209 protein-coding genes and 11 pseudogenes (1 of these 220 only partly in view) are annotated in these 228394 nt (G+C 55.1%); 80 read left to right on the top strand and 140 right to left on the bottom strand.

The features are described 5' to 3' along the window. Positions 1-269: 269 nt before the first annotated feature. From AC2FIC_RS04670 to AC2FIC_RS04610, 13 genes are all read right to left on the bottom strand, one after another. The gene (locus AC2FIC_RS04670) at positions 270-665 is read right to left on the bottom strand and encodes a RidA family protein (RefSeq protein ID WP_142637805.1); all 396 of its coding nucleotides are present in this window, start codon (positions 663-665) and stop codon (positions 270-272) included. Further along, positions 662-1069 carry an acyl-CoA thioesterase gene (locus AC2FIC_RS04665; protein WP_142637803.1) on the bottom strand — a complete coding sequence of 136 codons (408 nt, stop codon included), beginning with the start codon at positions 1067-1069 and terminating at the stop codon, positions 662-664. The genes AC2FIC_RS04670 and AC2FIC_RS04665 overlap by 4 nt, the downstream gene beginning before the upstream one ends. Continuing rightward, the gene (locus AC2FIC_RS04660) at positions 1069-1755 is read right to left on the bottom strand and encodes an ABC transporter ATP-binding protein (RefSeq protein WP_496692991.1); all 687 of its coding nucleotides are present in this window, start codon (positions 1753-1755) and stop codon (positions 1069-1071) included. The genes AC2FIC_RS04665 and AC2FIC_RS04660 overlap by 1 nt, the downstream gene beginning before the upstream one ends. Then, positions 1752-2501, bottom strand: a complete 750-nt coding sequence (locus AC2FIC_RS04655; RefSeq protein ID WP_281995513.1) for an ABC transporter ATP-binding protein — start codon at positions 2499-2501, stop codon at positions 1752-1754. The genes AC2FIC_RS04660 and AC2FIC_RS04655 overlap by 4 nt, the downstream gene beginning before the upstream one ends. After that, positions 2494-3474: a branched-chain amino acid ABC transporter permease gene (locus AC2FIC_RS04650; protein WP_496693030.1), complete on the bottom strand. Its 981-nt coding sequence runs from the start codon at positions 3472-3474 to the stop codon at positions 2494-2496. Before AC2FIC_RS04650 ends, AC2FIC_RS04655 begins: the two co-directional genes overlap by 8 nt. 2 nt (positions 3475-3476) lie before the next feature. After that, entirely contained in the window at positions 3477-4397 is a 921-nt protein-coding gene (locus AC2FIC_RS04645) for a branched-chain amino acid ABC transporter permease (protein WP_496693029.1), read from the bottom strand. A gap of 51 nt (positions 4398-4448) precedes the next feature. Further along, on the bottom strand, positions 4449-5579 hold the full coding sequence (locus tag AC2FIC_RS04640; RefSeq protein WP_496692990.1) for an ABC transporter substrate-binding protein: 1131 nt from the start codon (positions 5577-5579) through the stop codon (positions 4449-4451). Between the two features lie 126 nt (positions 5580-5705). Continuing rightward, the gene (locus AC2FIC_RS04635) at positions 5706-7316 is read right to left on the bottom strand and encodes an AMP-binding protein (RefSeq protein ID WP_496692989.1); all 1611 of its coding nucleotides are present in this window, start codon (positions 7314-7316) and stop codon (positions 5706-5708) included. Further along, positions 7316-8467, bottom strand: coding sequence for an acyl-CoA dehydrogenase family protein (locus tag AC2FIC_RS04630; RefSeq protein ID WP_271950000.1), 1152 nt, complete (start codon positions 8465-8467; stop codon positions 7316-7318). Before AC2FIC_RS04630 ends, AC2FIC_RS04635 begins: the two co-directional genes overlap by 1 nt. Next, positions 8467-9267 (bottom strand): enoyl-CoA hydratase family protein, encoded by an 801-nt coding sequence (locus AC2FIC_RS04625; RefSeq protein WP_496692988.1) that lies wholly within the window; start codon positions 9265-9267, stop codon positions 8467-8469. Before AC2FIC_RS04625 ends, AC2FIC_RS04630 begins: the two co-directional genes overlap by 1 nt. Continuing rightward, on the bottom strand, positions 9257-9724 hold the full coding sequence (locus AC2FIC_RS04620; protein ID WP_496692987.1) for a MarR family winged helix-turn-helix transcriptional regulator: 468 nt from the start codon (positions 9722-9724) through the stop codon (positions 9257-9259). The genes AC2FIC_RS04625 and AC2FIC_RS04620 overlap by 11 nt, the downstream gene beginning before the upstream one ends. Next, complete coding sequence (locus AC2FIC_RS04615; protein WP_496692986.1) at positions 9721-10452, bottom strand: SDR family NAD(P)-dependent oxidoreductase; 732 nt, start codon at positions 10450-10452, stop codon at positions 9721-9723. Before AC2FIC_RS04615 ends, AC2FIC_RS04620 begins: the two co-directional genes overlap by 4 nt. Further along, positions 10449-12743, bottom strand: a complete 2295-nt coding sequence (locus tag AC2FIC_RS04610) for a bifunctional salicylyl-CoA 5-hydroxylase/oxidoreductase (RefSeq protein WP_496692985.1) — start codon at positions 12741-12743, stop codon at positions 10449-10451. The genes AC2FIC_RS04615 and AC2FIC_RS04610 overlap by 4 nt, the downstream gene beginning before the upstream one ends. A gap of 262 nt (positions 12744-13005) precedes the next feature. Here AC2FIC_RS04610 and AC2FIC_RS04605 point away from each other — a divergent pair, with 262 nt between their 5' ends. After that, entirely contained in the window at positions 13006-14025 is a 1020-nt protein-coding gene (locus AC2FIC_RS04605; protein WP_142637781.1) for a LacI family DNA-binding transcriptional regulator, read from the top strand. 2 nt (positions 14026-14027) lie between these two features. Here the strand turns inward: AC2FIC_RS04605 and AC2FIC_RS04600 are convergent, their stop codons facing one another. Both AC2FIC_RS04600 and AC2FIC_RS04595 read right to left on the bottom strand, forming a co-directional pair. Next, positions 14028-14999, bottom strand: coding sequence for a LysR family transcriptional regulator (locus AC2FIC_RS04600; RefSeq protein ID WP_271949993.1), 972 nt, complete (start codon positions 14997-14999; stop codon positions 14028-14030). Between the two features lie 88 nt (positions 15000-15087). Beyond that, positions 15088-17523 (bottom strand): GcvT family protein, encoded by a 2436-nt coding sequence (locus tag AC2FIC_RS04595; RefSeq protein ID WP_496692984.1) that lies wholly within the window; start codon positions 17521-17523, stop codon positions 15088-15090. Between the two features lie 184 nt (positions 17524-17707). Between AC2FIC_RS04595 and AC2FIC_RS04590 the strand changes: the two genes are divergently transcribed. Both AC2FIC_RS04590 and AC2FIC_RS04585 read left to right on the top strand, forming a co-directional pair. Next, positions 17708-19225, top strand: a complete 1518-nt coding sequence (locus AC2FIC_RS04590) for a trimethylamine methyltransferase family protein (protein WP_496692983.1) — start codon at positions 17708-17710, stop codon at positions 19223-19225. A 60-nt stretch (positions 19226-19285) separates the two neighbouring features. Beyond that, entirely contained in the window at positions 19286-20254 is a 969-nt protein-coding gene (locus tag AC2FIC_RS04585) for an agmatinase (RefSeq protein ID WP_496692982.1), read from the top strand. Here AC2FIC_RS04585 and AC2FIC_RS04580 read toward each other — a convergent pair. The 5 genes from AC2FIC_RS04580 to AC2FIC_RS04560 form a co-directional block, all read right to left on the bottom strand. Then, positions 20251-21225, bottom strand: a complete 975-nt coding sequence (locus AC2FIC_RS04580; protein WP_496692981.1) for an arginase family protein — start codon at positions 21223-21225, stop codon at positions 20251-20253. The two genes, AC2FIC_RS04585 and AC2FIC_RS04580, sit on opposite strands and share 4 nt — an antisense overlap. 51 nt (positions 21226-21276) lie before the next feature. Further along, entirely contained in the window at positions 21277-22866 is a 1590-nt protein-coding gene (locus AC2FIC_RS04575; RefSeq protein WP_496692980.1) for an ABC transporter permease, read from the bottom strand. Next, positions 22859-23896 carry a quaternary amine ABC transporter ATP-binding protein gene (locus tag AC2FIC_RS04570; RefSeq protein ID WP_142637767.1) on the bottom strand — a complete coding sequence of 346 codons (1038 nt, stop codon included), beginning with the start codon at positions 23894-23896 and terminating at the stop codon, positions 22859-22861. The genes AC2FIC_RS04575 and AC2FIC_RS04570 overlap by 8 nt, the downstream gene beginning before the upstream one ends. A 77-nt stretch (positions 23897-23973) precedes the next feature. Further along, positions 23974-24924, bottom strand: coding sequence for an ABC transporter substrate-binding protein (locus AC2FIC_RS04565; RefSeq protein ID WP_142637765.1), 951 nt, complete (start codon positions 24922-24924; stop codon positions 23974-23976). Between the two features lie 341 nt (positions 24925-25265). Then, positions 25266-26153 (bottom strand): LysR family transcriptional regulator, encoded by an 888-nt coding sequence (locus AC2FIC_RS04560; protein WP_496870033.1) that lies wholly within the window; start codon positions 26151-26153, stop codon positions 25266-25268. Between the two features lie 98 nt (positions 26154-26251). Here AC2FIC_RS04560 and AC2FIC_RS04555 point away from each other — a divergent pair, with 98 nt between their 5' ends. From AC2FIC_RS04555 to AC2FIC_RS04505, 11 genes are all read left to right on the top strand, one after another. Next, on the top strand, positions 26252-27694 hold the full coding sequence (locus tag AC2FIC_RS04555) for an aldehyde dehydrogenase family protein (RefSeq protein ID WP_496692979.1): 1443 nt from the start codon (positions 26252-26254) through the stop codon (positions 27692-27694). Further along, a complete protein-coding gene (locus AC2FIC_RS04550) occupies positions 27694-28668 on the top strand; it encodes a membrane dipeptidase (RefSeq protein WP_271949980.1) in 975 nt (324 codons plus the stop codon). Before AC2FIC_RS04555 ends, AC2FIC_RS04550 begins: the two co-directional genes overlap by 1 nt. 4 nt (positions 28669-28672) lie before the next feature. Continuing rightward, entirely contained in the window at positions 28673-30361 is a 1689-nt protein-coding gene (locus AC2FIC_RS04545; RefSeq protein ID WP_496692978.1) for a hypothetical protein, read from the top strand. Then, positions 30358-30987, top strand: coding sequence for a DUF3726 domain-containing protein (locus tag AC2FIC_RS04540; protein ID WP_271949978.1), 630 nt, complete (start codon positions 30358-30360; stop codon positions 30985-30987). Before AC2FIC_RS04545 ends, AC2FIC_RS04540 begins: the two co-directional genes overlap by 4 nt. 12 nt (positions 30988-30999) lie before the next feature. Further along, on the top strand, positions 31000-32013 hold the full coding sequence (locus AC2FIC_RS04535) for an Ldh family oxidoreductase (RefSeq protein ID WP_271949976.1): 1014 nt from the start codon (positions 31000-31002) through the stop codon (positions 32011-32013). A 257-nt stretch (positions 32014-32270) separates the two neighbouring features. Beyond that, the gene (locus tag AC2FIC_RS04530) at positions 32271-33455 is read left to right on the top strand and encodes an ROK family transcriptional regulator (protein ID WP_496692977.1); all 1185 of its coding nucleotides are present in this window, start codon (positions 32271-32273) and stop codon (positions 33453-33455) included. Next, positions 33452-34717 (top strand): M20 family metallopeptidase, encoded by a 1266-nt coding sequence (locus tag AC2FIC_RS04525; protein WP_496692976.1) that lies wholly within the window; start codon positions 33452-33454, stop codon positions 34715-34717. Before AC2FIC_RS04530 ends, AC2FIC_RS04525 begins: the two co-directional genes overlap by 4 nt. 11 nt (positions 34718-34728) lie before the next feature. Beyond that, positions 34729-35778 (top strand): substrate-binding domain-containing protein, encoded by a 1050-nt coding sequence (locus AC2FIC_RS04520; protein WP_496692975.1) that lies wholly within the window; start codon positions 34729-34731, stop codon positions 35776-35778. A gap of 61 nt (positions 35779-35839) precedes the next feature. Next, positions 35840-36793 (top strand): ABC transporter permease, encoded by a 954-nt coding sequence (locus AC2FIC_RS04515; protein WP_282022025.1) that lies wholly within the window; start codon positions 35840-35842, stop codon positions 36791-36793. Between the two features lie 16 nt (positions 36794-36809). After that, positions 36810-38021: an alanine racemase gene (locus tag AC2FIC_RS04510; RefSeq protein WP_142637745.1), complete on the top strand. Its 1212-nt coding sequence runs from the start codon at positions 36810-36812 to the stop codon at positions 38019-38021. After that, positions 38018-38752, top strand: a complete 735-nt coding sequence (locus tag AC2FIC_RS04505) for an ATP-binding cassette domain-containing protein (protein WP_496692973.1) — start codon at positions 38018-38020, stop codon at positions 38750-38752. Before AC2FIC_RS04510 ends, AC2FIC_RS04505 begins: the two co-directional genes overlap by 4 nt. 66 nt (positions 38753-38818) lie before the next feature. Here the strand turns inward: AC2FIC_RS04505 and AC2FIC_RS04500 are convergent, their stop codons facing one another. The 6 genes from AC2FIC_RS04500 to AC2FIC_RS04475 are packed head-to-tail and all read right to left on the bottom strand — an operon-like array spanning position 38819 to position 43560. Next, entirely contained in the window at positions 38819-39640 is an 822-nt protein-coding gene (locus AC2FIC_RS04500) for an energy transducer TonB (RefSeq protein WP_496692972.1), read from the bottom strand. Then, positions 39637-40029 carry an ExbD/TolR family protein gene (locus AC2FIC_RS04495; protein WP_496692971.1) on the bottom strand — a complete coding sequence of 131 codons (393 nt, stop codon included), beginning with the start codon at positions 40027-40029 and terminating at the stop codon, positions 39637-39639. Before AC2FIC_RS04495 ends, AC2FIC_RS04500 begins: the two co-directional genes overlap by 4 nt. After that, positions 40029-40400: a biopolymer transporter ExbD gene (locus AC2FIC_RS04490; RefSeq protein WP_496692970.1), complete on the bottom strand. Its 372-nt coding sequence runs from the start codon at positions 40398-40400 to the stop codon at positions 40029-40031. The genes AC2FIC_RS04495 and AC2FIC_RS04490 overlap by 1 nt, the downstream gene beginning before the upstream one ends. After that, entirely contained in the window at positions 40390-41058 is a 669-nt protein-coding gene (locus AC2FIC_RS04485; RefSeq protein ID WP_496692969.1) for a MotA/TolQ/ExbB proton channel family protein, read from the bottom strand. Before AC2FIC_RS04485 ends, AC2FIC_RS04490 begins: the two co-directional genes overlap by 11 nt. Positions 41059-41062: 4 nt before the next feature. After that, on the bottom strand, positions 41063-41509 hold the full coding sequence (locus tag AC2FIC_RS04480; protein WP_496870032.1) for a hypothetical protein: 447 nt from the start codon (positions 41507-41509) through the stop codon (positions 41063-41065). Positions 41510-41529: 20 nt separating this feature from the next. Next, positions 41530-43560, bottom strand: a complete 2031-nt coding sequence (locus tag AC2FIC_RS04475; RefSeq protein ID WP_496692070.1) for a TonB-dependent receptor domain-containing protein — start codon at positions 43558-43560, stop codon at positions 41530-41532. Positions 43561-43798: 238 nt separating this feature from the next. Between AC2FIC_RS04475 and AC2FIC_RS04470 the strand changes: the two genes are divergently transcribed. From AC2FIC_RS04470 to AC2FIC_RS04455, 4 genes are read left to right on the top strand one after another with little or no spacing between them, the layout of a single operon-like run. Continuing rightward, positions 43799-44854, top strand: a complete 1056-nt coding sequence (locus AC2FIC_RS04470) for a hemin-degrading factor (protein ID WP_496692069.1) — start codon at positions 43799-43801, stop codon at positions 44852-44854. A gap of 32 nt (positions 44855-44886) precedes the next feature. Further along, a complete protein-coding gene (locus AC2FIC_RS04465; protein ID WP_496701284.1) occupies positions 44887-45717 on the top strand; it encodes a heme/hemin ABC transporter substrate-binding protein in 831 nt (276 codons plus the stop codon). After that, positions 45714-46790, top strand: coding sequence for a FecCD family ABC transporter permease (locus AC2FIC_RS04460; protein ID WP_496692067.1), 1077 nt, complete (start codon positions 45714-45716; stop codon positions 46788-46790). The genes AC2FIC_RS04465 and AC2FIC_RS04460 overlap by 4 nt, the downstream gene beginning before the upstream one ends. 3 nt (positions 46791-46793) lie before the next feature. Continuing rightward, a complete protein-coding gene (locus tag AC2FIC_RS04455) occupies positions 46794-47582 on the top strand; it encodes a heme ABC transporter ATP-binding protein (RefSeq protein ID WP_496692066.1) in 789 nt (262 codons plus the stop codon). Between the two features lie 24 nt (positions 47583-47606). On the opposite strand, the gene AC2FIC_RS04450 is transcribed toward AC2FIC_RS04455, so the two are convergent. Then, positions 47607-48311, bottom strand: coding sequence for an SDR family oxidoreductase (locus AC2FIC_RS04450; RefSeq protein WP_142637939.1), 705 nt, complete (start codon positions 48309-48311; stop codon positions 47607-47609). Between the two features lie 98 nt (positions 48312-48409). On the opposite strand from AC2FIC_RS04450, the gene AC2FIC_RS04445 reads away from it, so the two are divergent. Beyond that, positions 48410-49288: a LysR substrate-binding domain-containing protein gene (locus AC2FIC_RS04445; RefSeq protein ID WP_496692065.1), complete on the top strand. Its 879-nt coding sequence runs from the start codon at positions 48410-48412 to the stop codon at positions 49286-49288. A gap of 228 nt (positions 49289-49516) precedes the next feature. On the opposite strand, the gene AC2FIC_RS04440 is transcribed toward AC2FIC_RS04445, so the two are convergent. The 12 genes from AC2FIC_RS04440 to AC2FIC_RS04385 form a co-directional block, all read right to left on the bottom strand. Then, positions 49517-50608: an alpha-hydroxy acid oxidase gene (locus AC2FIC_RS04440; protein ID WP_496692064.1), complete on the bottom strand. Its 1092-nt coding sequence runs from the start codon at positions 50606-50608 to the stop codon at positions 49517-49519. Next, positions 50608-51162 (bottom strand): sulfopyruvate decarboxylase subunit beta, encoded by a 555-nt coding sequence (comE, locus tag AC2FIC_RS04435; protein WP_496692063.1) that lies wholly within the window; start codon positions 51160-51162, stop codon positions 50608-50610. Before comE ends, AC2FIC_RS04440 begins: the two co-directional genes overlap by 1 nt. Next, positions 51159-51665: a sulfopyruvate decarboxylase subunit alpha gene (gene comD, locus AC2FIC_RS04430; RefSeq protein WP_142637714.1), complete on the bottom strand. Its 507-nt coding sequence runs from the start codon at positions 51663-51665 to the stop codon at positions 51159-51161. The genes comE and comD overlap by 4 nt, the downstream gene beginning before the upstream one ends. A gap of 40 nt (positions 51666-51705) precedes the next feature. Further along, positions 51706-52119 (bottom strand): universal stress protein, encoded by a 414-nt coding sequence (locus AC2FIC_RS04425; RefSeq protein WP_496692062.1) that lies wholly within the window; start codon positions 52117-52119, stop codon positions 51706-51708. Positions 52120-52152: 33 nt separating this feature from the next. Beyond that, positions 52153-53133 (bottom strand): zinc-dependent alcohol dehydrogenase, encoded by a 981-nt coding sequence (locus AC2FIC_RS04420; protein ID WP_496692061.1) that lies wholly within the window; start codon positions 53131-53133, stop codon positions 52153-52155. Continuing rightward, positions 53130-53891, bottom strand: coding sequence for an SDR family NAD(P)-dependent oxidoreductase (locus AC2FIC_RS04415; protein ID WP_496692060.1), 762 nt, complete (start codon positions 53889-53891; stop codon positions 53130-53132). The genes AC2FIC_RS04420 and AC2FIC_RS04415 overlap by 4 nt, the downstream gene beginning before the upstream one ends. After that, a complete protein-coding gene (hisD, locus tag AC2FIC_RS04410; RefSeq protein ID WP_271949931.1) occupies positions 53884-55191 on the bottom strand; it encodes a histidinol dehydrogenase in 1308 nt (435 codons plus the stop codon). Before hisD ends, AC2FIC_RS04415 begins: the two co-directional genes overlap by 8 nt. Positions 55192-55203: 12 nt before the next feature. After that, a complete protein-coding gene (locus AC2FIC_RS04405; RefSeq protein WP_142637703.1) occupies positions 55204-56532 on the bottom strand; it encodes a TRAP transporter large permease in 1329 nt (442 codons plus the stop codon). Positions 56533-56544: 12 nt separating this feature from the next. Further along, positions 56545-57057: a TRAP transporter small permease gene (locus AC2FIC_RS04400; RefSeq protein ID WP_281973202.1), complete on the bottom strand. Its 513-nt coding sequence runs from the start codon at positions 57055-57057 to the stop codon at positions 56545-56547. 113 nt (positions 57058-57170) lie between these two features. Next, positions 57171-58319, bottom strand: coding sequence for a TRAP transporter substrate-binding protein (locus AC2FIC_RS04395; protein WP_142637699.1), 1149 nt, complete (start codon positions 58317-58319; stop codon positions 57171-57173). 21 nt (positions 58320-58340) lie between these two features. Beyond that, a complete protein-coding gene (locus tag AC2FIC_RS04390) occupies positions 58341-58526 on the bottom strand; it encodes a hypothetical protein (RefSeq protein ID WP_142637697.1) in 186 nt (61 codons plus the stop codon). A 456-nt stretch (positions 58527-58982) separates the two neighbouring features. Further along, positions 58983-59258, bottom strand: a complete 276-nt coding sequence (locus tag AC2FIC_RS04385; RefSeq protein WP_496870030.1) for a hypothetical protein — start codon at positions 59256-59258, stop codon at positions 58983-58985. A gap of 101 nt (positions 59259-59359) precedes the next feature. Between AC2FIC_RS04385 and AC2FIC_RS04380 the strand changes: the two genes are divergently transcribed. Continuing rightward, positions 59360-59551 (top strand): helix-turn-helix domain-containing protein, encoded by a 192-nt coding sequence (locus AC2FIC_RS04380; protein WP_496692058.1) that lies wholly within the window; start codon positions 59360-59362, stop codon positions 59549-59551. 52 nt (positions 59552-59603) lie between these two features. After that, positions 59604-60443 carry a DMT family transporter gene (locus AC2FIC_RS04375; protein ID WP_496692057.1) on the top strand — a complete coding sequence of 280 codons (840 nt, stop codon included), beginning with the start codon at positions 59604-59606 and terminating at the stop codon, positions 60441-60443. 51 nt (positions 60444-60494) lie between these two features. Here the strand turns inward: AC2FIC_RS04375 and AC2FIC_RS04370 are convergent. Beyond that, positions 60495-60725 (bottom strand): annotated as a pseudogene (locus tag AC2FIC_RS04370) (transposase); the annotation flags it as partial. Positions 60726-61223: 498 nt separating this feature from the next. Here AC2FIC_RS04370 and AC2FIC_RS04365 point away from each other — a divergent pair. The 3 genes from AC2FIC_RS04365 (at position 61224) to AC2FIC_RS04355 (ending at position 65509) form a co-directional block, all read left to right on the top strand. Then, positions 61224-62243 carry a putative 2-aminoethylphosphonate ABC transporter substrate-binding protein gene (locus AC2FIC_RS04365; RefSeq protein ID WP_496870028.1) on the top strand — a complete coding sequence of 340 codons (1020 nt, stop codon included), beginning with the start codon at positions 61224-61226 and terminating at the stop codon, positions 62241-62243. Between the two features lie 117 nt (positions 62244-62360). Then, the gene (locus tag AC2FIC_RS04360) at positions 62361-63491 is read left to right on the top strand and encodes a putative 2-aminoethylphosphonate ABC transporter ATP-binding protein (RefSeq protein WP_496701308.1); all 1131 of its coding nucleotides are present in this window, start codon (positions 62361-62363) and stop codon (positions 63489-63491) included. Beyond that, positions 63488-65509: a putative 2-aminoethylphosphonate ABC transporter permease subunit gene (locus AC2FIC_RS04355; protein WP_496789155.1), complete on the top strand. Its 2022-nt coding sequence runs from the start codon at positions 63488-63490 to the stop codon at positions 65507-65509. Before AC2FIC_RS04360 ends, AC2FIC_RS04355 begins: the two co-directional genes overlap by 4 nt. Positions 65510-65541: 32 nt before the next feature. Here AC2FIC_RS04355 and AC2FIC_RS04350 read toward each other — a convergent pair whose 3' ends face one another. Continuing rightward, on the bottom strand, positions 65542-66432 hold the full coding sequence (locus tag AC2FIC_RS04350) for a LysR substrate-binding domain-containing protein (RefSeq protein ID WP_142637687.1): 891 nt from the start codon (positions 66430-66432) through the stop codon (positions 65542-65544). A 119-nt stretch (positions 66433-66551) separates the two neighbouring features. Between AC2FIC_RS04350 and AC2FIC_RS04345 the strand changes: the two genes are divergently transcribed. The 5 genes from AC2FIC_RS04345 (at position 66552) to AC2FIC_RS04325 (ending at position 73899) form a co-directional block, all read left to right on the top strand. Beyond that, positions 66552-67739 carry a 2-aminoethylphosphonate--pyruvate transaminase gene (locus AC2FIC_RS04345; protein ID WP_496692054.1) on the top strand — a complete coding sequence of 396 codons (1188 nt, stop codon included), beginning with the start codon at positions 66552-66554 and terminating at the stop codon, positions 67737-67739. Positions 67740-67758: 19 nt separating this feature from the next. Further along, on the top strand, positions 67759-69003 hold the full coding sequence (phnA, locus tag AC2FIC_RS04340; protein ID WP_496692053.1) for a phosphonoacetate hydrolase: 1245 nt from the start codon (positions 67759-67761) through the stop codon (positions 69001-69003). Positions 69004-69006: 3 nt separating this feature from the next. Beyond that, on the top strand, positions 69007-70470 hold the full coding sequence (phnY, locus tag AC2FIC_RS04335) for a phosphonoacetaldehyde dehydrogenase (RefSeq protein WP_496692052.1): 1464 nt from the start codon (positions 69007-69009) through the stop codon (positions 70468-70470). A 107-nt stretch (positions 70471-70577) separates the two neighbouring features. Further along, positions 70578-71930, top strand: coding sequence for a (R)-1-hydroxy-2-aminoethylphosphonate ammonia-lyase (gene pbfA / locus AC2FIC_RS04330; protein ID WP_496692051.1), 1353 nt, complete (start codon positions 70578-70580; stop codon positions 71928-71930). A gap of 304 nt (positions 71931-72234) precedes the next feature. Next, on the top strand, positions 72235-73899 hold the full coding sequence (locus AC2FIC_RS04325; RefSeq protein ID WP_496870027.1) for a Na/Pi cotransporter family protein: 1665 nt from the start codon (positions 72235-72237) through the stop codon (positions 73897-73899). 454 nt (positions 73900-74353) lie between these two features. Here AC2FIC_RS04325 and AC2FIC_RS04320 read toward each other — a convergent pair whose 3' ends face one another. Then, positions 74354-75922 (bottom strand): trimethylamine methyltransferase family protein, encoded by a 1569-nt coding sequence (locus AC2FIC_RS04320; RefSeq protein WP_496870026.1) that lies wholly within the window; start codon positions 75920-75922, stop codon positions 74354-74356. A 102-nt stretch (positions 75923-76024) separates the two neighbouring features. Between AC2FIC_RS04320 and AC2FIC_RS04315 the strand changes: the two genes are divergently transcribed. The 3 genes from AC2FIC_RS04315 (at position 76025) to AC2FIC_RS04305 (ending at position 78077) form a co-directional block, all read left to right on the top strand. Next, positions 76025-76897, top strand: a complete 873-nt coding sequence (locus AC2FIC_RS04315; protein ID WP_496870025.1) for a LysR substrate-binding domain-containing protein — start codon at positions 76025-76027, stop codon at positions 76895-76897. Positions 76898-76989: 92 nt separating this feature from the next. Further along, positions 76990-77508, top strand: coding sequence for a dihydrofolate reductase family protein (locus tag AC2FIC_RS04310; RefSeq protein WP_496870024.1), 519 nt, complete (start codon positions 76990-76992; stop codon positions 77506-77508). Then, positions 77505-78077, top strand: coding sequence for a TetR/AcrR family transcriptional regulator (locus AC2FIC_RS04305; protein WP_496870022.1), 573 nt, complete (start codon positions 77505-77507; stop codon positions 78075-78077). Before AC2FIC_RS04310 ends, AC2FIC_RS04305 begins: the two co-directional genes overlap by 4 nt. A gap of 252 nt (positions 78078-78329) precedes the next feature. Here the strand turns inward: AC2FIC_RS04305 and AC2FIC_RS04300 are convergent, their stop codons facing one another. Beyond that, positions 78330-79022 carry an MOSC domain-containing protein gene (locus AC2FIC_RS04300; RefSeq protein WP_496692045.1) on the bottom strand — a complete coding sequence of 231 codons (693 nt, stop codon included), beginning with the start codon at positions 79020-79022 and terminating at the stop codon, positions 78330-78332. After that, entirely contained in the window at positions 79019-79564 is a 546-nt protein-coding gene (locus AC2FIC_RS04295; RefSeq protein ID WP_496692044.1) for a MarR family winged helix-turn-helix transcriptional regulator, read from the bottom strand. The genes AC2FIC_RS04300 and AC2FIC_RS04295 overlap by 4 nt, the downstream gene beginning before the upstream one ends. An 86-nt stretch (positions 79565-79650) precedes the next feature. Here AC2FIC_RS04295 and AC2FIC_RS04290 point away from each other — a divergent pair, with 86 nt between their 5' ends. Together AC2FIC_RS04290 and AC2FIC_RS04285 are read left to right on the top strand one after the other, a co-directional pair. Continuing rightward, complete coding sequence (locus AC2FIC_RS04290; RefSeq protein WP_496692043.1) at positions 79651-80400, top strand: hypothetical protein; 750 nt, start codon at positions 79651-79653, stop codon at positions 80398-80400. A 280-nt stretch (positions 80401-80680) separates the two neighbouring features. Further along, complete coding sequence (locus AC2FIC_RS04285; protein WP_496749327.1) at positions 80681-80983, top strand: TlpA family protein disulfide reductase; 303 nt, start codon at positions 80681-80683, stop codon at positions 80981-80983. A gap of 169 nt (positions 80984-81152) precedes the next feature. On the opposite strand, the gene AC2FIC_RS04280 is transcribed toward AC2FIC_RS04285, so the two are convergent. Further along, positions 81153-82613, bottom strand: a complete 1461-nt coding sequence (locus tag AC2FIC_RS04280) for a catalase (protein WP_496692041.1) — start codon at positions 82611-82613, stop codon at positions 81153-81155. Between the two features lie 96 nt (positions 82614-82709). Here AC2FIC_RS04280 and AC2FIC_RS04275 point away from each other — a divergent pair, with 96 nt between their 5' ends. Beyond that, positions 82710-83654, top strand: a complete 945-nt coding sequence (locus AC2FIC_RS04275; RefSeq protein ID WP_496692040.1) for a hydrogen peroxide-inducible genes activator — start codon at positions 82710-82712, stop codon at positions 83652-83654. Between the two features lie 483 nt (positions 83655-84137). Here AC2FIC_RS04275 and AC2FIC_RS04270 read toward each other — a convergent pair whose 3' ends face one another. The 12 genes from AC2FIC_RS04270 to AC2FIC_RS04215 form a co-directional block, all read right to left on the bottom strand. Beyond that, positions 84138-85559: an AMP-binding protein gene (locus AC2FIC_RS04270; RefSeq protein WP_496692039.1), complete on the bottom strand. Its 1422-nt coding sequence runs from the start codon at positions 85557-85559 to the stop codon at positions 84138-84140. Beyond that, the gene (locus AC2FIC_RS04265) at positions 85552-86397 is read right to left on the bottom strand and encodes a hypothetical protein (protein ID WP_496692038.1); all 846 of its coding nucleotides are present in this window, start codon (positions 86395-86397) and stop codon (positions 85552-85554) included. The genes AC2FIC_RS04270 and AC2FIC_RS04265 overlap by 8 nt, the downstream gene beginning before the upstream one ends. After that, a complete protein-coding gene (locus tag AC2FIC_RS04260) occupies positions 86394-87725 on the bottom strand; it encodes a hypothetical protein (RefSeq protein ID WP_496692037.1) in 1332 nt (443 codons plus the stop codon). The genes AC2FIC_RS04265 and AC2FIC_RS04260 overlap by 4 nt, the downstream gene beginning before the upstream one ends. Beyond that, complete coding sequence (locus AC2FIC_RS04255) at positions 87722-88822, bottom strand: BtaA family protein (RefSeq protein ID WP_496870021.1); 1101 nt, start codon at positions 88820-88822, stop codon at positions 87722-87724. The genes AC2FIC_RS04260 and AC2FIC_RS04255 overlap by 4 nt, the downstream gene beginning before the upstream one ends. Next, positions 88812-91271, bottom strand: coding sequence for a PEP/pyruvate-binding domain-containing protein (locus AC2FIC_RS04250; protein ID WP_496692035.1), 2460 nt, complete (start codon positions 91269-91271; stop codon positions 88812-88814). Before AC2FIC_RS04250 ends, AC2FIC_RS04255 begins: the two co-directional genes overlap by 11 nt. Then, a complete protein-coding gene (locus AC2FIC_RS04245) occupies positions 91268-92179 on the bottom strand; it encodes a UbiA family prenyltransferase (RefSeq protein ID WP_496692034.1) in 912 nt (303 codons plus the stop codon). The genes AC2FIC_RS04250 and AC2FIC_RS04245 overlap by 4 nt, the downstream gene beginning before the upstream one ends. Next, the gene (locus tag AC2FIC_RS04240; protein WP_496692033.1) at positions 92176-93396 is read right to left on the bottom strand and encodes a hydroxymethylglutaryl-CoA reductase; all 1221 of its coding nucleotides are present in this window, start codon (positions 93394-93396) and stop codon (positions 92176-92178) included. The genes AC2FIC_RS04245 and AC2FIC_RS04240 overlap by 4 nt, the downstream gene beginning before the upstream one ends. A 271-nt stretch (positions 93397-93667) precedes the next feature. After that, the gene (locus tag AC2FIC_RS04235) at positions 93668-94483 is read right to left on the bottom strand and encodes a formate/nitrite transporter family protein (RefSeq protein WP_496692032.1); all 816 of its coding nucleotides are present in this window, start codon (positions 94481-94483) and stop codon (positions 93668-93670) included. Positions 94484-94489: 6 nt separating this feature from the next. Then, the gene (locus tag AC2FIC_RS04230) at positions 94490-95050 is read right to left on the bottom strand and encodes a hypothetical protein (RefSeq protein WP_496692031.1); all 561 of its coding nucleotides are present in this window, start codon (positions 95048-95050) and stop codon (positions 94490-94492) included. Beyond that, positions 95047-95646: an SCO family protein gene (locus tag AC2FIC_RS04225; protein ID WP_496708925.1), complete on the bottom strand. Its 600-nt coding sequence runs from the start codon at positions 95644-95646 to the stop codon at positions 95047-95049. Before AC2FIC_RS04225 ends, AC2FIC_RS04230 begins: the two co-directional genes overlap by 4 nt. Then, positions 95646-97106, bottom strand: coding sequence for a cbb3-type cytochrome c oxidase subunit I (locus tag AC2FIC_RS04220; RefSeq protein WP_496692029.1), 1461 nt, complete (start codon positions 97104-97106; stop codon positions 95646-95648). The genes AC2FIC_RS04225 and AC2FIC_RS04220 overlap by 1 nt, the downstream gene beginning before the upstream one ends. Continuing rightward, the gene (locus tag AC2FIC_RS04215; RefSeq protein WP_496692028.1) at positions 97107-97616 is read right to left on the bottom strand and encodes a cupredoxin domain-containing protein; all 510 of its coding nucleotides are present in this window, start codon (positions 97614-97616) and stop codon (positions 97107-97109) included. Positions 97617-97722: 106 nt separating this feature from the next. Between AC2FIC_RS04215 and AC2FIC_RS04210 the strand changes: the two genes are divergently transcribed. Continuing rightward, positions 97723-98187: an RrF2 family transcriptional regulator gene (locus tag AC2FIC_RS04210; RefSeq protein ID WP_281973916.1), complete on the top strand. Its 465-nt coding sequence runs from the start codon at positions 97723-97725 to the stop codon at positions 98185-98187. A gap of 33 nt (positions 98188-98220) precedes the next feature. Here AC2FIC_RS04210 and AC2FIC_RS04205 read toward each other — a convergent pair whose 3' ends face one another. From AC2FIC_RS04205 to AC2FIC_RS04170, 8 genes are read right to left on the bottom strand one after another with little or no spacing between them, the layout of a single operon-like run. Further along, on the bottom strand, positions 98221-98346 hold the full coding sequence (locus tag AC2FIC_RS04205) for a hypothetical protein (protein ID WP_496692027.1): 126 nt from the start codon (positions 98344-98346) through the stop codon (positions 98221-98223). A gap of 25 nt (positions 98347-98371) precedes the next feature. After that, positions 98372-99244 carry a cytochrome-c oxidase, cbb3-type subunit III gene (gene ccoP / locus AC2FIC_RS04200; protein WP_496692026.1) on the bottom strand — a complete coding sequence of 291 codons (873 nt, stop codon included), beginning with the start codon at positions 99242-99244 and terminating at the stop codon, positions 98372-98374. Beyond that, the gene (locus AC2FIC_RS04195) at positions 99235-99402 is read right to left on the bottom strand and encodes a cbb3-type cytochrome c oxidase subunit 3 (RefSeq protein WP_281973918.1); all 168 of its coding nucleotides are present in this window, start codon (positions 99400-99402) and stop codon (positions 99235-99237) included. Before AC2FIC_RS04195 ends, ccoP begins: the two co-directional genes overlap by 10 nt. Further along, positions 99399-100130 carry a cytochrome-c oxidase, cbb3-type subunit II gene (gene ccoO / locus AC2FIC_RS04190; protein ID WP_496692025.1) on the bottom strand — a complete coding sequence of 244 codons (732 nt, stop codon included), beginning with the start codon at positions 100128-100130 and terminating at the stop codon, positions 99399-99401. The genes AC2FIC_RS04195 and ccoO overlap by 4 nt, the downstream gene beginning before the upstream one ends. A 6-nt stretch (positions 100131-100136) precedes the next feature. Continuing rightward, positions 100137-101756: a cytochrome-c oxidase, cbb3-type subunit I gene (ccoN, locus tag AC2FIC_RS04185; protein WP_496692024.1), complete on the bottom strand. Its 1620-nt coding sequence runs from the start codon at positions 101754-101756 to the stop codon at positions 100137-100139. Then, on the bottom strand, positions 101746-102036 hold the full coding sequence (locus AC2FIC_RS04180) for a TehB family protein (protein WP_496692023.1): 291 nt from the start codon (positions 102034-102036) through the stop codon (positions 101746-101748). Before AC2FIC_RS04180 ends, ccoN begins: the two co-directional genes overlap by 11 nt. Then, entirely contained in the window at positions 102037-102777 is a 741-nt protein-coding gene (locus AC2FIC_RS04175) for a DUF2189 domain-containing protein (protein ID WP_496692022.1), read from the bottom strand. Beyond that, the gene (locus AC2FIC_RS04170) at positions 102774-103163 is read right to left on the bottom strand and encodes a group III truncated hemoglobin (protein ID WP_496870020.1); all 390 of its coding nucleotides are present in this window, start codon (positions 103161-103163) and stop codon (positions 102774-102776) included. Before AC2FIC_RS04170 ends, AC2FIC_RS04175 begins: the two co-directional genes overlap by 4 nt. 174 nt (positions 103164-103337) lie before the next feature. Here AC2FIC_RS04170 and AC2FIC_RS04165 point away from each other — a divergent pair. Then, positions 103338-103433, top strand: a pseudogene (locus AC2FIC_RS04165) (IS6 family transposase); the annotation flags it as partial. A gap of 60 nt (positions 103434-103493) precedes the next feature. Here AC2FIC_RS04165 and AC2FIC_RS04160 read toward each other — a convergent pair. Continuing rightward, positions 103494-104447 (bottom strand): AraC family transcriptional regulator, encoded by a 954-nt coding sequence (locus AC2FIC_RS04160; RefSeq protein WP_142637643.1) that lies wholly within the window; start codon positions 104445-104447, stop codon positions 103494-103496. A 139-nt stretch (positions 104448-104586) separates the two neighbouring features. On the opposite strand from AC2FIC_RS04160, the gene AC2FIC_RS04155 reads away from it, so the two are divergent. The 4 genes and pseudogenes from AC2FIC_RS04155 (at position 104587) to AC2FIC_RS04140 (ending at position 106699) form a co-directional block, all read left to right on the top strand. Next, positions 104587-105111, top strand: coding sequence for a DUF4142 domain-containing protein (locus AC2FIC_RS04155; protein WP_496692020.1), 525 nt, complete (start codon positions 104587-104589; stop codon positions 105109-105111). Between the two features lie 29 nt (positions 105112-105140). Beyond that, a complete protein-coding gene (locus tag AC2FIC_RS04150) occupies positions 105141-105458 on the top strand; it encodes a cupredoxin domain-containing protein (RefSeq protein WP_496692019.1) in 318 nt (105 codons plus the stop codon). A 67-nt stretch (positions 105459-105525) separates the two neighbouring features. Continuing rightward, a pseudogene (locus tag AC2FIC_RS04145) lies at positions 105526-105636 on the top strand (integrase); the annotation flags it as partial. A 271-nt stretch (positions 105637-105907) separates the two neighbouring features. Then, entirely contained in the window at positions 105908-106699 is a 792-nt protein-coding gene (locus AC2FIC_RS04140; RefSeq protein WP_496692018.1) for an inositol monophosphatase family protein, read from the top strand. A 576-nt stretch (positions 106700-107275) separates the two neighbouring features. Here AC2FIC_RS04140 and AC2FIC_RS04135 read toward each other — a convergent pair. The 12 genes from AC2FIC_RS04135 to AC2FIC_RS04080 all read right to left on the bottom strand — a co-directional run bounded on the left by AC2FIC_RS04135 (position 107276) and on the right by AC2FIC_RS04080 (position 122099). Then, a complete protein-coding gene (locus AC2FIC_RS04135; protein ID WP_496692017.1) occupies positions 107276-108349 on the bottom strand; it encodes an ABC transporter ATP-binding protein in 1074 nt (357 codons plus the stop codon). After that, complete coding sequence (locus tag AC2FIC_RS04130; protein WP_496692016.1) at positions 108346-110562, bottom strand: ABC transporter permease; 2217 nt, start codon at positions 110560-110562, stop codon at positions 108346-108348. Before AC2FIC_RS04130 ends, AC2FIC_RS04135 begins: the two co-directional genes overlap by 4 nt. Next, positions 110563-111588: an ABC transporter substrate-binding protein gene (locus tag AC2FIC_RS04125; protein ID WP_142637631.1), complete on the bottom strand. Its 1026-nt coding sequence runs from the start codon at positions 111586-111588 to the stop codon at positions 110563-110565. 479 nt (positions 111589-112067) lie between these two features. Beyond that, complete coding sequence (locus tag AC2FIC_RS04120) at positions 112068-114095, bottom strand: oxidoreductase (protein ID WP_496692015.1); 2028 nt, start codon at positions 114093-114095, stop codon at positions 112068-112070. 389 nt (positions 114096-114484) lie between these two features. Further along, on the bottom strand, positions 114485-115399 hold the full coding sequence (locus tag AC2FIC_RS04115; protein ID WP_496692014.1) for a TRAP transporter large permease: 915 nt from the start codon (positions 115397-115399) through the stop codon (positions 114485-114487). Between the two features lie 458 nt (positions 115400-115857). Beyond that, positions 115858-117093: a mannonate dehydratase gene (gene uxuA, locus AC2FIC_RS04110; RefSeq protein ID WP_496692013.1), complete on the bottom strand. Its 1236-nt coding sequence runs from the start codon at positions 117091-117093 to the stop codon at positions 115858-115860. A 31-nt stretch (positions 117094-117124) separates the two neighbouring features. Then, a complete protein-coding gene (locus AC2FIC_RS04105; protein WP_271952738.1) occupies positions 117125-118045 on the bottom strand; it encodes a sugar kinase in 921 nt (306 codons plus the stop codon). Between the two features lie 5 nt (positions 118046-118050). Continuing rightward, the gene (locus AC2FIC_RS04100; protein WP_142640366.1) at positions 118051-118362 is read right to left on the bottom strand and encodes a cupin domain-containing protein; all 312 of its coding nucleotides are present in this window, start codon (positions 118360-118362) and stop codon (positions 118051-118053) included. A gap of 18 nt (positions 118363-118380) precedes the next feature. After that, complete coding sequence (locus AC2FIC_RS04095; RefSeq protein WP_271952733.1) at positions 118381-119124, bottom strand: SDR family NAD(P)-dependent oxidoreductase; 744 nt, start codon at positions 119122-119124, stop codon at positions 118381-118383. 96 nt (positions 119125-119220) lie between these two features. Continuing rightward, complete coding sequence (locus tag AC2FIC_RS04090) at positions 119221-120531, bottom strand: TRAP transporter large permease (protein WP_271952730.1); 1311 nt, start codon at positions 120529-120531, stop codon at positions 119221-119223. Beyond that, a complete protein-coding gene (locus tag AC2FIC_RS04085; protein WP_142640369.1) occupies positions 120528-121022 on the bottom strand; it encodes a TRAP transporter small permease in 495 nt (164 codons plus the stop codon). Before AC2FIC_RS04085 ends, AC2FIC_RS04090 begins: the two co-directional genes overlap by 4 nt. A gap of 93 nt (positions 121023-121115) precedes the next feature. Further along, complete coding sequence (locus tag AC2FIC_RS04080; RefSeq protein WP_496692012.1) at positions 121116-122099, bottom strand: TRAP transporter substrate-binding protein; 984 nt, start codon at positions 122097-122099, stop codon at positions 121116-121118. Between the two features lie 350 nt (positions 122100-122449). Between AC2FIC_RS04080 and AC2FIC_RS04075 the strand changes: the two genes are divergently transcribed. From AC2FIC_RS04075 to AC2FIC_RS04065, 3 genes and pseudogenes are all read left to right on the top strand, one after another. Then, complete coding sequence (locus AC2FIC_RS04075) at positions 122450-123121, top strand: GntR family transcriptional regulator (RefSeq protein ID WP_496692011.1); 672 nt, start codon at positions 122450-122452, stop codon at positions 123119-123121. A 466-nt stretch (positions 123122-123587) separates the two neighbouring features. Continuing rightward, positions 123588-124477: pseudogene (locus AC2FIC_RS04070) on the top strand (IS3 family transposase); the annotation flags it as partial. A 325-nt stretch (positions 124478-124802) separates the two neighbouring features. After that, positions 124803-125348 carry a GNAT family N-acetyltransferase gene (locus AC2FIC_RS04065; RefSeq protein WP_496692010.1) on the top strand — a complete coding sequence of 182 codons (546 nt, stop codon included), beginning with the start codon at positions 124803-124805 and terminating at the stop codon, positions 125346-125348. A gap of 106 nt (positions 125349-125454) precedes the next feature. Here the strand turns inward: AC2FIC_RS04065 and ureG are convergent, their stop codons facing one another. Genes ureG through AC2FIC_RS04025 form a run of 8 tightly spaced genes read right to left on the bottom strand, consistent with a single transcriptional unit; the run spans position 125455 to position 130504 of the window. After that, positions 125455-126066: an urease accessory protein UreG gene (gene ureG, locus AC2FIC_RS04060; RefSeq protein WP_142639053.1), complete on the bottom strand. Its 612-nt coding sequence runs from the start codon at positions 126064-126066 to the stop codon at positions 125455-125457. Next, a complete protein-coding gene (locus tag AC2FIC_RS04055; RefSeq protein WP_142639055.1) occupies positions 126063-126707 on the bottom strand; it encodes an urease accessory protein UreF in 645 nt (214 codons plus the stop codon). The genes ureG and AC2FIC_RS04055 overlap by 4 nt, the downstream gene beginning before the upstream one ends. After that, complete coding sequence (locus tag AC2FIC_RS04050) at positions 126691-127170, bottom strand: urease accessory protein UreE (protein ID WP_496692009.1); 480 nt, start codon at positions 127168-127170, stop codon at positions 126691-126693. Before AC2FIC_RS04050 ends, AC2FIC_RS04055 begins: the two co-directional genes overlap by 17 nt. Positions 127171-127176: 6 nt before the next feature. Then, the gene (ureC, locus tag AC2FIC_RS04045) at positions 127177-128889 is read right to left on the bottom strand and encodes an urease subunit alpha (RefSeq protein ID WP_496692008.1); all 1713 of its coding nucleotides are present in this window, start codon (positions 128887-128889) and stop codon (positions 127177-127179) included. Next, positions 128889-129194, bottom strand: a complete 306-nt coding sequence (locus AC2FIC_RS04040) for an urease subunit beta (RefSeq protein WP_142639060.1) — start codon at positions 129192-129194, stop codon at positions 128889-128891. The genes ureC and AC2FIC_RS04040 overlap by 1 nt, the downstream gene beginning before the upstream one ends. Continuing rightward, the gene (locus AC2FIC_RS04035) at positions 129191-129361 is read right to left on the bottom strand and encodes a hypothetical protein (protein ID WP_282022498.1); all 171 of its coding nucleotides are present in this window, start codon (positions 129359-129361) and stop codon (positions 129191-129193) included. Before AC2FIC_RS04035 ends, AC2FIC_RS04040 begins: the two co-directional genes overlap by 4 nt. Positions 129362-129370: 9 nt before the next feature. Continuing rightward, entirely contained in the window at positions 129371-129673 is a 303-nt protein-coding gene (locus AC2FIC_RS04030) for an urease subunit gamma (RefSeq protein ID WP_282022497.1), read from the bottom strand. 3 nt (positions 129674-129676) lie between these two features. Beyond that, on the bottom strand, positions 129677-130504 hold the full coding sequence (locus AC2FIC_RS04025; protein WP_496692007.1) for an urease accessory protein UreD: 828 nt from the start codon (positions 130502-130504) through the stop codon (positions 129677-129679). A gap of 281 nt (positions 130505-130785) precedes the next feature. On the opposite strand from AC2FIC_RS04025, the gene AC2FIC_RS04020 reads away from it, so the two are divergent. From AC2FIC_RS04020 to urtE, 6 genes are all read left to right on the top strand, one after another. Further along, on the top strand, positions 130786-131163 hold the full coding sequence (locus AC2FIC_RS04020; protein ID WP_496692006.1) for a hypothetical protein: 378 nt from the start codon (positions 130786-130788) through the stop codon (positions 131161-131163). Positions 131164-131464: 301 nt separating this feature from the next. Further along, the gene (gene urtA / locus AC2FIC_RS04015) at positions 131465-132739 is read left to right on the top strand and encodes an urea ABC transporter substrate-binding protein (protein WP_496692005.1); all 1275 of its coding nucleotides are present in this window, start codon (positions 131465-131467) and stop codon (positions 132737-132739) included. Positions 132740-132849: 110 nt separating this feature from the next. Next, positions 132850-134781 carry an urea ABC transporter permease subunit UrtB gene (gene urtB, locus AC2FIC_RS04010; protein ID WP_496692072.1) on the top strand — a complete coding sequence of 644 codons (1932 nt, stop codon included), beginning with the start codon at positions 132850-132852 and terminating at the stop codon, positions 134779-134781. A gap of 2 nt (positions 134782-134783) precedes the next feature. Further along, complete coding sequence (urtC, locus tag AC2FIC_RS04005; RefSeq protein WP_142639070.1) at positions 134784-136043, top strand: urea ABC transporter permease subunit UrtC; 1260 nt, start codon at positions 134784-134786, stop codon at positions 136041-136043. After that, a complete protein-coding gene (gene urtD, locus AC2FIC_RS04000; protein WP_496692004.1) occupies positions 136040-136780 on the top strand; it encodes an urea ABC transporter ATP-binding protein UrtD in 741 nt (246 codons plus the stop codon). Before urtC ends, urtD begins: the two co-directional genes overlap by 4 nt. Next, complete coding sequence (gene urtE, locus AC2FIC_RS03995) at positions 136770-137477, top strand: urea ABC transporter ATP-binding subunit UrtE (protein ID WP_496692003.1); 708 nt, start codon at positions 136770-136772, stop codon at positions 137475-137477. The genes urtD and urtE overlap by 11 nt, the downstream gene beginning before the upstream one ends. A gap of 116 nt (positions 137478-137593) precedes the next feature. Here urtE and AC2FIC_RS03990 read toward each other — a convergent pair whose 3' ends face one another. Beyond that, the gene (locus AC2FIC_RS03990) at positions 137594-138226 is read right to left on the bottom strand and encodes a tyrosine-type recombinase/integrase (protein WP_496692002.1); all 633 of its coding nucleotides are present in this window, start codon (positions 138224-138226) and stop codon (positions 137594-137596) included. 709 nt (positions 138227-138935) lie between these two features. Beyond that, positions 138936-139805 carry a LysR family transcriptional regulator gene (locus AC2FIC_RS03985; RefSeq protein ID WP_496692001.1) on the bottom strand — a complete coding sequence of 290 codons (870 nt, stop codon included), beginning with the start codon at positions 139803-139805 and terminating at the stop codon, positions 138936-138938. Positions 139806-139924: 119 nt separating this feature from the next. On the opposite strand from AC2FIC_RS03985, the gene AC2FIC_RS03980 reads away from it, so the two are divergent. The 6 genes from AC2FIC_RS03980 (at position 139925) to AC2FIC_RS03955 (ending at position 145531) form a co-directional block, all read left to right on the top strand. Next, positions 139925-140806 (top strand): HalD/BesD family halogenase, encoded by an 882-nt coding sequence (locus AC2FIC_RS03980; RefSeq protein WP_496692000.1) that lies wholly within the window; start codon positions 139925-139927, stop codon positions 140804-140806. Beyond that, complete coding sequence (locus AC2FIC_RS03975; protein WP_496691999.1) at positions 140803-141351, top strand: isochorismatase family protein; 549 nt, start codon at positions 140803-140805, stop codon at positions 141349-141351. Before AC2FIC_RS03980 ends, AC2FIC_RS03975 begins: the two co-directional genes overlap by 4 nt. Before the next feature lie 17 nt (positions 141352-141368). Then, positions 141369-142280, top strand: coding sequence for an NAD(P)-dependent oxidoreductase (locus AC2FIC_RS03970; RefSeq protein WP_496691998.1), 912 nt, complete (start codon positions 141369-141371; stop codon positions 142278-142280). A gap of 294 nt (positions 142281-142574) precedes the next feature. Continuing rightward, positions 142575-142745, top strand: coding sequence for a hypothetical protein (locus AC2FIC_RS03965; protein WP_496691997.1), 171 nt, complete (start codon positions 142575-142577; stop codon positions 142743-142745). Between the two features lie 106 nt (positions 142746-142851). Continuing rightward, positions 142852-144141 carry a M16 family metallopeptidase gene (locus tag AC2FIC_RS03960; RefSeq protein WP_496691996.1) on the top strand — a complete coding sequence of 430 codons (1290 nt, stop codon included), beginning with the start codon at positions 142852-142854 and terminating at the stop codon, positions 144139-144141. 1 nt (position 144142) lies between these two features. After that, positions 144143-145531, top strand: a complete 1389-nt coding sequence (locus tag AC2FIC_RS03955; RefSeq protein WP_496691995.1) for a peptidase M16 family protein — start codon at positions 144143-144145, stop codon at positions 145529-145531. Positions 145532-145929: 398 nt separating this feature from the next. Here the strand turns inward: AC2FIC_RS03955 and AC2FIC_RS03950 are convergent, their stop codons facing one another. The 4 genes from AC2FIC_RS03950 to AC2FIC_RS03935 form a co-directional block, all read right to left on the bottom strand. Next, a complete protein-coding gene (locus tag AC2FIC_RS03950; RefSeq protein WP_496691994.1) occupies positions 145930-146337 on the bottom strand; it encodes a universal stress protein in 408 nt (135 codons plus the stop codon). A 60-nt stretch (positions 146338-146397) separates the two neighbouring features. Beyond that, positions 146398-146847: a phasin family protein gene (locus AC2FIC_RS03945; protein WP_496691993.1), complete on the bottom strand. Its 450-nt coding sequence runs from the start codon at positions 146845-146847 to the stop codon at positions 146398-146400. 133 nt (positions 146848-146980) lie between these two features. Further along, positions 146981-147388: a c-type cytochrome gene (locus AC2FIC_RS03940; protein WP_496792897.1), complete on the bottom strand. Its 408-nt coding sequence runs from the start codon at positions 147386-147388 to the stop codon at positions 146981-146983. A gap of 31 nt (positions 147389-147419) precedes the next feature. Then, positions 147420-147635, bottom strand: coding sequence for a hypothetical protein (locus AC2FIC_RS03935; protein ID WP_496870019.1), 216 nt, complete (start codon positions 147633-147635; stop codon positions 147420-147422). Positions 147636-147792: 157 nt separating this feature from the next. On the opposite strand from AC2FIC_RS03935, the gene AC2FIC_RS03930 reads away from it, so the two are divergent. Both AC2FIC_RS03930 and AC2FIC_RS03925 read left to right on the top strand, forming a co-directional pair. Next, entirely contained in the window at positions 147793-149013 is a 1221-nt protein-coding gene (locus tag AC2FIC_RS03930; protein ID WP_496691990.1) for an APC family permease, read from the top strand. Between the two features lie 48 nt (positions 149014-149061). Further along, on the top strand, positions 149062-150678 hold the full coding sequence (locus AC2FIC_RS03925; RefSeq protein WP_496691989.1) for an MFS transporter: 1617 nt from the start codon (positions 149062-149064) through the stop codon (positions 150676-150678). 9 nt (positions 150679-150687) lie between these two features. Here the strand turns inward: AC2FIC_RS03925 and AC2FIC_RS03920 are convergent, their stop codons facing one another. From AC2FIC_RS03920 to AC2FIC_RS03890, 7 genes are all read right to left on the bottom strand, one after another. Then, a complete protein-coding gene (locus AC2FIC_RS03920; RefSeq protein WP_496691988.1) occupies positions 150688-152262 on the bottom strand; it encodes a trypsin-like peptidase domain-containing protein in 1575 nt (524 codons plus the stop codon). A 424-nt stretch (positions 152263-152686) separates the two neighbouring features. Next, positions 152687-153811 carry an ABC transporter permease gene (locus AC2FIC_RS03915; protein WP_496691987.1) on the bottom strand — a complete coding sequence of 375 codons (1125 nt, stop codon included), beginning with the start codon at positions 153809-153811 and terminating at the stop codon, positions 152687-152689. Continuing rightward, the gene (gene rbbA, locus AC2FIC_RS03910) at positions 153812-156508 is read right to left on the bottom strand and encodes a ribosome-associated ATPase/putative transporter RbbA (protein ID WP_496691986.1); all 2697 of its coding nucleotides are present in this window, start codon (positions 156506-156508) and stop codon (positions 153812-153814) included. It abuts the gene before it with no gap. Next, a complete protein-coding gene (locus AC2FIC_RS03905) occupies positions 156505-157500 on the bottom strand; it encodes an HlyD family secretion protein (RefSeq protein ID WP_142636032.1) in 996 nt (331 codons plus the stop codon). Before AC2FIC_RS03905 ends, rbbA begins: the two co-directional genes overlap by 4 nt. A gap of 346 nt (positions 157501-157846) precedes the next feature. Next, positions 157847-158224 (bottom strand): nuclear transport factor 2 family protein, encoded by a 378-nt coding sequence (locus AC2FIC_RS03900; RefSeq protein WP_142636034.1) that lies wholly within the window; start codon positions 158222-158224, stop codon positions 157847-157849. 244 nt (positions 158225-158468) lie between these two features. Continuing rightward, entirely contained in the window at positions 158469-159254 is a 786-nt protein-coding gene (locus tag AC2FIC_RS03895; RefSeq protein WP_496870018.1) for a formate/nitrite transporter family protein, read from the bottom strand. 255 nt (positions 159255-159509) lie between these two features. Then, positions 159510-159956, bottom strand: a complete 447-nt coding sequence (locus AC2FIC_RS03890) for a universal stress protein (protein ID WP_496691984.1) — start codon at positions 159954-159956, stop codon at positions 159510-159512. A 369-nt stretch (positions 159957-160325) separates the two neighbouring features. Here AC2FIC_RS03890 and AC2FIC_RS03885 point away from each other — a divergent pair, with 369 nt between their 5' ends. After that, complete coding sequence (locus AC2FIC_RS03885) at positions 160326-160706, top strand: hypothetical protein (RefSeq protein ID WP_496691983.1); 381 nt, start codon at positions 160326-160328, stop codon at positions 160704-160706. A gap of 237 nt (positions 160707-160943) precedes the next feature. Here the strand turns inward: AC2FIC_RS03885 and AC2FIC_RS03880 are convergent. From AC2FIC_RS03880 to AC2FIC_RS03870, 3 genes and pseudogenes are all read right to left on the bottom strand, one after another. Continuing rightward, positions 160944-161182: pseudogene (locus tag AC2FIC_RS03880) on the bottom strand (transposase); the annotation flags it as partial. A gap of 588 nt (positions 161183-161770) precedes the next feature. Then, positions 161771-161908 (bottom strand): hypothetical protein, encoded by a 138-nt coding sequence (locus tag AC2FIC_RS03875; protein WP_496691982.1) that lies wholly within the window; start codon positions 161906-161908, stop codon positions 161771-161773. Positions 161909-162163: 255 nt separating this feature from the next. Further along, positions 162164-163162 (bottom strand): hypothetical protein, encoded by a 999-nt coding sequence (locus AC2FIC_RS03870; protein ID WP_496691981.1) that lies wholly within the window; start codon positions 163160-163162, stop codon positions 162164-162166. Positions 163163-163367: 205 nt separating this feature from the next. Between AC2FIC_RS03870 and AC2FIC_RS03865 the strand changes: the two genes are divergently transcribed. The 5 genes from AC2FIC_RS03865 to AC2FIC_RS03845 all read left to right on the top strand — a co-directional run bounded on the left by AC2FIC_RS03865 (position 163368) and on the right by AC2FIC_RS03845 (position 167197). Further along, a complete protein-coding gene (locus AC2FIC_RS03865) occupies positions 163368-163907 on the top strand; it encodes a PepSY domain-containing protein (RefSeq protein ID WP_496691980.1) in 540 nt (179 codons plus the stop codon). Between the two features lie 38 nt (positions 163908-163945). Next, positions 163946-164605: a response regulator transcription factor gene (locus AC2FIC_RS03860; protein ID WP_142636050.1), complete on the top strand. Its 660-nt coding sequence runs from the start codon at positions 163946-163948 to the stop codon at positions 164603-164605. A gap of 56 nt (positions 164606-164661) precedes the next feature. Next, positions 164662-165933, top strand: a complete 1272-nt coding sequence (locus AC2FIC_RS03855; protein WP_496691979.1) for a sensor histidine kinase — start codon at positions 164662-164664, stop codon at positions 165931-165933. Between the two features lie 131 nt (positions 165934-166064). Beyond that, complete coding sequence (locus AC2FIC_RS03850; RefSeq protein WP_496705695.1) at positions 166065-166241, top strand: hypothetical protein; 177 nt, start codon at positions 166065-166067, stop codon at positions 166239-166241. 8 nt (positions 166242-166249) lie between these two features. Continuing rightward, complete coding sequence (locus AC2FIC_RS03845) at positions 166250-167197, top strand: ornithine cyclodeaminase family protein (protein ID WP_496691978.1); 948 nt, start codon at positions 166250-166252, stop codon at positions 167195-167197. 306 nt (positions 167198-167503) lie between these two features. Here the strand turns inward: AC2FIC_RS03845 and AC2FIC_RS03840 are convergent, their stop codons facing one another. Together AC2FIC_RS03840 and AC2FIC_RS03835 are read right to left on the bottom strand one after the other, a co-directional pair. After that, a complete protein-coding gene (locus AC2FIC_RS03840) occupies positions 167504-168040 on the bottom strand; it encodes a luciferase domain-containing protein (protein ID WP_496691977.1) in 537 nt (178 codons plus the stop codon). Positions 168041-168106: 66 nt separating this feature from the next. Next, positions 168107-168697 carry a YceI family protein gene (locus AC2FIC_RS03835; protein WP_496691976.1) on the bottom strand — a complete coding sequence of 197 codons (591 nt, stop codon included), beginning with the start codon at positions 168695-168697 and terminating at the stop codon, positions 168107-168109. A 124-nt stretch (positions 168698-168821) separates the two neighbouring features. On the opposite strand from AC2FIC_RS03835, the gene AC2FIC_RS03830 reads away from it, so the two are divergent. After that, complete coding sequence (locus tag AC2FIC_RS03830; protein WP_496691975.1) at positions 168822-169403, top strand: TetR-like C-terminal domain-containing protein; 582 nt, start codon at positions 168822-168824, stop codon at positions 169401-169403. 466 nt (positions 169404-169869) lie between these two features. Next, positions 169870-170625 (top strand): annotated as a pseudogene (locus AC2FIC_RS03825) (IS5 family transposase). 74 nt (positions 170626-170699) lie between these two features. On the opposite strand, the gene AC2FIC_RS03820 reads toward AC2FIC_RS03825, so the two are convergent. From AC2FIC_RS03820 to AC2FIC_RS03805, 4 genes are all read right to left on the bottom strand, one after another. Beyond that, positions 170700-171710, bottom strand: a complete 1011-nt coding sequence (locus tag AC2FIC_RS03820; RefSeq protein ID WP_496691974.1) for a DUF2955 domain-containing protein — start codon at positions 171708-171710, stop codon at positions 170700-170702. After that, positions 171700-172764 (bottom strand): HlyD family secretion protein, encoded by a 1065-nt coding sequence (locus AC2FIC_RS03815; RefSeq protein ID WP_496691973.1) that lies wholly within the window; start codon positions 172762-172764, stop codon positions 171700-171702. Before AC2FIC_RS03815 ends, AC2FIC_RS03820 begins: the two co-directional genes overlap by 11 nt. Beyond that, positions 172761-173840, bottom strand: coding sequence for an AI-2E family transporter (locus tag AC2FIC_RS03810; protein ID WP_281995029.1), 1080 nt, complete (start codon positions 173838-173840; stop codon positions 172761-172763). The genes AC2FIC_RS03815 and AC2FIC_RS03810 overlap by 4 nt, the downstream gene beginning before the upstream one ends. 180 nt (positions 173841-174020) lie before the next feature. After that, on the bottom strand, positions 174021-174287 hold the full coding sequence (locus AC2FIC_RS03805) for a potassium channel family protein (RefSeq protein ID WP_246097203.1): 267 nt from the start codon (positions 174285-174287) through the stop codon (positions 174021-174023). A 422-nt stretch (positions 174288-174709) separates the two neighbouring features. On the opposite strand from AC2FIC_RS03805, the gene AC2FIC_RS03800 reads away from it, so the two are divergent. The 4 genes from AC2FIC_RS03800 (at position 174710) to AC2FIC_RS03785 (ending at position 180631) form a co-directional block, all read left to right on the top strand. Next, the gene (locus AC2FIC_RS03800) at positions 174710-177358 is read left to right on the top strand and encodes an AsmA family protein (protein ID WP_496870017.1); all 2649 of its coding nucleotides are present in this window, start codon (positions 174710-174712) and stop codon (positions 177356-177358) included. 206 nt (positions 177359-177564) lie between these two features. Continuing rightward, complete coding sequence (locus tag AC2FIC_RS03795) at positions 177565-177978, top strand: MarR family winged helix-turn-helix transcriptional regulator (RefSeq protein ID WP_496691971.1); 414 nt, start codon at positions 177565-177567, stop codon at positions 177976-177978. Beyond that, positions 177975-178595: a cysteine hydrolase family protein gene (locus tag AC2FIC_RS03790; protein WP_496691970.1), complete on the top strand. Its 621-nt coding sequence runs from the start codon at positions 177975-177977 to the stop codon at positions 178593-178595. Before AC2FIC_RS03795 ends, AC2FIC_RS03790 begins: the two co-directional genes overlap by 4 nt. Positions 178596-178942: 347 nt before the next feature. Then, a complete protein-coding gene (locus AC2FIC_RS03785) occupies positions 178943-180631 on the top strand; it encodes an adenylate/guanylate cyclase domain-containing protein (RefSeq protein WP_496691969.1) in 1689 nt (562 codons plus the stop codon). Positions 180632-180703: 72 nt separating this feature from the next. Here AC2FIC_RS03785 and AC2FIC_RS03780 read toward each other — a convergent pair whose 3' ends face one another. The 7 genes from AC2FIC_RS03780 to AC2FIC_RS03750 all read right to left on the bottom strand — a co-directional run bounded on the left by AC2FIC_RS03780 (position 180704) and on the right by AC2FIC_RS03750 (position 188967). Continuing rightward, entirely contained in the window at positions 180704-181117 is a 414-nt protein-coding gene (locus AC2FIC_RS03780; protein WP_496691968.1) for a cupin domain-containing protein, read from the bottom strand. 529 nt (positions 181118-181646) lie between these two features. Further along, the gene (locus tag AC2FIC_RS03775) at positions 181647-183047 is read right to left on the bottom strand and encodes a TRAP transporter large permease (protein ID WP_496691967.1); all 1401 of its coding nucleotides are present in this window, start codon (positions 183045-183047) and stop codon (positions 181647-181649) included. 11 nt (positions 183048-183058) lie between these two features. Then, complete coding sequence (locus AC2FIC_RS03770; protein ID WP_142637619.1) at positions 183059-183691, bottom strand: TRAP transporter small permease subunit; 633 nt, start codon at positions 183689-183691, stop codon at positions 183059-183061. Between the two features lie 68 nt (positions 183692-183759). Continuing rightward, entirely contained in the window at positions 183760-184770 is a 1011-nt protein-coding gene (gene dctP, locus AC2FIC_RS03765) for a TRAP transporter substrate-binding protein DctP (protein ID WP_496691966.1), read from the bottom strand. A gap of 125 nt (positions 184771-184895) precedes the next feature. Beyond that, positions 184896-186236 carry a sigma-54-dependent transcriptional regulator gene (locus AC2FIC_RS03760; RefSeq protein ID WP_496691965.1) on the bottom strand — a complete coding sequence of 447 codons (1341 nt, stop codon included), beginning with the start codon at positions 186234-186236 and terminating at the stop codon, positions 184896-184898. Beyond that, the gene (locus AC2FIC_RS03755; RefSeq protein ID WP_496691964.1) at positions 186233-187963 is read right to left on the bottom strand and encodes a sensor histidine kinase; all 1731 of its coding nucleotides are present in this window, start codon (positions 187961-187963) and stop codon (positions 186233-186235) included. The genes AC2FIC_RS03760 and AC2FIC_RS03755 overlap by 4 nt, the downstream gene beginning before the upstream one ends. Before the next feature lie 332 nt (positions 187964-188295). Next, positions 188296-188967, bottom strand: a complete 672-nt coding sequence (locus AC2FIC_RS03750; protein ID WP_496691963.1) for a TetR/AcrR family transcriptional regulator — start codon at positions 188965-188967, stop codon at positions 188296-188298. A 69-nt stretch (positions 188968-189036) separates the two neighbouring features. Between AC2FIC_RS03750 and AC2FIC_RS03745 the strand changes: the two genes are divergently transcribed. Further along, positions 189037-190260: an FAD binding domain-containing protein gene (locus AC2FIC_RS03745; RefSeq protein ID WP_496691962.1), complete on the top strand. Its 1224-nt coding sequence runs from the start codon at positions 189037-189039 to the stop codon at positions 190258-190260. A 425-nt stretch (positions 190261-190685) separates the two neighbouring features. Here the strand turns inward: AC2FIC_RS03745 and AC2FIC_RS03740 are convergent, their stop codons facing one another. Further along, positions 190686-191708 (bottom strand): permease, encoded by a 1023-nt coding sequence (locus tag AC2FIC_RS03740; RefSeq protein WP_496691960.1) that lies wholly within the window; start codon positions 191706-191708, stop codon positions 190686-190688. A gap of 85 nt (positions 191709-191793) precedes the next feature. Here AC2FIC_RS03740 and AC2FIC_RS03735 point away from each other — a divergent pair, with 85 nt between their 5' ends. Then, positions 191794-192651: a LysR substrate-binding domain-containing protein gene (locus tag AC2FIC_RS03735; RefSeq protein ID WP_496691959.1), complete on the top strand. Its 858-nt coding sequence runs from the start codon at positions 191794-191796 to the stop codon at positions 192649-192651. A gap of 226 nt (positions 192652-192877) precedes the next feature. After that, a pseudogene (locus AC2FIC_RS03730) lies at positions 192878-193426 on the top strand (tyrosine-type recombinase/integrase); the annotation flags it as partial. A 211-nt stretch (positions 193427-193637) separates the two neighbouring features. Here AC2FIC_RS03730 and AC2FIC_RS03725 read toward each other — a convergent pair. Then, positions 193638-195134 carry an AMP-binding protein gene (locus AC2FIC_RS03725; RefSeq protein WP_496691958.1) on the bottom strand — a complete coding sequence of 499 codons (1497 nt, stop codon included), beginning with the start codon at positions 195132-195134 and terminating at the stop codon, positions 193638-193640. A gap of 843 nt (positions 195135-195977) precedes the next feature. On the opposite strand from AC2FIC_RS03725, the gene AC2FIC_RS03720 reads away from it, so the two are divergent. The 3 genes from AC2FIC_RS03720 (at position 195978) to AC2FIC_RS03710 (ending at position 198324) form a co-directional block, all read left to right on the top strand. Beyond that, complete coding sequence (locus AC2FIC_RS03720; protein ID WP_496691957.1) at positions 195978-196508, top strand: TetR/AcrR family transcriptional regulator; 531 nt, start codon at positions 195978-195980, stop codon at positions 196506-196508. 124 nt (positions 196509-196632) lie between these two features. Then, positions 196633-197046, top strand: a complete 414-nt coding sequence (locus AC2FIC_RS03715; RefSeq protein ID WP_496691956.1) for an ester cyclase — start codon at positions 196633-196635, stop codon at positions 197044-197046. A gap of 201 nt (positions 197047-197247) precedes the next feature. Next, a complete protein-coding gene (locus AC2FIC_RS03710) occupies positions 197248-198324 on the top strand; it encodes a DUF2652 domain-containing protein (protein WP_496691955.1) in 1077 nt (358 codons plus the stop codon). A gap of 180 nt (positions 198325-198504) precedes the next feature. On the opposite strand, the gene AC2FIC_RS03705 is transcribed toward AC2FIC_RS03710, so the two are convergent. From AC2FIC_RS03705 to AC2FIC_RS03685, 5 genes and pseudogenes are all read right to left on the bottom strand, one after another. Further along, a complete protein-coding gene (locus tag AC2FIC_RS03705) occupies positions 198505-198966 on the bottom strand; it encodes a hypothetical protein (RefSeq protein ID WP_282022517.1) in 462 nt (153 codons plus the stop codon). A gap of 514 nt (positions 198967-199480) precedes the next feature. Further along, positions 199481-201541: an adenylate/guanylate cyclase domain-containing protein gene (locus AC2FIC_RS03700; protein WP_496691954.1), complete on the bottom strand. Its 2061-nt coding sequence runs from the start codon at positions 201539-201541 to the stop codon at positions 199481-199483. Positions 201542-202113: 572 nt separating this feature from the next. Further along, positions 202114-202317 (bottom strand): annotated as a pseudogene (locus AC2FIC_RS03695) (IS6 family transposase); the annotation flags it as partial. Between the two features lie 343 nt (positions 202318-202660). Then, positions 202661-206458, bottom strand: a complete 3798-nt coding sequence (locus AC2FIC_RS03690) for a hypothetical protein (RefSeq protein WP_496691953.1) — start codon at positions 206456-206458, stop codon at positions 202661-202663. A 550-nt stretch (positions 206459-207008) separates the two neighbouring features. After that, positions 207009-207899 (bottom strand): AraC family transcriptional regulator, encoded by an 891-nt coding sequence (locus tag AC2FIC_RS03685; protein ID WP_496691952.1) that lies wholly within the window; start codon positions 207897-207899, stop codon positions 207009-207011. Between the two features lie 158 nt (positions 207900-208057). Between AC2FIC_RS03685 and AC2FIC_RS03680 the strand changes: the two genes are divergently transcribed. Both AC2FIC_RS03680 and AC2FIC_RS03675 read left to right on the top strand, forming a co-directional pair. Then, positions 208058-208870 (top strand): SDR family oxidoreductase, encoded by an 813-nt coding sequence (locus AC2FIC_RS03680; RefSeq protein ID WP_496691951.1) that lies wholly within the window; start codon positions 208058-208060, stop codon positions 208868-208870. Positions 208871-208906: 36 nt separating this feature from the next. Then, positions 208907-209749 carry an SDR family NAD(P)-dependent oxidoreductase gene (locus AC2FIC_RS03675; protein WP_496691950.1) on the top strand — a complete coding sequence of 281 codons (843 nt, stop codon included), beginning with the start codon at positions 208907-208909 and terminating at the stop codon, positions 209747-209749. A gap of 271 nt (positions 209750-210020) precedes the next feature. Here the strand turns inward: AC2FIC_RS03675 and AC2FIC_RS03670 are convergent, their stop codons facing one another. The 12 genes and pseudogenes from AC2FIC_RS03670 to AC2FIC_RS03615 form a co-directional block, all read right to left on the bottom strand. Next, positions 210021-210854 (bottom strand): class I SAM-dependent methyltransferase, encoded by an 834-nt coding sequence (locus tag AC2FIC_RS03670; protein WP_496691949.1) that lies wholly within the window; start codon positions 210852-210854, stop codon positions 210021-210023. 205 nt (positions 210855-211059) lie between these two features. Beyond that, the gene (locus AC2FIC_RS03665; protein ID WP_496691948.1) at positions 211060-212697 is read right to left on the bottom strand and encodes a hypothetical protein; all 1638 of its coding nucleotides are present in this window, start codon (positions 212695-212697) and stop codon (positions 211060-211062) included. A 302-nt stretch (positions 212698-212999) separates the two neighbouring features. Further along, positions 213000-213725 (bottom strand): annotated as a pseudogene (locus tag AC2FIC_RS03660) (IS5 family transposase); the annotation flags it as partial. A gap of 277 nt (positions 213726-214002) precedes the next feature. Then, complete coding sequence (locus AC2FIC_RS03655) at positions 214003-215157, bottom strand: glycine cleavage T C-terminal barrel domain-containing protein (RefSeq protein WP_496691946.1); 1155 nt, start codon at positions 215155-215157, stop codon at positions 214003-214005. Between the two features lie 29 nt (positions 215158-215186). After that, positions 215187-216527: pseudogene (locus tag AC2FIC_RS03650) on the bottom strand (AMP-binding protein). Beyond that, a complete protein-coding gene (locus AC2FIC_RS03645; protein ID WP_496691945.1) occupies positions 216524-217324 on the bottom strand; it encodes an enoyl-CoA hydratase in 801 nt (266 codons plus the stop codon). Before AC2FIC_RS03645 ends, AC2FIC_RS03650 begins: the two are co-directional and overlap by 4 nt. Before the next feature lie 7 nt (positions 217325-217331). Continuing rightward, positions 217332-218229 (bottom strand): annotated as a pseudogene (locus tag AC2FIC_RS03640) (MBL fold metallo-hydrolase). Between the two features lie 3 nt (positions 218230-218232). Then, complete coding sequence (locus AC2FIC_RS03635) at positions 218233-218463, bottom strand: rhodanese-like domain-containing protein (RefSeq protein ID WP_345742134.1); 231 nt, start codon at positions 218461-218463, stop codon at positions 218233-218235. 15 nt (positions 218464-218478) lie between these two features. Further along, positions 218479-218622, bottom strand: coding sequence for a hypothetical protein (locus tag AC2FIC_RS03630; protein ID WP_334223335.1), 144 nt, complete (start codon positions 218620-218622; stop codon positions 218479-218481). Positions 218623-218744: 122 nt separating this feature from the next. Then, complete coding sequence (locus AC2FIC_RS03625) at positions 218745-219209, bottom strand: CoA-binding protein (protein ID WP_142640390.1); 465 nt, start codon at positions 219207-219209, stop codon at positions 218745-218747. After that, positions 219210-219578: a 2Fe-2S iron-sulfur cluster-binding protein gene (locus AC2FIC_RS03620; protein WP_142640391.1), complete on the bottom strand. Its 369-nt coding sequence runs from the start codon at positions 219576-219578 to the stop codon at positions 219210-219212. Then, the gene (locus AC2FIC_RS03615; protein ID WP_496691944.1) at positions 219575-220930 is read right to left on the bottom strand and encodes a selenium-binding family protein; all 1356 of its coding nucleotides are present in this window, start codon (positions 220928-220930) and stop codon (positions 219575-219577) included. Before AC2FIC_RS03615 ends, AC2FIC_RS03620 begins: the two co-directional genes overlap by 4 nt. Before the next feature lie 72 nt (positions 220931-221002). On the opposite strand from AC2FIC_RS03615, the gene AC2FIC_RS03610 reads away from it, so the two are divergent. After that, complete coding sequence (locus tag AC2FIC_RS03610; protein WP_496690604.1) at positions 221003-221764, top strand: IclR family transcriptional regulator; 762 nt, start codon at positions 221003-221005, stop codon at positions 221762-221764. A gap of 354 nt (positions 221765-222118) precedes the next feature. On the opposite strand, the gene AC2FIC_RS03605 is transcribed toward AC2FIC_RS03610, so the two are convergent. The 4 genes from AC2FIC_RS03605 to AC2FIC_RS03590 form a co-directional block, all read right to left on the bottom strand. Next, the gene (locus AC2FIC_RS03605; RefSeq protein ID WP_496691943.1) at positions 222119-222838 is read right to left on the bottom strand and encodes an alpha/beta fold hydrolase; all 720 of its coding nucleotides are present in this window, start codon (positions 222836-222838) and stop codon (positions 222119-222121) included. Next, the gene (locus AC2FIC_RS03600) at positions 222835-224376 is read right to left on the bottom strand and encodes an ABC transporter permease (RefSeq protein WP_496691942.1); all 1542 of its coding nucleotides are present in this window, start codon (positions 224374-224376) and stop codon (positions 222835-222837) included. Before AC2FIC_RS03600 ends, AC2FIC_RS03605 begins: the two co-directional genes overlap by 4 nt. Beyond that, positions 224373-225428, bottom strand: coding sequence for a quaternary amine ABC transporter ATP-binding protein (locus AC2FIC_RS03595; protein WP_142639705.1), 1056 nt, complete (start codon positions 225426-225428; stop codon positions 224373-224375). Before AC2FIC_RS03595 ends, AC2FIC_RS03600 begins: the two co-directional genes overlap by 4 nt. 67 nt (positions 225429-225495) lie before the next feature. Continuing rightward, positions 225496-226461: an ABC transporter substrate-binding protein gene (locus AC2FIC_RS03590; RefSeq protein WP_496691941.1), complete on the bottom strand. Its 966-nt coding sequence runs from the start codon at positions 226459-226461 to the stop codon at positions 225496-225498. A 253-nt stretch (positions 226462-226714) separates the two neighbouring features. Here AC2FIC_RS03590 and AC2FIC_RS03585 point away from each other — a divergent pair, with 253 nt between their 5' ends. Beyond that, positions 226715-227614, top strand: coding sequence for a LysR family transcriptional regulator (locus tag AC2FIC_RS03585; RefSeq protein ID WP_496709004.1), 900 nt, complete (start codon positions 226715-226717; stop codon positions 227612-227614). 61 nt (positions 227615-227675) lie between these two features. Here AC2FIC_RS03585 and cuyB read toward each other — a convergent pair whose 3' ends face one another. After that, positions 227676-228377, bottom strand: a complete 702-nt coding sequence (gene cuyB / locus AC2FIC_RS03580) for a cysteate racemase (protein WP_496691939.1) — start codon at positions 228375-228377, stop codon at positions 227676-227678. Positions 228378-228380: 3 nt separating this feature from the next. After that, on the bottom strand, positions 228381-228394 hold the final stretch of the coding sequence (gene cuyA, locus AC2FIC_RS03575; RefSeq protein ID WP_496691938.1) for a D-cysteate sulfo-lyase. 1000 nt of this gene lie beyond the right edge of the window; 14 of the gene's 1014 nt are visible here — the last part of the coding sequence; the start codon falls outside the window, past its right edge; the stop codon is at positions 228381-228383.

The following is a 228394-nucleotide window of genomic DNA, read 5'->3' as shown; positions in this document are numbered from 1 at the left end:
ATGAATTTGTGATTGATCTGACGAAATAGCGGCGGAAGTTTGTCTTTGTCTCCCCTCACCATTCAATCGGTCGCCCAAATGACTTGGTTACGCCCTGCACGTTGGCCTTTTCACTCTGGTACGAGCGCAAAATTCAGCCCGGTTTAGGCCGCTGCAACCCGCTTCGGCGGCCCTGTGATTTCAGAAAAGAGGTTTGGCAGAATTCTCACCTCCTATGGTGAAAATCGCTCAAATTCATTCCGCTGGGCCCGTTTCAATGTCGCTTGCCTTCAGGATAAATGTGCTGTCGCTTCAATTTCCAACAAGGCCTCGTCTTCGACCAAACCCGCCACGATGATCATTGACATCGCAGGAAAATGCCTGCCGAAAACCTCACGATAGGCGGCCCCAACTTCGGCTTGCAGAGACAGATATTCGCGTTTGTCTGTTACGAACCAGGTCAGGCGGGTCACATCGCGGGCCGAGCCACCAGCGGCCTCGACAATATCAACGATATTCTGCAGCGCCTGTTTCATCTGTCCGATGAACCCGCCGCTGACAAATTTCTTGTTCGCGTCCCATCCTATTTGCCCGCCGATATGTAACGTTCCATCTTTGGTCAAAACGCCATTGGCATATCCTTTGGCAGGCAACCAGCCGTCGGGGTGAATTGTCTTGTGGCTCATAGCGCGTCGTCCCTGAATGCCTCGAGTTTTTTACGGATGTCTGCGGGCCAGGCCGTTGGACCGCCCTTTGAATCTACATGAACAAGCGTTGCTACGCTTGTCAGTCGCTCCTCTTGCGCACAACTGGCCACGACCGAGTATTCGGCTGAACTGCGTCCGATCTTTGTGATCTTCATCCGGAATATCAAATGGTCACCGTGACGGCTGGGCGCTGAAAATCGGGTTTGTATCTGTGCGGTAGGCACTGCGCCAACAGGATGAATCTCTTCAAACGGTTTGCACAGCACCTGATCGAAATAGGTCTCAACGCAATCATTGATCATCTCGAAATAGCGCGGGAAAAAGACAATCCCCGCCGGGTCGCAATGTTTGAACAGAACCTTTTGGTGGAATTCAAAAGTCATCAGACCCCCACATATTTTTCTGTGATGTCATGACCGAGATCCACCATCGCGCCAGACCAGACTGTTTTACCGCGCTCAAGAATGACCGCGCGGTCAGACACCAGCGCCAACTCTTTCAGAGACTTGTCGATCAACAGGATCGAAACATTGGTTTCCTGTTTTAGGCGATGCAAGACCGACCAGATTTCCTGTCGCACGATCGGAGCCAGCCCTTCGGTTGCTTCATCGAGGATCAAGAGCTGCGGATTCGTCATCAGGGCGCGCCCGATAGCCAGCATCTGTTGTTCTCCGCCGGATAGTGAGGCTGCCCTTTGGCCCTGACGTTCCTCTAGCCGTGGGAACAGTTCAGCCACCTTCTGCAATGTCCACTCGCCGGGTCTGGCAGCGGCGATCAGATTCTCGCGGACCGTCAGGTCGGCAAAGCACCGGCGCCCCTCGGGTACCAGCCCGACACCAAGACGCGCGACCTTATAGCTGGGTAGAGCGTGCAGATTCTGATTGTTCAGCGACAGAGTGCCCTCGGACCGGATCATCCGGCAAATGGCTTTGACAGTCGTGGTCTTGCCCATCCCATTGCGCCCCATAAGAGCTGTAACCTCGCCCTGCGCCAGAGAAAGATCGACACCAAATAAAGCCTGACTGACGCCGTATGTCGCGGTCAGGTTTTCTACCCGCAACAAAGTCATGCCTCATCCCCCAGATAGGCATCGCGCACCTCACGGCTTGCGCGGATTTCATCTGCCGTCCCGGTTGCAATCACCTTGCCATAGACCAATACGCTGATCCGATCAGCCAGCGCAAAAACGGCGTCCATATCATGTTCGACAAGCAGGATGGGCGCCTCTTCCCGCAGACCGTCAAGAAACCCGGTCAACCGCTTGGACCCTCCAGCGCCAAGCCCGGCCATCGGTTCATCCATGACAAAGACCCGAGGTGACAAAGTCAAAGCCACGGCGACTTCAAGCTGGCGGCGTTGACCATGGCTGAGATTTGCGCAACGCGTTTCGCGTTCATCGCCCAGGCCCACCCTTTCCAGCGCAGCCTCGGCCCTTTCGAGCAGCTCTGGCCGTTTCAAGGCAGGTTTCCAGAACCGCCATACGAGGTTTTCCGCACCCATGGCGCTCAACACGACGTTTTCCAGAATCGTATCTTCCATGCACAGTTCCGATATCTGGAACGTCCGCCCCATCCCTGCCCTTGCCCGCTTTTGCGTGCCAAGGTCCGACACATCCTGTCCGCACAGCAAAACACGCCCCGAATCCGGTTGCAAACCTCCGCAGATCTGCTGGATCAACGTGGATTTTCCCGCTCCATTCGGACCAATGATGGCGTGGATCTCTCCTGGCCTGAGATCAATCGAGACGTTATCCGTAGCCTTTAACGCACCAAAGCTTTTGTTCAGACTCTCGGTGGCAAGGACCGGATCAGACATGTGCCCCCTCTTTCCCGGTTAGCAGCCCAATCAGGCCACCGCGACCAAACAGAACGATGCACAGCAGAACAACACCCAAATATACATGCCAGAAATCGGTTAGTTCGCCCAGAAAATGCTCGAGCGCGACAAACACGCAAGCCCCAATTACCGGACCCATCAGGCGTCCGACACCTCCGATGATTATCAGCACAATCAATTCGCCCGAAAGCTGCCAACTGAACATAGACGGCGAAACGAACCGGTTGAGATCGGCAAACAGCGCCCCGGCCAGACCAGTGACAGCGCCGGACAGAACAAAGGCCAGAAGTTTCAGCCGCATGGGGTTCAATCCCACGGTCTCGACCCGCGCCGTAGATTGCCGCGTCGCATTAAGAGCCAGCCCGAATGGCGCGGCTTGCATCCGCGCAAACAGGAACAGGACGAGACATAGCAGCGCGAAACAGATGCCGTAAAACTGGATCGGATCCAATGTGTTGAGGCCGGGAAAACCGTTGCGAACATAGATGGATAATCCGTCTTCGCCCCCGTATTGCGCCCAAGAAATCGCGAAGTAGTAAAACATCTGTCCGAAGGCCAGCGTAATCATGATGAAATAAACGCCTGACGTTCTTAGGGACAGAAGACCGACGAAAAAGGCAGCAATGCCCGAAGTAAGCATCGCAACTATCCAGATCACGGGCATGGATTTACTGCCTTCGATAGAAATCAAGCCCAGATCCAGTGCCGTGTAGGTCTGCGCGTGATAGGTCAGAATGCCCATCGCATAGCCGCCGATCCCGAAGAAAACAGCATGGCCAAAGCTGACCAACCCCCCAATTCCCAGGATGACATTCAGACCAACCGCTGCAAGCGCCAAGATCACCGCCCGCGTCACAAGCGTGATTGTGAAGGGCTGGTCCACGGCCAGCGCCCAAAGGGGCAGCGCCAGCAGGCCGGCGATCATCAGGCCATTGATGTATCTTTCATTCATTCTCATGCGCGGGCTCCGAACAGACCTGTTGGGCGCCAGATCAGGACCAATCCCATCAGGACATAGATTCCCATTGATGCCAGAGCCGAGCCGCTTTTCTGAGCGGCTCCCGGTTCCATGAACAGTTTGAACAGCTCGGGCAGGAAAACCCCGCCCAGCGTGTCGGTTAGCCCAACCAACAGCGCCCCGATGAACGCCCCTCGAACCGAGCCTATGCCACCGATTACGATAACCACGAAGGCCAGGATCAGAACAGGTTCACCCATGCCCACCTGTACCGACTGAATTGCCCCAACCAAAGCACCGGCAAGCCCCGCCAGCCCCGCCCCTAGTGCAAATACCAACGTGTAAAGTTTCGAGATGTCGACGCCCAGTGCGGCAATCATTTCCCGGTCGTTCTTACCGGCCCGTATCTGCACACCCAAACGCGTGCGTTCGATCAGGGCCCACAAACCTACTGCAACAGCAAGACCAGTCCCGATCAGGGTTAGGCGATAGAGGGGATATTCGATCCCGCCCTGCAGCGTGATCGGACCCGAAAGTGCCGCTGGAATATCCAGGAACAATGGGAAAGACCCAAAGACCCACCTTGTCCCTTCGGAAAAGATCAGGATCAGTGCAAAGGTGGCCAGAACCTGATCCAAATGTGGTGCCTGATAAAGCCGCCGGATAACGAGCATTTCTACGATCACCCCTGCCAGTGCGGCCGCAGCCAGAGCAGCAATCAGAGCAAGCAGAAATGACCCGGTCGCCCCTGCAACTGCTGCAGCGGCAAATGCACCCACCATGTACAAAGAGCCATGGGCCAGGTTGATCAGGCCCATCACCCCGAAGATCAGCGTCAGGCCAGCAGCCATCAAAAACAACATGACGCCGAACTGCAGCCCGTTCAGGATCTGCTCGATAATCAGGATCGAGGACATGGAAACTCCGGTGATCTGCCCGCCCACTTTTAGGGGCAGGCAGAAATTCAGTTACATTTTGCAATCGGCCGCGTAGGCATCAGAGTGGTTTTCAAGAGCTACGCCAAGGATCTTATTGGTAAATACATCACCTTCTTTGATCACTTCGCGCGCATAGATGGTCTGAACCGGATGATGGTTCGGGCCAAAGCTGAAATCCCCTCGTGTGCTGTTGAAATCCGCCGCCCTCAGCGCTTCGCGGAAGGCATCCGCATCTGACGGGTCAGCCTTGTCAAGCGCGGCAAGCAACAGGTTAGCGGTATCGAATCCCTGACTGGCGTAAAGCGAGGGCAGACGTCCGTATTCTGCCTGAAAGCTTTCAACAAAGGCAGCGTTGGTCGGGTTGTCGATATCCTTGTTCCACTGCGAAGTGTTCACCACGCCCAGCGCCGCATCGCCTACCGCCTGCAGAATGCCCTGATCAAAGCTGAAGGCTGGGCCAACAACTGGAAGATCGATCCCGCTGTCGGCATATTGCTTCAGAAACGAAATCCCCATCCCGCCGGGCAGGAAGAAAAAGACGCTATCCGCATCGCTTGCGCGGATTTGCGCGATTTCAGCTGCATAATCAGTCTGGCCAAGCTCGGTATAGATCTCACCGGCCAGATCACCTTCGAAAAAGCGTTTATAGCCAGTCAGCGCGTCGACACCCGCCGGGTAATTCGGAGCAAGTATGAAGCTGCTCTTGTAACCCGCACCATTGGCGTATGCGCCCGCGGCCTCGTGCAGGTTGTCGTTCTGCCAGGCAACGTTGAAATAGTTCTGGTGACAGCCCTTCCCCGCCAGAGGTGACGGGCCCGCATTGGGTGACAGATAGAAAACGTCCTGGTTCACGGCGGCTGGCACAACCGCCATCGCCAGGTTTGACCAGATGATACCGGTCATCACATCTACACGTTCGGATTGGATCATCTTGTCTGACAGCTGTACCGCGATATCCGGTTTGCGCTGGTCGTCTTCGATCACCACCTCGATATCATCCCGCCCCGATTGAGCAATCGCAAGCATGAACCCATCCCGTACGTCGATGCCCAAACCGGCCCCGCCGCCTGAAAGCGTTGTGATCATCCCCACCTTAACTTCCGCTGTAACACCCGTCGCGCACAGCGCAGTGATCGCTGCAGCCGCCAATAGTCTCTTCATCGTCTTCTCCCTTCGTTGGCCCTATGAACGCGATTTATGTCATTATTCTCAACGTTCGGTCTATGCCTTTGGCAATTCGGTCTTTTTCTTACATTCTTTCTGCCCGCTATATTCTACATACATTGATCATGATTTCAGGCGGAAACGCTGGATTTTTCCGGTCGCGGTTTTGGGCAAACCATCGCAGAACCGGATCGAGCGCGGGTATTTATACGGGGCAATCATAGATTTCACATGAGCCTGAAGGGCTTCGCGCATAGCGTCATCAGCCGTACCTGAAGCCAGAACAACATGTGCTTGGACAATATGACCCCTCTCAGCATCTGGGACGCCGATCACCGCGCATTCCGCAACGGCTTCATGCGCCAGAAGTGCGGCTTCGACTTCGGGTCCGGCTATGTTGTATCCGGCCGAGATAATCATGTCGTCATTGCGCGCAGAAAAATGAAAATACCCCTCTGCGTCCCGATAAAAGCTGTCACCAGTGATATTCCACCCATCTGTCACATAACCCGCCTGCCGCTTATCATTCAGATACCGGCACCCTGTCGGACCACGAACAGCCAGGCGTCCGATATCCCCAACTGCAGCTTCAGTACCGTCTGGGTTTAGTACTTTGGCCTCATATCCGGTAACCGGCCTGCCGGTACTGGCTGGGCGGTGATCGTCAAACCGGTTTGAAATAAAGATGTGCAACATCTCGGTCGCGCCGATCCCGTCGAGCATTGGTTTGCCTGTCTTGGAAATCCACTCGTCATAGATTGGCTGCGGTAAGGTCTCGCCCGCCGACACAGCCGCACGCAGACTAGACAGATCAACACCGTCATCCATCGCCTGCAGCATGACCCGATAGGCGGTTGGCGCAGTGAAACAGACAGTCGCTTTGTATTTTTCGATTATCTCGATCATGCCCGCAGGCGAGGCTTGTTCTAACAGGGTTGCAGTCGCGCCGAACCGCAACGGAAACACCGCCAAACCGCCCAACCCGAATGTGAAGGCCAAAGGTGGAGAACCAACAAAAACGTCCTCTGGAACGACCTGCAACACCTCACGCGCATAGCTGTCGGCAATGATCAGAATATCTCTGTGAAAATGCATGGTGGCCTTGGGCTCACCTGTCGAGCCGGAGGTGAAACCCAACAAGGCCACGTCGTCGCGCCCGGTATTAACGCAATCGAACTGTACCGGCTTTTCAAGTGCAAGACGATCAAGCTCGGCATCGTGGTTTGAAGTTCCGTCGAACCCGACGACCCGCTGCAGGAACCGGCTATCACTGGCGCAGGACTGCATTTCGTCGATCAGCCGGGTATCACATAATGCAAACTGGATTTCCGCCTTATCGACAGTTTTCGTCAGTTCTGCAGCGCGCAACATCGGCATAGTATTGACGACGACCGCACCCACCTTGGTTGCGGCAAGCCAGCACGCAACCATTGCCGGATTGTTAGCCGATCGGATCAGCACCCGGTTTCCCGGCTCGACCCCCAAGTCATCGACCAATACATGTGCCAGCCTGTTGGTCCAGTCGCTGAGCTCTTTATAAGTTCGTTGCCGACCATTGCCGATCAAAGCGGTATGATCACCAAAGCCCTTGGCAACCATGGCATCGGTCAGCTCATATGCTGCATTCACATGATCGGAATATGCAAAACCCGCCAACAGGAAGTCGGGCCACTGATCCTGGGGGGGCAGGTTATCGCGGCTGAACGTGTCGGTATGTGCAGACGGTCCAAGCATCACCTTCCCTCCATGTGCGCGGCCATCGTCTGACGTGCAATGATTACTTTTTGAACGTCCGAGGCGCCCTCGTAGATGCGCAAGGCACGGATTTCTCGGTACAGAGATTCAACCGCCATCCCAGAACGCACCCCGTCGCCACCAAACAACTGAACCGCCTTGTCGATAATCAACTGTGCCTGATCGGTAGCAAACAACTTGGCCATCGCCGCCTCACGTGTGATGCGCGCCGCTCCGCTGTCCTTGGCCCACGCTGCCCGATAGATCAAAAGCGCCGAAGCATCGACATCTAATGCCATCTCGGCGATGTGCCCCTGCACCATCTGCAAATCAAACAACGGGGCGCCTTGCACCTGCCGTTCCGATACCCGTGTCAGCGCCTCATCTAGCGCGCGTCGTGCAAATCCCAGGGCAGCGGCGGCCACTGTCGGGCGGAACAGATCTAGCACAGACATTGCAATACGAAATCCTGCGCCAGCTTGACCGATCATCGCGCTAGCCGGCACACGCACATCATTGAAACGCAAAGTCGCCAATGGGTGTGGCGCGATTGTGTCCAGGCGCCCGACAACTTCGAAACCCTTCAGATCAGGAGTGATGATAAAAGCTGACAACCCTTTGGCCCCGGGTGCCTCGCCAGTACGGGCGAACAGGGTGTAGACATCTGCGATACCCCCGTTCGATATCCATGTCTTTTCACCGTTCAGGACAAAGTCGTTGCCATCACGGATAGCCGTCATTGTCGAATTTGCCACATCCGACCCCGATTGAGGTTCAGTCAATGCAAAGGCCGCGATAGCCTGACCAGAGCGCGTTTGCGGCAGCCAATGCGCCTTTTGGCCTTTTGAGCCGAACAACGAGATCGCACCGGTTCCAAGCCCCTGCATTGCAAAGGCGAAATCGGCCAACCCATCATGGCGGGCAAGTGTTTCACGGCTGAGGCACAGCGTCCTGACATCCAAATGGCCGCTTTCGTCCGAAGTAGGCTGCAGCAGCCCGGCGTCGCCCAGCTGGCGGACCAGATCGCGACAAGCCTGGTCCGGGTCGCCATGGTCAATAGCTAGTCCCCGAGCGACGTCTTGCACCCGATCCGCCCAGCCCCGGTGATGAGGGTCAAAGAATGGCCACGAAAGAAAGCTCTGATCTGCCATCAATCGCCCTCGAATACTGGTTTGTCTTTTGCAACAAAGGCCTTGTAGGCGCGTTCAAAATCTCCGGTTTGCATACAGATCGCCTGGGCCTGCGCCTCTGCTTCGATTGCCTGTTCGATCGACATAGACCACTCCTGCGCCAGCATGGTCTTGGTCATCATATGCGCAAAATTGGGGCCTGCCACGATACGGTCAGCCAGAGATTGCGCGGTAGCGTCAAGCTCGGATGGATCAACCACCGCATTGTAGAACCCCCAGGAAAGCCCCTCATCAGCGGTCATGCTGCGTCCGGTATAGAGCAGTTCGGCCGTACGCCCCTGCCCGATGATACGGGGCAGGATGGCGCAGGCCCCCATATCGCACCCTGCCAGCCCCACCCGCGTGAACAGGAATGCACATTTGGCCTGCGGGGTGGCGATACGCAAATCCGCAGCCATAGCGATGATGGCCCCGGCCCCCACGCAAATACCGTCCACCGCAGCAATCACCGGCTTGCCACAATTCACAATCGCCTTGACGAGATCTCCGGTCATTCGCGTGAAGAGCAACAGGTCCTTCATCTTCATGCGCGTTAGCGGACCGATGATTTCGTGCACATCGCCGCCCGAGCTGAAATTGCCACCATTTGAGGCGAACACCACTGCATCTACCTCTTCTGAATAGACCAGATCCCTGAACCAATCGCGCAGTTCGGCATAGCTGTCGAAGGTCAAAGGGTTCTTACGCTCTGGTCGGTTCAGTGCAATCGTTGCAACCCGGTTCCGGATTTCGCAGCGAAAATGTTTGACGTCACTGGCCATCGATTTCCTCCGAAATAGTGAGTTCGGTTGTCAGAGTGCGGGCGTCCTCGGCGGAAAACTGGCCAAGCATATCGGATATCCACGCCTCATGCGCCGCGGCCTGACGTGCGAATTCCTCGCATCCTTTTTGTGTCATGCGTACGCGATGGGCACGACGATCTCCAGGCACAGGTACGCGCACTAGCAGGCCGTCATCAGCCAGCCGATCCACGATCCCGGTCACATTCCCGTTCGAAACGCGCAGCGCACCCGAGATTTCGCTCATCTTCAGCCCATCTTCGAACCGCGACAGGGCTGCCATCACGTCGAAGCGCGGCAGTGTCGTGTCGAACTCTAACCTGAGGTTCTCTCTTAGCGCAGCCTCGATGCCACGCGTGGTCTTGAGCAGCCGCAGCCATAACCGCAATCTCTCTTTGGATGGATCTTCCAATGGTGCTTGAAGCGGGTTTGGGTTCATATCTCGCCTCCGGACAGGCTAAGCGCGTGGCCATTGACTGAATTTGCCGCATCCGAGCACAACCACCTCACGGCACCTGCTACGTCTTCGACCTGGATGAAACGACCCTGTGGGTTTATCTTTTTCAGGCTTTTCACCGCATTTTCTGCGCTCATTCCCGTCTTCTCGACGATGTTCGCAATCGAGCGATCCAACATCGGCGTTTCCACAAACCCCGGGCAAACCGCATTGACGGTGATGCCCGTCGCCGCAAGTTCGACCGCCAGAGACCGCGTCAGCCCGACCACCGCATGTTTTGTCGCACAATAGCCGGAAACATAAGGATAGCCCTTCAATCCGGCGGTGGACGCGATGGCAATCAGACGGCCCGCTCCTGCGGCTTGCATGTCAGGCAAAGCCGCCTGCCATAGATTGAAAACACCCACCAGATTCACATCCGTCAGGGTCCGCAGATCATCGGCGGTCATCCGATGAAACGGAAGCGAATGGGCCGCGCCGGCATTCGCAACCGCTATTGAAATCGGGCCGCGTTCTGCCCTTGCTGTTTCAATAGCAGCTCGGACCTGCTTGTCATCGGTCACATCACAAAGGACATAAGGCAAAGCTTGCTGCTGCAGCTTGGCCTCTGTACGGCCCAAAATGGTAACGGCTGCTCCGCCATTCGCGAAATCTTGGGCTATAGCCGCACCAACGCCGGTGCCGCCGCCGGTTATGACGACATGTTTCATACTTCACCCGCCGTTTCCGCCATGCGATCTGCCAGGCGCCAGGCCTGATCCCGTCCGGCTTCATAGGGGCGGGGCCAAGTTTCCTGCCGGTCCCCCAACGCCGTAGCCGCGTGCAAGGTCCAGTACGGATCGTCCAGATGAGGCCGGGCAAGGCACACCAGATCCGCACGACCGGCCATGAGAATCGAATTTACGTGATCGGCTTCATAGATGTTCCCCACCGCCATAGTACTGATGCCACATTCGTTTCTAATGCGGTCCGCGAAAGGGGTCTGGAACATACGGCCGTAAACCGGGTTGGCATCGGTCGAAGTCTGCCCGGCGGAAACATCCACGATATCTGCACCCGCCGCATCGAACATCGCCGCTATATCCACAGCTTGTTGCGGCGTCACGCCAGCAGGTCCGACCCAGTCATTGGCAGAAATGCGCACCGCCATCGGCTTATCTTTGGGCCAGGTCGACCGCATAGCTGAAAAAACTTCAAGCGGATAACGCATACGGTTTTCAAGACTGCCCCCATACATGTCGTCGCGCGTGTTCGACAAAGGAGAGATAAAGGACGAGATGAGGTAGCCATGCGCCGCATGCAGTTCGATCATGTCAAACCCAGCACGATCTGCCATCCGGGTTGCGGTCACAAATTGGGACGTGACCCTATCCATATCTGCACGATCCATCGCGCTGGGCACAGCGTTACCGTCGGACCAAGGGATCGCCGAAGCTGATATCAAAGGCCAGTTTCCTTCCTTCAGCGGCTGGTCCATTCCTTCCCACCCGATGCAGGTTGAACCTTTGCGGCCCGAATGGCCGATTTGACAGCATATTTTGGCGTCGGTTTCCGCATGGACAAATTCGGTGAGTCGAGCCCATGCGGCCTCGTGTTCGGGCTCATAAAGCCCCGGGCATCCTGGAGTGATCCGGCCTTCGGCGCTGACACAGGTCATTTCGGTGTATACCAGCCCGGCGCCACCTTTGGCCCTTTCACCGTAATGGATCAGGTGCCAGTCAACCGGGCACCCATCAACCGCCTTGTACTGTGCCATGGGTGACACCACGATCCGGTTCTTCAACTGCATCCCCCGCAGGCGAAATGGCGCAAACATCGGGGGCCGGGCCGGACCATCAACCGCGCCCCCAGACTGTTGCATGAACCATGCCTCGGCATGCCCCAGCCAGTTGGCATCGCGTTGGCGCAGGTTCTCGTGGCTGATCCGCTGAGACCGTGTCAGCATCGCGTAATTCAACTGAACCGAATCCTGATCGAGGTAACGTTCGACATTCTCGAACCATTCGACCGAGTTCCGCGCTGCCGATTGCAGGCGCAACACTTCAAGACGACGCTCGTCCTCATACCGCGCGAAAGCCGCTTCAAGCGTATCTTCTTTATGGAGGAAGTCAGCCAGCGCTATAGCGCTTTCCAGTGCCAGCTTTGTTCCCGAGCCAATGGAAAAATGTGCGGTCGCTGCGGCATCTCCCAGCAATACCAAGTTTTTGTAACTCCATTTTTCGCACAAGACCCTAGGAAACCGCAGCCAGGCCGAGCCGCGGATATGACTGGCATTGCTCATCAAGGGATGGCCGCCCAAATGATCTTTGAAAATGTCTTCGCACAAAGCGATGGACTCTTGCTTGGTCATCTCACCAAACCCAAAAGCATCGAAGGTCTGTTGCGAGCATTCCACGATGAAAGTCGCCGTATCCCGGTCGAACTGATAGGCATGTGCCCAGACCCAGCCCTTTGGCGTTTCCTCAAAAATAAAGGTGAAGGCGTCGTCAAACTTCTGATGCGTACCCAGCCAGACGAACTGACACCGTCGTTGGTCTATATCAGGTCGAAAAACATCTGCGAACTCGGCCCGTGATTTGGAGTTCAGCCCGTCCGAAGCCACAACGACGTCGAAGTTCATCATATAGTCCGAGGCTGATGCCGCCTCGGTCTCAAAGCGCATCTCGACACCAAGCTCGCGCGCTCGGTCTTGCAAAATGAGCAGCAGTTGCTTGCGTCCGATCCCGCAAAATCCGTGGCCGCTGGACACGGTGCGCTGACCTTTATGCACAAGTGCTACGTCATCCCAATAGGCAAAGTGTTTACGTATCACCGCCGCGCTGGCTGCGTCATTGGCTGCAAGATTATCCAGCGTCTCATCTGACAACACGACGCCCCAGCCAAAGGTGTCATCCGGGCGGTTTCGCTCGATAACAACCACTTCGGCATCCGGATCGCGGAGCTTCATTGAAATCCCGAAATAGAGGCCAGCCGGCCCGCCGCCGAGACATGCAACACGCATCGTTACCTTCCCCCATTCGCAGCTTTACCTGAAACGCTAGACCAGGTGGCACATCCCTTCAAGTAAAAATATTTTATACTTGAAGTTTATACATTCTGAATATCCAACCACAAAATCGCGACGGGTTGGTATTTTCCTGAGCCTAGCCCGCACCGGTTTGCCTGCGACAAAGCAATCAATCTCTGTAAGCGGTTACATTTTGCTTTCACCTAGACGGCGCAGAGCTTACACATATTTGCAAAATCAAATTTCAGGTTTGACAATGCCAAAGGCAAAAACTGCACCGACCCTGGAGGATGTTGCGAAACTCGCGGGCGTATCGACCGCCACGGTTTCACGTTGCCTCAATTCTCCGAGCCTGGTGGTGCAGGCTACGCGTGATCGGGTTCAGTCTGCCGTTGACGCTTTGGGATACACGCCGAATTTTGCCGCACGTGTTATGGCTGCCAGACGGTCGCACACCATCGGCGCCATCATTCCCACCATGGAAAACGCAATCTTTGCGCGTGGACTTCAGGCCTTTCAGGAAGAGCTGCGCCAGCATGGCTATACCCTGCTTGTCTCTAGTTCGGCCTATCAGCCTGAGATCGAAGAAGAGCAGATACGCAACCTGGTCGCACGGGGGGCGGACGGGTTGCTGCTGATCGGGCATGATCGAGACTCGCGGATCTATGACTATCTCGCAAAGCGCAGGATTCCGGTTCTGATAGCGTGGTCGTTTCAGGCAGACGCACCAGTCCCTTCGGTCGGATTTGACAACCGTGCGGCCATGGCCGAACTGGCAAATCAAGTGATCAAGCTGGGTCACCGAACCCTGGGTATGATTTCTGGTGTCAGCACCGGAAACGACCGTGCCCGACTGAGGATCGAAGGGGTGCAAGAAGCAATGCGCCGCAACAACATCCCAAATGACCGGCTGACGATCGTAGAAACGCCATATGAAATCGAAAACGGGGCAGAGGCGTTTTCCCGTCTGATGTCTCGGCAAGATCGACCAACAGCGGTGCTGTGCGGGAACGATGTTCTGGCTATCGGTGCGTCGCGCCGGGCCAAGGAGATGGGGCTTAGAGTTCCTCAAGACGTATCCGTCACAGGGTTCGACGATATCGAACTGGCGCAGATCACCGATCCAGGCTTGACGACCGTGCATGTCCCACATCGGGAAATGGGTCGACGGGCTGCGCTGGAACTGGTTGGATTGATCGAAAAGCCCACCGAAAGTTGCAATGTACAGTTGCGAACCAATTTGGTCGAACGCCAATCGCTGGGGCGCCCCGGCTGACTTCAGGCGGCCTCATTCTCCATGGTGCGAAACTCACCTTTCAACCAGGCGTGACTTGCGCACATCGGGTCGGTAAAATGTTGACGAATAAGCTTTCCCATCGCTCTCTGGATTAGCTTCGAAGTGGTCTCGGGGTATACGTCGGTCGTGAATAAAGACACTGTTCTTACAAAGTTTCGGCCGGGAAATGGCACCACCCGAACTTGGTCGTGAAATCTGTGGGCCCTATGAAAACTTGCGGCCGTGGTGATGGTCCAACCGGTGCCTTCAGCGACCAATCCTATGATCGACTGATTGCATTCCAGTTCGAACCTGTTGGGCAGATCAAATTTACCTCGCCTGAGCTGTATCTCAATTTGCTTGCCGATCACGTAATCACGCGAATAGCGCAGCAACGGCAATTCTGCGTTTGATGAAAACATCTCCTCGGGCATGCCACTGAACGCTCCGGGCAAAACAACGATAAAAGGGTCGCGCATCAACGGGTATTCGATCAGGCCCTCGGTCCGTTCGAACGGTCGGGTCGCCACCCCTGCATCCAGCTTATGTTCCTGCAACTTGGCAATGATCTCATGGCTGGGGCGTGTGAAATGCCGAAAACTGCAGCGCGGCAAAGCATGCGCAAGAAACCGAAACAGATCCGGCGAAATTTGATTGTCGAAATCATCAATCAGTGCCAGCCTCAAATCCGTCGCATGGCGCCAGTTACCCGACCGGATCTCCGCCTCGGCCTTTTTCAAAACGATCAGCCCATCGCGGACATGGCGCGCATAGACTTCACCGGCAGGTGTCAGACCCATTGGACGACGCCCGTGATCCACCAAATCAATGCCCAACGCGGTCTCAAGGCTTCGTAGGTGATTGGAAACTGTGCTGATGGACAAACCGGTTTCCGATGCGACCTGTTGGATCGATCCTGACTTTGCGACCAACTGAAAGACTTCCAGCCAGCGGAGGCTTAGCGACTTTGGCACATTTAGAGTCCGTTGTTTCGATTACATCAAAACTAGCGAAACAAAGAACGCCCCTCATTGCAATGATGAACTTGCAGCCCGTTCTGCGTCAAGCCCGGAGCCTGCTATGGTCCGGGTCATAGGGCGAAGGTGCGATCACCGTTGCGTTGACCCGTATTCCACAGTGATCCAACTCTATCTTGCACCCGATTTCTGCAAGTGACGGATCGACAAATCCATGGGCAAGATTGAGGCCGGTGCGATGTCCCCACTCGCCCGAGGTGATTGTTCCGACAACCGTGTCACCCAGCATCAGCGAAGCTCCGGCATGGGCAGATCCCTGTTCGGTTTCCAACCGGAGCGGCACGAGTTTTCTCCGCGGCCCATAAGCATCACGGTTCAGCAGGGCATCGCGCCCGATGAAGTCGCCCTTTTCCAACCTCACAAACCGATTCAGACCTGTTTCAAAAGGATCAAACTCGGTGATCAAATCAGCCTTCCAGTGCAGGAACGTCTTTTCCATCCGCATGGAGTCGATCGCCCGAGCGCCAAACAGCTTGAGGCCGAAGTGCTCTCCAGCCCGCCGCAGCGCCAGATATGCGCTATAAAGCGAAGGGTTGGGAACGTGGATTTCATATGCCAGTTCGCCAGAAAAACTTACCGCCATCACCGTTGCCTGAGCGAACCCAACAAAGCACTCCCTGACGCTCAGCCATGGAAAAGCCAGCGGGGACCAATCACCGCGCGCGCAGGACGCCAGCACATCACGTGATTTCGGGCCGGCAAGGATCAGAATGGTGCAGTCGTTGGTCAGACTGCGTAAATGCACGTCTTCATCGGGGTGGCGGTTCTGCTTTAGCCAATCCATATCGTGGAATTCACTTGCCGCCGCCGAGCCATACCAGACCCGGGCAGGACCGCGATCGCTGGCGGGCAGGTTCGCCACAGTCGCTTCGGCTTTGACCATCCCGTGATGGTTCAAAAGATAGCCCAGCCCAACCCTGCCGTCGCGGCGCGTAACAGCACCGCAAAACAGACGATCCAGAAAGGCATGCCGATCCGCGCCGGTAATCTCGATACGGTTGAAACCATTCACCTCGGACAACCCGACATTGGACTGAACATTTGCCACCTCGGCCCCGACCAGATCATAGGTTTCGTCAAAATCGAAACTGAGGGTCGGTTCAAAGCTGGGGTCAGGCTTGATGTAATCCACCCTTTCCCATCCATTGACGACAGTGAATTCGGCGCCCTCGGCCGCTAGAACCGGGGTCAGCGCTGTGGTCTTGGCGGGCCTTCCTGCAGGGCGGTGTTCATGCGGGAGGTGAAAGCGGAATTCATTCTGGTAATCTTCAACTGCCTTTAGCGCCGTCAATTCCACATTTGCGTGGCCCGTGAACCGACGCGGGTCCAGGCACCAGGTGTCATAACAGGCCTCTCCATGCACAATCTGCTGGGCCAACAGCCAACCATGGCCACCGCCCTCACCCAATCCAGCCCGCAGGCCGATGATACAGAAGGCGTTGCGCTTGCCCGGGATCGGCCCGACAAGCGGCGCACCATCAATCGTGTAGGTGATCGGCCCGTTGACGACGGTGTGAATCCCGGCCTCCAACAGAGCAGGCATCCGGGCAAAAGCGCCCTCCAGCACATCCGAGACACGGTCCAGATCGTCCGGGCACAGTGCATTGACAAAATTTGGATCGATCCCGTCCATGCCCCAGGTCTTGCAGCCCTGTTCATAGAACCCCAGCAAGAGGCCGTTCTTTTCTTGTCGACAGTAGAAATCGCTGATCGGACATCGCAGCAAAGGCATTCGGTGGCCGGCATCGCGGATTGCAGGAATTTCTTCCGTCAGAAAATACTGATGCTCCATCGAGGCCACGGGGTGGTGCACCCCCATCAAGGCGCCCACTTCGTTCACACGATATCCGCAGGCATTCACCACGATGTCACAGTCGATATCACCGTGTTCGGTCTGCACCGTCCAGGTGTCATCCTTGTGTTGGGTCAACCCGACAACCGGGGTATTCCGGTACACCTCGGCCCCGGCCAAACGTGCAGCCCGGGCCAACGCCTGACACAGCTGAGCCGGATCAATATCCCCGTCCAAAGGATCCCACAGCCCGCCAATTAGGTTTTCGGTCGAGATCAGAGGGTGCCGCCGAGCGCATTCTTCGGCATCAATAACCTCGAAATGGACATCCATACCCCGGGCCATCGAAGCGAAATGTCGGTATCCCTGCATTTGCGCTTGGGTGTTCGCCAACCTGATTCCGCCGTCACCATGGTGGTAATTGATGGGATAGTCGGGATTCGCAGACAGGTCTTGGTACAGTTTGATCGAATGGGATTTCAGTCCAACCATGGTCTGGTTTGTTCCAAAATTCGTCACCTGCGCGGCTGAATGCCAGGTGGTACCAGAGGTCAACTCGTTTCGTTCGACCAGGACGACATCTGCCCATCCTTCTTGCGTCAGGTGATACAGAGTTGAGCACCCTGCGATCCCGCCACCAATTACCACTACTTTTGTCCGCGACTTCATTGGCTTTGCTCCTCTGAACCCCAATAGGTTTTGCTGAAAACGGGTCTTCGCAACAGCTTACGAATGGCTTGTGCTGAAAAATCGAAACTACGATTGAGGATTCTGAAAGGCGCATTTCCCTTTTGCAGAGACCCCGCATCGCCCTTTACGGTTCCGGGAATTCTGACATGAAAAGGATTGGGCGTTGTCAAAGGGCAGTAAAAGAAGCGGTCGAAATGCGCGTCTTGCGCAACGCGCAGCAGAGCCCGCCTTAGATCCGTGCCCCCCCGGGCAAGCCGGTGGTCGCTTTCAACCTTTGACACAGTCCGAAGTCAAACAAATATACAATACCGCCTTAAGGCTTCTGGAAACTCTGGGCATGGGCGAGGTCCCGGACAGGCTGGCCAACGACCTGCGGTCAGCCGGTGCACAAACCGGACAGCAAGGGCGGCTGCTATTTCCTCGAAACATGGTTGAAGACGCTATTGGGTCCGCTGCCAAGACTTTCTCGTTTCATGGCCGGGACGAAGCGCGCTCGATCGAAGTGGGCGGAAATCGTGTGTTCTTTGGCACCGGCGGTGCGGCGGTGCAGACGCTGGATCTGGAGAGCGGCCACTATCGCCCATCCACGCTGGCCGATCTGCATGATTTCACGCGGCTTCAGGATACGCTGGCCAATGTCAGCTGGTTTACGCGCTGCTGTGTCGCGACTGATCTGCCAGATGTTTTCGATCTGGACGTGAACACAGTTTACGCTCTGGTTCGCAATACCACCAAACCGATTGCCACGTCGTTTACCCTTGCCGAACATGTGGCCCCGATCGTCGAAATGCTCGACATCGTTGCAGGCGGGCCAGGCGAGTTTGCCAAGCGGCCGTTCCTGAAAGCCCACATAAGTCCGGTGATTTCACCACTGCGTTATGGCGAAGATGCGGTGGACGTTGTCTATGAATGTATCGCCCATAATATCCCGATGTCCTGCATTACCGCTGCACAGGCAGGCGCCACCGCCCCTGCAACACTTGCCGGGTTTCTGGCGCAATCTTTGGCCGAGACACTGGCCAGCCTTGTTATGGTCAATGCGATCAAACCCGGCTTTCCGATGGTGTTTTCCAACTGGCCTTTCATCGTCGATTTGCGCACCGGTTCTTTCGCAGGCGGCAGCGGTGAGACCGCCATCCTGAACGCGGCGTCGGCGCAGATCACCAACGCGCTGGGGCTGCCTTCGGGTGTGGCCGCCTCGATGACTGATGCGAAAGCTGTCGACGCACAGTACGGGGCCGAGAAAGGAATGACCTCGCTCGCTGCGGCGCTGGCTGGCGGCAATCTGATCTACGAAAGCTCGGGTATGACCGCTTCCTTGCTGGGCGCCAGTTTCGAAGGGTTCGTTCTTGACGACGAAATGCACTCTCATACCTATCGCGCGTTGCGCGGCATCGAAGTGACCGATGAGAATCTGGGCTTTGACGCGATTTGCCAGGCGGTACTGGGCGACGGTCATTTTCTGGGCAGCACCCATACCTATGCCGCGATGGAGCGGGACTACTTCTATCCGGCGCTGGCTGACCGGAACGAACCCCGGACATGGCAGACCGAAGGGGCCGCCGATGCGTGGACGGTTGCCCGCCGGCACGCAAAGGACATCCTGGCACGACATCATCCGCAATACCTGACCGAAGAACAGGACGCTGAAATCCGCAGACGGTTTCGCATTCTCTATTAGACTTACGTCGACCGACTCTAGCCAGTAGGCTTGCAGCACATACACTCAGATGAGGCCCTCATGACAAATCCCTTCTTTCAGCCGGTCTCGGCAATGGAGCTTGCGCGTTTCGCTGGTGTCCCCACGTTCATGCGCCTTCCCGAACTGACCCCCAAGGACGACCGGATCAACGAAGTTGATATTGGGATCATCGGGATCCCGTGGGATGGCGGCACCACAAACCGCCCCGGCGCGCGGCACGGGCCTCGGCAGTTGCGCGACTATTCGACCATGATCCGCGCAATGAACCCGGTCACCGGTGTAGCCCCTTTTGCCATGGTGAATTGCGCCGATCTGGGTGATGTCGCGCCGAACCCGGTGGACATCGAAGACACCATGAACCGAGTCACGTCTTTCTATGACGATCTGACCGAACGGGGCATAACGCCGCTAACCGCGGGCGGCGACCACCTGACCACCCTGCCCGTCTTGCGCGCTCTGGCCAAGTCGGAGCCATTAGGCCTTATTCAATTCGACAGCCACACCGACCTGTTCGACAGCTATTTCGGTGGCTACAAATACACCCATGGCACACCGTTTCGTCGTGCCGTTGAAGAGGGCCTTGTGGACCCCAAGCGCTTTGTCCAAGTCGGCATACGCGGGACGGCCTATAACACAGACGATATCGATTGGGCCGAGGCACAGGGCATCCGCATCATCCGCATCGAAGAACTGTTCGACCGCGGCATTGACGATGTCATGGCCGAGGTGCGCGGGATCGTCGGAACAGGTCAGACCTATTGCACCTATGACATCGACTTTGTGGACCCAACCTATGCCCCCGGCACCGGCACGCCAGAGATCGGCGGGCCGAACAGTTTTCAGGCGCAGCAGGTGATCCGCCAGTTAAGCGGTGTCAATTTGGTTGGTGCTGATCTGGTTGAGGTCGCGCCACCCTTCGATGCCGCTGGGGGCACGGCCTGGCTGGGCATCTCACTAATGTTCGAGCTACTGTGTGTTCTGGCACAGGCCGTAGACGCCCGCCGCTAACCGGTGTTTTCGGCAATCATCGAGATCATCTCGAACATCACCGCCGCCGCGGTCAGGGCGGTGATGTTATTGGGGCTGTCCTTAGTCGGCATCATGCAAACAACGTCACCGCCGACAATGTTCAAACCGCGCGCGGCACGCAGGATACCCACGGCTTCGTCAATGTCGAACCCCTTTTCGCCCGGCTCCAGATTGGACACCGCCGGAGCGATTGTCGGGTCAAGGCAATCCAGATCGAAGGTGATATAGACCGGGCGATCACCTAGAACCTCTTTGGTCTGCGCCACTACATCTGCAAGCCCGCGCTGACGAAATTCGCGCATGGTGACGATGTTGTACCCATAGTCGTAAGAAGGCTGCAACCAGTCCAGGCTGCGCGGATGGCCTCGCAGGCCGATCTGCATCGAACGGGTAGGATCAACCTGCCCCTGATCAGCCAGATAAGCCCCCCAATGAGCGGCCGACTTCTTTGCCCCCAAAAAGTGATCGACCTTTGTAAACACATCCGTATGGGCATCCAGGTGCAGAAAACTGATCGGCGCTCCTCCGGCCAGCTTCCCACATCCCAGCGCCTGTACGATCCCGCCGGTAATGGAATGGTCACCGCCAACGGATACCGGGCGCGCACCTGCCGCATCTATGTCCTTGTAAAAGGCGGTAATGCGTTCGATGCAGTCTTCGTTATCGTTGGCGCGCGGAAAGGGTACATCACCGACATCGGCAATCTTCGCGCGGCTCCAGGGGTCGATCTCAAAAACCGAATGGACCCTGCGCTGTACCGCCGAGACATTCCGCAAGGCGCGCGGGCCCAGATGCTGATCCCTTTCGGTTGTCCCGTTTCCGGTCGAATGCGGCACACCGACAAGTGCAATATCCCGCCCCTCAGGTCCGATATTGGGGCAGCGAAACATCGTCGGTATGCCCCACCAGTACAAATTGTCCATCATGGACTGCTCATAGCGGTCGACCATTTCATCCTCCGGTAAAAAAATGCCCCCGGCCTGGGCCGAGGGCATAGAAGTTCAGATTCTTTCGTCTTCTCGCCGGAATGCACCCTGAACAATACGGTCCATGACCATAGCAAGGAACAAAATGGCAAAGCCGCCCAACAGGCCGGGACCCTTGGCTGCGTATTGCAACGCCTCAAGGATTTCCTTGCCCAGCCCTCCGCCACCGATCAGCGAAATGATCACCACCATCGATAGGCACATCAGGATGGTCTGGTTCACCCCGGTCATAATCGACGGCAAGGCCAGAGGTATCTCGACATCCTTCAACAGCTGCCATTTCGAGGCCCCAAAAGCCACAGCAGCCTCTTTGATACTGTCGGGCACTCCGCGCATGCCCAGCGCGGTCAGTCGGATGACCGGCGGCATGCCAAAGATGATCGTTGCCAGAATGCCGGGCGGGTTGCCGGTGCCAAAGAAGGCGATAATCGGGATCAGATAGACGAAGGCCGGCAAAGTCTGCATCAAGTCCAGCACGGGCTCTGCCGCGCGGTAGGCACGCCTGGACTTGCCAAACCAAATGCCCAGTGGAATGCCAAAAACAACGCACAACAGCACCGCCGCACCGACCAGCGCCACAGTTTCCATCGCCACATCCCAATATCCCAGCAAGGCGATATAGGCTAATGAAGACGCCGTGAAGATCGCCACTCGGGGGCCTGCAGCCCTCCAAGCCGTCACACATATCACCAGCATCACAACCGGCCAAGGCGACCCGATCAGCGCAATGGTCAGGGCATCCAGAACCGACCGAACCCCAGCGACAATCCCATCGAATACGTCCCCGCCAGCAAGAGCGGCCGCATCTATCTGCGCCTCCATCCAGCTTGCAAGGTTTGAAAACAGGGTCCCGCCGCCCTCACCCAATATCAGTGCGGACACTTCTTTTTCGGGGAATGCATCCAACATGGCCATCGACGCATTGACCGTGAATTTGTAGACAATCAACGGCCCAATCGCCGCAACAAGCACAGCCCCCAGCACCATATTTCGCCTGGACTGGCCACTTTCGGTACTATCCGGATCGGTCCGCCATTTTGAATACTGTTTTTCATAGACGCGGTCGGCATAGAAGCCCTGTGCCAGTTTGAAGACCAGCAGCATCAGCAATCCGGTGATCATGATGCTCAGCGCTTCAGACTGCGCGGCCGCGGCTTTTCCAAAGCTGGTATCGGCGGCTTTCTGTATATTCGCTGCTAGCTTGGTGAAACGGTCAATATCGGCCTTCTCTGTCGCATCAGCCGCTCGCGCCAGCAGCTCGTCGGCGCGTGCCTGCTGACGTTCGGCACGTTCCACCATGTCAGCGCCCGGATTGCCCCAGGCGCCACGCCCGATCTGAACCCAAGCGATGATTTCCAGGATCAGGAAGGTCCAGAACATCCCCCAGATGGCTCGTGATGCTGACCACAAAGGCCCCAGAACCGCGGCCCAGAGATTGAACGTATTCGGAACCGCACTGGTTGCATCATGGATCTTGTGAAACGCCTTGACGTAATAGTCCCCGTTCGGACCAGCAAACTCGTGAATGGACCGATCCAGTGCCTCATGGTCAACCTCGATATCCGAGGCGGCGGTGACTTTCACTTCGGTGGTTACATCAGTCATTCTTGCCCCCCTGAATTCCGCGCAGCAGGCGCGGTTTGGTGACGACGCCGACGTCTTGCCCTGCATCGGTGATGATCACCGGCAGGTCCGTGTCGACAGCCAGGTCGATCAACTGATCCAGATCGGCCCCCTCATCCGCGCGCGGCGCGCCGTCGGTCGGGCCGGAATAGCTGTCCAGTGGCTCCATGATCGAGTGTGCCTTGACCAGTTTCAACTTGGAAATGCCCTGAACAAACTCGCGCACATAGTCATCGGCCGGATTCATCACGATGTCTTCCGGTGTGCCGATCTGAACGATGACACCATCTTTCATGATCGCAATCCGGTGGCCAATGCGGATAGCTTCGTCCAGATCATGGGTGATGAACAATGTGGTCTTCTGCAACTGGGCGACCAGCGCTTTGAACTGGTCCTGCAACTGCAGCCTGATCAGCGGATCGAGCGCAGAAAAGGGCTCGTCCATTAACAGGATTTCCGGATCAGAGGCCAGCGCGCGGGCAATTCCAACACGCTGCTGCATCCCGCCCGACAATTCTTTGGGCAGGCGATCTTCGTACCCGGTTAGGTCCACCAGACCCAGCGCATGGTCCGAGACGGCCCAGCGCTTGGACTTGGACACTTTGCGAATTTCCAGAGGATAGGCCACATTGTCTCTGACAGATCGGTGCGGCATCAGCGCCATATGCTGGAAAACCATCCCGATCTGCTGCGCGCGGATACGGCGCAGTTCAGCCTCGGATATTTTGGATACGTCCTGGCCCAGAATCTCGATCTTGCCTGAGGTCGGCTCGATCAAGCGGTTCACGTGGCGCACCAGCGTGGATTTCCCGGATCCCGAAAGACCCATAATGCAGAAGATTTCGCCGCGCGGAACTTCGAAAGACGCACCCTGTACGCCGACCACACAATTATACCTTTCAAGAACTTCAGGCTTTCCAATCCCTTCATCCCGTACTGCGGTCATGGCCTCCTCTGCCCGCGCACCGAAAATCTTCCAGACATCTGTCAGTTTAACGACTGTTTCGGTCATACTTGCCCCTTCAATGCAAAACAGGCCGCCAGGCATTCCCGGCGGCCTATCTGTAATTCAGTTCCGAGCGTTACCGATCACTCTGACATCCAGTTCAGAACCGCATCTTCGTTCGCACCGACCCATTCTTCGGCATATGCGAGCGGCTCTTTGCCATCTATGACAAGCGCATAAGTCATGGCCGAGACAGCGGCAGTATCCAGTTTCATGTTGGACAACAGCCGAGCAACCTCGGGGTACTCATCCTCAAGAGATTTGGCATAGTGAAGGTGCAGATAGGCCAAATCCCAGGCGACACCTGCTTCGGATTTCTCCAGCCAATCCGGATCATCCGTGGGCTGCAGGACATTCCATTTTGCCGCGTCATAGGCTGGCTCTTCCAGGATCTGAAGATCATGCAGTTCAAACACGTAATGCGGCGTATAGCAGAAACCCACCCAAGGCTCACCCGCTTTGATCGCGTTATCAAGGTTCGCATAGGCGACGGTTTCGTCTATCTCGGTCAATTCCATGACCTGGTCATAGCCATATGATTTGGCCCGGATTTTCTCGACATTGGTCGACGCCCAGCCGGGGGCACCGATCCATACTTCGCCCTGCCCGTCGCCATTGCTGTCGAACAGTGCCGCGATGTCGGGATTGGTCAGGTCGTCAATGGACCGGATATCATTGGCATCAGCGGTCGCTTTGTCGACACACATTCCTTGAAACGCCTCAACGCCATTGGAATTGAAGGTAACTGTACCCTTTTCGGTTACATAGGTGTCATGCAGGTTCTGCTGGTTCGGCATCCACACTTCGGGGTGTACGTGCATGGCGCCGGAATCCATCGCCTCGAACACGATCGGGTTGGTGCCATTCTGAAGCTCGACCTCTAGCCCCAGATTTTGTTCGATCGCAACCTTTAGAATGTGCGCTGTTGCATTTACCGATGGCCAGTTCGGCACACCGATCACAATGTCAGCAGCAAAAGCAGGCACAGCGACCATCATCGACGCGCCTCCCAGTAACATAGTGAGTTTGTTCATATTATTTCTCCGTGTTGGGCGTTCGAGGCGCTGTTCTTCTTACCCTCTGGGCAGCGGTACGCCTGTCAAACGACATCGGGATGACGTTCCATCCCCCTTTCTTAGCCAGTTACCGGGCGCGCCGGTTTGACAGGAAAATTCAAACATGCCGACACATGACCCATCAAGAACAACATGCCACAAATCGATATATGCGTCTTTCTCGAATATTAGTTTCGGTTTATTCTGATCTTGATCGATATGACGCCTGAAATAGGTGCAGCCGATTCTTGAGTGGGCTTGTCTGCCATCAATATCCCCTAAGCGGCGCCATCTCAGACAGGGGCACAGATTTTATCCAGTCAGCCCTCAGATCCCAGTACAAGATCCTGCTTCAGGATGAAGTCCCCAAACGCGTCCGTCAGCGTTTGAAAGCGCGAGCGTTGCGAGACATAAAGATACACCTGCCTTTGATCTTCGAGATCAGCTATAGGACGGAAGACGATAGCCTCAGGAAGAGACCGTGCAACGGTTTGCGGCAAAACCGTCACCCATTCCTCGGTGCGCACCAATGCGATCAGTGAATGGGTGTTCTGAATGGTCACACCGGCCTTCGAAATCGCCGCGTGAAACCGCGGGGACTGAACCAGATCGCACAGAGCATTGCGTATGAAGGGAACCGAAGCCACCTGTTCGATGGTTGGCATCTCCGATTGCTGTGCCAGCGGGTGAGCAGCCGTGCAAACCACCCCAAACCTGTCTTCGAACAAGGGCGTGGCTGTGACCCCGTTTAGCGCAAGATATCCGGATGCAATGCCGATATCCGCTTTTCCTTGCACAACCGCGTCCAGTACCTGCTGTGTATCGGTATCGCGGAGCTCGATCCTGATATCGGGGAAATGGCTATTCATGTGACTCAGCACCTTGGGAAAGGCAAGAGCCGCCACCGACGGCACAGACACGATCCGCAACAGGCCGTACTCTGCGCTGGCTATTGCCTCGATATCCTGAACTGTTTGATCGAACTGTCTGACCTGCTTCAAAGCCAAATCATGAACCTGCCGACCCACTTCTGACAGTCGATTTTTGCGCTCTCCCTCGAACAGCTTCTTACCCAGGTGCTCCTCAAGCTGCTTCAGCGTCATCGACACCGCCGATTGCGTTCGTCCAAGACGGTCGGCGGCCTCGGTCAGATTACCAGTCTGCACAACCGTGCAAAAACTGCGCAGTGTTTCAATCTTGATCGCCATACTTCAGTTTTTCTGCAATTTGTTTCATTTAATTGAGTTTGACTGATGTTCGCCAAAAAATCCATCCTAGGTCAAATGAAATCGCACTGGGGCGTAACGTGACACAACTGAATCTGATTGCTGGCGAATGGCTGGCAGGTGAGTCTGAAATCGAAAACCGCAATCCTTCGGACCTGAGCGATCTGGTCGGCATGTTTGCACAGGCCAGCGCTGACCAGCTTGAGGCGACGCTGGATCAAGCCCGTGTTGCACAGGCTGAATGGGCCGCCTATGGCATCGAACGGAAGCAAGCCGTTCTGAACGCTATCGGCAATGAAATGATGGCCCGGGCCGAAGAACTGGGTACGCTCTTGGCGCGCGAAGAAGGCAAGCCGCTGGCCGAAGGCAAAGGCGAAGTGTTCCGCGCCGGGCAGTTCTTTACCTACTACGCAGCTGAATGCCTGCGTCAAATCGGTGAGAACGCAGATTCTGTGCGCCCCGATATCGAAGTAGACGTTCGCCGCGAAGCTGTCGGCGTTGTCGCCATCATCAGCCCATGGAACTTCCCTACCGCGACTGCCTCGTGGAAGATTGCTCCAGCACTGTGCTATGGCAACGCGGTTGTGTGGAAACCCGCCAACATCACCCCGGCATCCGCTGTCGCACTGACCGAAATCATCGAACGTCAGGACATCCCCAAAGGTCTGTTCAGTCTGGTCATGGGTTCGGGGCGCAGCATCGGGCAACGCCTGGTCGAAAGCCCCAAGGTCAATGCAATTTCCTTTACCGGGTCAGTCCCGGTCGGCAAGGGTATCGCAGCAGCCGCCATCCAGAACCTGACCAAAGTTCAGATGGAAATGGGATCAAAAAACGCGCTGGCTGTGATGGACGATGCCGATCTGGATCTGGCCGTTACTCTGGCATTGGGAGGAGCGTTTGGCGGCACCGGACAGAAATGTACGGCGTCTTCGCGCCTTGTTGTGCATGCGGGTATCCATGACGCGTTTGTCGAAAAGCTGGTGGCCGGTGCGCAAGCGATGAAGGTCGGCCACGCGCTGGAGGAAGGCGTGCAGATGGGTCCCGTCGTCAGCCAACAGCAGCTGAGCGAAAACCTGGCCTATGTTGATCTGGGCAAATCCGAAGGGGCCGAGCTGGCCTGTGGCGGAACCCGGCTGGAGATGCCTCATGACGGGTTCTACATGTCGCCGGGCGTGTTTCTGAACACCAACAACGACATGCGCATCAACCGCGAAGAAATGTTCGCGCCCCTGACCAGTGTCATCAAGGTTGGCAGCTATGACGAAGCGCTGAGCGTCGTCAACGACACCAACTTTGGCCTGACCTCGGGCATCGTGACCAAATCGCTGGCCCGCGCCACGCATTTCCGTCGCAATGCGCGCACTGGTGTTGTGACTGTGAACCTGCCCACTGCAGGCACCGATTACCACGTGCCTTTTGGCGGCCGCGGCGACAGCTCTTACGGGCCGCGCGAACAGGGTAAGGCTGCGGCCGAGTTCTATACCACGGTCAAAACCGCCTATATCAGCGCGGGCCCCGTGTGATGCGGATCGACGGGCTACAATATGCCAACTGGTCGGAAAAGATTTTCCGCCAACTGCGTGACGGGGGCGTGGACGCGATTCACGTCACCATCTCGTACCACGAGAACTTTCGCGAAACGGTTCTGAATTTCGAGAAATGGAACCGCTGGTTCGAACAATACCCGGACCTGATCATGAAAGGGCGCTGGGCCAGCGATATCGATACGGCTCGTAAAACGGGCCGGACGGCTGTGTTCTTTGGCTTTCAGAACCCCTCGCCCATCGAAGACGATATCGGGCTAGTCGAAATCCTGCACGATCTTGGCACCCGTTTCATGCAGCTGACCTATAACAACCAGTCCTTGCTGGCGACCGGCTGTTATGAGGCCGAAGACACAGGCATCACCCGTATGGGCAAGCAGGTGATCAAAGAGATGAACCGCGTAGGTCTTGTAGTGGACATGAGCCATTCGGCGGACCGTTCCACCATCGAGGCCGCTGAATTGTCCGAGCGTCCCATAGCCATCACTCACGCGAACCCGTATGATTGGTCGCCCGCGCTGCGTAACAAGCGTGACGATGTCATTCGTGCAGTGACGGAAAATGGCGGGATGCTTGGCTTTTCGGTTTATCCCCACCATCTGAAAGATAAATCCGACTGCACGCTGGACAGTTTTTGCGAGATGATCGCACGCGCCGCCGACAAATACGGCGCGCAGCATCTGGGGATCGGCACAGACCTGTGTCAGGATCAACCCGACAGCATTGTGGAATGGATGCGGGTTGGCCGCTGGACCAAGGAAATCGACTATGGCGAGGGATCCGCTTCGGCACCAGGCTTTCCGCCCATGCCGGGCTGGTTTCAGGACAACCGAGATTTTGGGAACATCGAACAAGGGTTACGCGCGACCGGCCTGAACGATGACGAAGTGGCCGGGATCATGGGCAGAAACTGGTATAAGTTTTTTGCCGAGAACTTCGTCCCACAAGGGTAACACTATGAATACACGCGTGCAGACTGAAAATGTCAGACGTGATCCCGCGATGGTCATGCGGCTGTCGCGGCTGGGCTCGCTGCATCAATGCCGTCTCAGCTTTATGCGGCAACTGACCCGCCGTATGGCGCAGGAAAACTGGAGTTTTTCCCGCCCTGCGTTCGAGATTGACGAACACGGCGTTGGCCATGCGGTCTATACCGCGCAAGGCCCTGATCACGCATATTCTCTGGTGGCGTTTGCCCATGATCTGCCGCCCGAAAAACGCTCGGACCGGGTCATCGCCGAGGCCTGGGATGCCACCTTCGCGCTATTTGACGGCATTCCGACGGCGGATGATATTCACCGCCTGTCGCAAAACGTACCAGTGCAAGAGGCCGGGCGCGTCAGCGAGTCAGAACTGTCATTGTCGCGCGCCAACCGGTCAGTCCGCCTGTGGGCACATGTGGTCGACCGTCTGGCCGCTGGTCAACAACCCGATCTGGAACAGATTTATCAGGTTGGCTACCTGATGCGGACAACCGCCGTGTATGGTTCCGGCAAGTTTGGGGCTGCAGATCGCGAGAAAACAGCCAGTCGCCCCGAGGTCAACGGCCCGTTCCAGACCGAGATGTTGTCGGTCTACCTGACCCGGAACTTTGTGCGCGACCTGGTGCAGCATATGGCCCAAGTGAAGGGCGGCGATCAAACCGCGCAGTTAGATCCGCAGATCGCCAGTTGGCTCGGCATTGGCAATTCCACAGGTCTGGGCATGGCCCCCTTCATCGTCAACCATCCGATCTTGTTCAATAACTGGATCATGGCGCGAGAGGAGGCCATCGCCCGGGTACGGTCGCTCTTGACCGCCTCGGAAGATGAGGCCCGTCAATTCCGTGGCATCTATGATCGTAGCAAACTCTCGATGTCCTGGTGGCAGTCTGAGCATCCGGTCCAGCGCGATAAGCTGGCGGCGCTCAACAACGATCTGCAGGCAATCTCTGGGTATCTGGACAGGGATGATCTGACGCAGAACCAACCCTGGGATCGGTTGATCCTGTGGTCGCAATCCGCGCTGAGCGAGGAGGGCCAGGAACTGCTCGCCTCGCTTATCCTTGAGCCCTATGGCGAATTGGTCGATGGGCTGAGCTGTTGTATGGCCGACAGCAATTCAAGTGCCCATGTGATTGATGGATCAATGTCGGTAGGCGCTGCGCGCGATCTGATCAGTAACAGTTTTGGCTGGGCCTTGGATCTGGATTGGAACGCAGCGGAAAACTGTGCGCGGGCCTGGTATGTCTCCGAGGAGAAGCTGGAGCCGCGACTGGGTGAGCGCTTTGAGGAACCGATAGCCGGTTACGAACAGCCCCTTGCCCCGGCCCGTGACGCCGCGATGGCGTTTAAGGCACTTGCCGAATGGGATACTCGCTCCTCCGTTGCAGAGTTTCTGCTGCGCCATCCTGAACATCGCCACACCCTGCGCCGCGCTCAAATGAGCCGAGTAGCCCCCTATGGTGAAATCCACGACAATACGATCAGCGCCACTGTCCTGCCTATCGACATGCTGCGGGCCAAGCTGTCGTTTTTTGGGGCAACCCATTTTGACCCCCGGTCGGACCGCTGGGTGCGGATCTGCATGTATTCCGGCGCACCATATCCTGATGAGTTAACGCCGGAAAATGCCGATCTTTGGGTTTATCCGGAGTTGCCGCAATGACCTATTCACTGAACGAGATCGAAGCCACCTCTAAACGCGCCGCCCGAGGGGCAGGTTATGCCTGGGGTCTGGCAGAAGAGGCCGCCAAGGCCACACGCTGGTTGTGCGGGCATGGGCTGGACGGGACTACAGAGCTGGCCCACCTGCTGGACTTGGGTTTGGCTGCGGCGCCGGCAGATCACAGACCAGATGCGATGCAGGGCCCATGGCAGGGCAAGGGCGCTTTGTGCCCTCTGGCCACTGGCACCTTGCTGTCGGATTGTGCCGAACAGCTGCGCGCCGGACCGGTTGAGATGGCCAACATTGCAATCCCTGCACTGTTACTGCCCTTTGCTGCCTATGCGGCACGTGAACTCAAGGGCTGTGTGGTGCTTGATTGTGATGGGCATCTGGCGGCATGTGATGGGTATTCCGTGTCGACCCCAGATACCTTACCCGCCCAGGCGCGCAGGGTGGTGGTTTCGCTGGGGGAACAGCGCACAGGCCCCCGCCCACATCAGACCCGCGCCGCCCCGACTGATCAGGCTTGGGCAACGCTGAATCGCTTTGCCCACCGCACCTATGCCCCCGCAACCGAGGAATCCCGCCTGCTGGGTGCAGGGGCCGGGCTTTCTGATAATGACTGATGAGGTACTGATTTGACCGAGACCCGGACCCTTACTCTGAACGAAATCGAAGACCTGTCGTTTCGCGCGCTTGTTGCTGCGGGGACTTCACCGGAAAACGCCCGCCCGCTGGCGGTTGCGACCGCGGCAACCGAGGCGGACGGCGTGGCAAGCCATGGGCTGGCCTATATCCCGATCTATTGTGAGCATGTCCAATGTGGCAAGGTCGACGGTCTTGCCAAACCGGTCATGACACGGCCCAAGCCAGGTGTAGTTACCGTAGATGCCGCAACCGGATTTGCCCATTCAGCCATCGATCTCGGGTATGAGACGCTGATCACCGCTGCGCGCGAACAGGGCGTTGCCGTGCTGAGCATCTGCAACAGCTATAACTGCGGCGTGCTGGGCTATCACACCTATCGTCTGGCACAGGCCGGGCTTGTCGGGCTTGGTTTTACCAACGCGCCAGCCTCGATCGCGCCATCGGGTGGCGCAAAGCCGGTTGTAGGGACCAACCCCTTTTCCGTTGCCGTACCCGGTACAGATGGGCAACCCGCCCTGCTGATCGATCAAAGCGCCAGCACAATCGCCAAGAGCGAGGTCATGAAACATGCCAGAGAAGGAAGGCCGATCCCCGTTGGGTGGGCATTGGACGCCGAGGGCAATCCGACCACTGATCCCAATGTGGGCCTCAAGGGCTCCATGGCACCTTCTGGTGGGTACAAGGGCGTCGGTGTGGCCCTTCTGACCGAAGTTATGGCGGCCGCTCTTACAGGGGCCACTCTGGGCATCAACGCCTCGCCCTTTTCAGGAACCGCTGGCGGCCCGCCCAAGACCGGACAGTTTTTCATTGCGATCGACCCTGTGGCGACATCGTCGTCGGGTGGCTTTGCTCAGGGCATCGAGGAACTCGTCGGCGCCATTCGATCGCAAGACGATGCACATTTGCCTGGCGATGGCCGACGCGCAAAACGCGTCGCATCGGCCACACAAGGCGTGGCTGTAAATATTGCGACCCTTGAAAAGATCGAGACCATCTTGGGATAAGCCGGTTTTATTAGCCCGCAATCAGATTCTTTCTGGTTCGGGCACCCTTACTCAAACCTTCTGACCCAGCACCAATTTTCAGAACGGCTTCTAGGCCTTTAGCCAAAATTCGACCCGGACGCAGCAGGCTCATTTTTCGTATTTCATGCTTTAGCGCAGAAAAACGGGGTTGACTCAAATCGCACTCCATATTTAGTTCGGTAACAGAACGAATAAATGGAATCGACGTGGCAACGCAGACGAAAATCTCTCGACGAATGTCTCAAAGTGCGGTCGTTCAGGCGATTGCGACCTATGGGCCCATTTCGCGCGCCAGCGTGTCGAAGCTGACCGGTCTTTCGAAACAGACAATCTCGGAAATTGTCGGAAACCTAGAAAGCGATGGCTGGGTGCGGACAGTCGGTCAGACCGAGGGGCATGTCGGACGCCGCGCTGTGGTATATGAAATCGCTCCGGATGCGGCAACGGTCGCCAGCGTCGATCTGGGTGGAACAAAGATCAGGGTCGCACTATGCGATCTGACCGGTCGCGTTCTGGCCGAACGCGTAGAGCCGACAGAACAAAGCGGCGGCAGACAAGTAGTCGATCAGGTTGCCCGTATGGTTCGCGCAACCGCAGACGATCCCCAATGCCCGTCAGGCGAATTGAAAATAGCTGTCGTCGGTGTCCCAGGCGTGCCGGACAGCAAGAGCGGCGCGGTTCTGATGGCGCCTAACATAACCGGGCTGGATCAGATTGATCTTGCTGGCACTTTGAACGAACGGCTTGGGATAGAAATCCTTGTCGAAAATGACGTCAACCTTGCCGCTCTGGGTGAGCATTGGATGGATCATCGAAGCGACCAGGATGATCTGGTCTTCGTTTCCGTCGGAACCGGAATTGGTGCCGGAATCGTCGTCGGAGGTGTTTTGCTGCGTGGCGCATCTGGTGCAGCTGGCGAAATAGGTTTTCTTCCCTTTGGTGCCGATCCGATTGCAAAGGAAAGCCATACTATAGGCGCGCTGGAACGCGTAACCGCCACCGATGCAATCATTGGCGAATACAGGATGCTTACGGGCAAAACTTGCTCAGTTCCTGCGATCTTTGAGGCTGCCAATAACGGCGACAAAGCAGCCGAGCAAACGCTGGACAATGTCGCTTATCAGATCGCGCGGGCTTCGGCGTCGATTGTAGCGGTCCTTGATCCGTCCCTTATCGTGATGGGGGGCTCTATCGGCGCGCGTGACGAGTTGATGCACCGGATCAGACGCTTTGCCGCCCAGTGCTACCCCCGTGAAATAGAGATCCAGCCCTCAAAGCTGGGTCCGCATGCTGCCCTTGCCGGAGGTGTGTCTATAGCCCTGTCGCATTTACATATCTCTCTTTTCGCCGAGGGTCAGAAAGGTGCCGAGATCAACGTACCACCTCCAGCGCTCGATACCTTCAAGGCAAGTATGTCATGACCGCTAAGGCTCTTTCAGAACGCTTGCGTCAAGAACAGGATGCTGATGCAGACCTAACTCTGTTGCGCAATGCCCTGTCCATCGAAAGCGTGACGGGCAATGAAACACGTTTTGCGCGTTTTCTGGACCAGCAACTTATGGCCCTGGGCCTGAATACCGGACGGGGCTGTTTCGCGGGTGAACGCGAAAATGTCTGGGGAATTGCTTCTGTGGAGGGTCCCAACCTCATGATTTTGGGCCATACGGATACTGTGCATGTCCGGGGCTGGGAGGAATATTGGGAAGACGATGCACGCAAAAATCCATTCGGCGCGACCGAAAAGGACGGGCACATCTGGTCACGTGGGGCAAGCGACCTCAAGGGTGGGATTTGCGCTGCGATTGCCGGGTATCGCCTGCTGCAAAAACTTGGCGTTATGCCTTCAGCCAGTCTGACCTTTGCCTTCATCGGTGATGAAGAAAGCGGTGAACCTGACAGCGGCGTTAGCGCCGGGGCGAAAGATCTGGTTGGACGTATCAAGTCCGACGAAATCCCCCGTCCTGATTTCGCGATCTATGTCGAGCCAACGAGTTTGGACATTTATTCCGCCCAGATCGGGTTCTTTATCGCCGAGATCACGATAACTGGAAAAACAGCGTATTTCGGCCGACCCGAATTGGGGGTCGATGCATTGAAAGCAACGCATACGCTTCTGTCGAAAATCTGGGATCATGAAAAAGAACTGAACGCGGGCCCGCGTCATGACCTTGTCGGTGCCTCTTCTGTTCTGGTGACGCATATCAATGGCGGCGGGTTTATCGCAGTGCCCGGAGAATGCAGGCTCTCACTGATCCGGAAACTTAGACCTGGCGAAATGCTTGATGATGCAGTGGCAGCATTGGAAACAGCGCTTGGCCTGGATCGCCTACCTACAGGTATAGAGGTGTGCATCGACTACCCAGCCGGTCGTGATCATCCCAAGGGCGGCTCACCAGTTGAAAACGACCCCGATACTGAGGCGGTTCGCCTGTTGCAAAACTGTGTACAGCAAACTTTGTCCCGAAAAGTAGAAATCGGCGGCGCGCCCTACTGGTCTGAGATGCCATTTTTAACAGAACAGATCGGCTGTCCAACCGTTTACTGCGCACCGGGTGATATCGCCGTGGCGCATACTTTTGAAGAACGAATTGAGGTCGAAGAATACCTCGCCGCCGTCCGGGCTTTTGCGCTTTTCATAGCGCAGTTCGGTGCGTCGGACACGCTCGCAATGCATCCAAACTGAGGAGGACAAACATGTCACTTGTTAGAAGCACATTTGCCGCTACCGCGATGTTCGCGCTGGCGGGCAGCTTATACGCCGAAACCATCGGTCCAGCGGGGGAAAGTGCCACCCCTTCATCAATGGTTGTTGTCGCTGATGATGATGTCGAAAAGGTGAAAGATGCTGGATATTCAGCTGCTTTGCTGTGGCATGACCAATCCGACTTTGTGAATGCGGTAACAGCAGGTGCCAGCGATGAATTTGCGCGTCTGGGGATCGAGGTCGTTGCCGTGACAAGCGCAGGATTTGATGCTGCAAAACAACGTAGCGATATCGAGACGGTCATGGCCAAATCGCCCAATATCATTCTGTCGCTTCCTCTGGACCCGGTGACCTCTGCCGCAGCATTTGCAGAGGCAAAAGAGGCCGGAGTTGCCCTAAGTTTCCTCTCGAACCTGCCGGCCGGCTACAAGCACCCGGACGACTATGCGGCAATCGTGACGGATGACCTGTTTCAGATGGGCAAACAAGCGGCGGATGCGCTTGCGGCTGCCATGGGCAATGAAGGAACAGTTGGATGGATTTATCACGACGCAGATTATTATGTGACCAATCAGCGCGACAACGCTTTCAAGACCACGATTGAGAACGACTATCCGAACATCACAATCGTTGCAGAACAAGGCATTTCTGATCCTGCGCGCGCCGAAGAGATTGCCAATGCTATGCTGCTGAAAAACCCAGACCTGGGTGGAATCTACGTAACCTGGGCTGGTCCGGCAGAGGGTATTCTTGCAGCGTTGCGGACGAACGGAAACACCTCGACCAAGATCGTGACATTGGATCTGTCAGAGCCGATTGCCCTTGATATGGTTCAGGGTGGGAATGTCGCGGCGATTGTTGCCGATGAAGCCTATGAACTGGGGCGTGCAATGGCCGCCAGTGCCGTGCTCGACCTGCTGGGCGAGGACGTACCATCCTTTGTTGTAGCCCCTGCATTGACAGTGACAGCGGACAACGTTGCCGATGGATGGCAAAACTCGCTGAATATTGATGCACCAGCCAGTCTGACATCGAAGTAGAGACCTGATGGGCAGGTCGCCTCTGGCGACCTGCCGCAACCGGATATTCCCAGAGGCATCCATGGAACAGGCTTTTCAACGTATGCGCGACTTGGATCTACAGCGCTGTGTCATTTATTTCGGCTTTCTTGCGATCTTTCTGTTTTTTGGGATCACTCTCTACGATGACGGGTTTCTGACCAGTCGGAATCTGACAAATATCGTCCTTCAGACAGCCCCAGCCACGATCATGGCCATCGGATTGGTCTTTGCCCTGTCAGCCGGAGAGATCGACCTGAGTTTTGGCTCTGTCGTTGCAGTTGCAGCCCTCTCGGCAGCTGTTGCGATGCAGAACGGCCCAATGATCCTGGGTGTCGCAGCGGGGCTTGGCGCAGGCATTCTGATCGGCGCGTTCAATGGTGCTTTGGTGGCCTATCTGCGGTTGCCATCATTTCTGGTGACCTTGGCCACCATGGGGTTATTTGCCGGAATTGCGCGTTCGATGACCGATCTGCGATCCATTCCTGTCGTTAACGGGACTTTCACCGGGGTCTTCGGCTCGGGCAAGCTGTTTGGTGTGCCTTCACTTGTTATCTGGACCGTGATTGCAGTGCTGATTGGCCATGTCATCTACCGACACACACGTTTTGGCGCACACGTTCTGGCCGTTGGGGACAATGCCCGCGCAGCCCAAGTCTCTGGCATCAGGGTTCCCCGTATCCGGCTGATGGTTCTAACCTTGTGCGGTGCAACCGCTGGGCTGGCTGGTTTGCTCTATGCCGGGCGTATTCAAGCCGCCAAATATACAATGGGCGAAAGCGATCTGATGACGGTCATTGCCGCTGTCATCGTAGGTGGCACTGCGCTTAATGGCGGCAAGGGATCCATAATAGGTGCGCTTTTGGGCTCGCTCATGATGGGAATGCTGAATAACGGGCTGATCCTGATGGGGCTTCAGGTCTCGGACCAGATGATCGTACGCGGGCTGATCATACTGATCGCCGTAGCAATTTCACTCCGCGAAATCCGCCGATAGACACCGGAGCAACCCAATGTTTCTTGATCTTCTCATACGCCGCAACCCCAAGTTCATCGAGGCCGCCATGGCCTTGCATCAACAAGGGAAGATCCCCGCAAACGCCTATGTGCTTGACCTGGATGCCGTCGAACGCAACGCGCGCCTTTTCTCTGATGTGGCCCGTGGGCATGGCCTTACAACTTTTGCCATGACCAAACAGGTGGGCCGCCATTCCGGCTTTTGTCAGGCGGTCATGCGCGGTGGCATCAGCCGGTCCGTCGCCGTGGATATGGCCTGCGCCTTGGCATGTGACCGCGCTGGCTTAAGGACAGGTCATTTGGGTCACCTTGTACAGGTGCCCCGCCAAGAAGCTCTCTTCGCCGCAGCCAAACTACGCCCGGACTATTGGACGGTATTCTCGGACAACAAGGCAAAAGAGGCGGCAGACGCCTCTGCTCGGGCCGAGAGAGAACAGGCACTAATGGCGCGCATCCAGACCGAAGGGGATACGTTTTATCGTGGCCACGAGGGGGGATTTGACGCGAATGATATCCTGGCGGTGGCCGACCGTTTGGATGCGCTGCAGGGCGGGCGCTTTGCAGGCATTACGACCTTTCCCGCCCTGCTTTTCGACCAGGATGCCCGCAAGGTTGTGCCGACCCCAAACCTCCACACGCTCAACATGGCTGCAGAAGCTCTGGCGCGTGCAGGACGTACGGAGATCGAAATCAATGCCCCCGGAACGACATCTTCAGCTGTTCTTCCAGCATTAGCCGAAGCCGGGGCCACGCAGGTAGAACCGGGCAATGGCCTACATGGCACGACGCCTCTCCATGCGGTAGAAGACCTTCCTGAGGATCCCGCCGTACTTTACCTTTCCGAGGTCTCGCACCATCACGGCGGGAAAGCCTATTGCTTTGGCGGCGGGCTCTATATCGATCCGGTTTTCCCGAAATACCAGGTTCGAGCGCTGGTAAGCAGCAGCCCGACAATCAGCCGGTCAGCCCTGCGAAATGTCGAAATTCCTGATTATTCCGCAATAGATTACTACGCCATGATCGACAGCGACAGCGATCAAAACCCCGCACCAGGCGACACGGTTGTCTTCGGTTTCCGTGGGCAGGCCTTTGTAACCCGCGCTTTGGTTGCCGGGATAAAAGGCGTAGACAGCGGAATGCCAGAGCTTACCTCAATCGAAAACGGCTTTGGCGACCACGTCAGCTGGCCGGGAGCATTTGCGCAATGACTCCGGTTCTTTCCCTCAAGCAAATCCACAAATCTTTTGGCGGAGTGGTCGCAATCCAGAATTTTTCACTGGACCTCTACCCCGGTGAAATCGTGGCTCTGGTCGGTGATAATGGCGCGGGTAAATCCACGCTCGTCAAGATCATCTCTGGCGTGCATCGACCAACCAGCGGCGAGATCGCGCTCGACGGCGAAGAAGTCGGTTTTTCGGATGCTAGCGCGGCTCGATCACATGGTATTGAGGTGGTCTATCAGGACCTCGCATTGGCTGACGAACAGCCGGTTTATATGAACATGTTTCTGGGCCGCGAACTGACGCGCAAACCCTTTGGACTGCTGGATAAAGCACGCATGCGTGCCGAAACCCAAAGCCTTGTTGATCAGCTTGACGTGCGCATCCCCTCTGAGCGCGCAGCCATACGTGATTTGAGCGGAGGCCAAAGACAGGGCATTGCTATCGCGCGAGCAACCCATTGGGCCAGCAAATTGATCCTTCTGGATGAACCCACTGCAGCACTTGGCGTTGCAGAGACTGCGAAGGTTGAGGACCTCGTCGCGTCACTTAAGGATCGCAATCTGGCAATCTTGATCATCAGCCATTCCCTGGATCAGGTTTTTCGTCTTGCCGACCGCATCTGCGTTTTACGCCGGGGTGAACAGATAGGCGTCAGGACAACTGCCGAGACCGACAAGAACGAAATTGTCGCCATGATCACCGGTGTTCATAGTTGATGGCGCAAAGCGCAGCCGTGTCCCCATCTTTACGAAGGGGCCCTTTGGCTCGATCGGATATGACACCTATCGCTGCCCGATGATTTCGAAAGTATAATCTCGTCTCACCCCTGCCGGAGGTGGCGGGAAGGGTGCAGCCGCTTTCACCTGGGCAAGGGCGATCTGATCCAACCGCTTTGATCCCGAACTGCGTACTATTCCAACCGCCTGCAATGTCCCGTTCTCAGCTATTCGAAAGGCCACCAACGCGGCACCTCGAATATTGGCGCTCTTTCTCCGGGCGCGGATAATCTTGCGTTTAATCTGTCCGGCATAGTTGCTGGCGTCAGCATTGCCGGATACGGTCAGCGCTGACGTGGATGTAGCAACATTTGCCGCGCCTTTCGTGGTTTTCCCGGTGGCGTCACCTTTTTTCCCCGATTGTTTCGCGTTGCCATGCGCGGTGGCAGTTTGATTGCTTGCCTGTTTCTTCGGTTCCGGCGGCTTGGCATCCTCGGTCGGCGACACCGAAGCAGCATCACCCTGTCTGTTCGGTGTTTCAGCGTCCTGAGGCCTGAGAGGGCTTGGCGCAACAGCGGTCGCGGCCGTAGCGCTGCTCACAACCGGGCTGAGAGTTTGCGGCGACGTTGTGCGCTGCTGCTTGACAGGGCGGGCCTTGGGTTGCAACCGATGAGGTGCTGCCGGTTTCTTGCGCGTGCTGGCCGGTGCTGGTGCATTTGTTCCGGCGACGAAGTCCTTGAATACAGATCCCAGCGCGGCGGCCCTCTCCTCTCCGCCACCTTCGACCTGCACCTGTTCGGCGGTCGAATAATCCAAAAGCGCAAGGCTATGTGTCGCTACGGCCAATGCGACAGAAATCACAACCACCGGGCGGGATTTGGTTATCACCGTAATCCCCTTTCGGTCACGACATAAACCTGACTTGCACCCAACCCGCGCAAGTCATCGCTGATCTGTTTGAGCGCAACCGCAGGCAAGGATCGATCCGGCACGATCCGAACCGCATCAAGGGGCAGATCAACAGCCGCCCTCTCGACATAGGCCGCAGCATTGGTCAGCTCTGCCCCGCGATATTCAAGTGTGCCATCGGCGCGAATAACCAAAGCATCAGGCGGCTCGCGTCCCTCCAGATCCATCGTTTCGACAAGCTGAACCGATCCGTTGAGCGGCGGCGTAAGGGTGCCTGCGATCATGAAGAATATGAGCATCAGGAACACGACATTGATCAGCGCGATGGTTGGATCTCGGCTTTGTCTGGGCTTCGATTTCAACTGCATCAGCCCAAAACCTGAGTGCGCAGGTTTTCGACAGGTGCCAGCCCGATGAGCAGATCAATCAGCTGCTGAGAGGTTGCCCTCGGACCCAGGCTGATGAGCGCGATTTGGGATTTGGCGTCGAGCAGCATTGGAGCCACCTGCGCCAATGGTACAGGCGCACCATCGACCAGAATTCGGTCTGCATCCAGTTTAATAAACCGGATGGCTTGTTCTGGCTCCGCGCCGCCGACGGAGGCCGTCGAAAACTGAATCTCGGAAAATTTTGAGAATGTGGATGTCAGCATGAAAAACAACAGCAGCAAAAAGATGACATCTATAAGCGACGTCATTGACAGGCGTTTGCGCCGCTTTCTTTGCACATTAAGCGCCATGTACCAGCGCCGTAATTGACGCCCCTGCCGTTTGCTCGGTCTCCTCGGCATGGCCGGGGGCAAATATTGTTCTGAGCGCACGGTTGGCAAAGACGCGTTCCCGGTTCACGCGGGCCTCAAACCAGGTCAGGATCAGTGACGTCGGCATGGCTACAGCCAGCCCCGCTGCTGTTGTCATCAGCGCCACCCAGATGCCCCCAGCCAGCAACGATGGGTCAACAGCGTTGCCTGCCCCCTGCAGGGTCTGGAAGGCTTCGATCATGCCCAGCACTGTGCCGAACAATCCAAGCAGGGGCGCAAGTTGCGAGACGATGTCCAGCACGTTGAGACCCTGTTCCAGTTTTGCAAATCGCGTCTCAGCCTCGGCATCGACCCGTTCGGACAAGGTGCGATCATTCCCGGACAATGCCATTGCGATCACCGGCGCCAGGTAACTACGGCTTTTGTTCAGGTATATTCTGGCGGCCGTGGGGTCTTCTCGGTCCCATGCGTCGATCGCCCTTGACAATTCGACGTGTCGGCCGACTCCCGCCGCTTTGTATTGCCAGATTTTGTAAAAGACCAAGGCGAGGGTCGCGATTGAGGCTGCAATCAGGATCGCCACCACCGGGCCCCCTAATTGCAGGATTTCCATCAGTTTTTGCAGCATTTCGGACATAGCTTTATCCAATCATCTCAGTTTCAAGGCGGCTTTTTAGACTGAGGCCCTTCATGCAGGCATCTTTGTTACCGCTCTGGGTCATGCATTCCTGCACGCCGTTGAACAGAATCCGGCTGATCTGGTCACAGGCCATGTCGGTGAATTGAAACTGCCTGACCCGTGGGCGGCCTGCGGGCAGTTCTTCGAAATCCAGCAGGGTAATTAACGCGACCGCACCGTTTTTGCCAAACAGGACGGTTTCATAGACCGCACCGTTGATGTCGACCTCATGCATATTTTCGGCGACAAAGCTGAGCAGACAGTTTTGCCCCCTTGCTTCGGCAGAGCTGAGTTCGATTGATACGCCGCCAGTCTTGGGCACGTCTTCTGCGCTGGCGATCCCTGCCCCCAAGACTGAGAGCAGGGTCGACAGGACAGCGCTGGCTTTGTTTGCTGCCGCACTTCGCATAACGGGTCCTTTCCTTGGGATCAGAAGGTTTTGGCCAGGCCGAGCTTGAAGGTCCGGCCCGTCGAATTGCGGGTCGACAGGTTCGGGCGGTAGTCCTTATCAAGGATGTTCTCGATACCGGCGCGCAGCTCAAAGCCTTCAAACATACCCTCTTGCGGCATGTAGGTCGCACGCAGAGAGTTTACTCCGTATCCCGCGGTCGCGTCCCCGCTCGAGTCCGTTCCGGCCCGGGCACCGAAGATTTCCCAGCTGACGTCCAACGTCTGACCGAACCGCTTGCCCAATGTCAGGCGCGCGGAATCCGACGGCTCATTCCGCCAACGCGAGTCATCGCCGGTGGCGCTGGTTTCCGTACCCGTCACGATGTTCGAGTTGAAATCGACGTAGAACCCACCCGCATTGGCGTAAGAGGCTTCGATTTCGGCACCTTTCGTTTCCACTTCGGACAGGGGTTGAGACGGGGTGCCAGAGACGTAGGAGGTGATGTCCCACAGGGTCGTTCGATAGAAATTGACCTTGGCGCGGATCACGTCGCCCTCGGCAAACACGTCACCGCGATCATAGGAAAAACCAGCTTCCCACGTGCGGGATCTCTCGGGTTGCGTCATGTAAAGCGGCGTGCCCAGATCATCGATGATCGGCAGGCTTTCCGTGTAGGCCGCACCACCAAAGATCGCGAAACCGCTGTTGAACGCGTACCGCGCCGACAACCCGCCCATAAGCGCGTTGTTGTCATAGCTTTCGTTGAACGGGGCCGCGGCGTCATCATCACCGTCGATGTCCTGCGTCTCATATCGCACCGCGGGGGTAATCGTCAGATTGTCACCGATCTGCACATCGTCCACAGCAAACAGGGCAAATCGACGGTCGGTTCCACCCGGGGCCGAGGCCGCGTCCAACCGTTCGCGGTTGATAAACTCGATCCCGGCCCGCAGGTCATGCGAGGCGATGCCGGTCTGGAAATACGACGTGTTCTTGATCGTCAGCTTTGTCGTTTCATAGTTATGTGTGGCATCTGCCAGGGCCTGAATGCCGGGGAAGAATGGCGTGCTTTCAAGGCTGGAAGACCCGGGAACATAGCTGCTTTCGATCGCCTGCTCAGAATAGCTGAGGTTCACATCCAGATCGACCAGATCATTTCCAGTGGGTTGATATTGATACCGCAGGATACCGATCTTTGTTTCGATATCACGGTCTACATTACCAAAGGCATCCGACGTGGTGCCAAACGAGTCATAAGGGACGTCGCGCTCTTCAGATGTGGACTGGTTGTAGGATGCGGTGAACGAATGTTCGAGATCGTTGCCGAAGCTGTATTTGCCCTTAGCCAGAAGCGACGGCAGCGTGAAGGCGCTGTTCCCGATCTCGTCACCATTGCCGTCTTCCTGATCGTCCTGATCCCGATAGGTATAGTTGAACAGGAATTCCGTTTGCGTATTCGGCTGCCACGCCAGGATCGAGGACGAGGCAAAACCGTTGCCGTTCGAATACCCCTCAAAGGTTTGACGGAACCGGAAACCCGGCTCGCCACCGGTGAAATCTGACGCGTCCTTGGTTTCCAGCTGAACGACACCGCCAACAACCCCGGACCCATATTCGAATGACCCGACAGTGCCCCGAATGACCGAGACGCTTTTGTAAAGCTGGGGGTCAGTAAAAAGCTGGTTGCCGATCCGATACAGCTCTTCCGCGCCCGTTGTGGCGCCATCGACCAGGATCAGAACCTTCTGGTCGGTTCCGAACGTGCCGTTTGCACCATAGCCGCGAATATTGATGCCCGATCCCTGAGGGGTCGAGCCGTTCACCAGGCTTACCCCCGGAACCGAGTCGATCAGCTCTGCAACCGTATTAGCCTGCCGGTCGTTGATCTCTTCCTGATCAATATTTGTGACCGGCACGGCAGTGTCTGTCTGAATCTCTCGTTTGCTTTCCCCAAGTATCAGGGTGCCCAGGAAACCATCGTCTTGTTCTTGCGCCATAGCGCCAGCCGCAATCATGCTGAGGCACGAAGCCGTTCCCAGCAAAGCTATCTTCCGTATTTGCACACGCATCTCTGTCCCTTCGAAACAGTAGGAGGACCTGAAATGCTTGCGCCATGCTGGCTTTGGTCAGTCTGTTTTATTGTTTTTTGGAGCCGCCTTTTTTTGGCGACTTGTGCTCGTTAATAAAGGTTACTAAAACAGTCAACAATAAATCGCAGTCGCATCGCCGACTCTCGCCAGCGGGCACCCGAACAATTCGGCTGCCGGGCCAGCACCTCTGAAAATCAACTCGAAGATGGGAAAACCCATGACGGAACAGGTGCCTAACACCCCGGCTCAAATTCGTGCAGCCTATGCGCAAAACAGCGGCAAACGTGACCGCGATCTGGCAGAATCGATTAGACTTACCGAAGGCCAGTTGGTCGCTGCCTTCGCTGGGCTGGACGTAACGCGGCTGTCGGCTAGCCTTGATGACATTTTCCCAATGCTCAACGGGTTGGGAGAGGTCATGGCGTTGACGCGCAATATCTCCTGCGTGATCGAAAAGGTCGGACAATACGACAATTACCATTCGGGCGCGCATGCCTCGATGGTTCTGACGGATGAGATTGATTTGCGCATGTTTCCCAGCCACTGGGTCCATGCCTTTGCGATCGAACGCAAAACCGACAGCGGTGTGAAACGCTCGCTTCAGGTCTTTGATGCCGCAGGCGATGCGGTGCACAAGATATTCCTGCGCGAAGGATCGGATCTGGACCATTGGGATAAGCTTGTCAGCGCCCTTGCGTCTGAGGACCAATCGCAAACTCTTGATTTAGAACCGCGCCGACCGACCGAAGCGCCCAAGGCCAACCCCGAAAAGACGGAAATCCTACGTGCGGAATGGGCCAAGATGACGGACACCCACCAGTTCATGCGCTTGACCTCAAAGCTCAAGATGAACCGATTGGGGGCCTATCGCATCGCCGGCCAACCGCTCGTCAGGGAACTGACGCCGTCGGTAATATCACCAATGTTCGAACAGGCGTGCGACAAGGAAATTGAAGTGATGATCTTTGTTGGCAATCGTGGATGTATCGAAATTCACGGTGGCCTTATCGGAACGATCAAGCAGATGGGACCCTGGTTCAATGTGCTTGACCCGCGTTTCAATCTGCATCTGAGGACGGACCATATTGCAGAGGTCTGGGCTGTCACCAAACCGACTCAGCGCGGCCCCGCCGTCTCGGTCGAGGCGTTCGATGCAGAAGGTGGGCTGATCTTCCAGATATTTGGTCAGCGCACCGGCGATACCGACCATCGCCCAATCTGGAATGAGTTAGTTGCCGCACTTGAACCCCAACCCGAGGCCGCGCTGACATGAACAGGATGCGAGTGATCTGGCCTGCCTTGGCTATGCTGCTAAGTACACAGGTCGCGCAGGCTGCGGACGACGAACCAAAGCGGATCATCGCGATCGGCAGTTCCATCACTGAAATCGTCTACGCTCTGGGTCAGCAAGACAGGCTTGTTGGTCGCGACCGAACATCAACCTACCCGACAGAAGCGATGAACCTGCCCGATATCGGATACCGACGCGCGCTGTCGCCCGAAGGCGTTTTGTCGGTAGAACCAGACTTGGTCCTGGCGCTTGAAGGTTCAGGACCACCAGAGGCGATTGCGGTTCTGCAGGAAGCGGGCGTGCAATACGTCACGATCAAGGATGGGTTCTCTCTGGAAGGCGTGGTCGAAAAAATCCAAACCGTTGGGGCCGTGCTGGGAGCTGACGTTGCTGCCGAGGGATTGGCAGCGCAAACCATACGCCAGATCAATCAGGCGGAATTGGCGGCTAGTAGTGCCGCAGGATCCAACCCGAAACGGGTTCTGTTTGTTCTGTCGGTGCAGGATAACCGGATCACAGTGGGAGGTGTGGATACCCAAGCAGACAGCATCATTCGATTGGCTGGCGGTGTAAATGCCGCCGCCAAAGTGTCAGGTTACAAGCCAATGACGCCCGAAGCGCTGGTGTCGGCTGCGCCTGATGTCATCCTTATGATGGATCGGCGGGGTGATAATAATACCGAGGATGCCGCGCTCTTTTCACTGCCCGCAGTCAAGCTGACCCCGGCGGGCCAGAACAAGATGCTGATCCGCATGCAGGGTGCATATCTTCTTGGGTTTGGCCCTAGAACCGCCAGTGCCATTTCTGATCTGTCAGCAGCTTTGCAGGATGAAGGTGGCTCATGACGCTGACGTTGGATCATATGAGCGCCGAGGCACCTGGGTACAATCGGCGAGCAACCGCACGGCGGGTTACTTTGGCCTTACTGGTATTGCTTGGCCTAACCAGCGCCGCAAGCATTTCAGTCGGTGCTTCGGATGCGTCGTTAAACATGGCGGTGATCGACCTAATCAATGGGCGGTCCCTGTCTGACCTGAATCGGATTGTCCTTTGGGACATACGCTTGCCCCGGCTTGCCATGGGGATTCTGGTCGGTGCCGCACTGGCTGTTTCAGGGGTGGTCATGCAAGGGCTTTTCCGAAACCCGTTGGCGGACCCCGGAATTGTCGGCGTCAGCGCGGGCGCAGGTCTGGGCGCAATTTCAGCCATCATGCTTGGCAGCCACGTGCCAGTGTCGGTTTTGGTCTGGACCGGAAACGGGTTAGTGGCCATTGCTGCTTTTCTTGGTGGCTGGGCGTCTGTTCTGATCCTATACCGTGTCTCGACCAGCGGAGGGCGGACATCGGTCGCAACTATGCTACTGGCCGGCATTGCATTAGGTGCCTTATCCGGCGCTGCATCGGGTGTTCTGGTCTACATGGCCGATGATCAGCAATTACGCGACCTGACGTTCTGGGGAATGGGATCGTTAGCTGGGGCAACCTGGACCAAAATCGCCTCGGCTGCGCCTATCATTTTGGTTGCCCTTGCAAGCACACAATTTCTGGCTCGCGCGCTTAACGGTCTGGCGATGGGAGAGGCGGTGGCCCATCACATGGGCATCCCGGTTCAGCGCAGCAAGAACATTGCCATTCTGGCCGTTGCCGGGGCCACCGGGGCCGCTGTTGCCGTGTCCGGCGGCATCGGGTTCATCGGAATTGTGGTCCCCCATTTGCTACGGCTGGCCACGGGGCCGGACCACCACAGGCTTTTGATGAACTCCGCCCTGCTGGGTGCCAGTCTGCTGCTATGCGCCGACATGATCAGCCGGGTCGTGGTGGCCCCGGCGGAACTGCCAATCGGGATCGTCACGGCAATTCTCGGCGCACCGGTCTTTCTTTGGATCCTCCTGCGCCGCCACGGCATTATGGGAATGTAAATCATGCAAGGTAAGAACATCTGCGTCAGCCTGGGCCGAAAGGACATCTTGCACGACGTGAATTTCAAGGCCGATCCCGGTCATGTCACCGCAATCATCGGGCCCAACGGATCGGGCAAATCGACCTTACTAAAGGCATTGGCCGGAGAGATTGCCTCGACCGGAACCGTCACCCTGAACGGCCACGACATCTCAGAGTTAAAGCCCTGGCAACTGGCCGCGAAACGGGGCGTGCTGCCACAATCGACCAGCGTGGCCTTTCCTTTCAAAGTGCACGAGATTGTCAGACTGGGGCTGGCAAACGGGTTGGCCGCACAAGATGACGGTTCGGTCACTACCGCCCTGGCACATGTCGACCTAGCAGGGTTCGAGCAGAGGTCTTACCAGACCCTGTCCGGGGGTGAGCAGCAGCGCGTACAGTTAGCCCGTGTTTTGACGCAGGTCTGGCAGGCACAACGGGCCGATCATCCCAGCTGGCTTTTACTGGACGAACCGGTTGCCAGCCTGGATATCGCGCATCAATTTACGGTCCTTGGTATCGCAAGCGAATTTGCCGCCCAAGGTGGAGGTGTGGTGGTGGTGATGCACGATCTGAACCTCACCGCGTTATTTGCAGACTGTATTTACGTGATGTCACAGGGCACTGTCTGGGGCTCTGGCACACCTTCAAATATCCTCACCGACGACCTGATGCAGCAAGTTTACGGCATCAACCTACCGATCGGCATTGTGCCGACCGGCCCGCTTCCTTTTGTACTGCCTCAGGCAATGCACAAATGCATTGAGGCTTGATGTTGTGCAAACAGATACGTTGCCTCAGACAGCGCGGGTCAATCCTCCGTCAACGCGCAAGTTTTGACCCGTCATATAACCACCGCCTTCAGACGCCAGCCATGAGACAAGCGAAGAGACCTCCGCAGCATGACCGTAACGCCCCATCGGAATCCGGGCTTTGCGGTCTTCTGTTTCGGGCAGGCTGTCGATGAAACCCGGCAGGATGTTATTCATGCGAATATTCTCTGCGGCATATTTATCGGAATAGAGTTTGGCAAAGGCGGCCAATCCTGCCCGGAAGACGCCTGATGTTGGAAACAGCGGATCGGGCTCGAACGCCGCGAACGTAGAGATGTTGATAATCACCCCCCTGCCCTGTTGCTGCATCAAGGGTGTCACCAGCCGTGTTGGGCGGATAACATTCATCAGATAGACCTCCATCCCTTGATGCCAGTCATCGTCACCGATCTCTAATACGGGCCCTTTCGGGCCATGACCGGCGGAATTGACCAAGACATCGACGCGGCCCCAACGCTCCGTCGCGCCCGTGACCAAAGCAGTCAGATCGTCACCACTGAGGTTAGAACCAGTGACGCCAAAACCACCCAGCTCGGCGCCGAGTGCTTCGCCTTTACCCGAAGAAGAGAGGATGCCGACTTTGAAGCCATCTTTGGCAAGCCGGCGCGCCGCGTCAGCCCCCATGCCACTCCCGCCCGCGGTAATCAAAGCTACTTTTTCTACTGCCATCTGACGATTCCCCTTATGTATTCTGCGAAAATATCCTGTTTCGATGGGTCGTTCGATTGAGATTTGATGTTTCATTACAGTAGAAATACTATTGTCTCATGACTGATCTTCCTCCCCTCAACGGTTTACGGGCATTCGAAGTCGCTGGGCGCCGCCTCAGTTTCCGCGCCGCTGCCGATGAGTTGGGCGTAACACAAGGGGCGGTGGCGCAGCAGGTGCGACTGCTGGAAGCTCACCTAGAAGTCACATTGTTCGAAAGGGTGCCCAAAGGATTGGAGTTCACCTCGGTTGGCCGTAGCTATCACGCACGTATATCGGTTGCCTTTGCGAGCCTTAGATCTGCAACCGCCGAGCTAAAGCCGGAACCGGACAAAGTTATAATAAGCGTCACCCCGACTTTTGCTGCCAGATGGTTGATCCCGAATCTGCCGGACTTTGCAGAGAGCCATCCGGAAATCGACTTGCGGATCATGGCCACTGAAAAAGTTTCCAGCTTTCACAGCGACGGGATCGACCTTGCCGTCCGGCAGGGATCGCCGCCGTTTGGGGCCGCGCTTCGGGCGGCGCTTATTTTCAGGCAAGAGGTGATTGCCGTCGCCGCACCCGAGTTTATCAGCGACGGATTCAATTCGTTAACACCAGATGACCTTGCACGCCTGCCCAAAATTCATGACACGCATGACCTTTGGCCGCGATACCTTGCAGACCTTGGGGTTCGTGACAAATCGCAACGCGGCCTTCGATTAAGCCAGACAGCGCTTGCGGTTGACGCTGCGATCGCGCGGCAGGGTGTGGCCCTTGTCAGCCGTTTCATGGTTTCCCGAGATCTTGAGGCAGGACGCCTGGTAGAGGTTGGTGCGGCAAGAGACATCGGTGGTAGCGATTTTTACCTCCTCATAGAGCGTTCGGCCGCAAACCAACACGCGGTGATGCAAGTCGTAAACTGGCTAAAATCGCGGTCGGCGAAAGAAACGTGATCGGCTTTCGATTCCTGCAAAGCGCACGCATGCGCGTCTGAAATGAAGGGCTGCTTAGGTTTCCCAACGCTTCCCAATTCAGGGTCTTAGTACTCTCGAACCGGCGGGCAAACACCTCGGGCCGCTGGCGTAGTCGAACACAGCGTCCGGGGCAAAATAATTCGTATCGGCATCCGGATCGTGTGCGTTAGAGGCGTTACCGACGGCATTCACATTTGTTCAGTTGCTTCAGGTCAGCTTCGTCCGACCAACCTGAGCAAGTGCACTGGACAACTCTTCGCTGAGGATATTCCACAGTCTATGCAAACCTTCTTCGCCGGCCGCGGCGATTGCAAATTGCAATACGCGGCCAAAAAACACGTAATTTGCACTCTGATCGAGGGCTTTCAGAACGTCTTCGCCAGATCGTAAGCCACTGTCGTAAAATAGCGGAAAATCCGCACCAACGCTGTCTCGTATCCGGCCCAGCGCGTGAACGGCAGCGGGTGCGCTTTCAAGTTGCCGTGCGCCATGATTTGACACTTGAATGGCGTCAACACCTTCGGATTTCAGCTGCAGCGCATCCTCGGCGTTGGTCACGCCTTTTACTACCAGGTTGCCTTTCCACAAATCGCGCAGAGCCTTCAATGTTGTCCAAGTCGCCCTCGCGCGGCTTTCGGTGCGGTCGAACTCAAAGCCCGGCATCTCGAAATTTGCCATCTGAGGGCGACCGGCGGCGAGTGAAGTGAGCGACCATTGCGGGTGCAGGGCAAAGTCCAGAAACTGGCGTGGGCCGATACGAAACGGCATGGTAAAACCATGGCGCAACTCACGCGGTCGGCGACCAACCTCGGGCACGTCGACGGTTACGATCAGGGTTTCGTATCCGGCATCTTGCGCCCGCTTTGCCAGCTTGAATGACCCCGTTCCGTCCCCGCTGAAATAAAGCTGGAACCACGCGTGCCCTTCGGCAACCTCAATCATTTTTTCCAGCGGGGTTGAGGCCACGGTCGAGACCCCCAAAGGCACGGATTCGCGCGCGGCCAACCGCGCCAGCATCAGATCGGCACCGGGTCTGGACAAATTACACATGCCCATCGGCGCAATGCCAAAGGGCCGCTTGGCGATCTTGCCAAACAGCGGCATGTCCAAAGACCGATGGCTGACATCTTTCAGTATCCGGGGTTCAAGGCAAATGTCATCCAGAGCAGCGCGGTTACGCGCAGCCCCCGTTTCTGACCCTGCGGCCCCATCGATATAGTCAAACACCATCCAAGGCAGACGTGCCTTGGCCAAACGCCGCGCATCCTCACTGGAATGAATTCGCGCGGCGCGGTTCATCAACCAGCCACCGCTTTCATAAAGCGATCCTTGATGATCACCGGGTCCATTGTAATGACTGGCATCTTGGCATTTCCGCTGTCGCATTTCACGATCATGACCGTGCCGACCTGTGCGTCCATCGCCTCTTGCAATGCTTTGCCGGTATCAACATCCTGTACTTCAACGACATTATCACATCCGGCCGCACGCGCCATGCCCGCCAGATCGGTTTTACGCCCTGTATAGGTCGGCTGATCACCGGTTGATCCATATGATCCGTTGTCGATAACCATCAGGATGAAATTCGGAGGCATATTGTTCCCGATGGTTGGCAAGGTGCCCAGATTGGTCAACACCGACCCGTCCCCATCGATTGAGATCACGGTTTTAGGCTGCACCAGCGCCAGACCCAGCCCGATGGACGAGGCAAGGCCCATAGTGCCCAGCATGTAGAAATTCGTTGGTTGATCGTCGATGGCATGCAGCTCTTGGCTGGGAATGCCGATGTTACACACCACCAGCTGATCTCGGAGTTGAGGTGCAATTTCCTTGAGGATTTCAGAACGGATCATTGGTCGCCATAGCCTCCCCAGAAATTGGCATCGGTCAGGATTGCCACGGGTTTGTTGCACATAAAGGTATACTTCAGGATCATATCTAGCTCTTCCACATCCTTCTGGTGATGGAAGTGGTAGGTGGGGATATTCATCTGTGCCAACAGCGCCTTGGTATGCACAGCCATTTCCACCTGGCACGCCACGGGCTCGCGCAGCTCTCCGCGGTAGCTGATCAACATCGGCAGCGGCATCCGGTAATACTGGATCAACGTCGCAAGAGTGTTGATCGTCACCCCAATGGCTGTGTTCTGCATGATGATCGCAGGGCGTTTTCCACCCATCCACGCACCGGCACACAGGCCCATGCCCTCGTCTTCCTTGTTCGACGGAATATGGAAGATATCGGGGTGTTGGTCAATTTCCTCGATAACGCCCGCAAGCTGTTTGCAGGGCACCGTCGTCACGAATGAGATGTCATTCGCGACAAGATCATCGGTGATCTTCTTGTCTATGTTCATGTTGCAGAAGGGCCTTTCTTGAAAGGAGAGGAGAGCGTCATCAAGAGGACGCGCGATGCACATGGACGGCACAGCCTGCGTGCCGCACGACGCGGGCAGCTGTAGAGCCCAGGAAATAATCTCTCAGACCAGGTTTGTGGGATCCAAGCACGATGCAGTCGATGCCATGAGCCTCGGAATAGTCGATGATAGTGCGGGCCGAATGCCCTTTTACAATCACAGGCGTGACACCGGGATGTCCAGACAACTTGCCCTCAAGATCAGCACGCGCTTTTTCAAACCCGGCGGCAACCATTTCTTCGTCCAGATACGCACTGACAGAGCCTTGGGGCGCCTCATGAACGTGAAGGGCGAAGATCTGGGCATCTTTTGCACGCAGCGCGTTGGCTATCTTAAGTGTATGAGTCGACACGCCATGGTCCAGCGCCATGGGGACGAGGATTTTATGGTACATGAAGTGTCTCCATTTGGTTGGTGATCATAAGTGTCAGGCCCACGGGTCGAGGATGATCTTGGGGGCTGCAACCACTCCCGATCGTAGATCGGCAAATGCCTGCGGTCCATCATTCAGGCTGCGATGTTCTGCCCAGTCTAGCGGGCCAAGCGCACCATCGAAAAGCGCGGTGCAGGTATCCCGGAAGTCCTCCGGTGTGTAGGTATAGGTTCCGATGAACGTCACCTCTTGCAAAGTCATCCGCCGGATATCGAGGCCACCCGTGTCTTCGCCCAGGCCGATGTGGACAATGACACCCCCCGGTTCAGCCATGGCAGAAGCTGCCGCGCGTGTTGCCGCGTATCCGACGGCGTCGACCACGATGCCGTACTGCCCTGCCCCTGCGGGTACAGATTTCACTAGGCATTGATCTTCCAGGAATGTGCGTCGCTTGTCGCTTGGTTCAGCAACGGTTACGTCATCGACTCCTTGTGCCTTGAGGGCAAGGGCCGCAGCAAGGCCAATGGCCCCGCCACCCAGCACAAGCGCCGTGCGGCTGGCACCCGGATCAAGCGCCATCAGCCCCAACCGTATGGAATGCCAACTGACGGCCAGAGGTTCGGCCAGTGCAGCCTTTTGCAACGAAACATGACCCGGCACCGCGATAAGATTGCTGCCTTGCATTGCCACATATTGGGCAAAAGCCCCTTCGCGCGGCGGCATGGAAATGATCATACGGTCCGGGCACAGATTATCGCGGCCCGTCTGACACGCGGGACAGGTGCCACAACTGACCAGCGGGTTGATCGTGACCCGTTCGCCGTCACGGGCGCCGCCTTCAATCACACCTGCGGCCTCATGGCCAAGGATCAGGGGCGCAGGGCGCCTGTCGTCATGCCCGAGATACGCGTGCATGTCCGACCCGCAGATGCCCGAGGCTTCGATACGAACCAGCGACTGGCCCTGACCGACTGTCGGGTTGGGGACTTCGCGCACACCAAGCGTTTCGACGCCTTCATAGACCAACGCTTTCATTTTGCTGTGAACCCTCCGTCGACCATCAAGGTTTGTCCGGTCACGTAACCTGACGCGTCCGAGCAGAGAAACAGCATGGGGCCGTCCATGTCATCCAAACGGCCATTGCGTCCGATGCAGGTCTGGGCGGCATTGCGCGTGGCTCGGTTCGGATCGGCAAAGACGGCCTCGGTCAGCTCTGTCGGAAAAAACCCAGGCCCAATCGCATTGGCTGTGATGCCATAGGTCGACCAGGCCTCGGCCATAGCGCGGGTCAGTTGGGCAATGCCCGCCTTGGTCGTCCCATAGGCGATGCCACCGGGAAAAGCGCGCGTGGTTTGGAGCGATGCAAAATTTACGATCCGCCCCCACCCCTTGGCCTTCATCGCGGGCACCAACGCCTGGCTCAGGAAAAACGGAGCCGAGATGTTTAGTGCCACGGTCTGATCCCAACCTTCTGGTGTCACGTCATCCGCCGTCTGACGGATGTTGATGCCAGCGGCGTGCACAATGATGTCTGGCGCTCCGAACGGTGCGCTGACCGCTTCTACCAAGTGTGAGAGTGCATCACGGTCGGCGACATCCGCTGCAACGTAGTCCACATCTTTGCCGACCTCGTTTTGCAAGCGCTGCAGAGCGTCTTCGCGACGGGCTACGCCCACCACGCGGGCCCCGGCGCTTGCCAGTGCGATGACCGCACGCCGCCCGAGGCCGGAGCTGGCGCCGGTTACACAGGCCACACGGCCAGTCAGGTCAAACAGAGATCGTGGATCAGCCATTTGCAGTCAGGTCGAACGCTTCATCCGGGAAATACTTGGCCAGACGAACATCCGCAGCACGGGCGTGCCCTTCCATCCCCTCAAGGCGGGAAATGCGCGCTGTGGCTTCGGCCACCTGCTTGGCACCTTCGCGTGTGGCGCGCTGCCAAGTGACGATCTTCATGTATTTATGGACCGACAAACCGCCGGTATAATTCGCGGCCCCTGACGTTGGCAGCACATGGTTGGTGCCCGTTGCCTTGTCGCCATAGGAAACGGTTGTCTCTTCCCCAAGGAACAGCGAGCCGTAACAGGTGAGCCGATCAAGCCACCAATCCAGATCTTCGGCCTGTACCGTCAGATGTTCGGGCGCGTAATCATCGGAGCACGCGGCCATTTCCTCGCGGTCTGGACATACGATCACTTCGGCATAGTCGCGCCAGGCGGCAAAGGCGTTGTCGCGGTTCACTTCGGGCAGATCATCGATCAGGGCAGGCACAAGCTCCATCACCTTTTCGGCCAACACCCGGTCATCTGTGACCAGCCAAACAGGTGAGTTATAGCCATGCTCGGCCTGGCTGACCAAATCCGTTGCCACGATATGTGGATCAGCGGTCGCATCCGCCAGGATCAAACTGTCCGTTGGACCCGCGATCATGTCGATCCCTACGCGGCCAAAGAGAATACGCTTGGCTTCTGCGACAAACTGATTGCCCGGCCCCACAAGGATGTTGGCCTTGGGCAGGCCAAACAGTCCGAACGTCATTGCGGCCACGCCCTGAACGCCACCCAGCGCCATGATCTTGTCCGCACCACACAGGTGCGCCGCATAGATGATGGCCGGGGCAACACCCACACCCGGACGGGGGGGCGAGCAAGCGGTGATGTGACCACAGCCTGCAACTTTGGCCGTTGTCACCGTCATGATGGCTGACGCAATGTGGCTATAGCGACCACCGGGCACATAACAGCCCGCCGCATCAACCGGGATCGCCTTTTGCCCCGCAACCATGCCCGGTACGATCTCAACCTCGACATCGGATACCGTGGCCTTTTGCGCCTCGGCAAACCGTTTGACGTTGTCATGTGCAAACCGGATGTCCGCTTTCAGCTTTTCCGGCACGAGCGCGGCTGCAGCCTCGATTTCCTCGGCGGTCAATAGGACATTGCCATCGTAACGGTCGAACTTGGCTGCGTATTCCAGAGCCTTTGCATCTCCGCCCGTTTCGATATCGGCCAGAATTGTCCTGACCGTCTCGTGGACTTCGGAAGCATCCGATTTAGCGGTTAGGGTCGCTTTTTTCAGGTATTCACGTTTCATCTTAGCGAGGTCCTACTTGTAGATTTCGGGCAAGAACGTAGTCGAAATCGCTGGCATATAAGCAATCAGCAACACAACCAAGAACATGCAAAGAACAAAGGGAACGGCACGGGCGGCAATCTTGAGGATGGATTCCCCGGTTATGCCAGACACCACGAACAGGTTGAGCCCCAATGGCGGCGTGATGAAGCCTACGCCAAGAGCTGTGATCATCATGATGCAGAACTGTATCTCGTTCATGCCGATGTTGTCCGCGAGTGGTTTCAGGATAGGCGCAAGGATCACGATATTCGGCGTGGTTTCCATAACGCAACCGGCGGCGATCAGGATTCCGATCATCAGCAGGATCAGTAACCATGGTTCATCCGTCAGCCCGGTCACCGATGTCACAAAACCTTGCGGAACGCCCATGATGGCCAGCGCTTCGGCCAGCGGAGCCGAGAAAGCGATTATGGGAAGGATGACGCCGTTCACCTTTGCCGAACTGACCAGCATGGCGGGAAAATCCGCAAGGGACAGCGTCCGCAGAATAAAGCCCATGATGATTGTCACGACGACGGCCGTTGCACCCGCTTCTGTTGGTGTCAGGCGGCCCGAGAATATGCCGTAAAAGATGATGCCCGGCACGATAAACGCATACCAACCGGATTTTAGAGCACGGCCCAGATTACCCAACCATTCGGCCATCGTCATCTGTCCGCCACCTTCATAGGCGTAGATGCGGTTCACGATCAGGTTCGTGATCAGGATCGACAACAGGATCGCGATCCCCGGGATCAAGGCCGCAAGGAACAGGGTCGATGCGGATATCCCCAGAACAAGGCCGATGATGATATAGGCGATCGACGGTGGGATCAAAATGCCGGTACAGGCGCCCGCCGCCACCAGAGCGCAGGCATAGGGACGCGGATAGCCGCTTTCGACCAAGCGTGCGATAGTCATACGTCCGACCGCGGCCGCACCAGCTGCGTCCGATCCCGAAATGGCCGCGAACATGCCACAGACAAGAACCGTCGCAGACCCGAAACCACCCTTGGTGAAACACGTCAGTGCCTCGGCAACATCAAGGAATTTTCGACTGAGCCCGGTTCGGACCAGCACGTCCCCTGTCAGGATAAACAGCGGCACCGCGGTCAGCGCAAAGGCATCAATGCCGGTGAACAGCTTTTCACCAACAAGGCTCAGGGGAAGGTCGCCGGACATGACCAACATCAGGATCGCCGAGGTCCCGATGGCGGCCCAAACCGGAACCGCCAGTGCAATCAGCGAGACGAATATGATAACGGGCAGATAGAAATCCCAACCCAGCTCGACGGTTTGATCAAAGGTTTGCCAAAGCATTCAAATCATCCCTCAATCAAAGAGTGTGTCGCCCTCAAAAACGGGTTTGCCCGTTCTGAGAGAATGGATGTCGCGCAGTAGGGATTGAATCAGCCGCAATATGATCAGGCCGAACCCCAATGGAACCGCCATCAGGAACCATACTTTGGAAATGCGCAGCCCGTCCGTGACCGATCCGAATTTGGCAGACACATGCACGGCTTCGTAGGACCAATAGAGGGCAATCACAGCAACACCGAACATCACCAGGTCGCCAAAGATATACAGCAAAGCCTTCGGACGCGGCCCAAGGTAGTGCATCAGCACGTCAATGCGGATATGCGCGCGCTCTTTCACTGCAGCCGCAGCACCAATCCATGCGAGATAGATGAAGGAGTACCGCACAATTTCTTCGCCCCAGATCGAGGAAAAAGAGAATATTTCCCGGCGCAGCACCTCGATCGCCATGGTGATGACAAGCATCACGTAGAAGACCAGAAGCAACCAGCGCTCGGCGTCTCTATCAATTCGGCGCAAAAAGCTCATGTGAGAACCTGCTGATTTGCCTAGCAAAACGCACCGCGCTGACGCGTTTGGATTTTACTGAGGCGGGAAAGATTGGTGATCGGGCGCGCGTGGAGGCACGCCCGACCCGACAGTTAAGCGTCATGCACGTAGTACTTACCTTGGGTACCTGCGGCTTCTTCCATCTTGGCGAAGTTGTCCATGGACCCGGCCAGATCGATCTTGAACTCGTCCCATTCGGACCGTTGGTAGCCACCAGCGGCTTTCCATTCGGCCAGTTGCTCTTCGCTGAGCGAGTGGAATTCGACACCTGCTTTAATCAGTTCGGCCATAGCGTAGGCGCGGGCCGATGGCACTTTGGCAAGGTTCTGGTGCGAGGTCATCTCGGACCCCCACATGATCCCTTCCTGCACGTCGGCGGGCATTGAGTTAAACCATTCCAGGTTGCACGAATAAACTTGGCTATCCGGCACGGCCTGAGTGAAGGTCACATGGCTCAGGATATCTTTGAAACCAAAGACTTCGAGCGCACCCACGGACGGGTCAAGCGCGTCAGCGACGCCCTGTTTGATCGCAGACGGGGTTTCTCCCCAGGCCACAGGCGTCGGATTTGCACCAACCATGCGGTAGTATTGCTGCAGCATCTTCGAGCCGGGAACGCGGAACTTGACGCCGGACAGGTCGCCAGGTGTCAAGACCGGTCCGGGGCCACCCTTGCGGATGGCAACGACACGGGGGTCGATGTTGATATAAAACAGCGCCTTGAAGCCGTTCTCCTCAACCTTCGGCTCGACCGTGTCCTTCCAGAACTGCGAGTTGACGAGGTTTGTGAAACGCTGGTTTGACCCGCACAGATACGGCATGTTGATCAGGTCAACGGTCGACGCAAACGGCGCGAAATTCGAAAGCGAATGCTGTGCTGCCTGAATTGTGCCACCCTGCACCGCCTGCACCAGCGCGCCGCCTGCACCCAGCTGCCCGCCAGGCGCGAGTTTGACATAGACCTTGCCGTTGGTCGCGTTCTGGATGTTTTCCTTCAGGTCCAGCTGCATGATTGGATAACCACGCGACGCACCGACCGGATAGGCAGTTGCCAGAACCATGATATGGTCCGCTGCAGCCTCGCGGTCGCGCTCTTCGCTGGCACTTTGCGCTGCAGCTTCAGTTGACCACAACGTCCCCGCAGCACCAGCTACCATGGCCGCTGTGAAGCCGCCTGTTGCCGTCAATTTCAGAAAATTTCGGCGTGCTGCCGACGCAAGGTCCTTGCGATCTTTGTCCATTATGTTTCCTCCCAGAAATCCTTAGCTGCCGTTCTTTTTGTTTCGGTCAGCCTCTTTTTGAAGAATGGCGACGACAAACAATATCGACGCGGCAAACAGAACCAGCATTTCGCCCACGTCCCCAAGGAATGCGCTTGCTGCAAAGGCCCCCAGAGCGACGTTGGCGAAGTAGATGACAAAGACGATCAGCGAGGCGGTAAGGAACATAAAACAGGATCCGAAAAGGTTGCAGTTCTGAGCGACACTGTAAGCGCTTACATTCGATTCGTGCAAGCGCTTACATTGAGGCGCATTTTTTGGCGCTCTCGGCGATTGCGGACAGGAAGACCCCAAGCAGCGACCAAAGTAATACTATTATGGTCGGATACATTCTGAAAATTCATCGTGTTAGCCAAGTCGCCGTACAACAAGAACGGTAGGCCGGGTTCCACACCGCTGCGTCAGCCGATGCGCGGGATATCAAAAGCCCCGACCGTGAACTTATGGAGAAAATCAATAAATGAGATGACCAATCTGCAGGCGGTAACGAGTATCTCGCCCCCTGCATCCCGCTATGGCAATTTGATCGGAGGCGGCTTTTGCAAGCCAAAGGCAGGCCGGTATTTTGACAATCTAAGCCCGATTCCCGTCCAGCCCATTGGCCAGATCACACGGTCTGATGCTTCAGACGTTGAGGCCGCGCTGGACCCAGCGCATTCGGCTGCCGATGCCTGAGGTTCGACCAGCGTGACCGAGCGCGCGAATGTTCTCATGCGGATAGAGCAAAAGCTGGAAGACAATCTGGAGATGCAGGCTATTGCGTGGTCCTGAATTCGGCCAAGCAACGCCAGCGACAATCATGGTGTTCTGTGAACTGATCGCGGATATCCTGCCTGCTGGCGTGTTGAATGTTTTTAACGGATTGGCCTTGAGGCGGGTATAGGACCCTAGGGCGTTCATATCGCAAATAAAACGTTTTCCTCAATTCTGATTGAATTCTCTCAAGACACGGAAGCCTGACAGTTTTGACCGCCAATCAATGCCTAACCTCGTTACGAACCATGACGAACTCAAAGCCAAACTATATGGCAGAGCGGTTGGAGAAGGCTCATGCCATCGCCGAATTCACTGAACTGTATATGACAGAAATTGCATTGGCCTGTGGATTTGTTTCCTGTACGACGCTTTCGCAGCGATACAAGCGAAGATTTGGTAGAACGCCAGTCGATCAGCGCATGAAGCAGAGCGCATAGAGGTGCAAAATCATATGTGTCTACAAGGCGTTTTCGCTGATTGCGACGAGCTATGACAGTACATGCGATCCTCATCGTACTGTTTGCGGCTTTCCTTCATGCGCTGTGGAATGCGGTCGTAAAGGGCGCGCCTGACAAGGCCATTATGTTGGGATTAATCTCGATCGGGCATGCCATACCTGCGCTTGCCGTGCTTACTTTTACGGGCTTTCCAGTAATGGCTGCAATTCCATACATTATTGGTTCCACCTTGATTCATTGGGGATACTACTGGTTTCTCAACACGGCCTACCGTTACGGCGATTTATCGGTGGTGTACCCCATCTCGCGCGGGATAACGCCCATATTAGTGGCGTTGGGAGCGGTCTTTCTTGCCGGTGAATTCCTTCCTCCGGGCGCGTGGATCGGTATTGTCTGCATTTCGGCCGGCATCGGTTGCCTGTCTTTTGGCGGACTTGGAAAGGGCACGAACTGGGTAGGTATCGCGGCGGCATTCGGAACAGGTTTGATGATTGCTTCCTACTCTTTAGTCGACGGTATTGGCGTGAGACTGTCAGGGAATACGCTTGGATATATCACGGTATTGTTCGTGGCTGAGATCTTCGTGGCGGGGTTCATCTTCTCGACCCGATGGGAGCGCCTCATCGCACTTCCAAAGAGATATGTCTGGTCAGGCTTAGCAGGAGGAATCATTTCCGGCTTAGCCTATGGTCTGGTGCTCTATGTTAAGAGTTTCGCGCCGTTGGGTGTTGTATCAGCGCTCCGAGAAAGTTCGGTCATCTTCGCTTCAATAATAGGTGTGATGTGGTTTGGTGAGGGCCCAAAATCCAACAGGCTCCTGGCGGCGATAATCGTAGCAGTTGGAATTGTGGTTCTGGCCCTAACAAGATGACTTACAAGTTGGACTAAGGAGAAGGAAGTTGCGGGATAACGAGTCCAAGGGCAGGTCTTTAACTTCGGATAAGGTCGCCGCACGTATCTTATAGCCCGCGAGGCGCTTCTTGCCAGTTTCAGGGAGTTCTTTGGACCAGCTATAGTACAGACTCTGAGCAATGCCTGCCCGGCAGCACAGCTCCACAATGCTGCCTTCGCCCTTGCGCTTGTCCAGAACGATCCAGATCTTCTCTTCCGCTGAATAGTGCTTGCGGGTAGCACGACGGATATCCTTGACGATCTTTTAGCCGTGGCTCTTACGTGTTCTGGGTTTCTATCTCACCTCCACTCCTTGGCGGGTACGATGTGCCAGAAAATCTCTCTTATCAAATCGACCTGTACTGTCCCGCAAGTGCTGACGTCAGACATTTGCAAAGGTATTTGCGAGCACTATGACAGTCATGTTCGATTGGCGGCTGGTCAGTCGACAGGTAGCAGTATGTAGCCTCGGATTTCGTAGCCCACCGCCCGTTCGATGGGCGAATGCCGAAGCGCACTGATTTGAACGAAACTCTTGGGTGACTGGTGCAGGGAGAGTTCCTATCTCATATCAATGGGGTATGACACTCAATTCCGAGCGCTAGGGCGGATTGCCTTACATAGGTTTTGCTTATGATGTGGAAGGTATAATCGATTTTTCTTGATCTATTTATCTGTCACACTGCCGGGGCATGGAACTGCAAATAAGCGCTGCTCAAGAATGGCGTTCCCGAGAATAATCAACCGACAGAGGATCACGATGAAACATAAGACCAAATTTCTTGCAGCCCTGGCCGTAAGCTCCTTGACTGCTACAGTTGCGTTATCTGAAACCGAATTGACAGTTTACACAGCCGTCGAAGCTGAAGACCTGGCGCGCTACGCTGAGACGTTCAATGCGAGCAATCCGGACATCAAAATCAACTGGGTGCGGGATTCGACCGGGATCATCACCGCCAAACTGTTGGCCGAGAGGGACAACCCTCAGGCAGACGTCGTGTGGGGTCTCGCGGCCACTTCGCTGTTGTTGCTCAAGTCCGAAGGTATGCTGGAGCCTTACGCGCCTGCGGGTGTTGGCGACCTAGACGCGAAATTTGTCGATGGCGACAATCCTCCGGCGTGGGTTGGCATGGACGCTTGGGTTGCCGCAGTTTGCTACAATACCGTCGAGGCCGAGAAAGCGGGATTGACGCCGCCGACATCGTGGAAGGATCTTACAGACCCCATGTATAAGGATCAGGTGATCATGCCAAATCCGAACTCGTCGGGCACTGGTTTCCTTGATGTTTCAAGTTGGCTGCAGATGTTCGGCGAAGAAGGCGGCTGGGAGTACATGGACGGATTGCACGAGAACATCGCGCGATATACCCACTCTGGTTCAAAGCCGTGCAAACTGGCTGCTGCAGGTGAGATCCCGATTGGCATCTCTTTTGCTTTCCGTGGTGCTAAGTCGAAAGCTGATGGTGCGCCGCTTGAGATCATTGTCCCGTCAGAAGGTGTCGGCTGGGACATGGAAGCGACCGCTATTGTTGCCGGTACTGCAAATCTCGAAGCCGCGCAGAAACTGGTTGATTTCACCGTCACCAAGGGAGCCAACGAGATGTACAACACAGGGTACGCCGTTGTCGCCTATCCTGGCGTCGCAAAACCGGTCGAGCACTTCCCTGAAGGTCTTCTGGATGCGATGATCGACAACGACTTTGAATTTGCCGCCAACAACCGCGCGGCGATACTGAAAGAATGGCAGTCTCGCTATGACGGGAAGTCTGAAGCGAAGTAAACCAACCAGCAGAAGAGGTGTAAGCACCTCTTCTGCACACCACTCTATTTTTCCAAACAACGCGACCAGCGCGCCCGGCTTCAACCGGCCCAGATCGGCCGTTCCCGAGGTGCAGATATGAGGACCGCTCCCGTGCTTCAGAAAACCCCACCCGGTGAACTGTATCTAAGCATCCAGAATTTGTGGAAGGCGTTCGGCAGCTTTCTTGCACTCAAGGACATATCCCTCGAAATCAACGAAGGCGAATTTGTCTGCTTTCTGGGGCCGTCGGGTTGCGGCAAAACAACCTTGCTCCGGGCGATTGCGGGTCTCGATCTGCAAACCAAGGGCACTGTCATGCAAGACGGCAAGGATGTGTCAAATCTGCCGCCGTCAGAGCGTGATTTCGGGATTGTGTTTCAGTCTTACGCCTTGTTCCCGAACCTGACGATCGAAAAGAACATTGCTTTCGGCTTGGAAAACACTGGTCGCAGCAAATCGGATATTGCCGTTCGTGTCAGCGAACTGCTTCATTTGGTTGGGTTGCCTGAACAAGGCAAAAAGTATCCTGCGCAATTGTCCGGTGGCCAGCAGCAGCGGATTGCGTTGGCCCGCGCCATTGCGACCAACCCCGGTCTCTTGTTGCTGGATGAGCCGCTTTCGGCATTGGACGCAAAGGTGCGCGTCCATCTACGTCACGAAATCAAAGAGCTGCAGCGCAAACTGGGTGTGACTACTGTGATGGTTACGCATGATCAGGAAGAAGCGCTGGCGATGGCGGACCGGATCGTGGTCATGAATCATGGGGTTATCGAGCAGGTGGGGTCACCTACAGAAATTTACCGAGAACCCGCAAACTTGTTCGTGGCAGACTTCATCGGGGAAATGAACCAGATCCAGTCTCAGGTCACCAAGGGTGGTCGACTGAGCGTCGGCGAAAAGACCTTTGCGTGCCTCAGCCACACGTTCAACGACGGAATGCCAGCGATTGCGGCGATCCGACCCGAGGATATCATCCCGCATGAGGCTGGTTATCTCGATACCGGCGGCAACAGGAATTGCATCGACGTCACTCTCGATGAAATGGAATTCCTCGGTTCATTCTGGCGATGCCGCTTGAGCAACGAGCGATTTGGATCTTCGGAACTGATCGCAGATTTTTCGATCAATGCCGTGCGCCGCCTAGAACTGGAAGAGGGTAGGACCATGGTGATTGAACTGCCCGAAAACCGGCTAATGGCCTTCGATGTTCCGGAGACGGCAGCATGAGCGAGATTTCAACCAACCCGGGGACTCTTCCAGCCGGACCTGACATCAAACCCAAGCTCAGCAGGGATGACATCCTGATGCGCGGCAGCATGTTCGTGATCGCACTCTATCTGGTCGCGACGTTGGTCCTGCCGCTTTACACGATGCTTTCCAAGTCATTCTCGACCTATCGGATGGAGTTGTCACAATACGAGTTTCAGGTCAGTGACGAAGCGGGGCAATTTGACGGAACCATCCTGTCAGCCGACACACTGAACGAACAAATCGGGGCTTTTTCAGGCACCGATCTGTCTACCGGCTCAGACGGGCGGCTATCGGTAACCGAGCTTTTTCCCGATTTCAGCTTTCGCAGTCCGGTCATGTACCAAATCCGTAACACAAGCGACACCGGGCGGTTTCTTGTCGGTTCAACGCTGCAAGACAATACGGATTGGGTCACGCTCGATTCCAATCAGTTCCGGCGGGTTCAGCTGAGGCCAGTTCAATCGCGAGGCTTGGAAAATTTCGTCAACTACTTCTCAACCCCGGCACTGTTCAATTCTATCAAGAACTCCCTTTGGATTTCTGTAATTAGCACCATTGTCACAGTAACTTTGGCGTTCTGGTTCGCTTATGCGCTGAACCGGAGTTGCATGCGGTTCAAGGGTGTGTTTCGTCTGATTGCGATGGCTCCGATCCTGGTGCCTTCGCTGTTGCCCGGGATCGCGCTGGTCTATCTGTTCGGCAATCAGGGCATGATAAAAGAGTTGCTGTTCGGCGCCAGTATCTATGGTCCGATTGGCATCGTGATAGGCTCGGTGTTCTTCACCTTCCCGCACGCCTTCCTAATCATTTCAACGGCACTGGCGATCTCTGATGCACGACTATACGAAGCTGCGGTCAGCCTGCGTTCAACGCCGTGGCGTACTTTTTGGACGGTCACCGTTCCCGGCGCGCGATATGGTCTGATCTCGGCCGCTTTCGTTGTATTTAATCTGGTCATAACTGATTTTGGTCTGCCAAAAGTTATTGGAGGTCAGTTCAACGTTCTGGCGGTTGATATCTACAAGCAGGTGATCGGCCAGCAGAACTTTGAAATGGGTGCCGTAGTCTCGGTCGTTCTGGTTATCCCGGCAATCCTGGCGTTCGCCATCGACCGCATGGTGCAATCAAAGCAGGTTGCCTTATTGTCGGCCCGGTCGGTCCCGTACCAGCCAACCCCAAATCGAAAGGCAGATCGGTTCTTTCTAATCTATTGCTGTCTGATCGGTTTGTTCATCGTTGGGCTGCTGGCTGTGTGCCAATTCGCGGCGCTCATCAAGTTTTGGCCCTACGACCTGAGCCTGAGCCTGAAGAACTACGATTTCAACAAGATGGATGGTGGCGGTTGGGGCTCCTACATTAACTCGATCAAGCTGGCGCTTTTGACGGCGGTGATCGGTACTTCAGTCGTCTTCTTTGGTGCCTATCTGGTTGAAAAGTCGAACGGGTTCAGAACAGGTCGATCGATCTTTCAGATGTTCGCGATGCTGCCAATGGCGATCCCGGGCATGGTACTGGGCCTGTCATACATCTTCTTCTTCAATAGCCCGTCTAATCCGCTGAACGGTATCTACGGAACAATGGCAATTTTGGTGATCTGTACGGTGACACACTTCTATACTGTGTCGCACCTGACGGCAGTGACAGCACTCAAGCAGATGGACAGAGAATTCGAGTCGGTATCAGCCTCGCTCAAGCAACCGACGATGAAGTTGTTTGCCCGTGTCACGGTCCCTGTTTGCCTGCCAGCCGTGCTGGACATATCAATCTATCTGTTCGTAAACGCAATGACGACGGTATCTGCGGTTGTGTTCCTATACTCGCCCAAAACCACGTTGGCATCTATTGCAGTGCTAAACATGGACGATGCGGGCGATATTGCGCCGGCTGCCGCAATGGGGATGATGATCTTCTACACAAACGCCGCAGCGCGGATCATCCACCTGATTGCTTCCAAAGGCGTCCTCGGTCGCACGCAAGCCTGGCGAACTCGCTAACAAGAAAGCCCATTTAGGCATCTCCCCACCGATCACTGATTGGTGGGGTTTTGTTTTTCTTCTAGAACAGAATTGGCGAATTTCATGAAGGCGCGAATGGTCTTCACCTCACGCCGTTGGGACAGATAGATCATACTTTCTCCCATTTGCAGGTCGACGTCTTGCAGCTTGATTTGTCTGAGTCGGTCGTCGTGACCGTATTCTGCCTGGGACACGAACCCGATACCTGCACCTGATGCCACCAACTCTCTGACGGCCTCTCTTCCTTCGGCCACAATCGCCGGTTTCAGCGGCACCCCCCGTTTACTGGCTTCATCTTCGAGCTTTTGGCGTGTTTTTGATCCCTGTTCCCTGAAGATGAGAGGCAACTCCGCCAGCTCTGCGAGGGACAATGTAGGTTTTGACGCGAGAAGCAAACTGCGGGCCGTGAATGCCACGATCTCGGTCGAACCGAGGCTAAGAACGCTCATGTCCTTGCCGGGAGACACGCTGCCAACAACACCAATTTCTGCGTTGTAAGATCTGAGTTCCTCCAAAATGTCCTCGGTGTTGCCAGCGCGGACGGTAATCGTAATGTTTGAATATTTTTCTCGGAATGGCCCCAGAAAGTCGGTCAAGTGGTGCGCGGAATCGGCAAGGATCCGCAGCTCGCCGTCGATCGCAGCCCTCGTTTCAGACAGATAGTCCTCGATCTGATCCTCGATCTCAAAATACTGCTTGGTGTACCGGTAAAGCTGCGTCCCCTCCGGGGTTAGGTTCACTCTTTTTCGCTCACGCTTGAACAACAACAAATCATGATCCTGCTCAAGTTTGCGAACCTGCTCTGAAATTGCTGGCTGCGTCAAAAAAAGCGCCTCTGCAGCACGCGAAAACCCACCATATTTGGCCACGAAATGAAAGGCTTTGAGCTGGCTATGTCGCATTTCAAACTCCTGAAGGTTCGAGCATAGGCTGAGCTTATAATTAGATTGATATTTGCAATTTCACATATAGCTGCGGTTGCTGCAACTGTGTCTTTGAAACGTTGATCTGGAGCTTGGTTATGACGTCTTCTTTTCCTCAAATTGAACAACCGCGTCTCGGCGAGCCCTATCTACTAACTCCTGGCCCCTTGACCACGTCATACGCCGTGAAAGAAGCCATGTTGAGGGATTGGGGAAGCTGGGATGATGACTTTCGGGGTATGACCCAGGAGTTGCGCTCCAGTCTTTTGGCATTGCTTGGCGAGGGCGCCGATGAGTTTGACTGCGTACCGATGCAGGGGAGCGGATCGTTTTCAGTAGAGGCGATGCTGGCTTCGTTCATTCCGCGCGATGGCAAGGCATTGGTGCTGGCCAATGGCGCTTACGGTCAACGCTCGGCGCAAACGCTCGAGTATCTGGAACGCGATCATGTTGTCTTGGACAAGGGCGACTATCTGCCGCCGCGTGGTTCAGAAGTTGCCGAGATTCTGGCGAATGATTCCGCGATCACCCATGTCGTTGCTATCCACTGCGAAACAAGCTCGGGCATTCTGAATCCGGTAGAGGAAATATCGGAGGCGGTTTACGCCGCTGGTCGCAAACTTCTTGTCGACTCAATGTCAGCCTTTGGTGCGATCGAGTTGAAGCCTACGGAAGTCCGCTATGAGGCAATGGTTTCGTCCGCCAACAAGTGTATTGAGGGTGTTCCGGGGTTTGGGTTCATAATCGCGCGCAAGAACGAGCTTGAGGATGCCAAGGGTAACAGTCATTCGCTGTCTCTGGACGTTCACGCGCAGTGGGCGCATATGAACAAAACCGGTCAATGGCGATTTACGCCGCCCACCCATGTGGTTGCCGCTTTCATCGAAGCCCTCAGGGCACATGCGGCTGAGGGCGGCGTTTCCGGTCGCGGAGCCCGATACACCAGCAACAGGGATGTTGTGGTCGCCGGCATGCGTGAGCTGGGTTTCGAAACTCTGCTCGACAATCGCTGGCTGAGCCCAATCATCGTAACATTCTTCTGCCCGGCCGATGAAAACTTTGTCTTTGATCAGTTCTACAAACTGATGAAAGAAAAAGGGTTCATCATTTACCCGGGCAAGTTGACCGTCGTCGACAGCTTCCGCGTTGGGTGCATCGGTCAGATGGACGACAAGGTTATGCGGAAAGTTGTAATTGCCGCCAAGGAAACTCTGGAAAAAATGGGTGTGTCGAGTGCCACACCTCCTCTCCAAGCTTTAGAAGAACGCGCCAAACTGGCCGCTTAAGGATCAAGGAACAAACCAAATGACCATCCACACCCCTGTTGAAGCCAACGAGCGTGTCTACCCGATGCCCAAAGTGCCCGCCATTGCCATCTGCCTTGACGGCTGTGAGCCGGATTATCTGGACAAAGCTATTGCTGACGGTCTGATGCCGACGCTCAAGCGGATGCGCGAAACCGGCACTGACCGGCTGGCCCATTCGGTGATCCCGTCGTTTACTAACCCTAACAACCTCAGCATTGCGACTGGCCGTCCGCCTATCGTGCACGGCATCTGTGGAAACTATCTGATTGATCCGGACAGTGGTGAAGAAGTGATGATGAACGATGTGCGCTTTTTGCGTGCACCGACCGTGTTCAAGCAGTTCTATGACGCTGGCGCCAAGGTGGCCATAGTCACCGCGAAGGACAAGCTGCGCGCGTTGTTGGGGGCGGGTCTAAAGTTCGACGACGACCGGGCCAAATGCTTCTCTGCGGAAAAGTCCGACACGTCGACCCAGGCTGAGCATGGTCAGGAGAAAGCAAGCGCATGGTTGGGCATGGCCCAACCCGAGGTCTATTCGGCAGAGTTGTCCGAGTTTGTCTTTGCTGCGGGTGTCAAATTGCTGAAAGAGTGGAAACCAGATGTGATGTATCTGACCACCACCGACTACGTGCAGCACAAATACGCACCCGATCAGGCCGAGGCCAAGGCATTCTATGAGATGTTTGACAAATATCTGACCGAACTGGACGCCATGGGCGCTGCCATCGTGGTCACCGCCGACCACGGCATGAAGCCCAAGCACCACGCCGATGGCTCGCCCAGCGTGGTATATGTGCAGGATCTGGTGGATGAATGGCTGGGCAAGGACGCGGCCCGTGTCATCTTGCCGATCACGGACCCCTATGTGGTGCACCACGGCGCACTCGGGTCGTTTGCCACCTGCTATCTGCCCGAAGACGCGGATCGCAACGACATCATCGGCAAACTGAAAGCTACACCCGGCATCACTCATGTTTTGACCAAAGAAGAGGCGATCAAGCGCTTTGAACTGCCCGGTGACCGCATTGGCGATATTGTGATGGTCTCGGGTGAGAACATCTGTATCGGTACCTCTGAAGACCGCCACGATCTGGCCGCTCTCAACGAGCCGCTGCGCAGCCACGGTGGACTGACCGAGCAGGAAGTTCCTTTCATCGTAAACCGGGTTATCGACTTGGGGACTGCGCCCGAGTTGCGCAATTTTGATGCGTTTTTCTATGCAACCACAGCGGCGGCGCAGTAATCCATGAAAGATCAAACCATGTCGAAAATCGAAATCCGCAATGAAGGAATGCGCATCGGGGGCGAGATCGTCTTTACCGACGAAACGGTGCCGGTTCTGTACCCATACACAAACGAGATTGTCGGGCATGTACCCGCCGGCAAGGCGGAACATGCGCGCAAAGCGTTCGAAATCGCGGCAAATTACACTCCAAAGCTCACACGGTATGAGCGCAGCCAGATCCTGCAGCGTGCGGGCGAGTTGATTGGTGAACGTCGTGAATACCTTGCCAAATGGCTGACGTTGGAACTGGGTATCTGTCACCAGCATGCGATTTATGAGACCAAGCGTGCACAAGATGTCTATCAGTTCGCCGCCGCTGAGGCGATGAAGGATGATGGCGAGATCTTTTCATGCGACCTGACCCATAATGGCAAAGATCGAAAAATATTCACCATGCGCGAGCCGGTGAATGCGATTTCGGCAATCACACCATTCAATCATCCACTTAACATGGTCAGCCACAAGATCGCGCCATCAATCGCGACCAACAACTGCATGGTGTGTAAGCCGACGGAACTGACGCCACTGACGGCGCTGACATTAGCTGACATCCTCTACGACGCGGGTCTACCACCCGAGATGTTCCAAGTGGTTACCGGCTGGCCAGGTGACATTGGCGATGAGATGATCACCAATGACAACATCGACATCATCACATTCACCGGCGGCGTGCCGGTGGGTAAGATGATCGCCGAAAAAGGCGTTTACAAGCGGCAAGCTCTGGAACTGGGGGGCAATGACCCTCTGATCGTTTTGAACGATCTTTCTGACGCGGACCTTGAGAAGGCCGCGACCATTGCAGTGGCAGGCGCCACAGGCAATTCGGGTCAGCGCTGCACTGCGATCAAACGTATTCTGGTGCAAGAAAGCGTGGCCGACAAGTTTGTGCCATTGGTTCTGGAAAAGGCGAAGCAGATCAAGTTCGGCGACCCACAAGACCCCGAGACCGAACTGGGCTGTGTCATCCATGACAAGGCAGCTGAACTATTCGAAAAACGCGTTTACATGGCCGAGGCCGACGGCGCAGAAATCCTCTATCATCCGGGCCGTCAGGGCGCACTACTGCCGCCCATCGTTGTCGATAAGGTCCCCCATGACAGCGAGCTGGTGATGGAAGAAACCTTTGGCCCCATTGTGCCCATCGTTCGGGTTCCGGACAATGACGACGAGGTGATGCGTATTTCGAACGGTACCGAATTCGGCCTCAGCTCAGGCGTCTGTACGAACGACTTGAACCGTGCGATTGCCTTTATCAACGGTCTGAACGTGGGCACCTGCAACATTTGGGAACAACCCGGATACCGTATCGAAATGTCCCCCTTCGGAGGCATCAAGGACAGCGGTAATGGGGTCAAAGAAGGTGTCATCGAGGCAATGAAGTTTTTTACTAACGTAAAAACTTACTCGCTGCCCTGGCCACGCTAGTTTTTGTGCCCCGTCCCGACCCGGGTCGGGGCACCACAAGTTCCTCCCTGGTACTGGCGGACTTTGCGAGGTCCGCATTTTTTCACAAGCGGCGTTGAGGAAAAAGCATGTCACAAATCGTCCACACGGAAGGCGAATCCAATACTTCCAGCGCGCGAAAAGCATGGATGAAGGAATCTATAGGGCCTAATTCTTCACCCTTGCTGAAACGCGACGCTAACGCGTTTCTCCACCAGTCACTGTCCTCGCCATGCGTTAGCACCATTGCCAAGGCTGAGGGGATTTGGGTCGAAGACCTGGACGGCCGCCGTTACATGGATTTCCATGGCAATTCAGTGCATCATATCGGTTACGGACATCCCCGTTTGATCACCGCGATCAAGGCGCAACTGGATGACCTGTCTTTCGCACCCCGTCGCTTCACCAATGATCCCGCGGTTGAATTGGCCGAAAAGCTCGCCGAAATCGCGCCAGACGACCTTGGGAAAATGCTGTTTACGACCGGCGGCTCTGATGCAAACGAGGTCGCTCTCAAGATAGCGCGCGCTGCCACCGGTCGGTTCAAAACAATTAGCTTCTGGGATGCCTTCCACGGTGCCGGTTTTGGCGCCGCAAGCGTCGGCGGCGAGGCGACATTTCGCAGCCATATAGCCGGCCCGCTTCTCCCGGGTGCAGAGCACGTGGCACCTTTTGCCTGTTACCGATGCCCGTACAATCACGCCGGCCCAGATACCTGTGGGTTGGCTTGTGCAAAAATGGTCGAGTTCGTTCTAGAACGCGAGGGAGACGTAGCTGCGGTCATCGCTGAGCCTATGCGCGCGGTGCCTTATGTGCCGCCACCGGGCTTCTGGAAAGCTGTGCGGGAGGCGTGTAATCGTCACGGGGCTCTCTTGATCATGGACGAGATTCCCACGGGGCTTGGAAAGACCGGCAAGATGTTTGCCTTTGAGCATGACGAGATTATCCCTGACATCGTCACCTTGGGTAAGGCACTTGGCGGAGGCATCCTGCCGATTGCAGCTTGTATCGCGCGAACCAAACTAGACGTCTGCGGAGACTTTGCCATTGGACATTATACACACGAAAAAAACCCGGTGACTGCACGCGCCGCGCTTACCACAATACAAATCATCGAAGATGAAGGGTTGGTTGACCGGGCGGCTGAGTTGGGCGAGCACGCTATGGATCGTCTGATGGGCGAGCTTCAGAATATCCCGATCGTCGGTGACATTCGCGGCCGTGGTCTGATGTTTGGTGTCGAAATTGTCGATGACCGTGCCGACAAGACACCTGGAAATGCACGAGCCGAGCGGATCTATTATGCTTGTTTGGAAGCTGGCCTAAGCTACAAAATCAGTCAGGGGTGTGTGCTTACATTGTCACCGCCGCTAACGATCACGCGCAAGGATCTCGACTGTGCAATCGGCATTGTTGTCAACGCGATTAAGGACGAATGTTGATCTTTGTGGCCATACCTTTAGAGCAATTCACGCCGTTGCTCTCTCTGCTTCCAGGAAAACAGTGGTCAATGGACGTGGAGATCAATTCTCAATTATGGTGCCAAGGGCCACTGCCTACCACCAAGAAAGTGTATGCGTTTCCCCGATGGAACAGACGCGTCCGATTTATTTCAGCAAACTCGGGCGCTGAGCGTTTTATCGAAATTACTCGGCCGCAAAATCACCGGGTCGGTCTCCGGTCGTTGGTTGGCAGGATTGCAGCGCACCCTGTTATTCCAAGCAAACCGTGGGAGTGAGGTAGAGCATGGCGATAGTCAGCTTTTTAATCAGCCTTGCTGGCGCGACGATGTTGCTGCTTTTTGCAGTTCGAATGGTACGCACTGGAATTGAGCGCAGCTATGGAGCGTCGTTCCAGCGCGTTTTGACGCGACAGCACAGTTACCTGCAGGCCTCACTTGTGGGTCTGATGATGGCGGTTGTACTGCAAAGTTCGGCGGCAGTGGCGCTGTTGACCTCTGGGTTTGCTGCCAGTGGAATGTTGAGTTTTCCTGCCGGTCTGGCGATTGTGCTCGGAGGCGATCTGGGTTCAGCACTGATCATCCAGATTCTTACTTTCCGGTTGGACTGGCTTATTCCAATGCTGCTGGCGATTGGCGGTTATCTATTCGTCAAGACCGAAGCCAAAAAAGCCCGACAGCTAGGGCGCATTCTGATGGGCGTTGCCTTTATCCTGATCTCACTTCGGTTCCTTCGTGAGGCGATGGATCCAATTCGGGACAGTGCATTTTTACCCGCAGTGGCGGATTACTTGTCGCGCGACTATATCACTGCATTTCTTGTCGGGAGTGCCTTAGCCTTCGTCATGCATTCCTCGGTAGCGGCCATCCTTATGTGTGTGACACTTGTGCAAATTGGAGCGATCCCATTTGCCGCCGGAATGTCTTTGGTTTTTGGCGCGAACTTTGGCTCGGCCTTCATTCCGGTATGGCTAACCCGAGGAATGCCAGTGACGGCCCGACGAATACCCTATGCAAATTTGGCGCTGCGAGGAAGTTGGGCGTTGGCTAGTTTGTTTGCAGCAAATTTTGCCCTACGAACCGGGCTTTTGGGCGACCCGCAAGGGGGGCAAATGCTAGTCAACGTGCATCTTGCTTTCAACCTGTCGCTTTTGGTTTTAGCCCTTCCGTTTTGTGGACACTGGCAGAACTTGTTCGAAAGGCTCTTGCCAGACCAGCAGAAAGTACAGAAGTCGCAACCCGCACTACCGGTCAGCGCATTGGACATGGAAGACGTGGCAAATCCCAATCAGGCCTTGCCGAGCCTCAAGCGTGAGCTGCTGCGGATGAGCGATCTTCTCGAAACCATGTTCCGTCCTGCTCTTGAACTTTACCGCAGCGGAGACAAAGAACAGATCCGGTCAGTTCAGGCCATTGACGAGGACGTAAACCGGTGCCTCTCGGGTATTCGAGCCTTCGTCGCCGCGATACCCCCTGAGCTATATGAAAAACACGATGCTAAAACCGCGCGCGACCTTATGGAGTTTGCGATCAGGCTTGAAACGGCGGGTGACGTTGTCGCCAAACGCCTGACTGTATTGGCCGGTGAAATGCGGGCCAAAGGCTCTAGCTTTTCGCAAGATGGCTGGTCTGAACTTGTTCAGATGCATGAAGGTATTCTTGCAAACATGAAACTGGCATCAAATGTACTTGTTTCAGACGATCTGGAAAGCGCCCGGCTTCTCAGCCTTGAGAAAACCGAAATCAAACGCGTGGAACGTGAAAGCCGCAAGCGTCACCTGCGCCGGTTGCAGCATGGAACAACGGAAAGCTTCGAAACCAGTGATATTCATCTAGAGACATTGCGGGCTTTCCGGGAGTTCAACAGTCATATTGCATCGATTGCTTACCCGGTCCTTTACCAGAACGGTCAACTTCTCGAGACACGATTGATCAACGAAATTGCTGAATAGGCCCGAGCCGGTCTCAATGCGAAGACAAGAAAAGAGCGAGAACAAAGGCGACTGGAAACACCGAAGTGAGTTCGTTCTCGAAATCAAATTTTGAAATTGTTCAGTGTCTTCCAAAACCTGAGCCCAGCACTGCGCAGTGCACAAGGGTCTAAGTAACCGGATTGAAGGATCCCACCAATCAACCCGAAAACGCGAAAAGATCATCGGTCCCGACAAGTCACTCTGGCAGACTCAGAGATTTCTGGTTGCCCATGACCAGATCACCATCAGCTCCCGTCTCCCCGCTATCAACTTACTTCAGCTTTATTCCACCATGCCCGATCAGATGCCTTCCAGTTTTGGATCAGCTATGCCCGCGAAATGTCCTCCTGACGACATAGGCGCCGACGTTCTTCAATCTTGCTCAAGCAAGTTGGCAATCCCGGCAGAGTTCTTAGGTATTGGGTATTCCGTTCTAGTACCATTCATCCGGCATTCGCGCTTTGCGCTCTGACACGAAGTCTTCAAGCGCGGCTTGTATGCCGGGTTTCATTTCAGGACGCTGGTAATCGTTCAACATCTGACGCCACCGCGCGGTGGCGCGTTGGTCTGAAGTGAGAGCACCATTTTCAGACCAGGTCTCGAATGGCCCTGCGTCAGAAATTTGTGGCTCATAATTTGCTGCCGCATAGTGGCGCAGCGTGTGTTTGGTCGACAGGAAATTTTCGCCCGGGCCCGTTTCAAAATAGGCATCACGGCCAAATGCCTCCTCATTCGTTTCGAAGCCCTTCAGCAGTTTCAGCATCGCGCCACAGTGGTCGAGATCCATGATGAATTTCTCGTAGGACATCACAAGCCCACCTTCGAGCCAGCCTGCCGCATGCCAGACCTGATGGGCTCCGGACAAAAGCGTGGACCACATGGCACCGGTGCTGTCCTGCATCGCTTGCCCATCTGGCGCATTGGAGGCGGTGATCTGCCCACCGCCAGAGCGCACAGGTACGCCAAGCCTTCGTCCCAATTGTGTCAGCGCCATCGTGGTCATGTTCGCCTCGGGCGATCCAAAGGTTAGAGCGCCCGTGCGCAAGTTCATTGTGGAGTGGAACGAGCCGAACACGACCGGACAACCGGGGCGCACCAGTTGCGCAAGCGCAATGCCAACCATCGCTTCTGCCAGAGTTTGCGCCGCCACCGCCGCCGGCGAAAGCGGCCCCATGGCACCCGCGAAAATCGCAGGGGAGACGCAGACACATTGGCCTGCCTCCGCATAGATACGCAGAGCCGACGACATGGTATCATCATAAACCAGCGGCGAATTGACGTTGATATTTGCCTGCATCACCGCGTGGTTCTCCATGAAGTCGCGTCCAAAGACGAGGCGTGCCATCTCGATACTGTCACGCACGCGCTCGGGTGCCGTAACAGAGCCCATAAAGGGCTTGGTTGAGAGTGTCAGATGCGCCAGCATCATGTCCAAATGCCGTTTATTCACCGGCACATCTGTCGGCTCGACAACCGTGCCGCCGGAATGATGCAAGGCAGCCGCACTGTAGGCCAGTTTGACGAAATTGCGGAAATCCTTCAGCGTCGAATATCGTCGGCCCTTCACCAGATCGCTGACAAAGGGAGAGCCGTATCCCGGCATCAGCACAACGTTGTCACCGCCAAGTGTCACCGTTCTGACCGGGTCTCGGCCATGCAACTGAAATTCACTTGGGGCAGGAGCGCAAAGCGCGCGGACGTGCCCCGGTTCAAACCGCACGCGTTCGCCATCGATGCGGGCACCCGTTTGGGCGAAGTGATCCAGTGCCGTTCGATCCCCCCGAAACTCGACGCCAATATTGCTTAGAATCCAATCGGCTTGATCTTCGATCCGGGCCAATACCGTTTCACTTAGTAGATTGTATGCAGGTATCCTGCGACCCGTGAAAGGTGTGCTCTCAGAAGGGGCAATACTACGGGCCAAGCGGCGCCTGCGCGCGCGGCCGCGGTGCCCCGCCGGTGTCGGTGTTTTTGCTTTTGCGTTCAACAAGTCCAACTTCATTTCATCGCTCCACGAGCTTGAATGCGGTTTTCGACCTTAAAAACATATTTGAAAATCGAAAAAAACTACTCTTAGCGTTTAGAAATTTTGTACACTAAAGATATGAGTACCCGATTTCATCACCATGACTTACTCAGGCTATTTGCCGAGATTGCTCGTTATTCCAGCTTCTCGACGGCAGCATCGGCGCTCAACATGACAAAGGGCGCCATCAGCTATCAGATCAAAACGCTTGAAGCTGATCTTGGGATGATCCTGTTCCAGCGCACATCGCGTGGTGTCACACTCACTGGTGAAGGATTAAAACTGCTCGCGATCTGCCAGACCCGATATGAAGAAATCGAAGCTGAAATTTATGCATTAAAGGGGATTTCAACGCGTTCTCTAACCGTTGGGGTCTCGACCTATTTCGCTGCGCGCTGGCTGTCGCCACGCCTGATGTCATTCATGCAAAGCCACCCGGACGTGCAGATTCGCATTCAACCGATGATCGAGTTTTCACAAGCTGAGACGCAGGATGTGGATCTTGCAATCAGGTGGGGTAACGGGAATTGGATCGGCGGCACCGTAACTCCGTTCATGCCCATGCCGCCCTATCCTGTGGGTGACCGGGCGGCAGCTGACCTAGTGATAGAGTTAGGAATGAAAGAGGCAATATCGCACCTTACGCTGCTGAGAGATCGTGATGACAGCAACGCCTGGTCTGATTGGCTGAACGTCGCAAAGCTTCCCCGACAATCAAGGAGAGATGCGCTAATCGTTCCTGACCCAAATGTCCGGGCGCAAGCAGTCATCGACGGACAGGGAATAGCTTTGATGGATGATCTGGTTCGGGACGATCTAAATGCTGAAAGACTGTTTCGGTTGTCGGAAACCGATCTGCCCGACTATGGGTATTTTTTGGTTCAACCATATAGCTCCGCACCAACCGGCGCAGTACAGTCCTTCTCGGACTGGATTCTGGGTCAATCGTAACATTCATTCCCCTTGAGTATCCTCAGAGCCATTATTATACGGCATATAAATAAATTACAGGGACCCAGAGGATGCCCACAGGACATATCATGATGGCAATGAGCCTAGACGGTTTTGTCGCAAGGCCAGATCACAGGCTGGACTGGTTGGAAAAGCAACCCACTGCAGACGAAGATCACGGGTTTGCCGCGTTTCAGAGTAGCGTCGACGTGATCGTGATGGGGTCCGGATCGTACCGGACAGTTCTGGGATTCGGGGAGTGGCCTTACAAGAAACCAGTGGTGGTTCTCAGTCGCTCAATGAAAACCTCAGGCATTCCAGATGAGCTGCGCGAAAGAGTTGAAGTTTCAGACAAAACACCCACCGATTTGATGGAGGACTTTGGCGCGCGTGGTTACAATCGAGTTTATGTGGATGGCGGTGCAATCATCCAATCCTTCCTCAAAGCCGGGCTGATTGAGGACATGCGGATTACCTTGGTTCCCATTCTGATTGGTGAAGGCATTCGGATCTTTGGTGAAACAGAAGGTGACGTTGATCTGGAATTGGTTTCGGTTAGCAGCTTTTCCTCCGGTCTGGTAGATCTCGATTACAGACTGAAAACCAGGTGACGAAAGCTTCTCCACCAGGGCGACCGTCAAAGGCTGCACAGCGCCTTTCGAAGCAAGTGATCCTGCAGGCCGCATTGCCGATTGTCCAAGGCAAAGGCGTTGACGCGCTATCGTTTCGTATTCTTGCCGATCAGCTTGGCGTGACTCCGATGGCAGTGACCTATCACGCTGGCACCAAGAAACAGCTTTTGTCCGATTTGGTAGAACTCGCATTTGCTGGAGTCTTGGAAGGTATAAAAGGGGATACCCCGGTCGAACGGGCTCGAAGCATCATGGCGAAGTACTACGGTTACGCCTTGAAGAACGCCAACCTACTGCGCGCGATCCTTGAGGATGTGGCGTTGATGAGCGCGGACCTCATGAACGTGGCCAAGGAATTAAAGGTCAGCACGGACCAACTCGAAAACAGCGATGGCGGTGATGTTCTTGTTCACGTGCTGATCGACTATGCGCATGGGTTTGTGCTCTCAGCCTCGAGCGGAGAAGACAATCCCCTGACAATAGACGATTTTCTGCGCGGGGTTGACTGGATTCTTGCTCAAGCGGCGGGTGACCTCGCGGCAACGTGATATGAAAAACATGCCCATCAGAGGGTGTCCTCAAGCAATGAGCAGTTTGCGTCATTCAATTCTGACCCTAACGTCAAGTATTTCTGCCCCAAGGCTACTAACTTTCATCGAGGCTGAGGCTTATGTCTCAAATGAGTTCGGTTTGCCAAAGGAGTGATAGTAGGCGGTTAGCTGCTTTCGTGTTCTCGATTGTTTTCGGCTCGAGGAAGGTGCGTTATCGCTAACCACGGCTTAAATGCTTCATACGATGCCTCAGGCACCTAGCCTCACCGATGTATCCTCTATGGTGTTGCCTTCCGCCATTCGGCAGAAAGCTTGTCGCCAACCTTGAGCCATTTCTTTCATCTGAGACAACACCTCTGCATCTTCTGGCAGAATGCGACGAGTCAACCTTGCACGAGTGACGGCCAATACAGACCAATTGGGATTTAACCTTTCAACCAAGGTAATCCGATCACCGGAACCAACTTCGCCAGGTTCGAGCACACGATAGTACCATCCGGTTCGGCCCGTCTTCTGAAACTGGTAAGGCATTTCCTTGCGCCCCGTATGTAGCCCGAGTTTCCAGCACGGTTGCCGCCCCTGACTGATTTGAACAACCGCCGTACCCAGTGACAGGATGTCGCCAATGCAGAGGTTTTCCTCGGTCAGCCCCGTTGTTGAAATGTTCTCACCGAACGCCACTGGCAGTGTGCCGGGTGCCATTAGGCCCTCTGCTTGCCAAGCCGAATAGTGATCAAAAGCATAATGATGGATGGCTTTGTCTTCGCCTCCATGCTGGGTCAAATCTGCCTGTGCATCCTCGGAAAATCCGAGCGAAGTAATCAACTGCCGCCCGTCCACCCTGTCTTTTTGAATGGCCGATGGCGGTTTGCCTTCCCAACAATCTTTGACCGCTCCGACAAATATGCCGTCGATGTTCGCCGATAAATCAAAATGGTTCATCTGGCTTCCTCATGCTCGATACAGATCTTGTCTTTTTCACCGACGTCCAATGATACACCCAACAGTTTGCAGAAACCGTTTTCCGTCGTGGCATCATGGTATGTGCAGGATTTGCATTGGCCGAATGACCGACCTCCATTTGCGGCCAATGCCAGACTGAGGCTTTGCATCAACCCCTGCTCAAGCATGGCTTGGTTTTCTACGGGTATATCTCCAATTGCCTGTGCAACAGGATTCGGTTGACGTACAATTTTGACCCCCTCCTTGGTCAGGTCATAAGAGATCGACCGTTGATCAAGCTCTTTGCGTTGCTCTTCTACATAGCCCTTGCGCGCCAAAGCCTTGAGCGTTTGTGACATCGTTCCACGGGTTGTTCCGATATACTCCGCAACTTGCGACGGCGAGCGCGAAAACATGTTCGCCTCTGCGAGGTATTCCAGCGCCATCCTCTGAGTCGGGTTCAAATCTCCCGCCCATCCTTCGGAAGCATCAATACGGGCCAAACGGTTGATTAGCGTGCGTATGCGGTGGTCTGTGTTCATAACACTTTTAGTAGCGAGTCGAAATTATAGTTGCAATGCATTTCTCACTATAGTAGCGACTCGATATTATTTGATTGGAGACACTCATGAAACTCTCAATGCTCACTTCCACTTTGGCGCTGGTCATCGGAGGCACGGCTCTTGCAGATGGGAACCATGCCATCCATCAAGATGGCGCCATCATATCTTCGCCGGACGCCAGTAAAGTCGCGGACTTTGACATTCTGGCAACGCATGCGCATCGCAATGGAAACACGGTCACTTTTCACATGACAACGAATGGAGCGGCTGGCGCCTCGGTTCCGGTGGCAACCGGAGAGGTCGGTGGATCAGACGTCTGGTCATATGTCTGGCCTACTTCTTTGGACCCTTCGGCCGTTGGGTTCGAAGGCGGCACAGGCATCCTTGCAATGGCCGCAACCAGTCATCCAGATTTTGATGACACACCGCTTTTTGACGAGAACGGCGACGGAGATCCGGCGAATGACGGTATCGAATGGCACAGCCACTGGGTTGTGTTGACCCCGACCGAAGCGTGCGGGCCCGACGCGCTTGCCGTACGGGACATCCCCGAAGGTTCCACGCCGAAGCTACCTGCAACATGGCCTGGGTTCCCGATCTTTCTGGACAGCCCAGGGTTTACACCGCTGTTTGATGGGCCCGAAATTGTGGTGAACGCAGGCTTTGCCAGCGACGTAGAACTGGATGGTGTCGCTTACGATGGTGTCACTTCTGCATTGCGAGTGAACGCTAACATCCATGCGCCCTTGCTGTGCGTCACAGATGTTTTCGACGTCGCATCCGGCGACCTGAGCCTGCCGGGGAAGCTTCACTGACATTCGACTACGCAGCCGCCGAACCCAAGACGGCTGCGTTTTATTGAGGGCAATGAAAATGCAAACACCAGAACTAGACGTTTCGGAATGGTTTAACACAGACACACCCCTAACCTTAGGCGGTCTAAGGGGACGGGTTGTTGTTATTGAGGCATTTCAAATGTTGTGCCCGGGATGCGTCCTGCATGGTATTCCCTTGGTGCAATCAATTCAAAAAACGTTTCCTGAAGAAAAGGTAGCCGTGATTGGCTTGCATACTGTGTTCGAGCATCACGACGCCATGACACCGGTGTCTCTGAAAGCCTTCCTGCATGAATATCGCATCACCTTCCCTGTCGGCGTGGACAGGCAGGGGGTGGGGCAATTGCCAAACACGATGTCCCGCTTTCGCATGCGCGGTACACCAAGCCTTGTCTTGTTGGATCAGTCGGGACGGATCGTTGTGCATCACCTTGGACAGGTCTCAGAACTGCAGTTGGGGTCTGAGATTGGCAGTCTTCTGACACGAGGGGCCGCATCGGTCACAAGCAATCCCGCCACCGTCAATCAAAACGAAGGCGCATCAGGTAGCTGCAATGTGTGAGCCGGCCAATGCGCCCGCGTATGGAAACCGTCTTTCCCCAAGGTCGTCGCCAAAAGGCTGTTTAGCCACACGCAGCGACGGAATACCCGATCACACCAAACGGTGCCCGCCGTCGACTACCCCGCAGTATCAGGGAAGCCCCCGAAGATCGGGGGCTTGCCAATTGTCTTTACGCGGGGAACCCACTTTCATCGGTCAAACCAAGAGCCCTTGCTACACCGGCACCATATGCAGGATCTGCCTTGAAACAGTTCGATATGTGGCGGATCTGAATTTCTCTTTGTGCAGCCCAGATTGCGCGGGCAGTGTTTTCGAACAGTACTTCTTGCTGCTCTGGCGTCATCAGGCGGAACAACTCACCGGGCTGCGAGAAGTAGTCATCATCCTCGCGGTGGTTCCAATGATCCGCAGCACCTTCGATGGACAAAGGTGGTTCAGAGAAATCCGGTTGCTCGGACCATTCGCCATGCATGTTGGGCTCATAACCAATCCGAGATCCGGCATTGCCGTCGACCCTCATCGCGCCATCACGATGGTAGGAATGATACGGGCAACGAGGCGCATTCACAGGGATCTGGGAATGGTTGACACCCAACCGATACCGCTGAGTGTCACCATAAGAAAACAAACGTCCTTGCAACATCTTGTCCGGCGAAAAGCTGATACCAGGCACGATTGTAGAGGGGGCGAAGGCTGCTTGTTCAACCTCGGCAAAGTAGTTCTCAGGGTTCCGGTTCAATTCCAGCTCGCCAACCTCAATCAGCGGAAAATCCCCATGTGGCCAAACCTTGGTCAGATCAAACGGGTTGAGGTGATATGTACCCGCATCCTTCTCTGGCATGACTTGGACATAAAGCGTCCATTTAGGAAAATCACCGTTTTCAATGGCGTCAAAAAGATCTCGCTGATGGCTTTCACGGTCACCGGAGATGATCTGTGCTGCTTCCTCGTCGGTGAGGTTTTTTATCCCCTGTTGCGTTTTGAAATGGAATTTGACCCAGAACCGCTCGTTGTCCGAGTTGATAAAGCTGAACGTGTGGCTGCCAAAGCCGTGCATGTGTCTGTAGGTGGCCGGAATCCCCCGGTCAGACATAACAATCGTCACCTGAAGCAAGGCTTCGGGAAGGCTGGTCCAGAAATCCCAATTGCTATCCGCACTGCGCATGTTCGTCCGCGGATCGCGTTTGACGGCATGGTTGAGATCGGGAAATTTCAGCGGATCGCGAAGGAAGAACACAGGGGTGTTGTTGCCCACAAGATCCCAGTTGCCCTCTTCCGTATAAAACTTGATAGCGAAGCCGCGGATATCCCGTTCTGCATCCGCTGCGCCGCGTTCCCCTGCAACGGTCGAGAACCGCAGGAAGAGATCCGTCTTCTTGCCAACATCAGAGAACATTTTGGCACGCGTATACTGGGTGATGTCATGGGTCACTTTGAATGTACCGTAAGCGCCAGACCCTTTGGCATGCATCCGACGTTCGGGGATCACCTCGCGATCAAAGTGGGCCATCTTCTCGAGAAACCAAACATCTTGAAGCAGCGCAGGTCCACGCGGCCCCGCCGTCAGTGTGTGTTGGTTGTCAGGCACTGGCGCGCCAAATGCGGTGGTCAGCTTCGATTTACTGGTCATGTCAATCTCCTGAGTTGGTATTGGCAGGACAAAACCGAAAACAGCCAAATTACTCCAACTTATATAAATTATCCGATCGATAATCAGAGGTGATGCATGGTTAGAAGAACCTCAGTCGCCGGCCTTTCACTCAGAGATCTTGAGTACATTCAAAGCATTGCCGAAGAAGGCCATTTTGGCCGGGCGGCTGATATCTGTGGGGTTTCACAACCTGCAATCAGCCAACAGGTATCCAAGCTGGAGGCGCGCCTTGGCTTTTCGATATTCGAACGCCACGGACGGCATATTTCGTTGACGCAAAATGGACAGATAGTTCTGCAAAAAGCAGAAATCCTTCTGACAGAAGCCCGTGAACTGCTGGAATTGTCGCTTAGCCTAAGTGACAATCTGGAGGGAGAGTTAAAATTTGGTGTACTTCCAACACTTGGGCCTTACTTGCTGCCGCTTATCCTCAAGTCTCTCAAAAATGCGTACCCCAATCTCCAGTTGTCATTGTTCGAAGAACCCACTCACGTTCTTGAAGAGATGCTCGTCAGGAGGACGCTGGACGCTGCACTGATTGCGACGGCCCCGAAACAGCCTGTACTGAGAGCGCTTCCGTTGTTTCACGAACCATTTGTTTTTGCCTGCCCCAAGGATCTGGACTTCAGACCCAATGAGAAAGTTCGCTGGTCCAAGGTTCTGTCCTCTCAGCTCGTTCTGCTTTCTCAAGAGCACTGCCTAAGGGATCAGACCGTAGCATTTTGCGATCGGATTGACCGACCTAGACAGAGGGTGGCGAGCAGCCTTGAAATGCTCCGGCAAATGGTCGCACTCGGAGAGGGTTGTGCGCTGTTTCCGGCATTGTCTGTGAGTGGCCCTGATCGTTTCGGCGGCTTGGCAACGACACATCCCATTGCTGATGGGATCTTTGGCCGTTCTATCAGACTGGCATGGCGCGACAGCGACCCGCGCGCAGGGTCGCTTGAACACTTCGGGACTTTCATTCAGACGCTTATGGCCGCTCCGGATATGACGCGATATTTGAACGGAAATGCCTAGAGCGAGACCAGCCAAGGTTGGGATAGGCTTTGCTGATGACGTGGGTGCCTCCTCCTGACGACATCGCAATGTGCTAATGTGATGTTTGTTTAAGCCATCAACAAAGCCACCCAAAGATCAAATTCGGCTGATGCCCTACATTGAGCCGCCTTCTGACGTCGAACGTTCATCACATTTCTAGTCCAACTGTGACGGTTGGGTCTGGTTCATTCAATTCTGACCCAAACATCAAGCATTTCTAACCCAGAACGAACAACGACACCTCATCGACGCTGCGATAAATGTCTCAAATGAGCCCATCCTGTCCCTTGCGCTTTCTCACAGCCAACTTGCAGTGGGAGAAATAATCATTCATGCGGCGAGCAGCTATACTGGCACTGGTTTTTCATAAGCACCCGGACTTTCCTACCTTTCGGTTGGAAGGCAAAAAGTGTGCTCGACCACGGTTTTCCGTTGGAGCTCTTAAGGTGAAAATTCTGTGATCTAATAACCCAATAATTGGGTGAGTTTTTTCCGATCAACTTTGGACCTGTGCCGTTTGTCCATAGGCATTTTTTTCACATGGGTCACATTGGCAACACCGAATTCCTGCGCCAGGCTATTCCAGTTTGAAAGCTGATCCGCGTCGCCTTCAATGCATAAAATCGGACGCCCATCGAAGCTCATGAGCGCGCTGTTCGTCACGCTCGGCCATTGCCGGGCAGCTACTTCGATTGCAAAAGGAAAGGTTTGACCAGCCGGGGTTGTCACATCGCTCCCCAGTCTGCCCCACAGCCACAATCGCCCCTGATCATCTAACCGACCCGCGTCGCCGGTTCGATGCCAAATCGTAGTACCGTCTTTGATTTTGTTTTCCTTGGAGTGTGCGAGATCAAGATAGCCATCATTTACATGATCGCCCGCCACCTGAACTTCATCGTCCTGAATTCGGAGTTTGATTTTCGAAACCGGATGCCCAACAAGAAGCCCCTTGCCCGCCGCCATTTCAAGTTGATCAACTTCGGTGATTTCCCGCGCATCAAGATGCGCAATCGGTTCAGCTTCGGTTGACCCATAGACACAGACCACGTCCAGACCGGAATTGGCGAGAAGCCTTTCAATCAGGTCAGGGAATACCGGACCGCCGCCGGTGAAGACTGTGTGCAGCCGGCCCGTATCTTTACGCTGTGCAAGTTTTTCGCACAACGACGGAGGGATCAAAAGACGGGTCACTTGCTGCTTCGATATCCAGCCCGCAAACTGTTCGGAGGATAGTCGATCCAGATTGCTCATTCTCCAATTCGGCAGAACTGTCGTGCGCCCAGCCGCCAGGTTGATCAGGGTAAACACCGGAAACGCTACCAGATCCCGTTCAACTGCATCACTGTCCAGAAGCGGCGCAATGGCATCATGTTGTGCCATCAGAAACGCGTGGCTGCGGGGGATGGCCTTGGCCTGACCTGTAGTGCCGGATGTAAAGGAAATGAGCGCCGTGTCACCGTCTTGAACGGGCGCGACGCTCAGATCACCCCGGGCGGTACCTGGTAGCAAAAGGCGCAGCCTGAAGAGTTCCGGCACAACAAACCTGAGCAACGCAAAATAACCCGACGCGCAAAAAGCCTTGGGTCGGGTCGTTCTCGCTGCATGACGCAGCCCCGCGAGTCCCATCGTGGGTTCAGGCAAAACCACCGTTGCGCCCAACGACCACAAGGCCGCAAGACTAGCGTAGAGATTAGCGTTGACCGGCATCGCCAGAAGAACGCGGTCGCCACGCCCAATCCCCTTACGTCTCCACTTTCTAGCCATTTGCTGCGCGCGTATCTGCACATCACGAAAGGTGACCTCGCGACCGCTGCCTTCAACAATGGCCGTCCGGTCCGGGTGTCTATCAACCGCTACGGCAAATTGGTCCAACAAGTTAGTCATCCAGGCGCAGTCCTAACAGGTTGTACCGTCGAAATACGGTGGCCCCTTCAACAACACTGCGATCCGCTGATTGGTTGTCATCATGGATCAGCGCGTGGATAGCGGAATCAAAGCCTAGCTTCAGAGCAGACTTGTGGAAATGACTGGCCAAATGGCGACCCGCACCACGCTCAAGGCTTGCATAAGTTTTCAGGATCGCGGCTGTTGGGTTTGGGCCTTCAGCATAGTTCGGAATACCAAACAGAAAGCCCGCTAATGAGCTGTCCGGACGGCGGGCAAAAAAGATAAGCTCGCGCTTCAACATCGGAACAACAGGCATATACATTGCAAGAAAATCGCGCTCAGAAATAGGTTTATAAAAAGCGTTTCGGGAAAAAGCCTCGACAGATAGTTGATACACCTGCCGGAACAACTCCTCAGGGTTGGTTCCGTCCCAGGGTTCTACGTCGAACCCATCAACTGCAGCTAGAGACGAATTGGCCGTTTGCGCCAATGATACTCGCGCCGAGAAATACTTGCTGATGGCGGCAAATCCTGCCGCCCTAAACACATCGGGCTCATGTGATTTGTGCGTCGGCTCCATTAAAAAGGGTGCTGATCCATCACTGTCCGATACAAACCGATAACTGTGCCATGTATCACCGGACATAGGTCCAATAATCCGATCAACCCCGGCGTACCGGACCCGCCCAATAGCCGTTTGCAGTACCTCCAGACCGGCCTCTGGGGTCTCGCACGAGAAGTCGCCTATTGTTGCAGCTGGGGCACCATCCCAATCAGGGCCCTGCAGATAAACAGATAGTTTGGCGCCTTTGGTCTGAATGTTTTCTTTCGTCATGATACAACTCTAGCAACAATCCCGCCGTCAATAGACCCTGCTATGGACCAGATGTAATAGGCAAGCGGAGGTAACAGCGCCAAAAGCGTGAGCCTCGAAACGCGGTTCTTTTGGAGCAAATTCGGGAGCACCAAGGGCACAATCGCCATAAATGCGAGTGATACAAGTGAGAGCGCGGTCAAAGGCTCGGCCCAGTTTGATTGGTCAGAATTCAGGGAAACCGCCCAGGTACGGATTAGAAACAGAACAGCGGCAGCAAGCGGTATCGCAATAGGAATGGCACGCAGCGCCACAGCTGTGAGCCCCATGGCCAACCCCATTGCACTCAGTCCAAAAAAGGATATTGCATCCCATCCCGTTGCATTTCCCGCTGCAAGCCAGCCGAACCCTATTAGCCCCAAGGCGGCTACGATATCCAAATCGGGGAACTTACTGTCGCAAGGAGAAGCAGTACGCGCCCAGCCGTGTGCCGCGAGAACCATGATCGGCAGTACTGTGTTCTGCAGTTTCGCGGTCGCTAGCAGCAGAAAAACCGCAACAACATACACACGGGTCGTATGTTTGGTCAGGCCCAGCTTGGTTCCCACCACCCCAAAACTGGCAAGTGCGGCAAAGAACAAAATGGCCAGCAACGCCAGCTCTGCCAAGGAGCTGTAGTAGTGAACTTTCAAAAAAATCAGCAAGCCAAGCGGCAGGAACAAATTGTCAAACCCCCGCCAGCTTTGTGCCTCGACCAATGTGCCAAAGGCCGCAACCATAAGGCACAGCATCATGATGTTGGACGGTGGGAGTTTCGACGAAAACAAGAAGCAGATGATCGCAACCAATAGCGTTACGACAAAAAACACCACTGACCCTTCTAGGCTTTTTTCGCCATCTTCGACCACATAGCGTTTGGTCCCGTACGTGGTCCCGGCAAGCGCGGCTGCGGCATCAGCCAGTGTTAAAACGGCGATCGGAAGCACGTAATACAGGGTGTTTTCCCCGGCCAGCAACAAGCAAAGCCCAACGGATAGCGCCAACAGGAAATCGCCGTATGACGTGCGCTCGACGCTGTGTAGGGTTGCGCCCAGACCTTGTGAGAACCGGGGCAGGCGCAAGATCAGCATGACGATCAGCGTTACCCCGATTAGCATGTATATTGGCCAGCGTTCCGGAAAAATCCACGGCAGAACCAGTGTAAAGAGTCCGGTTCCAACATGCATCAGTTTACGTTGCACTTCTGCGCTCAAGCCGACCTTTTGCGCCAGCCATCGGACAACGGCCATCAATCCCAACAGGGCCGCAACAGACGCCAAGGCCAGTAAAATCTGGGCCTGGATGCTCACGAAAGCACCTCTTCCACGACGAAATCCGAGTAGAAAAACGCCATGTCGCGTGACTTCAGTCGATCCTCAGTCGTGCGATGTGTTTCAACTCCGCTCCTGTATCGCGCAGGCACGCGGCGCGGTGCCATCATGTTCCAATACACGAGACGTGCCTTGGGCGCGGCAGCTGACAGGATCGAGCCATAGACTTGCTCGAATACATCGGGCGACATGTATTCGAAAATGTCAGACAGGTTGAACCCGTCGGCTTTTTCACCGGTCGAGACAAAAGCCTCTAATGATCCCGGACGGATATCGAGACGATCCAAGCGGGTGCGGATCGTATCAAAATGCTCGGGCCGCCATGCCATCGGCAACGCGTCTCCGTGCGTGCCTTTCAGAATCCAGTGCAAATAGGGGTTCTGTGACGGGTCGGTATCAACGCCCGCATGGCGAATGCGACGAGCCACATGCTGGGCCGGGCTGCCCTCGACGTGATCGAAAAACGCCTTATCGCGGCCCATGCGCCCCATCACAAAGCGGGAAAAGAACACATTCAACAACAGCCGCCATCTGAAGGTGTCAAAGCGCGTATCGAAAAAAACCTCGCGCGCCTCAGGTGACCGGGGCGTAAAAACGTCATCAATCGTACGTCGGGAATGCACAAACGGCAAAAGCCGGGTACGGAAGATGCGAAAATACCGCTCGAACTTGCCAACCCCGCCTGCCCCGTAACGTTCCACGTCAGGGACAAAACCACTCCAGAAGGTTCGGGTTTCAGGGTCGGTATCCTGCAAAGCTCGCTCCAGCAGGGCTGCTCTCCTCTTACTGGGCTGCGATCCCGTCAGCTCCAGAAACTCGGGATGTGTCAGGGTCTGGAAAGCGCCAATTCGTAGCTTTAGGCAGGCGATTTGTGCTGGCGACAAATCGACAACCACAACTTTCGCTGGATCGAGTATCAACATAGCCAGCGCATTATCCCCGGCCGAGCAGATGGATACCAGCGTCCCCCCCGCACAATCGCCCAGCGCGTCGGTCAAAACGTCTGCATCTTCCCACAGCTGTGCATAGCGGATGTGATCAAAATCAGCCTTGCCTTCGATTTCACTATGCCCCATCGCACCGTTCCACCTTGCCACTTGCCCCGTCGACCGACAGGGTTTCGCCATCCTTGATCCAATGAGTGGCCCCTTTCAGACCGACCACACATGGGATTCCCAACTCTCGCGCCACTATTGCGGAATGCGACAAAAGTGACCCCCGTTCCACAACAATGGCCGAGGCGTTCGAAAATACTGCGATCCAGCCCGGATCGGTGTGACGCGCCACGAGGATGTCACCAGGTTGCAGCGCCTCAGTCCGCGGGTCACGGATCACACGGGCCTTTGCTATAACTTGTCCAGCTGAACAGCCGGTACCGGATTTTATCCGCTCCGGATCACTGTCTACCTCTTCTATTTCCGCCCAAATCGGAGCAATGGCGGGACCTCGAATTTCTATACGTTCTGGCGGATCCGGACGCTGGGACGCAGCGGATTCTTCGCGCTGACGCTGCGCGACTATGGTTTTCAGATTAGGCGATAGGCTGAACCCTTCGACGGCTCCCAAGACTTCATACGTCGTCAGATGAAATACGTCGCGGGGTTCCGCAAGCAGCCCCCTTGCCGAAAACTCTCGACCAATTCCCAGAAAAACACGTCTGGCATGGCCAAAAATACGGGTGCGTTCAAAGCGCAGGTTTTCACGGTCACGTACGCGGCCCTTGGCCCAGCCTACGAACCATTTGGATAGGTAGCGTTTCAGCGGATTGCCGGGAAACAGGGTTTTCCAATCCGGCTCGGTGCCGATGTGTCGCTTACCCTCGGGACGGGCGGCACTGGCTGCGACGGCCATCAACAGGCTGGTGGGATCATCGCGCAGCGGAATGCTCTCCAGCTTCAACTCCTCAGTGCATCGATCCCCGAATTTATCGAGATAAGATCTAACCTCGGCTTCGATCTCAGGGTAAGGAGCAAGGGTTTCCAACCGGCATTCCGCGCCTAGCTGATCAGCAATCCCGACCTCGCGGACCAAGCCGGCCATGCGGGCAATACGCTGCGCCGGTTCGGCTGAGACGATATCACCCTGACCAATCATGACGTCGTTATGCAGCAACAGCCCGTCTTCACCCAACCACTTGAGCAGCAAGTTGCGCGATGCCCCAAACGCGATCATGCAAAGGAAATCATTGATAAGCGGCGCATCCCAGCGATCTAGAAGAGTGCTTTCGATCTGACGATACTCGGCGGCCAGTTCGGTCGCATTCGCAGCTTCTATGTCCAGACCACGGTCCAGAACATCGTTCAGCCTGACATAGAATTTACGCCGCGTGCGCGGCAAACGCACGGCCTGCCAGATCAGACTGCCCGCTACCGTCGCTAGTTTGGCGTATTCCAGTATCTTGCGCACACCTCTGGCAGGAGCAGGTCCAATGCCATCTGTAATCTCGCGGGGCATGGGTTCGGACACACCCATCATCGTTTCCATGTAATCGCGATTCAGCGAGAACCCCGGCAGCAACGCCAGCGCCCGATACCAGTTGACCAGATTGTAGTAGACACGCCCATCAATACGCCCAAGAAAATTGTCGAATATGGCTGAGTTCTGCGCGACGGTTTTATTCGAAACGCCCAGAAGCCGCACAAAAGCGCGATAAACCCGTGAGTAGACGTGCAGGGCAAAAGAATAGGTCAGTGGACTGACCATACCCGGATAGCTTTCGACGATGTTCGAATTGTCAAAAATGGTAAGTACATCATCCGGCACCGCCACTGGTCGCAGCTCGGTCGTAATCGGCCGAGCCTGAAGAATGTGCAGCGCATCCGCATCGAACGCCCATTCGATGTCTTGCGGGACGCCAAAAGCTTCTTCCGCTTTGCGCGCCAGCATCGCAACCTGCAGTACCTGATCCGGTGTCAAAACCTGAGGCGTGGTTTGTGCGCACTCGGGCTGTTTGGCTTGATCAATAATCCAATCCTCACCATCGACTTCACCTGCTACCAGCGCATCGCCTAAACCTTTGATGGCAGACACGACAACGGTGTTTCGCTGCCCTGTCACTGGATCGGCCGAAAAAGCAACACCCGCGGTCGTCGCCTCAATCATGCGCTGTACGATTATCGCGGGCGCTTCTGCCTCGCCCCCGGATTTGACCGAGCGATAAGTGGCGATCGTATCCGCAAACCCCGATTGCCAAACCTGTTTTGCCGCCTGTATGACCTTGCTACCGGTGACATTCAAAACCGTATCAAACTGACCTGCATGGCTGTGTTCGACACCATCTTCGGCACGACCGGAACTACGCACTGCATAATACCCCGGACCCAACGCATCCAGTGCAGCGCCAAGCGCCTTACTCAACCCACGTGCTGCGACAGGCCCTGTCTTACCTGCACGGAATGCGGCATCGGTGATAACAAAAAACGCAGGTGGATTGAATCCGCGACGAGCGAGGTTTGATAGCGCAGCGGCTTTTCCTCCGACCACTGTTGGGTCAGTCGCATCGGATTGATTGATGATAAGGGTCATCTAAAGCCTCCGATCAGGAACGGCAGAAAGCCCGCAGTGGCATAGCAGAAAAATACCCATAGTCCCGCGATTGCGTCCATCCTGTCCTGTGCCTTGGGTGTTGGAGCTTTCACATAGCTGCGTGCCGCAAGACCACAAGGCACGAAAGCAGCGGCCCCGACCAATACGGTTAACCAACCAGCTCCAGACGCAAACCCCGTGCCAACCAGAAACACGAATGACAGCACAACGCAGCACAGCCAAATGATAGCGGCGCGGCGATACCCCCAAAGACCGGAATAGGTGTCCACCCCGTCAATTTCGTTTTCGGGCGACCATAGCTTGCGACCGATCTCAAGAACGCAGCCATTCACGAAAGACAACGCCAGAAATAACCACAGCTTTGATGCGGCCCTTCCGGCCGGAAGCCATTCGATGCTGGTCAGCAGCAAGTCAATCAGCGGCATGATCGCCATATGACTGACGAGATAAAGAACTGGGCGCGCCTTTAACCAGGTTGGCACCCCGAACTCGGCCGTCATTGCCGCCAGCCATACCCAAACCAAAAAAAGGCACCACAGAACCGGGAGGTACCAAAACCATGCAGCGGCGGCGGCCATGGGTAGAGTCAGCAAGCCAAGGACAAGCACCTCAGCCGGGGACACCAGCCCTCGGGGTATCGGTCGCTCGGGCCGGTAGCGGCGGTCGTCCTCGGCATCCTTGAATTCGTCGCAAACGCGCATCTGGAAAAACAGCGCCATCGCCAGTACGAACCCCACCACAAAGGCAGACCACTCGGGCAATGGTCGATCAGCAAGCCGGGCCGATACACAGATACTTGCTGCTGAAAACACCAGCAAAAGCGGAACAGTTTTCTTCAGTGGGAAGCGTTCGGATTGATATATCCACAGTCGAGCCAGCAAAGTCATCTTTGGCGGGCCAAACTTTCATGGGCTCGCGTGAAATGCCCCGCAGCGATTGCAGCGACAATCGATATTTCTCCGCACAGGCATATGGCGGCAGCCACTTCGGCCAGCGCCGTGCCGTGGCCGGCGCCTTTCAATCCCAGAATGTTCAGTGCCGCAGTCTGGCTGGGCAAACCGGTACCACCGCCCACGGAGCCGACAAGGATGTTCGGGAGCGTCACCGAGCAGAAAAGATCATCCCCTCTGGGCTCCATCCGCGTCACCCCCATCGCGCTTTCAGCGACACAAGCCGCGTCCTGCCCAGTTGCTATGTAAAAGGCAGCAAGCCCATTGGCATAATGGGCCTGAGCTCCAAGCTGACCCGACAGATGTGACCCAAGATTGGCGACCCGACCATAAGCCAGCATGGCATCCACGGTGGTGCCAAGCGTCTTTTCCACGACGTCCGCAGGCAAGGTTACCGACGCGCTAACCTTTCGGCCACGACCCGTTACCAATCCAAGCGCCGAGGCTTTTTTGTCGCCTGAAAAATTTCCCTCAATATACCAGTTCTCAATTGGAACTGGACAGTCTTTGGTGATGGTGCAACACAGAGCATCCGTTGCAATGGTTACCATGTTCTGACCGGCCGCATCACCTGTGGTGTAGCGGCAAATCAGAAAGACGATATTTGTGTCTATGAAAGGCTCCAGCGAGACAAGTTTACCATGCCCGGTTGTGGCATCAGCCGCCGCCTGGAGTTCATCGACATTGCTGACCACCCAATCCACGAACTGACCGGCCTGCAAAAGGCTTTCGAACACAAAGGCCGGCGTACGCAAAACACCTTCATACAAAACAGCTGTGCTGACCCCACCAGACCGGCCAGCTGCAAAGGCCCCCCGCGCATAAGAGGCAACAAGCGCGGCCTCAGTCGTCGCCAGAGGCACATAAAAATCCCCGTTGGCGTTCATACCGTTCATGCGCAAAGGCCCGACGATGCCAACTGGCACTTTCACAGTTCCAATGAAGTTTTCAATATTGGCGCTGTAGGTTTCAGATGCCTCGACTGTTGCAGGATCCGCAATCAATGCCTGATCTGCGCCGCTTGCCTTGGGCTTTAGATGATCCCAGAACCGCGCAACAGTCTTACGGTCAGCCTTGCGAGAGGGGCGTAAAGGCGAAAACACTTCGTCGCTTGGGGCCATCTGCTGTGGCGTGCGTTCAACATCATATCGCATTTTGATGCGCCGCAGCATCTCCCGCACATGAAATGGAATGATCAAATGGCAGCTCCAATAAACGCTGTGCAAACGGCTGCAGATTGAATTCTGCGCCGGCTGCACCCTAACAAGAAAGTATGCGATTTCCAGCGAATACATCCAGTTGGAGATTGTGAGTGATCCTACCTTTTTGAGTTGCTCGGCCCCAGACACAGGCCCGGCATTTGCTTATCGGTCTTTGGAGACGGGGATATTGACAGGTTGTGTCACGCTCATGATCACGCCCTCACTAGACAGGATGTCTGGTTGACGCGGGCGTCGCGATACCCTTGACCGTGGGCTTCGACGCCGCTCGCCAATAGCCGTAGCCCATGATCCCGGCACCGGCGAATGCGTTGCCCAAGGTGACATACGTCAAATTGTGGGCGGCTCCGGCCAGAGTGATGCTGTCGGGATGATCAGAGAGCAGCACCAGTGAAAATACGGTCATGTTCGCAACGCTGTGTTCAAACCCGGCAGCGATAAATGCATACAGGCACCAGAAGATGACGATGCATTTGGTAACATCGTCTTTTGCGCGCGCCGAACACCACAAGGCGAGACAAACCAGCCAATTGCACAGGATCGCTTTGGCGAACAGCTCCAACTCAGTGCCGTGCATCTTCTTGGCGGCTACCTTGTAAAGCAAAGCGTCTTCTCCTGCTCCCAGGATAAGTCCGCCACCGCCTACGACGAACAGCAACGTCAACAATATGGCCCCGATCAGATTTCCTGCCCAACTGACAAACCAACAGCGCAGCACATCCGACCACGCAATACTTTTGGCAAGTAATCCGTGCGTCATGTACATGGTGTGACCGGTGAACAGCTCGGCCCCTGCAAAGACCACAAGGGTCAAGGCGATACCGAAGCTAGCCCCCATGACGATGGGACGGATGGATGGATCCGCGCCCTGCCCCACGGAAAAGATCAGCAGGATGCCCGCCCCAACAAACGCGCCTGCCTTTACTGCGAGGATCAGAAAGGCGATTGGATCTGCTCGCAGGTTGACGCTTTTCTTTTGCGCCAGTTCTGCAAACCCAATGACTGTGTCAGCATAGGTCATTTCGTATTACACTCCACAGCTTGCGCAGCTGGTCGCATTCGACCTTTGGCCGTTTGGAATTCCAAACAGGATCGGGATAGCCCAGAGACAGGCCAAGCCAGCAGCGAGGTAGAGAAAGGCCATGCCCAGATCCTTCTGAGCCGAGACCAGGTAGGAGTTGCAGATCCTGACAGGTGCATGCGTGTACAGAAATCCCAGCACGCCCAGCATCGACAGCGCATTCGCCTTCAGAAACCCCCTCAGGACCGGGCCCAGCCTGGGCCAGGACACCCTTAGAGGAACGCCCAACAACAGTGGCAAGCTTAGGTATTTGGCAATTTCGCCCGTCGATGTCAGCGCCCAATCGACATTTCGCGGAAGCATCCAGAACAGAAAGACGGTTAAGGCGACAAGCAGCAATGGAACCGCCCATTCTTGCCGAACCTGCCTGTTCCAGGCTAACAAAACCCCGGCCAAAACCAGCAATGGCATCTGCACCAAGACATGCTGGATCGGGCTTTCAATGACCGCATAACGAAGTGCGACAGCTTCGGCCGCCGCGAGGAAGGCACGACCAAGCAACTTCATGAGTTGCGCTCCTCCAAATGGTTTAGAACAGCGTCGATCGCATCGGTATCAAACACCGCCGAAAATCTGCCGTCGCTGTCAATCACATGGATCGCGGCATTGTGCTGAAACCCGCCCCACTCATCCGGGATGACAGTCACGTCAAACAGCTTCAACAATGCCGGCAACTCTTCCGGCCTAGGCCGCGCGACGGTCCACATTTTGCCATCTGCCTCATGGGCCTCTCCATAAACTGCCATCTGCTCTGGTGTATCCCGCTCAGGATCGAAGCTGACCGAGATCATCCGGACGGGCATTTCACGCAGCTCCAGTTGATCCCGGATCTCGGCAAAATCCGCTGCAGCAATCTGACAGATGTCGCCACAGACAGTGTAGATGAACTCGACCAGAACCACCTCTTTCCCTTGCGGTGACAGAGGCAGCAACTGACCTGACATATCTTCCAGTTGCAGGGCTGGAACTGGACGTGGAGCGCGTTCCACATCCAGTCTCCGCGCGGCTTCGCTAGTGAATGCCTGCACTCCGTCAGTGGCATGCCAGAGTGTTCCCAAGCCTATGCTTGCGACAAGAACCGAGGGAAGAGCGCGGACCATCATCAGCCGTTGCTCCGCCCAAGACGCAGCACAAAGCGCAGAACAAAGAGCAACGTTCCCAACACAACAAGCCCGCTGAACAAAGTGCCAATGCGGTCATGGGTCAGCCATTCTTCGTAGTGCACCGCCCAACGGCGGGGAATCGAAGCCGCGCCAGAGAACAGAAACACTGTCACAAACCCAGCAGCACCCGCGAGGTAGGTCACAAAGGCGGCACGGTCCAGCCCGCTCATCTGGGCGATGGTTTTGCCACGGACCAACCAGGCCATGAAACCAAAAGCCATCGCCACTTCACCCAGCAATAGATAGGTGTGGAAATGCCCGGGGACCCACATAGTGTTGTGCATCACCTTGTTCACGCTGATCATTCCATCGATCGACGCGGGGATTGAGCCAACCGCCCAGCCTGCCACGGACAGAACCAGCAGCGAGGACGTCAGATCCCAGGTCATTTTTGAGCCGCGCACGTAGAGGAATGTGGAAAACGCCGTGACCGCGATAAGGGGAATGCCGCTGAAGTACGAAACCAGTTGCCCGATCACCAGCATCCAGGGTGGCATGACAACATCTTGCAGCAGATGGTGCCAGTAAACAGCCATCACGAATATCAGTACGGCATTCCAGGCTATCGCAAACAGTCGGTTCGATTTCCAAGGCTTGCCGGTGTATTCCGGCAGGATTTCATAAACCGCAGTCACTGCCATATAGATCGAGGCATTGATGAAAACGTGGCCAAAGAAATAGATCAGGTTCTTGGCCAGCAGCGCATTTACTTCAAATCCTGGGACCAGCAGGTGGACAAAGCTCGCCACCAATACGGCAGCACCAAGGATGATCCCGATCGAATTGAAAATAGTCACCGCCGCCGCCGCGACGATGGTTGGCGGCGGAGGATTTTTGTCCTCGCGCCCAAGGATCAAGTTCCAGCCCAGTGCCCGGACAAGGCTACCATAGCGTGCATGAATCTGACGACCGAGTTCCAGATAATACAGCAGAAAGCCAACGCCGATCGAAACATATCCAAGCATGAACGCAGCAGCCGCACCCGCTTCCCACGCTCCGCCGGACATCGCGGGCAACGGAAACAGGAATGTCCATGCGCCGCCATATCCGCCGATGAAGATCGAGCCTAGGATCAGGACAACACCCAACAGGAACAGGGCAAGGAAAGCCCAGAAAATTGCAGCTGTCAGGACAATGTGACGTCCGCAAAAATACCACATGATCGCGGCGCCAGACAGCGCCGCTGTACCGACCATTCCGGCACCATGGGCCGTCAGGAGCTGATAGAACAATGCAGGATCCACTTCGATCCATTGACCCTGCGCGGCGCGCATGATCAGGCCAAAGACCATCATCAAGGCAAAAACCACGCCTGAAAGGATCATCGTGAGCTTGACCGCTCCGGTTTGAGGTTCAGCGGCGATTGATTTCCCCGCAAAAGGTTCAGATGCAGTGCTCATTCAGTCCTCCACCGCGACGACTTCGAATTCGTTGACCATGTCCTGATGTGCCACTCCGCAGAACTCCATGCACAGGATCTGGTAGGAGCCCGGATCATCGAACGTATACGTGACTTTGGTTGTGTAGCCCGGGATCACCTGGACCTGCGTCAGAAGGCGAAGGTCTGAGGTGTAAATGCCCAATCCGTGGGTAACGTCCTCGGTCGTGGCGCTAAAGTTTATGGGTATTCCAGCGGGGATCTCGACGGTGTCGATATCCCACCACCACTGCCCGCTGGTGATAGAGACGGTCAAGGCGTCGTCTGTGCTGGCTACGGCATGCGGCCACGGTCGCAATGTGCCAACCGCAACAATTACGCCGACAATCGTCATTGCCCAGATCAAGCCCGAACGTTTCGAGTTGGCCTTGGGTCCGGGTTCCGGCCCATCAGAAGCCCGCACGGCCAACCAGAAGACAAGTGACAGCACTGCCATCAGGATCAGCGAGATCAATAACACAACGGGCTGCATGAGCCATCTCCCATATTAGGTATTATAAATACCCATTATAAAGGTAAGAAAAAGATGTCAATAAAATAGGCATTTTCAAAGCCTATTTTTTATGGGAAGAATAACTATGCAAATTACCAAGTTCTCCGACTATGCCCTGCGCATCCTGATCCATCTTGCCACCCATGAAGAAGGGTTGATGTCGACGCGTGAGATCGCGGCTATGCAAAACTTGCCCTTTAATCACCTGGCCAAGATCTCGCAGTGGCTTACACACGAGGGCTATGTAGAATCCATGCGTGGGCGCAACGGTGGCATGCGTATGGCCCTACCTCCCAATGCGATATCGATTGGCGGCCTACTACGAAAATCCGAACGCGGCACACCTTTGGTGGAATGCATGAAGGAAGACGGCGGCTGTTGTGTAATGACGCCCGCTTGTGGATTGTTGCCAATTCTGAACGAAGCTCAGGAGGCGTTTTTTGCTGCCTTGGACACCAAGACTTTACAGGACGTATTGGAAGGGAACCGTGGCATGAAAAACCTGATCCGAGCGTTGGAAGTCAGTCATGCGCTGGCATCAAGCGATTAATACGCAAACTGTAGTCCTATAATAATTTGATTGTTACTTGGCCGCGCCAGGCACAGCCTTTACAATCGCCTGTCCGTCCCATGCCTCGAAAGCCACGGAAAGGTGCCATGCCTTGAACCCGATGTAGCCGACCAGAAGGGCCAGTATCATCAGATACATTGCCTTTCGGAATCGTGGATTTTCTTCAACTTGGTGCATCTTCTGCATTCCACAGTAGATACAACGTGAGCATTCGAATCTGGGCGTCGCTCAGACGTCCTTCCCACGCAGGCATTACACCTTGCCGACCGTGATAAATGCTATGGTAAATCTCATCCCGGTCGCCTCCATAGATCCAGCGTTCATCACCTAGATCGGGCGCGCCGATTTCATAGCCCCCGCGCCCGTCACCGCCATGACAGGCCGCGCAGTTTTCTTCGAAGATCAACCTACCGGCGCCAGCCGCCGTCGCATCATGCTGCTTTCCAGAGAGGGCCAAGACAAATTCTGTAACCTCTTCAACCTGCTGCTTTTCGATCATGCCTTCTGCGCCAAACGCCAGCATCTGTGCAATCCGTGTATCGTCATGCTGCGCATTGATCCCATAGCGTATGGTCGCCTCAACCTCTTCCGGTGCGCCTGACCACAGCCAATGTCCGTCTACCAGATCGGGAAAACCAGGCTGCCCTTTCAGATCATTCCGGTGACAAGCGGCACAATTGTCAGCGTAAAGCTTGGAAATCGACGCGCTATACCTTGCCTCCAGTGTTGGGTCTGCGGCCAGTTCTTCGAGATCCTGTGACGCAAAAGGCGCAAATGTCATTTCACGATCAGCATTCGCTTGCTGAAGTTCTGCAACAACCTCTGATCGGGATGAATACCCCAACAGCCCTTTTGCATAGTCGCGCGCACCTGGGAAGGATGGGTAGAACACCCAAAACAGTGCTGCGATGATGATACTGATCCACAAAGCCCATCGGGCCGCCCAGGGAACAGGTGTGTCCAACTCTTTGATACCGTCCCACTCGTGGCCGGTCAGATCAGTACCGGAAATCGGATCCTTTTCCTTTAGCGCCACGGCTGATCCTCCTGATGGTCCAGCGGAGATTGCGCAGCGTCATCGTAGACTTTTCGCCGTGAGGGCCAGTAGGTCCAGACAACTGCGGCAAGAAAGACGACCAGCAGGTAGATTGCACCCCAGGTCTTGGAGAAAACGAGAACCGTATCATGTGTCATCGTTGAACCTCCTCAAGGTTTAACGAATCCAGATCGGCCAATGTGCCAAGAACCTGCAGATAGGCCACAAGGGCATCCATTTCCGTCAACTCACTCGGGTGCCCGTCGTAATCCCTGACCTGAACGTTTTCACCGTAACTTTCTTGCAGTTCACCTTCATAATATTGCTCGGCATCTGCTTGCCATGCAGCATCCTTTTCCGCATTTTCGATCTGAGCATCTGTGTAAGGCACCCCGGCGCGGCTAAGGGCTCTTAAAGAGGCAGGCAGGTGGCCTGTTTCCAGCCGCGCGTCAGACAAAAACGCATAACCAGGCATGATCGAGCCTTCCATCAGCTCTCGTGGCGCTTCCAGATGCGCCACATGCCATGCGTCAGAGTATTTACCGCCAACTCGCGCCAAGTCCGGCCCTGTACGTTTCGAGCCCCATTGGAACGGGTGGTCATACATGCTTTCGGCGGCCAGGCTGTAGTGCCCATAGCGTTCGATGTCCGACCGTAGGGTGCGGATCATTTGACTGTGGCAGGCATAGCAGCCCTCGCGCACATAAATATCGCGCCCTGCCAGTTCCAGCGGAGTGTAGGGCCGCATGCCGTCGACTTCTTCCACCGTGTTTTCGATGGTGAACAAAGGGGCGATTTCAACAATGCCACCGATTGATGCAACCAGCAGGATAGCCATGGCAAAGCCAAGTGAGTGGCGTTCGAGCTTTTGGTGTTGTGTACTCATGGGCTGCTACTCCGCCGGCTGGACCAAAGGTCCGGATTGCCTGGTCTCGGCTTGCCGCGGCCCACTGACCGTCATGTAGATGTTGTATGCACCGATGCACGCTCCGATTAGATACAGCAGCCCCCCGATCGCACGGGCGACATAGTAAAGATGCATCGCGATCACACTGTCGAGGAAGGAATAAAGAAACGCACCATCCGCATCATAGGTCTGCCACATCAGTGATTGTGTGATGCCACTGTTCCACATTGCGCCGACGTAAATCAGCGTCCCGCTCAGGGCGAGCCAGAAGTGCCATGCCTCCAGCCGCAATGAATACACGCCATCTCGTTTCCAAATCCAGGGCACCATTTTATACATGGCACCAAAGGTGATGAAGGCGACCCAGCCCAACGCCCCCGCATGTACATGGCCGACGGTCCAATCCGTGTAGTGGCTCAGCGAATTGACCGGACGGATCGCCATGAACGACCCTTCGAATGTCGACAGTCCGTAGAACAGAATCGCGACCATCATAAACCGGACCGCCGGATCCGTCCGGACCTTATCCCAAGCCCCGTTGATCGTAAGGATGCCGTTGAACACAGAGGCCCAGCTCGGGACCAGCAGGATGATCGACATGGTCATGCCAAGGTACTGAACCCAGTCCGGTAGTGCCGTGTAGTGAAGGTGATGTGAGCCAGCCCAGAGATACAGGAAGGTGATCCCCCAGAAGCCAACAATTGACATTCGGTAAGAGTAGATTGGCCGGTTCACAGCTTTGGGCAAGAAGTAATACAGCATCCCTAGGAACCCGGCGGTCAGCAGGAAGCCAACAGCATTGTGCCCATACCACCATTGCGTCATTGCATCCTGTGTGCCGGAAAATAGCGAGTAGCTTTTGGGATAGGCAATGGAAACCGGAACCGAGAGGTTGTTCACCGTATGCAGCATCGCGATGACAACGATGAAGGCCAGGTAGTACCAGTTAGCCACATAGATATGCGGTTCAGCCCGGCGAGAGAGCGTCTTTAGGTACAGACCAAGATAACCAACCCAGACGATCAGCAAAACCAGATCCATATACCATTCCGGTTCGGCATATTCCTTGGATTGGGTGATCCCCAAGGGGTAGCCGGTCGCCGCAAGGACCATGAACAGATTGTACCCCCAGAACACCATCCAGGGCAGCGATTCACTGGCCAATCTGGCGCGCGAGGTACGTTGGACCACATAAAACGACGTCGCGATTAACGCGTTGCCGCCAAAACCAAAAATCACGGCAGATGTATGAACCGGGCGCAACCGGCCGAAGTTCGACCAGAACATATCGCCGTTCAGTGCTGGAAACGCCAACTGCCAGGCGAGGATATCTCCAACCGTGAACCCTATGATTGCCCAAATCAGCGCGGCGATGACACCAAACCGAATGACCTTGTCATTGTATTCTAAAGGGATGTCCTTTGGGGCCTCGCTCAAACGGTTGATCATCCACATCAACCCCCAACCAGCGGCTATTGCGATCAACCAACCATGCAGCACGTAGGCGGTAGGAACCCCCCAACCAAGTATGGCTACGCCACCGACAAAGATCAAAGCAAGGGCACACAGGACGGCAGCATCCTCAAGAAAACTCTCACGCTGCATCGGGCGCCTCCTGCCGGTGGAAGCGTACTTCAAACTCGACTTCGCCAATCGGATTCACCGAATGAGTTTGCTGTGGTGCGAACACAGCAGTATCCCCTGCGCCCAGAACTAGGTCATCCTTGTCATCCCGGCACAGTAGAAGCTGCCCATGTTGCACAGCCAATTGACCCCAGACACCCGCTTTGGTGCTGTGATCTTTGCGTAGCTTTTCTGGCAATGTCTCATGCGTGAACCGCGAGGTCGCATAGTGCACCACGCCTTTTGGAAGCGCTTCAGTCATTTATGCATCTCCATGAAAAAGCTCGGCATAAGCATGCCAGGTCGCGTACCCGAGCAATGGGAACACCACGACCAAACCCAGTAGCCCGGACAGTATTCCAACCAAAGTCAAAAGAGTGATGATGGCTCCCCAGCACAAGCAAAGCTTGAAGTTGTGAGTGGTGGCGTTGAAGCTGAGCCCCATAGCCGAGAAGCCATCGATCTTGCGGTCGATCAGCATTGGCAATGAAAACGCTGACACCGCAAACCCTAATGCCGCAAACAGCCCGCCAACCAATGATCCTGCGATCAACAGCGCCCATCCTGATGGCGTAGTAATCAGCAAAAGCAGCGTATCTGCGAAGCTTGAGAATGGGCGCAGCCCGTAGACTATGGCGAACATAACTGTGGCCGCGCGAATCCAGATTAGGGCAAAAACCATCAGTATGACGCCCACCAACGTAATCTGACCCGTGGCCGCTCTGAGCCCTGTTTTACCGCTTGCTACGGAATAAAGACCAATCGTTGCAAGTGGTCCGACCAAAACGCCGCCAGCTAGCAAAGGCAACAAAACCCAACCAAGATCGTTGAGCATCAGGGCCGCAACGCAAATCCACCCCAGAACTACGAGTGAACCACCGTAAAGCAAGGAATATCCCGGGTTGCGTTTCACGTCGCCCCAGCCCGACTGCAGCCAACGTTTGACAACGCGTGCGGGAGGATCAGAGATGACCTGAGCTTTGGTATAGACAGAGACCGTCATGACAACACCGGCGGAGCGTCAGCCTCTCGACGAAAGTTCTCAATTCCGAATGACAAGCCCTTACCGATCCTCCTGGCCAAATGTGAGAACGCTTCGGCGGTTGCAGGTTTAAGGGCTTTTTTTGCGGTGTCTTCGAACAGGTCGAGCCACAGGCGAAAATGTTCTGGCAGGATTTCAGAGTTCGCCAGGTGAACCTGCATCGGGTTACCCGAATAGCCTGTCTCTCGTAGAATGGCGCCGCGCCAAAAGGCTGCGATCTTTTCTTCGTGTTCGGGCCAATCTTCGATTGCCCTGTCAAATACCGGCCCCAGATCAGGATGCACTCTGATGCGCGCATAGAACCGGTTGACCAAAGTCGCGATTTCATCCGCTGTGATGTCAAACATATGTGGCCGAATTGGCATGGTACGAGTCATCGGATCTACCTTAACGATACGCCTCACTATCTGCGCACTATAATAGGTATTGTCAATACCTATTATAGTGCGCATGGTACGACCTACATCAAGGGGAAAGGCGCGTGGGTCTATCTTTACCCAGCCGTCGACATCCACAGCAAAACGCTCGACGGAATAGAAGTGGTGCACATAATCCGCAAAGGACAAATCACGCCCGGTGTCTGTCCGTTTCGGCAATTTGCGGAGCTGGCGGCTTAGTCCGCCGGTACAAAGATATCACTGTGGCAAGTTAAAACTTCGCAACAGATCCCGTCCGGTTTATTGCGCCGATGATAACGTGATTTGCCGACGGAAGCCGGCAGGTGAGAGGCCGATTTCCCTCTTGAAAACGCGTGCAAAAGCAGAATCCGATGCGTATCCAGCGCGTTCTGCCGCATCCGAAACAGAACTTGATGGGTCAGTAAGACAGCGTTTGGCGATCTCCAGCCGCCAAGCTGTTACGTATTGCATTGGCGACATCGCCATCTTTTTCTGAAACTGAACGGCAAAGTTTGTTCGTGACATGCCTGCAATGCGCGCCATTGTTTCTATCGTCCAGGATGCGCTTGGATCCTTGTGAAACGCGTCAAGAGCCCGAGCCAGATGGTGATCAGAGAATCCGTTCAAGCCCCACCTCGAGGATTCGTCACTTTCCACAAACGAACGTATGGCCTGCGCAAGTATGGCTTCTGACATCTTCAAAGCAATGAGATCGCCACCGAGGCGAAGACCCCCGGCCTCATCTCCGATCATGCGCAGTGTCGCCTCCATCCATTTTCCAGCGGATTCCCCGTAATTCCTGAGGTGAATGATCGGTGGAAGGCGTTCCAACAGTATATGTTTTGCATGAGGGTCGAATGAAAAATGGCCGCAGATAAGTTGCGTGTCACGTTCATCGCCGTCGCCGCCGTAAACCAGAACCCCAGTCCCAGTGTATCCCGACCGTTCGATGACCGTGTCCAGCGGCAAAACTGCATCTCTCGTTTCAGCCGCGCAGTACAACTTGTGTGACGCGCCATGCGGAACAATCAACAGATCGCCCTGCTCCAGCCCCACCACTTTTTCATATCCTTCAACTTCGATCAGGCAATTGCCCCTATGAGCAAAATGAAATCGGGCGACGTTATTGAACTTGGGAACTTCAATCCCCCAAGGGGTGGTCAACGAAGTTCGAAAATAGAGCGCGCCTTGAACAGACAGTTTCGTAAGGATATCGCTAAGCAAATCAAGCATGCATTTTCATGGCAGTATTTGGCGTTTTTGTACAGTAGCTTGAACGATCTGCACAGAAAATCGAACGTTCCCGCATATATCTCACTTCCCGGTTCGGATTACTCCTATTGCCATCGTAACACTCAGTGGAGTCTCCAAAATGAAGAAACTGATTTCCGCATTTGCTGTGGCACTTGCCATGACTGGCGCTCAAGCCTCTGCGCAGGACGTCGCCGAGATGAGCGATCTCGAATACGCTCACATTGCCTATACGGCCGATAACATCGACATTCGGTATGCCTATCTGGCGCTGGCTTTGTCGTCGAACCCCGACATCCATGAATTCGCAAACACGATGATCCGCGACCATACTGCCGTGAACGAAGCGGCCTTGGGCCTGCTCGAAAAACTGGGCGCGTCAGCGCAGGACAATGCGTTCAGCCAAACGCTGAATGCCAATGCCGAAGAGATCATCGATGGCTTCGTCAAGCTGCGTGGAGCAGAGTTTGATGCCGCTTATGCAGCCAATGAATTGGCCTATCACCAGGCGGTGAATGATCTGGTGGAGAACACAATGATCCCCAATATCGACAATGCCGAGGTGAAGGCTCTGTTCGAGCAGGGACTTGAGATCTTTAAAGCCCATGAAGGCCACGCCGAAATGATGGTCGAGGCACTGCAGTGATGGGAAAAGCCCATTCACGCCGTCGCGTAATGGTTGGAGCGGTCGCATCGGCGGCCGTTCTCGCTTTAACCCGAACGCGGGCCCTGGCGGCAGAACCAGTAGTCCACGAAGTCAGCATCAAAGCATTCGCATTCACGCCAAAGCTTCTGAACGTGTCTGTTGGTGATACCATTCAATGGACCAATGAAGATCTGGCGCCACATACGGCCACGGCAGATGAGTTCGGATGGGACACTGGGGAGATCCCAAACGGTGTCAGCGCCAAAGTTGAGGTTACTAAAGGTATGGAAACAAAATATTTCTGTGCGTTTCATCCACATATGAAGGGAACAATAGTGATCATGTGATTTGACTCATTGGATCGACTGAACGAAAGCGGACTATGATGCAGGGCGCAGCATATGGAGCTTTGGGCTTCGCGCCTTCCAGCTTCTGTTGGGGCACACAAAGATGGACAGCACGGTCAGGTATCTTGGTGTTGAACTTGAAGATGCCCTGGCTATTGCTGAAGCCATTGAAATATAACATCTCTGGGCCGCTCTCGCTGGCAACCCGAAGCGGACCATCATCGCAACTTCAAGTGCTGCGATGCAGTGTTCTCAAAATCCGGCGAGGGTCACGAGCAATATGCGACTTCACTGCACGGAAGTGAATGAGTGCTTTAATTGGCATATTCTTTCGACAGAAACTCGGGCGACTCGAAGAAAGTGGATTTCTGTCTGGCAAACACTGTTTTGTGTTCTGACACCCCATCCACTAGGGATGGTGTTGCATTTAGCAGGAAGTGAGCCGACCTATGCATAACATCATTGCACGAAGAAACTTCGCCGTTGCGGTAGCCGAAGAGGCGGGCGCGCTTGCACTAGAGTATTTTGCTTCCAGAGACACCTTGGTCATTGATCAAAAAGGCGCGCAAGACTGGGTCAGCGAGGCGGATCGCAACGTCGAAACCTTCATTCGTCAAAAGATTATGAACTCTTTTCCTGATGATGGGATTTATGGCGAAGAACACGCCGAAAAAGCTGGCTCCAGCGGTTTTGACTGGGTGATCGATCCGATTGATGGGACAACGAACTTCGTCAATGGCATTCCGGCCTGGACGATTGTCTTAGCGGGCGTCTCAGACAGTCAGACGCAGGTCGGTGTGATTTTCGAGCCAAACGTTGGTGAAACTTACGTGGCGGTCCGAGGCGAAGGTGCCACTTTGAATGGACACGCCATGCAGGTTGCCTCAAGCGTGGAGCTGGCAAGTGGAACCGTCTCAATAGGTTATTCGAACCGGGTCGAGGCATCAAAAGTCATACCGGTGATTGCGGCCCTTATCGAACGTGGCGCTCTTTATCATCGCAATGCAAGCGGTGCGCTTTCGCTGGCCTATGTCGCGGCGGGACGTCTATTGGGGTACATTGAAGAGCACATGAACGCCTGGGATTGCCTCGCCGGTCAGTTGATGATTGCCGAAGCAGGTGGCGAGATCGAGGATCAAGACGCCGACGGGATGATCCGGGACGGTGGTCGCGTAATCGCTGGCACACCGGCCGTGTTCGAGACCTTGAAAATGATCTGCGACGACGCTTGGAACGACTAACGTCCTTCAGGCAATCGGGCTCGACCCGAATTCAGGTTGAAGAGTTTTAATATCCGCACGCCAGAAGTGGCCCAGACCAGGTTGAACAATCCGACGATCGATTTTCTGCCCTGCAAGATGGCACCAAAGCAGTGTTCCGACCGCGCCTTGGGTTACAATGGCCAGGTCTTTTCCGTCTTGGTTTATGACGATTGACAAGACTGTTCGAACGATACGCAGTTGCGCGGCATGGGCTGTTTCCCAACTGCAGAAGCTGGACATAGGTGCCTTGAAAAAGGGTGTCAGCGGTGGACCTTGAATATCGAGGGAGGAAGGAACCCGGTAGTGTTTCGGTCGTTCTCACTCAATCCAGGCTCGGAATTCGCAACCAGCCCCAAAGGCTTTGCAAGGATAGCGTCTGTTTCGGACGCTTTTCGCTCGGTACTGGACCAGATATCTGTCGCGCTAGACATGGCCTTGCTTTGTGAAAATGTGTCGGCTCGGGCGCGGCCAATTTCACTCAAACCCCATTCGGTGACCGGTGTCTCTGGCTCAAGGACGACCTCCGGTTGAGAGACGACTAAAAGTTTACCCACGTCACCCTTCCGGCAACAGAACGGGGCCACGTTCGGCAAAAGACATTTTGACTTCCGAGCCGATTTCCAGTGGCTCGTCCACGTCGTCCTGCACAGCAAATACCTGCCCGAAGGCACCGGCCAGAGTGTACTCCATCCGCACGCCAACATAGGTCGCCTTGGCAACTTTGGCCGGGATGCCGATATCAGATCCAATCAATATCCGTGACGGGCGCACGGCCAGCGTTGCGGGACCAGGCGTTAGGCCACGAGAGGGGAGCGTGTGTTGATAGCCCTCGATTTCGATCGTGGCTAAATCGCCATTAACGGAAAGAATAGTGCAACTGATCAGGTTAGCCTCACCAATGAAATCGGCCACGAACCGGTCAACCGGCGCATCATATAGTTTACGCGGCGTGCCGATCTGTGCGATGGCAGCGTTGCGCATGACGACAATCTCATCTGAAACGGCAAGGGCTTCTTCCTGATCGTGAGTCACATAGACGACGGTCAAACCGAGATCTTGCTGAATGGCGCGGATATCTTCGCGCACCTGGCGGCGCAGTTTTGCATCGAGGTTTGAGAGAGGTTCGTCAAAGAGCAAAACCTGCGGTTCCAAAACCAATGCACGAGCGACGGCAACGCGCTGTTGCTGCCCGCCGGAAAGTTCGCTTGGCAAACGATTGTCGAAGCCCTTCAGGCCAACCAAGTCTAACCCATGCAGCGCGCGCGATCGGGACTCGCGCTTGTCAAAGCCGGAAAAGGTCAACCCATACATGACGTTCTCTAGCACGCTCATATGCGGAAAAAGCGCGTAGGATTGGAATACCATCGACACGTCACGGTCGGTAGCGGGTAATTTGGTCACGTCTCGGTCGCCGATCAGAATTCGGCCCGAGGTCGCCATTTCCAGACCTGCGATCATGCGCAACGTCGTCGTTTTGCCGCAACCAGAAGGGCCCAAAAGCGTCACCAACTTGCCAGCCTGGACGTGTAGATCGATGCTGTCGACAGCCACCACATCCCTGCCGAACACTTTCGAAACCCCCTCGAAACGAACAGGCGCGGCCTTACTTGCTATAGTCGTTTCGGTCATGTCGTTTTCTCTGTCCCGAGTTGTGTACGTCGCCCGATCTGAACACGGCCTACGAGGATTTGTAACATCCCGACTGCCGCCAACATCACGAAGATCAGCGTTGTGGAATATGCGATTGCAAGACCGTAATCGTTGTTTTCGACCCGACCGATAATGTAGCTGGTGGCCATGTCATACTCGGCGGAAACAAGGAATATCACCGCCGATATCGCCGTCATTGCCCGGACAAAACTGTAAACCAACGCAGCCAGGATAGCGGGCCGTAAAAGAGGAAGAATTACCCGCCTGAAAGTCTGCCAGGAATTTGCACCGAGCGTCAGCGAAGACTCGTCAAGCGACTTGTCTAATTGTGACATAGACGCAATACCCGCGCGAACCCCAACCGGCATATTGCGGAAGATAAAGCTGACGACAAGGATAACGCCTGTGCCAGTGATCTCGATCGGGGGCACGTTGAATGCCAGGATATAGCTGACGCCAATAACCGTGCCGGGAATAGCGAAAGAGAGCATCGTGCCAAACTCAAACGCATTCTTTCCCGCAAAACTTTGCCGTGTCAGCAGATAGGCAGTGACCAACCCTACGGCGGCCGTCAACGGTGCGGCAATGGCAGCAATGGTGATTGTGGTCCAGAAACTGTCCCAGGCGGCTCCGGTCCAGCGAATACCTTCTTCTTCGAAGCGAACCGAAAAGGCTGTGACGTAGTGCTTGAACGTCAGCGAGTTATCAACGCCCCACAGTTCGACGATACTTCCATAGATGATCATCCCGTAAACCACGGCAGTGAAAACCGCCCAGGCAATTGCAATGCCCAGAACCGGTATGGCAAGGCCGCGCGGCATCAAGGGGTGCACACCCGCGTCGCCCTTGCCGGAAACGGTGGTATAACTCTTTTTCCCCAGCCACGCGCGCTGCGCATAGAAGGCGGAAAGTGTGAAGAACAAGAGCACCATGGCCAGAACAGCAGCACGGCCCTGATCGTATTGCGCTCCGACGATGGCGAAGAAAATCTCGGTCGACAGCACATCGAAATTCCCGCCCAAAACAAGCGGGTTGCCAAAATCGGCCATGGATTCGATGAACCCAAGCAGGAAGGCATTGGCCAGGCCGGGACGCATCAGAGGCAGGGACACGGTTTTGAATGTTTGCCAACGATTGGCTCGAAGGGTTTGGGCGGCCTCTTCCATCGAAGGTGACACCCCTTCGACCACCCCGATCAAAACCAGAAAGGCGATCGGCGTAAATGCCAGAGTCTGAGCGATCAGCACCCCGGGCATGCCATAAAGCCAGCGCGTAGGCTGCACACCAAATATCTCAGCAACAAATTTGGTGACCGAACCGGAAAGCCCAAACAGCAGGATCAGTGCAAGACCAATCACGAAGGGCGGTGTGATAATCGGCAAAACTGTCAACGCGCGCATCCCGCGTTTAAAACGAAAACCTGACCGTGTGACGACAAGTGCAAAACATAGTCCAAGTGCCGTCGTGATGAAGCCCACAAGAACTGCAAGAAACAGAGAGTTCCACGCGGCGCCGCATTTGGCACCGGCAAAACAGCCCAAACCCCAAAGTCGGTCATCAAAGAATTTCGAGGCAAAAACCGAAACTGAATAGGCACCATCTTCGGTAACGAAGGCGGCAAACAACATCTTCGCAATTGGAAAGAAGACGAAAATTGTAACAATGGTGATTACGCCGCCAATTGCACTGACGACGAAAACGTCGCCGTTGATGGCACCGCGCGCCGCAATACCCTGAGTTAAAAGGAACAGGAACGCTGTGGCGCAGATCATCGCGCCGTATCCCATGCCGAACTGGCGGATCTTCGGTTCTCCGAACAGCGCCTTCATCCAGTCGAAATTGAACCCGCGAATGCCAATTGAGAACCCTTGCGCAATCAGCCAGCCAAAACCCAAGGCACCAGCCAAAATCAGGATACGTGCATATTGTGGATCGGACTTTGGTTTGCCGAGTATCAACAAAGGCAAGGTAAGCGGGACCAAAAGCGGCGTAAGCCACAGCTTTTCGCCCTGTCCGATCAGGAAAGCGGCAGGCGCATAATCTTCATCGAACGGATATCCATCGACCAGCCATACGAATGACCAAATGCCATCCTCCACCATGAACCATGGCAGCAGGCAGAATCCGACCCACCCGGCAACAATCCAGAAGATCAGAACCGGGTGGTTCGTTTTTGGTGTGGTGTCAGTCACTTACTGTGGCAGTACTGAGACCTCTTCGTCCCATTTCTGCAAGAGACGCTTGCGTTCGTCAGACGAGCCGTACTTTTTGAAGTCATAGTCAATAAGCTTGATCTGGCTCATGTCAGGTGCGCTTTCAGAGGTCTCCGAATTTTTGTTGGACGGAACCTGGAAGGCGTTAACCTCAAGCGCAAGGTTCTGGGCCTCGGGGCTGAGGGCCCAGTCATAGAACTTTTTGGCTTCTTCTTCATTTCGAGCGCCATCAATGATCGACATCGAGCCGATCTCATAGCCTGTGCCCTCGCATGGGGCCACGACCTTGACCGGAAAACCTGATACGGCCTGCTTGACCGCATCATGCATGAAGACGATACCGATGGTGTTCTCACCCCGGCCGGCGGCCTTGATTGGGGCTGAACCCGACTTGGTGTATTGGTTGATATTCGAATGTAGGCCCTTCATGAACTCAAAGCCGTCGTCTTCGCCAAATATCTGAACCATCGAGGCAAGCGTCGTATAAGCGGTGCCCGAGGAATTCGGGTTCGCCATTTGCACGTGCCCTTTATACTCGGGCTTCAGCAAGTCTTTCCAACATGCGGGCTCGGGCAAGCTGTTCGCGGCCAAGAGGTCGGAGTTATAACCGTAGCCGAGTGCGCCTGAATAAATTCCGATGGTTTTGTTACCTGCACTTTCAGCCTGCGAGATCGCCCAGTCGTGAAGCTGGTCACGCATCGGCGACACGTATTCCATCGTCAGGCCTTCTTCGGCGGCTTGCAAATGGGGATCACCGGTACCGCCCCACCATACATCGCCTTTAGGGTTAGAACTTTCCGCGCGAATTTGTGCAAACGTCTCGCCCGAGGACTTGCGGGTCATATTGACGTCTATGCCGGTGGCATCCTCGAAACTGCGCGCCATGAGTTGACACCAATCTTCCTGTGCCGAGCAGTAAAACGTCAGCTTCTCAGCTTGGGCCGCAGTTAGCGAAGCCGCAAATGCTATCAGCGATCCCGCCAGCGTCGTCGTCAGATTTTTCAATTTCTTTCCTCCCCTATGTGTCGTGCCGAAATTTTCAGCGCGATACTCGTCAATTCGTCGCTAGTGGCGGTCGCTCTAAGTCGCTAGTTGATCTAATTGCGTTGGCCAGATCAACATCCGACCAGCCTCCCAATGACAGAAGCAATCTCAACACTGTACTGCTGGTTCTGCAAGAAAATTCAACGAGCATTGGTTTTCTGCACCGGTGGGTTTTGAACCGCCAAGCCTGTTTACAGCACCAAGTTTGAGTATCGGGAGCGTATTTTGATGTCGCATTGTTTAGGCAGCCCTTTGCTGAGGCGGCCGCTTCCTCCAGCGTAGAGCAAGCATCGTATTTCGAACTTAAGATCTGCTTTTCGTCTGCAAACTAGGTCTCTGTGCGAGTGCTGCGAACTTCTGCTTTCCTGAAGGTTTTTCGATGCGGGCCGAGGTACAGCTTTGCCTTCGCCGCAACTGATGAAAAATGCTCGAAGCGCAGCTCAGGCTGAACAGCAAATACGCATAGCGTCGAGAATCGCGGCGTGCATATTGCGGCCTGCGATCGCGTCACCAATTCGGGCCAGATAGAACTGGCCATCCGGCTCGTCTTCCCTGAACGGGAATGAACCATTGATCAGCGCCTTGTGATCAACCTGCCCAAGGTTTCGCGAACTTGGCTTTAGATCGTGATAGAGCGCGTCCGTCGGGATTAGACCTTGCTCGACAACCACGTGGTCGACAAGACGCTTGGTGATATCACCGGTCAAGACATTGCGCAGGCTGGCGCACACCCGGTTTCCCTCTTGGCTTAGAGCACGGAGTTCGTGGAGGCAGGTAAAGGTCACCCCGTTGGCTGCCAGATCGCGCAAAGCAACGGCAGAGGTCGTTGGGCCAAGGTCATGCAGAATCGCCCGGTCGGGGGTCACAAGTTCGACGCTGTGGCCAGCGCCTGCCAACATGTCGGCAGTGACTGCCGCGGGATGGTCTCCAATCTCGTCGAACAATAGAACTTCGCCCGAGACACGCGCTTCTCCTGACAGAACCTCCCAACTGGAGAGCGCCAGATCGCCGCCCGGAATGGATACTGGCTCGGGCCATCCTCCGGTAGCAACAATGACTAATTCCGGGGCTTCTCTAAGCACGTCACCGGCCTCGACATAGGTATTCATGCGAAGATCAACACCAAGGGTGGTAACCTCGGAAATCAACCAATCGGCAACACCCCATATCTGCCTGCGTGTCCCGCCCTTGGCTGCCAAAACAAGCTGCCCCCCCAGCCGATCTGACGCCTCGAACAAAACCACATCGTGACCGCGCAAGGCACTGACCCGCGCTGCCTCCAGCCCGCCAGGTCCGCCGCCGACGACAACCACCTTCCTTCGGGTGCGGCTGGCAGGAATGACATGGGGTAAAGTTTGCTCCCGCCCGGTGGCGGCATTGTGTCCGCACACGGCGGGCTTGCCCTGATTGACCCGGTCCACGCAATACCCGAGGCCAACACAGGTACGGATACGATCCTCTTCCCCGCGTGCCAGTTTTGCCACCAAATAAGGATCAGCCATTTGGGCGCGCGTCATGCCGACCAGATCGACATGGCCGCCTGTAACCGCGTGGCGAGCCGTTGCAATGTCTGCGATGCCGCCTGCATGCAGAATCGGCAGGTTGACGGCTTCGCGGATGCGTCCGGCCACAGTAATATGCGGAGCGGCTGGCAGACCCATAGGACGCACCCATTCAGCAAGGCCAAGGTCATCGTAGGGTGCCCCGACCAGGATGTTGAGCAGGTCGACATGGCCACTATCTTCCAGCATCCGGGCGGCGGCAATGCAGTCCTCGGCGCTCAGCCCGCCCTCAATCAACTCATCGCCGGTGATGCGCATGGACAGTATGAACTTCGGACCGACCTCTGCGCGCACCGCATCCAATACCTGCAGGGTCAGGCGCATGCGGTTCTTCAACGTTCCACCAAAGGCATCGTCGCGTTGGTTGGTGAGTGGAGACAGAAACTGGCCCAGCAAATGCGAGTGGGACAGAAGCTCGATCCCATCGAACCCGCCCCGCTGACAACGTCGCGCCGCAGCGGCATAATCGCCGATCACTCGTTCAATGTCCTCTTGTTCCATTGCTTTGGGAAAGGCGCGGTGCGCGCGTTCGCGAACGCCGGACGGGGCAATAACCGGCAACCAATGCCCATCATCCCAAGCAGTGCGGCGTCCCATATGAGTGATTTGACACATGATAGCGGCCCCATGCAGATGCACGCCATCCGTGAGCTTCCGAAACCAGGGAACGATACTGTCGTCGCCGGCATAAAGCTGGCCGAATACCGAGGGGCTGTCGGCAGCGATATTTGTCGATCCTCCGATCATTGTCAGGGCGACGCCACCCTTGGCCTTTTCTTCGTGATACAGCCTGTAACGGTCTCGCGGATGACCATCTTCGACGTAATTGGGCGCGTGAGAGGTGCTGACGATACGGTTGCGCAGCGTCAGGTGCTTGAGCTGAAACGGATCAAGTAGTTTCGCCATGATCAACTCCCTTCGGTAATGACACCGGTCTAAAAACAGCTCCGGGTCGGGCCCGTTTGACAGCTTCTGTGACTGACAACGTTCGCTGTCAAAGCTATGCTACTTGGGAAATACGGGGAGAGAGTTCACTGTTTCCGACACTGATCCACAAAATGACGACCAGACCAAGAAAGGTGGAACGTCACTGACCTTTGACTCAATTGACAGCCAAAACCTCAATGAGTCGGAGGATCACGTCATTCAATTCTGACCTAAACGTCGGGCATTTCTGACCCAGAAAGTATACGGTTAGTGTCTCAAACGAGCCCTAGCCATGGGGTCAAATCCTATTGAGATATGGCGTTAAGGATGAAAAGGGTAATACTCAAGGAGTTTCATGAACGCGTTGTTTAGCCGCCGAACCCCGCCGCCTCGGGAAGCCACGTGGACAAAGGTGGGAATGCAAAGACGAGGATCAGGCCCAGCAGCATTAGCGCTGCATATGGCAAGGCGCCGCGAATGACCTCGTACAAAGGGGCTTTGGCAATGCCCTTGATGACGAAGAGATTCATCCCCACGGGAGGTGTGATCAGCGCAAGTTCGAGGTTGATCATTAGCAGGATGCCGTACCAAATTGGATCGATCCCCAATGCCAGCATGACAGGAAAAACGATTGGCGTCGTGATCAGGATGATCGAGATGGTCTCCAAAAACATACCCAGCACCAGAATGAGCAGCATAACAGCTACGACAAACATGGCGGGGCTGAGGCCCATTGCCGTCACTTGTTCGACGATCTCTATGGGCAGGCGAATAATGGTTACGGCGTGACCAAACAGCGCCGCAGCAGCCAGGATCATGAACAGCATCGCCGTTGTGCGTACAGTCTCAAACGCAGTCACCCAAAGGTCGTTCAGACCGAAATTGCGGTAAACAACTACGCTGATGAACAGCGCGTAAAGGCAGCCAATAGAAGCTGCTTCAGTGGCAGTAAATACTCCGAGGTAGATCCCGCCCAAAACCACCGGTGGCATCAACAAAGCCCAGATCGACTGTCTCATACGTGACCAAATAACGCCCATACCTGCAAATGGTTGAGAGACAACTGTGCCCCCAAACCCAGCGCTGACCATCGCCCAAACCGCGAATATGACAGCCATCATGATACCCGGCACCAACCCGGCTAGGAAAAGAGCTCCGATCGAGGCCTCGGTTACAATGGCATAGAGAATAAGAGGCCCAGAGGGAGGAATTAGAATCCCGAGCATACCGCCCGCTGCAATCACACCGTAGGAATAGCTGGGGCTGTAGTTGAAGCGCTTCATCTGCGGGATAGCGGTCGAGCCAATAGTTAAGTGCTGTGGCTACAGACGAACCGGAAATGGCTGCGAATATGGTGCAGGAGAGGATCGTGGCGACCCCAAGTCCACCACGCAAATGGCCGACCATTGCATTTGCTGCATCGTAAAGGTCCTTAATTTGCCCAATAGCAGCCCTTGATCGTGTATGCAGAGAACGTCAGCGATGAACCCATTTTGTGAGTCCGGTTTTCATGCTGCGTGCGCTCGCGGCGTGGGAAATGCTGCGGTAGCGTAAAGTATGGTGCTGTCGGGCAGCGGGAAAAGCCGCCATTCATGCAGAGTGCAGCAAGGATCAGGGACTGAATTTACGCACTGCGGACAAAGCGGACTTCTGCCGATTGGTTACTATCGTCTTCTGATCACAAACTGGTATCATCAAGCCCAGCAAAAGGTCTGATCTGTCCGGAGGAGCAGACGCTCGCTTAAATGCCGCGAATATTGGCATCGGACCCAGGTGAAATCAAAGTGCAACCGTGCATAACACCGCGCAGTTCGGCGAGGCCGCGCATTCTGCCTATGAGCGGGTAGCCGGGCTGGGAAGGACGAGCGAGATCGTTCAGCAAAGCGTGGCCATGGTCCGGGCGCATGGGAATCTCATAATCTGATCGCCCCTGATTGCGGCGCCGCGTTTCTTCGACCATCAAGGCGCGAATTGTTGCAACCATATCTGTGTCTCCGGCCAAATGTTCGGACTCGGAAAAACTATGGCGATTGCGGTCGCTTGAACCGTCCCGCACGGTATTGCGAAGATGTACAAAGTGGATCCGATGGCCGTGCTGAGCAATGAAGGATACTGGGTCGAAGTCTTCGGCAACACCCAATGACCCGGTGCATAGCGTTGCTCCGTTTGCCGGGCTGTCAACGGCATCCAACACGGTCGCGTAATCACTTTGCGACGACATGACCCGTGGAAGCCCAAGCAGTGGAAAAGGTGGGTCATCCGGATGGCAACAGAGCCGGACGCCGAGGCCTTCGGCCGTTGGAACAACCTCGGAAAGGAAATCAACCAGGTTGGAGCGGAGGGTTTCGGGCGTCATGCCAACATATGCGTCGAGGTTTCGTTTCACGTCCTCAAGAGACCAATTGTCGTTCGCCCCCGGCAAACCAGCGACGATATTGTTCGACAGTTTCAGGCGATCTCCATCACCCAGATCTGCAAACCGGACCCGTGCGGCTTCTATGATCACCGCTGAATAATCTTGCTCCGCGCGTTGCCTGCATAGGATGAAACAATCGAACATGACAAAATCCAAGAGATCAAACCGCATTGCGTGCCCACCATGTGGCAGCGGATGGCTCAGGTCTGTGCGCGTCCAATCCAGCACTGGCATGAAGTTGTAGCAGACTGTGTGAATGCCACATTCGGCCAAATTACGTAGGCTTTCCTTGTACATTTCAAGGTGTTGCCTTACCGGGCCGGTTTGCGATTTGATCGCTTCGGACACCGGAACGCTTTCAACAACGTCCCAGGTCAATCCAGATGGAACGCCTCCGGGCTGCTCAATCTGTTGCTGCCGCTCTTTGATGTGCTCGACTGACCAAACCTCTCCTGTTGGAACATGGTGCAAGGCTGAGACGATGCCGGTTGCACCGGTTTGCCTGATTTCGCCAATGGAGATCGCATCAGAAGGACCAAACCAGCGCCAAGTCTGTTTCATGATCTTGCTACTCCTTGATCAAGACGTATCACTAACCCGTCTCATCCTTACCAAGATCTAAGTTAACCGGGACGAGTGCGCCTTTGTGACGGACGACATGGCCTGCCAGACGACACCCCTTGCGTATGCCTGTTGCCAAATCATCCTGCCTAACAACGCTTACCAAGACACCTGCATTGAAACTGTCCCCTGCCGCAGTGGTATCGACAATGCCCCTCGCTGGATCAACGCCTACCTCTCCACGTTGACCTGCTTTTTGAAAAACCACAGGCTGCGCGCTGTTCTTGACGACAATCTGATCGACACCAGCCTTTGCATACCGATCCAGCGTCGCAATTGAATCGCCGTCCCCGAACCATACGGCTTCGTCATCATAAGATGGCAGAACGATATCGGATTGCGCAGCAGCTTTCATAACTGTGTCTGTCATTTCCTGCGGCGTAGACCAAAGCTGTGGTCTTAGATTTGTATCAAAGGCAACAGTCGTTCCGGATGCACGTGCACGACGCAACGCATCGAACAGCATTTCGCGTGATTGTGGATCGAGAATAGCGAGGGTTATTCCAGAAAAGTAGATTAAGTCTGCGCCCTTAACTGCCCGCCCGAGTGCAATCTCGTCGACCGCAAGTTGCCTGGCGGCAGAGTCGCTGCGCCAGTATGAAAAACTGCGCTCACCATTGCTGAGATGGATGAGATATAGCCCAATCGTTTTGCCCGCAATGACTTGGACGTGCGTGTCGGATATCCTGCTGTCTTTCATGAACGCCCGCAGATCCTGCGAAATCGCATCATCTCCGACAGCCGTCAGATAGTTGACGTCGATATCTGCGGCGATTTGTGCAAGATACCATGCTGTATTGAAGGTATCGCCCGCAAAACCAAGCTTGAATTCACCAAACCGTTCAGATGGGGCAAGTTCTGCCATGCATTCGCCGATTGCTAGTACACGCATATCAGTTACAGAAAATCATCGCGGCGGGGCGTGAAACTGTCGACCAATGTCCCAGGTTCCAGGCATGTGCAGCCATGGGTTTGGCCGGGCGGGATGACAAAACTTTCACCGGGGCCAAACTCTTGTTCGTGCTCACCCAACGTAAACCGAAATCGACCGCTTTCGACATAGGTCGCCTGCACATGCGGATGGCTGTGCAGGGCACCAATCGCCCCGGTCGCGTGAAACCGGAAGGCAACAACCATGAGGTCAGGATGATCAGATAGCACCTGCCGCGTGACATGTTCACCTGTAGAGACGATCGGGAAATTGGGCACAGGTTCTCTCCTTGCTTGTTAGGAAAACAGCATGCCACCGTTGAGATCAATGTTTGCGCCCGTGATGAAGGCACTGTCCTCGCAGGCCAGAAATAAAACGAGATTTGCAGCGTCATCGACATGACCCTGACGCTTTAGCGGTGCGTTGGCTTCAAAGCCGCGTCGACCAGCATCAGGTGTATGAACATTGTGAAAATCGGTATCGATCATGCCAGGACAAAGTGCATTCACACGAATGTCTGGGCCGACCTCTTTTGCCAAACCGCGTGTCATGGTCATGACCGCGCCCTTGGCTGTGGCATAGGCGACGGCACCCGGTCCACCACCATCGCGCCCGGCCTGACTGGCGAGATTGACGATAGTTCCAGACGTCATCCTGGACAGGCAAGCCTGCGTCATCAGGAATGTGCTGGTCAGATTCAGGCTCATCACGGCGTCCCAATGTTCAACAGACATTTCCGCAATGGTTTTGCGGGCGATCAGACCGCCTGCATTATTGACCAGAATATCGACGCCGCCAAAGGTTTCGACCGTGCGATACACAAGCGCGTCAACATCCGCCTTCTTGTTCAGGTCGCCCTGCACGGCAATCGCCTTACCGCCGTTGGCTTCGATTGCGGCAACAGCTTCATCCGCGCCGTTTGAGCTGGAAAAATAGTTGATCGCAACATTTGCGCCTTCAGAGGCGAGTTTGATCGCAACCGCGCGGCCAATATCACGGCCTCCTCCGGTTACAATGGCGGTTTTACCTGCAAGTTTCATGTCGGTCCTTCCTATTACAAAGCGCCAGCTTCGCTTGTGTCACGGGTTTCAGTTGGCGGCCCTCTCAGAGCGCTCACAGCGCAAGTTGAGACGCCATTATCGGAACGCCCCCGGCATAACTGCCTTTGGGAGCCACAGAATGATTTCGGGGAATGCCGCCAACAGAATGAGGATGACCAGCATTGGGGCAAGGATAAGCACGACCTCACGCAGGACTTGCACAACATTCAGGCCGCCAATTGCCGCTGAGATCAGCAGGCACAAGCCGTAGGGCGGCGTCACCAGCCCGAAGGCAAGCGAAACGATACCGATGATGGCAAATGCGATTGGATCGACCCCACCCGCCTGTGCCACCGGCATCAGAACCGTGCCAAGAATGATGATTGTCGGGATTGCATCGATGAACAGGCCAAAGAGAAGAAACAGAAGGGCAATCAAGATAGCCGTTCCAAATGCCCCGAACTCCCAAGCAGTCAGAACGCTGACAATCAGGCGCGGCGCATCGTAGAACGACAGTAGCCATCCGAATGCCGAGGCGGTGCCGATCGCAAACAGAGAGATGGCTGCAAATCGTGCGGTGTCATAGAGGATCGTACCCAAATCTCTGACAGTGACCGTCCGATAGACAAACATACCCAAGATCAGCGCATAACCCGCCGCAATGATTGCACTTTCAGTTGGCGTGACAAGACCACCTACAATACCGCCAATCACAAAGACCGGTGTCAAAAGGGCCAGTGCGGCGCCTTTCCAAGCGGCCCAGAATTCACCCCAGTTCGGCGTCGCCGTCACCGGGTAATTGCGGGCTTTTGCGAAACCATAGACCGTAGCCATCAAGGCGAGGCCAATCATCAGGCCCGGAATCGCGCCGCCCAAAAACAATGCGCCGACAGAGACCTGCATGACACCGCCCCAAACGATCATCAAAATCGACGGCGGGATGATGACCCCCATCACCGAAGAGCAGGCCGTGATAGCAACGGCAAACCGCGTGTCGTACCCCTCTTTCTGCATGGCTGGGATCAGGATTTTTCCGATACCCGCCGCATCTGCTGTGGAAGATCCGGAGATACCAGCGAACAGCATCGACACAGCGACATTTACATGACCCAATCCGCCGGGCATCCAGCCGGTTAGCACACGGGCCAGTTCGATCAGCCGGTCGGTTACTTTGCCGGAATTCATCAGGTTGGCCGCCAGTAGAAAGAATGGAACGGCCAATAAGATGAAGGAGTTATAGGATTGGAACATCCGATCCAGCACGATGAACGGGGTCAGCCGCAGCTCAAGCAACACAACCGGGAGGGTCGCCAAACCCAATGCGAATGCCACTGGGATGCGGATGAAAATCAGCACCAGAAAGCCAGCAATAAGCATCGTGGCGGCAGTTGCAGTATCGAGGATCATGTCTGGCTGCTCTCTCGGTTTAGATATTTCGCGATGGTTTCGGACAACCGGTAGCCTGACAGGAGAAACCAAAACCCTCCGGCAATCGGGACCGAGATGTGCGTAATCGCAAGATTTGCACGCATCATTACCGACCGCTGTTTGCCCCCAAATTCGGTGTATTCGATGCCGTAAAACAGGAAGAACGCCCCAAAAATCATGATGGCAACGTGAACGATGCCGTCTTGGAACAAACGTGGCAGCGGTCTCATTGCGTTGCGGGTAATTCGAACGTCAAAATGGGTGCCGTCCCAAACAGCGACAATAGACCCGATCATCACGATCCAGACGAACAGGAACGTCGCCAGCTCTTCAGTCCAAAGATAAGTTGGGATCAAACCGGTGTAGCGAGAGACAACTTGCATCGCGACCGGTATCGCCAATGCCCCCATCATCACGCCAAGCAATATACGAAGCCCAGTGCAGAACCTATCCAGATATTTTCCAAGCATGTTCCACCCTACATCGCAATGTGACGCGCCAAGCGCATCGGGATTTATGCCAACGGGCGAGTTTGATTACTTACTCGCCCGTCAGCTGGGAGATCACATTCCGCGAACGTTGTTGAGCAGTTCTGTCGCGCCCAGCTCTTCGGCATAGGCGTCCTGCACTGGCTGAACCAGTTCCAGCATTTTCTCGCGACCCTCGAACTCATGCACTTCGATCTGACCTGCGTCGATCATTGCCTGAAGTTTTTCGCCGTCCTGACCGCTCTCCAACGCGCGGCCAAAAGCACCGGCCTCGGTGCCGGCATCCATGATAGCGGCTTGCAACTCAGCAGGCAGTTCATCGAAGATTTTTGCTGACATCACAATTGGGCGCACCGTGATCGTGTGCTGGGTCAATGAGACATGCGGCGCAACTTCGTAGAACTTCAGGTTCTGGATCGAGGCCGCTTCATTCTCAAATCCGGCAATGACGCCTGTTTGGATTGCGTTATAGACTTCGTTGTAGGCAATGGCAGATGGTGCCGCTCCAACAGCTGAGAATGTCTGGGCCTGAATTGGGGCCCCCATGACGCGCATACGATGTCCCGCAAGCTCTTCCATGTTTGTGATGGGCTCAGCAGAGGCGAGATTCCGTACACCACCGCCGTGATACCCGACGATCACGATACCTGCAGCTTCGCGCAGATCGTCCTCAAGGGGTTTCAGCGCATCCGACGAAAGGACCGCATCCCAGTGTTCAAGATCACGGAACAGGAAAGGCATATCCATCAAAGGAATGGACTCTGAAAACACCGCCATGTTGGACGGGGCAAGGATCGTATAATCTACGGCGACACCTTGGTTGAGGTAGGTGACGTAATCGGATTCAACCCCAAGCTCACCATTCAGGCGCAGATCAAATTCGACCTCGCCATCATATTTCTCTGCGACCAGTCGTTCAAACTCGCGCAAGGTCTTAGTGAATGCATGTTCTTCATCAAACATGCTTGCCCCGCGCAGTGTGACATCAGCTTGCGCGGTCGAAACCCCGCCCAACAAAACAGCCGTCACAGCCAACGTCTTTAGTGAAAAATTGAACATTCTATCCTCCCAGATCAGGTTCAGGTCTTGTTTTCTTCCAGTCGTCTTTGACCGGCGATCGTGTTCGAAACCTTACAAGTGGTCACGCCAGATCAGCCTTCACCCCAATTTGGATGATCTGATTTCCTCCCAGCTAGCACACTTGCTCCGCCCTCGTTGATGGGCACACCCAACACGATAACTGGGATACTAGTCAACATAAATTTTCTAGATGCTCTTTAAATATGTGATATTTTCCTTTTATAACAATGAATATAATGTAACCTAGTATCCTAATTTGCTCTATTAATTCTCTCTCTGATCTGCCACAATGTCGCCAAACAGAGGTTGGAAAACAAAAAATGGCAGCTTTGGGAACCCTTGAACGTACGACAAGTAGCGATGTCGTCTTTGACGAACTGTTTGGACAAATCACCCGTCTGGAGCTGCTTCCAGGGACAAAGATATCCGAAACGGATGTTGCGAAATCATTCGGGTTTTCACGCCAGCCTGTGCGCGAGGCTTTCACGCGACTTTCCAACCTCAATCTCCTTTTGGTGCGGCCACAACGCGCGACAGTTGTTCGACCGTTCTCACGCCAGCTCATCGCGAATGCCCGCTTTGTGCGTGCCGCAGTCGAATTGGAGGTCATCCGCACTGCCGTGTCAGATCGCGACAAGTCGGTAGACGCGGCATTAAAAGCTAACCTTCGTGAACAGGCGGATGCAATCTCAGCAGAAGATGTCAATTTGTTCCATGATCTGGACTACCAGTTTCACAAACTGCTTTGCGCCTCGGCCAAACAGGCGTTTGCGTTTGAAATCATCGCCGAAAACAAAGCACAGGTTGACCGCCTTTGCATGCTGGCGTTAACCAGCAAAGAAGCAATGGATGATTTGTATCTGGATCATCAATCTCTTTTAAAGGCCCTGTTCAGCGGGGATGCGTGGGCGGCGGATCAAGTCCTTCGTACGCATCTTGACCGTTTGACGCCAACCATTCAGGCGATCTACACAACGCATAACGCATACTTTGATGAATAGGTGGCTAGATATCGGATGGCATTTCGCCTCATTGCCCTAGTCTAAATTCATACATATTAATATCGAGTAGTTTAAAAAAACCGCATGAACAAATTGCGGGTCAGCGGTTTTTCCCGCCTTTCACAGAAACTGATCCTGTCAACCACGCAAATGTTGCGGACTAGGGTATCTGCAACGCCAGCTTAACGCTTGGCAAAAGAAAGCAGCAAGGAGCTCTCAAATGTTTGATCTTGTTGTGGGGATCGCAGCGTCGACTGCCGTATTGGTGCGACCAAACATCTTTGGAATGTGCTGTTGAGCCTGACGCAAGTTCTATCGGGCTGCTAACCCAGCGCAATCAGCCTAATACTTACAATGAATGACCGCTATCGCTAGAGTGTTGGCCTTGTTCGCCACCGCAGCGAAAGTCCGATTTCCGCCCCTTGTGCCGAAAGCTATGTGTTGCAAATGGAGATAGCGGTGGCTTATCCCCCGCACCACATTCTACCGCTGGTATGATCGGTATCTGCAGCGCGGTGAGGCTGGTTTGCATGATCAATCACCAAAGCCAAATCATGTCTGGAACCGGGTGCCCACCGAAGTGAAGCGCAAGGTTGTGGATCTCGCTCTGAAAGAGACGGAGCTGTCGTCGCGCGAGCTGGCCGCCACGTTCACCGATCAAGAGCGCTATTTTGTGTCGGAATCTACAGTGTATCGCACGCTCAAGGCGCATGACCTGATCACCAGCCCTGCCATCATCGTGCTGAAAGCCGCGAATGCGTTTGAGCATAAGACAACAGCCATCAACCAGCTTTGGCAGACCAACTTTACCTATCTCAAGGTTCTGGGTCGGGGCTGGTTTTATCTCAGCACAATTCTGGACGATTACAGCCGCTACATCATCTCATGGAAGCTCTGCACGAACATGCGGGCTGAGGATGTGACAGAACCCTCGATTTAGCCTTGCAGGCCTCCGGATGTGATCAGGCCCATATCGTCCACAAACCAAGACTGCTCAGTGACAACGGCTCAAGTTATGTCTCTGGCGATTTGGCTGAATGGTTGAAGGACAAAGGCATGAAACACAGTCGTGGTGCGCCGTGTCATCCGCAGACCCAAGTTAAAATCGAACGATGGCATCAAACTTTGAAGAACCGCATCTTATTGGAAAACTACTTCCTGCCAGGTGATCTCGCGGCCCAGATCGAAGCCTTCGTCGATCACTACAACCATCAGCGATATCACGAGAGCCTAAACAACGTCACACCCGCCTATGTCTACTTCGGGCGTGACCAAGCCATTCTGGAATAACGAGAAAGGATCAAACGGAAGACGTTCGAAGCTCGGCGTTTGCATCACAGCCAGCGCGCAGCATAATCACACAAATCAGATGAGCCGAACACTCACTTAGTTTACGCCGCTCTTGGTTCCAAAAACTCTGACGACGGACACTCAATATGCGGAAAAGCTGATGGCACAGGAAACCGGCGGGAAAGACCCGGACCAACGCGACGGGTCCTGATCCCGGGTTTGCGTGCAAATTTGAAAAGGAATTGCAGGACCTCGCTCTTCCCAGAGTAAGCAGCAAAAGCAGCGGCGACGAAAAACATCAACAGGGACCGCCAATGCTTTTGGGCCAGCATCTTCACCTCCTCCCGAAGATGCTGGCCCAATCCAAGTCTGCAATCGGAGCGACAAGGCGATGGTCCATCTCGGACATCATCAAGACTTTGCCATTCGCCGACTCTATCCAGCCGACCAAAACGAGTTCTGCGAGCACTTTCGACGGCTCGACGCCGAAGCTCGGCGCGCGCGGTTCTGGTGGACTGTCAGCGACGAGAGTCTGACGACCTACGTTCAGAGCATTCCTCATTATGACAGCATTCTCTGTGGCGCGTTTGCAAAAGGGCGTCGGAGGGGCGTTGCCGAACTCCGCGGTGACGACCAGACCGGATCTACAAAGACGGAAGCCGCCTTTTCTGTCGAACCTGATTGGCAAAACATCGGAATTGGTGATGCGCTGTTCGAGCGCATTATCGCAATCGCGCGGAAGTGGGGCATCAGTTCAATTGAATTGATGTGCCTGCGAGAGAACCGCCGCATGAGGCATCTTGCAGCAAAGCACAATGCTCGGCTGTGCATCGATCAGGGCGTTGCTAAAGCCGTTTTGCATCCAAACTGGTCATCGCCCTCCTCCCAAGCCGCAGAAATCGTTGGTGAAGTCAGGGGATTTCGCTTGTTCATTTGAGTGGGGGGAGAAGCAAACGTCCCGAAACGTTGCGTTAGCACATACTCGAAAACTCTCAAAGTCCCGCAAAGTGGACCAAGCACCGTTCTTGCCGGCTAGGCTCTCATCAAATGCCCGAAAGAGATCTAAGGTGCGACACGACCTCGTCCGAACCGTGGCCGGCTTTCAGGCAGGCAAATACCACCGGCAGATCGCCCCGCATTCTCGCGGCGTCTCGGCGCATGACGTCCAAAGATGCCCCCACATGAGGGGCAAGGTCGGTTTTATTGATGACTAGGATGTCTGACCTGGTGATTGCGGGGCCACCCTTGCGTGGGATTTCCTCGCCTGCGGCCACGTCGATCACATAGATTGTCAGGTCCGCCAACTCCGGGCTGAAGGTGGCCGATAGGTTGTCGCCACCGGATTCGATCAGGACGACCTCTACGTCGGGGTGACGCAGCCGCATCTCGGCCACGGCAGCCAGGTTGATCGACGCGTCTTCGCGAATCGCCGTATGAGGACAGCCGCCGGTTTCCACTCCAATCACGCGATCCGAAGGCAGGATTTGCATGCGCATCAGAGCTTCGGCGTCTTCTTGTGTGTAGATGTCGTTGGTGATGACGCCGATCGAGTGATCGTCTTTCAAAAGTTCGGCAAGCCTCGCGGTCAGGGTCGTCTTTCCTGCACCGACCGGGCCGCCGATACCGATGCGCAAGGGGCCGTTGAGTTGTGTCATGATTGGAAGAGCCTCGGTTCAAGAGTTTCGTGGGCCATCGCGGAGATGTCTGAGAAAAAGGCATTGCCAAAAACGTCCGTGGTGTCCGCATTTCTCGTGTCTTCGGCGACCTGAAGGCAAAAGGGCTGCAAGTTCAGGATCACCCGTTGACCGGCCGTCTGCCCGATGGGGCTCAGGCGGATGGCCGAGGAGGTCAGGTTTGCGACAAAGGCCTGCAGATAGAGAACGGCAGTCGTATCGATATCCAGCTCTGCCAATCTAGCGGCGCGACCGACGGAAACGGGCAACAGCATGTCAGGCAGCGCCAAACCCCAGACAGCATTAACCGTCGCAACAAAGGCAGCGCCCTGCCTTTCAGCTTCGCGCAGACGCTCTTGAGCGGTGGCAAAGGATCGTGCTTTCGCGTCCATCTCCAATGGGTCGTCGGCAGCATAAGCCAGCCGCATCCAGATCGCATCAGCGCGACCTGAGCCATCACTCAGGCAATCTCTCAGCCAGTCTTCCAAACTGGTCGCGTCGGCAATCCAACCCTCGTTGATCGCTGTTTCAAGTCCGTGCGAATAGGCGAAGGCCCCCACTGGAAACGCGGGCGACAGCCATTGGGTCAGCGTCAGTAAGTGCGCATCAATGGGCGTGGGCATGGGCCGAGTGTCCGTGATCGTGCGCATGGGTGCGCCCGTGACCATAGGCGCCGCCTTCCGGAGTGAAGGGTTCGGTGACTTGGGTCACTGTGGCACCGAGGTAGCTCAGCATATGAGCGATGACGGGATCATCCTGGATCAAAAGGCGGGTCGCCTCGATCTGACAAGGTGTGTGGCGGTTGCCGATGTGCCAGGCGAGGCGGGGCAGGTCTTGCCCGGAAACGGCCAAGAGGTTTTCGGGTGCCGCCGTCACTTTAACCAGACGTCCATCGCCCAGTTCCAGCACGTCGCCATCGTTCAGAGATACGGTCTGTTCGAAGTCCGCGACAAAGGACCAGCCTTCGGTCGTTGTCAGTTTCTTTCGCCGGAAAAATCGGGCGTCGTAGGTCAACGCGCAGTCCGCTATCGCATTGTCTGATGTGCCAACGGGATGGAGCGTTTGTGCAAGTGGAAGATCGGTCATGGGGCCTCAATATAGAAAATACCGCTGCGCCATGGGCAGCTCGGTTGCAGGTTGGCAGGTCAGCAATTCGCCATCAGCCCGCACCTCATAGGTTTCGGGGTGCACTTCGACCTCGGGCATGGCGTCGTTCAGGACAAGATCCGCTTTGCCGATACCGCGCGTGTTCTCCACCGGCAAACTTGTCTTGGCCAATCCAAGCGCATCTCCCAGTCCTTCGGAGTGTGCCGCCTCGGAAACAAAGGTCACGGCATTGGCTTCCAGAGAGCGGCCAAAGGCCCCGAACATCGGGCGAGTATAGACCGGCTGCGGTGTCGGGATTGAAGCGTTTGGATCGCCCATCTGCGCACACACAATGCTGCCGCCCATAAGGATCATCTCAGGCTTCACACCGAAAAACGCCGGGTTCCATAGGACCAGATCGGCGCGTTTGCCTTCTTCGATCGAACCGATGTGCTTTGACAGCCCGTGTGCAATGGCCGGGTTGATCGTGTATTTCGCGATATAGCGACGGACGCGGAAATTGTCGTTGTCGCCGACCTCCTCGGCCAAGGCGCCCCGCTGTTTCTTCATCTTGTCAGCGGTTTGCCAGGTGCGAATGATCACTTCGCCCACACGCCCCATGGCCTGGCTGTCTGAAGCGATGATCGAGAACGCCCCCATGTCGTGCAGGATGTCTTCGGCGGCGATGGTCTCGCGCCGGATGCGGCTTTCGGCGAAAGCCACATCCTCTGGGATGGATTTGTCCAGGTGATGGCAGACCATCAGCATGTCCAGATGTTCGTCCACTGTATTGACCGTAAAAGGTCGGGTCGGGTTGGTCGACGACGGCAGAACATGGGCCTCGCCACAGATCTTGATGATGTCAGGGGCATGGCCGCCCCCTGCGCCTTCGGTGTGGAAGGCGTGGATGGTGCGGCCCTTTATGGCGGCGATGGTGTTTTCGACAAAGCCGGATTCGTTCAGCGTGTCGGTATGGATCATCACCTGAACGTCCATGTCGTCCGCCACAGATAGGCAACAGTCGATAGCGCCGGGCGTCGTGCCCCAATCCTCATGCAGCTTCAACGCGCAGGCACCGCCCTTGACCTGTTCCTCTAAAGCGGCGGGGAGCGACGCATTCCCCTTTCCCGCAAAGGCGAGGTTCATCGGAAACGCATCCGCCGCCTGCAGCATCCGCCCAATGTGCCACGGTCCCGGTGTGCAGGTCGTGGCCAGCGTGCCATGGGCCGGGCCAGTGCCGCCGCCCAGCATTGTGGTTAGACCAGAATACAGAGCATCCTCGATCTGTTGCGGGCAGATGAAATGAATGTGGCTGTCGAACCCACCGGCCGTCAGGATCTTGCCTTCGCCAGCGATGGCTTCAGTGCCAGGGCCGACGATGATGTCGACGCCGGGTTGTGTGTCTGGGTTGCCCGCCTTGCCGATCTTGTGGATCTTGCCGTCTTTCAAACCGACGTCCGCTTTGTAGATGCCGGTTGCGTCCACGATCAGCGCGTTGGTGATAACGGTATCCACCGCACCCTCGGCGCGCGTGGTCTGAGCCTGACCCATGCCGTCACGGATCACCTTGCCGCCACCGAATTTGACTTCTTCGCCGTAGGGACCTGTCAGGTCCTTTTCCACTTCAATGATCAGGTCAGTATCGGCCAGTCGCAACTTGTCGCCGGTGGTGGGGCCGAACATGGCGGCGTAGTCAGAGCGGGGGATTTGGGTGGGCATCAGAGATCTCCCATCACAAGCTGGTTGAACCCGAAGACACGCCGTGCGCCGCCAATCTGGATCAGTTGCACCTCGCGCCGTTGACCGGGTTCAAACCGCACGGCTGTCCCGGCTGCGATATCCAGACGCATGCCGCGTGCGGCGTCGCGGTCGAAATCGAGCGCCGCGTTGGCCTCGCCGAAATGGTAGTGTGATCCGACCTGCACTGGTCGGTCGCCCGTATTGGCGACCATTAGCGTGATCGGCTCCGCCCCTGCGTTCAGAGTGACCTCACCCTCCGCCGGAAAGAGTTCGCCGGGGATCATTGGCGTCTGCGGACACGGACCGCCTTGCGCTTGGCCAAAACAACCGCAGCGCCGATCAGCATCAAGGCGACGGGCACAGCCCAATCCCCCGAATGCCCATGTGGGAGGCTTGCGGGGTGGGCCAAGGCGGGCGAGGCCAGAAACAAGGCGGGAATAGCGTAACGCATGAGAGACTCCTATCGGATGGGATTGTGGACGGTGACCAGCTTGGTGCCGTCCGGAAAGGTGGCTTCGACCTGCACTTCGTGGATCATCTCGGGGATGCCTTCCATGCAGTCGTCGCGGGTGATGACCACGGCGCCTACCTCCATCATGTCGGCGACCGAGCGGCCATCGCGAGCGCCTTCGACGACCGTGTCGGTGATCAGCGCGATGGCCTCGGGGTGGTTCAGCTTGACGCCACGGGCAAGGCGCTTGCGGGCCACTTCGGCAGCCATGGCGATCAGCAGTTTGTCTTTTTCGCGGGGGCTGAGTTGCATGGATCAAAGGCTCCAGGATTTCGGCAGGGTGGTTTCGGTCAGGCGCTCCAGCACCGGCACCAGCCATTGGCGCAACAGATAGGAATCGGCAGCAAGAAGTCGGATGGTCAAAAGATCGGGCGCGACAAGGCTTGCGCCGCCGGTCTTTGGCAAAAGTTGTCGGACAATAGGCAAATGCGCCTCGGCACGCGGGCCGAAGTAAAGGGCGCTGGCAAGGGCGGTCATGCCGCCTGCGATGGCCGGACGGTCAAGACTGGCGCTGATTGATCCGGTCAGGTTGATGCGGTCCCAATAGATCGGGCGACCATCGTGGCGCAGGGTGATCCGGTCGCGAAAACTGCCCGAGATACGGGTTTCGCCCATGGCGCGGCGACCGAAGACGACGGGTTCGACCAGCACGGCCTCGGCTCCGTCGGTGACGTCCACGTCAAGGCGACGGTTGAGACAACCACCGTCAAACATGATCAACTCTTGCGGCAACCAATGCAGTACCGCGCCCTTGGCGACAGACAGGCGCGTGCTGACACACGCAGCGCCAGATGTGCTGCGATAGGCACGTTCTGCGGCTTGGGTTGTCAGGATCAGGCGGCTGTCCGGCCCGGCGCTGGCCGAAGCCTGAAACCGGTCGCCGCCTGTTAATCCGCCCGAAGTGTTCAGCACAATGGCTTCGACGGCATCCTTGCGACGCGGAAAAGCCACCTTGCTAGCGCCCGAGGTTCTGAAGCGGTCTATGCCCGTACGTCCGTCACGGCATTTGGTCGACAAGGTCATGGCACCGATGGATCTCGGGGCGGTGTTCGCCTCTCGTGATGCCAGATGTGGTTGACCCATGCGTCTGTCGCCCCCGGTACTCGACCCGCATGGTTCACCATGCACATTGGGGTGTGATCCACCGCTGCGCGCCGGGAAAAAGACCAATCCCGGAGTTCTGCCTATTTGCTGTGCGAAAGTGACCCCACTCGCCCAGAAGTTCAGCAATGATGAGATGCCGACACGGAAATGCCTGAATGACGTGTCGAACGGGTGACAGGGACTTCGTCTGTTAAGTGTGCGTTAGCCATAAGGCGGCAGAAAGCTTGATTGCTGACTTTTAGGTCGTTCATGATCGGATCATGAGCAGTTTGAAAACCTTTCTGGTCCTGCTTCTTATCCTACCGAAGCAAAGTCCGGCGGCAGATGATCCCCTGATGTCTTCATTCGCGGCATGTGCAGGACGGTTCTCGGCCGAGTTGGAACATGCCTGGCTTATGAATGATGACCGCACGGATCAGATCGCGCATCGCCGGGTGCAGTTCATCGACCTTCTGAACGCGACGGTGCCCGACGATCAACGACGTCATGCGCTTCACCTGCGTATCGGCGCCAAGATGGCGCATGCGCAATTGCTGACCGCCGCCAGCTTCTCACGCGATGCGGATCGCTCCAAATGGGCGGCGCGGCGTGCCCGGGCCGAGATCGACTATTGCACAGGATTCTTGCTTGAAAGCTGAAACGCCCAAAGATTTGGCGTTTCTTTCGCACAATAAAATGGCGAACCCGCGAAAGTCTGCGCAATTTTTGACGGATTGACGCCAGGGGCCGTTTTTCAACCCCCGCCGATCTCGCAGTCGCAGCAATTTCCATGGAACGACTTCTTCCGGGATCACACAAATCCCGTTGAACGTGCGATGGTGCTGGCCTTGCAATTCCAAAACACCACCGCACTCCGCAATTAGATTGCGTGGGGGGCATATGGGGGATCACACCCTTGAAAGCAACGCTTCCCCGCGCAGTGCCTGAAGGAAAACTGCGATGAAAAAGACACTTCTTAGTTCTGCTGCCGTCCTGGCCGCTTCGATGCTGCCGGCCATGGCGCAAGACTGCCCGATCAAGGTGGGAGTGCTGCACTCCCTGTCCGGAACCATGGCGATTTCAGAAACAACACTAAAAGACACGATGGAAATGCTGATCGAACAGCAAAACGCCAAAGGCGGCGTTCTGGGCTGCGAGTTGGAGGCCGTCGTGGTCGACCCGGCGTCGGACTGGCCGCTCTTTGCCGAAAAAGCGCGCGAGCTGATTTCGGTACACGAGGTTGACGTGATTTTCGGCAACTGGACATCCGTGTCGCGGAAATCGGTTCTACCTGTGATCGAAGAGTTGAACGGACTTCTGTTCTATCCGGTTCAATATGAAGGCGAGGAATCCTCAAAAAACGTCTTCTACACCGGCGCCGCCCCCAACCAGCAGGCAATCCCGGCGACGGATTACTTTCTGGAAGAACTTGGCGTTGAGAAATTCGCGCTTCTGGGCACCGACTATGTTTACCCCCGGACGACGAACAACATCCTGGAAAGCTATCTTCAGCAGAAGGGCATCGCCGAGGACGACATCTTCGTCAACTACACGCCCTTTGGTCATTCTGACTGGTCCAAGATCGTCTCGGATGTTGGGGCTCTTGGTGCGGACGGCAAGAAAGTCGGCGTGATTTCAACGATCAACGGCGACGCAAACGTGGGCTTCTACAAGGAACTCGCGGCTGCTGGCATCAGCGCCGACGACATTCCCGTTGTGGCCTTCTCGGTCGGCGAGGAAGAATTGTCGGGTCTCGACACCACCAACCTTGTTGGTCACCTCGCAGCCTGGAATTACTTCCAGTCAGCAGACACCGATGCCAACGCCGAATGGGTCGAGGCCTGGAAAGCCCGCATGGGCGACGAGCGTGTGACGAATGACCCGATGGAGGCGCATTACATCGGCTTCAACATGTGGGTGAATGCGGCGACCGAAGCAGGTACCACCGATGTCGATGCCGTGCGCACCGCCTTGTACGGGCAGGAATTCCCGAACCTGACTGGTGGCACCGCTGTCATGCTGCCGAACCACCACTTGGCCAAGCCGGTTCTGATCGGCGAGATCACCGAGGATGGTCAGTTCGACATCATCAGCCAGACGGAGGAAGTGCCGGGCGATGCCTGGACGGATTTCCTGCCGGAATCGGCGGTGCTGAAATCCGATTGGGCGGAACTCGATTGCGGGATGTACAACACCGAAACGTCGTCCTGCGTTCAGATCAAGTCGAACTACTAAGCATGGTGGGTTGAAAACCCACCCTACGGGTGCGGCGCATGTCGCCCCCAGAACGCCTTACGGGGGCTGAACTATCCATGTCGCTTATACGTCGGTTCAACATCGGTTTCATGTCGGTGCTTCTGTGCGCTCTTGCCTTGCCACTTTCGGCGCAGAACGCCGAGGCGCCGATCCAGCAACTTTTGCAAGAACATGGCGAAATCATCGCCAAATCCTCGCGCAAGACCATCGGTCCTGCCATCGACGCGCTTGCCGCCAGTGGTCTGGCCGAGGCCCAGGTCGTGCTGGAACGCTGGCAAAACAAAGAGATGTGGCGCGACAAGGACACCGGGCTTTTCGTCTATGGCGAAGCCTCGGGCAAGGAATTGACGGCGTTCGACTTTGCCGATGGCGCGGAACTTGGCACTTTCGTTGCCCGTGACTTCAAACAGTTGAAACCCAACAGCGGCATTCGCGGCATGATCGGCGCGGCCCTGGTGCAATTCCAACTATCAGGGTCCTTTGCCGAAAAGATGCAGGCCCTGAATGCGATCGAGCGTGACTCGGAGGTGTCCCACCTTGCGGCCCTGACCAAAGTTCTGCCCGACGAAACGGACCAGTCTGTGCAAAGTCGCATGGAACGCCTTCAGGGACTTTTGACAATCCGCTTCGGCGCGACCGACGAGGAGAGGATTGCTGCCATCCAGCGGTTTGACGGCGATCTTGGTGTCGATGTCCGGGCCGCATTGAACCCGCTTTTGGCCGTGGAGGTCGGGGCTTCGGCACAAGCACCCGAGGGCGATGACATCGCCCGCATCCTGACCGTCGGCAGCGACGACCTGCCGCGCGAGTCCGCTTATGACCTTCTGGTTGCCGCTGATCTGGCGAAACCCCGGATCAGCCGGTACGACAAGCGGAACGCGCTTTTGGCCAACATCTCGGAGGGATCGGTCGCGGGGGTTCAGGTGGCGACCCTGAACAGCGAAGACGCACGCGACCTTGCTTATGAAGCTTTGGCCGAACAGGGCGTGGTAGACCCTGTGGCCACCGAAGCCGAGGTGGATGAAACGCTGGCAGGCTTCACGTTCTACGAACGCTACAGCGGCTCGCCTTCAGTGGCCGTTGCCGCGGCGGCGGTGCTGACGGGCATCGAAAACAAGGTGGCATTCAACCAGGCATTTGACCTTGGCCTTGACGCCCTGTCGCTCGCTTCGATCTACTTTCTTGCCGCCATCGGTCTTGCTATCACCTTTGGCGTGATGCGCGTGATCAACATGGCCCATGGCGAGTTCATCATGATGGGCGCCTACACCGGCTACGTCGTCCAGCAGATCATCCCGGATTACACGATTTCCATTATCGTCGCCTTGCCGCTGGCCTTTGCCGTCACCTTCGGCGCAGGGGTCACGATGGAACGGCTAGTGATCCGCCACCTCTACCATCGCCCGCTGGAGACGCTTCTGGCGACTTTCGGGATTTCCATTGCCCTGCAACAGATCGCCAAGAACATTTTCGGCACGCAAGCGCGGCCCCTCACCTCGCCCGGCTGGCTGGACGGATCGCTGGTGTTCAATGACATCGTGTCGATCAGCTATATCCGGATCGCGATTTTCGTTTTGGCGCTTTTGTTCATGGCGCTATTCCTTTTCGTCATGAACCGCACTCGATTGGGGCTGGAAGTGCGGGCGGTGACGCAGAACCCCCGCATGGCGGCCTCGATGGGGATCAACCCCGACAGGATCAACATGCTGACCTTCGGCTTCGGCTCGGGTATTGCCGGGATTGCGGGTGTGGCGATTGGGCTTTACGCCAAAGTGACCAGCGAGATGGGCGCGGACTATATCGTGCAAAGCTTCATGACCGTGGTCGTGGGCGGCGTTGGCAACATCTGGGGCACGCTTCTGGGCGCGACCATGGTTGGCTCGCTGCAAAAAGGGATCGAATGGCTGAACCCCTCGAACACACTGGCCGCACAGACCTATATGATCCTCTTCATCATCCTCTTCATCCAATTCCGGCCGCGGGGGATCATCGCGCTTAAAGGCCGGGCGGCGGAGGCATGAGCATGGCGGAACTGACAGCAGGCCCTGTGCGTCGCACACCTTTCGTGGTGCGTTATCCGTCGGTGCTTATCTTTCTGGCCTGTTTGGGGCTGTTCACCCTGGGCGTGACGATCCTGTCCGAAGGGTTCGGTATCGGCGTCATCTCGACCAGTTTCGTCAAGACCCTGGGCAAGACCCTGTGCCTCTGCCTCGTCGCGCTGGCGATGGATCTGGTCTGGGGCTATTGCGGTATCCTCTCCCTTGGGCACATGGCCTTCTTCGGAATGGGCGGTTACGCGATAGGCATGTGGCTGATGTACGAGCGGACGCGTCTGATCGTCGTCGAGAGCCTCGCCGCCGGAGGGCTGCCGCCAACGCCCGAAGAGGTCTCCAGCGGGATCGCTGGCCAGATCTTCGGTGTCGTCGGAGCCTCAGAATTTCCGCCGATCTGGGCCTTTGCCCATTCTCTGCCGCTGCAACTGGCCGCCGTCGTACTGGCGCCGGGGCTTCTGGCGCTGGTCTTTGGCTGGCTGGCCTTCCGCAGCCGGGTGACAGGTGTGTACCTTTCGATCCTGACGCAGGCGATGACGCTGGCGCTGTCACTGTACCTGTTCCAAAACGACAGCGGATTGCGCGGCAACAACGGTCTGTCAGGCCTGCAGAACCTGCCGGGGTTGGAGAGCACTAGTCAGGCCATCGTTTCGGTCTGGTTCCTTTGGGCCTCGGCCCTGGCCCTGGGACTTGGATACGTGCTGGCGACTTGGATGGTATCGGGCAAGTTCGGCTCGGTCCTCAGGGGCATTCGGGACGACGAAGCGCGGGTGCGCTTCCTTGGCTATCCAGTCGAGGCGTTCAAGCTGTTTGTCTTCACCGTATCGGCCGTGCTCGCTGGCATTGCAGGCGCAATCTACTACCCACAGGCGGGCATCATCAACCCGGCGGAACTGGCGCCGATTGCCTCGATCTATCTGGCGGTCTGGGTGGCCATCGGCGGGCGTGGGCGATTGTACGGAGCCGTGATCGGCGCGGCTTTCGTCTCGCTCTTGTCGACCTGGTTTACCGGCGGGCAAGCCCCTGACCTGAACATCGCCGGGTATCGCATTCAATGGGTCGATTGGTGGACCGTCCTGTTGGGGCTGTCCTTCGTGGCGGTTACGCTTTTCGCACCGAAAGGCATTGGAGGGCTGTTCGACGCCTTGGCAGCGCGTCGCAACCCCAATCGGCATGGGCGCGACCTGGGGCCGGGCCACGGTTCTTTGAGAGAAAAGGAGGCAGATGCATGAGCGCGCTTTTTGAAGTCTCGGGCGTGTCGGTCAGCTTTGACGGGTTCAAGGCGCTGAACAACCTGTCGTTCAGCATTGACAGGGCCGAATTGCGGGCGGTCATCGGCCCGAACGGCGCGGGCAAGACCACCTTCATGGATGTGGTGACCGGTAAAACCCGGCCTGACGAGGGCCATGTGCTTTGGGGCGAACCGCCCGTGTCTTTGCTGGGCAAATCGGAAAGCAAGATCGCCATGGAAGGGGTCGGGCGCAAGTTCCAGCGACCCACGGTGTTTGAGGATCAGACGGTTCAAGACAACCTGATGATGGCGCTGAAAAAGTCGCGGTCGCCGCTGGCCGTGCTGCTGTTCAAACCCGAAACACCGGACTTTGCCCGGGTCGAAGAACTGGCGGATGTCATTGGGCTGGACGCGGTTCTGTCACGGAAATCTGGCGAGTTGTCCCACGGGCAAAAGCAATGGTTGGAGATCGGGATGCTCTTGGCACAGGAACCGAAGCTGTTGCTGGTGGACGAACCTGCGGCAGGCATGACGACCGCAGAACGTCAGAAGACCACGCAAATTCTGCGGGACGCGGCGAAGACCCGCGCTGTCGTCGTAGTGGAACACGACATGGATTTCGTGCGGCGTTTGGATTGCAAAGTGACCGTGCTGCACGAAGGCTCGGTTCTGGCCGAAGGCTCGATCGATCACGTCACCAAGAACCAGCAAGTCATCGAGGTGTACCTTGGCCGATAGTTTCCTCAGCATCCGCGATCTGACGCTGCACTATGGCGGCAGCCAAATTCTGAACGGCGTGGATTTCGACGCGGCCCAGGGCGAGGTCACCTGCGTGATGGGCACCAATGGCGTAGGCAAGACGTCGCTGTTAAAGGCGCTGGCGGGCACCCATCCCCGGTCGGGGGGCGACTATGATCTGGACGGCCAAAGCATCGGAAAGCTGAAGGCCTTTGACCTTGCGCGGAAGGGCGTTGCCTATGTGCCCCAGGGGCGCGAGATCTTTCCGTTTTTGACGGTGCAGGAAAACCTTGAGACGGGATTTGCCTGCCTGCCAAGTGGCGAACGCAAGGTGAAGGACGAGATTTTTGATCTGTTCCCCATTCTGAAGAAGTTCCTGCAACGGCGGGGCGGTGACCTTTCAGGCGGCCAGCAACAGCAACTGGCGATCGCGCGCGCGCTGGTGTCGAACCCGAAAGTGCTTCTTCTGGATGAACCGACCGAAGGTATCCAGCCGAACGTCATCCAGCAGATCGGCGGCACCATCCGCATTTTGAAGGAACGCGGGAACATCGCTATCGTCCTAGTCGAACAGTATCTGTCCTTCGCCTATGATCTTGGGGATGCCTTCGTCGTGATGGAGCGCGGTGCCGTCAAACTGAGCGCGCGAAAGCCGGAACTATCACTCGAAAAGCTGACCGCAAGCACGTCTTTGTAGTACGCAATGGCAGGGTGATCTGTATACTATTCTTCCCTTCATAACCGGTTTCGCCGCTTCAAGGCCGTAAGTCTGTTCCAAACCGGCGAACGGCAAGTGCCATTCACCGACGCGGGTCAGATTTCAATCTGCTCCGCAATAGTGAGAGCATCTTCCAACTCAACGCCAAGGTAACGCACTGTACTGTCAATCTTAGTGTGACCCAGCAAAAGCTGCACTGCACGGAGATTCCCTGTCTTACGGTAAATCTCCGCTGCTTTGGTTCGGCGGAGTGAATGGGTTCCGTAACCGCTCGGTTCCAATCCAATCGCTGTCACCCAATCCCGGACAAGCCGACCAAACTGACGCGTTGAGATATGGGGTCGCTCGAGGAAACGGCTCGGAAACATGAAGCTACAGCCCATCATCTTTGGCGACTTGACCCAAGCATGAACCGTATCCCGTGTGTTTTCCGTCAGTTCGAATTGTACTGGTTTCTTGGTTTTGCTCTGGACCACTGAAACCCGTTCTCGAGCACGATCATCTTTGACCAGATCGGTCACGGCAAGCCTAACCAAATCGCATCCACGCAGCTTGCTATCAATGGCGACGTTGAACAGCGCAAGATCGCGCAGATTTCCGGCGAGTTCGAGCCGAGCACAGATCGCCCAGACCTGCTTGGGAAACAAGGGGCGTTTCTGGCCGATGATCCGCCCCTTGTTCCATGCTCTGCGCTTTGGGGTGACTGCGGGAAGTTGAGCTCTAGGCATAATGTGCCCTCCAATCCGCCCTCCGCACCCAATCATCGGCACCGCGCCAACGAGGCACTTGTACAATCGAATCGGATGCCTGCTGTCCGAAGCCCACTCTACTTGAGTTCTCGGTGCAGGCATTGAACCGCTTTGAGTTCGTTGGCGGACATAGGTTGTGATGCACCCCAGAACGGAATCAAGGCGCGTCAGCCCCACCGTGGAAGCACCGGTCCGGTGGGCCGACGCTTGCACGGATTTTCACGGATCACTGCTTTAGTCTACATCCTGTGAATCCGGGCGCACATTCTTGCTATGCAATATTTGAATGGCCGAATTCAGCGCTGCGCCGTGACACAAGAATTTGTGCGTGCCCAGAATTTTCCGTGTTGCGAGCGCACGCAGCGAAAAAATCCAAGGTACAGGTTGGGCTCTGAGCGATGGTTCGCTACCCGTTGCCGGAATTCCCGCTGCCAGACAGCGAACGACGCATGCTCACTTTTGCGGCCTGAGAATCACGAATTTATACAGGTGGTTCGGACGGAAATGCGTTGTCTACGCGAAGGGACGCTATCAGACCGCGAAGGGACCCCGCGTTTCTTTGGCACCGCATGGCCGTGAAGAGCCCAGTTCGGCCAAGGCTGCAAAGTCGACGAACGGCTTGCTCATGGGGTTTAAAGAGATGTTTCCAACCGTTCGCAGAAAAGCCCCTTTGGCTCCGAGGCGAACGTCAAAAGCAAGCGGCCAACCATTCACAAAATGCCGCTGACGCCTGTTTTTCGGGGAGGCCCGTATTTCGTTGGATGACATAATGTGACTGACCATTCGCGATGGGGTCACCGACAATATTGATGGCGCGCCCTGCGGCGATGGCCTGTTGTGCGAACCGTTCGAACATAATCGCGCAGCCGTTCTCCGCGGCGGCCAATTCACAGGCCGCGACCGAGGTGTCAACAATGATGCGGGGAGAAATCCTGTCAATTGGCAGGCCGTTGGCGGATAAATAACGCGCCCAATGGTCGTCAAAGCCCAGAACGTGAATGGCATCAAGTTGCATCAGATCCGCGGGCCTTTGGACTTTCGTTGATGTCTGCACCCCGCAGACGGGCAGGATTCTCTCGTCCGACAGCTTGACCATGCGTGGGTTTGCGTGGGTCTGCGCGGCGAGCAAAATCTCGACATCGACGGGGTGTTTTTCCAGCACATTTTGCCACAGCGACGTTTCAAGCTTGATCACGATTTGCGGGTGTTCATCTTGAAAGGTGGACAGCTTCGGCGTCAGCCAGATGATCATCGCCGCAGAGGCGCGCACAACGATGGTCGTTTCTAGCTCCGGCCCAAAAAGCCCGCTGGTCGAAAACGCGATGTGTTCAAGCGCCTCACGCACCGAAATCAGATAGGCTTGCCCGATATCCGTAAGCTGCAGGCTTTTGGCGCGGCGGATGAACAGGTTTTGCCCCAGCTTGGTCTCCAGCGCCTTGATATGTTGGCTGACGGCGGTTTGCGTCAGGCCCAATTCATGGCTTGCGGCGGTAAAGCTCTGGTGGCGGGCCGCGGCCTCAAACGTGCGCAGCCAATTCAGATTGAGATTCTGTTTCACCCGTGTGGCATAAGATATTTATGTGCTTGAGGGCAATTCGTTTCGTTTATCTTCTGCCAACTGCTCGTCTATCAATGGGTAACGGGCCCGCGTCTGCCCGATTTCCAAAGGAGAGTGCGATGTCAAAGACCGATTTTGGAACCCATGCTGACATGGCCCTGAACCTCGTCGATCTTGCGCGTTATCCAATTGCTGATCTGGATAAGGGCGCGGGTGCGGCGTTCCTGAAGGACTGTCAGGACCACATGGAGGCGTACGGCTGGTGCAATCTGGATGGCTTCATTCGCGCGGACGCATTGGCCGCCCTTGAGGACGAATCCAGCAGCCTTTTGCCCGGTGCCGAGGTGCTGACAATCAAACGCAACATCTATCAAGGTGCGATTGATCCGTCCTTGCCAGAAGATGATCCGCGACGTCGCGAATACACCCATGTGGCTACTCAGCTTGCCGATGACCAGATACCGGCAGATACGTTGATCCAGCAGTTATATAAGTCGGATGTCCTGACGGACTTCGTTCGCCGTGTGCAGAAAAAGACCGTGTTGCATCGTTGTGCAGATGAGTTTCAGGCACTGAATGTTGTCGCACTTTACCCCGGCAGTTGGCATGCATGGCATTATGATACAACCGAATGTACCGTGACGTTGCTTTTGAAAGCAGCTGAAAGCGGTGGCGATTTTGCATTCTTGCCAAATTCGCGCACAGATGAGGCCGAAGACCGTGACGCCGTGGACCGGTTATTGGCGGGGGATATGTCCCATGCGCATAAATTCGATCGTGGGGCCGGGACGTTTACACTGTTCCGTGGCGGATATTCCTTGCACGGTGTGACCGAAGTGTTCGGCGCGCATCCCAGAATGACGGCAATTATGACCTATGATGAACAAAAAGGTCGTGTCATCAGCGACGACATCAACGTACGCATCTATGGCACACGCGTTGAAAAAATCCTTGAGGATCGTAGGGCCGCACTGGCGCAGGCTAAAGGAATATCACAATGAAAACCGCTCTCCTCGTTATTGATGTGCAAATGGCGCTCGCCCATGACGATGCTGCTGGGGCCGCGCGGTCTTGCCCTGAAGCGTCTGACAATATTGGACGTTTGCTGTCGCAATTCCGCGCATCTGGTGACAAGATCATCCACATCCACCACCACGGCACAGATGCGGATGATCCGTTTCACCCAGATGCACCGGGTTCTGCCGTTCAACCGTTTGCCGCACCTCAGAACGGCGAACAAGTGATCGTCAAACACGCCTCTAGTGCATTTGGTGGCACCACGCTTTTAGCTGATTTGCAGGGCGCGGGCATTGAACGGGTCGTCATCTGCGGTGCGACCGCCAATCATTGTGCTGAATCCGCCGCACGCTCGGCCAGCAGCCTTGGGTTTGATATGATCTATGCCTCTGATGCGGTCTGGGCCTATGACGCAACCGGTCCAGACGGGGTTGCCCATACCGCCGCGCAAATCCACTCGGTGACCCTTGCAAACCTTCACGGCGAATTTGGTGCGGTCCAATCGACCGACGAAATCCTCGCCGCTTGATTTCAGGAGACGCACACATGCGCATTGGTTTTATCGGGCTTGGCACGATGGGTGGGGCGGCGGCCCTGAACCTGATCAAGGGCGGGCATCAGCTGGCCGTTTGTGATCTGGACGCTAAGCGCGCCGAACGGCATCTGGCGCTTGGGGCGACGTGGGCTGATACGCCCGCCATGGCCGCCAAAGATGCCGATATCGTCTTTACTATGGTGTTTGGTCCCAAGCAGATCGAACAGGTGGTTCGGGGTCAAAACGGTCTACTGTCGGCGATGGGGGCGGGGCAGGTTTGGGTTGATATGACAACCAACCAACCGACCCTGGCACGAGCACTTGGAAGCGCATTGGCAGCCAAGGGCGTCCAGCCGGTCGACGCCCCGGTATCAGGCGCGGTTGATGGCGCACGTGCAGGCAATATGCCGCAATTTGCTGGCGGCGACGAGGACACGATCGAGCGTATCCGCCCCGTGATGGAGCTGATGGGGCCGATGCACTACATGGGCCAAAGCGGCAACGGGTCAATCACCAAACTTGCCAGCAACCAACTTTGGGCGATCCACGCCACCGCGATGGGAGAGGCATTGGTCATGGCCGTAAAATCCGGCGTTGAATTGCCCCGAGCATGGGAAGCTCTGAAAATTGGGGCCAGCGATAGCTGGTGTATGCACCATGATGCGCCGTCGGTCTTTGCAGGGCACTACGATCCATCTTTCACGCTAGACCTGTGCCAAAAAGACTTGGGGCTCATTGTCGAGGCCTGCGATGACGCAGGAACACCGGCCCCCGCGACACGTCTGGTCTGCGCGCAATTTGAAAAAGCGCGAAAAACCTACGGCGGCGACAAGGGCGAACTGCACGTAATCAAGCTGGAAGAAGATGCCGCCGGTGTGTCACTGCGTACGGATGGTGACTGGGTGCCCCATTGGGAGAAATAGCGATCCAGGCCACTTTGGTATGCCCCAACCGAAGTCAGTTGCTGACTTTGGCACCGTTTCAGCAAAAGTCGGCATTGTCCGCGACCTGTAAATTCCCACCTTAAAGAATGCTGCGCGGTGCGCGAACGGCCAGAATGGCCGCCGCACCGCAACATGAGAAGTTGCGCGGGTGCCGAAAAATCCTAGCTGCGAGCGCACGCAGAAAAAAATAGCAACGACTGGTGGGGGCTCAAACCAGTCATCTGACGGTTTCAGTAGGTCATCGGTTCGGTTCAGACGGTATGAAGGCCTGCTATGCAGGACAATGCCGACATTGGATTTTCCTGCTTTGCTGATGCAGCATTCTCTCGCACGTGCGGCACCACCATTGATACGATGCAGCGCATGTCGCCGAACCAGTCGTTCGCGGTCGTTGATTTGCAGCAAACCGAAAACATTTCGACAAGTTTTCAATTGGCGACTTGAAATAGCAACTCGTATCCCACAAGCATTCAGCAAATCATTTTCGCTTTCGTTGAACGCCTAACGACGGACGTTATTTGGCTTAAGTGAAATAGTTTAAAGGATAATAATGCACGCAGTCGTTTTGTTTTTTTCGCTTGTCCTCTTGGTGTTTGCTGGAGCTGCTCAAGCTCAGAGCGTTATCACTCTTTCTGAGAAAGGCGGATTACACGCAGCTTACGTAGTTCCGGTAGACGACCTCGACCGTGTGGACGTGCAGCTAATTGTTCTCTCGGGGGCGTATGACGATCCGGAACCATCCGGTACGGCGCATCTGACTGAACATCTGGCCGCGTTTTCAGCGGATGCTACCATTCTGAGAAAGCCCCGAGAGCGTGATATCCATGCGACAACGCACAACGTATCTACTGTCTACACTAATTCTGGCGTTCCTTCCGACATAGAAATGCTGTTGCGGCTGTCTCGGGCGGTTCTTGACACCCCAACACTGCCGAAAGGATTTGCGGAAAGCGAAATTGATATCGTTCAGCGTGAAACACTGCTACGCGAAAGACAGTCTCCGCTTCGCTGGCTCCGAAGAATTGCGCTTCAAAACCTCTATGGCACTCTGCGTGGTCGGGCAAATAACACCATTGAAGATCTTCCCAAATTGAACCTTGAGAAGGCCTATCAGTTTCACGAAACACACTATGTGCCATCCAATGTGACGTTAATCGTGTCGGGGAAAATTGACCCTGATAAAGCCGAAGAACTCGTTGCACGTATATTTGGGGACACAGAACCTTCTGAGGTTCCTCAGAAGCCCTGGTTAGACCACAAACCGGATCCCGAGCTCAAGTTTATTGAACGCATTAGGTCGGACAAGCTGGCGCATGACACAGTCCAGTTTGCGAAATTCGTGGACTTCGAAGATCGGTCAACCAGCATCGAGATGCAGGGGGCATTTTTCATCGCCATCGATATTTTGAACGAAAGGCTATACAAGGCCCTGTACTATCAAGACGAGCGCGTTTTCAGCGTCGATGCAGACTGGTATTTTGCCAAGAATGCTGATCTGGAACTTACCATAGATTTGCACCTGATGCCCGGCTTCAGCTTGGACCCGGCGCACAGCCATCTGACAGAAACTCTGGCGAATTTGTTGAACGAACCGATCACCAGGGACGAAATCAATCAAGCACGCCAGACGCAGGTCGTTGGAGCCCGGAATGCCGCGCGCCGACCCGTAGAGTTTCTATCATTCCTGACGAATGTGGCTTCTGATGGCTTCCCACCTGTCACACCGTCAGTATTTGTCGAGATCTTGAACGATACGACAGATCAGGACGTTATTGATTTTGCCGAAAAGGTCATCAAGCCATCAGCCACATCAGTCGTGTTGGCCGAAAAAGCAGAGTAACATGCAAGCATTCAAAAGCCGGTTCACTTCCTCTCTCTTAATGGTTCTCAGCCTGCTGTCAGCGCAGCAGGTCCGAGCAGAGCTGATCGCAACGACTGGCGATGCGAATATTGTTTATCTGATGCCACTAGAAAACGGCATCTCAGAACTCACCTTGGTTTGGCCAATTGATCGGCCAACAACAGAACGGGTGGCCGCGTTGCGCGCTGGTCTCGCAAGTATCGTGTCAGGAGGAACATCAAGCCGTTCCTCCCACAAAATTGCTAAATACAAGCAGTTGAAGGGGATCAGGTATTACGTCGAAACAAGTCGCCATAGTCTGATGCTCACTGTTTCGGCGCCAAACGAAGTCTTTCCAGAGACCATCGTCCACCTCGAAAATCTATTGCTTGAGCCGGAATACTCCGACGGCTGGTATGCAAGAGAGCTGCAGTATTCCAGCCCAATCAAGTCTACCAGGACCAGAATGCCAGAACATGTTCTGGATGAAGTGGCGGATTTCCTAGAGTACGAACCTGACGAAGCAGAAACCGAGGTTTGGGATGGCCAATTTCGTTTCGGTCAACCCATTCAGGCAATCCTAAGATCTGGAGATGAAGAAGTAGAACGCCGCACCATTCGACTGGTTAACAATCTTCCCCGCCCGAAGGGAAAGTGGGAACTGCCTTTTGCAAAATGGGCTGAAGCGTTGATTGGCACGGATGCGGATGACTTCACCCTTCCAGCAGGTGTCATTCACTTTGCCGATCCCGACTCTTCCGAGATGCTGATCCTTTTTGTCAAAGCAGAGGAGTTTGCGGACGAGGCTGACCAAGTTGGAACAAATGTCTTGGTGGATTACATTGGCGCAAACCAAGGGTCTGAGATGTTTCGGATAATCCGCCAGGAAATGCGTGCGGCTTACGATCCACGTTCAGATTTCGTTGTCATGGGGAAGAGAAAGGCGATTATCTCACTGAGCGCAACAGTTGAGGCGGTAAGATGGCCAGAGATCTATGAGAAAATAAAGGAAATCTATCAGAGTGTCCGCAGCGGGAAGATTGAACAAGAAGGTTTCGAGATTCAGTTCGGTCAGTTGGACCGGGCTTACTATCGCGATTTTTTCACTGAGCCTGTCTGGGGAACGCGGCAATACCTGCACGAGTACCCCGAGGGCGCTGACGGGACTATCGAAATTCCACTTTTTGGCGTGTTTCAAACACTGTCATTGGAGGAGACGGCAGCAATCTCACATGAGCTTTTGCCGCCTTTGGAGGATTTCCTTCTTATTCTGATCGGAGGAGGAAACTCTCCTCTGGACCCGTTGCAATCAAAAGGTTTCTGCTCGATGCCGAAAAGCACCCCATTGAGGTTTTGCCTTGATGTGCTTTCGAATGCTGAAAACCTATAGATCAAATGCAATTGTAGTTGGCCTTTAAAAGGAAGCACTAGCCCCTGCAAAGCTCAATTGCCACGCAAAGCAGTCATAAGTGTTTAGTGCAGCATTGTGCAAATTGGGCGCAGAGCCAGGTTTCGCCGCTTGCGGCGCCAAAGTTCGCTCCTGCCATGCGAACTACAGCACATCGACCGTGACAGTGGAAGATCAGAAGCTTGACCTATTCTGCCGATGGCTGGTTCCGTTCCATCTGCGCCAAGTTGCCTGCTGCATTGGCAATCGGCCGCAGCGAGCCCATAGCGTGAATACGATTTTCACGCTGCGCGTGCTCGCAACGCCAATTTCACTCCGTCGTCTTTGTGTCCCATGCTGGGCATCCAGCATTCGGCTTGGAGCACCTGCCACAAAACGACTCAGCGGATCACGTGGACAGAACAATTGGCGTGGTGAACGACCCGGTTCGCAGTCGACCCAATAAAAATGTTCTCGATCCCCGGCTTGTGTGAGGCCAGCACGATGCAATCGATGCCATTTTCATTTGCGAAATCAATGATCGCTCGGCCAGCGCTCCCCGAGATAAGCCGCAGTTTCGCCCCCGGTAGCTCTGCAGCGTTCCGATGTAAGCCTTCCTGAAGCTCTTGTCGCGTGTTGGCCAGAACTTCCTCGGGTATCTGGGATGCCACATATGCAGGGATCGGCTCCTGCACATGGAGTACTGTGAATTCCGCATCGGCACTCGCCAGCAAACGAGCAGCTTCAAATGAGGCCTGTGTATCGTGATCGTTGTCCAGCGCGACTGGAATCAGAATGTTCTTATACATGTTAGTCACCTTCGATTGCTCCAGCTACGATCATTCCGGCTTCCGCGGTGATACAGCACTCTAAACCGGTTCGGATTTCGAAGACCTACCCGCTTTCTTTGCTGTGCTTGCAACATCATCTATTGTTTTTTCCACAGCTTCGGCTTCGGTTTCCGCTGCAAATGCTGCACATCGGGCAACTGTTTCGAACCATTCCTGAGCGTCAGCCACGAGGCGTTCGGCTGAATGCTTCTGCCACTCTGCTATGGATTGCAGTGCTTTCGCCGGATCAGTCGGGTCTACAGCAGACGCCGAGCGCGCAGCTTCTAGCGCGGTTCGAACAGCCTCGTGACGCCTCTCAAACCAATGTTGAGCAAAGGCCTCTGCCTCTTTCAGTGATTTCTCCTGCGTGTCCCAGAATTGCTCAAGCTGAGCGCCTAAAAACGGATTGGCCGTAGTAGTCGGCTGCATCTGCTTGAAAACATCAACAAGTGGATTGGAGTAGCTTGATTTTGGCTTCTCTTCAGGCATCGGAGATTCCTCCTCATCTTCCCAATGCTGAATGTTACCAAATCCCGTAGAAAATAACCTTAATGTAGATCAACCGGCGTCAACAAACGTGGGCAGTGGTCCTCTACAATCTAATGGCAGCATTTGTACCAACCTACTCGATTTGAAGAGACTCCAGATAATAGATCACATTTGCCAACGGCACACCTGCGAACATCGGCTGGCCGTCAGGCATGGTCAGCGCAACTTTTTGGTCCGAATCCAAAGCTGGTCCAAAAATGGGCATTTCTCCGCCATGCGCGAGCAATGGTGCGCGACCATCAATTTGACGCGCCACCGCCTCAATCGGAAAAACGCCGTCGTTTTGGGCCGCAAGCCTGGTCAGATCAGGTGTCCTTATTGCCAGCATCTCCGCCATTGGACCATCCCCAGTGGCCTCAAATCCATGGCACTGCCAGCAATAGGTTCTGTAGAGATTGTTTCCGTTTTGAAGGTCAATATCCTGCGCCAGTGCAGCACTTGCAGCAAATATTGACAAAAGAAGTCCGCGATAAACTGGCATCTGTTCCTCCTCGAACGTCAGCATTTCGCGTTTAGACTACGCGGTATTGAGCGAACGCTTCATTGATCTCGCTCATATTCAGCCTTTGAGTACCAGCTGGGAAAAACTGCGACGAAAGTAAGTTCGCTGCAGTCGGTTCCGCTTGGCTGGTCGGTTCTTGGCAGCCAATGACATAGATCAATTCAAAAAGGTACATTACATAGTAAAGCGTGAATGTTTCAGCGAGGTTGCCGTTCATCGCCTGCATCCAAATCAAACATGGTGATAAGCGGAAATGCAAAAGTGTGGAAGTTCCACCGCAGGGGCTCGGAATGAATGGTGGTGAGTCCCTCGTTAGTGACTGGTGTATTTAACCGCGCTGTAGCTTCGGTACACAGGCGTTTGTCCATCGAGGAGTGAAGCCAATGCATACGGCCGATCCACCGACACCTAAACTCCGACGCGCGCTTACTGCCCCGTTGCTTACGCTTTACGGGCTCGGTGTCACCGTTGGTGCGGGAATCTATGTGCTTGTCGGTGCTACCGCCGAGGTCGCTGGTCCTTACGCCGCTGTTTCGTTTCTTATTGCAGCGCTCGTCGTTTCGCTTACGGCTTTGTCGTACGCCGAACTCGCGACCCGTTATCCCGTAAGCGCGGGAGAAGCAGCATACGTCGAAGCGGGGTTTCAAAGAAACTGGATTGCCGTGTTGGTGGGTCTCGCCGTCGCTGCTTCGGGAGTGATATCGGCTTCGGCCGTTGCGATTGGAGCGGCCTCCTATCTTCACACCCTGACCAACCTTGGCACCACGTTGCTTACGATCGGCATCGTGTCGGTTATGGGACTGATTGCACTCTGGGGCATTGCGCAATCAGTATTTGTGGCGGCAGTGATCACGATCATCGAGATTTCGGGGCTCCTGTTTGTGATTGGCTGGGGCATATCCGTGCAGGATCCGCAAGGCTATGCGTTCAGCGAGACGATTCCAGGCTTTGAGATCAACGCTTGGCGGGGCATTTTCGCGGCGTCGCTTCTGGCTTTCTTTGCCTTTGTTGGATTCGAGGACATGGCAAACGTCGCCGAAGAAGTAAAAGACCCAGTTCGCACAATTCCTAAGGCAATTCTGCTGACGCTCGTTCTGGCGACGGGTCTGTATCTGGCGACCTCAATTACGGTCCTGCTTGTTGTTCCTATCGATACCTTGTCGACTTCGACTGCCCCGCTTGCTTTGGTTTTTTCAAATGCACCCGAAGTAATCAAACAGGGGTTTGCCGCAGTCGCAGTCGTTGCAACAGTCAATGGCGTCCTGATCCAGATGATCATGGCGTCGCGGGTAATCTACGGCCTTGCCGACCGGGATCATCTGCCAAAAATACTGGCGAGTGTCCCACAGGTAACCCAGACACCAGTCGTCGCAACCCTGCTGGTAGTGGCGCTAATCCTTCTACTGACCCAAACACTGCCGATCGGCACCCTAGCAGAACGCACATCTCAGATCGTCTTGGGGGTGTTTGTGCTAGTCAATTTCTCGCTGATCTTTTTGAAGTTGAAACCGGATTCAACCCGACAACATTTCCACGTACCTCTTGTCGTGCCAATCCTTGGTGTGCTGACCAGCACCCTGCTTTTCGGCGCCGGGTTTCTTTGAGAGAAAATCCGACGGCGTTAGGTCGCCAGAACGGGATCCGAATGACGTATGAACACTGATCGACCTACACTTGGAAGGCGGCTCTCTGAATGGTGGCACCGGACATTCGTTGATCTGGTCGCGCAACTACAGTGGTCCTACATGCCACCGTTGATGGTGTACTTCGCGGCCGGAGTTTCGGGACTGACATCCGTCGTTGGCGCGTTTTTCCTCAAGGACAATCTGAATCTATCTGCTGCTTTCGTGGCGGGGTTGGCATTTTGGGCCGGGCTGCCCTGGATTTTGAAAATGCCGCTTGGGCATCTGGTGGATCTGTTCTGGCGTTGGAAATCGCTGCTGATATTGGTTGGCGCGTCTCTTATCACGGCCTCGTTGCTTATCATGTATGGACTTGTGACCGCGCCTGCCCAGATGGCCGGGGCCATGCTGCCTGAGCATTGGTATGTCGTTGCCTTGATCCTGGCACCTTCTGGTTATGCCATTCAGGACGTCGTGGCAGATGCCATGACGGTCGAAGCGGTACCACAAACCAACCAAGACGGGTACGCGTTTACGCATGAAGAAGTTCGTGCCCGCCACACTACCATGCAGACCCTGGGCAGGATTGCGATCATTTCCGGGTTTGCGGGAGTCGCAGCGGTTAACATCTGGATTTTTTCGGGCGCGGAGGATCTGGATAAAAGCGATCGTTTGGTTCTTTATGGTCAGGTCTATCTCGTCGCTCTGGTTGTCCCCTTTCTGTCGATCAGCGGAGTGGTTCTTCATGCTCTGATACAGCGTCGCCTCGTTAGTCTTGGGCACCTTCCACACAAACCGGATCAAGCCACCGAAGTAAGGTGGCCAATACTGCTGGGAGGTCTCGCGTTTGTTGTACTCAGCGTTGTGTTGGGAACCGCAAATTTCGCCTTTGCGCAAGAAACTGTTTTTGCGGTTTCGCTCACGGTCATTCTCTATCTCATGTCACGGCTGCTAAGGGAACTGGAGTCGAAACAGGCCAAGGTTCTGATCGGGACGGCGACAATCATTTTCGTTTTTCGCGCGGTCCCGTTGCCTGGTCCGGGATTGACCTGGTTCGAAATCGACGAGCTTGGGTTCGACGAACAGTTTCTGGCAATTCTGGCGCTCCTGACCTCACTACTAGCACTGCTTGGCCTGATCATCCTCAGGCCGTTTATGGCCAGTCGTTCCATCGCGCAGGTGGTGGTACTGCTCACCATTGCCGCCGGAGTGCTGGCCCTGCCTAACCTTGCTTTATACTACGGAGTGCATGAATGGACGGCCGCGCACACAGGCGGGGTTGTGGATGCAAGGTTCATCGCCATACTCGACACAGCCGTCGAGTCACCGCTGGGTCAGATCGCGATGGTCCCGATGCTGGCCTGGATCGCACGCAACGCCCCGACACATCTCAAGGCGACCTTTTTTGCTGTCATGGCGTCTTTCACCAATATGGCATTGTCGGCAAGTAGCTTGGGCACGAAATACCTAAACCAGGTATTTGTCGTGACTCGTGTCGTGACCGAACCCAGAACGGGTTCAGTTGCATCCATCGCTGACTATAGCCACTTGGGGAATTTGCTGATTACCGTGGGCCTGATCTCTGTCATAGTCCCACTGATTATGGTTTTTCTTGTGCAAAATTCACCATATCGGACAGGCGAATGAATACGCGGATCAGTCGCTTTCATTGAGAAGTGTCTTGAGGTGCAACACCGGAACGCCAATATTCGAACCACCAAACTCGGGTAAGATTGCGGCGTTGATCGCAACCACCTTACCGTTTCGGTTCAACGCAGGTCCCCCGCTTCCTCCAGTTGTGGTCTCTGCATCATAAACAATGGCGCCGGGACTGGTCTGGGCTACGATTCCCCGGCTGGCCAGGGGCCGGATTTTATTTTGTTCCGAAAGATGGGTCGCAATTGTCCAGAAATCCACGGCGCCTTTATTCTCTAGCGTTTTCAGAAAGCCCGGACCGGCCTGCGCGATAAGAGCCTTCAGGCCGGTTGGATATCCAAGCAGGAAAACTTCCTCTCCCGCTCGCGGCGGCTCATCTGCAAGTAACAGCCCAAGTCCCCGAACGCGTGTGGAGTCGATAGAGAGAAGCGCCAGATCTGCGGTTTCGCTTGCTTTATGCAAGACAGCCTTAATTGGTACAGTTTGATCAGGCAAATAGACCAGCAAACTCAGCATCTCGGCCTCCAGCGCTGCGGCCTGAAGGGCTTGTGCACGGTCGCCAGTGGTCCAGGGCAAGGCGACATGACGGTTGGTCACCAACAGAGGCGGGTCCTGTAGAAGAAACCCGGTTCCGGTAAACTGAAACTCAGCAGGTTCGCCCATCGCATCTGGTTCGAGCCACGGTTGTCCAAATGGCGTTTGCAGATTCTTTCCATCGGGGCCAACCACATGCCGCAGCAATTTCCCGCTTTTGATCTGCCGCAATCCATAGGCGCCCTGGACGAACGCGACGGAACGTGTAGAGGCTGTGATAATCCGCGTTGATGCGCCTGCGCGTTCCTCCAGCGTGCCAAGACGCTGCTCAGTGGACAGCACCTGACTCTCGAAAGCATCTTTGAGTGCACCCAAATCCTCTGGCGTCAACGAGTCTTCCCGGGTCTGTGCCAGCATAACGGCAACCGCTTCGATCTTATGGGATTCTCGTTCCAGGCTGTCCGCCAGCTTCCTGTCGTTCTGAAACAGTAAATACCCAAATACGGCGATCAGAAGAATTGCGCCAATAACGGTGATCCTGAAGAGAATTGTGGTTTGTGATGCTAGCCGACGCCCACTGTCGCGCAGTGCACCGGAAATTTTTCTTGGAAAGGGTCGACGGCTTGTTCTCGCATATGCGTACGCGTCGCTTAGGATATCCTCGACCGTGCGATGTGCAGGGAATGAGTGGTCGCACACCCTGTAGCGGGACATCGGGCCTTTTTCGCCGAATTCGATCATGTCGCCGTGCCTGAGGTCAACCGAAGCGACCTTGTGACCATTGACCCAGATATTCCGATCAGACAACGCGTTTAACGTGTAACCGTCATTTGACCACTGAAGAGTCGCAATGTCTTCGTCATAAGCTGGCACATCTTCTTTCGGTCTCAGCCTCAAGGTACGGTCCGGACTAACCGAGGCTGACACAGCGTTGTCGGCAAGCCAGACTACAGTCCCACGAGACGGGCCGGTCAAGCTCTCCAGGAATGCACGGACATTACCTGTATCAACTCCTGTGTCGCCTTGGTCCGGTGTCCGCATGGCCCATCTCTGTTTAATAGCGCTATACCCACTCTATCATGGGCAACCTCGAAACTTCCACGTTTGGCAATAAAGCACACAATCAGAGTATGCCCGGGCGCGGTTCTCCGGCGGTTAATTGTTACCGTCGAGTTAATTGCAAATAGGTGATGCTATCAGGAGAGGTCCAATGACCGACAGGCCTTCTATACATGTTGACCCGATCATGGTGAACGTGCGTGATCTTCTTCTGGCCACGTAGTGTCAATCGATGGTCCTTGATTTGGATGTTTTGCTGGGACTGTTTGCCTTCAAGCATCTGAACCTCCTCCTTTAGTGCTATAACGGCGAGGCAGTATTGTGCCAAAATACGGGCGCGGCCATTGATCTTACGCAAGCGGGTGTTCTGTCAGCCGCCTAGTTTTGCTCAGGTGCAAAAACTTATTTAGGTCTCTTGCGCAACCGAGCGTCTAAAAAGCAGCAGACTTGTTGCCAGAAGGATCGCGCCCAAGCACGCCATCCATACGAACTCTGCCCAGACCGTCTCGATCCCGGCACCTTTGAAAATGATGGACTGACTGGCTGACATGTAGTGGCGGGATGGGAGGATAGATGTTCCGATCTGAAGCCAGCCGGGCTGCGCTTCGATTGGCGTCTCTCCTCCTGACAGCATCAACATTGGAAGCACCGTCAGCATAACCAAAAGTGCGAATTGAGCCATTGAGCGCGCAATCGTCGCAAGAAACACCCCAAGCGCCGTCGCCGTGAAGAGAAAGAGAGCTGTGCCAATTAAAAACAACACCTTCGATCCCGCGATGCTGATCCCCAGGAAGTCTTGCATAACAAAGGTCAGCGATAGGGCGGTCGCTACCAGAACCACCGCAGCGTTTGCCCAGATCTTGGCGACCGCAATGTCAAATGGGGTAAGCGGCATCGCCAGCAGGTGTTCGATTGTTCCATGCTCGCGCTCACGGATCATGGCAGCACCGGTAAGGATTGTGGTCAGCCACATGATTTGGCCGATCAACGCGACGATACCGGCGAAACGAACAGTGTCGCGATTTGGATTAAATGCGCTGCGCACAATGATATCGATGGGCGGCGGGTCTAACAATTCTGCACCGATGGCAAAGCGCTGGATCTCGGCGCTCAAGATATTGATGATGTAGTTTGCTCCAATTCCGGCCTGCTCCATCGCTGTCGCATCGATCAAAACCTGAATTTCTGGCGCGCGCCCGGCTCGAACATCTTTCTCGAACCCTGGTGGCACTGCGACTACAAACAGGAAATGCCCTGCATCCATCTTTTCGGCCCCGGTGCCCGGTGCGATCTGAACAACGGGTTGGAATTCAGGCGGAAAAAACGCTGAGGCAAGCGAGCGTGAAAGCGGCGAGCCATCTTCGTCGGCAAATGCAATGGATGCATTGTTGACCGAGTTTGAAACGCCCGTTGCCTCCATTACGGGCGCCAGCGTGAATGACCAGACAAGCAGCGCCATCATCACCCAGTCGCGCCGAAGGCTCATCATTTCTTTCAAACCAAGCCAGAATATGCGGGACAATCGTTGCATTCACTTCTCCTGCGCTCGGAGTAACAGTGCAGCGATCAAGGTTAGCGCGGGCCCGAAACAGGCTAGGGCCAGAAGGTCGGGGGCAAGTGCATCCCAGCTAAGACCTTTGGTGAACGCGCCGACGTTTAGATGCAGGAAATAGGATGAAGGCCAAAGCGATCCAATCGTCTGAGCGCCGCCTTCCAACGTCGAGATCGGTTGTAGCAGCCCGGAGAATTGAATGGTCGGCACCACCGACGCGATAGCGGTGGCAAAAGTTGCGGCCACCTGGCTCGACGTTATGGTCGCAATAAGCAATCCATAAGATGTGGTTGCCCAAACATATAGGAAAGCACCAATTGCAAGCGGCACCGGATTTCCTTTTAGGGGCACGCCAAAAATGAAGATCGTCATCGCTGCCAAAAGTAGGAAATTGACGAACGCTATCACAATGTAGGGGATCTGTTTGCCAACCAGAAATTCGAGCCGCGTCGTTGGCGTTGCGTAGAAATTGGTGATCGTGCCCAACTCTTTCTCCCGCGCGACACTAACAGCCATCAAAACGGCCGGCAGCATTATCAACAGGATCGCAGGCATGGCAGGGGCCATTGCAGCGATACTTTCAAAGCTTTGATTGTATCGGAAGCGCGGTTCGATGCGGGCGATTTCGACCGACTGCTCGCCACTTTGGCGGGCCATTACTTCCAGAAACGTACTGTGAAGCCCGGCCACATAGCCCTCTATTGTCTCACCCTTGAACGGTATCGCACCGTCCACAATTGCCAAGACTTCAGTTGGCTCGCCGGCGCGCAACTTGCGACCAAAATCGGGTGGGAGTTCGACAACCAGCGAGATGTCTCCTTTGGCCAACCGCTCGCGGCCGTCTTCAAAACTGGCCAGAGGCACCGTGGGGTTGAAATAGCGGGAACCAGAAATCTCGGCGATATAGGTACGACTCTCAGGCGATTGAGACAGGTCGAGCACCGCGAAATCCAGGTCTTCTATGTCCAAAGTGATCCCATAGCAAAAGACCAACATCAGGATCACCGAGCCAAGGAAAGCAAAAGCCAAACGGACGCGATCGCGCAGAACCTCGGTTGTTTCGCGCCGTGCATAGGCCAGTATGCGCCCGATACTTCCGGCAGCGCCCGGGTTGACAGCATCAACCGAAATTTTGGGTGCTGCTACCGGCTCAGGCGGCTCGACGGCCTCCAGGACAGAGATGAACGCACCTTCCAGACTGTCCGACTGCGCCGTTGCGATCAACTCATCTGGTGTACCTTCAGCTAATACCCGGCCTGCATGCATGAAAGAAACGCGATCACAGCGCTCTGCTTCGGTCATGAAATGTGTCGAGACGAAAATCGTTACATCATCGTCTCGCGACAGCTCGATTAACAGCGCCCAAAACGAGTCGCGCGCCTCGGGGTCCACGCCCGAGGTTGGCTCATCCAGGATCAACACCCGAGGCCGGTGGATCACGGCGACGGCAAGGGAAAGACGCTGCTTGATACCCAGCGGAAGCGCCGACGCCAGCGTGCCCATATGTGCCTTAAGGCCGAAACGTTCGGCCAATTCATCAATGCGTTCTACACGATCTTTGATCGCAAAGATGCGGGCGTGCAACTGGAGGTTTTGTTGAACGGTCAGCTCACCATAAAGCGAGAATGCCTGGCTCATATACCCGATCTCGCGGCGCATCCTAAGATCGCGCGCATCCACCGGTCTGCCGAACAGCAGCGCCTCTCCCTCACTTGCTGGCAGAAGACCTGTCAGCATTTTCATGGTGGTTGACTTGCCGCAGCCGTTTGATCCGAGGAAGCCAAAGATTTCGCCTCGGTGGATCGAGAATTCGACGTTGTCGACGGCAGTAAAATCGCCAAAGCACCGGGTCAACCCACGCGCCGTGATTACCGCGTCTGCGCCTTGATGGTGCATAGGTACCTTGTTCGACACAAACCGGGGTTCCCCTCGTGCCTGTAGCTGCCTGTAAGATGTTTCAAGATCCCGGGCTTTACCCTTCAGCTTGGCAGGGGGGCCGTGAAATATCACCCGACCGGCATCCATCGCTACTATAAAATCGAATTGTTCGGCTTCCTCCATATAGGCCGTTGAAACCAGTATGGAGAGACCGGGCGTTTCTTCTCGGACCGCGTCTATCAGCGCCCAGAATTGGCGCCGCGACAGGGGATCAATTCCGGTCGTCGGTTCGTCCAGTACCAGAAACTTAGGGTCGTGGATCAGCGCACAACACAGTCCAAGTTTCTGCTTCATTCCGCCCGAAAGTTTGCCCATAAGCCGGTCCGAAAAGGGCGCAAGTCCGGTCGCTGACAGCAAGGCCGCGATCCTGATTTCACGCTCCTGTTGCCCTTGTCCGAAAAGACGTGAAAAGAACTCGAGATTCTCACGCACAGACAGTTCCGCGTATAAGTTGCGGCCCAACCCCTGCGGCATAAATGCGATCGCCGGGCACACGCGGTGACGGTGCGCGCGGTCACCTATCGATCCCCCGAGAACATCAATTTCCCCGGACTGAAGTTGCTTTGCGCCGGTAATCAATCCCAGCAGCGTTGACTTGCCAACCCCGTCTGGCCCGATCAATCCGATAAGCTGGCCAGTTGGCAGAACCAGCGAAAGGTTATCCAACGCAACATGCTGTCGGTACGTGTGTGTGACACCGTTGATGCAGAAACCCGATGAGCCCCCCTCGGCGCTCATTCGAACAGCTCGGGTGGAATTCGTCTATCCAGATCGTCTGGCCACGCGCCATCGGAAGTAAGTCGGATCACTGCAATGCCGCGAAGGCCGGTCTTCACATGCTCAATCCGCGCCGTAACCAAATCCCTGGGAATGCGAACCCGAACGCGAAACACCAGCTGCTCCCGTTCGCTCAAAGTTTCTACCTGCTTGGGAGTGAATTGAGCTTCGGGAGAGACGAAGGTTACGGTTGCTGGGATGGCAAATTCCGGCAACGCATCAAGCACGATGCGCGCCTCGGCACCGATGGGCAATAGCCCCGCTTCGCGTGCAGGCAGGAAGACCTCCATATAGACGTTTTCCAAACTGAGTAACGTCAAGATCGGTTCGCCCGCTCCAACGACCTCACCGGGCTCGGCCAGTCGATACAGAATACGCCCCGGCATGGGAGCGATGAGGGAACCATCCTCTATTTGTTCCGCAATCCGGCGCACCTCGGCCTCTGCGGCGGCAATCTGGCTATCCGCCGTTGCAACCCGGGCCTTGGCCGCGCCCAGCACGGCATCCGCAACCTGAAACGCGGTTTCACGATCCTCAAAGACAGTCATCGAGATATTCTGACCGGCCAGCAACGCCTTGGCCCGGTCAAGCTCCTGCGAAGCGCGACGCTGCTGGCTTTCTCGCTGGATGACCACGGCTTCGGCTTCGGCCTTGGTTTGGCGCGCCAGCGCAACCTGGGCACTGGCACGGTCAAGGGCTGCAGATAATTCATCTGTATCCATTTCAACCAGCAGTTCACCCGAAGCAACCAGGCTGCCCTCTGCTGCTATGACCCGAGCAACGCGCCCGGCAAAGGTTGGAGCGATTTCTACTTGTTCAGCCTCGATCCGCCCATTGCCCTGTACAAACCCAGCCGGCAATTCATCACTGTCTTCTGCGACGAAAAAATAAACAGCTGCACCTGCAAGTAGGAGCGCTATGGCGATCAGAATTGCGCGTACGTTCTTTCTCATGGCCCCGCGCACATTAGTTAATTTTCTATTCTAATTTAGCTCGCTCTCGAAGTGATGCCTTGAGTTGGATCAAACAGGTTCTATCTGATGATTGTCCAAGTGCTTATCGGGTACGAAATTGAGGCACAGGTCTGGTTGTTGACCCACATCCATGGCCCAATGAGGCTTTCGGGGTGTGACTCTCTATGACGGCTGCGCCAAATTGGTCGCAATGATGCGCAAGGGCAAGCATCCCGTAGTCGAAATAAATGCCCAGTTGTCCATCTGTCGTGTCAAAGCTCTTACGAGTCACGCTTCCAACGTTCAGGTAAAACCAACACTGCGTCAGCGTTGCTGGCTGTCGTTCCTACTTCGGCAACATGAAGAACTCTTCAAGTACAATTTTCCCATCTGCTACCGAATAAACTGCGATCTCGCTCAAGGTCATGTGTTGCCCTGTAGCCTTCTGCGTTACGTTAACCTTATATCGTACACCGAAGCGGTTTGGGGGATGAACATAGGGGCCATCCACGTCGAATTCGACGATTTCATGAGCTGCCAGCCAGTCCTCTCTTTTTCCCTTGATAGCATCCCGGCCCTTGGTGATGCGAAACTGTCGAACCGGAGGCACAACCGCCTCAATAGATTGAGCGTTTTCTGCATACATTTCACCAACGTTTGCAAGACCTCTGCGATCCCGCATTGCCTGAACGAATGTTCGTCCAATCTCGACTAATTCTTCCATAATAGCCCCCCAATTTCAGCCTCAACTGTATCACATCTTACCTTTGCCAATCTTGACAGGGATCAATAAAATTAGATGTTCGCGAAGGATTCAGATCAGGATCGAGAGGACGACTTGCACAGTGGAAATGAGCGGCCCAATTCCCGGCGCCGTCTTCAGCCAGTGCGCTATTAGACAACGCCTTCAGAACCATCTGTTTCCGTTCATTCCGCTCCGGTGGGTGCTTAAATCGAAGAAGCAGATCTTACCGTTTGGATCCGCCAAGATAAGCAAACCAATAGGCCAAGGCAACTCCTCCCGCCCCGCCGACAATGTTACCCAGAGTGACCCATAGCAGATTGGCCGCCGCTGCGAAAACCGGCACTGTTGCTCCCGCTGCCCAGCCCTGCGGGAAGAAATACATGTTCGCAATCGAATGCTCGAGCCCCAGCAGCACAAATGCAGAGACGGGCCACAAGACCGCTAGAATTTTTCCGGCGACGCTGCGGGCGGCGAAGGACAGCCATACGGCAAGGCAGACCAGCCCGTTGCACAATGCGCCGCGGGCGAAAGCCTCCATCGGTTCCAACCCCGCTTTGGCATCGGCTACCCTTATGGCAGTGCTACCCATCGGCCCATCAAGCAAGCCGGTCAGGGCGAAAGCTAATGCAAGCACAACGGCACCCACGAAGTTACCAACGTAGACGATGCCCCAGCTTCGGAACAGCAGCCGCAGCGGTATCTTGCGATCGACCGCTGCTATCACCATCAGAACATTGCCGGTGAACAGTTCTGCACCACCTGCGATCACCAGGATAAGGCCCAGAGAAAACACTGCTCCTCCCAGAACGCGGATCGGCCCCGAAGCGCTGTCTGCCCCCGTGACCGCCATCGTATAGGCCGCTGCGCCAAACCCTATGAATGCTCCAGCCAGCATCGCAAGAACGAACATTGGTGCTAGTGGCAGCTTTGCCTTTGCGACCCCGGCAGTCTCAACTAACGTTGCAATTTCAGCGGGTTTATGAGCATCGAACAGGGCCGGGGGGTTCATGTGGCGCTCCAGAGTTGGCACGAGTTTACGTAGCAGGTAGTTTAAGCCTGTCTTCTGACTTTGAACTAACGCGCAAATAAAACCGGAAGCCTATCTGTTCCCTCTGAGTTCGGATAGTTCCACCTAACACAGTTTGGCGCGCGGTCATGGCCATAGGTACCCATGAGGTCTACTTCAGCTTCCGCTTTCGCGAGATCTCAACGCAGAACTTTTCGATCCTCATCGTTTAGCGCCGATTGGGGCCAAGTTTGAAATTCAGGCAACGGTTAAAACAGCACAAGTGGCATTCCGACTGATGCCTAGAGAGGTGCTCCCTTGAATTAGGCTACTAATGCTTCCCAATCCACGGCGGCCCGTCACAATCAGGTCAGCTTTGCATTGCTCGGCACATGCGATGATCTGGTCTACGGGATCACCGCGTTGGGTATACGTTTGCGAAACCGTCTGATTGTACTCTTCGGCGATCTCTCTACCAGAGGAAATAATCTTGTTTGCTGCCTGCTGCACCTCTTCGTCTGAAGGCATTGTCGTGACGGCGTGATAGCCAGCCAATGCGCCCATTGCGAACGCCACGGTTTGGGGCTGAGGTGTATGAACAAGGTGAATTTGGGAGCCATATTTGCTTGAAATATCACAGGCAACGCGCAGAGCTGCTTCTGACGCCTCAGATCCATCCAAGCCAACTACGATCTTTTTGAACATGTTGCACTCCCTCCTTAGTGAGGGGTTAGTATGGGCGAGCTTGCAGTAGTTAACTTTGACTCAAATCAACACATTTCACTGCAGGTTCGAGCGTAGTCGTCCGTCTATTTCCAGAAGATATACGGTAACTGAACCAATTTTGAAAAATGTTAGGAGTTGCAAACGGGTCATCTCAAAGGGGTAACAGCGCATAATTATTGCGAAAAACCTCGCGCAGACGCTACATTTTTTCAAAGGGTATCAAGTTAAGCCCAATGATAAAGATCAAGGGAAATGGCGAGAAGAATTGCTATTAGGGGCGTGCGTTTCAGTTCGTTTGGTAGATTGCCCACGACACGAGATTCAATCTTATTTCTGAGGAAAACAACGATGCCTTCCTCTCCGCCTTGGGTTCGCCCAGTTACGATAGCCGCAGCACTCTTTGGTCTCCTTACCATTTTCTCAGGAGGAACAGCCCTGTTTGGGGGCGCTGCTGCCAGTGCTGCAGTCGGAGATGCAGTTCCATTCGTGCTTTGGTTCAATTTTCTGGCTGGATTTATCTATTTGTTAGGCGCTTTTGCGCTCTATAAATCCACAATCTGGGCACAACGAATTGCCTGGTTGCTTGGCTTATCTACACTAATGGTGTTCGTTGTTCTGATACTAGTGGCACTTAGTGGAACGCCGTTTGAATGGCGAACGGTCGGCGCAATGACCATACGCAGTGCATTCTGGTTAACTGTAGCTTTCGCGCTTTCCAAAACCGCATAAGCCAGCCAATGGGTGCCTCACCCGCGCCCAAATAACTCGGCAAGACAGGCACTTTTGATTGGGATCAAGGGCCGAAACGAGCTGTTTCGACATAGTTGGTGCGTTTTTCGAACCGATTTGCAGGAGGATCGGAATGACTGTGCTGATTGCCTACGGTACCCCAGAAGGCCAAACGGCTAAGATTGCGCATTTATCAACGATGTGGTCAGAGAAGCCGGCTACGAAACGAAGCTGATCAACGCCAGCGGTCACCCCCGCTGTCTGTCTCAGTGGCAGCTTGAATAGCACCTTGATCGACAGGCAGAATTGGATCGCCGCATTCGAAAAGACCGGCTGTGACAAGGCCGACCTTCGTGCGCCGCGAGCCAGGTCATGTCCTTGTCCAGCCAGACAGGAAGTGAGCCGCGCTCCTTAAGCGCAGCATTGTAGTCGGACCAATTCGTGACGCGTTAACGGGCGGAAGATGGCTTACTCATCCACACCGTTTAACCTTATGGATTCGCGTTGTGAATCCCTCGCTGCGAGAGATATGCAACAACGCCCATGTTCGTGAGAACATAGCGGTCTAACTATCAGAAGGTAATTTAAGATGAGATTGATACTCGCGATTTTGCTTCCGTTTGTGGTGTTCTTCACGATCCAACGCCTTTTTCAGGGCTTTTTCTGCCTGCTCTGCGTATTCCCAGTGAATTGCCGCGTGAATCCCAATAAAGTTGCCGCCCAATCTTGTTGACAACGTGCATCCAGACCGATGGCCTCCAATCGCCGTGCCACAGGCTACTTGGCAGGAAGGCCACACGGCAGACCTTCGCCGCGCTTGCATCAACAAGCCCTACAAACGGCGGCAATGCACTTGAAGCAGACCCTTAATCCAAGATGCAGTGTTGTGGAGCTTTGGACAGTGGCCATACGGACAAAGCTGCCATCGGGAAATAAAACCAAAATGGCAGCATTTTCTTATATGGCGGTCAATGCCCCCCAGTTTGTCCACTCATACGCAACAACATTAACCGAACGTGAACAATGTATTCTCAGAGTGTTCAACCGTTATCGTTCATACTTCCTTACTCAGGGCCGATCAATGCGTGCCCGGATGCACTGAAGGGGAACAGCATGATCAATACTGCCAATGAGGGTGCGCCTAGCATTCCTACAGCAATGCAATCCTCGCGCACCGTCTCAGGCGGTGAATTGTCAAGCATCACAAATTCGAGCAACGGTCGCTTCCCTCCTATCGAAAATGCACTGTCTGAACTATTCAACAATGAGCGGCTAAAAGAGGCGAAACGAGGCGTCTGATCTCTCAACAGAACGTCTGCGTATATCCCAAGTCACGTGGTGTTGTCTGGGATGTAGTGAAACCCGCTCCGGATCGGAGCGGGTTTTTTTATTTGTGATGTTGTTATGCCTGCTGGCTCGGGTCTATTTGACCTGGTGATTGATTGGACAATCAGCAATCAGCTTTCAAGACCAAGCAGAGTTTTTACGGCAGCCTCGACCTCATCCGTCACAGGCTTGTTGGCGGCAGCCTCCAACGCTTCACGCTCGGTCTGCGGTTGATTCTCTACAGCCTCAGTCAGCGCATCGACTTCTGCCACCGTATCGTTGTAGTCGACCGCAGCCTGCCGTTCGGCGCCTAGGTCTTCGGCCGTATCGAGGGCTCCCTGAAGTTCGTCATTGGCGTCCTTAAGCTCTGCTTCAATATCAGGATCTGTGCCCCCGGCATCGGCAAGAGCGTCCTCAAGCTCGTTCACGCGATCCTGCTTCTCCTGAACATCTGTCAGAGCCGCATCAAGGTCCTCTTCGATCTCAGAGACCGGGCGGTCCGGCGGGGTCATGCCATCCAGCTGTGCCTGTGTTTCCGCAAGCTCCTCACGCAATTCATCTCCGGCCAGAACTGCGTCACGAAATGCGGCGATGCGGCCTACACGGGAATTAGGAGAGGCGTTCTTGAGAGCATTCTCATTAGCGTTGGCGGCGTTCAGTGCGCCTAGTTCAGATGGGTGCACGCCAAGCAGATCCGCCATCTTGTACCCTTTTGGTTTCGGGGCGGGGCGAATTGCTTTGGTCACCTGATCCACTGGTTGACTTTTGCGTACGGTCTTTACGGCTGCGGTTTTGGCTTTGGTCTTTTTGCCCCCAAACAGGTCTTTCAAGGAAAACTTGTTTTTTCCCGATGACTTTGACTTACCAGCGTTGGAAGATTTCCGGTTAGATTTTCCGGCCGCTTTATCACTATCGCTAATGGACGCACCAGATCCGCCATTACCGTTTCCACCACCATTGCCGTTTCCACCGCCATTGCCATTGCCGCCGCCGTTTCCGTTACCGCCGCCGTTGCCTCCTTTGGCATAAGCAGCATCAGGAAACGCGACAGCTCCGACAATCGCGGTCGAGCCCAGCAGGGCGATGGCAATAGCAGAGGCTTTTAGCAAGTTGATCGGTTTGGTGTTCATAATGGTCCTCGTTCATCAGGTGCGATTCTCGTCTGTCACGGTAATCAGCGGCGAGCAGACGCAAAAACTGGGTGCCGAAAACAGAATCCGACACCCCTGATCTAAACCCATCATCGTTGAACCCACGCGTAACTGGCTGTTCACCGTAGGTTCACATAGAAATCGGTAGATTGAGCCGGCGTTTTCACAGTAATGAGTGACAAGGATGAAAAAGCTTATTGCCATTGCCTGTCTACTTGCCTTTCTCCACCCCGGAGAGGGACAGGCTGCTGCACGTGAGTTGACGCAATCCGAGTTGCGCAAGGCGACAACCTCAGGCAGTGCCATTCGTTTGAAAAAAGTAATCAAAGGCGTTGAAAAGGCTTTTGGTGGAACGCCAGTTGACGCGCGCGCCTTTCAGGCTGACAGGCTATATTACCGTATTCTCGTCAAGAAACCGGATGGTATAATCGTCAGTGTCATCGTCAACGCTCAGACGGGTGTTGTTGTCTCCAACCGATCCGTTGTTGGCCGCCAGATTTCTGAAGCTGCCCGCGCTGCGCCGGGTAAATCCGGCAAGGGCGCTTCGCAGGGGAAATCTGCAAACAAAGGCAACAGCGGCGGTAACTCCGGTGGCAATGGTGGTGGTAATTCCGGTGGTAACGGTGGCGGTAATTCCGGTGGTAACGGCGGCGGTAACTCCGGTGGTAACGGCGGCGGTAACTCCGGTGGTAATGGCGGAGGTAACGGCGGGGGCAAAAAGTAATGGTTATACTTCCATTCGCTCGCCTATAGTCCCTAAGTATGAGAGTATTGCTGGCAGAAGACGAACCGCACCTCTGCGAACAGATCAAAAAACTCCTGAACGCAGAAGGCCGCGTTGTGGATGTCGCCAATAGTGGGCTCGACGCCCTGCATCTGGGTGCGACCGAACCATATGACATGATCATCCTTGACCTCGGCCTTCCAGAGCGCGACGGCATTTCGATTCTGCGCGAATGGCGCAACGAGGGTGTCAAAACACCGGTGCTGATCCTGACTGCCCGCGATGGCTGGAGCGAAAGGGTCGACGGCCTGGATGCGGGCGCAGATGACTATATGACCAAACCGTTCCACATGCCCGAACTGGCCGCGCGTGTTCGCGCCATCCTGCGACGGCAAAGTGGACAGCTGAATCCCGTGATTGAAATGGGAAACGTCATTCTGGATACCCGTAACGGCCGGGTGACAGCCGATGGCGTGCCGGTAGACCTGACTGCTCAAGAAATCGCGGTGCTGACTTATCTGGCGCATAATTCTGGTCGGATGATTTCACGATCAGAACTTTCAGAGCATATCTATGAATACGATGGAGACCGGGATTCGAACACTATCGCCGTATTTGTTACCCGTCTGCGCAAGAAGCTTGGCACTGACCTGATCACAACGGTTCGAGGTCGTGGATATATGATCGATTCGGCCTGATGTTATCGCTGCGACAACGGGCATTGCTGGGGGGAATTGCATCTGGGGCAGTGTCTGTGGGCGTAGGCACACTGGCGGTTTTCTCATACATTGATGCACGGGTGTCCAACCGGTTCGACTCTGCGCTGCTGGATCGTCACACACAGCTGGTTGTCGGGCTGAATGTCACAACCGAAAACCCGGATGCCCTACGGGATCTGATATTTGACCCGGCTTATGGCACCCCCTATTCCGGACGGTACTGGCAGGTCAGCAGCGCCGACGGTGTGGTCTTCACCTCTCGCTCGCTGTTTGATGAGGTCATCGCGGAACCCCCCGGCATTCCCGATATCCCCACACTCTGGGACACAAGCGGCCCGGAGAATGAAGTGCTGCGCAGCGCTTTTCAGAAGATCACTTATGAAGATGGCACGGTATGGGGCGTCAGCGTCGCCGAAAGTCAGGCTCAACTCGTGGCCGAGCGGCGCGCGGCGCAGAAAAGCCTGCTGCCGGTGTTTGGCCTAGTTGGCCTGATCGGTTTAGCCGGCTCGTTGTTTCTGATTTCAGTTGTTCTGGGACCATTGCGAAAGCTGCGTACGGATGTGGCCCATCGCTGGGATCAAGACGAAGACCTTAGGCCAACAGATTACCCCGAAGAGGTCTCGCCATTGGTCGAGGACCTGAACCAGCTGTTGCGTCGGAACCGCGAGATTGTCTCGGGTTCGCGCCGCCAGGCCGCAGATCTGGCACACGCATTGAAAACTCCTACAGCCATATTGCGCAATGAACTTGTGACATTGTCCAACGCCGGAGCGGTGACAGATACCGCACAAGAGGCGCTGGACAGGATCGATGCTCAACTTGGTCGATCTCTGGCCAGGCTGCGGGCTTTGAACGCTGCTGACCTGACCCATTCGCGGACCGATCTGTCTAACTCCATCAAGCGCCTGGCGCGGCTGTTCTCGGCCATGGCGGACCGCGAAGGCAAATCGCTGCAGATTGATGGCGATCCGGGTCTTTGGGTGCGCATGGATACGCAGGACATAGAAGAGATTTTGGGCAACCTTCTGGACAATGCGGTCAAATGGTGTCGAAGCACGGTACGGCTGACCGCGAAACGTAAGCAGAAATGTATCGAAATCAGTATCGAGGATGACGGTCCGGGAATTCCTGAAGACGCCCACCGCGAAGCCTTGCGATCCGGCGGACGACTGGACACCTCGGTCGTTGGTAGCGGGCTTGGGCTGGCGATCGCGGTCGACTTACTGAAAGCCTACGATGCCAGACTAGATCTGGACCGCTCTGAATCGCTGGGTGGGTTGGTGTGTCGGATAGTGATCCCGACCTGAAGTCGCCCGGAATCTGATCTGCAAAGTGTCGTTTGAACAATTCGCAACTTTAACTACCAATGGGCCCGAACCTGTCGTCTGACGATCTCAGTAGGTCATCGGGTTGGTTCAGACCGCACAAAGTCGGCCTAATGGACGAAGCAGGCGTTCGACTGGGTTCACATTTTCAGAAAAATGAAGGCGCTTTTTTTCTGCGCATTGGATCGGGCGATCAAAAGTTACAGCCAAAATACTTCTGTGAAGGTAAACCGATAGGAAGAACTGCCGAAGACAATGTACTCAGTCAAAAAGCCAAATTGCTTAAGTGAGGGACTCTGTGACTTCTGAGAACGCCTTAATTTATCTGTCTGACGACGACCTCGGGGGTTTAGGCATCCAACCTTCGGAAGTTGCCGATGCCATCGAGGCTGCTTTAATAGCCAAGGCAGACGGAAAGCTTCACACTTCTCCCAAGACAGTCATTTTGCCCGGCGATGGGCGCTACGCAATGTCTACATTGGCAATGGGAGATGATGGATTCATCGTGACCAAGCAGGTTACAGTGTGTCCGGAAAATCCGGCGAGGGGTTATCCCGCGATAAACGGTGCCATCATGGTTATGGATGCGCAAACCGGACTGCTTCGCGCGGTCTTGGGAGCGAATTGGATTACGGCAAACAGAACTGCGGCTCTGTCAGTGGTGGCAGCGCGTCGGCTTGCTGACCCTCATGCCGAGACAGTGGCTTTTGTGGGCGCGGGCGTGCAGGCTCACTCCCATCTAGCTGCGTTTTCAGAACTGTTTCCCTTGAAACGAATCCGCGTGTTCGGGCGAGGTAAAGAGAATGCCGACAAGCTTTGTCGTTATGCTAGGGGCATGGGTCTCGAAGCTGAAACATGCGCCGATGCCAAGGACGCTTTGAGTGATGCCGATCTGATAGTGACATCGATAACGTTGGACTACTCCATTGAACCCTTCTTGGATGCCCGATGGCTGAAGCCGACTGCCTTCGCCACCATAACTGATGCGTGCATCCCGTGGGTGCCGGCGCACATGATTGGTTTCAAAACGGTAATTGTCGACGACCGTTTGCAGGAGCTGGAAAGCGACAAGCCGATGTTGCAATACGAGCAAATTGCTGGCGACTTGACGGAATTGGTCGCTGGCAAAGTCGACGTCCGAGCACGCAATAAACCGGCGGCTTTTGCTTTCAGAGGGATTTCATTGGGGGATTATGCTGCTTCGGTCCTCGCAGTTCGCCGGTTCACCGAAAAACCCGTGAAGTGAGCCCAAAGACATGAACACCCACTTTGTAATTAGATACCGGAATGGTCGCTTTGGGCGCAGATACGCCATTCTCTGCGATCAGTTCAATTAGTTGGTCGCAGCCCAAAGCGGGCATTTGCCACTGAGCTTTGCAAATTCAACTGCGCGGGACGGGAGTTACTATTGGTGCTGAAGGTTTGAACGCACGCTCCGAGCGCTTCGCCACGGCAAGAATGTAAGAAAGAAATTGACCGTGAAAAGCAAGCAAGCTGAAACAGCACTCTTTAAGGAAGCAGGCGCCACCGCACACTTTCGGGCAAAACAGGTTTAACCCAAGGTGTTGCCGGTGATGAAGGTGTACGAACTTTCGACCAGATCGATGACGAATTCCAACTCTTCTGGTGTGGTTGGAGTATAGATCATGACAAAGCCGCTCCATCCGGGGCGTTGATCAGCCCAAGGGTGAGCTACGGCCCAGCCAGCCTCAATTGCTTTTCGCGCCAATGCTGGGTCGAGCGAAGCGTGCAAGCTGCCATCAGGATGCAAATGCGCAAACTCAAACCCACCGACGATAGAGCTCGGTCGAGACAACAACATGTCGGGATCAAGCTGAAAGCCAATCGCGCCAGGTAGTGATATGCGTGTGGGGCCAAGTGTGACCCCTGGGAATTGCGCAACTCGCTCCAGCAATAGCTGGGCCAAATCGGCATCAATTTCGACACCAATCTGAGTATGCGGTACGCCGCTTGTTGTTTCCGGACGGGGCGAGGTGCGCTCCGGGAACGCGTACTCTTGCGCATATGCCAAAGGGCTCGTGACTGCCGCTACTGCGACAACAGCAAATATCTTCGGGAAAATATCCATATTGTTGGCAACCCCGTCAAAAGTTAAGAAAGAGCACTCCGTGCAGTTTCAGCGCACTTGCACACATCATTCAGCCTTTAACGCTTCGATATTGATCAAGAGCTCTATTTCGTCGCTCACCGCAGGTGCAAACGCCCCAAGTCCGAATTCAGACCGCACGATAGTCGCCGTGGCTGCCAGCCCCAAGGTTGGCGTGCCCTCTTTTGGGCCAAACGGGTATGGTGCTGACTTGTTAAGCGTTGTTTCCAGAACAACAGGTTTGGTGACGCCATTCATGGTCAGGTCGCCAGAAATATTCGCGGAATTGTCCCCGGTCACTTCAATGCTGGTTGAGGCGAATGTGACCACGTCACCGTCACTCGCGCTAAAAAAGTCATCGGACATGAAGTGTTGCAAACGGGCATCCCAGCCCGTGATCATGGATTTTACAGGCATAGACACTGTGACAGATGAGGCAGACGGATCATCTTCGTCGAACTCAATCTCACCGCTAAAACCTGAGAACATTCCATATGTTTCTGAGAACCCGATGTGGTTGTAGCTGAACAATACCTGGCTGTGTCCAGGATCCAGCTCGTAAGTGCCACTCTCGGACAATGCGGTTGTCGCGCCCATCGATAAGAGTACCGCCAGCGGGGTTGCTGCCACTTTGAACATTGATACGCTCCCATTTTGACAAAACGTGTTTGTGGAATTGAGTATTGGGATTTAGGTGTTGGTCGACCATACTTTTAGGACAAAGTGTTCTACTATGCAACAAATTGTTCTATAGGAGGAGTGATTGAAAGAAGATCCTAGGCTGATCGCCACACGACAGACCGCGCTTGATGCTGCGCAAAAGATACTAATGGATGAGGGCGTGCTGCACGTAACTCATGGCTCAGTATCGAAGGCAACGGGCATTTCGCGCAGCACACTTTACAGACACTGGCCAGATGCGCGTAGTCTGCGTGATGCAGCGTTCAGGCGCATCGCAACACCGCAGAACATACCGCCCAAAACCGATGGCCCGCTACGATCTGACCTGCGCTGGCTACTCGGTGTACTGATGGGAGCCTTGAATGACACGCCATGGGGCCAAATCGCGCCTCAGGTGGTCGCTGCTGCGTCCAACGATGCAGAAGCGAGGTTGGTGATCACTGAATTTATGAAAGACAGGTTCGCAAGTGTTGAAGCAGTATTTGCAGCCGCAATAGGCCGCGGTGAGATCACCGCTGACATCCCGGTTGACCAACTCATAGAACTAGCAGTCGCTGCACCATATTTCCGCAAACTCATACGTCACGAGGCACTGGACGAAGATTGGTTGGATCAACATGTTGATCTGCTTTGCAGTGTAGCGAAAACCAATTCGGGACATTGAACATCGCCTGAATTTGCAGGCAAAGCGACCAAGAAGCCTAACGATCTCCAAGATCGCGGTGGGGCTACGTTCGCTGCGTGACATCAGCACGTCGCATGGTCAAAACGAACCGCTGCTCACAACGTTGATGTCTGTACCCTGATTTGTCGCTGCCGCTCATTCCTATTGCAACATGAACACCTTGGGTTCAGTGTTGCAATTCTCCGCAGCAAACACCATAGGCCGCTAGCAGCCCAAAGCGGACCTTCAAGACAAGAATTTGCAGTTTCGTTGATGCGAGCCTACCCGCCGTTCGCTACTCTCGGATAGAAAGCATTCACAGTCTCGGTTAGCGGCCATTCAACAACGCTTGCCATGAATTGACTTTTGGTGCGAAGGAAGCTTTCGCTTGGATCTATGTTAGGCTCAGGATGCATTGATTTTCGCTGCGCTGCGTGATTCACAGCTCCAAATATGGAGCGATGACATGAGCGACCTTTATTGGCTGACAGACGAGCAGATGGCCAAGCTTTCCCCTTTCTTCCCGAAGTCGCACGGTAGGCCACGGGTCGATGATAGAAGGGTGCTAAGCGGGATTATCTTCATCAATCGCAATGGGTTGCGTTGGCGAGATGTGCCCTGGGAATCCGGACCTCAAAAGACGCTCTACAGCCGGTGGAAGCGTTGGAGAGAGAAAGGCATCTTCGCACGGATGAAGGCTGGTCTGGCTGCCGAGCACGGTGAAAAGAAGATGGTCATGATCGACGCCACATATCTAAAAGCCCATCGCACGGCGTCCAGCTTGGGCGTCAAAAAGAGGGGCGTGGCCGCCTGATTGGCAGAACCAAGGCGGCATGAATACCAAGCTGCATGCTATTTGTGATAGCTAAGGTCGCCCGCTCAACCTGTTTGTTACTGCCGGGTAGGTCAGCGATTACATCGATGCTCGGGCTCTGCTCAGCAGCATATTAAACGTGGATTGGCTGCTCGGGGATCGCGGCTATGACGCCGACTGGTTCCGTGAAGCGTTAAAAGACAAAAGGATACGCGCCTGCATCCCAGGCCGTATGCAACGCAAGACACCGGTCAAATACGATAAGCGAAAGTACAACGTCGCAACCGGATCGAGATCATGTTCGGCAGGCTCAAGGATTGGAGGCGCGTGGCGACACGCTATGACCGTAGTCCCAAGGTCTTCCTCTCAGCCTTCGCACTCGAGGCAACCGTTATGTACTGGTTATGAATCTTGACCCTAAGTAGAATTGGTCAAGTTGAGAACTCTGTCGGTTTCAGCGCCAAGCCTTGTTGCAACAAACATCATTGAGCCGCCTGGCGCTCTTTTTCCGGCCAGAATTCATCTACCACGACATATGCGATGATTACAAAGAAGGCGGCGCTGGCAACTTGCAAAACTCGAATGATGCTCTTGACGTCAGCCTCGTCTGAAAACGGTGCAACCGACCCGCCGTATACAATCAGAGCCGTTGTAATAGCAGAGCCGGCAGCGGCGGCGAGTGGGGCTTGAGATTTACCGAGTGCTCCGAGTGTCAGGCAAAAGAAAAAACACAGCAGAATGGGCGTTAGAATAACCGGAGCTATTACGTTTATCTCATAGCAAATGATGGATACTGCCGCCCCAAGAAGGTTTGCCGTCAGCATTGCTTTTGCAACTGTTTTGCCTGCAGCGGGCATTGCCGCAAGTTGCTGGCTCAGCAGGGCGACAAAAAACAAAACAAGTAGTGCAGATGCGCCGGAAACAAAAAACGCCAAGGCAAACGGCACTGTTACAAGCGACATCCTGACTATTCGGCGATGTGGGTCGAAGTTCGGCGACGATGCGGCCTTCTTCTGGGCCGCTGTTTGAGGTTCGGCGGGGATCAGCGCGAACATTAGCGTCGATACAAAGCCCGCAAACAGCAGATTCAAAGGTATCCAATACACAAGCACCAAGGCCAGATCCTGGGATTGCAGAACCAAGTTTGGGATCATCAATGCCCCCATGAGAGCTATGACACCGGGTAATACTCCGGCGCCGGAAACTGACCACATGAAAGACAGGATTATTCCAATCGCCACCAGCATCAGAAATACAAGCGGATATGGTGAGAAGATTGACGACATCAGGAACGAAATGAACATCAATCCAATAGAGAAGACAAAGAGCTTCGCAAATGCTGTCAAAGGCAATGCGGCAGGTGCTTGCAGAAAAAGGGCGGCGAACACCGCCCCAACGACGGCAAGCGGCCACCCAAGAAATAGGCCCAATGAAAAGACGCCGGTAACACCCAGCGCAAGCCGGGTGACAGAGCGTTGGTCCTCAGTACGCATAGGACAGAATTGAAACCACGTGAATGTAGGTACGTCCCACGAGGTTCAGCAACGAGTTGTCGCTTAGGTACATGATCACATCGGCTTGCCCATTCAACTGAAAGCGAAGGTCGTCTTCGGTGCTTCCGGCTTCATAGCCGGGTAAAACGATCCTGACTGGGAATCTCTCAGGCTCTCGTAAAAAACCTTTGGTGCTTGGCGGGCTCGCCAATTGCCCGGGCACATCACCGCCGCTTAGGGAAACCGCCGAACTAAAGCTCTCAATGACGCCCGGAATAACCTGACCTGGATGCATGTCCAACACTACATCAACCGGAGACCCTATCGAGGCTCTTCCTAGGTTGTTCTCGGAAAAATACGCCTCAATCCAGACGTCAGTTGCGTCCAGAAACGTCAACAGATCCTGACCGGATCGCGCATATGTTCCGGGGGCTATCAGCAAATTAGAGATGACACCTGTCGCCGGAGCGCGCAACTCAGTCCACTCAAGGTTAAGCTCTGCATCCGCCAAGGCGGCCAACGCGCGCTGGATTTTCGGATTTTCAATCCCGTCGTCACCAAGTCTCTGTTTTGCTTTTTCCAGATCTGCTTTTGCGTTCTCATAGTTTGCCTCGGACTCTGCCAGTTGCCCTCGCGCATCATCGGCCTTTGAGACGGCAATCAACCCTTTCTTTTCGAGCGCAAATACGCGTTCTGTTTGAATGCGCATCGTATCCAGATCGCTCTGCGCCCTTGCTAGTTTGGCTTGTGCCGCTCTTACTTCTGCCGAAGATGCGCCGACTTCTTGAGTGGCTGCTTCGAGATCAGCTTCCGCTTTGTCGCGCTGAATCTCGTAGGGTCGCGCATCGATCCGGACAAGGACATCTCCGGCCGAGACAATCTGACCATTTTCGACCAATACTTCAGTCACGGTGCCAGTCACCTGAGGGACGATCTGAGTCGCCACGGCTTTTACTCTGGCGTTCCCGGTAAATGGCGTTTTCCGATCAGCGACCAAATACCAGACAAGGAAAATCAGAATGACAGCCAGGGTTGTCCATATCGTTTTCCTCATTTCGTCGTACCATCAGCAACGCCCTCGGCTTCGGGCGAGGTATCAATCCAAACCTTGAACAGCTCATAGAAGACAGCGAAGAGAACCGGCCCCATAAAGACACCGATCAGACCGTACGCCATCATACCTCCGAGAACACCGATGAGGATGACCAACATCGGAGTCTCAAGGCCTTTTGAGATGAACACGGGTCTTAGGAAACTGTCCATTATAGTGACGGGAACAGCCAGTATGGTGAAGATCAAAGCAGTTCCGCCGGACATGGAACTCCATGCGTAGATAATTACCGGTATAAGAACCAATCCGGGCCCGATTTGGATAATCGAGAGTATCAGGCAGATGAATGCCAACGTGGCGGCCGAAGAAATCCCAAACAAAGCCAACAGTATCCAAACGCAGACCGCTTGAATGGCAGCTACGCCAATCACGCCTTTTGTAACGTTCCGAATTGTTGCGCCTGCCAGTGTTACGAATTCTCCACCGCGCGGAGCGAAAACACGGTTGGCAAAGCGCTGAAGACCCTGGACCATATTTGGCCCGGGGCTGAACAACGCCCCCATAATCAATACGGACAGAGCTAAGCCAAGAAGCCCGATGCCGATGCCCAACACCTTTCCAAACAGCGACTTGGTGATCTCAAGGATTTGCGCGCCATATTTCGTAAGCGCGCCGTCAAGATTGCGCTCAAACATCCCCCAGACATCGGAAATTTTGTCTCCAACCAATGGCAATTCCTTGAGGCCCTCGGGCGCAGGGGGGACTTTCAACTCACCCTTGTCAGCTTGTTCCGCGAATTCAGCCCCTAGTTCTGCAGCACCAGACACCGCAGTTGCGACAGGCCCGAGGGTCAGAACAAGGCCCAGCAAAACCAAGATCGTTGTGGCAAGCTTTTTCCGACCTCCCAGCTTGGACTGCAGCCAATCAAATGCCGGGTAAAGCGCCACACAGAGGATAGTTGCCCAGATAACCACGCTTGCAAGCGGGGCCACCATGACCAGAGCGCTGTAGAGAAATAGTCCGAGAAAGAGCAATCGTATCGCTAGATCGACAATCTTTGCGTCCTGTGTCTTTTCCATTCCATCCCTCCATATATTTTTTGAATGTTATACTCAAAAAACATAATATGTATATTTTTTTGAGTTTTAGTGATCATCTATCAGCTTGAAGGCGCAAATGAATCCAGGCCGCGGTTTGAGATGCACAGACGGGCCAATGCCTGTGCAGGAACTCGGTCTGGCTCATTTGAGTGCAGTCTATTAGTCCGCTTTTTTGTCGTCTTGGGACAAGATTGTATCTGCCACTGTGGTCGCCGCGGTCACGAAGACACCGAGGCCCACGATGATGTAAATCATTGTGAAGATCTTCCCTGCCGCGGTTTCAGGTGAGAAGTCACCAAACCCTACGGTCGAAATTGTCACTACAGAAAAGTAGATTGAGTCGAGCCAACTCCAACCCTCGACAAAGTGGTAAAAGACCGAGGCCCATAAAATCATTCCAACCGTGAAGGCAAGAATGCCTTTCACTCTACCGTCTTTGAAAGCGACGCCTATCCCACGTGTTATTCTAGTTAGTGAGTTCATCCTGTCCTCGTCGTTTGAAGAATTCACATATAACAGTAATTAGATAAATGTGGGAAATCGAAGAAATCTGGCTGCCAATAGCTTGGGAATGCGTCGAGCCGCTGAAGTCGCAACCCCTGCAACGTGTCCAGTTCTGGTCGGTCAAACTCGCTTCAAGCCAGCTGATTGGAAGCTGGGTCAGCGGTACAAAAGTTATTTTGTCATCTACCCGTGATTTGCCTGTCCGACCAAATCAGCGAGAGTTATCAGCTGTACGGTCAAGATCATTCAGAGGTCGGGAAATTTACCGACCATATAATCCATTAACCTAACAAATAAATGGTTTAGGTTGCCCAAGGTATGAATCGGAACATTAGGAGAAAAGCGTGCGGTACGTTGCAAAAGGTGTATTTGTTTGTTGCGCTGTCGCGTTTGTGGCTGTGTTAGCAGCTTGGCTTTTCCTGTCTTCTACGTTGTTTTCTTCTGTAAGGACCACCTTCGTTGAAAACCTGATCTCCAAGAAACTTGGTCAGGACGTCATCATAGAGGATGAAGTGCGTCTAGGCCTTGGCCGGCACTTGCAGGTGTCAGCGGCGGGGCTGGTACTACCCGGTTCGCGGAGAGCGAACGAGAATCTGGCAGCAATCGACGAAATAGAGTTCGAAATTTCCACGCGCGACCTCTGGAACAGTAATCTATCGCTGAGCAACCTTTCTCTCTCGGGCGTTCACCTGAACCTGATCACAGGCAAAGACGGCGTCGGAAACTGGCAGTCCCTTTCCCAATCAGATGTAGAAGCCGGGCAAGCTGCTAAGTCTCCTAAAATGCCTTTGGCTGGAGTTCTAACGGACCATAAAATTGACCTGACCGATATCACCGTTTTCTACCGAAATGATCTAAACGGGCTTGAGCTGGATCTGAAGCTTTCTGAGCTGCTTCTAAAACGCGATACGGAAACCGACGTTGCGACCGCAGTTGGGGCCGGTTCGCTAAATGGAGAGAGGTTTGATCTGAACGCGACATTCCCTGCGGAAGACCCGTTTCAGGTAGCGGTGAACTTCGAACAGATTTCGATTACCGCAGAGGAATCCCCCATAGAAGACGGGCTGCAAGTGAAGACGACCCTAGAGGTTGTAGAACTTGGCCAGCTTCTCGATATCCTGAAGATTGACCGTGTCCTGGAAGGTTCAGGAAGTATTGGTGCAACATTCAAATCGGTCGACGGCGTTGCTCGGATTGATGATCTAAGTGTTTTGACGGAGTTGGATGGCGGGCAAAGCCTCTCGCTGACAGGACAAATCGGAGAATTGGGGAACCCGGAAGACGTATCGCTGACAACCCGCATTCGGTTGTACCCTGAAGATGCTGAACCGGGCACAGCCGCATCGCGGTATGATCTTAAACTTATCGCGGTCGACATGGTTATCGACAGCGTCCCCGGGCAGATTCCGCAGCGGCAAATGGTCATTAAGACCAACGGATTCACATTGGACACGTCTGGCGAGGGTCCGCCTCCGATCAAGTTCTCCGAACTTTCCAGAACACCAGAGGGCGCCTTAAGGGTCGGAAGCATCAACTTGAGAATTGGGAACCCGGCTGATCCGTTTATCATTTTGGACGGTTCGGTCGATGACGCGCTGCAGTTACAAGGAATATCAGCAGAAGGTCTAATGGATATTCCGGCAAGCAGTTTGATCTCACCAGAACTGTTAGGACCGGACGACCAACTCGGCAGATTTTCCGGCGACTTTCATTTGAATGGCGACATCAATCAGCTATCGCTGACGAATTTGGATGGCAGGACAAGCGAAACGGAAGTCTGGAACCTCGAAGTACATGGCACTGTCAAGAATGTACTCAAATTCGAGGACCTGGATTTGGCAATTGATGTTGAAGTCCCATCAGGTGCAGACCTTTTGGAGGCACTATCGCTTGATCGCGTGGAAACCGGACGGGCTCGCCTTGAGATTGAGCTCGCTAGCGAAGGCACCGATTGGAACGCGAGTGCCAATGTCGAGGTTGCTGAATCTGTCCTGGAAATTGTCGCCGATCTTGATGATGCAACAAGTGATCCTGTGCTGAAAGGTTCCATAGAGAGTGACCTGATAAAGATAGATCATATTCGAACTATCATTCAGGCCGCCGCACAGTTGCGGAAGCTAGGCGGTACGGGGCCCGACGAGGAAGACGTCAATCAAGAAGCAGATGACACTGACCCTTTGAGAAATGTTACGCTTAAACCAATTGGGCGTTCAGTTCTCTTGTCCGGTATGGATATGGATGTCGACATTGACCTTCGGCACATAGAGGGCGCCAAAGGCATTAGCAGTTTGCAGAGCGAACTGACGCTTAACAAAAATGAGCTTAAGGCCGGACCTTTGAAATTTGAATACGGTGGCGCTCATTTCGACGTCAGCGGGCAAATGGATCTATCGAACGACGCGCACCTGCTCACGTTGACCGGCAAGGCAGGCGGCTGGCAGCTGGATGATATTCTTCACGGTCTGAACTTCAAAAAAGGTGCAAGCGGTACGATCTATGCAGATTTTTCGGTGTCAGGAGGAACCGATTCACCCAAGCACTTTGCCAACAGCATGAACGGCAACGCCACAGTTTCATTGCGTGATGGCTCGATCGAGACCCAGCTTTTGGATTTGGCGGGGCTGGGTGTGCTGCCTTGGGTGTTTACCAAAGAAAAACAAAAGGTTGCTCCGATCGTGTGCTTGCGCGCGCCGATTAGTATCTCCAATGGAAGTATTTCGACGAAACAAACCACCTTGGAAACGGATCATGTCCAAGTTGTCGTTTTTGGCGGGGTCGATGTGGCTGGCAAGGTCTTGGATTTAGATCTACAGCCCCGCAAGATTGGCGAACCTCTTTCGAAAAGCCCCTGGCCAGTGACTCTAAAAGGCCCGCTAGCTAAGCCGAAAATCAAGGTCAAGGACGGCCCGAAGCGACTGAAACGATCAGATGGTGCAGACAAAATGCCTGCCAAAAGAAAACTCTGCGTCCCGGATATTTTGCAACTGCAGTAGTAGTAGTGGAGGCAGTTGGTTCAGGAATAAATCTAGAATTAAAGAAAGATTGCAGTGCTCCCGAAAAGGGATTTCCGTTTTGAGCCCAGACTTACCGGATGCTGCACGATGTACTAATGTCAGCTTTTTAGAGATGACATTGCACTTGTCAAAATGACATGTATAATGTCGTTATGAAGGCAGAACAACTTCACCAACTGATTTGGATGTCACGCCCCTTGATGCAGGCCGCAGAAGCCTGCGTTGAAACGGGCTTGGTCGGAACCAACCTAACAGTCCGGATGCGCGCCGTTCTGGAGATGCTGGACAAATACGGAGAGCAGACCGTCCCAGAGATTGCGGCAAGACTCGAAATCAAACGGCAATACGTTCAGATCATGTGCAATGAGACGCTGGCCTCAGGTCTGGTCGAGCACCGCCCAAATCCTCGCCACAAGCGGTCTCCTGTCCTGACGTTGACCGATCACGGTCGCACCCTCATTGAAGAGATCATTTCGAACGAAATGAAGCTTATGGAGAGGGTTGGTGCGAACCTACGCAGTGAGAGCATTTCCACGGCGCTTGAGGTCGTGCTCACAGTGACGGACAGACTAAAAACCCAAGCGGGAGAGAGCGAATGACTTTCGGTGTTATCTTGGCCACCGCGGTCTTGCTCCTAATTCTCTGGCTCGCCAACGGTATAAGACGCATTGGCGCGGTCAGTGTAGGAGAAACGATATCGGACCGGAATGGATCAGCACTACTGCTGATTGATCTACAGTCGGTATTCTGGGAGCGCGGTCCGTACTCGAACGCCGCAAAAGAAGCCGCCGCAGGTGTCATTCTTTCGGAAGTAGAAGCTGCGAAAGCGCAAGGCCATCCCGTCATCGCCGTGCGTCAGGAATGGTCGATCCCTTCAACCAAGGCAGTGGCAAAACTCTTGATGAAAGGGCAGGCGATAGAGGGCAGCGACGGGACCGAAATTGCCGAGGTTTTTACATCTCTACCCGACCATGTGCTTGTTAAGCGCGTGCAGGACGCATTCGAAATGGGCGAACTGGATGCTCTTTTAGAGAGTTACGACGTCGGCAGGCTGCGCCTTGTTGGTTTGGACTTGAATTACTGTGTGCAAAAGACGGCGCTGGCGGCCAGAAAACGAGGCTATGACGTCACCGTCGTGAAAGAGGGGGCGCTCGCAGCCGCACCGACGGAAAGCGCTGAAAAGAAGATGTCGTCAGCAGGTGTGGCCATTTGCTGAGCGGACATTGATCTTTCAAGCGCAAACGGCAGCTTCGTCCCGCTCAGCAGACGTTCAACGAGTTTAGAGGAACGTCTGCCTTGAGCCCAAAGCGGAATTGCTTTGCCACGAACATTGGCAGCTAAAGAAACGCAAGTAACTAACTCCGCGGATATGAAGGTGACCGTTTGCTGAATGCGCGACAGGTATTTGAGCATTACCTTTTTAGTTGTGCGTGTATGCCTGTACCTATGCTTTCTATTCATTAAGGCTTTTCAAAATCTGACGAATGGGCTGACAGAAGCAACCCACCGAGCTAACTTCATTGCAAAGAGGAGGGGTGAATGGGAAGACGTCTCACGACGGTATTGGCCGCCGACATTGTGGGCTATTCCGCGCTGATGGATCAGGACCGTACTGGCACAGTCGCTGCATTAAAGACCTTCCGTGAGGACACGTTTCTCCCGATCGTGGAAGATACCAATGGTTCACTGATCAAAAGCATGGGCGACGGCTGGATCGTCGAGTTTCAATCACCATCTGAAGCAGCAGCTTGCGCGATTGCAGTTCAGTCCGCCCTCAAACCTGACCACATCAAACTGCGCATCGGGGTTCACACAGGGGAAGTGGTAACCGATGGCGATGACATTTTCGGCGACGGCATCAATGTTGCGGCGCGTCTGGAGGCTCTCGCGAAGCCGGGACAAGTGCTCTTTTCGGATACGTCACATAACAGCCTTGACCGTAACGATGCGGGATTATTCGACGGCGGAGAGCAAACCGAACTGAAAAACATCACGCGGCATGTTGGAATCTGGTGTTGGCCAAAGGGTACGAAAGCCAATCTCGCGATCAAAGCGGATGTGAGGCCAGGAATCGCAGTGCTCCCATTCGACAATATGTCGGGTGATCCGGAGCAGGAGTTCTTTGCCGATGGCATAACGGAAGACATCATAACTGAGCTATCTCGGTTTCGTTGGTTGATGGTCGTCGCACGAAACTCTTCTTTTGCTTATAAGGGGAAAAGCACGGACATCCGCGACGTGGGCCGCGACCTAGGGGTTCGGTATGTACTGGAAGGCTCCGTTCGGCGTTCCGGGCAGCGCGTCCGCATCACGGGACAGCTCATAGATACCGAAAATGGGAGCCATTTGTGGGCGGACCGCTTTGACGGTGTGCTCGACGACATCTTTGATCTTCAAGATCAAGTCACCGAAGACGTAGTTACAGCTATTGAACCATCGGTGCGGCACGCTGAAACAAATCGTGCGCGTGCAAAGCCCACCAAGGACTTACAGGCATACGAGCTCTACCTCCGAGCATTATCACATTTCCACTTGCTGACTGACCAAGACAACATAGAGGCAATACGACTAACAAAACTGGCTTTGGATCGAGATCCGGAATACGCCTCCGCAGCGGGCTTGCTAGCATGGCTTCATATCCAACGTCTTGTGCAAGGTTTGGAGCCTGTAGATCAGGGACCCAAGTCAGCTGTCGCGGCCGCAGAGCAGGTGCTGCGGAGCGATCGCGCGGACGGCATTGCAAAGGCTTATGCCGCACATTCGATCTCTATGCTGGCACAGGACCTGTCCCGCGCGCGGACAGCCTTTAAGGAAGCATTGTCGGAAAATCCCAACGCGGCGACGGTCCACATGCTCGCCGCTGCAAATCTTTATTTGCTGAATCGCCCTGACAAGGCGCTGGAACATGCAGTCCGGTCTGTCGAACTCAGCCCGGGTGATCCATTGCGGCACGCCGCTTTCATGGGACAGGGTGCCGCCTTGTTTCACTTGGGACGTTATGAGGAAGCCGCGCAGGCCTGTCGCGAAGCCTTGTCTGTGCGTGCAACCTTCCTGATGAGCCACCTGATGCTGATTGCCTCGCTCGCTGAGCTCGATGACATAGATGCGGCAAAAACAGCGGCTGTCAAATTGAACGAGATCGCTCCGAATGCGGCTTCGATAACCGAGACAACACGTTTACCATTATTCTCTATTCCAACCTGCGCTGATCGCTGGCGCAGCGGGTGGAAAAAAGCAGGGTTGCAAGTGTGAAGGCAAACGGCACCCCCCCCGGTTCCGACAACCATGCATTCGGTAAAGGATATTTCGCCTTTGTCTTGAAAATCAGTCGCTGACCAAAACTCTGCCTGGCTGGCCCTCCTCATGGACACGGAACACCAAAATGGTTGCCCCTTCGTCCCCTGAGCGAGCGGTGTGCACTTTTTTCAACGGAACGACGCCTACGTCACCTGAAAAAGCTTCTTGTTCGCCTTCGCCGTCTAGGATGAGGGTGACGCTGCCCTGCAGAATGTAGGCAAATTCTTCACCGGGATGCCAATGCATTGGTAAAGTGAGGTTTGGTGGTAGGGCAACATGGCTCACGACAACCTCCAAGCCCTCAGTGCTTTTGAGCGACTCGGTTAGCAAGTCCTGAATAAGCGGTTTTTGCAAAGTCGCTGGATCCCGCACATCGTGCGACATAGCCGCTGCGGCACCAGTCACGACAATCAAAAAAGCTAATATGATTGGTTTCCACATCTAATCCCCTCCCACTTTTAGAAGATGATGGCATTGGGACCTTTTCGAAATCAATGCTGGTGTGCACGCGGTTAACTGCGACGTTCCAAATTGTTGTGTCAAAGGCTGTTCCAGGGTCCGCAAAGTTCGCGCAGCGCTTCTTAGTGGACGGTGCGGCGAGTGGCGGCTTAGCCCTGCAGACCGTGAGTTACCGTTCTACAGGATTTCGCACGCTCGACGAACGGCAGCTAGACACACACTATTCAGCACTTCGCCGTGGTGACGGCGGAGTGCTCTTTCCACTATCTCTCAAGATTCTGCTTTGGACTCACAACAGGCTCCGGTGCCGTTGCAGAAAGGTCCCCTGCCCCACCAATAGCTGATCATGCGGACGGCCCAAATCAGTCGACACGCCTTTACACGACTGAACAGATAATGACGCCAGCTATCTATGCTTTTGGTCGCCGTTGCTTATTCATGAATGGCACGCATCTTGCATCTTTGTCTAAGCCGCACCGGCAAACCGCGCTCAAAAATCATCCCCTGCAATTCAAACCTGTCCAGGAAGCCACAGGACGATAGCAGGGAACGCAACGAGCATTGCGATCGTCGCTGCATCCGCCAGAAAGAAAGGCGTTACACCTTTAAAAACATCCTGAACGCTTAGGTCATCACGCACGCCAGCCACTACAAAGCAATTCAGCCCGATAGGTGGGGTGATCAGGCAGAATTCGGCCATTTTTACGACCAGAATACCGAACCAGATGGCACACATCGGTCCGGACATACCGAAGGTACTGTCGGCTGCGCTTACGGCCTCGCCACCGTTCAGCGCCATGACTGCGGGATAAACAACCGGCAACGTCAGCAACAACATTCCGATCGCATCCATGAACATGCCCAGAACGGCATAAGCCAGAAGGATGCAGACCAAGATCAGCATTGGCGACATCTCAAGCGAGGTGATCCAGTCGGAGAACGCGATGGGTAGTTCGGCAAAACCCAAGAACCGGACGTAAACTAACACGCCCCAGATGATGGTAAAGATCATGACGCTCAGCTTGGCTGTCTCCAGCAACGCGTCTTTCAGCTCAGACCAGCGCATGCCTTGGTAAAGAGCCATCAGAAAGACAACGAAAGCACCGATTGCACCACCCTCGGTTGGCGTGCCCCAAGCATCGCCTCCGAATGGGTTGTAGACAAAGAAGATGATGGTAACGACGACAAACAAGATAGGCAGTGCGGGCGGAAGAGACATGAAACGCTCTTTCCATGTAAAGCCTGAGACTGCGGGACCAAAGTCTTTGATCACAACAGCCATGCCAATGATCAGCAAGCCATAGATCAAAGCTGAGAACATGCCCGGAATGAAACCGGCTAACAGCAGTTTGCCCACGTCCTGTTCCACGATAATCGCGTATATGACCAAAATGGCCGAAGGAGGGATGAGCGACGCCAATGTGCCGCCTGCAGCGACGACACCTGCAGCAAAGCGCTTGTCGTAGCCGATCTTCAGCATCTCGGGGATGGCGATGCGGGCGAAAACGGCGGATGTGGCAACCGAGGCTCCTGAAACCGCAGCGAACCCGGCGGTCGCGAAAACGGTCGAAACCGCCAGCCCGCCTGGAACCCAGGCGAGCCATCGCTTGGCGGCTTCGAACAGCGCTTTAGTCAGGCCCGCGTAATAGGCGAGGTAGCCAATAAGGATGAAGGTCGGGATAAGGCTAAGCGCTTGGCTTGAAATCTTGGAGTGCGGCACCTGCCCCGCTGTTTTGACGGCCACAGTCACAGCCTTGCCGAACCGCGCCGGGTCGTACCCAAACTTGGCCCAGAAGATCCAGATCAGGCCAACCATTCCGGCCGTTGCGGCAGCAAATGCCACGCGCATACCCAGCACCACAAGAACAAGCATTCCGCCCGAGACGATCAGACCAATTTCAATGGGTTCCATCAGAATTTACCTCAGTTGTCGTGGCCCGAGACATGCTCGGCTTCCATTGCAGCCTGGGTGGCGGCATCGGGAATCAACGGGACGGCGATAGGCGGCTGGTCAGGATGGCGAATCGCACGACCGTAGGCACAGAGCTGCAGAAAGAGCCTTATGCAAAGCACGCTGAAGGCGACGGGTGCCAACAGCTTGGCGGGCCACAGCGGGATACTGATGTCAATGGAACTGTCGCGACTCCACAGTGGGGCACCATAGTCGAAACTGCGCGCGAAGTGCGCCCAGCTCCCCCAGATCAGCAAGACGATCAGCGCCAGAATGACGGCGGTTGTCACGAATTCAACGATATAGAGCGTTCGGCCTTTAAGTGCACCAACGAACATGTCCATTCGGATGTGGCCGCCATCGCGCTGCGCATAAGATATCCCCATGAAGGCAATCAACGGCATGGCCTGTTCAATCCAGTCGACATACCCGGGAAGCGGCGCATTGGCGATGTTCCGACCACCGACGGAGACAACGGCCATGACCATCAGAGAGAAAACCGCAAGACCGCTGATCAAAGCCAGAAAGCTCTCCAGTTTGTAGAGATGTTGATCGAGAATGCTGAGACGGCTGTCGTCGGACAGCACCAGGGATGACCCGGCCATCGTTGTGCTCCGCTATCAGGGGAATAGGCACCCGACGCCAGCTTGGCCGACGTCGGGTGGTGAGTGGATTAGCTACCGTTGGCGATCTTGCCGGTCACAAGGTCATAGAGCTCTTGCGCCGGAAGACCGCGTTCGGTGTTTTCCGCAATCCAGGCTTCTGCTGCGGGTGCGGCGGCGGCCTCTTTGAATGCCGCGATTTCTTCATCGCTGAACGTGACCCGTTCGATGCCGCGTTGATCCAGCTCGGGGCCCCAAGCTTCCATCGTTTTGGTCTGGTATTGGGAAACGTAGTGATCCAGCGCTTCGTCTATCGACCCCAGCAGAGCTTTACGATGTTCATCGGACAGATCTTCCAGTGCCAGAGTATTCACGACGACCGGGCAGTTGACTGTTCCGGGGTTCAGGTTCGTCGTCCACCACGTACCGTTCTCAATAGTGCCAAAGGACATATGGGCGTGTGGTGCAAAGCTGACGGCTTTGACGATGCCGCTGTCCATTGCCTGACGTACTTCGGATGCGGACATCGAAGTCGGAACCGCGCCGACCGTCTCCATCGCTTTACCGATGCCGCCAGTCGCCCGTACGCTCAGACCTTCAAAATCAGTCAAAGATTTTGGCGCGTCACCTACCCCGACAAGGTTGTACTGCGGTAGCGGAGACGGCATCAGCAGAGTCGCGTCCCAGCGGGCCAGATCCTCGACAACGGCTGGATGTTGATAAACGGCCATCGACAGGTCAATTTCCTGTTCCAGCGATGTCACGCCCAGAAACGGCAGTTCCAGAACCGTGATTGAGGGGTTCTTGTCGCGGTGATAGCCAGCGCAGAACTGGGCCATTTCAAACGCGCCAATCGAAATCCCATCGAGGTTTTCTTTGTTCTTCGACAGGCCACCATAACTGATGTTCAGGGTAAACTCCCCGTTGGTCTTTTCGTTCACCAGTTCAGCCAGCTTTTCGACATGCTCTGTGAAAGCACGACGCTTGCCCCACAGGGATACGTTCCATTCGACAGCCAGTGCCTCGGATGCAACGGTCAGCGACAGGGCGGCAATGGCCGCCCGGTTAAGATGTTTGCGCATAATGGCTCCTCCCAGATCACGCAATGTGTTTGGGCAGAGTATTCAGGATGCACGGCAGCCTGCCTATGAAGGAAAATGCGCGTGAAGTTTCGGAGTCCCTGCGGATATCCGCAGAGTGATTTCTCCTACAACAGCGCCTCTTTATCGAGACCAAGTTTAACAATCTTTTCGTTGAGCGTCCGGCGGCCAATCCCAAGCGCTTCGGCGGCGGCATCCATGCGGCCTTTATGCGCCTTGACGGCTTTGCCGATGAGCTCGCGTTCAAAAGCAGCAACCGCTTCGCGTAGCGTATCCGGCACATCGTCGAAATGCTGATCGCTTTGGATCGCCTGCGCCACTGACCCTCCTCCGCGCCGGGCCGCCAAAATGCGCCGTTCGCAGACATGGCGCAATTCACGCACATTGCCGGGCCAATCATGTGCAAGCAGAGCAGCCAAATCGTCCTGATCGAGTTCTGGTGCGTCTATCTCATAAATCTGCGCGTATTCGTTCAAGAAATGCGTTGCCAACAGAACCAGATCATCCCGTCTTTGACGTAGCGGAGGTAAAGACAGGACAACAGTATTCAGTCGAAACAAAAGGTCCTTACGCAGGCGGCCTTCCTCGGCTGCCAATACAATGTCCTCGTTGGTCGCTGACACGACCCTGAAGCTTACTGGCACTGGCGACACAGCCCCCACCGGCAGCACCTGCTGATCTTCGATGACCCTCAGTAGCTTGGCCTGCGCCGCTGGTGGGCACGAGCAGATTTCATCCAGAAACAAGGTCCCACCCGATGCCGCCACAAGCCTTCCGTCGGATTCACCCGCGACGCCGAACATTTCCGCTTCAAACGTATCGGCAGACAATGCGGCGCAATTCAACGCCAGAAACGGTGCCTCCGGCGAGCGACCCAAATCATGTAAAGCATGGGCAACCAGCTCTTTCCCGGTGCCGGTATCCCCCTGCAACAAAACCGCAACCGAAGTATCAGCAAGATCAAGTACATCTTGTCGCAAGTCTGTAATGGCGTCTGTTTGTCCCAGCAGGATGCGGTCAAGGCCTGACAGTTTGAACAGCCGGTCTTTGAGGCGGGCATTGCTTTTTCGCATTCGGTTTTGTTCAGCCGCGTGCCTCAGCACCGTAAGCAATCGCCGTGGTTCATATGGCTTTTCGATGAACCCATACGCCCCGTCCTGTATGGCCTGAACGGCCATCGGGATGTCACCATGCGCCGAAATCAGTACGACCGGAGGCGCCACATGCCTGTCCAGGCTGGCCAGCAATTCAAGTCCCGACATGCCGGGCATACGCACATCGGACAGAATGACATCGGGCGAGGCGTTAGCCAGATGCTCCGTCACCTGAGTCGCACGTGGCAAGGCGCTGACAGTCCAGTCGGCGGCTTCGAGCAACTCAACAAGAGACTGTCGCATTGATTTGTCATCATCAACGACCAGAACTTTGAAGGGTTGCTGCAGGTTCATTCGTCCGTTTCTTCAGTATTTGAGGCTATCGGGAAGGTGACACGGAAAATTGTTCCGCCGCCATTTCGATTTCGGGCCGTCATTGTGCCATCGTGATCTTTGACAATGCTGGTGGAAATGGCCAGTCCCAAGCCCATGCCTCTCCCGCTCTCTCTTGTGGTTACAAATGGCTCTTGCAACTCTGCCAGCGTTGCCTCGCCCAACCCGTGACCGTTGTCCTGAATTTCCAACACGACCTCATCATCAGAAGCCATGACAGCGATATGGATTTCAGGCGCATCCGCTTCATCCGTAGCATCTATGGCATTGCGCAAAAGATTTGTGATGACCTGTTCGATCCGCAGGGCACTGCCCCGGATAAACGCCGGACCAGTCGACGCATCAATTGAGATTTTCACCTTGCCCTGTTCGATGTTTGGGGCAACCAGAGCCAACGCGGCATTAACCGAAGTGCATAAGTCTACGTCGTCGAACGCCTCACTCTCCGACCGTGCAAAAAACCGTAACTGGCGTGTGATCCCTTCCATTCTGTCAACCAGGTTGCCGATTTTTTGTGGCAGCTTGGTTTCACCGGAAGATGAAATCTCTGCAGCCACCAGATGATTGCGCATCGCCGCGATGGGCTGGCCCAGCTCATGCGTGACCGACGCGGATAGTTGCCCAAGAGCGGCCAGTCGGCTTGCGCGCTCCAACTCGCCCTGGGTGCGTTTGAGGCTCCGCTCGGCGGTTTTGCGGTCGTCGATTTCGATGGCAAGCCTTTCATTTGCTTCGCGCAGCATTGCTTCTTCCTCTTCGGACCGCGCCAAGGCAGCGCTTACACGTCTCGCACGTTGTATCTGGAAGAAGATAAATGTGAGCCCCGCCAAGAGGACAAAAACTGCAGTTACAAGCCAACTGCGCGCTACAGCCTGATCGTCACTTGCAAAATAGTGAAGCGACCAGCCATGAGGCAAATCCGTTGCTGCAAGATGCAAGCGCTTCGTCCCCGCAATTCTGGCCTGATCTCCCGGCAACTCAACCCAATCCAACGCATCTAAGGCTTGCCCCGGAAACTGCCGGGCGTTTCGAATTCGCTCTCGCTGTGGTTCTGACAATGGCGTCAACGCGCGATATTGCCAATCCGAGTTCGAAGAAAGCAGAACGACACCGTCTTCATTGGCCAAAAGAACCTGTTCGCCCGAGTTTTTCCAACTATCCTGAAGATTAGAGAAATCGATCTTAATCGCTATGACGCCAGTTGAATCTCCCTGGTCGTCAAGCACTGCGTTGGCGATGAAGTATCCTGGCAGACCAGTCGTCGCCCCGATGGCATAGAAGCGGCCCTGTTTGCCAGAAATGGCACTTTGGAAATACGGGCGGAAAGCGTAGTTCTGGCCAACAAAGCTCTCTGTGTTGCGGTAGTTCGATGCGGAAATCGTGATCCCGTCTTCGTCCATCAGGTAGATAGCATCCAGCTCCGCCCGCTCCGCAAAATCCTCAAGGCGTCGGTTTAAAGCTCCGGTGCCGTCTCCTTCGGCTGTTCCAATTACAAAGGAATCCTGTGACAGCACATATGTGAGGTGGGAAAATCGTTCGAGTTCGCTGTTTACCGAACTTTGGTAGAGAGAGAGCCGGCCCTGAGCTTTCGAAAGCTCCTCCGAAACGAAGTACTGGTAAGAAACCAAATAAAGGCCAATGCTGGCGGCACTGGCTACCAAAATACCTACAATATACGAAGCTGATCGCATTGAATGCCCATGAACTGCGACAGCATAGGATCACAGTAGGTATTAGCCGTCCATCCCAAGAGTTCTAATCCGATATTTGGATGTTCTGGCCAAACAAGAATGACTGAGTAATTTGAGAACGCGAAGCAATGAACGAACCCGCCGAAACAACTATGTGCATTGCGCAAGCAGACTCGGCCCAGAGCTGACATCCAGCAGCCAACCGACATGCTGCGGTCGCAGCCCGCATTCCGGACATTCACGGGACACGCTGAGAGCACAGGTCGGTCTAAGGTGTGAAGAACGGAGTTGCCGACCAAAAACCAAAGATCAAGATCAAGATCAAGATCGGCTTATGAGGTTTTGGTTCTGGATCCTGTTGCATCCGCTTGAGTGACCCCATCAAGAATCCAGCCTATAGCAAGCATGAACCGTTCGCCGCCGTCTCTGGTTGCATAGGTTTGCATGTTCTTTTGTAATATCGGGGTATCCTCGGGCGCGAGTTGCTTGCCCAACTCCTCACGTATCTGCGGTGGCCGAGAGAGATCGTTGGCGATCGATCCGATGAGTAGCATGGTAATTGCGTCACTCGCTTCGGCGATGGCCCTACCGCTGAGCCCACCCGCCCTGAGACATTCAAACAACAGCTCTGTCGTGGTGGCGGTTCCGGGGCCGATGATAGCCTGGCGGACAAAGATCATGCCCGCACCAGGTGTTTCCAAAAGCCGCTTTCGAACCTCCTCCAAAAAATCGAGTAAGCGGTCCCTCCAATCTTCCCCTATTAGCAGACACTGCGCGGCTGCAAGAAAGAGGCTATCAACTGCGAGGGTGGCGAGTTGGTTCTTGTCGTCGATATGATGATAGATCGCCATGGCTGAAACACCGCATTCTTCTGCCACGCGCCGCATTGTAAGTGCGGATGGGTCGCTTGATTTCAAAACGACTAGGGACGCTTCAACAATTTTTTCCACCGTTAAGTCACGGCGTTGGTTTGTTTTTTTTGATCGTTTAGTGGGTTTGTGCATTTCTTTATTTTACATTGTATAATTAAATATACAAGGTAAAGTTATGTGGTTTCAACTTGGGAGGAATGCATGAGTCTGGAAGGTTTGCAAGTTGGAGTGATCGGTGGCAGCATCGCAGGCTGCGCCGCAGCAACAGCGTTGACCCGAGCTGGCTGCAATGTGGACGTGTTCGAACGATCCTCAAAAGGGCTGATGGACCGCGGGTCCGGCATCGGCATTCCGGGCCCTCTACGCGCCACGCTTATGGACAAGGGATATCTTCCTAAGAATTTCCCAAGTTGCGAGATGAAATCGCGTTGGTGGCAGTTTCCCGATGGAAGTCGTGACGGAAAGCGCTTGTGGACCCAAGCGACCCCCGCCTTCGCCAATAACTGGGGGAACCTGTGGCGTGCGCTGCGGGAAACAGTCTCCGATGACATCTATCACGAGGGCAAGATGCTCTTGGATTTCGCAGAGACTGCAAATGGAGTCACAGTGACCTTCCAGGACGGTGAGACGCGAGACTTTGATCTTCTCAGAGGCGCGGATGGATACAACTCTGCGGTGCGCCAAAAGATGCATCCCCACATCGAAACGGACTACGCAGGCTATGTGCTGTGGCGCGGGAACTATCCTGAGGCAGAGTGTGCCGACACCCATTTGATTGAGGCGATCGACAAAGAGACGGCCTGGTTGACTGTCCCTTTTTCGGGCGGACACGGAGTCCTTTACATGATCCCGAATTTTGACGGCAGCGCCGCGACGGGGCAACGCCGTGTGAATTGGGCGGTGTACGCATCCTGTCCTGAAGCGCAACCGTTGAACGGCGTCGAATCTATTCCCCCAGGCAGTGTCACGATGGCGGCGTTCGCCGAGCTTCAGATGCTGTTGAACGATCACTTTCCACCCGCCATTCGCAGCCTCCTCGCCCAAACCCGCCACAAAGACGTGTCGATACAGCCGATCTATGACAGCATCGTCGATACCTATGTCAGCAAAAGAACGCTGCTGATTGGCGATGCAGGAACAATGACCCGCCCGCACACCGCAAGCGGGGCTACAAAGGCATTAGAAGACGCGCTGGCGCTGGAAATGCTTGCGGTCGCAGCCAAAGATTTACCTGACCAGCTCAAAAGCTACGACGCCCAACGATGCGAGCAAGCAAAAACCCTCAGTCAAATTGGCCGACGTATTGGCCAGCTGCAGGTCGTTGAAACCCCTAATTGGGAGGATATGTCGCCAAAGGATTTTGAGGATCTGCACTCTGCGATCCTGTCAGGTGACAGGCTCTATCTCTACGGTGAGGAAGCGTGAGCCGAAGTGGCGGGCATGACTGGTCCAATTTTGAGCAGCCTTAGAAACTTGATACAGCGGATCTTCTTAAGCGTTTATCGCCCATAATCCACAAGGCGGGCGCCCGCTTTTCGATGATGACTGGACAGTCTAGGCTTCTTGCAGCCCCCGGTGTCGCCGCAGCATATTGGCGGCGAGGACTATGCGCGCGGATCACGGCCCTTTCCGGACATACAGTATACGATAACGATACTGCGGTCGCAGCCCGCATTTCTGCCGTTCGCTTCAGGCGCAAAACCCACAACATTGCGCTCGAAATCTGGCGCTGTGACGCGGCGATGAAACCGGCCATTGGTGCAGCGCGCAGCGAGGCTGGAACGATCAATTCACACAGTGCGGACGAAGCTGCCGGTTGCTGAACGTCTGCTTCCCGTTAACGCTGAATCTCAGACAATCCACCCAAAGACATACCCCGCCCCGAGCGACCCCAGAATTGCAAGCAACAGATAGAGCATGAACGGTTTAAATCTGAGCACTGGTGCAATGGCCATCGCACCCCAGATGCTGACAACACCGCCCGAGACAAGGAAAGCCATCGCCGCGCCTTCGGACATGCCGTTGTCGATCAACCCGCGTGTCAGCGGGAGCGCAGCGTAACCGTCGATATAGGCCGGGGCACCGACAAAGACAGCGGCGGGTATGGCCCACCATTTGTCTTCGCCAACATATGCTGCCAGTGCGCCCGGCGTCAGTGCGGCGTTTAAGGCATACTCGGCGGCAAATGCCGGGATCAGGCAGGTCAGGATCAGCCGCGTGGTCGCCCAGAACTGTCTGCTGAAAGAATGCCTTCGTGCCTCAGACCGCCATACCCATGGATCAAAGGGTTGATCCCTGCCGCATCGTGCGGCACTCAGTTGGCGCGCAAGACCATTGTCTCGAAGCGCGCTCATTGCCCAAGGTGTCTTGGCGAATAGCCCTGTGATCACGCCCCCGAATACGCCTAATCCGAAAGCTGCAAGTGTTTTGCCGATCGCAAAGCTCAAACCCAGTGTCGCGGCTGTTGTCGCGAGCATCGCCGGATCAGTTATTGGGGAGGACAGCCAGAATGCCATGATCGGAGCGAGTGGCACGCCCGCTGCCAGCAATCCGGCCATTAAGGGCAGCACCGTCACACCGCAGACCGGCGTGATGGCTCCGATGAGCGATGCAGCCAAAACCGTTCGCAACGTCCTGCCCTCGAACGCGCCAGCGATATGGGTATCCGCGCCGCTGGCGATGATCCAAGCTGCTAGAACTATGCCCGGAATGACAATGGGGGCAACGACAATTAGACCCCATAAGACGAACCTTGCTGCGTTTGCGGCGTGTTCCGGCCAGACAAGACCGACGCCCGCCAACATCAGCAGAGACAGGCCCCATATCAGGGGTTTCCAGTTGGATGGTCGGTCGGAGTCGGTTTGATCGGACATGGGATACTCCTCTGACCTTGAAAAATAGTGCGGCGCGAGGCATCTGTGAAACGCATAGTTTCAATTTCCGATATTGGAAAAACAAATGGAAAACCTGGATAGCGATCTTTTGCGAACCTTCGTCGCCGTGGCTGATGCCGGAAGCGTCACAGAAGGCGCCGCTCGTATCCACCGGTCGCAGTCCGCAACAAGCCTTCAAATCAAGCGCCTTGAAGGGATTCTTGGTCAGCCGGTCTTTGACCGACATGGCCGCGGGGTGGTCCTGAGCGACACGGGACGAAAGCTATTTCCAGTCGCGCAGGAGGTGACGGCACGTCTCGACGCGGCACTACGGGAGATTTCCCAGAACACTGTAAGCGGGAAACTACGTTTGGGGATACCCGACGATCACGGGCGAACCAAACTCGCCGAGATCATTGCGTCCTTCACCCGTCATCACCCAAAAGTCGAACTGGATGTCACCTGCGCCCTGAGCACAAGTTTTCCCGAGGCCCTCGACAAAGGTTCGCTGGACCTTGCGGTCTATGAGGTCGAAAACCCGTCCAGCCAAGAGGAAGTTCTTTATGAAGACCCAACTTGTTGGGTGTCGTCGGCGCGTCGGAATTTTCAGATCGATGAAAGCCTTCCGGTGGCCCTATTCGATCATGCGTGCTGGTGGCGCGACGCGGCAGTCAGTTCATTGCAAGCCCGCGGAGAGCCATATCGCCTTGTATATTCCAGCCAGAGCGTCTCTGGCGTGATCGCAGCGGTTGAGGCTGGGATTGCAGTAGGTCTACTTGGTCGCTCGTCGCTTCACGCAGGTCTATCGGTGGTGAACGACGCATTGGGCTTCGGAAACACACCTGCCTCCAAGCTGGTGATGGCATCCAGCAAGCCGAAAGAACAAGGGCCTCAAGACGCTATGAAGGAGGCGATCCGAGCCGCATTTATGGCCAAGCCATAAAAAACTGACTTTCACTGCGTTCTGTCGAATGGGCAGGTCGGACTCGGTTCCTGACATCGGAGGCGGCGCGGCATCCTGTGGTACGACGTTTGTGTCAACGTCGGGTTGTCGTTTTGGGAGGGCATGGCGGATCGGAGGATTAGTCATGAAAATACCAATCTTACCTGCCATTCGCGCACTTCGGCTAGCCTGGAACAAGGGCCGCATTGTCGGTTAGAAGCGGCCACTGAAACCTAAGCATGTCTGGGCAATCCGGGTGCGGCTTGAATTGGCAGAGAACCATCGTGATCTTGCTCTGTTCAATATGGCAGTCGACAGCAAGCTTCGCCGCTGCGACCTTGTGAAGAGGAAAGTTGTGGATGTGCTGGCGTCAGGCCAGATCAGGGAACGCGCCTCAGTGCTGCAGAACAAGACACAGAAGTCAGTTCGGTTTGAGATATCGGAAGGCGCCCGCACATCCATCGAGAAATGGATGGAATACGAATTGATGGTCGGATCAGAGTATCTTTGGCTAGGCCGTTCTCATGAGCGCCTTCACATATCGCCACGTCAATATGCGTGGATTGTTCGGGACTGGGTCACGTCGATCGGACTGGAAGTCAGTGCATAGGGCACGCATTCGATGCGGCGAACGAATGTCACTCAGATCTACAAGAAGACTGGCAACTTTCGCGCCGTTCAGCTTCTGTTCGGGCACACAAAGATGAACAGTACAGTCAGGTATCTTGGCGTTGAACTTGAGGGTGCCTTGGCCATTGATGAAGCTATTGAAATCAAACATCTCTGGGCCGCCTACACGGTCGGCCCTTACCGGTCACTCGACATGTCTTCACGATGCTGCGGTTGCAGCCCACTTTGCGGTCATTCGCTACGACAGCAATATCTCAACACAAGCGAACTCACAGAACGCGGGACGAAGCTGCCGGTTGCTGTCCAGCAGAATTGCCATGTAGTTGAACGACGAAGCTTGCCTTCGAGAGGCTAGATCAAGTGGCGCCGACACTCGCTTCTCGAAGCAGGAACCTTTGAATTTTGCCGCTGGGTGTCTTTGGCAGTTCTTCAACGAATTCGATAAGCCGAGGATAGGCGTGTGCAGAAAGGCGCTGTTTTACATAATCCTTCAGCTCTGCAGCTAACTCCTCATTACCTTCTGTGCCTTCCGCCAGTACGACCACCGCTTTCACTATTTCGGTCCGTTCCTTGTCCGGCACGCCTACGACTGCCGCCTCCGTCACAGAAGGGTGTTCAATCAGAGCGCTTTCAACGTCAAACGGTCCGATGCGGTAACTCGAAGAGGTGATAACGTCGTCGTTCCGCCCTACGAAAGTAATACATCCGTGTTCGTCCCGCTCCACCGTGTCCCCGGTAAGATAGTATCCGTTCTCGATCGATTTGTTGCCCTTGTTCAGGTAGCCGCTAAAGAACAAGAGAGGTGAATCCTCGGTGTTGACGGCCAATTGACCAGGCTCATTGAAATCAGCGATGCTGCCATCCTCGGCCAGAACCTCGACCCTGTATCCCGGCATAACATAGCCGGCCGATCCCGGACGGACCGGATGTTCGAGCCCGTGATGATTATTCACCAGCATACCCGTTTCGGTCTGCCCATAGTGATCTTTGATCGGCGCATTCAGTTCGGTCTCGAACCAGCGGATGACTTCGGGGTTTAGCGGCTCGCCTGCGCTGCTGATGCACCGGATCTGATCGCGCAGCTGTGACGCGCGCTCGGTTCCGGCGGCGATGATTAGTCGAAACGCAGTGGGCGCGCCTGCAAAGTTAGTCACATTCAATCTCGAAATCACGTCATATGTACTGTCCACTGTGAATGGCCCCTCGACCAGAGTGGTTGCATGACCCAATAGTAGCGGGCCGATCAACGCATAGTATAGACCATAGGCCCAGCCCGGATCGGCAATGTTCCAGAAAACATCCTCATGCCGCAGACCGATCCCTTCGATCATGTAAGATCTAAAGGCAGGCAGAGCTTTTAGGGGCACGGGAACTCCTTTTGCGGGACCTGTAGTTCCAGATGTCGCCATCATGAACATCAGGTCATCGCCGTTCCGCAATACCGGGACGAACTCAGGCGATTGCGAGGCCATTGCCCGGCGGAAATCAATGTCTCCCCCAACAACCTCTTGTCGCGTGTCAGCAATCATCGCGACAGGCGGGCAACCTTCCACTTCGTTGAGCTTTTTGCGGTTCGCGGCGTCAGTCACAACCATCTTCGCGCCGCTCATGGTCAAACGGTCCTGAATGGCCTTGGGCCCAAAGGCTGTAAACAAAGGTTGATAGGCAGCGCCAGCTCGGAGGGCGCCAAGAACAACCGTCACAAGATCCGGGGTGCGCGGAAACAGACCCGCCACGATGTCACCGGGTTGGATACCTTGTTCTTTCAGCAAGTTGGCGAAGCGTGCAGCTTCATCGCGCAACTGTCTAAAGTCGCGGGTCTCATAGTGCCCGTCCAATGCAATCCAGTTCAAAGCCAGGGGATTGCCCTGCAAATGGACATCACAACATTCTACGCATGCATTGATCCCGTCGCTGAAATTACCGAAAAAGACAGACTTCGCGACGTCCAGATCAAATTTCTCCACCGCTTTGGAGTATTCTGGGGAAGTCCCAGAGTCAGAATTCGATTCCATCAAAACGTATTCCTCCAAATGCAGCCCTAAATTACCTTGCACTCAAATAGGTCGAATTTCCACGTTGGAGATTACGCGAACATCTGCGCGCCACGAGTGGTCCATTCAGTCCCGAACCAAAGCTCGATTTGGCACGAGACGGTAGGGCAACGGTCCAATGCATGACAGATGAAATGGGAGTGAGCCGACGCTCGTTACAGAGAAACCTAAACGCGTCAAGATTCACATTTTCGGGGATACGCGACCAGGCTGTAAATCATGCAGCATTGCTCGTGCAAATGGTCTAGGTCAAGGCAGGCTCGTTCGACCATCGGAACTTTGCCTCTCAGCGAATTTCATCGAACTGGTCATTGAAGGCCGCGCTGGAATGCGAAAATTGAGCAGCCCATTTACTGCGGTTGGTTTGAACAATAAGAATGGCTGTCAATCCTGACGTCAATTTTAGAAAACGCGGGAGCATTCCCGCTACACGGAGCAATGACAAATCAACTACTTGCCTGCGAGTTGGAATTTAAGAGCACACCATGCAAAACGTGGTAGTTCACGAAGATTCTACCCTGCGTAACGGTTTTTCCTGATCTTGCTCAGACGGTACCTGTTGCGATTTTTAAATGATCATTTTAATATGCTCCGATGGGTAGACCACGATCATATTCACGCGAAGCTGTAGTTGAAAAAGCCATGGGTGTTTTTTGGCAAAACGGCTACAAAGCTGCATCGATAAGTGACGTTGTCCGCGAAACCGGGCTGAACACGGCCAGCATGTACAAGGAGTTTGGAGACAAGGAAGGATTGTTCTCAGCAGCTTTGGATCATTACCGCGATCATGTTATCGGGCCGCGCTATCGTATTTTGATCGACAACCCTAACTTAGAGGGCGTCGAAATGTTTCTCCGAAACGTTTTTGTGGGGGCCGCCAAGTCGGAATACAAGGGCTGCCTGATGATGAACCACCTTGCACAAAAGCATGTGATAAGTCCTGAGGCCGCAAAGCAAGTGGGCGCGTTCTGCGCAGAAGTCGAGTCATTGGTTGAAACCGCTCTTCGTAATGCCCAGGCGGATGGAGATATCGGGGCGGAGAAGGACACGGCGCAGCTTGCGAGCTTTGTGGTTTTTTGCGTTCACGGGACCGTCTTGTATGGGCGGCACGACGAAAAAAAGCGCGTGATACCAAACTTTTACGACTTGATCATGAGGGAAATTCGCGAGTGAATTTCATCCCCTATTTATTTTAAAATTGATTTTTTAAAATAAATGTTCTAAAACTATCCCATCCAGATGGAGTTGAAGGCGACTACGCGCTGGACGTTAGTAAAACAGGGATAGGAGAAACACGATGAGTATTTCCGAAACGGCTATGGCCTTCTTTGATGCATGCGAAACAGGCAAAGGCTGGAACGTCTGCAAGTCATACTGTCAGGACGGTGCCGCTTTTACATGTGAAGCCGACGCATTGGCCGATATCTCGACAATCGAAGGCTATACAGCTTGGACCGCCGGAATTTTGACCCCAATCCCAGATGGCAGTTACGACATCACCTCATTCTCGACTGATCACGAACGCAACATCGTAACGGCCACAGCAGTATTCAGCGGCAAACAAACCGGTGAAGGTGGACCAGTTCCTGCCACCGGCAAAGAAATCGCAACCAACTATGCCTACGTTATGGAATTTGAAGGTGATAAGATCGCCCGAATGACCAAAATCTGGAATGATGGGCACTCTCTAAAACAACTCGGATGGGCGTAGTGACGTCGCTATAGCGGCGGTGCCATTTAGGGGCTGTTTTGCGGAACTTGGTAACCACTTCGGGCTCTCACCGGCAACTTTGCGTCTGAGCTCCGGCCTACACACCATGATGACCGTTTATGGCGCATTTGGACCCAAAGTGGTTTTGAACCCTTTGTGAACTAAAATAGTCGCGCCAAACACTCTTTTGAGGAGCGTGCCATGTCAACACAAACTGGATATCTGTTGATTGCCGACATTTCCGGATACACACAGTTTCTGACCACTTCGGAAATGGATCACGCTAATCCGATTTTGCAATCCTTGCTGGGCGTACTGATCGAACAGGTGGGTGATCCGCTCCATTTCTGGAAAACCGAAGGCGATGCCGTTCTGGCATATTCGACGCGGCAGGATTTCCCCTCCGGCGAGACCTTCCTGACCATCTGCGAAAATCTCTACAACGCATTTGCTCTTCGTCGGCAGGACATGATTGCCAACACAACCTGTACCTGCAACGCGTGTGCCAATGTCGGAGGTCTGGATTTGAAGGTTATCGCCCACCATGGCCAGTTCGAAGAAATGCAACTTGGCCCGGTAACGGACTTTTCCGGCACCGACGTTATTCTGGTCCACCGAATGGCCAAGACGAACGTTGTAGAAGCCACCGGTGTGCGCAGTTACGCGCTGTTCAGCGAGGCCGCTGCAAACGCCATGGATATCAAAGGCATAGTGGAACCGTTTTCACAGGACATCGAACATTTTGGCGAGGTTTCGATGAAGGTCTACGATTTGGCTAAATCTTGGGAACGTTTGCGTGCCAACCGCGAGCGCCATTTTTTGACCAAGGAAGACGGAGTTTGGACCTTCAGCCATCATTTCGATGCTCCAATTGCAGTCGTCTGGGAGGCGTTGGTCGCGCCTGAACTAAAGCTGAAATGGATGAACCGTGTTCAGGATATCACCGTCGACAGCCCGCAAGGGCGCCTCAGCAACGGGTCGGAATATCATTGCTCTCACGAATTGGCGGACTTTTTCTATCGCATCACTGATTGGGAACCGTTCGACTATTTCTCGACCTGCATCCAGGATCCGGCGCGCACCGGGGTGAGCTTGCCCGAGACATATCAGCTGACGCAAACGAACTCTGGCACCGACTTGCGATACACAATGGGTCAAGCGACGGATGCCGAAGGCAATAGGTCGGAAATCTCAGAACAGGAGGTTTCAGCGTTCCTGGCAGAATTCTGGGCCGCATCGTTCTCTGATCTGGACGAACAACTCAAGGCCTCGAAGTAAGAGCGCTTTGTTGGGACGGCTTACATTGCGTCGGCAACCGCGAAATGCTGCTCTCTGTGATGTGTATGATGTCTGACGCCATCACCTACCGAACATTGGAGCAACAGTAACGTTTTCCCATGCCCTGCTTCCCACGATCAATCCAACGGCCCTACCCGTCATAAACTCAGGGACAACATTTCACTCAGGGATTTCCACGGTTCCTACTATGTGGGTTCGCCTCAAAGGTAGTGCTTGGTACATCGACACAATGTCCGTCGTGGCTATGCCCTCGCCAGTCATCCCATCATAGCGCCCAGTTCCGACGATAATTTCCCAAGAGTTTGCCGCGCCTTTTTCACCTGCTTTCCAACGCATCGTGAAAGTGTCTTCGCCCTCACCAAAAATGCATATTCCGGAGATTGAGTTGGTCCCATCTTGGTAACCGAACCCCGATCCAAGGCATCGAGCAAGCCCGCCGTCAACAGGACCTTCGATAACTTCAAATCCTCCTTTGTTGTCGGCGATGTGAAAAATATGATCACCAAGGTCAAAGTCTTCCTGAGAAAGCGGATAGAAATTATTAAGCTCGATGCGTTGCTCCTCGGCACTGGTCGCAGTACTAGTAGCGGCCAAGACCGAGATCAAAATTAGGTTTTTCATTAAGGCCTCCTAAGGCTCCATTCACCTTAAGAGTATTAGTGACATTAGCAAACGACGGGCATGTTAATTTCCGCTATTCATGAGCGCCCGCTCGTCTCGACCCGCCAGTATTTGCGGATTGTCCGGGAATGGGTGAAGCCCATAGACCTTGAGGCGAGCACCAAGGGAACGCATTCTAAGAGGTGAACCAAGGTTACTCAGATCTGCAGAAACATTGACAATCTGCGCAATAAGCGACTTCTGCCTGGACATACAAAAATGGATAGGACGGTACGGTATCCTGGCCTAGAGTTGGAGAACACATTGGCCATCGCGGAAGCTTTTGAAATTTAGAGCCACAGGGTCTTTTTCCTAGACGGCCCAAACCGGACATTGGCTACTGGGTGGTGATGCTGCGGTCGCAGCCCGCTTTGCAGTCATTCGCTGCGAGAGCGAAGTCCTTGGCGCGCTGAGCTCACACAACGCGAGACTTGTCGGACTTTCCCGAAGCCCCCTTAACTTAAACGGAAGTTACCTACTGGTTCTTGGTGGTGCTAGTAACCGCACGCCAGCCTTCCTTTGGCGGCCTGTCTAACAGGTCTTGGGCGCGGGCCATCATGGCGACTGAGGCGGGGTCTCCGTTTCGCGCCTGGTCTGCGGCCGCGAATGCGGCAACGGCCTCTTCAAACCGCCCTGTCCGATAATGTGCAAGGCCCTGTTCATAAGCCTCTATCCAGGCAAATGATCCAACACGCCCATCCGCCATTGCGATCAGTTCGTAGACCACCAGCTCTTCAACACGTCCAAACACGGTAAGCGTGTCCAACTCACGGACCACGATTGCGTCAGCGGCCTGTCGCCTCGTTTCCGGCCCGACCAGGATCAGCGTTCCATAGTCTTTGTTGGCCCCTTCCAACCGACTGGCAACGTTCACGACATCACCAATCGCGGTGTAGTTCAACCGCTGCTCTGATCCGATATTTCCGACCAGAGCCTCGCCGCTGTTCACCCCGATCCTGACGCGTAGGGGGTTGCCGGCCTCATCTTCAATTCCGGACGCGCCCACGGCAGCGACAAGGTCCAGCGCTGCGCGGCAAGCATTTTCAGCGTGATCAGCATCTTTACGCGGCGCCCCCCAAAACGCCATCACGGCATCGCCTATGAACTTGTCGATCGTCCCACCGTTTTGAGTAATGGCCGCTGAAGCTGCGCTGAAGAAGGGCTCCATCAGCTGGACAATATTTGGGCCAAGTTTTTCGGACAGCCCTGTGAAACCCGCTACATCGCAAAACAACACAGAGATCTGTTTCATTTCTCCGCCCGGCTGTATCTTGATGCCCTCAGCAACCAGCATACGCACGAGATCGGTGGGCACGTATTTTCGGAAAGCGGACAAACCAGCGGCCATGCTCGCGGTTGCCGCAGAAAGATTGGCAAGCTCAGACAGTCTGGAGGGTCTGCGCTCAATGCGTTCGACGTCAAAGCGTTCGATTTTGCCAAGATCTTCGGCGATGCGTGCCAACGGATTTGCGACAATGCTTCGGATCAGCCAGATCGCCAGCCCGGTTGCGACGACTACCACACCGATCAAAACGTATATCAAGTTTATCAGCGCTTCATCGATGCTCGACAGAAACGCCGCTTCGGGTATGACCGTGGCAACGCGCCAGCCGTAAAACCCCAGTGGCGTCAGCGCCACCGCATAAGGCACGCCGTCGATGACGACACGTTTCGTCAACGTGCCCTGGGCATTCGCCTGGGGGTCTGCCAACAACCTTTCGCCTGAGATCATGGCAACTTCATAAAGCTTCCCTTCGCCCATTCGCGCCGGGGTAATCTCATCCGCTTCTGCATCAGGTACCGCAATAACTTTGCCGTCAGCGTTCAGAATAAATGCCGCGCCGAATTCGCCGGGCGCAAGCGTGGCGAGAAAACGTGACAAACGATCCGTTTCGATTGCAACAGCCAGAACACCTTGCCGCGTTCGGTTGACGTCTATCGGACCAGCAAAGGCGTAAACGGTTTTTTTACTATCCGGAAGGTCGCGCGTTTCGATCCACCCCGCAGAGCTGAGCCCCATGAAGTTTTCAAACCAGGCGTGTTCGCGCGGATCATAGGATGTTTCAGTAAAGGCCCGCTCCTCGAACTGAATGTCACCCGGGATAAAGATGTAGCGATCCCTCCGCAGCATTCGATCGCGGATTCCCTTGTCGATTTCAATCATCTCAAGCCCGCCGTCACCTAAACGGTGCGACGCGAAAAAATTGCCATCGGGCCAGCCAAAGAACATCCATGAGATATTCGGCTGCGCCTGCAGTTGCGACAGAAAAACAAACTCGCGCTTGTCGGCCTGTCGCGTCGCGATGACGTTCTGGACAAAGATCGTGCGAACGGCTGCCCAGGCGGCTTCGGCCGACCTAAGCGTCACCCCCACCTCGATGCGGACAGTGTTCGCGATCTGGCCGTTGATTTCAGCTGCAAGCATGCGGCTATTGTCGCGCGCAGTCGTCCACCATAGGGAATGGACAATAAAGGTCGACACTCCGATAGACACAGCCACCAGAATTGACACAGCGATGCCCACGCTAAGTCGCACTTAAATCTCCGCCAAATTACTCATATTCTTCAGTATTGAATTGAGATTGCTAGGAGGGCACAACTTTTTTAGACCTATCCCGAAATCTCACGCAACTGTTAGGTAGCAGCAAAGGATTGTGTTGAAGCGGGCGCTTGAACATTGACTACTGTAGCTGACCTTTGCGATTTTTCCAGACGCTGTGTGCAAATGAACGGGCGGCCCGAACCTGCCATTGGCAGATTTGTCCCACCACTGCGCTGCAGCTCATCAAAGGAGACATTCGCCGCAGCCACAAAATCGGCAGGTCTACGAACTAACAGCTCGCGAAAGGAATCTGCCGTTCATCTACTCTGCCCTTCCGACCGCATATTGCGGGAAGAGCCACCGTTGGTCCGAATTCGCAAGTTCGGTATGATCTTAGCGGCTTTGTCGCAAAATTCTCTGAAGTGTGAGGGCTGATTGGAATTTACTAAGTTCAAGCGGTTTGGTTCGCAAACTGCTTGAACGGGCAGATTCCGACTCCGAACTGACCCTTTCTGATCATCTGCGCAACTTCAATCCCATCGAGCGTTGCAGAGGCGGACGCAGTTTCGCTTCTGGCGACGTGCCTTGTCGGCAATCAATGGCGCATATTTGACGATCCAACGGTTCAGCGTCGCGTGATCAACCTTAACTCTGCGCTCAGCCAGGATTTCTTCCAGATCCCGATACGACACTGAGTAGCGCAGATAGGAAAACACCTCGTGCAAGATCACATCTTTTGGGAAATGCGAGCCCTTGAATGAGATCGTCACCGGATGCTCCTGTCAATTTTGGGCTGGTCAAAAATATTGTTTTCTCCAGTGACAGAATAATTAAGTCTATTGAGAACCAGTACCGCCAACTACTAATCCAAGTATATAAGGGCGCTTCTTGATAAACGTGGCCTTTGTGCCGAATGGGCAAAGCATTGGTTTTTCACCCGTCGCGCAAACAAACCGCACCAGGGAATGGCGAACGACATCTAATCTGATCTCTAAACGGCGGCGGCTGCTACCTGAAGGGTGCGTTGTGGGCTAACACTTGCCAGATCTCAGGCGTTAGCCCTGGATGCTAGCATTGGATCGAGTTCCCTTTCAGCACATAGAAGCCAGCCATCTAGCGCGCTCCTGTAGAAAACTTGACAGTTACCGGGTTTGCGCCTTTGACGCGCAGCTCCGCCACATGCTCACCTAGCTTGGGTACATCGATCCAAGCATCCAGATCTTTGGCGACCTTCTTGCCGTCCAGATACCATTCAACAGATTTTGCTTCGGTGCGGCCAGTGAATGTACCCCAGAGATGCAGCGGTCGGTCCGGGCGCACCACTTGCCCCTCAGAGGGGTGAATAATGGCGAGTTCGGGTGGCGCTGGTGGCAGTTTAACTTGCTTGGTGTCTGCCGTTGCGGTGAAGTAACCGTCATGAGCAAGGACCCTAATCCAAACCTTGTCGACCGGAATGGTGTTGGGGTCGATCTCTACGCTGTTACCTCTCGCACCAACCCTGAGCCCGTTCCAGCGTTCACCATCAGAAGACCATTGCAGCCAAATATCGGGATCGTAACTACGCTTGGCCCCGGTCGTTTTCCAGGAAACCTTTAGACCAGACTTGCCAATGCTGGCTTCAGCCGAAGCCAATTTAACCGGCCGTGTCGGTCGCTTGCGCTCCCATACGACTGCGTCCCCCTGGCAGATGCGGATTGCAATTCCAGAGCCGACATCGCCCATTGCCGCAATGAAACTATACGGCGGTTTAGGCGGATCCTTTTTATCGCCTCCGCCGCAACCGCAGCCATCGCCATTGGCGTCGTGATTATCCATTGTGAACACCGGCGCAGATGAGATCACCTCGTCCTTGTCCCCGATCAACTGCAAAACTAGATCGGTACGCGCGCCAGACATCCGCAAGGGCCGGGTTGGAACCCGTACGAGGCTTGCGACCGAGACCTGCATGTCTTTGCCGACCTCACCCACGATCGTCACGAAAGGACGCATCTGGTCTTGCCGATCGACTTCCATGGCGCCTGCCCCCACCGAATTGCCGCCAGACACGCCCGTTGCCAGCACCACCGGGTCAAATTCGGCGCGGTTCAGCATATAGTTATGCGTAAAGATCGAGACCCACCGGGGGCCGCAATAACCCATCAGATCCTCACTGTTGGCCGGCCGGTGTATTGTCCCGTCATTTGTGTCGAGCCCGTATTCGCCGATGCTCGCATCCGAATAGACAGTGTTGCCATTGCTATCGGTCGTTGTCATGCCGGTATCGTAAGGCTCGTAAAGCGGGTAGCTCGCGTTCGGCGTGCCGACCGTGCCACATGGGGCATGTGGTAAACCCGCCTGATGGCCCAACTCATGCGCTAACGTGACCGGGCTACCGGACAAGCCAGCGCCGTTGCCGCCGCTGGCGCATCCTGTGTTGCCATGCGAGCGCGGGATCGCCGCATTGACCAGTCCATAGTAAAGCCAATCGCCCTGATTACCGTCATTCGTGCGCGCGTTAGCCACGAAATTCAGGATCGGCGTCCAGTTGGGATCGCACCCCCCCGCTGGGAAATTGTTGTTTGTCAGACCTTGTGTTGTTGTCTGACTGTCGATGATCCGCACGTTGGGCGTACTGCCTACCGGGAAAACCCGAAGGGCAAAGCTGGTATCAGCGGCAACTTGCGCTGCGTTAGGGGCAGGCAAGGTAATATTGGCGCCGCCGCCCATCGGTGGACCGTTATAGCCAATTGTGACGGCTGCAACGCGCAACTCTTGCTCAAGATCGACATCAACAAGCTGTTGGGCCGTGCCGCTGCCTCCATAGCAATCGTCTGGCGACGAGACAGTGATAGAAAGGCGCAAGAGCCCGGTCATCACGTTGGCAGGGATAATGAAGTTCAGCGTCGCATCAATGTCGCGTCTCTCTGCGTCGTAGCTCGAGAAACTGTCCTGCGCTGTCACCGGGGCATTGGTCGGAACGATATTGGCCACCGTGGACCAGATCCCACCAACCCGGCGTTCCACTTGAAGTGTGCCACTGACATTGCCGAGCTGCCCATTATCGAAATTCGGATCCTGCCCACTGCGCAGATATGTCCGCACCCAGGCCGATTTATTGGCAACAAGTTGAAGGGAGTTGTCCGGGCCGCGGTCAGCTGGATCAGTCAGATGCTGGTTGGCTCGGAAATACTGTATCGCCTGCGTTACCTCGACCCCGTCGATGGATAGATCCGGCGGGTTCTGGAAAACGAGGTCTAAGCCCTGACTTACTGTAGGAGGTTTACATTTACCGGTCACGACGATTTCGACCCGCACTCGGGTCGTTTGGTCGAAGTCAGTCTGATCGAAGTCCCAGCGTCCCAGATCGGGGGCCGGTGAAATCTGCGCAATGGCAGCGCCGGTGTCTGTATTGACGATGCGCACAGTCACTGAGTCAGCGGCGCAGACCTTCCAGCGGATTTTCAGAACCTCGCCGGGTAACAGGCAGTCGTCGTTCTGATGCCCTTTGACGATAAACTTGAGAATGTCAGCGCTTGTGCCTTCGAACTCAGCCAACATCGTGCCGCTTTTTCGATAGTCCAGGAAACGATCGCAGACGCTGATCGTTTGGGTCGGAGGAATGATCGCCAAACCACATCCTGCACTGGACGGGACGATCACGCAGATGCGTTCGTCTGACCACGAGGTCGGCACAGCGATCGGACCGGGGTTCATCGTGCCATGCTGGGTGAACTGCACTTGCCCCGCAATATCGCCAAACCCGCACCCGCAGATCGCAACCGTGTCACCGGGGCAGGCACGCTCTGGGTTGATCTTGGTCACGGTGTAGCATTCGATACTGCACCAGTTTCTATAGGCATCCGTGATGCAATCCAGGATGGGCTGGCGGACACAAGTTTGACAGCAAGGCATTTGTCCACAAGGGGTTTGACCGGTGCAGATGCACATCACATATTCGAGCAGATCCTTAAAATGACGCCCTGCGTGCGGCTTCTTGCAGATCAGGTTGACAGCTGCTTCATGAAGCGCGGTCAACACCTGGAACCGGCAACGTTGTTCAAGCAGCGCGCCGACGTATTTGATCATTGTTGGTCTGTGACCACAGGATACATGCATGGCCGCAAAGACCATCAAGCTCATGTCTTTGTCAGCGATCAGGGACTTACCGGTCGGGCAGACATGGTCGGAACAGCACACCGGGTTGGGTTTGGATTTGATGGGCTTACAGCTGTCATCATTACAGTCGTCGGAAAAAATGTCCTGCAAGATACCGCCTGCATCATCCCCGGATGCGCCGCCACAGCCACAGCCTGTTGGCGACGTGGCACAAAGAGCATTGAGTACATCCACATAGCGCCCCTTGGCAGCGACGTCTCCGTTCAGAACACTCCAGGCATCACTAAGCGAGTTGTCAAAAATCGCAAGCGTCGGGCGGATGCACTCAAAGAAGTGAGTGCGCTTGCGCAGCAACCGATCAGCATCCGCAAGCTCAAGCGCTTCCTCAATGTCATCGAGAACGCTTTCTGGCAAAAACGGCTTATCCGGTGCAGCCCAGCTTAACGGGCGCCTCAGGTGACACGCCAGCTTCTTTGCTGGGATGGCGACGTCGATTTTAATATCGTCGGTGCAGGAACAATCCTCAATCTTGAGCCGGGCTTTATGGATGCGCACGCCATCGCGGTCGCGCAGCTTTATCCGCAATTCCATCGGACCTGCACATCGACAGTCTTCGGGTATTTTCGACGAATCCACTATGAGCACAAATCGGCCATCGGCGGCCGTCAGGACGCATCCAAGATCGATTTTACAGCCATCTCGCTTGCGCCAGCCATCCCCAAATACCGCTTGAATCTTGACCAATATACCGTGTACGGGCTGACCGTTTTCCTGTTGGGTGACACGACCGAAAACAGATTGAATAAGACTGGACATAGCTAAAGTAAGCCTCCGTTTTAAAAATGAACTTCTGTCAATTTCTCTTGGGAATTGCGCCAAATAGGACGCTTTACACCAATCTCGACCAAGTGTGATTTGCAAATTTGGAATAGTGTTAATGCTGCTTAAATATGCTTTTATTTTGCTCCAAAATACCCAAAATGTCAATCAGGTGCCACCTAGGGCATCGCCGCTCGGAGGCATTAACAGCAATGGACACCGCACTCCTTCCGCACGGTGCCAAGTGCAATATGCCGCACAGCTCTGATGTGAAGAACTGGTTATTGGGCAATTTTACCGCGCACGCAGCCAAAAGCACTGAGCGGCCCATAAGAGACATTCGGCACCCTGCTGGCATTCTGCGGTCGCAGCCCGCATTCCGATCAGTTGCTGCAAGTGCAAATTTTGGCGCTACTCGAACTCACACATTGCAGGACAAAGCCCGCTTTCGCTGCGAATGCGCCTACGGCTGCTTTCGGAAATTGGCCGGGCTGAAAGGCTCTTATCCGTAATAGAGCTGTGACGTTTGAATTTGTTACTTTTTGCCTTATTGGACGGCCATAGAAACTCGATCGTGTCTTGGGGAGCATCCGAATTTGCGTGCATATTCCCGCGAAAACTGGGCCGAGCTTTCGTATCCGACGCCATAGGCAATCTCGGACACTTTCGACCCGGTTGTGCGCAGCTCGTTGCGGGCCTGCATCAACCGCAGGTCCTTTTGGTATTGCAAGGGAGACGTTCCAGTGACCGCCTTGAACTGCTCAAAAAAGGCCGAGTTGCTCATACCAACACGCCCGGCAAGCTCGGGAACACTCAGTGACCGACCCAGATCAGAGCGGATTTCGTGTGTCGCTGCAAAGATTCTGCTGGCCACGTTTTCATGCCACACCAGTTTCTGAAGCGTGCCGCCATGCTTGCCAATCAACAGGCGGGCATGGATTTCCCGCGCTGTTATGGGGGCGAGCATGCACCGTGTCTCATCGGTTTCGCACTGTTGGAAATAGCGCAACAGCGCGTCCTGTAACGCATCATCCGTATCTGCGAGGCAAATCGAAAACGGGTCCGATACACGGGCACCAGATGACGGTGGCAGCGACGACGCCAAGGCGCGCATCACATCCAGATCCAAAGGGAATACGAGTGCGACATAGGGATGCTCGGGCGTTGCGTTGGTGACCTGCGAGACCACGGGCAAGGCATTGCTGACGATCAGTGATTGCCCAGCCCCAACTGTCAGGATTCTCGTGCTGGTGCCAACCTCCTTTGCGCCCTGCAGCACCGCACACAAAAGAGGACGGTAGACATTGGCCTCTTGTTGGGTTGGCGTCGGATGGGTCAGGAACACCGTTCCGCTTTCTTCATGCTGAAGAACGCCCTGGCCGATCCCTTTCTGGTCAAGCAGTGTCGAAACGTAGTCCAACAAATCCTGGGGTTCCATGTCCGCCTCCCTTGGTTTGTCCTCCTTTAGCATGGGCGCAGCCTTATTTCTTAAAAAAACTCCGTTTCTGGAGAAATGTGCTAATTTTTTGGAGAATAGAAAAAGATTCCCACAGAATTCTTGAGTATTATGCGCAAAGGCATCAGGGGATCAAAGATATGAAGACCATTCTAATTACCGGCGCGTCGTCCGGTATCGGCGCGGCAACGGCCCGGTATTTTCAGGCCAGGGGATGGAACGTCGTTGCCACGATGCGGACCCCTACCCGCGGCTCGGATCTTGCCAATTTGGAGAACGTCCACCTGGTGCGGCTGGACGTGACGGATGCCGACTCAATCGCGACGGCCGTGGCAGGGGGCATCGAACGCTTTGGACAGATCGAGGTTTTGCTGAACAATGCAGGCTATGGGGCCTATGGCGCGCTCGAAGCCTTTACGATGGACCGCATCCGACGCCAGTTCGACACCAACGTGATCGGCTTGATGGAGGTGACCAAAGCGGTGCTTCCCCACTTTCGTCAAAACCGTTCCGGCACGGTGATCAATATCTCGTCCATCGGTGGGCAGATCACCTTCCCGCTGGGCGCGCTTTATCATGGCACCAAGTTTGCGGTGGAAGGTCTGTCTGAAGCCCTGCACTACGAGTTGGAACCGTTGGGCATACGGGTGCGTATTGTTCAGCCTGGCATGATCCAGACGAATTTCGGCGGCAGCTCGTTCGATTTTGCGATGGATGAAAATCTGTCAGACTACGTGCCGATGGCCGAAGCTATGGGGCGCCTGTTCGGCAAACTCGCATCGAACCCTTCTGCGCCAGAGACGGTTGCCGAGGTGATTTGGGACGCGGCCAACAACACCGGCGACCGTTTGCGGTATCGCGCAGGACCTGATGCCGAGGCTTTGCTGGATGCCCGCAAACAACAAGACGATGCGGCGTTTATCGGGGGCATTAAACAAAAGATGGCGCCCTGAAACACGACGTGACCCGTCATCAAGAGAGGGAACAACATGTACCAAAAAGCAATCGATAAAGGCGGCCTGGCCGTTGTCACCGGGGCGGCAAGCGGCGTGGGCTTCGCTGCGGCCAAACGGTTCTTGCAGGCGGGTCTGGGTGTTGTGCTGGTCGATCTTCCGGGAGAGGCGCTGGACAAAGCCGAGCCGGATTTGATCGAACTGGCGGATACGTCCCAGACGGTTCGGGCGATACCCGCGGACGTGACCAACGCCGCAGCCATGACGGATCTCGCCGATCAGGTCTTTGAACTCGGAGAAGTGGCTGTCTTGATGAATAATGCCGGGATTGCGTTGCCGACCGGCAGTTGGGAAAACAGCGAGAACTGGCGGAAACTGATAGAGGTCAATCTGTTTGGCGTCATGAACGGAGTGCACGCCTTCCTGCCGCGGATGATCGCCACAGCGCGCCCTGCCGTGGTCATCAACACAGGCTCGAAACAGGGGATCACCACGCCGCCCGGAAACGCCGCCTATAACACCAGCAAGGCCGCTGTGAAGGTCATGACCGAGATGCTGGCCCACGAGCTGCGCGAGGCGGGTGCCGAGATCAGCGCCCATTTGTTTGTGCCCGGCTTTACCTACACGGGCATGATCCAGAAGCTCATGCCCGAAAAGCCCGCGGCGGCATGGTCAAGCGACGAGGCGATCGACTATCTGCTGCAGCGCATGTCGAACGGAGATTTCTATATTCTCTGCCCCGACAACGATGTCTCAGAAGCCCGCGACAGGAAACGCGTCGAATGGGCCTTGGGTGATATTATCCATAACCGGCCCGCGCTGTCGCGCTGGCATCCTGGCTATGCGGATGCCTTTGCCGCCCACGAGGTCTCGGAATAGCCGCTCCATAAGTGCGGCCGTAAATGGAGCCAACAAAACTGCTATCCAAATCACAAGGCTTACACCTCGTCGAAATACCTAGCGGACATTCGTACGAAGCGCGGCAACTGAGACTTCGGGCTCTCCTTAAACCTATGCCGCGACTTGCACCGAGGGCCGCTCTGGTACGAAACGACTTTTGCGGCACGCGTGTGAACAGACAAAACGCGGGACAATCCGGACACTTGGATGAATGGCGACGACGCGCATTTCAGCACATCGTTCCGATCGGCTAGGCAACGACCGCCGAGGTCACGACAGACGGAATTGGCACGTCCCATTCAGGACCCGTACCGTGCTTTGCCAGAACTTTGGCCACAACCGCCGCTCGGATTGCGGCCGAATTCGTTGTAGGTTGAGGGCGCAAAAGGGCGCCACCTCGGGCCGTTCCTTCAAGAAAGAAATCGAACGGTGCGCCCGGATCACTAACCTGCCATTTCGACGCGACGAAGGTTTGATGGCAATCTGAAAAACCGGCCTTGGCGAGTACGGGAAAGGCGATAGTCGGATCGGCATAATCATTTGCCCCGGGACCCGGTGGCAAGGCAATCTCTGGCGACCCGTGTTCCTCAATGGCGCCAAAAACATACCCCAGTGCAGTGTCAACTTCGGGCCCGCACCACACCGAATACGCCAGCCGACCGCCGTCGCGCAAAATACGGCGAACTTCTGCCAACACTTTCGGGGGGTCCGGCATATGCGGCATCCCAAAGCCAATTGTTACAGCGTCAAACGTATTGTCTTCAAAGCTCAAGGCCATCGCATCGCCTTCAACGAACTGAGCCTGTGGCACCGCCAGCCGCGCCATCTCAAGCATGGCGGGTGAGAAATCAAGGCCCGTTACGCGAGCACCTGTGTTGAAAAGGCCTGCGGATACATTGCCATGTCCGCAGCACAAATCGAGCACACGAGTGTCCGGTCCAGCACAAACCGCAGCGACCAGGTGTGGGACAACCATGTCCGCCGCCTTGGCAAACACCTCGGCATAGGACTGTGCCACATCGCACTTGGCCCATTCGCGCCTTTCGAGGGCGGCAAATGTGTCCTGTTCCTGATTGTCAGGCATCCAACATCTCCTCAGTCGCCACGTTTCGGAGGACCGCCGAAAGGGGCAAATTGTCAAGTTCGCCAAATGAAATGGGCATTCGCCGTCATTTGCGGGTAGGTTGCATTGGGTGCAAAGCAGTCGATTGATGCGGTATCAAAACCCCATTTTTTGGTTCGCTTCGTGAATTGTACAGCGTGTCGGACTAAATTAACTTCCATCGCATCTATTCTGCAGCAGCGCTTCTGCAATAACACGATGCTCGGATGGGGACCTCTGCCCTAGCCAGCGCTTGGTCAAGCAACTCCGCTACGTGGCGCCGCTCAACCTCTTCTCCGCGGGCCTCGAGGCACTCGTGCAGCCCGTGGAGCGACCAGACGTTGCGCGGGTGTTGAACCGGGCGTGGCAGGGTATCATCTAGACCCAGATCTGCGCGGTAGATCGGCTCGGCCTCGGCGAACCGGCCCTGATCCATCAGCAGGGCAGCCAACGCATGCCGCGGTGGTTGCATCCAGCCCCAGGGTTCATCGTAGACCAGCCCGTCAGACGCAGCGATGGCCGCCTCCAGACGTAGAAGGCCGTTCTTAACCTCGCCTGATTTGTATAGCAACTCGCCTTCGGCCATAGCCGCCGCAATTTTCAAGACGTCGCGGGCTTCGTTGTTGAACATGAAGCGATCCTCGCCGACCTTATCCTGTGCAGCACGGAATTCCGCAAATGCCGCGCGGGCCTCGTCGATGCGCCCCAGGTTGGCTAGGGCGACGGTGCGCCCGTAAAGGGTCAGCGCGGTAGTGAAGCAAAAGAGCGCCTGATCTTCAGGAAGCGTCTCATCCAACAGCGCCTGCCACATGCCGAACCGCACCAACACGTGAATACGCATACCCCAGAAGGCCTCAAACAATACGGGAAGGTACGCGACCGTTTCGCGCGGCAGGACTTCCTGCAGCCGCGTTGCAGCGGCAAGCGCCTGCGACTTTCGCCCCATGAACATCGCGCCGTAGGCCTCAAAGTGGATGTTATGCAAACGGTAGACAGTATAGAAATTCTGGGCTCCCGCGTAGGCTTCATATGCTTCGTCAACTTCCGCGGCCCGGTGATTTCGCCAAATGACATTCTGGTAGTCACCACACAGCACGTCGATGTGCGTCCCCATATGCACCAGATGCCCGGAATCCGGCACAAGATCCAGCAGGCGATCCCCATGCGACAGGGCCAGCTCGGGCCAGGGCGACATCTCCATTAGGTGGATATAGAGGTGCAACAACCCCGGATGGTCCCAAGCGCCAGCGTTGTTTGAGAATGCGGTTTCGAGAACGTTTCGCGCCTCTTCTGTCGATGCGCCGTCTGAAGGTTGATTTTTCTCAATGTCCCAAAGCCCCCAGGGGGTGCGATTCATGAGCGCCTCAGCAAACACTGTCGCCACCTCAAGGTCGTTCGGGTGGGCCGCGTAGATCGGGCGCATCGCATCAGCGAATGCGTCGTTCCACGGACCGAAATCCTCGACTTCCGGGTCGGTCGGATACCGCGCCGTGAGCGCCTCGATCATCGCCGCGGCGACTGTGTTGATGCCTGCTTGCGCCTTGGCCGTCGACAGGGCTTCGTGCGCTTCTTTCAGGACCGAGATCCGCTCCTCAAGCTCGAAAAAATCCCACTCTTTGTTGTAGTTTGGACCAATCGCAAAGGCCAACCCCCAATAGGCCCACGCACAGGCGCGATCCGCTGCAATCGCCTTGCGAAAACAATCCGCCGCCTCTTCGTGGTTGAAGCCAAAGGTCCAGTTCAGACCGCGGTCGAACCACGTTTGCGCTTCATTTGATGCGGATGCGCCGGGCCGTGAATAGGTCCCAAGGTCGAAATAGCTCATGCGTCCCCCCCCCAAGCATTTGAAAATGAACATCTTATTCAAAACCGTCAAATTTCGAACGATCGCGTTCGACGTCCTTCTGAACGGTCTAGCGGCGTGCAGGCCACTTCATCTCCAATCAATGGAGATGAGCAGAGATTACATTTCTCGGTCCCATTTTCCAACACCCAGCCGGAATTGACATGCGCGAAGTTGGCTTTTGATGACCCAAAATGGTGATTTCGAGTGATCGGGCCAGAAAACCCAATTCTCCGATATATACGTAGATAGATAAAGGCCGCTTTGGACTCTCTGCTGACGACTCATAGCCAATAGATGACGAGAGCTGCGAGGGCGATTGCTGAGAGGAAGACCTTCGGGCACCTGTCGTAACGGGTTGCCACACGGCGCCAATCCTTGAGCCTGCCAAACATGACCTCGATCCGGTTGCGGCGTTTGTATCGGCGCTTGTCGTACTTCACCGTTGTCTTGCGCTGCTTCCGACCGGGGATACAAGCGCGTATCCCTTTGTCTTGCAACGCTTTTCGGTGCCAATCGGCATCGTACCCGCGATCTCCGAGTAGCCAATCGACATTCGGTATGCCGCTGAACAGAGCCCGAGCACCGATGTAGTCGCTGACCTGTCCTGCGGTTATGAACAGGTTCAGCGGGCGTCCCTGACTGTCGCAGATGGCGTGCAGTTTGGTGTTCAAGCCGCCCTTGGTTCGGCCAATCAGGCGTCCACGCCCCCCTTTTTGACGCCCATGCTGGTCGCTGTCCGATGAGCCTTCAGATAGGTCGCGTCGATCATTACAGTCTTCTGTTCGCCGTGCTCGGCGGCCAGACCGGCCATCATTCGCGCGAAGATGCCCTTGTCGCTCCACCGTTTCCATCGATTGTACAGCGTCTTGTGCGGTCCATAGGCGGCAGGGGCATCCCACCACCGCAAACCTCCGATTGATGAAGATAATCCCGCCCAACACACGCCTGTCATCGACGCGCGGCTTGCCGTGGGGCTTCGGGAAAAACGGCTCCAGACGCGCCATTTGCGCATCCGTAAGTCAGAAGAGATCAGACATGTTCACCGCTCGTTTTTGAACCGTGAATCACGCCGCAAAACGGAACTCAATGGGTCCTGACCCTAACAATCAACTTAGACCAGTCAGATGAGGCTGTTCAATGTCTGCTTCCAATTCGGCAATACGAAACCGTCGTTTTCTATGATCGTAGTCAGGGAATTCACTTATGCTCCGTATTCTTTAACGCGGATTACATCGAGGGGAAACGCTTCGCTGCACAGGCGACCAAACCTATGCAGCGGCCCATTCAGCTCGCTGAGGCAAGTGATTTCTTGGGATCGTAAAACGGGATCGGCACGACAGTGCACATACGCATTTCGCTCAACTTATCTACCTGTAGGACCCCGCCTGATGCTGCGTAGTCGATGCTGATCATCGCAAGTGCGATGTTCTTTTCCAGTCTTGGGGAATAGATCGCAGACGTGACCGCGCCGACCTGCACGCCACCCTTGATAATGGGCCAAAAGAAATCAATGGATCCGATAAAAGGATCACCGTCAATTTCCAGACCGACTAGCTGTTGCGACACGCCCTGTTCCTTGATCTTGGTTAAGGCCGCCTTGCTGACAAAATCAGCCTCCGTGTCCAGATCGACAAGACGCCCCATACCCAGCTCATAGGGGTTGTTCGCAAGGTTCATATCCGCGTGATACGACAACATGCCCGCCTCGATCCGGCGAATGCTCGATGTATGGCCGGGCTTGAGACCCAAAGGAGTGCCAACGACCATCAGATGTTCCCAAAGCCGGTCACCTTGTGATCCGTCGCGCAGGAAAATCTCGTAACCAAGCTCGCTTGACCATCCGGTGCGTGAAATAATCAAAGGCACGCCGTCCCAGTCAAATTCCATGAACCGGTAGTATTTGAGCTCGGTCGGGGCATCGCCAAAGGCTGCGCGCAGAACGTCGCGGGATTTGGGGCCTTGCAGCTGCAACGGTGACACGTCGGGTTCGGAAATCTCCACATCCATGCCGGAATTCACCGCAATACCGCGCGCCCAGAGAAGGACGTCACTGTCCGCAATAGACAGCCAAAAATGATCCTCGGCCAGTTTCAGAAGAATCGGATCGTTGATGATCCCGCCGCTCTGGTCGGTAATCAGTACGTATTTACATTGTCCGACCTCACATTTCGAAAGATCACGGCAGCTGAGGAATTGGGTGAACTTTGCCGCGTCCGGTCCTTTGATCTCGACCTGACGCTCGACAGAGACGTCACACAGGATCGCCTCATTGACCAGATTCCAGAAATTCTGCCTCGGATCGCCAAAATCGCGGGGGATGTACATGTGGTTGTAGACGGAAAATCCTTTGGCCCCCCACCGCAAGGCTGCGTCGGAGTAAGGGGATTTTCGGACCTGTGTTCCGAAGCTGAACTGGGCAAAGCTAAGTTGATGGGACATGACGTGTATCCAGTTAATTGTGTGGGAGGTCAGCTATTTGCGCGGACCAAATCTCGGAGTTCGTTTTTGCGGATTTTTCCGGTACTGGTCTTGGGCAGCTCACCAAAGATCACCTTCTTTGGCCGCTGGTATCCCGCAAGACGGGCTTTGGCGGTTTCCTCGGGCGCTTTCAGATAGCCCTTCATGACGATGTTGCCGCGAAAGACAATTTCGCCCAGCGTTTCACCATCCCATGGCACGGGCGCACATGTGTCGGGGTTCAGGACCAGCACGTCTTCCTGCAATTCATACGCGACGCCTTGGCGGGCTTTCAGGCTTGCCTGTTCTTCCGCTGGCAGTGCTGCCCAATCGGGTTTTTCCGCGCAAACCACCGCGGGGCCATAGACCTCAGTCAGGCCATAGACATGGGTGATCGAGATGCCCATCGCCTCCATTCCTGCAATCACACTGGCCGGAGGTGGGGCGGCGGCGGTCATCATATTGATGTATTGCGGGAAGTCGCGTTTTTCCTCTGCGCCCGAGATCATCGACATGATGATCGGCGCTCCGCAAAGATGGGTGACGCCATGATCGGCGAAGGCGTTATAAATCGCGTCGGCCCTTGGCGCACGTAGGAACACATGCGTCCCGGCCAGCATGGTGATTGTTCAGGGAAAGCACCAGCCATTGCAGTGGAACAGCGGCAGCGTCCACAGGTAAACCGGATGATGCCGCATTTCCCATGTGACGACATTGTTGACCGCGTTGGTCCAGGCGCCACGATGGGAATAGACAACACCCTTGGGCCGTCCTGTGGTGCCTGACGTATAGCTCAGAGCAAGTGCGTCCCACTCATCCTCCGGCAAGGAATAGGCAAAATCCGGGTCGCCTTCCGCCAGCAGCGCATCATAGGTCAACGTGCCGATTTTCTCGCCGCCCGGGCCTTCACTATCCTCGATATCGATGACCAACAGGTCACGGCCCGATTGGGCGACGGCCTCAGTGGCCAGATCGGAAAATTCGGTATCGACCAACAAAACCCTGGCGTCGCCGTGATCCAGAATATAAGCGATCGTGCCCGCGTCCAGCCGCGTGTTGTTCGCGTTCAGAACCGCGCCCAGCATGGGCACAGCCAGCGCGCATTCCAGCGCCTCGGGGATATTCGGCGCAATCAGGGCGACGGTATCGCCCTTGCCGATATCGCGTTTGGCCAGGGCAGAGGCCAGCCGTTTGCAACGTTCCGCGACCTCGCCCCAGTTGCGCCGGATGTGGCCATGGATTTGCGCCGGAAGCTCTGGATGCACGCGCTCGACGCGTTTGAGGATCGAAACCGGTGACAGGGCGGTGTGGTTCGCTGCATTACGGGCAAGCTCCGGGCCCTCGTAGATCATTCCCCGGTCCATTCAGGCATCGGTTCTTTGCGGGTGAAGGCCCCGATACCGGCCTCGGCATCTTTGGCCATCATGTTTTCCGCCATCGTGCGACCGGCAAAGGCGTAGGCCTCTTCCAGCGGCATTTCGAGCTGTTCGTAATAGGCACGCTTGCCGATCTTGACGGCGGACGGCGATTTGTAGGCAATGATCCTAGCCATTTCTGTGGATGCCGCTTCCAGTTCCGCCAAGGGCACCACGCGGTTGACCAACCCCATTTCGGCGACGCGGGCTGCGGGCAGGAATTCCCCCAAAAGCAACATTTCCATCGCCAGCTTGCGCGGCACATTGCGCGAAAGCGCGACCATCGGGGTTGAGCAGAATAGCCCGATATTCACGCCCGATGTTGCGAAAGTTGCGTTGTCGGCGGCCACCGCCAGATCACAGGACGCAACAAGCTGACACCCCGCCGCTGTGGCAATCCCTTTGACCTCGGCGATTACAGGTTGCGGCAAGCGCACCACCCGAAGCATCATCGCCGAACACGTCGCAAACAGGTCTTGGAAATACTGAAATCCACCGTCGGCATCCGCCCGGCGCGCCGACATTTCTTTGAGGTTATGACCCGCGCAAAAGTGATTACCGCCGGTACGCAAGATCACTGCTTTGACACTGCGATCTTCTGCGATTTCGTCAAATGTGTCAGACAGAGCGCGTAGCATCGCCTCTGACAACGCATTAATCGACTTGGGCGCGTTCAGAGTCAGAACGGTAACGCCATCGATGTCAGCCCGCAGGATCAAATCATCGTTTTGCATTTCGCCCTCATAGGCCATTGAGTGGAACTTTCAGCATAGGTGCGCCGCTTTCGTCGCACGGGATTTCGCCGGCCCGCATATTCACTTGCAGGGACGGTATGATCAGTTTGGGCATCGCCAGCTGCGCGTCACGCTCCGTCCGGAACTTGATGAAATCTTCGCGCGATTTGCCAGCACCCACATGGATGTTGTCGGCACGTTGCTGGCCAATTGTGGTCTCCCACGCGATGGCGCGCCCACCGGGGCCATAGTCGTGGCAGATGAACAGGCGCATCTCGCCCGGCAGGCTCAGCACGGTTTGGATAGAATCGTAAAGCTGCCCTGCATCACCACCCGGAAAGTCTGCGCGGGCTGAGCCGCCGTCAGGCATAAAGAGCGTGTCACCGGCAAAGGCGGCGTCGCCAATCACATGCACCATGCAGGCTGGTGTGTGGCCCGGCGTGGCAATCACAAAGGCCGTCATTTCGCCAATGGTGTAGGTGTCACCATCCTCGAACAAAGCATCAAACTGCGACCCGTCGCGTTGAAATTCCGTGCCTTCGTTGAAGATTTTGCCGAAGGTGTCCTGAATTTCGATGATGCCTGCACCAACGCCAATTTTGCCACCCAGCCTATCCTGAATTTAGGGTGCAGCAGACAGGTGATCGGCATGGACATGGGTTTCAATGATCCACTCCACCGACAAGCCTTGTGACTGGATGGCGTCGATCAAAGCGATCGGCACTGTCGTAAGTGATCCGCCCGGCGGCGTAATCCATATCCAGAACGCTGTCGATTATTGCACAGGCGTTAGATGCGGGGTCTTTCACGACATAAGAAATCGTGTTGCAGGCAGGATCAAAGAACCCTTCGACACTAGGCTTTGCTGCCATATTGAGATTTGGGAAATTTGTTGAAGGTTCCATGATTTATTCCAGCGCGCCCCCGGCCTTTTTCCAGGCGCCAACGCCTCCGGTCAGGTTCACAACGGGCGACAGTCCCATATCCATGGCCACCACCGCCGCCATGGCAGAACGCCCACCCGATGCGCAATAGAACACGTAAGTCTTATCTTGACTGAACTCCGGCTTGTGCGCAGGACTTTCCGGGTCGATGTGGAATTCCATCATGCCGCGCGACGATGCGACAGCACCCTCAATGACGCCGGTTTTGGCCTATTCCGTACCATCGCGCTGATCGACAAAAACGTGATCGAGCGAGCCTACCAAGGCCAATGCCTCTTCGGCACTGATCGCAGGCACCGCTTTCGTGGCCACCTTTACGATGTCTTTCGCGCTTTTGGTGATCGTCTGAGCCATGTTTGGTTTCCTTTTTCGATTGGTTTTGAGCCAGTCCAATAGTGCGTCGAGCGGCCAATTTATGGCACCGCTACAGCCGTATGCGCAGGCAGAGGCCACATGAGTTTCTGTGCCGCTCTCAGTCAAATTGCGAGATCAAGACGGGGCTTCCAGAACGGGCGGAACAGCTCGATCTTGGGGCAGCGGTTCATCACCACCTTCAGCCCCGCTTCTTCGGCAAGCGCGGCCGCGCGGTCATCATAAACGCCGATTTGGCCCCAAAGCACCTTGGCGCCGATTGCAATGGCTTTCTCGGTGATCGCGTAAAGTTCCTCTTTCGGGCGGAAGACCTCGACCATATCCACGGGCCGGTCGATCTCTTCCAGCGAATGAACGACAGGTATGCCGCGAATTTCGATCAGCTTTGGGTTTGGATTGACAGGGATCATGTCATAGCCCGTTTCGTGCAGCACACGCAGCACGCCATAGCTGAACTTGGTCTTGTCGCCACTGGCCCCCACCATCGCAATGGTTTTGACCGAACGCAGGATGTCCGCCAGATATTCGGGCGCGTAATCATACAGGTGATCGATGTCAGCTTCGGGCATTTAAGCCTCCTTAGGGGTCGCGATATCCGCCTTCAGCTCATGCGGCTCCAGCGGATCAAGGAAGGGGTTGCGATAAAGTTTGTCGTGGCTTTCGACGCCGATTTCCAATATGCAATCGCTCACCGCGCGGGCCACACACAGCAGAACATAGCCATTGTTGATCTGGCGATTGTTCAACGCCACTTGCCTGCGCTGATCCACTTCGCCAGCTGTCAGTTTGGCCGCACAGGTGATGCAGCCGCCGTATTTGCAGCCATAGGGCAGATCGACTCCCTGTTCGCGTAAAGCGTCCAGCAACGGACGGCGGGCGTCGACCTGATAGGTCGCATCATCGCGGTTGGCGATTGTGATTGTGCGGGTTTCGCTCACAGCCAGATGTCGCTTGTACAATCGCCACCGGGATAGCGGGTTTCATGGCAGCGGCTTGGTCCGTTTGGCTCTTTGCCAAAATCAACAACGAAATCTTCGTTGATTTTCATACCGCCGTTTTCGACATCACAGTCGATCATCAGCATGACACCGCCCTGGGTGCGAATTTCCGGATAGAACTGGTTGTCCCAGGTCGAGAACAGCGAGGTCGTGACATAAAGCCGTTTGCCATCAAGCGAGAGCTGATACATTTGCGGCCCGCCTGCCACTTTGACGCCATTGACCTCGGGCGCTTTGCCCAAAAGCCCGCCCATCCAAACCTGCCCGGTCAAAACAGGATTATGCGGGTCAGAGATGTCGTACTGGCGCATATCGCCGTGCAACCAGTTATTGAGGTAAAGGTATTTGTCGTCCATCGATACAAGGATGGCCGACATCACACCGGGCACGGGAATAGGCCATTCGGGATGCGGTTCATTCTCCACATCAATGATCTTTTCCCATTCCCATTTCCCAGCTTCGGACTTCCAGAAATGGATGACATTGGCGCTAAGCGCGGCACCGCAGAACCCATGTGTACTGTCAGGATCATGCAGAAACTTTACCTCCAGCGGGATCAGGCCGTCTTCGCCGAGATACATCGTCTCGACCGGCACCTTTTTCTCAAAATCCCAGATGTGCAGGCGGCGACCGTATTTCAGGTGGCCCACTTCTTCCAAATCAAACCCTGGCATGAATGTGTTGGGTGCGGCCCATTCGGAACTGACCATCACGTTATGGCGCGGCTGGTACCAGAAGTCATAACCAAACGGGATATCGCCCATTGAGTTTTCCCAACGACCAACGATCTCGAATTCTTTGTTGAGGTGCAGATAACCACCGGGCGCTTCGCCCTGTGCGTCACCTAAGAAGGAAATGATGATCTCAGAGCCCAAACAATGCACGGTGTGTGGGCCGCTCAGATTGGTTTTTGACTTGATCTCGGCCCCGTCAATCACCTTATGAAGGCGTGGAGCAAACGGGTCCGTCCCGGTGTCGATCACATGGATATTGTTGGACCGCACGCCTGGCACCAGCAGGTATTTACGGCTCATGCCAGCGTCGTCGTGGCAGGAAGAACAGGCATTCCAGCCCATGTGATGCAATTCATCCCCGATGCCGGGCATCTCTAAGCGATGGATGACTTGTGAATAGGTCGGGCTTTCCGGGTCGGCGTCCACGGTGGCTAGGTAGTCCGGCCTTTGAATGCCGGTGCCGGTGTAGATGGCAATTGTGTACAAGAGTTTTTCACGCGGCGCTTTGATCGCCTCGGCAGGGCTTGCATACCCCGGGCCACAACATGCTCCGTCCATCTTCACATTCCTCCCTTGCGATCATTTGAAGATTCTCGTAAATCGATAAAAAGATTCTCGCAAGGTAAAAATATGCATCTGGAACGCCTGACATTCATCCTCGAAGTTGTTGGACAAAAGGGCGAGACTACAGTGGCCGAGATTTGCGCTCATTCTGACCTGCCTAAGCCGTCTGCCTACCGGTTGGTGCAGGACCTCGTCGGTGTTGGTCTACTGGAACCTGTTGCCCGTGGTACATTCACAATCGGCTCCCGCCTGAAGCGGATCACGAAAAGTGACCACTCTGACCGTGCACTGCTAGAGGTGATTGCGCCTGCGCTAAAGCAAGCCGCTAAACAATATGGCACCGCATTTTTCCTGTCCCGTCTGCGCGGAAAATCCGTGGAAATTATTCACGTTGAAACACCTGACACTGGGGTCTCCTATCTCCATCCCGGTTTGGGGAAACGACCCTTGCATGCCTGTTCCTGCTCTAAGGCCGTTGCTGCATTCTCACCCGACTTGTTTTTGACCAGCGAAATGGAAGGCCGGCTGCGCGCCTACACCGAATTCACCCTGACAAACGTGCAGGACTTGGAAGCCGAGTTTGACACCATTCGCAATCGCGGCTTCGCAGAATGCGTGGAAGAGATTGAGCGCGGCATGTGTTCGGTGGCAGCTCCCCTTGCGCCAAGCGGGCCAGGTTCCACGATGTCCATCGGTGCAACCGGATCGGTACGGGTCTTTACGCCAGCGTTCCGCGAAAAACTTGGTCCCCAGATCTCCCTTATTGCGCGTGAAATGTCTGCAAATTTGGGTTGGGACGCGGCGCAGGATGCCAAAATATCAGGCTAACTTTTAGGTGGTCTTCGAATGTGGGCCTCTTCTGAATCTGATCTGAACTGACCTCCGCTCCACACAAACAAAAAAAGCAACGCCGGACGTTCGAACGTCTCGCAGCATCAGTCAGTAAGGGCTCAGAGCCGACCTCAGATGCGGCGCGGCATCTGCCAGTTTCGCAGAACTAGCATCGTGGCAGAACGGCCCATAAGAGACATTCTACACCCGAGCGGATTACTGAAATACAGCGTTGCATACCGGCGTTTGCTGCCCGTGCATACCCATTCGCAGCAAAATCTACACTATCCGGGATTGACCGGTATTGGTCACGACAGCGGTCGTTCTAACATTTTGGCTGCAGACAAGCTGTCAGGCGGTACAAAAATCTCGCAGTATCGAATTAAAGAGCCCCGGCTTCTCTAAATGCGTCGCGTGAGCACATCCAGGTATCACCGCGAGGTTGGCGTCGGGAATTGATTGCCACAATTGTTCGGTTTGGCTCCATGGATAGGTCCGATCCCGGTCACCCCAAATCACCAACGTACGGGTCATGATATCCGCCAAATGTTTGGCGCCGCTCCAACCTTCCATCGCGTCGAGCCCGATAAGCATAGTTTGCAGGCTGCATTGTTCTGCAATCATAGCACAGTCCTCATAGGCCGCAGCTTTTCCCCGATCAAGAAACCAGGTTGCCGCAATACGTCTGGCCGTGGCTCTTGGTCCTTCTGTATTGGCGCGGCGCTTTGAAGTGTCGATCGTCTCAAACCGGCCGGGTAAAATGCCAATCGTTCCGGTGCCGTAAAGCACCAACCGGTCGATACGTTCGGGTGCACGGGTAACCATTTCCTGGACGATCATCCCACCCATTGAATGGCCGATCAGGATAAATCGCTCAATTCCCCGCCCGGTTAATTCGCACAGCGCCCACTCTGCAAATCCAGCAATACTGGTGGGGGCCTCGAGATGTGCGTTCTCACCAAATCCCGGTAAGTCCAGGGCTACGACGTTGAAACCGGCCAGGGCTTCGACTTGCCCTAACCATTGTCGACTGCCGCCCAAAAATCCATGGACGAATACGACAGGTGTCATTTGCGCCCACCCTGTACAATGCGATCAAGGATCATGGCGCAGAAAAGGATCGCAAACCCGGCGAGGATGCCTTGGCCCACATTGGCATATTGCAACGCTTCCAGCACGTCCTCACCCAGCCCCTTGGCGCCAATCAGCGAGGCCACGACGACCATCGCCAGCGACAACATAATCGTCTGGTTGATCCCCGCGCGGATCGATGGGCTTGCTAATGGAAGATCTACCTTAGTGAGCAAGTACCACTTATTGGCACCGAAACTAATAGCTGCTTCGCGCACGCTTTCTGGTACACCACGCAGACCAAGAACGGTCAATCGTACCACCGGTGTGCCGCCAAAAATCATCGTGACCACAACCGCCGCTGGCTTTCCAACGCCGAAGAACGCAATCACAGGCACCATGAACACGAAGGCTGGCATGGTTTGCATGAAATCCATGATCGGCTGGATAAACGCATAGAACCGTGGGCGACGGGCAGCAAACATGCCGAGCGGAATTCCGATAACAATCGACAGACACGCCGCTGTCCCCAACAAGGCCAGCGTCGTCATGGCACCTTCCCAGAAACCCAGCAGGCCCATATAGGCCAGAAATGCGCCCGAATAGATCGCCGTTCTGATGCCCGCTGTCAGCCAGGTCAGCAGAATAATCAAGCTCGCAATCACGATCCATGGCGTCTGAACCAGTATGACCTCTAGCGCATCCAACAGAGTGCGGATGCCGAATGTCAGCCCATCAAAGAAGGTCTCGCTGTTGCGTACGCACCAGGCGATGAAATCTTCTACCCAAGTGATACTGGTCAGGCGGATGTTTGGGTCTGTCGGAAAATGGCTAAGCAGTGAAAAGCGCCCTGGGAAGCTGTAATGCAACATTGCCGCGGCGACGATTAACGCCATGAAGATTGCGCTGAACACGATCTGCGACACCGGCATGGCCGAACGGATCGAACGATCCGATAGCCACTCCGAGAAACGCGCCTCAAGCGCCCAGTTCGCCACCTGTGACTGTATGAATTTGATGATGATCAATATGATCAGGCCGGTTAGAATGATGTAAGGACCTTCAGCTGCCATCGCCTCGGCCTCGGCACGGATACCCCCTATGTTTTCTTCAAGCGAGTCCACCGTTCGCTGATAGACATCGATCTTGTCCGAATTGTTTTCGATAGCCGCCGCCAATTGCTGACGGCGCAGTTCAAGCGTCCCTTCAATCGATGCAATACGCTCCATTGCCTCGGCTGCCAGATCGCCGAACAACCCTCGCGCAATCTGCACAAAGGCTATTGTTTCGAGGATCAGAAATGGTAACGCCCATGACCACAGACCTCGCGCACCGAACCAGACCGGACCAAACAATCCGGCCATCAGATTGAAAGTTGGTGTAAAGCGGGACGATGCACCAATCTTGTCGAAATTACGGATGTAGTAGTCAGGGCTGGTGCGCACAAATGTGCGAATGTTTTCACGCCGCTCTTCGGCATAGGCAAGGGCCGCTTCGCTTTCGGTATCTTCCAGCGGGTTCACATCAGAAATGCTCATGACACTTCGGTCCCTTCGATCACGGTGCGCAACAGATCGGCACGGGTTATGACGCCAACATCCACGCCGCCGTCCTCCACAAGGATTGCGCTACTGTTGTCGATCGCCAGATTGATCAGCGTGCTCAGATTTTCGTCTTCATTCACGCGCGGGGCATCCGACGGTAGCGGTCCATGGGCCGCAATATGTTCTGGAATTGGCCGCATGACCGCATGGGCGCGCACCACTTTGAGGCGCGAAATACCTGCAACGAAATCAGCCACATAATCATCAGCGGGGTTCATGACGATGTCTTCGGCTGTCCCGATCTGCACCACCTTGCCGTCCCGCATGATGGCGATCCGATTGCCGATGCGGACGGCTTCATCAAGGTCATGGGTAATGAAGATTGTAGTCTTCTTGAGAATCTTGCTCAGCCGGATGAATTCATCCTGCAATTGTCGCCGGATCAGCGGATCAAGGGCCGAAAACGGTTCATCCATCAAAAGCACGTCGGGGTTGGCGGCCAAAGCGCGGGCTAGGCCCACACGTTGTTGCATGCCACCGGACAGCTCGTGTGCGAACTTTGACCCCCAGGCGCCCAGTTCGACAATATCGAGAATAGCAGCAGCCTGACGCATGCGTTCATTCTTACTGACCTGTCGGATTTCCAGTGGCATTGCCACGTTATCCAACACCGACCGATGCGGCATCAGCGCAAAGTTCTGAAACACCATACCGATTTTGTTGTTGCGAAACTGCTGAAGCTCTTTTGGCCCCAAGGCCATGACATCAGTGCCTTCGATTTCGATCTTACCAGCTGTCGGCTCCAGCAGTCGGTTGAAATGGCGAACCAGGGTGGATTTACCGCTGCCTGACAGACCCATGATGCAAAAAATCTCACCCCGGTTTACCGACAGGCTGACATCAGCGACGCCGACAACACAGTTGTATTCGGCCAGCACTTGGGACTTGTCCAACCCGCGGTCGCGGATCGCCTGCAGCGCCACCTCGGGTCTGCCTCCGAAAATTTTCCAGACATTCGAAATTTCGATAACGGTGTCGTCGCTCATAGGTCCTCCAGAGATCTGCTTTTGGGTGGCGCCAGCAGATGCCGCCACCCTGTTTCTGGAAGTGGGATCAGAGACCCAGCCAAGCGTCGACGCGATCCGGGTTCGCATCGACCCATTCGCGGGCAACCTCTGCCGGATCGCGACCTTTGCCGCTGATCTCATAGGCGAAACCGCTGACATCATCTGCAGTCAATGCGAAATTCGCGAAGAAATCAGCAATCGCAGGTGAGCGGTCTGGCAACGTATTGGACCATGCGATCTGGACGTTCTTCAGGGCGTCTTTGGTGGCAACACTGGATTTGCTATACCAATCCGGATCGTCCGATGGCTGCACCATCACGTATTTTGCCGGGTCGAACGTCGGCTCGCTCAGCATTTGAACGTCGAACATGTACCAGACCGCGTGTGGCTTGTAGCAATAGAAGGCATAGCCCTCGCCTTTGGCGATGCTGTCTTTGATGCGCGCGGTCTTCACGCTTTCTTCTGCACGCACGGGCTCGATGAAATCAAGCAGACCGTAGTCGCGCGTTTTAACCTCATTCACATTGGCCGAAGCCCAGCCGGGGGCGCCAATCCACATCTCACCCTTGCCGTTGCCATCGCTGTCCATCAGGGCGGCGACATCAGGGCGGCCCAGATCAGCTATGTCGGTGATATTGTTGGCCTCACCAAAGTCCTTGCTGACGCAAAAACCCTGATTGCCTTCGTAGGGGTTCGAGGACAATGTTACCGTACCGGCCTCGTCGACATACTTCTTGGTAAAGCTCTCCTGATTGGGCAGCCACACATCTGGATGCACGTCGATGTCACCTTTGCCCTGATCCATGGCTTGAAAGATGGTTGCATTGTTACCGGGCACATATTCAACCGCCCCGCCGATGCGCGTTTCAACAACGGCACCCAGAAGATGAGCGATTGCCTGCGCCCCGGTCCAAGACGGCACACCGATTTTAACCTCTTCCGCCGCGAATGCGGGCATCGCATAGATACCTACCGCCGCTGCCATACCAAATGCCTTTAGCTTGTTTCTCATGATAGTCTCCTCTGTTGAATTGCGCCGTATTTTGGCGTCGTTTTTTTAGTCAATCTCATTCCCATCGCTCGGCGGTGTCGTACAAAGTCGTCTCGGGCTGCGACTTCGGACGGAAGGGGAAAAGGGGGACAAACCGCCAGGCCCTAGCTTAAAGTCTAGAGCATGAGGTTTTCTGAGGGCCAATTCGAACATTTCATCAAACTATTCCCGCAATGCATAGTTTTGAGTATGCTCGACCAATGCTTCCTTGGAAATGCAGGTACACACATTGGATTTGAACTGGCTGCGCGACTTTGAATGCCTCGCCCGGACACTGAACTTCACCCGAGCCTCCGATGAACGCAACATCACACAATCCGCATTCAGTCGTAGAATCAAAGCGTTGGAGAGCTGGGTCGGGCTGCCTCTGGTCAATCGCGCCACCTATCCTGTTCAATTGACAGAAGCAGGTCAACAATTCTTGCCGGTCGCTTTAGCGGCGATCTCACAACTGTCAGAATCCCGTCAATCGCTGCGGGATGCCGATCGTGGGGATAGCCGTTTCATCCGGTTTTCGGTCCTCCACACGATCGCGGTTAATTTTTTGGCAAGTCGCATCGAAGAGTTGCAGATGCAAATTCCCGATCTGCGCACTCGAGTATTGTCCGATTCCCTAAGCACCTGCTGTGACCTGTTGGTCGAGGGCGCAGTGGACATTCTCTTGTGTTACAATCACCACTCGGTTTCACCGATGATTGATGAAACCGCATTTGAGCGAAAAGACCTTTTAAAGGATCGTCTGGTACCAGTGGCTACAGCTGATTCAGCGCGTGCCATGTGTTGGAGTCTCGCAGAGCAGGATGGCCCACCCATCCCCTATCTAGCATATGATCGTTCTTCGTTTTTAGGCATGGTTGTAGAAAATACCATAGACCGCAAACCCCTGAACGCCGAGACGATTTATGTTGATAGTCTGGTTGAGACAATCAAGAGACGCCTGATTACCGGAAGCGGCTTTGCCTGGATGCCCGAAACTGCGATTTCGCCAGAGCTGGACGCGGGATTGCTGGTGCCAATCGGCGATGACGCGTGGTGTGCCACCTTGACGATTTCCGCATTTGCCAATCCGGCGACCTTTGATCAGACAGCGCAACAGCTTTGGGACCAATTATGAACAAAGGTATCTGTTGACTTACAGATTGCCTCCGAACGCTGTGGCGCACTTATTCAATCGCCTAAACTTGCCCTGCGTGGGAAAATTCGACAATCGCCTGGACAAGCAGGTCAATCGTATCAATGGCATTGACCTCGGCCGCAACACTATCAGCGATGAGCGAGAATTCTGAGCAAGCCACAAGCTGCAGGTCGGCCCCTGCGGCAACAAGTTCTTTCGAGGCAACTCTTAGTGTTTCGCGCGCCTCTTCGCACGGACCGTCCGTCTTAATTTTCCGGATCGCTGCAAGCATCTTTTCATCACCTGCGGGCCAAACCACCGACAGCCCGCGCCTGTGCAACGCAGTCTCGAATAGATAAGTACGTTGTACGGCTGGCGAGGCAAGCATTCCGATACATCCCCCTGACCCAAGCGCCCGAGCTGCATATTCAGCTGCCAGTTCGATCAAGTTCAGCATGGGGATGTCCACGGAATCCGTAATCGCCTTGGCATAGTGATGGGCGGTGTTGCACGGCATCGCCAGCGCTAAGGCTCCAGCATCTTCAAGCCGTCGCGCCATAGCGGCAAGCGTCGGCCCCGGATCCTCGCCGACGCACTCGAGCAGATGACGAACCCGCGATGGCACCTGCGGGTTCATGTCGATCAACAAAGGTATGTGGTCTTGGTCATCAGTTGCGGGTACTGCCGCCACCAGCTTGCGCTGGAGGAGGATAGTCGCTTCGGGGCCCATACCGCCAAGAATTCCAACCGGGCACAGTGTCATGGTTCAGACAGTCACCC

It is taken from the genome of Ruegeria sp. CDSC079, from assembly GCF_059610505.1.
Note: the sequence above shows the minus strand (reverse complement) of the source record. Positions and strands in the feature narration are given on the sequence as shown.

What these genes read in the sequence shown, in the direction of transcription:
- AC2FIC_RS04670 (WP_142637805.1), bottom strand. Translation starts at nt 665, where the DNA reads ATGAGCCACAAGACAATTCACCCCGACGGCTGGTTGCCTGCCAAAGGA.
- AC2FIC_RS04665 (WP_142637803.1), bottom strand. Translation starts at nt 1,069, where the DNA reads ATGACTTTTGAATTCCACCAAAAGGTTCTGTTCAAACATTGCGACCCG.
- AC2FIC_RS04660 (WP_496692991.1), bottom strand. Translation starts at nt 1,755, where the DNA reads ATGACTTTGTTGCGGGTAGAAAACCTGACCGCGACATACGGCGTCAGT.
- AC2FIC_RS04655 (WP_281995513.1), bottom strand. Translation starts at nt 2,501, where the DNA reads ATGTCTGATCCGGTCCTTGCCACCGAGAGTCTGAACAAAAGCTTTGGT.
- AC2FIC_RS04650 (WP_496693030.1), bottom strand. Translation starts at nt 3,474, where the DNA reads ATGAATGAAAGATACATCAATGGCCTGATGATCGCCGGCCTGCTGGCG.
- AC2FIC_RS04645 (WP_496693029.1), bottom strand. Translation starts at nt 4,397, where the DNA reads ATGTCCTCGATCCTGATTATCGAGCAGATCCTGAACGGGCTGCAGTTC.
- AC2FIC_RS04640 (WP_496692990.1), bottom strand. Translation starts at nt 5,579, where the DNA reads ATGAAGAGACTATTGGCGGCTGCAGCGATCACTGCGCTGTGCGCGACG.
- AC2FIC_RS04635 (WP_496692989.1), bottom strand. Translation starts at nt 7,316, where the DNA reads ATGCTTGGACCGTCTGCACATACCGACACGTTCAGCCGCGATAACCTG.
- AC2FIC_RS04630 (WP_271950000.1), bottom strand. Translation starts at nt 8,467, where the DNA reads ATGGCAGATCAGAGCTTTCTTTCGTGGCCATTCTTTGACCCTCATCAC.
- AC2FIC_RS04625 (WP_496692988.1), bottom strand. Translation starts at nt 9,267, where the DNA reads ATGGCCAGTGACGTCAAACATTTTCGCTGCGAAATCCGGAACCGGGTT.
- AC2FIC_RS04620 (WP_496692987.1), bottom strand. Translation starts at nt 9,724, where the DNA reads ATGAACCCAAACCCGCTTCAAGCACCATTGGAAGATCCATCCAAAGAG.
- AC2FIC_RS04615 (WP_496692986.1), bottom strand. Translation starts at nt 10,452, where the DNA reads ATGAAACATGTCGTCATAACCGGCGGCGGCACCGGCGTTGGTGCGGCT.
- AC2FIC_RS04610 (WP_496692985.1), bottom strand. Translation starts at nt 12,743, where the DNA reads ATGCGTGTTGCATGTCTCGGCGGCGGGCCGGCTGGCCTCTATTTCGGG.
- AC2FIC_RS04605 (WP_142637781.1), top strand. Translation starts at nt 13,006, where the DNA reads ATGCCAAAGGCAAAAACTGCACCGACCCTGGAGGATGTTGCGAAACTC.
- AC2FIC_RS04595 (WP_496692984.1), bottom strand. Translation starts at nt 17,523, where the DNA reads ATGAAGTCGCGGACAAAAGTAGTGGTAATTGGTGGCGGGATCGCAGGG.
- AC2FIC_RS04585 (WP_496692982.1), top strand. Translation starts at nt 19,286, where the DNA reads ATGACAAATCCCTTCTTTCAGCCGGTCTCGGCAATGGAGCTTGCGCGT.
- AC2FIC_RS04580 (WP_496692981.1), bottom strand. Translation starts at nt 21,225, where the DNA reads ATGGTCGACCGCTATGAGCAGTCCATGATGGACAATTTGTACTGGTGG.
- AC2FIC_RS04575 (WP_496692980.1), bottom strand. Translation starts at nt 22,866, where the DNA reads ATGACTGATGTAACCACCGAAGTGAAAGTCACCGCCGCCTCGGATATC.
- AC2FIC_RS04570 (WP_142637767.1), bottom strand. Translation starts at nt 23,896, where the DNA reads ATGACCGAAACAGTCGTTAAACTGACAGATGTCTGGAAGATTTTCGGT.
- AC2FIC_RS04565 (WP_142637765.1), bottom strand. Translation starts at nt 24,924, where the DNA reads ATGAACAAACTCACTATGTTACTGGGAGGCGCGTCGATGATGGTCGCT.
- AC2FIC_RS04560 (WP_496870033.1), bottom strand. Translation starts at nt 26,153, where the DNA reads ATGGCGATCAAGATTGAAACACTGCGCAGTTTTTGCACGGTTGTGCAG.
- AC2FIC_RS04550 (WP_271949980.1), top strand. Translation starts at nt 27,694, where the DNA reads ATGCGGATCGACGGGCTACAATATGCCAACTGGTCGGAAAAGATTTTC.
- AC2FIC_RS04545 (WP_496692978.1), top strand. Translation starts at nt 28,673, where the DNA reads ATGAATACACGCGTGCAGACTGAAAATGTCAGACGTGATCCCGCGATG.
- AC2FIC_RS04540 (WP_271949978.1), top strand. Translation starts at nt 30,358, where the DNA reads ATGACCTATTCACTGAACGAGATCGAAGCCACCTCTAAACGCGCCGCC.
- AC2FIC_RS04530 (WP_496692977.1), top strand. Translation starts at nt 32,271, where the DNA reads ATGTCTCAAAGTGCGGTCGTTCAGGCGATTGCGACCTATGGGCCCATT.
- AC2FIC_RS04525 (WP_496692976.1), top strand. Translation starts at nt 33,452, where the DNA reads ATGACCGCTAAGGCTCTTTCAGAACGCTTGCGTCAAGAACAGGATGCT.
- AC2FIC_RS04520 (WP_496692975.1), top strand. Translation starts at nt 34,729, where the DNA reads ATGTCACTTGTTAGAAGCACATTTGCCGCTACCGCGATGTTCGCGCTG.
- AC2FIC_RS04515 (WP_282022025.1), top strand. Translation starts at nt 35,840, where the DNA reads ATGGAACAGGCTTTTCAACGTATGCGCGACTTGGATCTACAGCGCTGT.
- AC2FIC_RS04510 (WP_142637745.1), top strand. Translation starts at nt 36,810, where the DNA reads ATGTTTCTTGATCTTCTCATACGCCGCAACCCCAAGTTCATCGAGGCC.
- AC2FIC_RS04505 (WP_496692973.1), top strand. Translation starts at nt 38,018, where the DNA reads ATGACTCCGGTTCTTTCCCTCAAGCAAATCCACAAATCTTTTGGCGGA.
- AC2FIC_RS04495 (WP_496692971.1), bottom strand. Translation starts at nt 40,029, where the DNA reads ATGCAGTTGAAATCGAAGCCCAGACAAAGCCGAGATCCAACCATCGCG.
- AC2FIC_RS04490 (WP_496692970.1), bottom strand. Translation starts at nt 40,400, where the DNA reads ATGGCGCTTAATGTGCAAAGAAAGCGGCGCAAACGCCTGTCAATGACG.
- AC2FIC_RS04485 (WP_496692969.1), bottom strand. Translation starts at nt 41,058, where the DNA reads ATGTCCGAAATGCTGCAAAAACTGATGGAAATCCTGCAATTAGGGGGC.
- AC2FIC_RS04480 (WP_496870032.1), bottom strand. Translation starts at nt 41,509, where the DNA reads ATGCGAAGTGCGGCAGCAAACAAAGCCAGCGCTGTCCTGTCGACCCTG.
- AC2FIC_RS04475 (WP_496692070.1), bottom strand. Translation starts at nt 43,560, where the DNA reads ATGCGTGTGCAAATACGGAAGATAGCTTTGCTGGGAACGGCTTCGTGC.
- AC2FIC_RS04470 (WP_496692069.1), top strand. Translation starts at nt 43,799, where the DNA reads ATGACGGAACAGGTGCCTAACACCCCGGCTCAAATTCGTGCAGCCTAT.
- AC2FIC_RS04465 (WP_496701284.1), top strand. Translation starts at nt 44,887, where the DNA reads ATGCTGCTAAGTACACAGGTCGCGCAGGCTGCGGACGACGAACCAAAG.
- AC2FIC_RS04460 (WP_496692067.1), top strand. Translation starts at nt 45,714, where the DNA reads ATGACGCTGACGTTGGATCATATGAGCGCCGAGGCACCTGGGTACAAT.
- AC2FIC_RS04455 (WP_496692066.1), top strand. Translation starts at nt 46,794, where the DNA reads ATGCAAGGTAAGAACATCTGCGTCAGCCTGGGCCGAAAGGACATCTTG.
- AC2FIC_RS04450 (WP_142637939.1), bottom strand. Translation starts at nt 48,311, where the DNA reads ATGGCAGTAGAAAAAGTAGCTTTGATTACCGCGGGCGGGAGTGGCATG.
- AC2FIC_RS04445 (WP_496692065.1), top strand. Translation starts at nt 48,410, where the DNA reads ATGACTGATCTTCCTCCCCTCAACGGTTTACGGGCATTCGAAGTCGCT.
- AC2FIC_RS04440 (WP_496692064.1), bottom strand. Translation starts at nt 50,608, where the DNA reads ATGAACCGCGCCGCGCGAATTCATTCCAGTGAGGATGCGCGGCGTTTG.
- comE (WP_496692063.1), bottom strand. Translation starts at nt 51,162, where the DNA reads ATGATCCGTTCTGAAATCCTCAAGGAAATTGCACCTCAACTCCGAGAT.
- comD (WP_142637714.1), bottom strand. Translation starts at nt 51,665, where the DNA reads ATGAACATAGACAAGAAGATCACCGATGATCTTGTCGCGAATGACATC.
- AC2FIC_RS04425 (WP_496692062.1), bottom strand. Translation starts at nt 52,119, where the DNA reads ATGTACCATAAAATCCTCGTCCCCATGGCGCTGGACCATGGCGTGTCG.
- AC2FIC_RS04420 (WP_496692061.1), bottom strand. Translation starts at nt 53,133, where the DNA reads ATGAAAGCGTTGGTCTATGAAGGCGTCGAAACGCTTGGTGTGCGCGAA.
- AC2FIC_RS04415 (WP_496692060.1), bottom strand. Translation starts at nt 53,891, where the DNA reads ATGGCTGATCCACGATCTCTGTTTGACCTGACTGGCCGTGTGGCCTGT.
- hisD (WP_271949931.1), bottom strand. Translation starts at nt 55,191, where the DNA reads ATGAAACGTGAATACCTGAAAAAAGCGACCCTAACCGCTAAATCGGAT.
- AC2FIC_RS04405 (WP_142637703.1), bottom strand. Translation starts at nt 56,532, where the DNA reads ATGCTTTGGCAAACCTTTGATCAAACCGTCGAGCTGGGTTGGGATTTC.
- AC2FIC_RS04400 (WP_281973202.1), bottom strand. Translation starts at nt 57,057, where the DNA reads ATGAGCTTTTTGCGCCGAATTGATAGAGACGCCGAGCGCTGGTTGCTT.
- AC2FIC_RS04395 (WP_142637699.1), bottom strand. Translation starts at nt 58,319, where the DNA reads ATGGACAAAGATCGCAAGGACCTTGCGTCGGCAGCACGCCGAAATTTT.
- AC2FIC_RS04390 (WP_142637697.1), bottom strand. Translation starts at nt 58,526, where the DNA reads ATGTTCCTTACCGCCTCGCTGATCGTCTTTGTCATCTACTTCGCCAAC.
- AC2FIC_RS04385 (WP_496870030.1), bottom strand. Translation starts at nt 59,258, where the DNA reads ATGAACGCCCTAGGGTCCTATACCCGCCTCAAGGCCAATCCGTTAAAA.
- AC2FIC_RS04380 (WP_496692058.1), top strand. Translation starts at nt 59,360, where the DNA reads ATGACGAACTCAAAGCCAAACTATATGGCAGAGCGGTTGGAGAAGGCT.
- AC2FIC_RS04375 (WP_496692057.1), top strand. Translation starts at nt 59,604, where the DNA reads ATGACAGTACATGCGATCCTCATCGTACTGTTTGCGGCTTTCCTTCAT.
- AC2FIC_RS04365 (WP_496870028.1), top strand. Translation starts at nt 61,224, where the DNA reads ATGAAACATAAGACCAAATTTCTTGCAGCCCTGGCCGTAAGCTCCTTG.
- AC2FIC_RS04360 (WP_496701308.1), top strand. Translation starts at nt 62,361, where the DNA reads ATGAGGACCGCTCCCGTGCTTCAGAAAACCCCACCCGGTGAACTGTAT.
- AC2FIC_RS04355 (WP_496789155.1), top strand. Translation starts at nt 63,488, where the DNA reads ATGAGCGAGATTTCAACCAACCCGGGGACTCTTCCAGCCGGACCTGAC.
- AC2FIC_RS04350 (WP_142637687.1), bottom strand. Translation starts at nt 66,432, where the DNA reads ATGCGACATAGCCAGCTCAAAGCCTTTCATTTCGTGGCCAAATATGGT.
- AC2FIC_RS04345 (WP_496692054.1), top strand. Translation starts at nt 66,552, where the DNA reads ATGACGTCTTCTTTTCCTCAAATTGAACAACCGCGTCTCGGCGAGCCC.
- phnA (WP_496692053.1), top strand. Translation starts at nt 67,759, where the DNA reads ATGACCATCCACACCCCTGTTGAAGCCAACGAGCGTGTCTACCCGATG.
- phnY (WP_496692052.1), top strand. Translation starts at nt 69,007, where the DNA reads ATGAAAGATCAAACCATGTCGAAAATCGAAATCCGCAATGAAGGAATG.
- pbfA (WP_496692051.1), top strand. Translation starts at nt 70,578, where the DNA reads ATGTCACAAATCGTCCACACGGAAGGCGAATCCAATACTTCCAGCGCG.
- AC2FIC_RS04325 (WP_496870027.1), top strand. Translation starts at nt 72,235, where the DNA reads ATGGCGATAGTCAGCTTTTTAATCAGCCTTGCTGGCGCGACGATGTTG.
- AC2FIC_RS04320 (WP_496870026.1), bottom strand. Translation starts at nt 75,922, where the DNA reads ATGAAGTTGGACTTGTTGAACGCAAAAGCAAAAACACCGACACCGGCG.
- AC2FIC_RS04315 (WP_496870025.1), top strand. Translation starts at nt 76,025, where the DNA reads ATGAGTACCCGATTTCATCACCATGACTTACTCAGGCTATTTGCCGAG.
- AC2FIC_RS04310 (WP_496870024.1), top strand. Translation starts at nt 76,990, where the DNA reads ATGGCAATGAGCCTAGACGGTTTTGTCGCAAGGCCAGATCACAGGCTG.
- AC2FIC_RS04300 (WP_496692045.1), bottom strand. Translation starts at nt 79,022, where the DNA reads ATGAACCATTTTGATTTATCGGCGAACATCGACGGCATATTTGTCGGA.
- AC2FIC_RS04295 (WP_496692044.1), bottom strand. Translation starts at nt 79,564, where the DNA reads ATGAACACAGACCACCGCATACGCACGCTAATCAACCGTTTGGCCCGT.
- AC2FIC_RS04290 (WP_496692043.1), top strand. Translation starts at nt 79,651, where the DNA reads ATGAAACTCTCAATGCTCACTTCCACTTTGGCGCTGGTCATCGGAGGC.
- AC2FIC_RS04285 (WP_496749327.1), top strand. Translation starts at nt 80,681, where the DNA reads ATGACACCGGTGTCTCTGAAAGCCTTCCTGCATGAATATCGCATCACC.
- AC2FIC_RS04280 (WP_496692041.1), bottom strand. Translation starts at nt 82,613, where the DNA reads ATGACCAGTAAATCGAAGCTGACCACCGCATTTGGCGCGCCAGTGCCT.
- AC2FIC_RS04275 (WP_496692040.1), top strand. Translation starts at nt 82,710, where the DNA reads ATGGTTAGAAGAACCTCAGTCGCCGGCCTTTCACTCAGAGATCTTGAG.
- AC2FIC_RS04270 (WP_496692039.1), bottom strand. Translation starts at nt 85,559, where the DNA reads ATGACTAACTTGTTGGACCAATTTGCCGTAGCGGTTGATAGACACCCG.
- AC2FIC_RS04265 (WP_496692038.1), bottom strand. Translation starts at nt 86,397, where the DNA reads ATGACGAAAGAAAACATTCAGACCAAAGGCGCCAAACTATCTGTTTAT.
- AC2FIC_RS04255 (WP_496870021.1), bottom strand. Translation starts at nt 88,822, where the DNA reads ATGGGGCATAGTGAAATCGAAGGCAAGGCTGATTTTGATCACATCCGC.
- AC2FIC_RS04250 (WP_496692035.1), bottom strand. Translation starts at nt 91,271, where the DNA reads ATGACCCTTATCATCAATCAATCCGATGCGACTGACCCAACAGTGGTC.
- AC2FIC_RS04245 (WP_496692034.1), bottom strand. Translation starts at nt 92,179, where the DNA reads ATGACTTTGCTGGCTCGACTGTGGATATATCAATCCGAACGCTTCCCA.
- AC2FIC_RS04240 (WP_496692033.1), bottom strand. Translation starts at nt 93,396, where the DNA reads ATGCGATATGATGTTGAACGCACGCCACAGCAGATGGCCCCAAGCGAC.
- AC2FIC_RS04235 (WP_496692032.1), bottom strand. Translation starts at nt 94,483, where the DNA reads ATGACCTATGCTGACACAGTCATTGGGTTTGCAGAACTGGCGCAAAAG.
- AC2FIC_RS04230 (WP_496692031.1), bottom strand. Translation starts at nt 95,050, where the DNA reads ATGAAGTTGCTTGGTCGTGCCTTCCTCGCGGCGGCCGAAGCTGTCGCA.
- AC2FIC_RS04225 (WP_496708925.1), bottom strand. Translation starts at nt 95,646, where the DNA reads ATGATGGTCCGCGCTCTTCCCTCGGTTCTTGTCGCAAGCATAGGCTTG.
- AC2FIC_RS04220 (WP_496692029.1), bottom strand. Translation starts at nt 97,106, where the DNA reads ATGAGCACTGCATCTGAACCTTTTGCGGGGAAATCAATCGCCGCTGAA.
- AC2FIC_RS04215 (WP_496692028.1), bottom strand. Translation starts at nt 97,616, where the DNA reads ATGCAGCCCGTTGTGTTATTGATCTCGCTGATCCTGATGGCAGTGCTG.
- AC2FIC_RS04210 (WP_281973916.1), top strand. Translation starts at nt 97,723, where the DNA reads ATGCAAATTACCAAGTTCTCCGACTATGCCCTGCGCATCCTGATCCAT.
- AC2FIC_RS04205 (WP_496692027.1), bottom strand. Translation starts at nt 98,346, where the DNA reads ATGTATCTGATGATACTGGCCCTTCTGGTCGGCTACATCGGGTTCAAG.
- AC2FIC_RS04195 (WP_281973918.1), bottom strand. Translation starts at nt 99,402, where the DNA reads ATGACACATGATACGGTTCTCGTTTTCTCCAAGACCTGGGGTGCAATC.
- ccoO (WP_496692025.1), bottom strand. Translation starts at nt 100,130, where the DNA reads ATGAGTACACAACACCAAAAGCTCGAACGCCACTCACTTGGCTTTGCC.
- ccoN (WP_496692024.1), bottom strand. Translation starts at nt 101,756, where the DNA reads ATGCAGCGTGAGAGTTTTCTTGAGGATGCTGCCGTCCTGTGTGCCCTT.
- AC2FIC_RS04180 (WP_496692023.1), bottom strand. Translation starts at nt 102,036, where the DNA reads ATGACTGAAGCGCTTCCAAAAGGCGTGGTGCACTATGCGACCTCGCGG.
- AC2FIC_RS04175 (WP_496692022.1), bottom strand. Translation starts at nt 102,777, where the DNA reads ATGACGGTCTCTGTCTATACCAAAGCTCAGGTCATCTCTGATCCTCCC.
- AC2FIC_RS04170 (WP_496870020.1), bottom strand. Translation starts at nt 103,163, where the DNA reads ATGTTTGACATCACAGCGGATGAAATCGCGACTTTGGTCAACCGGTTC.
- AC2FIC_RS04160 (WP_142637643.1), bottom strand. Translation starts at nt 104,447, where the DNA reads ATGCTTGATTTGCTTAGCGATATCCTTACGAAACTGTCTGTTCAAGGC.
- AC2FIC_RS04155 (WP_496692020.1), top strand. Translation starts at nt 104,587, where the DNA reads ATGAAGAAACTGATTTCCGCATTTGCTGTGGCACTTGCCATGACTGGC.
- AC2FIC_RS04150 (WP_496692019.1), top strand. Translation starts at nt 105,141, where the DNA reads ATGGTTGGAGCGGTCGCATCGGCGGCCGTTCTCGCTTTAACCCGAACG.
- AC2FIC_RS04140 (WP_496692018.1), top strand. Translation starts at nt 105,908, where the DNA reads ATGCATAACATCATTGCACGAAGAAACTTCGCCGTTGCGGTAGCCGAA.
- AC2FIC_RS04135 (WP_496692017.1), bottom strand. Translation starts at nt 108,349, where the DNA reads ATGACCGAAACGACTATAGCAAGTAAGGCCGCGCCTGTTCGTTTCGAG.
- AC2FIC_RS04120 (WP_496692015.1), bottom strand. Translation starts at nt 114,095, where the DNA reads ATGGCGAAACTACTTGATCCGTTTCAGCTCAAGCACCTGACGCTGCGC.
- AC2FIC_RS04115 (WP_496692014.1), bottom strand. Translation starts at nt 115,399, where the DNA reads ATGAAGCGCTTCAACTACAGCCCCAGCTATTCCTACGGTGTGATTGCA.
- uxuA (WP_496692013.1), bottom strand. Translation starts at nt 117,093, where the DNA reads ATGAAACAGACTTGGCGCTGGTTTGGTCCTTCTGATGCGATCTCCATT.
- AC2FIC_RS04105 (WP_271952738.1), bottom strand. Translation starts at nt 118,045, where the DNA reads ATGCGTGTACTAGCAATCGGCGAATGCATGGCAGAACTTGCCCCATCT.
- AC2FIC_RS04095 (WP_271952733.1), bottom strand. Translation starts at nt 119,124, where the DNA reads ATGAAACTTGCAGGTAAAACCGCCATTGTAACCGGAGGAGGCCGTGAT.
- AC2FIC_RS04090 (WP_271952730.1), bottom strand. Translation starts at nt 120,531, where the DNA reads ATGATCCTCGATACTGCAACTGCCGCCACGATGCTTATTGCTGGCTTT.
- AC2FIC_RS04085 (WP_142640369.1), bottom strand. Translation starts at nt 121,022, where the DNA reads ATGCTTGGAAAATATCTGGATAGGTTCTGCACTGGGCTTCGTATATTG.
- AC2FIC_RS04080 (WP_496692012.1), bottom strand. Translation starts at nt 122,099, where the DNA reads ATGTTCAATTTTTCACTAAAGACGTTGGCTGTGACGGCTGTTTTGTTG.
- AC2FIC_RS04065 (WP_496692010.1), top strand. Translation starts at nt 124,803, where the DNA reads ATGGTCCATCTCGGACATCATCAAGACTTTGCCATTCGCCGACTCTAT.
- ureG (WP_142639053.1), bottom strand. Translation starts at nt 126,066, where the DNA reads ATGACACAACTCAACGGCCCCTTGCGCATCGGTATCGGCGGCCCGGTC.
- AC2FIC_RS04055 (WP_142639055.1), bottom strand. Translation starts at nt 126,707, where the DNA reads ATGCCCACGCCCATTGATGCGCACTTACTGACGCTGACCCAATGGCTG.
- AC2FIC_RS04050 (WP_496692009.1), bottom strand. Translation starts at nt 127,170, where the DNA reads ATGACCGATCTTCCACTTGCACAAACGCTCCATCCCGTTGGCACATCA.
- ureC (WP_496692008.1), bottom strand. Translation starts at nt 128,889, where the DNA reads ATGCCCACCCAAATCCCCCGCTCTGACTACGCCGCCATGTTCGGCCCC.
- AC2FIC_RS04040 (WP_142639060.1), bottom strand. Translation starts at nt 129,194, where the DNA reads ATGATCCCCGGCGAACTCTTTCCGGCGGAGGGTGAGGTCACTCTGAAC.
- AC2FIC_RS04035 (WP_282022498.1), bottom strand. Translation starts at nt 129,361, where the DNA reads ATGCGTTACGCTATTCCCGCCTTGTTTCTGGCCTCGCCCGCCTTGGCC.
- AC2FIC_RS04030 (WP_282022497.1), bottom strand. Translation starts at nt 129,673, where the DNA reads ATGCAACTCAGCCCCCGCGAAAAAGACAAACTGCTGATCGCCATGGCT.
- AC2FIC_RS04025 (WP_496692007.1), bottom strand. Translation starts at nt 130,504, where the DNA reads ATGGGTCAACCACATCTGGCATCACGAGAGGCGAACACCGCCCCGAGA.
- AC2FIC_RS04020 (WP_496692006.1), top strand. Translation starts at nt 130,786, where the DNA reads ATGAGCAGTTTGAAAACCTTTCTGGTCCTGCTTCTTATCCTACCGAAG.
- urtA (WP_496692005.1), top strand. Translation starts at nt 131,465, where the DNA reads ATGAAAAAGACACTTCTTAGTTCTGCTGCCGTCCTGGCCGCTTCGATG.
- urtB (WP_496692072.1), top strand. Translation starts at nt 132,850, where the DNA reads ATGTCGGTGCTTCTGTGCGCTCTTGCCTTGCCACTTTCGGCGCAGAAC.
- urtC (WP_142639070.1), top strand. Translation starts at nt 134,784, where the DNA reads ATGGCGGAACTGACAGCAGGCCCTGTGCGTCGCACACCTTTCGTGGTG.
- urtD (WP_496692004.1), top strand. Translation starts at nt 136,040, where the DNA reads ATGAGCGCGCTTTTTGAAGTCTCGGGCGTGTCGGTCAGCTTTGACGGG.
- AC2FIC_RS03990 (WP_496692002.1), bottom strand. Translation starts at nt 138,226, where the DNA reads ATGCCTAGAGCTCAACTTCCCGCAGTCACCCCAAAGCGCAGAGCATGG.
- AC2FIC_RS03980 (WP_496692000.1), top strand. Translation starts at nt 139,925, where the DNA reads ATGTCAAAGACCGATTTTGGAACCCATGCTGACATGGCCCTGAACCTC.
- AC2FIC_RS03975 (WP_496691999.1), top strand. Translation starts at nt 140,803, where the DNA reads ATGAAAACCGCTCTCCTCGTTATTGATGTGCAAATGGCGCTCGCCCAT.
- AC2FIC_RS03970 (WP_496691998.1), top strand. Translation starts at nt 141,369, where the DNA reads ATGCGCATTGGTTTTATCGGGCTTGGCACGATGGGTGGGGCGGCGGCC.
- AC2FIC_RS03965 (WP_496691997.1), top strand. Translation starts at nt 142,575, where the DNA reads ATGCAGGACAATGCCGACATTGGATTTTCCTGCTTTGCTGATGCAGCA.
- AC2FIC_RS03960 (WP_496691996.1), top strand. Translation starts at nt 142,852, where the DNA reads ATGCACGCAGTCGTTTTGTTTTTTTCGCTTGTCCTCTTGGTGTTTGCT.
- AC2FIC_RS03955 (WP_496691995.1), top strand. Translation starts at nt 144,143, where the DNA reads ATGCAAGCATTCAAAAGCCGGTTCACTTCCTCTCTCTTAATGGTTCTC.
- AC2FIC_RS03950 (WP_496691994.1), bottom strand. Translation starts at nt 146,337, where the DNA reads ATGTATAAGAACATTCTGATTCCAGTCGCGCTGGACAACGATCACGAT.
- AC2FIC_RS03945 (WP_496691993.1), bottom strand. Translation starts at nt 146,847, where the DNA reads ATGCCTGAAGAGAAGCCAAAATCAAGCTACTCCAATCCACTTGTTGAT.
- AC2FIC_RS03940 (WP_496792897.1), bottom strand. Translation starts at nt 147,388, where the DNA reads ATGCCAGTTTATCGCGGACTTCTTTTGTCAATATTTGCTGCAAGTGCT.
- AC2FIC_RS03935 (WP_496870019.1), bottom strand. Translation starts at nt 147,635, where the DNA reads ATGCAGGCGATGAACGGCAACCTCGCTGAAACATTCACGCTTTACTAT.
- AC2FIC_RS03930 (WP_496691990.1), top strand. Translation starts at nt 147,793, where the DNA reads ATGCATACGGCCGATCCACCGACACCTAAACTCCGACGCGCGCTTACT.
- AC2FIC_RS03925 (WP_496691989.1), top strand. Translation starts at nt 149,062, where the DNA reads ATGAACACTGATCGACCTACACTTGGAAGGCGGCTCTCTGAATGGTGG.
- AC2FIC_RS03920 (WP_496691988.1), bottom strand. Translation starts at nt 152,262, where the DNA reads ATGCGGACACCGGACCAAGGCGACACAGGAGTTGATACAGGTAATGTC.
- AC2FIC_RS03915 (WP_496691987.1), bottom strand. Translation starts at nt 153,811, where the DNA reads ATGCAACGATTGTCCCGCATATTCTGGCTTGGTTTGAAAGAAATGATG.
- rbbA (WP_496691986.1), bottom strand. Translation starts at nt 156,508, where the DNA reads ATGAGCGCCGAGGGGGGCTCATCGGGTTTCTGCATCAACGGTGTCACA.
- AC2FIC_RS03905 (WP_142636032.1), bottom strand. Translation starts at nt 157,500, where the DNA reads ATGAGAAAGAACGTACGCGCAATTCTGATCGCCATAGCGCTCCTACTT.
- AC2FIC_RS03900 (WP_142636034.1), bottom strand. Translation starts at nt 158,224, where the DNA reads ATGGAAGAATTAGTCGAGATTGGACGAACATTCGTTCAGGCAATGCGG.
- AC2FIC_RS03895 (WP_496870018.1), bottom strand. Translation starts at nt 159,254, where the DNA reads ATGAACCCCCCGGCCCTGTTCGATGCTCATAAACCCGCTGAAATTGCA.
- AC2FIC_RS03890 (WP_496691984.1), bottom strand. Translation starts at nt 159,956, where the DNA reads ATGTTCAAAAAGATCGTAGTTGGCTTGGATGGATCTGAGGCGTCAGAA.
- AC2FIC_RS03885 (WP_496691983.1), top strand. Translation starts at nt 160,326, where the DNA reads ATGCCTTCCTCTCCGCCTTGGGTTCGCCCAGTTACGATAGCCGCAGCA.
- AC2FIC_RS03875 (WP_496691982.1), bottom strand. Translation starts at nt 161,908, where the DNA reads ATGCTTGACAATTCACCGCCTGAGACGGTGCGCGAGGATTGCATTGCT.
- AC2FIC_RS03870 (WP_496691981.1), bottom strand. Translation starts at nt 163,162, where the DNA reads ATGAACACCAAACCGATCAACTTGCTAAAAGCCTCTGCTATTGCCATC.
- AC2FIC_RS03865 (WP_496691980.1), top strand. Translation starts at nt 163,368, where the DNA reads ATGAAAAAGCTTATTGCCATTGCCTGTCTACTTGCCTTTCTCCACCCC.
- AC2FIC_RS03860 (WP_142636050.1), top strand. Translation starts at nt 163,946, where the DNA reads ATGAGAGTATTGCTGGCAGAAGACGAACCGCACCTCTGCGAACAGATC.
- AC2FIC_RS03850 (WP_496705695.1), top strand. Translation starts at nt 166,065, where the DNA reads ATGGACGAAGCAGGCGTTCGACTGGGTTCACATTTTCAGAAAAATGAA.
- AC2FIC_RS03840 (WP_496691977.1), bottom strand. Translation starts at nt 168,040, where the DNA reads ATGGATATTTTCCCGAAGATATTTGCTGTTGTCGCAGTAGCGGCAGTC.
- AC2FIC_RS03835 (WP_496691976.1), bottom strand. Translation starts at nt 168,697, where the DNA reads ATGTTCAAAGTGGCAGCAACCCCGCTGGCGGTACTCTTATCGATGGGC.
- AC2FIC_RS03820 (WP_496691974.1), bottom strand. Translation starts at nt 171,710, where the DNA reads ATGCGTACTGAGGACCAACGCTCTGTCACCCGGCTTGCGCTGGGTGTT.
- AC2FIC_RS03815 (WP_496691973.1), bottom strand. Translation starts at nt 172,764, where the DNA reads ATGAGGAAAACGATATGGACAACCCTGGCTGTCATTCTGATTTTCCTT.
- AC2FIC_RS03810 (WP_281995029.1), bottom strand. Translation starts at nt 173,840, where the DNA reads ATGGAAAAGACACAGGACGCAAAGATTGTCGATCTAGCGATACGATTG.
- AC2FIC_RS03795 (WP_496691971.1), top strand. Translation starts at nt 177,565, where the DNA reads ATGTCACGCCCCTTGATGCAGGCCGCAGAAGCCTGCGTTGAAACGGGC.
- AC2FIC_RS03790 (WP_496691970.1), top strand. Translation starts at nt 177,975, where the DNA reads ATGACTTTCGGTGTTATCTTGGCCACCGCGGTCTTGCTCCTAATTCTC.
- AC2FIC_RS03780 (WP_496691968.1), bottom strand. Translation starts at nt 181,117, where the DNA reads ATGTGGAAACCAATCATATTAGCTTTTTTGATTGTCGTGACTGGTGCC.
- AC2FIC_RS03775 (WP_496691967.1), bottom strand. Translation starts at nt 183,047, where the DNA reads ATGGAACCCATTGAAATTGGTCTGATCGTCTCGGGCGGAATGCTTGTT.
- AC2FIC_RS03770 (WP_142637619.1), bottom strand. Translation starts at nt 183,691, where the DNA reads ATGGCCGGGTCATCCCTGGTGCTGTCCGACGACAGCCGTCTCAGCATT.
- dctP (WP_496691966.1), bottom strand. Translation starts at nt 184,770, where the DNA reads ATGCGCAAACATCTTAACCGGGCGGCCATTGCCGCCCTGTCGCTGACC.
- AC2FIC_RS03760 (WP_496691965.1), bottom strand. Translation starts at nt 186,236, where the DNA reads ATGAACCTGCAGCAACCCTTCAAAGTTCTGGTCGTTGATGATGACAAA.
- AC2FIC_RS03755 (WP_496691964.1), bottom strand. Translation starts at nt 187,963, where the DNA reads ATGCGATCAGCTTCGTATATTGTAGGTATTTTGGTAGCCAGTGCCGCC.
- AC2FIC_RS03750 (WP_496691963.1), bottom strand. Translation starts at nt 188,967, where the DNA reads ATGCACAAACCCACTAAACGATCAAAAAAAACAAACCAACGCCGTGAC.
- AC2FIC_RS03745 (WP_496691962.1), top strand. Translation starts at nt 189,037, where the DNA reads ATGAGTCTGGAAGGTTTGCAAGTTGGAGTGATCGGTGGCAGCATCGCA.
- AC2FIC_RS03740 (WP_496691960.1), bottom strand. Translation starts at nt 191,708, where the DNA reads ATGTCCGATCAAACCGACTCCGACCGACCATCCAACTGGAAACCCCTG.
- AC2FIC_RS03735 (WP_496691959.1), top strand. Translation starts at nt 191,794, where the DNA reads ATGGAAAACCTGGATAGCGATCTTTTGCGAACCTTCGTCGCCGTGGCT.
- AC2FIC_RS03720 (WP_496691957.1), top strand. Translation starts at nt 195,978, where the DNA reads ATGGGTGTTTTTTGGCAAAACGGCTACAAAGCTGCATCGATAAGTGAC.
- AC2FIC_RS03715 (WP_496691956.1), top strand. Translation starts at nt 196,633, where the DNA reads ATGAGTATTTCCGAAACGGCTATGGCCTTCTTTGATGCATGCGAAACA.
- AC2FIC_RS03710 (WP_496691955.1), top strand. Translation starts at nt 197,248, where the DNA reads ATGTCAACACAAACTGGATATCTGTTGATTGCCGACATTTCCGGATAC.
- AC2FIC_RS03705 (WP_282022517.1), bottom strand. Translation starts at nt 198,966, where the DNA reads ATGAAAAACCTAATTTTGATCTCGGTCTTGGCCGCTACTAGTACTGCG.
- AC2FIC_RS03690 (WP_496691953.1), bottom strand. Translation starts at nt 206,458, where the DNA reads ATGTCCAGTCTTATTCAATCTGTTTTCGGTCGTGTCACCCAACAGGAA.
- AC2FIC_RS03685 (WP_496691952.1), bottom strand. Translation starts at nt 207,899, where the DNA reads ATGGAACCCCAGGATTTGTTGGACTACGTTTCGACACTGCTTGACCAG.
- AC2FIC_RS03680 (WP_496691951.1), top strand. Translation starts at nt 208,058, where the DNA reads ATGAAGACCATTCTAATTACCGGCGCGTCGTCCGGTATCGGCGCGGCA.
- AC2FIC_RS03675 (WP_496691950.1), top strand. Translation starts at nt 208,907, where the DNA reads ATGTACCAAAAAGCAATCGATAAAGGCGGCCTGGCCGTTGTCACCGGG.
- AC2FIC_RS03670 (WP_496691949.1), bottom strand. Translation starts at nt 210,854, where the DNA reads ATGCCTGACAATCAGGAACAGGACACATTTGCCGCCCTCGAAAGGCGC.
- AC2FIC_RS03665 (WP_496691948.1), bottom strand. Translation starts at nt 212,697, where the DNA reads ATGAGCTATTTCGACCTTGGGACCTATTCACGGCCCGGCGCATCCGCA.
- AC2FIC_RS03655 (WP_496691946.1), bottom strand. Translation starts at nt 215,157, where the DNA reads ATGTCCCATCAACTTAGCTTTGCCCAGTTCAGCTTCGGAACACAGGTC.
- AC2FIC_RS03645 (WP_496691945.1), bottom strand. Translation starts at nt 217,324, where the DNA reads ATGCAAAACGATGATTTGATCCTGCGGGCTGACATCGATGGCGTTACC.
- AC2FIC_RS03630 (WP_334223335.1), bottom strand. Translation starts at nt 218,622, where the DNA reads ATGGCTCAGACGATCACCAAAAGCGCGAAAGACATCGTAAAGGTGGCC.
- AC2FIC_RS03625 (WP_142640390.1), bottom strand. Translation starts at nt 219,209, where the DNA reads ATGCCCGAAGCTGACATCGATCACCTGTATGATTACGCGCCCGAATAT.
- AC2FIC_RS03615 (WP_496691944.1), bottom strand. Translation starts at nt 220,930, where the DNA reads ATGGACGGAGCATGTTGTGGCCCGGGGTATGCAAGCCCTGCCGAGGCG.
- AC2FIC_RS03610 (WP_496690604.1), top strand. Translation starts at nt 221,003, where the DNA reads ATGCATCTGGAACGCCTGACATTCATCCTCGAAGTTGTTGGACAAAAG.
- AC2FIC_RS03605 (WP_496691943.1), bottom strand. Translation starts at nt 222,838, where the DNA reads ATGACACCTGTCGTATTCGTCCATGGATTTTTGGGCGGCAGTCGACAA.
- AC2FIC_RS03600 (WP_496691942.1), bottom strand. Translation starts at nt 224,376, where the DNA reads ATGAGCATTTCTGATGTGAACCCGCTGGAAGATACCGAAAGCGAAGCG.
- AC2FIC_RS03595 (WP_142639705.1), bottom strand. Translation starts at nt 225,428, where the DNA reads ATGAGCGACGACACCGTTATCGAAATTTCGAATGTCTGGAAAATTTTC.
- AC2FIC_RS03590 (WP_496691941.1), bottom strand. Translation starts at nt 226,461, where the DNA reads ATGAGAAACAAGCTAAAGGCATTTGGTATGGCAGCGGCGGTAGGTATC.
- AC2FIC_RS03585 (WP_496709004.1), top strand. Translation starts at nt 226,715, where the DNA reads ATGCAGGTACACACATTGGATTTGAACTGGCTGCGCGACTTTGAATGC.
- cuyB (WP_496691939.1), bottom strand. Translation starts at nt 228,377, where the DNA reads ATGACACTGTGCCCGGTTGGAATTCTTGGCGGTATGGGCCCCGAAGCG.